Here is a 220,826-nt window from a genome sequence, read left to right on the forward strand (position 1 = left end):
TTCTTCGGTAAAGCGCTTCTTCATGTCCAATCTCCTTGTCGTCGTGGATTGGACTCTAAAGTCACGCGCTACTCAATTCGGGGGGGACGTCGCTCGTTCTCCACAAGCGATTCGGCCAGAAGTTTCCTCTGCCGGGCGTTCTCGGCCTCGAGTTCCTTGAGGCGCTTGGCGTCCGAGACGCTCATTCCGCCAAATTTGTTCCGCCAGAGGTAGCAGCTCGCTTCCGAGAAGGGGGCTTGCAGCACAACACCGCTACAGGACTTCCCGCTTCCGCTTCCCGCAGCAAGCCAGTGATCTGTTCTTCGCTGAATCGCTTCTTCATGTCCAATCTCCTTATCGTGAGGGATTGGACTCAAAAGCCGCCCGCCACTCAATTCGGGGAGGACGTCGATCCAGCCCGAGAGCAAACACGAACGGCACCTGCCGCCAGATGCCGTTTTTCACCAAATCCTGCGGTCAACCGCAAGGCAAGGCCACCTTTCATCCGATTTGACGCCACCCGCCAAATCCACAACAATGAGAACAATTATCAAAAACAAAGGCCGGCCAACCCTGTAGGGCCAGCCTGCTTCCGTTCTCTGGAGTTCGCGTTGAACACCGCCGTCTCGCCCGACCCGCTGACCAGTCTCTACCGCGATCACCACGGCTGGCTGAACGGCTGGCTGCGGCGCAAACTGGGCAACGGCCACGACGCCGCCGATCTGGCCCACGACACTTTCCTGCGCATCCTTGCGGCGCGCAATGCCCAGGCCATCGAGGAACCTCGCAAGTATCTGGTGACCATCGCCAAGGGTCTGGTCGTCGATCGCTTCCGTCGCCTGAGCATCGAGGAAGCCTGGCTGGAAACTCTGGCGGCACGGCCGGAACCGCTGGCCGTATCGCCGGAAACGCGGGCGCTGATCCTGGAAACCCTGTTCGCCATCGACCACATGCTCGACGCACTCGGTCCGCGCGCCCGCGAGATATTCCTGCTCGCCCAATTCGAAGGGCTGAGCTACGCGGTCATCGGCGAGCGGCTCGGCGTCTCGGTCACCGCCGTGAAAAAACACCTGGCCCGGGCGCTGGCGCAATGCCTCATTCTCGCCGAGGGCTGCTGAGATGAAACACGGCATGATCGATCGCGTGCCCGGCCCCCGGCCAGCAAAAAGGCGGCGCTGAAATGGGCAGCCGCGAACTGCCGCGCGAGGCACTTGAAGCCGCCGCGCACTGGTACGTGCAGTTGAACGACGCGGCCACCGCGCCGCCTGGGAGCGCTGGCTGGCCGCCGATGACGACCACCGCCAGGCCTGGGCGCGCATGCAGGCGCTGGAGCGCCGGCTGAACGATGTGCCCGGCGAACTGGCCGGGCCGGCGCTGGCCAGCGCCCGCGCCAGCCGTCGGCGCACGCTCAAGCTGCTGACGCTGCTGCTGTCGGCCGGTGCCGTCGGCACGATGTTGCCGGAACTCGAATCCGGCTGGCAGATCGCCCGCGCCGACCTGCGCACCGCCACCGGTGAGCGGCGCCGCGTCAAACTGGCCGACGGCGGCACGCTCGATATCAACACGGCGTCGGCAGTCAACGTCGATTACGGCGCGGATTTGCGCCGGTTGCAACTGTTGACCGGAGAGATACTGGTCGAGACCGCCGCCGATCCGCGCCCCTTCGAAGTTCATTCCGGACACGGCGCAATCCGCGCCCTCGGCACGCGCTTCAGCGTGCACAGCCTGGGTGGCGAAACGCATGTGGCGGTACTCGAACACGCGGTCGAGATTCGCCCGCATGAAGGCCCGGCGCTGCGCCTGGAGGCTGGACAGCAAGCGATCTTCTCGGCGCAGGGGATCGTGGTGCCGGCGAATCCGGTGTCGCCCGGCGAAGGTGCCTGGCGCGACGGCAAGCTGATCGCCATCGACCGCCGGCTCGACGATTTTCTCGCCGAACTGGAGCGCCATCGCCCGGGCCGGATCGTCTGCGCGCCCGGGGTCGGCGGATTGCGGCTGTCCGGCGTATTCCGCCTGCACGACACCGACGCCGTACTCGACAACATCGCTGCATCGCTGCCGGTCAAACTGCGCTACCTCACCCGTTACTGGGTACGCGCCGAGGAAAGATAAGAATTATTTTCATCAATGGGTTGCTCTTTTTCTGTTGAAAACGGCCAAGCAGATAGAGGCGGCTCGCCGCGTCTTTCTACGGTCAACCAGTAAAAAGAGGAACCTTCGTCATGAAACAGCCTTTACCGTCGCGTCCGCGACCCCTTGTCAGCGCCTTGCGTGCCGCGCTGGTCGGATTGACACTGGCCGCTCCGCTCGCCTTGTCGCTGGCCCAGCCGGCCCACGCACAGAGCGCACCGCTGCGCAGCTTCCAGATCGCGCCTGGCGCACTCGACACCGCACTGACCAGCTTCGCCGCCGCAGCGAACATCACGCTGTCCTTCGCTGCCGGGCAGGCGCGCGAGCTGCGCACCGACGGCCTTAACGGCGAATACACGACTGAAAGCGGCCTCGCCCGCCTGCTTGCCGGCAGCGGCCTGGAAGCCGTGCATCGCGGTCAAGGTAATTATGTGCTGCGCCCCGCTGCAAAAGCCGATGCGCGTGCGCTCGACGGCGACGAAAAGATGCTCGGCAGCGTCCGCGTCACCGCCAACCAACTGGGCGAGATTACCGAAGGAACTGGCAGCTACACGCCCGGCACCATCGCCACGGCGACGCGCCTGGTGCTGACGCCGCGCGAGACACCGCAGTCGATCAGCGTCGTCACCCGTCAGGAAATGGACGACTTCGCCTTGACCTCGATCGACAAGGTCATGGAACACACGCCGGGCGTCAGCATCGTCACCTACGACAGCGAGCGCACCGAGTATTACGCGCGCGGCTTCGCCATCCAGAATTTCCAGTACGACGGCATTCCGATGCGGCGCGATTCGTCCTACTCGGCCGGCAACACGCTCACTGACATGGCCATCTACGACCGCGTCGAAGTGCTCAAGGGTGCCACCGGCCTGCTCACCGGCAGCGGCGACCCGGGTGCGACGATCAACCTGATCCGCAAGAAGCCGACCAAGGAATTCCAGGGCGAAGCGAGCCTGGGCGCCGGCACCTGGAACAACTACCGCAGCCAGTTCGATGTCAGCGGCGCGCTGAACCCGGCCGGCAGCCTGCGTGGCCGCGCCGTAGCCGCCTACCAGGACAAGCACTCACAGCTCGACGGCTACGAACGCAAGACATCGACCTTCTACGGCATCCTCGAAGCCGACCTCAGTCCATCGACCCTGCTCACCGTCGGCGCCGATTACCAGGACAACACGCCGACCCGTTCGACGTGGGGCGGCATCCCGATCTACAACAGGAACGGCGACTTCAACGACATGCCGCGCTCCTTCAACAACGGCGCCAGCTGGAGCAGCTGGAAACAATACACACGCACCGCCTTCGCCACGCTCGAACACACCTTCGCCAACGACTGGCTGCTCAAGGCCCAGTTCAACCACCAAATCAACGGTTACAACTATGCACTCGGCTCCGCAGCCGCCGACTATCCGAATCCCGCCGACGGCAGCGGCGTCTCAACCTGGGAAGGCAAGGATGTCGGCAAGACAGTAGCCAATGCCTTCGATGTCTATGCCAGCGGGCCATTTGAACTGCTTGGCCGAAAGCATGAACTGGTCCTCGGAGGCAGCCTGGCAAAACGGACATGGACAAATCGGGGCTACTGGGCCGGCAACAATTCGGTAACTAATTACTACACCTGGAATGGCAACATTCCGCAGCCAGACTGGAATAGTCTTGAAGCAACCCACAGCCGTGAAGTAACCCGCGAGAACGGGGTCTATGCGGCGGCCCGCTTCAACCTGCGCGACGATCTCAAGCTGATCGCCGGCAGCCGGCTGGTGAATTACGAAAACGCGACGCTGAAGAAGTCCGGCGTCGTCGTTCCCTATCTTGGCGCAGTCTACGACCTGAATGATCAGTATTCCGTCTATGCCAGCTATACCAGCATCTACAAGCCGCAAAGCGCGCAGGATGTCAAAGGCAAGACGCTCGACCCGCTCGCAGGCGTCAATTACGAAACCGGCGTCAAGGGCAGTTTCTTCGGCGGGCGACTCAACGCCAGTGTGGCTTACTTCCGGCTCGATCAGGACAACTACGCCAATGCCACCGGCGCTCTGACGCCAAGCGGCGGCACCGCTTACGAGGCGATCGACGGCGTCCGCACCAAGGGCTTCGAAGCCGAGGTTTCCGGTCAGTTGACGCCGCAATGGCAAATCCACGCCGGCTTCAACCACAAGATCGCCCGCCGGCAAGGCGACAAGGTTGCAACCCTGACCCCGGAAAACCAGTTCAGCCTGAGCTCCACCTACAAACCGGGCTTCGTCCCCGGCCTAAGCATCGGCGGCGGCGCCCGCTGGCAGGACAAGACCTGGGGCGACGTCAGCCATCCGACTCAGGGTACCGTCAAACATACCGTCGACAGCTACTGGCTGTTCGATGCCATGGCCAGCTACCAGATCGACAAGAACCTGTCGGTCAACCTCAACGTAAACAATCTGCTCGACAAGAAGTACTACACCATCTTCAGCTGGTACAGCACTTACACCTGGGGCGAAGGGCGCAACGCCATGCTGACGATGAAATACAAGTTCTGATCGGCCAGCTTTCCCCAGCCAACGGCGCCCCGCAACGGGCGCCGTTTCTGGTGAACGTATCGCGCTTTCCTGTTTCCATTCGACAAGGGCTTCGAATTTCACGACAATACGAACAATTCTTATTTCCGACAGATTCGCCGCGCGACTTTCATGTCCACGCACTTCTATTCCGAACTGGTCAATTTCTTCTCCCGCAGCTTGCGCGACCGCGATGCCGCGAACGATGTGGTTCAGGAGAGCTACGCCCGGGTGCTGGCCCTGGGAAACCAGACGGCAGTACTCGACATGCGCGCCCTGCTTTACCGGACCGGCAAGAACATCGCGATCGACGCGGCGCGGACGCGCCAGGCCGAATTGCGCATGCTCGATACGCTGACGCTGATCAGCCCGAATGAAACGCCCTGTCTGGAGCGCGCGGTCATCGCCCGGCAGGGATTGCAGCGACTGGCCGACCGCCTCGGGGCCATGCCACGCAAGCGGCGCGAGGCCTTCATCCTGGTCCGCATCTACGGCTTTACCCATGCCGAAGCAGCGGCACACCTCGAGACGACGCCCGTTGCCATTGAAAAACACATTGTCCGGGCGATTTGCACCCTGCTGGAACGCGGAGCCTGCGATGCCAGCCGGTGAACAATCCTGTCAGCGCCTGTTCAAGCACGCACTCTTGCTCGTCGTCCGGCAACACGGCGCGGCGCCCGCTGCCGCCGCTGACGCCGCCCGTGAGCTGGCCGCCTGGCGCCAACGCGACCCGGCGCATGAGAGTGCGTGCCAGGCGGCTTTGGCAGCCTGGCAACAAACCGACGCACGGATGCTGCGCGACGAATTCGCCTTGCCGCCTTCGCCGGGCGAGCGCAAGCGGCAGACCCGGCGCCGGCTGACCGCCCTGCTCGGCTTCGGCGGTCTGGCCTTGCTCACCGGACACCTCTGGCTGGAACCATCCTTCACCCTGCGCGCCAGCACCGGCCAGGCGCGGATCGAAACGCACGTACTCCCGGACGACAGCCGTCTCGACCTGGCACCGCGCTCCGACGTGGCAATTAGCTATTACCGCAACCGGCGACTGGCCAATCTGCTCGCCGGCGAAGTCCGTTTCGACGTCGCGCCCGACGCGCAACGGCCGTTCGAGATAGAAACCCGGCACGGGCGCGCGCGCGTGCTGGGCACCGCGTTTTCGGTCCGCGTACTGGATGATGGCTTGCGCGTCGCGGTAGCGCACGGGCGAGTCGCCGTCTGGCGGGCCGGGCAACCGGCGGACGCCCGGCCGGATACCGAACTCGGAGCCGGCGATGCGGTATTTGTCACGAGCACCGGCGAACTCCAGCACAGCCGCGTCGCGCCAGACGATATCGGCGCCTGGCGCCAGGGCTGGCTGGTCTTCGATGGCATTCCCCTCGACCAGGCCGTCGAGCGCTGGAACGACTACCTGAGCACGCCACTGGCGATCGAGCAGCGCTCGGCGCTGGCGAACATGCGGCTGACCGGCAGCTTCCCGATCGACAATCCGCTAGCCTTCCTGGAAGCGCTGCCACGCATCCATCCGGTCGAAGTCGTGGCGCAAGGCGACGGGCATTACCTGATCCGCCAACGGCCGACTGCATCCCGCAACGAAAAATAATTGTCCGGTTATTGGCTTCGCGAACGTCTTCACGTTGAAAACCACTCAACAGGACCTTCGCCATGCCCTCTGTTTCGCCCTTCACGCAGCGGCCATTTCGCCAACGTCTGCTGCCGATTGCCTGCGCCGCTGCACTTGGCACGCTGGCCATGCTGCCAGGCGCCCATGCGCAGACGGCCGCTCCGGCCACCCCACAATCCTTCTCGCTGCCCGCCCAGCCGCTCGGCCAGGCCTTGAACGCACTGGCACGCCAGTCCGGCGTCGCCATCTCGGCTGATGCCGCCCTGCTCGAGAATCGCAATGCGCCGGCACTGGAAGGAGCGACAAGCTTGCGCGAGGCGCTGCAGCGCCTGCTCACCGGCAGCGGCCTGCTTGCCGTACCCAGCGGTTCGGCGTGGACGATCCGCCCGGCCGCTAACAGCGACGGCGGCGCCATGCTCGCGCCGCTGACGGTTACCGCCCAAGCCGATCGGTCGACCAGCGAAGGCAGCGGCTCCTACACCACCGGCAGCATGCAGACCGCCACCCGCCTGCCGCTGTCGATCCGCGAGACGCCGCAATCGGTCAGCGTCATCACCCGGCAGCGCATGGAAGATCAGGGGCTGACGCAGTTGCCCGAGATCATCCAGCAGGTCGCCGGCCTGAGCATGAGCCAGTCGGGCAACCAGGGTTCCGATTCGACACCGATCTATTCGCGCGGCTTCACCGTCGAAAATTATCAGGTCGATGGAGTCGGCCACCTGAACAGCAACTATGCCGCCATCTTCCAGAGCAACGACATGGTGCTTTACGACCGGGTTGAAGTCGTACGCGGCGCCACCGGCCTGATGAACGGCATCGGTACACCCAGTGCCACGATCAACCTGATCCGTAAAAAACCGACGAGCGAGTTCCAGGGCTACGTCAAGGCAGAAACCGGTTCCTGGGACCGTTCCCGTGTCGAAGCCGATGTTTCGTCATCACTCAACAAGGCCGGCACGCTGCGCGGACGCGGCGTCATTGCCTGGCAGGACAACGACTCCTACATCGACCGCCTGGCGGAAAACAAAAAAATCGTCTCCGGCATCATTGAAGCCGACCTGAGCCCGAATACGCTGCTGACCACCGGCCTGAGCTGGCAACAGCACCGCGCACGGGGGCACTCACGGGGCGGGCTGCCGCTGTTCAACAGCGACGGCACACGCACCAGCTGGCAACGCTCCGACTCCGCCGCCGCCACGTGGGCCTATTCCGAGCGCGAAAACCTGGCCGCCTTCGCGTCATTGGAACACCGCTTCGCCAACGACTGGAAGCTCAAGGGCACCTACTCCTACGACCGGAGCAAATTCGACGAACAGCTCGGCTACGCGGCCGGGGGCAATCCGGACAAGACCACCGGCGCCGGCGTCTCGCTCTATGCCGGGCGCTGGAGCGGCCCACCGACCCAGCACAGCCTGGACGTCTACGCGAGCGGCCCATTCACCCTGTTCGAGCGCAAACACGACCTGGTATTCGGTGCCACCGTCGCACGCACCAAGCAGGACGCCGAGTCTTACCACCTCTGGTATGTCCTGCCCGTCTCGAACATCTACACCTGGAACGGCGCCAGCCCGAGCCAGCCCGACACCTCGCCGAAGGGCGATTTCAATTACAAGGAAAAGACCAACAGCGCCTATGTCACAGCCCGTTTCAAGCCCTTCGACCCGCTGTCGCTGATCGTCGGCGCGCGGGCGACCAGCTGGGAAGACGAAACCTACAACCGCAGCTACGCCACCGGCGTCTCCTCGAACGTCAAGCGCGAGTGGTCGAACCAGGTGACGCCGTACGCCGGGCTGGTCTTCGACCTGTCGCCGCAGTGGTCGGTCTACGCCAGTTACACGGATATCTTCAAGCCGCAGAGCAGCAGGGATGCGAGCGGCAACTATCTCGATCCGCTGCTCGGCAAGGCCTACGAACTTGGCAGCAAGGCTGAACTCCTCAACGGCAGGCTCAACTTCGCCGGGGCGATCTACCAGATCGAACAGGACAATCTCGCCGTCGCCATTCCGGGGGTACTCGCTCCGGATGGCTCGCAGGCCTACCGTCCCGCGAACGGCACGAAGACGCGTGGCTTCGAACTGGAAATCGGCGGAGAGCTTGCGCGCAACTGGCAGGCTTCGGCCGCTTTCGCACGCAATCTTTCGCAGGATGCGGGCGGCAATCTGCTCAACACGAACGTTCCGCAGAACACGCTCAAGCTGTTTTCGAGCTATCGCATGCCCTGGGTTGGCAACGGCCTGACCGTCGGCGGCGGTGTCCGCTGGCAGAGCAGGACGTGGTCGGACTTCACCTCGATGAGCGGCTCGCCGCGCGTTACCCAGGAGGCTTACAGCCTGGTCGACCTGATGGCCCGTTATGAAATCACGCAGCAGCTGAGTGCGGCTTTCAACGCCTACAACGTGTTCGACAAGACTTACCAGACCAGTTCTTCGGCGGCCTACTACGGGGAACCGCGCAATTTCCGCCTGAACCTCACTTACCGGTTCTGATCCCGGCAGCGGGGTGCCTTCGCGTCACCGGAAGGCGCCCCGCCGGCGTTGTTGTAACGATGTGTAAGCAGCACGACCCTTTTTCGCGGCTCAAACGACATGTCTAGTGAGAGCCGCAAAAATGCGGTGCCGCACCTCAGGACTTCGCCGCCGCCCCCGCAGCTTCCTTCCGCAAAACCCGTCAGCCGAGATCTGTCATGAACGCCCGGCCCGTCACGCCCAGAAATCACCTGCCGCTGTTTTCCCGCATTGTCGCCGCCATCGTCGGTGGCTACCTGCTGGCGTCCATCGCGACCGTCTTCCTGAGTTTCATCGTGCCCGCGTCACTGCCCGAGGCGGTGCTCGGTGCGACGCTGTTCAGCTTTGCCATCTATACCGCCGCCATCATCTGGGTGTTCGCCGCGCGCAACGCGACGCGCGCCTGGCTCGGTCTGTTGCTGCCGGGCGCCGGCCTGGCCGTTGCCTCGTTCTGCCTGCAACTGGCCAAAGGTGCGGCATGAAGCAGACTTTCCGGCAATCGATGTCCTGGCTGCATACCTGGGGAGGTTTGTGGTTCACCTGGATCCTCTTCGCCATTTTCCTGACCGGAACGCTCGGCGTATTCGACGATCCGATTTCACACTGGATGCGCGAAAAGGGGAAAGCCGGCGAAGTGCCGGCGATGAGCGCCGAAGAGCGCGCCCGCGCCGTCACGCTGGCGCAGGACTACCTCGTCCGTCAGGCGCCGCGCGCCGAGTTCTGGAGCATCGGCCTGCCCGATGAGGACGAACCGGCACTGCGCGTGTTCTGGCGGGAAACCGAGGCCAGCCCTTTCCAGAAACGCACTCTCGACCCGGCAAGCGGCAGCCAGCTGAAACCGGGCAGCGCGCGCGAAAGCGAAGGCGGCCATCACTTCGTGCATATGCATTTCGAGTTGCACGCCGGGACGGCAGGCATCTGGATCGTCGGCGCGGCGACGATGGCGATGCTGGTGGCGCTGCTGTCCGGCATCGTGGTGCACAAGAAGATCTTCGCCGACTTCTTCACCTTCCGGCCCGGCAAGGGGCAACGCTCCTGGCTGGACGGCCATAACGTGCTGGCCGTGCTGACCCTGCCTTTCCTGTTCATGATCACCTACACCGGCCTGATCGTCTTCTGGGCGACCTACATGCCGGCCGGCATCGCGGCGCGTTACGACGGTGACGAGGAACGCTACTTCAGCGCGCTGACCGACGGACCGCCGGCGCGTCCGCGGCAGTTCATCGAGGCGGCCGTCGCCCCGCTGGCGCCGCTGATGCTGCGCGGCGAGGCAGCGATCGCGCGTGAAACCGGTTTCGTCGTCGTCGAACATCCCGGTGACCGCAGCGCATCGGTGCGCATCTTCGGCCGGTTCGACGCCGAGGCCGAGAGCGACCGGCTGGTGGGCCGGAGCAGCGGCACCGCCCTGTTCGACGCGATCAGTGGCGAAGTGATTGACGTGCAGAAGCCGAACAGCGTACGTGGCGGCACTGTCCTCGCCGTGCAGCAGACGATGAACGCGCTGCATTTCGTGCGCTTCGGTGCCTATCCGCTGAAGTGGCTCTACTTTCTCTCGGGCATGGCCGGGGCGGCGATGCTGGCAGCCGGGGCAATCCTGTTCATGGTCAAACGGCGCAAGAACGCCGGCAACGAATTCGGCAGCGCCACGGCCGGCGTTTACCGCGTCGTCGAAGTCCTCAACGTCGCCGCGATTGGCGGCCTGGTGCTGGCCTGCATCGCTTATTTCTGGATCAACCGCCTGCTGCCGCTCGACGTCGCCGAACGGGCGACGCGCGAAATCGAGCTGTTCTTTGCCGTCTGGCTCGCCACCCTGGCGCACGCCGCCTGGCGCACGCCGCACCGGGCATGGTGCGAGCAGTTGGCCGCCAGCGCCTTCCTGTGCCTGGCACTGCCACTGCTCAATCTGCTCAGCACCGGCGACTGGCTGGTCGCCGCACTCGCCCGCGGCGACGGGGAAACAGCCGGCGTCGAGCTGACCGCGCTGGCCTTCGGTCTGCTCTTCATCGCCGCCTTGCGCCATCTGTGGCGCCGCGCAGCGGCGGCGGATGCACGCGACGAGACGCTCCCCGACGCGACGGCGACGGCAACAGGAGGCTGAGATGGAAAAACATTTCGCCCTCTATCTCGTGTTCTTCACCTGCTATGCCGGCCTGCTCGCCATCAGCCTGACGATGGACCGGCATCACGCTCAGGTCCTGCGCGGCAAACCGGAACGCTCGCGCCGGCTGGCGCTGCGTCTCGCCGGCTGGAGCCTGCTTGGCCTTGCCCTGTGGCTGTGCAGCCTGGCCTGGGGCTGGGCGATCGGTCCGGTGGCCTGGTTCGGCCTGCTCTCGGCGGCGGCGTTCGGCCTCGTCTTCCTGCTTCCGTACGCGCCGCGTTTTGCGCCGTGGCTGAGCATCATCGGTCCGCTACTGGCGCTGCCGCCCTTCTATTTCTGACTTTCCCCGAGGATTGCCCATGAACCGCTTCTCCGCTGCCCGGCTGGGCCGGCTTTCCCTGCCCGTCCTGGCGCTGTTGCTCGCCTCGACCGTACAGGCACAGTATTTCTGGATCGACGACGACGCTGACGGCAGGCGTATCCAGTCCGACGAATTGAACAAGCCGGGCGAAGCACTGGCCGTCCAAGGGGCGCGTGCCTTTGCGGCGGATGGCAAGACGATCGCGCTGGAAGCTGCCAGTGGCGGATACAAGGCAGCACAAAGCGGCGCTGACCTGCGCTTCACCGCCCGCCACGCCGATGAAAAAAGCCTGAGCATCTACCACGCCCGTTTCGGCCGCCAGGAAACCAAGGCGGTCAGCGATCTCGAACTGGTACCGACGACGCCGGGCGGCAATACCTACCGGCTGTTCTGGAAAGGCAGCGCGGTCGGCGCCTCGCAGGTGAACGTGAGCACCTCTGAAGGCTGGTCGCGCGTATTGCGTCCGGCCACCGACGGTTCGGTCAGCTTCACGCCGTCCTTCCCGGCGCTCTACGTGCTCGAGGTTTCGGCCAGGGTCAATGGCGCCGTCACCGTCGACGGCAGGAAATACGAAGACGTACGCCACGTCGCGACGCTGAGCTTCCGGGTCGATCGCTGATGACCTTGATGCAGCGGCTGAGGTCCGGCGCAACGGGCCGCCTTGTCAGCGTCGGCGCCGGGGCACTCGTCATCGGCCTGATCTGGTGGCTCAAGCACGACCCACTCGAACTGGAGCTCGCGCCGGTGCTGCGCGCCGACATCGAGGCGACGGTTACCGCCATCGGCACGCTGCAGCCGCGCCGCTATGTCGATGTCGGCGCGCAGGTGTCCGGCCAGATCGTGCACCTGCACGTCCAGCCGGGCAGCCAGGTCGCCAGGGGTGATCTGCTGGTCGAGATCGACCCGAGCGTGCAGCGTGCCACGGTCGATGCCGGACGGGCGGCGCTGGCCGGCCTGCGCGCGCAACTTGCCGAACAGCAGGCGCAGCAACAGCTGGCCCGGCAGCAAAACGCCCGCCAGCAGGAACTGGCGCAGGCCGACGCGACGAAGGCCGAGGATGTGCAGATCGCCGAGGCCAATCTCGCCGCCGCTTCGGCGCGCATCGACAACCTGAAGGCGCAGATCGACCAGACGCAGGCGACACTCAAGGCCGACGAGGCACGGCTCGGCTACACCCGCATCTTCGCGCCGATGGCCGGCACGGTGGTTGCCGTCGAGGCACGCGAGGGGCAGACCCTCAACGCCACTTACCAGACACCGAACATTCTGCGCATTGCCGACCTCTCGGGGATGACGGTATGGACCGAAGTCTCGGAGGCCGACATCGGCCAGGTGAAACCCGGACTGCCGGCCTATTTCACGACCCTCGGCGGCCACAGCGAAGCGCGGCCGCGGCGCTGGGAAAGCCGCATCCGCCAGATCCTGCCGGCACCGCCGGCAGCGCCGGCGGCGGCCGGAACGCAGTCCGGCGGCGGCCAGCCGCAGGGCATGAAAGCGGTCAATTACACCGTGCTGTTCGATGTCGACAACCCGGACGGCGCGCTGATGCCGCAAATGACCGCCCAGGTCGCGATCGTCACGGCGCGCGCGCCGGCCGCGATCAACGTCCCGCTGGCCGCGGTCGACGGGCTGGCCGAGGATAAACCGACGGTTCGCGTGCTGCAGAACAAGGGCGGCATCGAAACGCGTCCGCTGACGCTCGGCGTGCGCAACCGGCACGTGGCCGAAGTGCGCAGCGGTCTGGCCGAGGGTGAGAAGCTGATCCTCGGCGAAAAGCCGCTCGCCACGGGGCCACGGAGATTCACCTGGTGACGCCGCTGATCGAACTCCGCGCAATCCACAAGCGTTATGGCGGCGGCGACCGGCCCGAAGTGGGAGTGTTGCATGGCATCGATCTCGCGATCGGCAGCGGCGAGTTCGTCGCCATCGTCGGCGCTTCGGGTTCGGGCAAATCGACGCTGATGAACATCATCGGTTGCCTCGATCGCCCGAGCGCCGGCCACTACCGCTTCGCCGGCCGCGACGTCGCCGATTTCGCCGCCGACCGGCTGGCCTGGCTGCGTCGCGAAGCCTTCGGTTTCGTCTTTCAGGGCTATCACCTGATCGCCAGCGAGACGGCGCGCGAAAACGTCGAGGTGCCGGCGCTCTATGCCGGACTGCCGGAAGGCGAGAGGCGCCGGCGGGCGAGCGCGCTGCTCGAACGTCTGGGCCTCGGCGACCGTCAGGACAACCGGCCGAATCAGCTCTCCGGTGGTCAGCAACAGCGCGTCTCGATCGCCCGCGCGCTGGTCAACGGCGGGCGCATCATCCTCGCCGACGAGCCGACCGGCGCCCTCGATTCGCGCAGCGGCGCCGAGGTCATGGCCCTGCTGCGCGAACTCGCCACTGCCGGCCACACGGTGATCCTGATCACGCACGACCGCGATGTCGCCGCCCAGGCCGAACGCGTCATCGAAATCCACGATGGCCGGATCACGCACGATTCCGGTGCGCGGACGCCGTCCGTGGCGCTGCCCCTGCCCGCGCTCGACGTCGACCACGAGCACGGCGCCAGCCTGCGCGACGAGCTGGCGGAAGCGACGCGCACCGCCTGGCGCGCGATGCGTATCAATCGCGGCCGTACCGGCCTGACGTTGCTCGGCATCGTCATCGGCGTCGCCTCGGTGATCCTCATGCTGGCGATCGGCGAAGGCGCCCGCCAGCGCGTCATCGAGCAGATCGGCAGCATGGGTACGACGATCATGTATCTGGGCAGCAAACCGCCGGTGAGCGGCGGTCCGATCGGCACGATCAGCGACGACGATCTGGACGCCATCCGCAGCCTGCCACAGGTACATCGCACCATGCCGGTGATCGGCGATCCGATCCTCGTCCGCCACGGCAACGTCGAACGCACGATCTACGTTTACGCCGGCGGCGAGACGCTGCCCGAGATTTTCCGCTGGCCGGTCGAGCGCGGCCGCTTCTTCTCGGCACGCGAACAGGACGAACTGGCGCCGGTCGTTGTCGCCGGCAACAAGGCCTTCCAGCAGTTCTTCCCCGGCGTCGCCAACCCGATCGGCCGGCAGTTGCTGATCGGCAACGCGCCCTTCGAGGTGATAGGCGTGATGAGCAGCCGCGGCACCGACGGCTGGGGCCAGAACTACGACGATATGGTCTTCATCCCCTATCGCGCCGGCCGCGCCAGGGTCTACCGGACGCAGACGCAACCGGATTACACCCTCATCGACGTGGTCTCGCCCGATGTCGTCGACGAGGCCGAGGACGCCATCGGCCGCCTGCTCATCAACCGTCATGGCCGCGAGGACTTCGGCATCGGCAACGCCGCCGCCAGGATCAAGGCGGAAATGCAGACGCGCGAGGCGATGACCCTGATGCTGAGCCTGATCGCCGCCGTCTCGCTGGTCGTCGGCGGCATCGGCGTGATGAACGTGATGCTGATGACGGTGCGCGAACGCACGCGCGAGATCGGCATCCGCATGGCCACCGGCGCCCGCCAGCGCGACATCCAGCGCCAGTTCCTGACCGAGGCAGTACTGATCGCGCTGAGCGGCGGCCTGATCGGCGTCGCCAGCGGCCTGGCCATCGGCTTTGCCTTGCTGCTCTCGGGAATCCCCGTGGTTTTCTCGCTGACCGCCAGCGTCGGCGCCTTTGCCTGCGCCATCGCCACCGGACTGGTCTTCGGCTGGCTGCCGGCCCGCCAGGCCTCGCGCCTCGATCCTGTCGTCGCTCTTGCCGGGGAATAGGGATGCGAACACCTGGCCGGATATTTAATTGCGCCCTGATCGCCAGCGTCGGCATCGGACTGTCAGCCTGCGCATCGCTCATGCCCGATGCGGTTCAGCCTGAATTGCCGACGCAGTGGCACGCCACACCGACGCCGGCGGGCGCCACGGTCGACCGCGACTGGTGGCGCAATTTCGGCAGCGACGAACTGGCGGATCTGGTTCAAAGCGCAGAGCAGCAAAGCCTCGACCTCGCGGCGGCCGAAGCCCGCGTTCGCCAGGCAGCAGCGACGGAACGCATGGCCAGCGCCGCCTTGTGGCCCAGCCTGACGGGCGAAGGCGAGGCCGCCCGATCGGGCCGCCTTGGCGGCAGCGCCGAAGTGAGCGGCAGCAGCGTCGGCGCCGGACTGGCGGCCAGTTACGAGGTCGATCTGTGGGGCAGACTGCGCGCCAATCGCGCTGGCGCGCTGGCGAGTCTGCAAGCGAGCACCTTCGATCGTGACGCGCTGCGCTTGAGCGTCACCGCCGCAGTCGCCTCGACCTGGCTGCAAATGGTGGCGCTGCGCGAACGCATCACCATCGGCGAAAGCCATCTCGCCACCGCCGAGCGCCTGCTGGCACTGATCGAGGCGCGCGCCCGTGCCGGTGCGGCGACGTCGCTGGAAGTCGTTCGCCAGCGGGGTCTGCTGGCCAGCCAGCGGCGCGCACTGGCCAGCGTCCGCCAGCAGGCGGAGGACGTACGTACGGCGCTGCTCGTCCTGCTCGGACAGACGCAACTGCCGGCCAGCCGCAGCAAACGGCTGGCCGACTTGTCGCTGCCGCTGATCAACGCCGGCCTGCCCGCCGAGCTGCTCAGCCGCCGGCCAGACATCGCCCGCGCCGAAGCGCGGTTGGCGGCGGCCAATGCCGACGTGCTGGCAGCGCGTGCCGCGCTGCTGCCCAGCCTGAACCTCGACGCCCGCGTGGGCGGCAGCGACAGCAGCTTGCATCGGGTCTTCGAGAACCCGATCTATTCGCTGGCGGCAGCCTTGTCGGCGCCGATCTTCAACGCCGGCCGGCTGGCCGCCGGGCGCGATCTGGCCGAGGCCCGGCGTGAAGAACTGCTGGCCAGCTACCGGCAGAGCATTGTCACCGCCTTCGGCGAAGTCGAGACCGCCGTGAACGCCACGCGCCGGCTTGACGAGCAAGTCGCCGCACAGGCCGAAGAACTGGCGCACGCCGAGCGGGCGCTGGTGCTGGCCGAAAGCCGCTACCGCGCCGGCGCCGAAACGCCCATCGTGCTGCTCGATAGCCAGCGCAGCCTGTACGCCACGCAGGATGCGGCAACACAACTCAAACTCGCCCGCCTGCAGGCTGCAGTGGCGCTGTATCGGGCGCTCGGCGGAGGCTGGTCGCACGCCGGCAAGAACTCGCCAGCGGCAGCGAGACCAAGGACTACACCATGAAACCCATGAGCTTCTCGCCCGCGCGGCACGCGCCACCAGCCGCCAAGGCAGATACCGCCGGCTGGCAGGACGGCCTTCCCGCACTACTGCTCGTCGCACTGGCGCACGCCGCGCTGCTGGCCGCGGTCCTGATCGGTCTGCGCACGCCCGCCCCTGACCCTGTCGTGCTGCCGACACTGTCGGGCGTACTGGTGGCAGCGCCAGCGGAGCAACTGTCGGTCCCCGTTCCCGCGCCCGAACCGAAGCCGCAGCGGGAAGCGCAGGCTCGGCGCCCGCCACCACCGGTGAATGCCCCGCCCAGCGAACGTTCGATCACCGTGCCGCAAGCCGAACCGGAAACGAACAGGCCGCAGCAGGAAAACACTGCTGCCCTTGCCACGCCGACGGCCAACAGCGAAGCGGCGGCGACAGCGCCGGTACTGCCGCCGATGGCCGACGCCAGCCATCTGAACAACCCGGCACCGGTGTACCCGCTGAGTTGCCGCCGCCGTGGCGAGCAAGGCACGGTGCTGCTCACCGTGCTCGTTCTGGCCGACGGCACGGTGGGCGATATCGGCATCAGGCGCTCGAGCGGCTACCCGGACCTCGACGAATCGGCACTCAAGGCCGTCTCGCGCTGGCACTTCGTACCGGCCAGCCGGGGCGGCAAACCCCTCGACTGGCGCTACTCGCTGCCGGTGATCTTCAACCTGCGGCAGTAGATCGCCGCTCTGCCTTCGCCACTCTTGCTTTAATCCACGATAAGGACCTGTTGCATGGACCCCACTGTTTCCCCCTACGGCCTAGCTGCTTTATGGAGTCAGGGAGATCTCGCCATCAGAGGCGTCGCGCTGCTGCTGCTGCTCATGTCGATCGCTTCGTGGTGGCTGATCGTCACGCGCACCTGGCGGCTGATCAAGCTGCGCCGCGCGGCCCGGGCGTCGGCGGCCTTCTGGCACTGCAGAAGTTTCGCCGAAGGACTGCAGGCGCTGCAGGCACCGGGAACGCCGGACGCCGAACTCAATCCCTTCCACCTTCTCGCCGTCGAAGGCAAGGCGGCCGTCGCGCACCACACGGAGAAGCGGCAGGAACTGCACGGCCAGCTGAATCTGGCCGAATGGCTGGGTGAAGCACTGCGCGGCGCCATCGATGACAGTGCCGAACGTCTGCGCTCGGGACTTTCGGTGCTGGCTTCTGTGGGGTCAACGGCGCCCTTCATCGGTCTGTTCGGTACCGTCTGGGGCATCTACCACGCGCTGGTGGGCATCGGCATGTCCGGCCAGGCCAGCATCGACCAGGTCGCCGGGCCGGTGGGCGAGGCGCTGATCATGACCGCTTTCGGGCTGGTGGTGGCGATTCCGGCGGTGCTCGGATACAACGCGCTGAACCGCGCCAATCGCGCGCTCACCGGTCAACTCAGGCGCTTTGCCCGGCAACTGCATGCCTACTTCCTCACCGGCTCGCCGCTTGACAGCACCACCGAGCCGGCGCAGGGCCTGTCGGGCAAGGAAGCGGGCGGCGTGGTGAAAAAGCGGACGAACGGCGCAGCGGCGGACGCCGGCTATCACGGCGCACGGGAGGGCTGAGATGAGCACCTCGATCAGCGATTTCGACGAACACGAGGATGCGGACGTCAGCGACATCAACATGACGCCGCTGGTCGACGTGATGCTGGTGCTCCTGATCATTTTCATCATCACCGTGCCGGTGCTCACACACTCGGTGAAACTCGACCTACCGCGCGCCGCAACCGAGGTCAACCGGACGCCGCCAAAGACGGTGACGATCTCGGTCGATGCGCAGGGGCGGACGCACTGGGGCGACGAAGCGGTCAGCACCAGCGAACTCGATGCCCGCCTGCTGGCGGCGGCCGCGCAGAACCCGCAGCCGGAACTGCATATCCGCGGCGACCGCAAGGCCGAATACGAGTCCGTGCTGCAGGTCATGGCGGCAGCACAGCGCGCCGGGGTACTCAAGCTCGGGTTCGTGACCGATCCGGGAAGCAGCGCGGGCCGTCCGCTGCCGTAATGCTCGTCGCAGAGAGGCTGCTGAACACTCCCGCAGGACGGCGGACACTGGGAGCCTTGCCTTCGTCGCCTATTCGACCCGATAGCGGCCATGCTGGTGATGAGAGGTCAGGGTGCCCGCTGGCTCAGGCATCAGCTCCATCCCCCTTGAGCGCAGCTGCGGCGGCCGGTACAGCGAAGGCCGGCCGCCCACGGCGCGGCGGTGCGCCATTGAGCAGGGCATGGGCCACCAGGCCGATCACCAGGCCCCAGAACGCGCCGCCGATACCCAGCAGCGTGATGTTCGCCGCCGCGGCCAGGAAAGTGATCAGCGAAGCTTCGCGTGTCTTCGAATCGGCCAGGGCGGTGGCCAGACTGCCGCCGATGGTGCCCAGCAGCGCAAGCCCTGCCAGCGTGCTGATGAAGGTCGCCGGGAAAGCCATGAAGACGGCGGCCAGCGTCACGCCAAACACGCCGACGAGGATGTAGCCAACGCCGGCGGCGACGCCCCCGATCCAGCGCTTGGATGGATCTTCGTGCGCTTCGCGGCCCGTGGCGATAGCTGCCGTAATGGCGGCAATGTTGAAGGCATGCGAGCCGAACGGCGCCATCAGCAGGGAGCCGAGCCCTGTCACTGTCACGATGGGGTTGGCACTGGTCTTAAAGCCGTCATTACGCAGCACCAGCATGCCGGGCAAGTACTGGCCGGTCAGCGTGATCAGGAACAGGGGAAAGGCGACGCTCAGCAGCGCATTGAGCGAGAACGCCGGCATGGTGAAAACCGGAGCCGCGAGCGTCAGGGTCAGTCCCGACAGGTCCACCCGATCCTGCATGAGCAGAAAGAGCAAGCCCAACACCAGGATGCCGACGACGGCATAACGCGAGCTGAAGCGCTTAAGCACCACATAAGTCACGATCAGCAGGCTGCCCAGCACCGGATCGATGCTCATGCAGCCGAAAGCCTTGATGCCGAATTGCAGCAGGATGCCCGCGAGCAAACCTGATGCCACGCCCGGGGGAATCAGCCGGATCAAGCGCTCGAACCCGCCCGACAGGCCCAGCACGACAAAGGCAGTGGCCGACATCAGGTACGCACCCACCGCTTCGGCGTAGGGCGTGGAGGCCAGTGCCGTGACCAGAAACGCCGCCGCTGGCGTGGACCAGGCAGTGATGATGGGCTCGCGCGTCAGCCAGCTCAAAAACAACCCGGTGACGCCGACGCCGATCGAAACCGACCACACCCACGATGCCGTCAGCTCCGGGCTCAGGCCCGCGACTTTGGCGGCCTGGAAGACCAGAATGAATGTACCGCCGTAGTTCACGATGACCGAGATCAGGCCGGCCACGACGGGATGGGTGAGATCGTTCCAGCGAACGGTTGAAGGTAAATTGACGGATGACATGGTTTGGCGGTGACTCCTGACGATCGGACAAATGGCTTGTGAAACGTCTTTATAGATTTAAAATGGTCTGACATTGCCCACCACTTTTACGAAGAACTTCCGGCCAATTGTTCAAGCACGCTCAACTTGAATCGGTCAAAGCCTGGATCGGCGACCCAGTGCATGGCGCCTTGCCGCTGCACGCACGGGTACAGAGGGCCATTCGCCAGTTGATCCTCGACGGTGTGCTCGACGTGGGCAGACCATTGCCCTCGTCACGCGCCCTGGCGAAGTCGCTGGGGGTCTCGCGCGATACGGTGGAGTCGGCCTACAGCCAGTTGCACGCGGAAGGCTTCATTGAGCGGCGCGTGGGCAGCGGCAGCTTTGTGTCGGAGCGGGCCCAGCGTCTGCCGGGGCGTGGCAAGTCTCGGGAAACAAGTGTGGATCGCAAGGCAGCACCGCGACTCAGCCAACGCGGCACCGCCATGTTCGACAGCGGTGGCGTGCGCGACTTCCTGGCACCACGCCCGTTTGCGCCAGGTGTGCCCGAAACGCGCAACTTTCCGCTACAGACCTGGGAGCGACTGGAGCGGCAGGTGTTGAAGGAATACGGCTCACTGGCGCTGCTGCACAGTCCGCCACAGGGGATGGAGGCGCTGCGGCAGGCCATCGCCGATCACGTCAATCTCGAACGGGGGGCTCGCGCGACACCCGATCGAGTGCTGGTGCTGACCAGTTCCCAGCAAGCCCTGACCCTGTGCGCCACGGTGTTACTCGATGCGGGTGAGCGCATCTTCATCGAAGACCCCGTGTACCACGGCGCGCGCAAAGCGTTCGACGCCGCCGGGCTGGAATGCGTGCCGGTACCACTGGATGAGGACGGCCTGCGGGTAGATCGTTTGCTGGAGGCAAGCAAGGCGCCCGGCAACGCGGCCGGGGCGGTGTTCCTGACGCCATCGCACCAATTCCCTACCGGGGCGACGCTGGCGCTGGACCGGCGCCTGGCCGTCATCGAATGGGCACGGCAGCGACAAGGCTGGATCATCGAGGACGACTACGACAGCGAGTTCCACTACGCCGGCAAACCCACGGCCTGCGTGCAGGGCCTGGACGCGCATGAGCGCACGATCTACATCGGCACCTTCACCAAGTCGCTGTTTCCCGGCCTGCGCATCGCCTACATGGTGCTGCCGCCGCCGCTGGTGGCGCCAATGACCGTGGCCCGGACCCTATTGGACGGGCACAGCGCGCCGATTCCGCAGCTCACGCTGGCGCGATTCATCGAAGGTGGCCACTTCGGCGCCCATGTGCGCACCATGCGCGCCGTCTATGCAGAACGGCGCGATGTGCTGGCGCGGCTGGTACGCCAGCATCTGGCCGACTACGTAGAAACGCGGGTTCCCGCAGGCGGCATGCAGATGCAGTGCGTGTTCATCCGCGACATCCCAGAGCGCGAGGCCGTGGATTCCGCGCGCCGAGCCGGAATCGACCTGCTGGGACTGACTGCGCTACATATGTCGCACGAGCACAAGGCAGGCTTTCTCATGGGATTTGCTGCCCACGCCCCACACGAACAGGATGTCGCCGTCAGGAAGCTGGCAAACGTGCTGCGTGCGCTGTGCCACTGATCGGCATGTCAAGCGCACCTTCGGGCCCGCCGGAGCACCCAGTCGAACTTGCCTCGGGCGCATGGAACATGCCGTGGGCAGTGGCTACGGCGATTTGCTCAGTACTGACTCAAGAGGCGAAGGCACCCAAAGTGCCCTGCTGGCTTCCGACGCTCGTATCCGAGACTGGCATCGCTTAAGGAAACGCTCGACGTTGCCGAACGTGAGCCATTCGGCGGGGTTCTTGGGGGTTCTTGGGGCCGCTACTGGCCGCAAGAGGCCAATATGCACTTGGGCATAATCGTCCGCAAAGGCCGACTTCCGGTCCTCGGCCTTTGCGGACATCCGACCTTTTGTACGTCACCGACTTCACTGAGACCTAAAGCAGACCAGTAAAGTCGGGGCGATTCAGCCCAACCGCGACGCATCGGGATAGGTGATCCTGAATCTTAGAGGAGACAATCCACATTTCTGATTTTCGAACGTTGCACATGGCAAGACAAGAACATAAAATCAGTCGCCGCCCCCAACGGAGCTTAACCAGGCCAGCGTTAACGCTGGCTTTCCACGAGGTAACCCCGCGCGCAGGGGATCGATCGCTAGGCCGCTATCCGCTTGTACAGGAGAAAGACGGACGGGGGCGGCACCGAACAAACACAGAACGGGATGACTTGGCAATCGTCAAGATGAATGAAATGCATGAGGCGTTATCTCGCAACTTTGTCACATGGTTTTCAAATAACGCTCTTGGCATCCCGTATTCCAGCTTGAAGGGGATAATCTACCCCCGTCCGCCATATAAGCAATTCGTAATCAAGAAGCGCGACGGAAGCGCCCGTGTGATTGCCGAGCCACGCAATCGCCTCAAAGTCATTCAGCAAAAGGTATTGACCTTCTTGACTGAGCGCGCAGGGCCATTCAAGCCGGTAGTTCACGGGTTCGTCCCAAAACGCAGCATCCTGACGAACGCACAGATCCACTGCACGCCGAAGAATCACCATGTCTTAAATATTGATCTAAAGGACTTCTTTCCGAGCATCACCTTTTTCCGTGTTCGCGGCGTCCTTCGCAAGCATCCATTCAATTTCTCGCATGAGGTGGCAACGGTCATCGCCCACATCTGCACTCTCGACGGCACTTTGCCGCAGGGAGCACCCACCTCGCCGTTCCTGTCGAATCTCGTCTGCCGGTCCATGGATCGGGACCTAACCGACCTTGCCCGCCGAAATTTGGCGCGCTACTCCCGCTACGCCGACGACATCACGTTTTCGTTTCCGGTTCGCAAGACTTCGCGCCTGCCGGCCGCCGTCTGCATCGTAGATGATGACGGCCATCTGCAGGTCGGGGCGGAACTGCAAGACCTGATCACGAACAAGCATCACTTCACAATCAATCCAGCGAAATCCCGACTGAGGGATCGAGGTCGGCGGATGGAGGTCACCGGGCTCACGATCAACCAATTCCCTAACGTTCCACGCGTCTTCATTGACCGAATCCGTGGCGCCCTGCACGCTTGGGAAAAATATGGTTACGAGGCGGCAGACAAGCAATGGAATGATCTTGTCAAGAATGCGGTGACGGGCGCCTTCGAGAAAAAGCCGTGGAAACGTCAAACCCGCCGCGGCAAGACGCCTGAACTGAAGAATGTACTGTGGGGAAAGTTACTCTACCTCCGAATGGTCCGCGGCAAGGATGACATGATCTATACACGCCTTGCGGAGCGCTTCAATAACGCGGTACTCGCTACCCATGTAGCGGGACCGTTCTCAGCGCCTAAACTGCCGGTTCAGCCTGTCGTTCGGGATATAACGACGGCGCGGGATGCGTGCTTCGTCGTGGAATGGGTGGGGGAATTCCATTCCACCCCAGGTACATGCGACGACGTCATGTGTAAACAAGGAACTGCTTTCGTCTACAGGGAACTCAACCTGCTGGTCACCTGTAACCACTTGTTCGAACACATCGCCACGATAAACAAACACGAATTTCCCACCGACTATGAAGCACCGGAGATATTCAACAAAACCCTGAATCTCGTCCATCCGGGTACGAAGCAACACTGGCCAGCAAAGATTCTATACCGCAACGCGCCGATGGATCTCGCGCTCCTCGCGTTCGAAGGTCCGGTCCCGCCCCATCGCTATTTTCCTGCGATAGACAGCCCGATTGAGCCGGGTAAACAGGGCATCCTGATCGGTTACCCGGCATGGAAACAATGGAACCTGCCGGACTTCAACGATCAACGAGTCCTGAACAGGACCTCACCGCACGCCGGGATGAACAGTTTCACCATTACGGGCGCCGGGAGTATCCGTCCCGGCAACAGCGGCGGCCCGTTCACAGACGATCACTTCCGCGTTGCCGGGATGGCGCAACGCGGCGCGTACATGGGCGACGGGCATGACGAATGCCTGTGCATCCAGATCATCGACGACTTGATCCTGAAATACAAAGCATCGCTTACCCTGCTGACAGTGCCTGCCCTGGCAGCTGTGAGTCCCGACGAAGCGGCCGTCGCTGCCACTTCCACTCCGGCGTTGACATCTCCTGCACCAACAACGCCAGCCGTTACGGTGTGACCGCCTACCATGGCTTAAATTCGTTAGCCAGATTGGCTAACGTCCATTTCGGTAGTTTCCATTCATCGGTAAATAGGATCGGACTGTCCCACCGCGCTCGGATGCAACGTCCGTAATCTGCCTCGCACCGGCCACCCGACCGGGCCAAACCGAGCGGCAACAAAGGCCGAAATCCCGCCGCTGGCCTAATGCAAAATTTAGCTCCGTTGGCAAATCCGAACTTAGGCATTCGCTGCGCAATCAGCGTTCTTTCGCGAATCCAGGTTTAGGTAGCAAACCAGATGCAAATCTGGACTTAGATTCGCTCAGTCCAGTCTCAACATCTGAGAATCCGACGCGAGAGTGGTCCTTACGCCGATGGCCTATCCCCACCTCGATCACTCCCAAGCCAGCGCCCCTCCGGTCTGATATTCCGTAACCCGCGTTTCAAAGAAGTTCTTTTCCTTGCGCAGGTTGGCCTGCTCGTCGAGCCAAGGCAGGACGTTTTCGGCACCGGGGAAAGGCTCGGCGATTCCCAGCTGGCGGGCGCGGCGGTTGGCGATGAAGCGGAACTGCTGCACGTGCAGTTCGGCGTTGTAGCCGAGGATCGGCTCGCGCAGGATGTAGCCGGCGTAAGCGCTTTCGGCGGCTTCGGCTTCGTCCCACAGCAGGCGCAGCGCGGCCGGGTCGAGCGTCAGCTTCTCCTCGGCGAGCAGTTCGCGGATGACGCGGATGCCGAAGGCGCAGTGCATCACCTCGTCGCGCATGATGTATTGCAGCTGCTCGGCGGCGCCCTTCATCAGGCCGCGCCGCTGCAGGGCAAAGATCGGCGTGAAGCCGTTGTAGAACCAGCAGCCTTCGAAGATCACCGCGAAGAAGAAGTAGGAGAGCGCGAATTCGTGCAGGTTGGCGCGGTCGGTCAGGTCGAAGTCCGAACGCAGCACTTTCTCCAGCCGGCGGTTGGCGAGCGCGATCTTGCCGTGGATTTCCGGAACGACGCGGTAGCGGTTGTAGATGTCCTGCTGGTCAAGGCCGATGCTCTCGATGCAGTGCTGGTAGGTCCAGGTGTGCAGTGCCTCTTCGTAAACCTGCCGCGCCTGATAGATCTGCAGTTCCGGCGCGCTCATCTTTTCCATCACCGCCAGACCGATATTGCGCATGGCAAGAATGTCGGAAGTGGTCAGGTAAGCGAGCACGTTCTCGAAGACGTGGCGTTCGGACTGGCTCAGCCGGTGATGGTAGTCGTGCACATCCTGCGCCATGCTGATTTCCAGCGGCGTCCAGTGGTTGCGGTTGGCCTTGAGGAAGAACTCCCACGCCCAGGCGTACTTGAACGGCGCCAGCTGATTGATGTCCCCCTTGCCGTTGACGATGCGCTTGTCGCCGACGCTGACGGCCGCCAGTGCCGGATTCGCGCCCCCGTTGCCGGCCAGCGTGGGCGCCACCGGGATGGACGCCGCAGCTGGCGGCGTCGGCGTGGCGGGCCGGGCTGGCGCTGCCGTCGGTGTTGCTGCCGACGACGGCGATGGAGGCGGTGATAGAGTCCGTGATGGGGGGGGCGACGGCAGTTCCCAGTCGTCGAATGACAGCGCGCTCATTGGCAGGCCTCGCAGTCGGGATTGTCGATCGAGCAGAATTTGGGCTCGGGCGGCGGCGCCGCGTCGTCGCGACCACCGCTCTTTTCCGCCTGACTGGCGCCGAGCGTGCGCAGGTAGTAGGTGGTCTTGAGACCACGCTTCCACGCCAGCTTGTACAGTTCGTCGAGCTTCCGGCCCGACGGCGTCGCCAGATAGAGGTTGAGCGACTGCGCCTGATCGATCCACTTCTGGCGCCGGGCAGAGGCCTCGATCAGCCAGGCCGGATCGATCTCAAACGCGGTGGCGTAGCGCGCCTTCAGTTCGGCGGGAATGCGCTCGATCGGTCCGAGCGAGCCGTCGAAGTACTTGAGGTCGGCGACCATCACCTCGTCCCACAGGCCAAGCGCCTTGAGATCGCGCACCAGCGCCTCGTTGACCACGGTGAATTCGCCGGAGAGGTTCGATTTGACGTAGAGGTTCTGGTAGGCCGGCTCGATTCCCGCCGAGACGCCGACGATGTTGGAGATGGTGGCGGTCGGCGCGATGGCGACGCAGTTGGAATTGCGCATGCCGTCACGGGCGATCTGCTCGCGCAGGGCCGCCCAGTCGAGACGCGCGTCGCGGTTCACCTCGACCGCTTCGCCGCGGCCTTGTTCGAGCAGGCCGATCGAGTCGAGCGGCAGCACGCCCTGCTGCCACAGGCTGCCGGCAAAGCTCGAATAGCTGCCGCGCTCGCGCGCCAGCTCGCTCGACGCGCGATAGGCTTGGTAGCAGACCAGCTCCATGCTGCGGTCGGCGAAGTCGACCGCCTCCGGCGAGGCGTACGGCAAGCCGAGCGCATACAGGCAGTCGGCGAAGCCCATGATGCCGAGCCCCACCGGACGATGGCGCAGGTTGGCGTTGCGCGCCTTCGGCGTCGCGTAGTAGTTGATGTCGATGACGTTGTCGAGCATGCGCATCGCCGTGCGGATGCTGCGCGCCAGCTTTTCCGCGTCGAGCCGGCCGTCGTGCAGGTGCGCCGGCAGGTTGATCGAGCCGAGGTTGCACACCGCAGTCTCGTCGGCCGAGGTGTTCAGCGTGATCTCGGTGCACAGGTTCGAGCTGTGCACGACGCCGGCGTGCTGCTGCGGCGAGCGCAGGTTGCAGGCGTCCTTGAAGGTGATCCACGGATGCCCGGTCTCGAACAGCATGGTCAGCATCTTGCGCCACAGCTGCACGGCCGGCACTTTCCGGTGCAAGGGCAGCTTGCCGGCGGCAGCCTGTGCCTCGTAGGCGGTGTAGGCGGCGGCGAATTCGGCGCCGAACCTGTCGTGCAGATCGGGCACGTCCACCGGCGAGAACAGCGTCCACTCGCCGTTGGCGTGCACGCGCTGCATGAACAGGTCGGGAATCCAGTGCGCAGTGTTCATGTCGTGCGTGCGCCGGCGCTCGTCGCCGGTGTTCTTGCGCAGATCGAGGAAGTCCTCGATGTCGAGGTGCCAGGTTTCGAGGTAGGCACAGACCGCGCCCTTGCGCTTGCCGCCCTGATTGACCGCCACCGCCGTGTCGTTGACCACCTTGAGGAAGGGGATGACGCCCTGGCTGTGGCCGTTGGTGCCGCGGATGCGGCTGCCGAGCGAGCGCACCGGCGTCCAGTCGTTGCCGAGGCCGCCGGCGTATTTCTGCAGCAGCGCGTTTTCCTTGATCGACTGGTAGATGCCTTCGAGGTCGTCGGCCACCGTCGTCAGGTAGCACGAGGACAGCTGCGAGTGCAGCGTGCCGCTGTTGAACAGCGTCGGCGTCGAGCACATGAAGTCGAAGCTCGAAATCAGCTCGTAGAACTCGATCGCGCGCGCCTCGCGGTCGACCTCGTTGAGCGCGAGCCCCATCGCCACGCGCATGAAGAACACTTGCGGCAGTTCAATGCGACGGCCGTCGATGTGCAGGAAGTAGCGGTCGTAGAGCGTCTGCAGGCCGAGATAGCCGAACAGCCCGTCGCGTTCCGGGCGCAAGGCCGCGGACAGCCGGGCGAGGTCAAACTCGGCCAGACGCGGGTCGAGCAAGCCGGCGTCGATGCCGCGCCGGACGAACACCGGCAGGTAATCGCCGTAGCACGCGGGCAGCTCGGTCGCCGCCAACCGGCGGCCGAACACCTCGTCGGCCAGCGCGGCCAGCAGCAGACGCGCGCACGCCTGGTTGTAGCCCGGTTCGCGCTCGATCAGCGTGCGCGCGGCGAGTACCAGCGCCGCCTGCACATCGGCGAGGGCGACGCCGTCGTAGAGGTTCTGCACGGCCTGCTCGAGGATCAGTGCGGGCGACACCGCGTCGCCGAGGCCGGCGCACGCGGCGGCACAGGTTTCGCGCAGCGCGGCCAGGTCGAGCGGCCGCCGCTGGCCATCGACGACGACGTGCAGCGCGGGCGCCGCCACCGTCGCCGTGTTCGCCTGCCGCTCGGCGGCGCGTCGTTCGCGGTAGAGCACATAGGCGCGCGCCACGTCGTGCTCGCCCGAGCGCATCAGCGCCAGCTCAACCTGATCCTGGATGTCCTCGATGTGCACGCTGCCGCCATCGGGCAGGCGCCGCGTCAGCGACGCGACGACCACCTCGGTCAGGCGCGCGACGATTTCGCGCACCCGCGACGAGGCGGCGCTCTGCCCGCCCTCGACAGCGAGAAAAGCCTTGCTCATCGCCAGCGCGATCTTGTCGGCGGCAAAGGGAACAACGGCGCCATTGCGGCGGATGACCTGAAGCGCGGCCAGCGAAAAATCAATGTTTGAACGATCCATTTTCCATCCTTATAGCGACGGTGTTACTGAAGAAAGGGGAGTAGAAGCGAGCGGAACCGGCCGGCCGTCGCCGTCGACGGCGACGAACACGAAATCGGCCTGGGTACAACGCCGCGGCTCGCCAGCCAGCGGGCATTCGGCGGTCATCTCAGTGGCGACGGTGAGCGAGCTGCGGCCGACCGCGACCACCCGCGCCGTGGTCTCGACGATGTCGCCGACGCGCGCCGGTGCAACGAAATCGAGCGTCTTGCTGGAAACCATCAGCACGCTCTGCCGCGCCCGCCGGCTGGCGGCAACGAGGGCGGCCTTGGCCAGCCAGTCGAGCGCGAAGCCGCCATGCAGGAATCCGTGGTGACTGGTCTGCCCGGGGAAGACGATCTCGACGACGCGGACGAGCTCGTCCTCATCGGCCAGCGACGGCAGCAGCGTCGGCGCGGCGGCTTCGTGCTCCTGACCGACCATGACGAAACGACCGCTGAGGCAGGACTGGCGCTGACCGCTCAGCATGTTCTCGGCCACCAGTTCGGCTTCGATGACGACCGAGCGTCGGCCGCAATGCACGATGCGGCCATCGACTTCGGCAAGGTGGCCGACCGGCACCGGCGCCCGAAAATCGGTATCGGTCAGCGCGGCGGTGACGACGGTGCGGCGTAAATGGCGGCTGGCGAGGACGAAGGCGAACTTGTCCATCATCGCCAGTGCCGCACCGCCGAACAGGCTGCCGTGATGATTGGCCTGACCGGGGAACACCACATCGACCAGGCGGAACAGGCCCGGCGTCGGCGCGCTGGCCCTCAGTCCGGGGGAAGGTGCTGCCAACACGGGCGATCTCCGCAAAAGGGGGCGGCGATACCCGTTTCTACGGCCCGCAGGCCTGTCGGCCGAAGACGGACCGATCGCGTAGAGACAGCAAGCTGTGCGTACATGCACGACCTTTCGTCAGGGACACCCCGCCCCAAAACCATGGAAAAAAGCGCTCATTGAGGCAGGTCTCCTGGCTTCGGTTCACCGCGTTTCACCTGCCTTCCCGGACGCATCCAGTGGCTTGGGGTGGCAAAACGCTCGCCGATTACAGTTGCGGGGGCAGCTCCGGAGTTCATGTCAAAGACCTGGCACCGGATTCCCTTTTAATCCCTTGCGGGGAACCATCAATCGCCGCCAGTCTATGGGCAGCGAACGACGGCTGTCAAGAAAAAACACTACCGGTAGTTGCTCTTTAAATTAAAACAACTACCGGTAGTTTTCGAGACAGCCGCCGCGCTGGCGTGGCGCGGCGGCCGCGAAATGACGCACGCGGCAGATGACTCAGGCCGTGAGGCGCAGCGTCTTCGCCGCTGCCACCATGTTGCGCAAGGCGGCAAGGGTTTCCGGCCAGGCGCGGGTCTTCAGGCCGCAGTCGGGATTGACCCAGAGATTGCCGGCCGGAATCGTCTCCAGCGCCTTCTGCAGCAGGCAGACCATCTCCTCGCGGGACGGCACGCGCGGCGAGTGGATGTCGTAGACGCCCGGGCCGATCTCGTTCGGGTACTTGAACTCGCCGAAGGCGTGCAACAGCTCCATGTCCGAACGGCTGGTCTCGATGGTGATCACGTCGGCATCCATTGCGGCAATCTCGGGCAGGATGTCGTTGAACTCCGAGTAGCACATGTGCGTGTGAATCTGGGTGGCATCACCGACGCCGCTGGCCGACAGACGAAAGGCGCGCGTCGCCCAGGCCAGGTAGTCGCGCCAGGCTTCGCGACGCAGGGGTAGCCCCTCGCGGATGGCCGGCTCGTCGATCTGGATGATGCCGATACCGGCTCGCTCCAGATCGACGACTTCGTCGCGGATCGCCAGCGCGATCTGCTCGGCGGTGGTCGAGCGCGGCTGGTCGTCGCGCACGAACGACCATTGCAGGATGGTGATCGGCCCGGTCAGCATGCCTTTCATCGGCTTTTCGGTCAGGCTCTGCGCATGTGTCGTCCAGCTGACGGTCATCGCTTGCGGGCGCGACACGTCGCCGTAGATGATCGGCGGCTTGACGCAACGCGAACCATAGGACTGCACCCAGCCGTTGGCGGTGAAGCAGAAACCGGCGAGCTGCTCGCCGAAATATTCGACCATGTCGTTGCGCTCAGGCTCGCCATGCACCAGCACGTCGATACCCAGTTCTTCCTGGACGGCGACGACGTGGGCAATTTCCTTTTCCATCGCCCGCTGATAGTCGGTCGCAGCCAGCTGCCCACGTTTGAAAGCGGCGCGGGCAGAACGGATTTCAGCGGTTTGCGGAAACGAGCCGATGCTCGTCGTCGGCAGCAGCGGCAGGCCGAAACGCGCGCGCTGCGCCGCCTGCCGGGCCGGAAACGGCGACGGGCGACGGTCTGCGTCGGCGGGCAGCGCTGCCAGACGCGCGGATACCCGCGCATCGGTGACGCGCTGGCTGGCGCGCCGCGACTGGATCGCCTGCCGCGATTCGGCCAGCGCGGCGTCGGCAGCGCCATCGCCGGCCAGCGCCAGCTTGAGCACGCGCAGTTCGGCGAGTTTTTCGACGGCGAAGGCCAGCCAGCTGCGCAACTCGGCGTCGAGCCCGCTTTCGCCAGCGACGCTGAACGGCACGTGCAGCAGCGAGCACGATGGCGCCAGCCAGAGATCGCATTGCCGCACTTCGCGCACCGCGCGCAGCAGCTTCAAGGCGGCGTCGAGGTCGGCACGCCAGATGTTGCGGCCATCGAGGATGCCGAGCGACAGCACCTTGTGCACCGGCAGCCAGTCGGCGATGGCGGCGACTTCCTGCGCGGCGCGGATGCCGTCGATGTGCAGGCCGTGCACCGGCAGACGGCAAGCCAGCGCCAGGTTTTCCTGCAAGGGCGAGAAGTAGGTGGCGAGCAGCAAGGACACGCCACTCTTGGCCAGACCGCTATAAGCGGGTTCAAAGGCCTGACGCCAGGCCGGCGGCAAGTCGAGGCCGAGGATCGGCTCGTCGATCTGCACCCAGTCCACGCCCTGCGCCTTCAGGCGGACGAGAATCTGCTGATACACCGGCAGCAGCCGCTCGAGCAGTTCGATGCGCGCGAAGCCCGCGCTCTTTTCCTTGCCCAGCCAGAGGAAGCTCAGCGGTCCGAGCAGTACCGCCTTGACCCGATGCCCCAGTGCCAGCGCCTCGTCGACTTCCGCGAACAGGCGTTCTTCGGCCAGCGAGAAAGCCGTTTCCGGCGTGAATTCGGGTACCAGATAGTGGTAATTGGTGTCGAACCACTTGGTCATTTCCAGCGCCGGACGTCCGCTGCCGGCAGCGCCGGTTTCGCTGGCGACGCCGCGCGCCAGCGTGAAGTAACGGGCCAGCGCCGGCTCGTCGCCGGCAAAGCCGAAGCGCGCCGGTTCGCAACCGAGCAGCTGGACATGGTTGGCGACATGGTCGTAGAAGGCGAAATCGCCGACGGTGACGAAATCGAGTCCGGCGTCGCGCTGCAGCTGCCAGTGCCGGGCGCGCAGCTCGCGGCCGACAGCTTCGAGCGCGGCGGCGTCGATCTCGCCGCGCCAGTGGCGTTCAAGAGCGAACTTCAGCTCGCGCTGGGCGCCCATGCGCGGAAAGCCGAGCGTGTGGATCGTGGTCATGCGTATTACCTCAGGAAAGTGACAAGTGGCGCCATCCTAGGGCTTGCAATACATGACGTAAAATGGTCTTATTTCAATAATCGATGAATATTATGCATGCAAATGCTTGAGCGAATTCACCTGAGCATCATCCGCGAAGTGGAAAAACGCGGCTCGCTGACCGCCGCCGCCGACACGCTGTGCCTGACGCAGTCGGCGCTCAGCCACAGCATGAAGAAGCTCGAGCAGCAACTGGGCACCGACATCTGGCTGCGCGAAGGGCGCAGCCTGCGGCTGACGCAGGCCGGCCGCTACCTGCTCGGCGTCGCCGAAAGAGTGCTGCCGCAACTCAAGCTGGCCGAGGAACGGCTGCAGCAGTTCGCCGCAGGCGAACGCGGCACGCTGCGCATCGGCATGGAATGCCACCCCTGCTACCAGTGGCTGCTGCGTGTCGTCGCGCCCTACCTTGCCGCGTGGCCGGACGTCGATGTCGACGTCAAGCAGAAATTCCAGTTCGGCGGCATCGGCGCGCTCTTTGCCTATGAGATCGACCTGCTGGTGACGCCGGACCCGCTGTTCAAACCCGGTCTGCATTTCGAGCCGGTCTTCGACTACGAGCAGGTTCTCGTGGTAAACCGCTCGCACCGGCTGGCCGGGGCGGATTTTGTCGAGCCGGAGCAGTTGAGCGCTGAAGTGCTGATCACCTATCCGGTCGCCAGCGAGCGGCTGGACATTTTCAAGCTCTTCCTGATCCCTGCCGGTGTCGCTCCGAGACGGCACAAGACGATCGAGACCACCGACATCCTGCTGCAGATGGTCGCCAGCGGCCGCGGCGTCAGCGCCCTGCCACGCTGGCTGGTCGAGGAATACGCCGGCCAGCTGGACATCGTTCCCGTGCGCCTCGGCGCGCAGGGAATCGCCAAGCAGATTTTCCTCGGCGCGCGCCAGAGCGAGACCGATATCGACTATCTCAGGGCATTCATCGCACAGGCGCGGCAGCTGAACAGTGTGCACGCCGCGGAGAGCGGCCGATGAACGCGACGAGCGGACGCCTGACGCTGCCTTCTGGCCACGACAGGGTATTGCTCCATTGCTGTTGCGCGCCCTGTTCCTGCGAGATCATCGAAAGCCTGCAGGCATCCGGCATCCAGTTCACGATCTTCTTCTACAACCCGAACATCCATCCGCGGCAGGAATACGCAGTGCGGAAGGAAGAAATCCGCCGTTTTGCCGAGCGTTACGGCGTTCCCTTCGTCGATGCCGATTACGACAGCGAGCTGTGGTTCGCGCGCGCCAAAGGCATGGAAGACGAGCCGGAGCGCGGCGGCCGCTGCCGCATGTGCTTCGACCTGCGTCTTCAACGAACGGCGCTGCACGCCTACGAAAACGGCTTTCGCTTCATCGCCACTTCGCTCGGCATCTCGCGCTGGAAAAACCTGCAGCAGGTCAACGACTGCGGCAGACGCGCCGCCGCGCCTTACCCGGGGCTTGCCTACTGGGATCACAACTGGCGCAAGGGCGGTGGCTCGGCGCGCATGATCGAGATCACCCGGCGCGAGAACTTCTACCGGCAGGAATACTGCGGCTGCGTCTATTCGCTGCGTGACGCCAGGCGATCACGCAGCGCCAGCGGCCGGGAAGACATGCGGCTCGCGACGCTTGCCGCCGACGGCTTGACCGACACGAGCGAATAGCAAAGCCGCCATGCGCCGGCGCGTGTCCTGATACGCGGCGAGCAGGCGCAGCGCGGCGTCGCTTTCGCCGGCCGCGACCGAATGCGCCAACTGCGCATGAAAATCTGCCGGGACCTGCATTTCCGGTCTGTCGAACTGCGGGCCGAAGGCCAGACGCAGTTTGGCGACAATGCGTTCGACCAGTTCGGGAAGATACGTGTTGCCGGCAGCCTCGGCGAGGTCGCGGTGAAAACTGTCGCGGCTGCGCAGGCACGCACGCGCCTGTGTCGCCTCGCGCACGCCGAAGGACTCCAGGCAGTCGAGCACGTCGAACAGCTGATCGATGTCGGGCCAGGCCAGGCGGGCAACGAAACCGCCCTGGCGCGCGCGCAGTTCGACCAGCCCCTCACTGGCAAGCACCTTCAGCGCCTCGCGCATCGGCGTGCGGCTGACACCGTAGCCCGACGCCAGCCAGAATTCGTCGATCGGATCGCCGGGCGCCAGTTCGTGGGTGAAGATGCGCTGACGCAGCGCGCCGGCCAGCACTTCGTAAAGCATGCGCGGCCGCAGGAGTTCGCTGTCAGGCTCGCGAGTCACGACAGCTCCAGCAGCAGATCCTTGGCGTCGACGCGATCGCCGGCGGCCACGAGCACGCGCACGACGGTCGCGTCGCGCTCGGCGGTGATCGCCGTTTCCATCTTCATCGCCTCGACTGACAGCAGCAGGCTGCCCCTGGACACCTTCTGCCCGGCCTTGACGGCGACAGCCGACACCATGCCGGGCATCGGCGCGGCAACCTGCGCCGGGTTGCCGTCCTCGGCCTTCGGCCGGGTGCGTTTGAGCGCCTGCTGGCCGGCATGCGCGATACGCAAGGGCCGTGGCTGGCCGTTCAGTTCGAAGAACAGTTTGGCCTCGCCGTCTTCGGGCGCTTCCGAGCGGCCGAGCAGGCGCACGACCAGTGTCTTGCCCGGTTCGAGTTCGACCGACATCTCGTCCTTGTCGCCCAACCCGTAGAAAAAGACCGGCGTCGGCAGCACCGACACGTCGCCATGACGGCGGCGATGTTCAGCGAATTCGGCAAACACTTTCGGATACATCAGCCAGCTGGCGAGATCGGCGTCGCTGATCTGGCGACCGACTGCCTGCGCGGCCGATCGGCGCGCCTGTTCCAGATCGACCGGCGGCAGGTGTGCGCCGACGCGACCATCGATCGGCGCCCGCCCCTTCAGGATGCGTGCCTGCAGACCCGCCGGGAAACCGTCGGCCGGATAACCCAGTTCGCCGCGCATCATGGCGACAACCGAATCGGGGAAGGCAATTTCCCGGTTCGCGTCGGCCACATCCTCAGGCCGCAGATCGTTGGCGACCATGAACAGGGCGAGGTCGCCGACCACCTTCGATGACGGCGTCACCTTGACGATGTCGCCGAACAGCTGGTTCACATCGGCGTAGGCCTGCGCCACCTCGTTCCAGCGGTGATCGAGCCCCATCGCACGCGCCTGCTCGCGCAGGTTGGTGTATTGGCCTCCGGGCATTTCGTGGCGGTAGACGTCGGAGGTGCCGGCGCGGATGTCGGCCTCGAAAGGCGCGTAGAAGCGGCGCCCCCCCTCCCAGTAGCGCGAGAACGGTGCGATGCGCGCCGGCGTCAGGCCGCTGTCGCGTTCGCTGTTTTCCAGCGCGGCGACGATGGCGCCGAGACTCGGCTGCGAAGTCAGGCCGCTCATCGCGTCCATCGCGCCGTCGACGGCGTCAACCCCGGCAGCGACGGCCGCCAGCACGCTGGCGACGGCGCCGCCACTGGTATCGTGCGTGTGGAAGTGGATCGGCAGGCCGACTTCTTCCTTCAAGGCCTTGACCAGCGCATGCGCGGCCGCCGGCCGGCAGACGCCGGCCATGTCCTTGATGCCGAGGATGTGCGCACCGGCCTTTTCCAGCTGACGCGCCATGTCGACGTAGTACTTCAGATCGTACTTGGCGCGCCGCGGATCGAGCAGGTTGCCGGTGTAGCAGATCGTTCCCTCGCACAGGGCGCCGCTTTCGATCACCGCGTCCATGGCGACACGCATGTTGTCGACCCAGTTGAGCGAATCGAAGACGCGGAAGACGTCCATGCCGTGCGCTGCCGCCTGCTGCACGAAGTAGCGCACGACGTTGTCGGCGTAGTTGGTGTAGCCGACGGCGTTGGACGCGCGCAGCAGCATCTGGAAGAGCACGTTGGGAACTGCCGCGCGCAGCTGGTCGAGGCGCTGCCAGGGGTCTTCCTTGAGGAAGCGCATGGCCACGTCGAAAGTCGCGCCGCCCCAGCATTCGAGCGAGAAGAGTTCCGGCAGCTGGCGCGCGTAGTGCGGCGCAATCGCCAGCATGTCGGCGCTACGCATGCGCGTGGCGAACAGCGACTGGTGCGCGTCGCGCATCGTCGTGTCGGTCAGCAGCACGCGCTGCTGATCGCACATCCAGCGCGCGAAGCCCGGCGCGCCAAGCTCGCGCAACCGGTCGCGGCTACCCGGCAGCAATGGTTGGTCGGCCGCGGCGGCCGGCAGTTGCGGCTTCGCCAGCGGCAATGCCGGTTGCGTCCGCCCTTTCATTTCCGGATTGCCGTTGACCACGATGTCGCCGACGAATCGCAGCAGCTTCGTCGCCCGGTCGCGACGCGGCTTGATCGCAAACAGCGCCGGCGTGGTGTCGATGAAGCGTGTGGTGCATTCGCCGCTGCGGAACGCCGGATGCGCGATGACGTTCTCCAGAAAAGCGAGGTTGGTCGCGACGCCACGGATGCGGAACTCGCGCAGCGCCCGATCCATGCGGCGGATCGCCTCGTCGGCATCGTGGCCGCGCGCGGTGACCTTGACCAGCAGCGAGTCGTAGTACGGCGTGATGATCGCGCCGGTGTAGGCCGTACCGGCGTCGAGGCGGATGCCGGCGCCGGCGGCGCTGCGGTAGGCCATCAGTTTGCCGTAGTCGGGAGCAAAATCCTTCTCCGGATCCTCGGTCGTCACGCGGCATTGCAGCGCATGACAGGACAGCCGGATGTCCGCCTGCGCCGGCAGGAAGTCGCTGGCACCGATGCGCCCGCCCTCGCTGACGACGATCTGCGCCTTGACCAGATCGATGCCAGTCACCTCCTCGGTCACCGTATGTTCGACCTGGATGCGCGGATTGACCTCGATGAAATGGAATTCGCCGCTGTCGGCGTCGAGCAGGAACTCGACGGTGCCGGCGTGCGTGTAGCCAACGCCGTCAGCGAGCTTGAGCGCGGCGGCACAGAGGGCTTCGCGCTGTCCGGCGGACAGATACGGCGCCGGCGCCCGTTCGACGACCTTCTGGTTGCGCCGCTGCACCGAACAGTCGCGCTCGAACAGATGCACGCGGTTGCCATGCAGATCGCCGAGCACCTGCACTTCGACGTGGCGGGCGCGCAGCACCATCTTCTCGAGGTAGACCTCGTCGTTGCCGAAAGCAGTGGCAGCCTCGCGCCGGGCGGACTCGATCGCCGGCAGCAGTTCGCTCTCGGCGTTGATCGCGCGCATGCCGCGGCCACCGCCGCCCCAGCTGGCTTTCAGCATCAAGGGGTAGCCGATGCCGGCAGCCAGACGGCGGCATGCCTCGGCGTCATCCGGCAAGGCGCCGGTCGCCGGCACCACCGGTACGCCGACGCGCTCGGCCAGCGCCCGCGCGGCGACCTTGTTGCCGAGTTCGCGCATCACCGCGGGCTTCGGACCGATGAAGACGATGCCGGCGCGCGCGCAGGCTTCGGCGAAATCGGGGTTTTCGGAGAGGAAACCGTAGCCGGGGTGAATGGCGTCGACTTTCGCCTCTCTGGCGATACGGATGATGTCGTCGATGTCGAGATAGGCGGCGATCGGCTTCTTGCCGTCGCCGACGCGATAGCTTTCGTCGGCCTTGAAACGGTGCAGCGCGAAGCGGTCCTCGTTGGCGTAGATCGCCACGGTACGCATGCCCAGCTCGGCCGCAGCACGCATGATGCGTATGGCGATCTCGCTGCGGTTGGCAACCAGGATGCTGCGGATTTTTTTCATCACGAAACCTCGTTTGCGGGGCGACCACGCCCGTCCGGGGCGGCATGCCGCCCCGGTCTGCTGTTCAGGAAAGGGGAAGCCGGCCGCTCGGCGGCCGGACGCTACCTCAGCTGTAGCGCTGCTCGAGCGCATCCCACGCGGGTTTGCCGACCAGCCGCTGCCGCTCGGCGAAAGGCGTCACCAGACCGCCCGTTTCGAGCAGCTGCTTTTCGTCGCGCAGCACGCCGAGCGCCTTCTGCATGCCCATCACCGCGCCCTGCAGCGCGGCGTTGGCGTAGAGGACGATGCCGAAGCCGAGCAGGCCGAGTTCCTCGGCGTTGAAGATCGGCGTCTTGCCACCGATGACCATGTTCATCAGCTGCGGCGTGGCGAGGCGCTGCGGCAGCGCGCGGATTTCGTCGGCGCTCGTCACCGCTTCGACGAAAAGGATGTCGGCGCCCGCCTCGGCGAATTTCTGCGCACGCTCGACGGCTGCCTCGAAGCCATGCACGGCGGCGGCGTCGGTGCGCGCCATGATCAGCAGATCCGGATCGCGGCGCGCGTCGACCGCGGCCTTGATCTTGCTCACCGCTTCCTCGGTCGAAATCACCGCCTTGCCGGCAAAATGGCCACAACGCTTGGGCGCCACCTGGTCTTCGAACTGGATGCAGTCGGCGCCGGCGCGTTCCAGCGTGCGCACCGTGTGATGGACGTTGAGCGCGTTGCCGAAGCCGGTATCGGCGTCGACGATCAGCGGCACGTCGACGGCGTCGCGGATGCGTGCCGTATGCTCGGCGATCTCGGCCAGGCCCATGAAACCCTGGTCGGGCATGCCGAACCACATGTTGGTGACACCGGCGCCGGTGACGTAGATGGCCTCGAAACCGAGGTCGGCGACGACGCGGGCCGACAGCGCGTTGAAAGCGCCGGGAACGATCACGCCACGTCTGGCCTCGACCAGGGTTTTCAGTTGCTTGCGGGTAGACATTGTTTTTCCTGGAATTGTCTCGATCAGAACGAATCGGCGGGAACGCGCACCCGGCCTTCCATCAGGATGCGTGCGCTCCGGCTCATGATCGCGCGGGTGACGGTCCACTGGCCGTCGACCCGCCTGGCCTCGGCGCCGACGCGCAGCGTGCCGGAGGGGTGGCCGAAGCGCACCGCCTGACGCTCGCCGCCGCCGGCAGCAAGATTGACCAGGGTGCCGGGAATCGCGGCAGCCGTGCCGATGGCCACCGCCGCCGTTCCCATCATCGCGTGGTGCAGCTTGCCCATCGACAAGGCACGCACCAGCAGGTCGATGTCGGCAGCACTGACGCGCTTGCCGCTGGCCGCGACGTAATCGGCGGGCGGCGCGACGAAGGCGATCTTCGGCGTGTGCTGGCGTCGGGCAGCATCTTCGAGGCGGTCGATCAGTCCCATCTTCAGCGCACCGATGGCACGCAGGGTTTCAAAGCCGGCCAGCGCCGCGGCGTCGCCGTTGATTGCGTCCTGCAACTCGCTGCCGGTATAGCCGATGTCCTCGGCGTTGACGAAGATGGTCGGGATGCCGGAATTGATCAGCGTCGCCTTCAGTTTGCCACCGGCCACCAGCGATTCGGGCACCTCAAGTTCGTCGACCAACTGGCCGGTCGGGAACAGCGCGCCGCCGTCGGCGCCTTCGTCGGCGGGGTCGAGGAATTCGAGCACGATCTCGGCCGCCGGAAAGGTGACGCCGTCGAGCTCGAAATCGCCGCATTCCTGCACCTGCCCGCCGGCGACCGGAACATGCGCGATGATCGTCTTGCCGATGTTGGCCTGCCGGATGCGCACGACGCAGACGCCGTCCTGCGGAATGCGCGCCGGATCGAGCAGACCCGAGTGCAGCGCGAAAGCGCCGGCCGCCGTCGACAGATTGCCGCAGTTACCCGACCAGTCGACGAAATCGCTGTCGATGGCGACCTGGCCGTAGAGGTAATCGACGTCGTGGCCGGGAACGGTCGACTGCGAGAGGATCACGCACTTGCTGGTGCTCGAAGTCGCCCCGCCCATGCCGTCGATCTGCTTGGCGTAGGGATCGGGGCTGCCGATGACGCGCTGGAACAGCCGGTCGCGGGCGGCACCCGGAACGCGGCAGCTGGCCGGCAGGTCGTCGAGGCGAAAGAAGACGCCCTTGCTGGTACCGCCACGCATATAGGTGGCGGGAATGCTGACTTGCGGCGCGTACGCCATCAGACGGTCTCCTTTTCAGAGGCGAGGAAATCCTCGGCAAAGCGCTGCAGCACGCCGCCGGCGGCGTAGATCGACACTTCCTCGGCGGTATCGAGGCGGCAGTTCACCGGCACCTCCTCGCTGCCGCTGTGGCGACGCCGGATCACCAGCCGCAGTTCGGCGCGCGGCTTGAGTTCGCCCAGCACGTCGTAGGTTTCGCTGCCGTCGAGGCGCAGCGTCAGACGCGTCGTTCCCGGCTTGAATTCGAGCGGCAGTACGCCCATGCCGATCAGGTTGGTGCGATGGATGCGCTCGAAGCCTTCGGCGACGATGGCTTCGACGCCAGCCAGACGGACGCCCTTGGCCGCCCAGTCGCGGCTCGAGCCCTGGCCGTAGTCGGCACCGGCGATGATCAGCAGCGGCTGGCGACGCTGCATGTAGGTTTCGATGGCTTCCCACATGCGCATCAGCTTGCCCTCGGGCTCGACGCGCGCCCAGGAGCCCTTCTGCGGCACGCCGTCGACGACGGCCATCTCGTTCTGCAGTTGCGGATTGGCAAACGTCGCGCGCTGCGCGGTCAAGTGGTCGCCGCGGTGCGTCGCGTAGGAATTGAAGTCCTCTTCCGGCAGACCCATTTTCGCCAGATACTCGCCGGCCGCCGAGTCGGCCAGGATGGCATTCGACGGTGACAGGTGGTCGGTGGTGATGTTGTCGGGCAACACCGCCAGCGGACGCATTCCCTTGAGCGTGCGCTGCCCGGCCAGCGCGCCTTCCCAGTACGGCGGACGGCGGATGTAGGTCGACTGCGGGCGCCAGTCGTAGAGCGGCGCGGTCTTGGCGCCGCTTGCGGCGTGAACGGCGAACATCGGCTCGTAGACCTGACGGAACTGTTCAGGCCTGACGCAGCGACTGACGATGGCGTCGATCTCGGCGTCGGCCGGCCAGAGATCGTGCAGCCTCACCGGCCGCCCGTTCGGGTCGATGCCGAGGACGTCGCGCTCGATGTCGAAGCGGATCGTTCCGGCGATGGCGTAGGCGACAACCAGTGCCGGCGAGGCAAGGAAAGCCTGGCGCGCATACGGGTGGATGCGGCCGTCGAAGTTGCGGTTGCCGGAGAGCACGGCGGCGGTATGCACGTCGCGATCGATGATTTCCTGCTGGATTTGCGGATCGAGCGCACCGGACATGCCGTTGCAGGTGGTGCAAGCGTAGGCGACGATGCCGAAACCGAGCTTTTCCAGTTCCGCCAGCAGCCCGGCTTCTTCGAGGTAGAGGCGGGCGACCTTCGAACCCGGCGCGAACGAGGTCTTCACCCAGGGCTTGCGCAGCAGACCGAGCGCATTGGCCTTCTGCGCCAGCAGGCCGGCAGCGACCACGCTGCGCGGATTGGAGGTGTTGGTACAGCTGGTGATGGCGGCAATGATCACCGCGCCGTCGGGCAGGCGGCCGGCGCGCTCATCGGCCAGCGCCTGTTGCAGACCGCTGGCGGAGGCGATGCCACGCTCGCTCAGCGCCGTCGTCGGCAGGCGTTTGTGCGGATTGGACGGGCCGGCCATGTTGCGCACCACGCCGGCAAGATCGAATTCGAGCACACGCGCGTAGACGGCGCTCTCCAGGGCGTCGGCCCACAGACCGGCGGTCTTCGCGTAATTCTCGACCAAGGCCACCTGTGCCGGATCGCGGCCGGTCAGCCGCAGGTAATCGATGGTCTGCCGATCGATGTAGAACAGCGCCGCGGTGGCACCGTATTCCGGGCACATGTTGGAGATCGTCGCGCGGTCGCCGATCGACAGGCTCGACGCCCCCTCGCCGAAGAACTCGAGCCAGGCGCCGACGACGCGTTGCTGGCGCAGGAACGCGGTCAGCGCCAGCACGATGTCGGTGGCGCTGATTCCCGGCTGATGGCAGCCAGTGAGACGCACGCCGACGATCTCCGGCAGGCGCATCATCGAGGCGCGGCCAAGCATCACCGTTTCGGCCTCGAGCCCGCCGACGCCGATGCCGACGACACCCAGCGCATCGACGTGCGGCGTGTGGCTGTCGGTGCCGACGCAGGTGTCGGGGAAGGCGACGCCCTTGCCCTTGCCGTCATCGCGCACCTGGATCACCGGCGACATCTTCTCCAGATTGATCTGGTGCATGATGCCGTTGCCGGCCGGGATGACATCGACGTTGGCGAAAGCGCGCTTGGTCCATTCGATGAAGTGGAAGCGGTCCTCGTTGCGCCGATCCTCGATGGCGCGGTTTTTCGCGAAGGCCTGCGGGTCGCAACCGCCATGTTCGACGGCCAGCGAATGATCGACGATCAACTGTGTCGGCACCACCGGGTTGACCCTGGCCGGGTCGCCCCCTTGCGCGGCGATCGCGTCGCGCAGGCCGGCGAGATCGACCAGCGCGGTCTGGCCGAGGATGTCGTGACAGACGACGCGCGCCGGGTACCACGGAAAATCGAGGTCGCGCCGGCCCTCGGCGATCTGCATCAGCGCATCGCCGAGCAGCGCCGGATCGCAGCGGCGGACCAGCTGCTCGGCCAGCACGCGCGCCACGTAAGGCAGGCGCGCGTAAGCGCCCGGCTTGAGCGCCTCGACGGCGGCGCGCGCGTCGAAATAGTCGAGCGTGCTTCCCGGCAACGGTTTGCGGTAATCGGTATTCATGCGTGCCCGCCCCTCACTGGCGCTGATCGATCGGCAGGAAAGCCCGGTCGTCCGGTCCGACGTAATTGGCGCTCGGGCGGATGATCTTGTTGTCGATGCGCTGCTCGATGATATGCGCCGCCCAGCCGGAAGTGCGCGCAATCACGAACAGCGGCGTGAACATCGCGGTCGGCACGCCCATCATGTGATAGCTGACGGCACTGAACCAGTCGAGGTTGGGGAACATCTTCTTGACTTCCCACATCACCGACTCGAGGCGTGCGGCGATGTCGTACATCTTGGTCGAACCGGCGGCGACCGACACCTGGTGGGCGACGCTCTTGATCACCTCGCTGCGCGGGTCGGAAACGGTGTAGACCGGATGGCCGAAACCGATCACCACTTCCTTGGCCTCGACGCGGCGGCGGATGTCGCTTTCGGCCTCATCCGGACTGTCGTAACGCCGCTGAATCTCGAAAGCCGCCTCGTTGGCGCCGCCGTGTTTCGGCCCGCGCAGTGCGCCGATGGCGCCGGTAATTGCCGAATACATGTCCGAACCGGTACCGGCGATGACGCGGCCGGTGAAAGTCGAGGCATTGAATTCGTGCTCGGCGTAGAGGATCAGCGAGGTATGCATGGCGCGCTCCCACAGCGCCGAGGGCTTTTCGCCATGCAGCAGATGCAGGAAGTGGGCGCCGATCGAATCGTCGTCGGTGTCGACGTTGATGCGCTTGCCGTTGGTCGACCAGTGATACCAGTAGAGCAGCATCGAACCGAGCGAAGCCATCAGGCGGTCGCCGATGTCGCGCGCGCCGGGGATATTGTGGTCGTCCTTTTCCGGCAGCGCGCAGCCGAGCGCGGAAACGCCGGTGCGCATCACGTCCATCGGATGCGCCGAGGCGGGCAGACATTCGAGCGCTTCCCTGACGTTGGTCGGCAGACCGCGCATCGCCTTCAGCCTGGCCTTGTAGGCCTTCAGTTCGGCGCCGGTCGGCAGCTTGCCGTGCACCAGCAGGTAGGCCACCTCCTCGAATTCACAGCGCTCGGCGATGTCGAGGATGTCGTAACCACGGTAATGCAGGTCGTTGCCGGTCTTGCCCACCGTGCACAGGGCGGTATTGCCCGCCGTCACGCCGGACAGGGCGACTGACTTCTTCGGCCTGAAAGCCGCTTCCTGGGGAATGTTCATTGCGTTTGTCTCCAACAGTGGGTGAGGCCCGGATTCAGGCAGCGAGGTAATCGGACGAGGCTTCGCACTCATCCAGAATCGTGCGCGGACGGCCTTCGCCATCCACCGCAACCATTTCGAAACGTCCTTGCAAGGCATTGATGCGCGCGCCTCCCGGCAGGGTTTCCGCGACTCCCGTGACTTCGACGGTCATCGACGAGCGCCCGATACGGGCAATGCGTCCGGTCAATTCGAGCATCTGCCCCAATTTCACCGGCACCTGGAACTCGACGCGCTCGGACGCCGCCATGACCACGGCACAGCGGGCAAAGCGCGTCGCCGTCACGAAGGCGGCCTTGCCGAGCAGGCTGAGCGCGTTGCCGCCGTAAAGCGTGCCGTAGTGATTCGCCTGGTCCGGAAAGACCATTTCGACAAAAACTGTCTCCCGCTGACGCGACGCTGCCAGGCTGCAACAATCGACGACCTGCTTCATTGGGCGCTCCGCGCGGCGAGGAACTTCGCAATATACGCACTGCAAAATCGTGCGAAAAGGCTGAAATGGCGGAATATTGCGAAGGCTTCGCCCAGCTTTTGCGAAGCTTGCAAACATTCCGTGCGCCAGCCTTGGCAGGCGCAGCTGCGCTCGCGGCGCAGACGCGAACCCGCCGGCCTACAAGGCATCGCGGGCAAGACAGCGAAACACCGAGACACGGCCGGCGCCGGCCAGCGCGGCCGGCTTATGCACCCTAATGGCGAGGCGTTTCATCGGGAAACTGTCGGCGAGCGCCTGCAGCATCGCCTGGCTGATCGCCTCGAGCAGATTGAAATGGCGCTCGCCGACCAGTCGCACAAGCGCGGCAACCACCTGGTCATAGTCCACCGTGTGCGCGATGTCGTCACTCCGGCTTGCCGTCGCGGCATCGACGATGAATTCGATGTCCACGCGCAACAGCTGGCGCTCGGCGCGTTCGTGCGGATAGACGCCGATCGATGCCAGCAAGGGCAAAGCCTCGATGCGGATGCGGCAGTCGTCTTCGTTGCGGCGGGATAAATCAGTCAAGAAAGCTCCATCAAACGGGAATCACCATGCGCGGCACAGCCGCGTGGCGCGGTGCGGCGCGCAGCTCAGCAGAGCGCGTCGCGAAGCGCGGCCGCCTGCTGCCGGCACAGGCTGGCGATGTCGTCAGCTGCGCCGGCCAGCAAGGCGTGGCTCAAGGGAGCGCGCACATCAAGCGCTGCCGCGGATTCGAGACGCGCGCGCTCGGGCCCCAGCGCCAACTGCAGTTGCCGCTCTACTTGCCGGCTGAGCAGCGCAAAACACGGCGCGCTCGCCGCTTGCGCGTGCTCACGCAGACGGGCGTACCAGCGTTGCGCCGCGCGCATCGCTTCGCCGGAGCCGCCGGCGTCTTCAATGCCCGCTTGCACCACGCCTGCGTCAGGCGCCGCGCGCGCGCAGTCCTCGAGCAGCGCAAGGACTTCACCGCTGCCACGCGCGGCCAGACAGCACAGCGCATGACTGTCGACCTGCGCGAGCAGCGCGCACAGGCCCGCGATGTCTTCGCGGCTGACAACGCTCACCGCAAAACCGCCGTCCTGCGTGCGCGCCAGCAAGCCCTCGGCAAGCAGAAGCTGCAGGGCATCGAGCAAGGACGCGCGGGAAACGCCGTAGTGACGGCACAGCGCCGCTTCGTCAATGGCAGTGCCGGGCTGCAGGCCGTGCGCAAAAATCCTCTCGGACAGCGACGCGGCGAGGCATTCGTGCAAGCGCTGGCCGCCGGCGAAGGCGCTGCGAGCACCGGCAAATCCCTGCGCCGTCAGCGCGTCCATGCGGCCGCCTCCTGCGTCAGGCCGGGGGCGAACGCCCACGGCGACGGTGACGACGCATCGGCACGCGCTACTGCCGCAAGACCGGCAACAGACGGCGCTGCGCAGTTCGGATTGAAATTGACGGACATACGGCACTCCTCGAAAAACGGCCCTTGCCAGAGCGGGCGAATATTTGCAATATACGCACCGGCGAATCGCTTTAAAGCCCTGAAATAGCGTAGAAATGCGAAGCAAAACCGACTGTCTTGCAAAGATTGCGAATTAACGATGAGAAAGACTTTCATGGGCGTGCGCCTGAAACGCCTGCGCGAGGAACGCGGCCTGACGCAAGTGGCGCTGGCGCGTGCGCTCGAACTCTCGCCGAGCTATCTCAACCAGCTCGAGCAGAACCAGCGCCCGCTCAGCGTGCCGGTGCTGCTCAAGCTGAATGCCGTGTTCGGCGTCGACGTGCAGCTCTTCTCGGAGAATGACGAAGCGCGGCTGATCGCCGACCTGCAGGAGGCCTTCCGCGAAAACGCCGGCAGCGAGGCGGTATCACTGGCCGAGATCCGCGAACTCGCGGCCGGCATGCCGGGCGTGGCGCGCACGCTGCTGGCGCTGGCGCGGCATCAGCAGGAGGCACAGGAGCGCGAAGCGGCGTGGGCGGCACGCCTCGGGCTCGACCGCAGCGAACAGCCGCTGGCCACGCGCATGCCCTTCGAGGAAGTGCGCGACTTCTTCTACGCGCAGCACAATCACATCGACGAACTCGACCGGCTCGCCGAACGTCTTGCCGATGCCTGGCTGCTGCGCCCCGGCGACATGGCCGACGGCCTCGAAGCGCGCCTGCAGCGCGCGCATGGCGTCAGCGTGCGCCGCGGCAGCCGGGCGCTGGCGCAGGACGCCGGCGATGCGCAGCGTGTCTTCGATCCGGCGACGCGCACGCTGTCGCTGTCGCCGCACCTGACGCCGGGGCAACAGTCCTTCCAGATGGCGACGCAACTGGCCTTCCTCGAGGCCGGCGAGGCGATCGAAGCCCTTGCCGCAGCGGCCGGCCTGTCCAGCGACGAAGCATGCCGGCTGGCGCGCATCGGCCTGGCCAACTACTTTGCCGGCGCGCTGATCCTGCCTTACGGGCGCTTTCTCGAACGTGCCGAACAGCTGCGCTACGACATCGAACTGCTCGGTCGCGCCTTCGGCGTCGAATTCGAAACCACCTGCCACCGCCTGTCGACGCTGCAGCGGCCCGACGCGCGCGGCATCCCCTTCTTTTTCGTTCGCGTCGACCGCGCCGGCAACATCTCCAAGCGCCAGTCGGCGACCGACTTCCACTTCTCGCGCATCGGCGGCACCTGTCCGCTGTGGAACGTGTACGAAGCCTTCGCGCAACCGGAACGCGTACTCACCCAGCTGGCGGCGATGCCCGACGGCCGCGCCTATCTGTGGATCGCGCGCAGCGTCGCGCGCGGCTACGGTGGCTACGGCGCGCCGAGCAAGCGCTTCGCGGTCGGTCTGGGCTGCGACTTGCAGCACGCCGAGCGGCTGGTCTACAGCAAGGGGCTGAACCTCCGCGACGCCGACAGCTACACGCCAATCGGCACCGGCTGCAAGGTCTGCCCGCGCGAAGCCTGTCCGCAACGCGCCTTCCCGGCGATCGGCAGCGCCTCGGTGGTCGACGAAAACCGCAGCCGCTTCGCGCCCTACCCGCTACGTTGAGCGTCGCCCGTTTCGCAAAAACACCCTCAGTCCGGCTTCGCGAAGGAACCGGCAAATCGATCCGCCGCCCGCGCCTGTGCGGTCGCCGGCAAATCCGCAGCCGCGATATGGCACAGCGCCAGAATCGCGCGAATGCCCCGGGTGTGGTGCTTCTGCCGATGGACGACGACGCGCAGTTCGCGCGAAAGATCGAGGAACGGTGTTGGCACTGGCGCCAGCCAGCCGGCGGCGAAGGCATCCTTGAGTTCGAGCGCGGACAGGCAGCCGAGGCCCATGCCGAGCCGCACGCATTGACGGACGGCCTCCGGTTGTTCGAGCTCGAGGGCGATCCGCGGCGTGATGCCGATCTCGCCGAAGGCACGGTCGAAGGTTTCACGCGTTCCCGAACCGGCTTCGCGCGTCACCCAGGACACCGACTGGAGCGCCTCGGGCGTCGCCCCGCCGCACACCAGCGGATGCTCGGGCGAGGCAAAAACCACCAGTTCGTCGCTGAGCCAGGGGAAAAACTGCAGCTGCGGATCGCTCGCCGGCCCTTCGATGAAGCCCAGGTCGATCTCGAAGGCGAGAAGCCGCTTCAGGACCTGCTCGGTGTTGAAACGCGCCAGGTGAACCTTGCCGAGCGGCTGCGTGCGACTCAGCTCGGCCAGCAGCGCGGGCAACAGATGGTTGCCGATGGTCACGCTCGCACCGAGGTGGATGTCGAAGGCAGCGCCTTTCGCCTGTGCGACTTCCTCGATTTCGCGGCTGCGATCGAGCACCTCCTGCGCCAGCGGCAGAATCTCCCGCCCGGTGTCGGTCAGGCTCAGACGCCGTCCGAGCCGGTTGAACAAGGCCGCACCGAGCTGGTTTTCCATGTCGGCGAGCGCCATGCTCGCCGCCGCCTGACTCATGGCAAGCGCCTGCGCGGCACGCGTCACTTGTCCCTGGCGGGCGATGCCGACGAAGACCGCAAGCTGACGGAGCGTGATATTCATAAGCAGAACCAATTCAACACATAAAAAGTATAAGTTTTACATATCGAATCAGCAAACGCTAATCTGGCCGCGTATTCATTTTCGGCCAATGCGCATGCCACCGCTGCCGCGTTTTCTTCCAGGACTTGGCCTGACGGCGCTGATCGCCACGCTGGCGCTGATCGCTGGCGGGCGCAGCGAACTGCAAGCGATCGGTCTGGCACCACTGACGCTAGCCATCGTGCTCGGCGCCCTCGTCGGCAACTTCATGCCGAGATTGACCAGCGGCGCCAGCCAGGCCGGGATCAAATTCGCGCAGAGAACGCTGCTGCGCAGCGGCGTCGCCCTCTATGGTCTCAACTTGAGCCTGCAGGATGTGACCCAGGTCGGTTTCTCCGGCATTGGTATCGATTTGCTGATGGTCGCATCGACATTGGCCCTGGGCTGCTTCGTCGGCACGCGCTGGCTGGGAATGGACCGGGATTCGGCCTTGCTTATCGCCGCCGGCAGCGCCATCTGCGGTGCCGCCGCCATTGTCGCAACGGTGCCGCTGCTGCGCATGCGTACAGCCGACACTGCCGCCAAGACGGCGACGGCGGTCGCCACGGTGGTTCTCTTCGGCACGCTGGCGCTGTTCCTCTACCCGCTGCTGTTCGCCTGGCTTGGCAGCGAAAGCTCCTTGTTCGGGATGTTCATCGGCTCGACGGTTCATGAAGTGGCGCAGGTCGTCGCCATTGGCAACGCGATCGGCGGCGAGGCAGCACAGAACGCCGTCATCGTGAAGATGATCCGCGTCCTGCTGCTGGTGCCGTTTCTGCTGGGCCTGAGTTTCTGGATTGCCGGCAGGGACGACGCGGCTAGCGGTCAAAAGATCAGCATTCCCTGGTTCGCGCTGGTGTTCCTGCTTTTCGTCGCGATCAATTCGCTGCACATCCTGCCGGAACAGGCGCGCAGCGTGCTCAAGCTCGCCGGCATTGCCTGCCTGGCGTCGGCCATGGCCGCGTTCGGTATGGAAACGACCTGGCGCCTGTTGCGCCGCGCAGGATTCAGGCCATTGCTGCTGGGCGCGATCCTGTTTGTCCATCTGGTCGCGGTCGGTGGCTGGATCAATCTGGGCTGAGTCATGCAAGCCCGAGCGCTGCGCGACAACCGACCCTGAACCGCCGGGCGCCACTACCCTGATTTGTGTCAAAAGCCTTACTTCGCGGTCGTCGGGCTCGTGAGAAAACCGATGCGTGTCAATCCGGCACGCGCCGCTGCCGCCATGGCACGCGCGACGCGGCCATAGGGAACGGCTTCGTCACCACGGAAATGGATTTCGGGTTGCGGTGTCAGTTGCGCTGCACCGGCAAAGCGAGCCGGCAACTGCTCCTCGCTGATGCTTTCGCCGTTCCAGAAAAGACTACCATCAGCGCACAGGGCGACTTCGACGTGCCCGGCCCGTGTCACATTCGGCTGGCTCGACGCCTTGGGCAGATCGATCTTGACCGCGTGCGTCAGCAAGGGAGCGGTGATGATGAAGATCACCAGCATCACCAGCATCACATCCACCAAAGGCACGACGTTGATTTCGGGACGCGGCGTCCGTCTCGATGAGGTAAGACTGGCGAAGGCCATGATCAGCGTCCACCGTTGCGGCTACCCGCCGCGAGCGCGTAGAGGTCGTGTGCAAAGGCCTCCAGATGGCCGAGCCAGACCTGGTTGCGGCGGGAAAACGCGTTGTGTGCCAGCGCCGCCGGGATCGCCACGGCGAGTCCGAGCGCAGTCATGATCAAGGCCTCGCCAACGGGTCCGGCAACCTTGTCCAGCGTTCCCTGCCCCGACAGACCGATACCGACGAGCGCATGGTAGATACCCCAGACCGTGCCGAACAACCCGAGATAGGGCGCCGAAGACGCCGCCGAGGCAAGGATGGTCAGGCCCTGGTCGACTCGCGTGCTCTCCTGGTCGATGCCGTTGCGCAAAGCGCGCGACAGGTACTCGCCGGGACCGCCGACCTGCGCCAGTTTCGGCAAAGCGCCGTCCTCGATTTCGCCGACCGCCTTGACGGCACGGTGCGCCAGGCGCGCAAAAGCGTTGTCGGCAGCAGCCGGCGCCGCTTCAGTCAGGCTTGCCGCTTGCCAGAAGCGGGCGACGAAGCGTTCCTCGCGGCGACGACCGAGCACATTGTCCAGCCCCTTGAGCAGGATCACCGTCCAGCAGGCGATCGACAGTCCGCTCAGGATGGCGAGCAGGCCTTTGGCCAGCCAGTCGGTCTGGCTGAGGAAATGCGAAAGTCCGAGTGATGATTCCATGGCGGTGGATATCCTTTAGCGGCTGCGCAATACGAAATCGAAAGGCTGCAAGGCGATGGCGCGCACGGCGCTGCCGTCGCGCCGGGCTGGCTGGCAGCGCCAGCGTCTGAGGGCGTTCAGGGCCGCGTTGTCGAGGCGTTCGGAGCCGCTGCTGACAGCGATGCGGACGTCGGCAACGCGGCCATCGCTGTCGAGTTCGACCCGCAGCACGGTGCGCCCTTGTTCGCCGATGCGGCGTGATGTCACGGGATAATCGGGGGCCGGGCGCTCCGGACAGACCACCGACAATTCGCCGCTCAGAGTGATCGGGCCAGTGACGGCTGCCGGCGGAACGGAGGCCGTCTCCTGAACGGTGGGTGAAACGCCGACGGCCGGCACGCTGGCGAATTCGGTCGCTGCCGCGAGTTGCACCGGGGGCGACACACGCGGCCTGGCTTCCGCTTGCCGGGCCGGTCGCGCAGCTTCCTGCGGGGAAACAGTCGGCGGCGGCGGCGCAATCAGTTGTGCAAACAGCGGCAGCTCAGGCTCCGACTGCGGCGCGTGCGCTTGTAGTTGCCAGAGAACAGCGAGCAGTACGCCATGGGCGACAACGACGACGGCAACGCCAAGCGGTCGCCTTGCCGCGTTCCGACTCATGCCGGACGATTTGCCGCGTCCGTCAGCGCAGATCGAAGATCAGGTTGGCCGATGTACTGAGGACATCGGCGCGAGCATCGCCAACGAGATCAACCCGGTGCATCACCTGGATCGTGTTGCGGCCCTTGACCAGCGGCACGACTGCCTTGCCGTCTTCTGCAGTGAGCACTTCCTTGTCGGCGCCGGCGTACTCGGCAGTTGTCAGCCGCGCACCAGGCAGTGGCTTGCTTTCCCACAGGACCTGCACCGGCAAGGCGTCTCCGGCATGCGGGGTATCGGCGACAAGGGGAACGATTTCCAGTGGCTGACCCTGGGCCTTGGTCACGGCACGCCCCCAGTTCGCGACGGTCTTGCCGAACTTGACGACGTGGCTGGCGGAAAGTGCTCCGGCGACTTCATTCTTTGGCAGATTCTTCGAACCTTCCGTTGTCTTGCTCCAGAAGCCGTTGTCGTAGTGCAGGGTCAGCAAGGCCGGCGAGCCGCTGACGGCAAGGCGCGGACTGTCGCCGGCCTCCGCTTTCACGGCAAGTGATCTGCCGCTTGCATCGACCGCGGCAATCGACCTGATCTTGCCGGCGCTCGCCGCTTCCAGCTTGCCCGCGTGTCCGAAGACCACCCGGTAAGCGGCGTCGACCGGCTCGATCCAGGCATCGTGGGCAAAAGTACTACTGGCGGCGGTGCAGGCAAGGGCGAAAGCGAGAGGTCGAAACATTCTCATGGAGCACTCCGATCAGAAATCAAGCGATGCGCCGACCATCACGCTACGTGGTGGCGCAGGGTTGTAGGTCTGCACGCCGCTGCTCACGCCGGAACTGGTCGCATAACGGCGGTCGGTCAGATTGGCGACCTTCAGGTAATAGCGCTGGCGCTTGCCTTCGGCTTGCGTCGGCTCATAGCTGGCCATCAGGTCGATAGTGGCGTAGCCGTCGTAATACATCGCCCCGGAACTGGCCGACGTCGGCTGGCGCACGGAATAGCGGCCGATGGAACGCCCGATCGCGGTGAACGCGTAACCCTGCCAGGGGCGGACGGTGGCGACCAGCGTCGCCATGGTCTTCGGAACACCCGTAATTTCGGCACCGACCAGATACGCCGTACCCGGCGCCGATTCGATCACTTCGGTATGCGTACGTGCAAGGGCAGCGCTTGCCTCAAACCACTCGACCGGCGTGTAGCGGATCTGCGCCTCGATGCCGTCGCGCCGCGTTTTTCCGATGTTCGCGTAGGTCAGCGTTGCCAAGTCGATCAGGGCCACCTCGTCACGACTGTCGATCTTGAAATGGGCGAGATCAACGAACCACGCGGTTCCAGGGGTCAGCGTCAGGCCGACCTCGGTTTGCCGGAACTTCGTTGGCTGAACGCTCAGTCCGGCGGTGAACTTTGCGGCGTCCGATGGCAAGGAAAAGCCTTCGGCAACGCTGACTCGTGCTTCGAGCGTGCCCGGCACGAGGGTCGAACGCAGCCCAAGCTTCGGCGTATCGACCGTGAAGGCAGCCATGCTGCCGCATTGGGCCGAAGCGCCGGTGCGCGTCTCGACGCCGCGCTGTTCGCAGTTGCCGCTGATGCGGTCGCGGCGGAAGCCGAAGCTCGGCCGGAACAATGGAGCAAGCACCCACTCGCCCTGCGCCAGCAGCGATGCAGACCTGATCGTCAGATCGCGATTGAGCGTCCCGGCCCCGCCATTGACCCCTGCGGTCAGGGTATTGGCGGTGAAGCTGCCGTTATTGAGCGCATCGGCGTACTTGTAGCGCGTGGACTCGTCGTAGGCTTCGATGCCGGCAACCCAGTTGAACGGCTTGCCCAGCAACTGCTTTTCGGCGTTGAGGTTGGCACCGTAACCGAAAACGTCGCGGACATAATCTTCCGAGCGCTGCTGCCAGGTGGTGGCATTGGTCAGACGGGTGAAAGTACGAGTAAAGCTCTGCGTGGTCGAGTAGGCGAAGAACAAGGCCTTCAGGTCCGGCGACAGACTGTGCGAGAGATCGCCGCGCAGAGAGAAATAGCCTTTGTTGGTGCCGTCGTTCTGAACATGCGGGTCCTTGGCCAGGAAGTTGGCGCTGTCGTTGTACTGCGCCTGGGTAATGACCGAGGCGGTATCGGCGCGCGCCGTGTGCAGCCGGGTGGAGATGGTGAATTGGGTTTTCTCGGACAAGTCGAAAGCGGCGCGCCCGGAAACCGTGCCATGGTTGTTGCGCGACTGCGGACGATAACCGTCGCTGTCGTAGAACTGGACGGCCGCATTCACCGTTGCGCCACCTATTTTGCTACCTGCTGCTGCCTGCGCATCGAGAGTGCGAAACGAGCCGAAACTGAGGTCGGTCTCGGCGTATTGCCCGCCTTTGCGCGATTCCAGCGCGACAACTCCGGCACGGTTGAAATTGCCGTAGAGCGCCGACACCGGCCCCTTGAATACGGTCATTGCACGAAGCTCAAGCGGAATCACGACATTGAGGTCGGCGTAACCGTCGGCGTGGCTGGAAGCCTCGTTCAGGGGAATTCCGTCGAGCACGAAACCGATGTCTCCGCCGTGCCCGCCACCCGAAAAGCCGCGCAAGGTCATCGAGTTGGCGACGCCACCGTAGCCAAGGCTGCGCACCTCCATGCCCGGCACCTCGCGGAACAACTGCTCCGGCTGTGAAACCTGCCGTTCGCGGAAATCCTCCTGGGAAAACTGCTGCACGCTGTAGGGCTGGTCCGGGCTGGTGGTCAGCAGTTGCCCCTTGACCACGACAGACTCCAGCGTTACCAGCGGATCGGATTCACTGGCCGCAGCATTCAGGGCGCCCAGCCCTGCGAGCAATAAGGGCATGGTGGCAAAGCGTGCGATGCAAGCGGCCATGACTGATCCCGACGAATGTATGAAGAAACGCAAAAAGATCATACTGTGTCGAATCAGCGCCGTCAAAGCACATGGAATAATCGTTGCGCCGACCCGCGGTCCTTGTCCGCCCAAGCATTTCGAGCGGCCATTTCGCCTGCGGCGAAAACTCACAGGCGTGCTGAAAACTGTCATTCCTTCGCCACGCCTGCGCATCGATCGCTTGCGACAATTCCGGGATCCGTGTCCGCCCCGAACTTTTCGTAGCTGCCATAGCGCGAGGCCAGCCTTTAGAATGCCGGATCCCTTGAGCAAATGGCCCCGTCGATGATTCGTATCGAAATTCCCGGCTTTGGCAATCTCGAACTGCAGCACCTCGTCTGCGACTACAACGGCACGCTCGCGCTCGATGGACAGTTGCAGCCGGGAATCGCCGAGCAATTGAGCCGCCTTGCCAGCCAGCTCGCAATCCACGTCATCACGGCCGACACCTTCGGCCAGGCGCGCGCTGAGCTCGCCGGCCTGCCGGTTTCCTTGCACATCACGCCGCTGGAAAATCAGGCGCAGACGAAACTCGAGTTTGTGCAGAAACTCGGCGCGGCCGTCACGGCCGCCATCGGCAATGGCCGCAACGACTGCCGGATGCTCGACGCAGCGGCGCTCGGTATCGCGCTGATCCAGCGCGAGGGTGGCGCCGCGACGACCGTCGCCGCGGCCGATGTCGTGTGCTCCAGCATTCACGACGCGATCGCGCTGCTGCACAACCCGAAGCGCCTGATCGCGACGCTGCGTTCATGAGTCACGCCGGCACTCGCGCCGAAAGCTTGCCGAACCGAACGACCCGCCCGCGCGTCGGCGCCGCGCGACAAACCACTCGTATCCGCGACTGAAACCGCTCAAGGACGAACTCCATGCACCACTTCGAATTCACCTACCACAACCCGACGCAGATCCATTTCGGCCGCGACAGCTTCGGCCAGCTGGCCGCACTGATTCCGCCCGCGGCGAAGCTGCTGCTGCTCTACGGCGGCGGCTCGATCATGCGTAACGGCATTTACGATCAGGTGATCCGGGCGCTGGCGGGGCGCGACATCGTCGAGTTCGGCGGCGTCGAGGCCAACCCGACGCTGGAGACACTTGCTTCCGCAGTGGCGCTGGTGCGTGCCGAAAGACGCGATTTCATCCTCGCCGTCGGCGGCGGTTCGGTCTGCGACGGCGCCAAGTTCATCGCCGCCGCAGCGCTCTACGAGGGCGACGGCTGGGATATCGTAAACGGCAAGCACGTCGTCGAACGCGCGCTGCCGGTCGGCGTCGTGCTGACGCTGCCGGCCACCGGTTCCGAGTCGAACGCCGGCGCCGTGGTCACGCGCGCGGCAACGCAGGAGAAAAAAGTGTTCTTCGCGCCGCCGACGCGGCCGCGCTTCGCCATCCTCAACCCGCAGGTGATGGACAGCCTGCCCGACCGGCAGCTGGAAAACGGGCTGGTCGACGCCTTCGTTCATGTCTGCGAGCAGTACCTCACCTACCCGGTCGGCGCGCTGGTGCAGGACGGTTATGCCGAGGCGATCCTGCGCGCGCTGAAAGCGCTGGGCGACTCCTTCGCCCGGCGGCGTGAGCCCGGCTGGCAGCAGAACCTGATGTGGGCGGCCAACCAGGCGCTGTGCGGCATCGTCGGCGTCGGCGTGCCGCTCGACTGGGCAACGCACCGCATGGCCGTCGAACTGACCGCGCTCTACGGCATCGACCACGGGCGCACGCTGTCGATCATCCAGCCCTGGCTGCTGCGCGAGACGATCGACGCCAAGCGCGCCAAGCTCGAGCAACTGGGGCGGCGCGTTTTCGACCTCGCCGACGCCAGCGCCGAAGACAGCATCGCCGCCATCGAAGCCTTCTACCGCGGCCTTGGCATGCCGGTACATCTCTCCGACACCGACGTCGCCGACGCGGACGCCGCCGAACGGGTCATGCAGGCGCTGCGCGCGCACGGCAACGCGGCGCTCGGCGGCCATGCTGGACTGGACGATGCGAAAACCTGGCGGATCATTCGCGCCGCGTGTTCGCGCTGAAGCAGGTGAGGCACGCTTGACGCGCATCCCGGCTGACATGGGCAGCCGCCATCGCTGCCAGAGAGCCTGCCAGAAACTGCCACATTGGCAGCGCGCCGTCAGCTGGCCCGCTACGCGCGCCAGCCATGACTGCATAAGCCACTGTTTAAATTGACTTAGTCGCAATCACTGCAAGTGGCACGAGTCTTGATAGTCATGAGGGATGGCTCGTCGAGTCGCATCCCAACAGACAAGGAAGCACCATGACAGACTGCACACTCAAGGCCGAATCGTTCGCCGTCGCCGACTCCCCCGCCCGTCGCCAGTGGATGATGGCGACCGTTGGCGTTGGCGGCGCCATGGTTCTCACTGCCATTGTTCCCTTCGTCAGCAGCATGCTGCCTTCGCAGCGCGCCAAGGCGGCCGGTGCGCCGGTGGAAGTCGACGTCAGCAAACTGGCGCCGGGACAGATGATGACCGTCGAGTGGCGCGGAAAGCCGGTGTGGATCATCAACCGCACCGAGGAAATGCTCGCCTCGCTGCAGAAGGCCAACGAGTTTCTCGTCGACCCGGAGTGCGAAGTGCCGCAGCAGCCCGACTACTGCAAGAATGCGACGCGCTCGATCAAGCCAGAGATGATGGTCGTCGTCGGCATCTGCACGCACCTCGGCTGCTCGCCGGGGCAGAAGTTCAAGAGCGGCAAGGACGAAGGCATGCCGCCCGACTGGCTCGGCGGCTTCCTCTGCCCCTGCCACGGTTCGACCTTCGATTTCGCCGGTCGCGTTTATAAAAACAAGCCGGCGCCGACAAATCTGCCCGTTCCGCCGCATACTTACCTCAGCGACGGTCGCCTGGTCATCGGCAGCGACGCACAAAATACCGGATCGTCCTGAATTCAACACAATGGGGGGCATGCATGAAATCGACGACGCTCTGCCTGCTGGCGCTACTGGCAAGCGTACCGGCACTGGCTGAAGACGAGCGCCTGTTCGCCCCGCTACCCGCCCCCGCGCAGGAGGTGCTGCGCGAACAGATGCTCGACAACCTGCTCGCGGTGAACGAGATCGTCAGCCTGCTCGCCAGTGGCGGCGTCAAGGAAGCCGGCGTCATCGCCGAAAACCGGCTCGGCCTGACGGCAATGGGCAAGAACCGGACGCTGCCCTTCGACGCGCGGCCGGGCGTGCACATGCCGCCGGCGATGCATGCCGTCGCCTTCGCCGGCCACCGGGCCGCCAGCGAGTTCGCGGCGGCAGCGGCCAGCGGTGATCGCGACCGCGCGCTGGCGCTGCTGCCCAACATCACCGGCACCTGCGTCGCCTGTCACCTGACATATCGCACGCGCTAGGCAGCCGGCTGCGTATTCCGCCCGGCATTTCGGGCACAAGTGCCCTGCAGTTGCCCGCCGACGAGCGGCCGGATGACCGACTGGTGAGCCGCGCCGACACTAAGAACATCGAGCTATAAAGCAAAGCCAAAACGGTCTGTGGAAGACTAAGCGCGTCGCTTATGATTCGCGCCACTCTTCCCACGATCACCTTCATGGACTTTGCATATACGGTCGCCGGCTTCGCCGTCGGTGCCATCGTCGGTCTGACCGGTGTTGGCGGCGGCTCGCTGATGACGCCGCTGCTGGTGCTGCTGTTCGGCATCCACCCCGCCGTCGCGGTCGGTACCGACCTCCTCTACGCCGCGATCACCAAGGGCGGCGGCACGCTGGCGCACGGGCTGAAAGGCTCGGTCGACTGGCAGATCACCCGGCATCTGGCCAGCGGCAGCATTCCGGCGGCAATCATCACCCTGCTCGCGCTCCACCACTTCGCTCCCGGCGGCATAGGCGGTGCTGCCAGCCTGATCAAGGTGGCGCTCGGCGTCGCGCTGCTCCTCACCGCCGTGGCGATCATCTGCCGCGCGCGCATCCAGGCCTACGCCCGACGCCATTTCGGCGACACGCCGAACCCGCAGCGCACCGCAAGACTGACCGTACTCACCGGCGCCATTCTCGGTGTGCTCGTATCGATTTCCTCGGTCGGCGCCGGCGCGCTTGGCGTCACCGCGCTGTTCTTCCTCTACCCCGCGATTCCGACGCTGCGCATCATCGGTTCGGACATCGCCCACGCGGTACCGCTCACCGCCGTCGCCGGCATCGGCCACTGGCTGCTCGGCAGCGTTGACTGGTCGCTGCTCGGCAGCCTGATCATCGGTTCGCTGCCCGGCATCTGGCTGGGAACGCATGTGTCGACCAGGATCCCCGATCGCGTACTGCGCCCGATCCTGTCGCTCATGCTGGTCGTCGTCGGCGTGAAACTGATCAGTTCCTGAAACGGCAGCTTTTGGGGCAGCATGCCCCGGGCGCTCCGCAGCTTGATCGCTGCGCGGAAGCCCACGCGACGTGCTTGCTCCGACACCTCTGCCCGTCGCCGGGAAAATGCCCGTTCAACCGAAGGCCGGCAAGGCCGGTTTGTCCACCGGCTTGCCGGCCGCCGCCCAGGCGTCAAAGCCGCCGGCGATCGACTTCACCTGCAGATAGCCCATCTCCTGCAGCGCGGCGGCGGCGAGCGCAGCCCGCCCGCTGGTCTTGCAGTAGAGGACGATCTTGAGGTCACGGGCAGCCAGTTCGGGAGTACCGCTGAACTTGAACTCGAGCAGTCCGCGCGGCACCAGCGTCGCGCCGGGCAGATGGCCAGAGGCGTATTCGTCGGCCTCGCGCACATCGAGCAGCACGTCGGCGTCACGGATCGCCTGATCGGCGTCGGCGAACGAAATTTCATGGATGCGGGCCTTCGCCGCGGCAACGAGATCGAGGGCAGTTTTCATCTTGATCCTTTCGGGAAATGTGGGAGACGAGGCATACCGGAGGCCTCCGTCAATGCGTGATCCGCTGCGCGCCGGCTGGGCGACGACCGGCGCCGCCAGGGATGCGGCAGCATACGGGAAAGCGCGGTGGGGAAACTACAGCGGACGCCTGACCGAAAGCGCGCCGCGCACCTGTCCGGCAGCATAGCCAAGTGCGCGATCATCCGGGTAGTCGCGCGCCAGCGAGTGCCGCAGATCTTCGCCGAGCGACTCCGCCGGGCCATGGCATTGCAGGCACACCGGCGCGGTGGGCAGCGCCTTCATGTAGCGCAGGCTGCGCTTGCCGCCGCCCTCGTCGATGACGGCAGAAGCCTCGATCTGTTCGGGCTTCTCGCCGTTGGCGGCGCGGATGTTGAAGTCGGCGAGTTGCCGCACTTCCCACGCATCGGGCGTGCCGGTCGCCGGATTGCGCATCTTCAGGCTGACGCGGCGAATCTCCCAGCCGGTCTGCTGCCGCATCGCTTGCAGCAGCGTCGGCGCTTCGACGCGACAGACGGGAATGGCGCCAGCGGCGCCCTTGGCCGCGACAGCGGCCTGCATCGCGCCGACCACTTTCGGCAACAAGGGCAAGGCGGTCTTTTTCGTTTCGGCCAGCGCCGCGGCAAGGTCCGGCGGTGTGCCATCCTGCGCGAAGCCAGGCGGGCTCAGGCGCGCCAGCGAGATGAGCAGCAAGGGAGAAATTTTCATCGGGAACCCGTCAATAAGCGAAGCCTGATATTACATCAGGAAAACGGCGTGGCGCCGATCCATCCCGCCAGCGTTGCCACCGCCGACAGGCTCGGTTCGTACTCAGTGATGCGATTTCGACATGAGCAGCAGGATTTTCAGGTTGATGACAAAGAACCTGAGCGTCTGCCAGACGATCGACGTGCGCATGTACAGCGTCAGCGGGGTGGGCGACGGCGGGTAGTAGGCCTGCTGGTAAGGCTCACGGTTGGTGTTTTCGCGCGACATGGGATTCTCCTTGGGCGAGAGATCAATCGGGCATGACCGACCAGCCGGGACGCAGCCTGGCCTGATAGATGAAGGCGTGGTGCAGCAGGTACTTCATCCAGTGCCCGGCCAGACCGATTTCGCCGAAGGTCAGCCGGTCGTCGCGACCGTGTTCGGGATAGGTCTGGAAATCCGGCACCACCGGGAAAACGGTCATCGTCACCGCCGAGCCCTTGAAGAAGCCCGATCCGGTCGACGCGACGCAGGCCGCGCCCATTTCGGCCATCGACGCGCTGCAGGTCGGCGCCGGCGCGCCCTTGAGCATGTCGTGGATGCTCCTGGCGACGGTTTTTGCCATCGCCGCCGACGGCATGCCGGTACGTGGCGGCGCCGGGTTGATCGGCGTGCCGTTGGCGCTCTGCATCGGCTTGCTGATCAGGTGCGGTGGTGCAAAGGCGATGCCGACGGCAAAGAGGTTCGGGTATACCGGCGACTGGTAGGTCTTCGGCCAGTCCCTGGCGCTCCACTGCAGGTAGGGACGCGGCGTGTAGTCGGCGTCGACGCGCATGAAACCGTTCGGCGCGAACAGGCTGGCGGTGATGTCGCCACCCGTCCTGTCGAAGGCTTTCAGGCCGACGCCTGAGAAAGGCGGGATCAGCATCGAGAAATCGAATTCCTGGACGTGGAAGCCGCCGTCGAGCGTTTCGTAGTGGATCTTGCCGGCCTCGACGCGCGTCACGTGCGCACGCGTGATCCACTCGATGCCGCGCTCGACCATCAGCGACTCGGCAAACGTCTTGCCGTTGGTGACGTAGCCGCCGCGCGTGATATGCACGCCGCCCATGCCGAAATCGCCAAGCTCGTATTCGTTGGAGAGCCAGACGATGTCGCCCTTGTCGCGCACACCGGCCTCGCGCAGTTCGTGGTCGACGTTGTAGATGTACTCGAAGGCCGCGCCCTGGCAGGTGCAGGTGCCGTGTCCGGTGCCGATGACGAAGGTGCGGCGCTCGCCGGCGCGCATCGCAGCAATGTTCGCCTGCAACTTCTCGTTGGCTTCCAGCGCATGCGCCGCGGTGCACACCGACACCGTATGCCCGTGCTCGGGACCGAGCCCTTCGGTGGCGGCGAAGTTCAGCTTCGGCCCGGTGGCATTGACCAGATAGTCGTAGGCAATCTTCTCGCGCTGCCCCGACTTCGCGGGCAATGTGTATTCAACCTCGACGAAGGAATGCGCATCGACGCCATCGCCTTCCGGATGGATCGACAGCGCTTTCGCCTGGCGGAAATCGACGCGCGTCTTGCCGTAGATCTCGGCCAGATCGAAAGTGACATCGGCTTCGCTCATGCGCCCGACGCCGACCCAGATATTCGACGGAATCCAGTTCCAGCGGGCGTTCGGTGAGACGACCACGATCTCGTGCTGCTTGTCGATCCAGAGATTCAGGTTCCTGGCGACAGTGTGACCGGCAATGCCGGCACCCAGAATGACGATCCTCGACATGCTCCCTCCTCCTTCGACGCACAAAGTCCGACCTGGGCCGGTCATCGACAGTCGCGGGCAGCCTCGGTCGGCCTGCCTCTTCTGCTGAAACTGTCGTTACCTGCCAGAGCTATCTGCTTTCACCTGTCGGCTGCAGCGTTCGGCGAGGGTGCGATGCACCCCCGCTTGGTTGCTGATCAAGCGCCGACGGAAGCAGTATGTATCGAACTTCTTATATTAGCAATCGCTACTATGCGATGACATGCGCGAATCACGAACGTACCGGCGGAGCGCAAGCCGAGGCGCCTGTGCAGCGCCTCTTGCCAATAAAGGCATTGCCAACTAAAGGAGATGTGCCAGGCCGATCCTCAAGGACAAGATCGCCGCGTCGCTCCCCACGCAGGGCAGGAGCAGCTTCTACTTCGACATCAGGATCACCGACGAGACCAACACCAAGGCCGAGAAGGAGCAGTACATCCGCGAGGCCTACGCGCTCTTTGCCCGGCTGCTCGGGAACGTGCACGAGGTAAGCTACATCCACGTCGAGGACGTGCGCGCGGCGGCCTACGGCTACGGCGGGCTGACGCAGGAATACCGCTACCACCACTGAGACTGACGGGCTGGCTGTCCGGCATCCCCGAACAGTGCACGACGCTGCCTATTGCCGCGAGCGATCGCCGAGCAGACTGAAACGCACGAGTTCGGGGATGTTGTCGACGCGCAGCTTGGTCTGCAGGTTGGCTTTGTACACTTCGACGGTGCGCGGACTGATCCCCAGACTGGCGGCGATTTCGCGGTTATGCCGGCCGGCGACGACCAGGTCCATCACCTCGCGTTCGCGCGGCGTCAGCGTTGCCAGCAGACGCTCGTAGCTGGCGAAACGTTCTTCCTCCTCGCGCTCGCGATGCAGGCGCGAGAAGGCTTCCTCGAGCGCAGCGATCAACCGTTCGGGGTTGATCGGTTTTTCGAGGAAATCGACCGCCTGCGCGCGAAACGCCGCGCGCGCCGCCTCGATGTCGCCGTGGCCGGTCATGATGATCGCCGGCATGCCGCAGCCGGCCGCGAGCAAGTGCTGCTGCAGGCTGAGACCGTCCATTCCCGGCATGCGGATGTCGATCAGCAGGCACCCTCGCCAGTCGGGTCGATACGCCTTGAGCAGGCTTTCGGCGTCGCCGAAAACGAGCACCGGGTAGCCGTGCAGCCCGAGCGAGAGCGCCAGCGCGTCACGCACGGACGCGTCGTCATCGACAATGAATACGGTTTGTCCATCAGGCGGCATCGCTGATTTCTCCTTCGCTGGGCAAGACAATCCTGAAAACGCCATGATCGCCAAGCTCGGCGCGCAGGCTGCCGCCATGCGCCTCGACGATGGCACGACTGATCGCCAGACCGAGGCCGAGCCCGCTGGCCTTGGTCGACTGAAAAGCTTCGAACAGCTGCGCCGCGGCCTCGCGCGACGGGCCTAGCCCGCTGTCCTCGACACTGATGCAGACGCGCCTGTCGCCGTCGGCCTGCGCCGAAAGCCTGATGCGGGCCTGCCCCGGCGGCAATTCGGCGACGGCATCGAAGGCATTGGCGAGCAGGTTGCGCAGGACCAGCTCGAGCTGCAGGCGATCGACCAGCAGCGCCAGCGGCGGCGCCGGATCGACCTGAAAGGCGACGCCCTGCTCCGCCCTGCGTGCGGCGAAGCGCTCGGCAGCGGCAGCGAGCAGATCGCCGACGGCGACGCGTTCAAGACGCGTCGCGCCGGTACGGAAGAAATCGCGCAGCCGCTGCACGACGTCGCCGGCGCGCCGCGATTCCTGCACCAGCCGGCGGATCGTCTCGCGCAGCCGTTCGCCGGTTTCGCCACGGTCGAGCAGTTGTTCGCAGGCGCTAGCGTAGATCGACAGCGCGGTCAACGGCTGGTTGAGTTCGTGCGCCAGCGCGCCGGCCATTTCGCCGGCAGCGGCAAGACGCAGCGACTGGCGCAGCTCATCGCTGACGCGCTGCTTTTCATCGACGACCGCGCCGATGAAGAGGCCGACCGCAGCGAGCACGGCGCCAAGCAGTTGCAGCTCGAACACCGTCACCGCGACGAGGTTCTGCCACTGCACGGCAACGATGATGCCGGCCTGCAAGGCAAAGGCGGCGATGGCGGCGCCAGCGACGCCCTGCCGCGCCGCTGCCCACACCAGCGGCAGGAAGAGCAGGTAGAAATACTGGAACTCGCCGGCGCCACCGAGTCCGAACGACACCCACAGCATCAGCGCGGCAAGGCCGGCATAGGCGGCCGTCTCCCAGCGCAACAGATACGCGCGCAGCCGGTCGTCGGCGTCGAAGAGGAGCCAGAAGAAGGGCATGGTGACGACGATGCCGACCCAGTCGCCGATCCAGAAACGCACCATCGCCACCGCTCCGTCGCCAACCGGGATCAGCCCGGCAAAGAGCAGCAGCGCGATGTAGATGCCACTGGTCAGCAAGGTGCCTGCGAGGACGATGGCCAGCCAGAAGAGCAGCCGCTGCCGGTCCTGCAGCACGGCGCCAACCGCATGCCGGCGCAAGGCTTCGGCGATGCCGCCGTAGCCGAGAGTAAGTGCTGCCGACAGCGCCAGTGTCATCGGCAGCGTTGCCGGCAGGCCACGGACGACGCCCTCGCCGATGAGGATTGCCGCAAACCACGGAATGGCGGCGATGCGGCCGACGCGAAACCAGTACACCAGACCGAGCGCCAGCGACGGATTCCACGGCGTGATGTTGAGCCCGTACATCGGATGCAGATAGCTCGCCCAGTCGAGAGCGACATAGGCGAGGACGAAGAAGAGCCCGTGCACAAAAGGCCGGGTTCTTTCCGGAATGGCAATCCTGGAGGCTGGCATGCGTCGATTGTCCACGATTGCCCCACGCCGCGCATCAGGCACGCCCATACGGGCTGCCCCTAGATGCAGGCCGGCACGACGCGCGCGCCGGCCACGGCAGGCGCTCGGCACACCGCTGCGAGCCGGCCGCCGAGGCCCGACACCGCGTTACCCCGTAAGTCTTTCCCGAATTTTCGGCGTCTGTCGATTTCTCTATGCTCGGCGGCATTGATCGCTTGCCCAACAGAGTCACAGTCGCCATGAACAGTCACTCGCCCGCCAGAACCTGCAATCCGAAGATCCTCCGCATCGTCGTCGTCGCGCTTGCCTTTACCACCTGCGAAACCCATGCGCAATGCGCTGCGCAGGCGGCAGCGGAGTGTCCCGGCGCCGCGCTCAGGGATGTCGCCTGGGTGAACGCCGACCTGCAGGGCGGCAACTTCCGCGACGCCAATCTCGAGAACAGCAACCTCGCCGGCAGCCAGCTCAAGGGCGCCGACCTGCGCGGTGCGAACCTGCAGTTCGCTCGCCTGAAGCGAAGCGACCTCGGCGAAGCCAATCTCGAAGGCGCCAACCTGCATTCGGCCAACCTCGAACACGCCAGCCTGCACGGCGCGCAGCTCGCCGGGGCGCGCCTCGACAAAGCACACATGGTCAGCGCCGACTTCTCGCATGCGCGCCTCGCCGGCGCCGACCTCACGCGCAGCAACCTGATCAACGCCGACCTGCAGCACGCCGACCTGCGCAAGGCAAAGCTCGACGGCGCTTTCCTCAACCACGCCAACCTCCGCCAGGCCGATCTGCGCGGCGCGTCGCTGCAGCGCACCCGGCTCGTCGGTACGCGGCTGTCCGGCGCCACCTGGATCGACGGCAGGGTATGCAAGACACCCTCGGTCGGTGCCTGCGAGTAAGCACTCCCATCCGTTTCCGGCCAAGGACTAGCATGGCAGCGCACATTCAGGAAGGCAGCGTGTTCCGCCTCATCGGCGACAGTTTTCTCGGCCATACGCCGCGCTGGTACAAGCGGCTGATCATCTTCTTCCTCTGCCTCAACGTCGGCGTCTTCTTCAGCCTCGGTGCGCTGACCACCGGCTGGCTGATCCTCGGCGAATTCATCTTCACGCTGACCATGGCGCTGAAGTGCTTTCCGCTGCAACCCGGCGGACTACTCGCGCTGCAGGCGGTAGCGCTCGGCCTGACCGACACGCACGCGATCTATCACGAGGTCGAGCACGGCCTGCCGGTGCTGCTGCTGGTGATCTTCATGGTTGCCGGCGTGCATTTCCTGCGCGACATGCTCTACCGCATGATCAGCCGCATCCTGCTCGGCATCCGCTCACGCGTCACGCTCAATCTGGTGGTCATCGTCGTCGTCTCGGTCGCCTCGGCCTTCCTCGACGCGCTCACCATCCTCGCCGTGCTCGTCGCCGTCTCGCTCGGCTTCTACGAGGTCTATCACCGCGTCGTGTCGACGCGCAGCCATCACGACGACCCGGATGTCACCGACGAGTATGTGCATGAACAGCACCGCCAGGACCTCGAGCAGTTCCGCGCCGTGCTGCGCAGCCTGCTCATGCACGGCGCCATCGGCACCGCCATCGGTGGCGTGTGCACGCTGGTCGGCGAACCGGAAAACATCGTCATCGGCAACGAGGCCGGCTGGAACTTCATGGAATTCCTGCTCAAGGTGGCGCCGAGCAGTATCCCGACACTGCTTGCCGGCATCCTCACCTGCTGGGTGATCGAGAAGTTCAAGTGGTTCGGCTACGGCACCGAACTGCCGGCGAGCGTTCGCCAGATCCTGCTCGACGAGGAAAGCGCGCAGCGCACCCGGCAGACGCCGCGAGATCGCCTGCTGCTGATCATGCAGGCGGTGGTGGCGGTGCTGATGGTCGTCGCGCTGGCCCTGCACATCGCCGAAATCGGGCTGATCGGCCTGGCCGTGATCGTCGTCGTCTCGGCGCTGGCCGGCGTCACCGACGAGCACCATGTCGCCGAAGCCTTCATGCCCGGACTGCCGTTCGCGTCATTGCTGGTCGTCTTCTACGTCATCGTCGCCATGATCGGCAGCCTGCACATGTTCAACGCGGTAATCGAATGGGTACTGTCGCTCGAACCGCGGCTACAGGTATTCATGATCTTCGCCACCAACGGCGCACTGTCGGCGATCAGCGACAACGTCTTCGTCGCCGCGATCTACATGAAGGAACTGAAAGCCGCCTTCGACGCCGGGCTGACGACGCGCGAACTGTTCGACGCACAGTCGGTGGCGGTGGTCATGGGAACGGGGATCCCGAGCATGTCGACGCCCAACGGCCAGGCAGCGTTTCTCTACCTGCTGACATCGTCGGTGGCGCCGCTGATCCGCTTGGGCTACGGCCGCATGCTGTGGATGGCGCTGCCCTACGCCGTGGTGACGACGCTGGTTGCCGGCCTGACCCTGTTCTGAACGAAGGCGTCAGCGGCTGTGGCGGCGGCGCGCCGGTGATCCGAAAGGCCGGCGGGCACTGACCGGTAGATGCCTCGGACAGCGCCCGGCTTTCGTCAAGCGGCTTCGCGGATCAGCATGTCTGTCACCGACAGCTTACGCAGCGAACTGCGCTCGAGTATCTTCGTAAGAGACAGGATGATGAGGATGCGACGCTCGCGCTCTTCGACCCCCGGCTTGACGAGGCTGTCGACCAGCGATTGCCCGTCCGCCAGCAGCGCAGGCACTGGTTCGATGCGCTGCGCCTCGATGCTGGTGACTTCGCCCAGCGTATCGACGATCAAGCCGAAGCGGGTAGGCGGCGTGCCCGCTTGCAGAACGAGTACCTGACGCCTGTCGAGCATCCCGTCACGCTGCCGCCGTTCGCCACCCTGACGCTTCGCACTCAAGGCCGGGGAGATGTCGACCACCGGCAGCGCCTGATCGTCGAACATCAGGCAGCCGGCGATCCATTCGCAGCTGCCTGGCACCGGCGTCAAGCGCTCCGTATCGACGGCAGCCAGTACCACTTCCGGAGGCAGGCCGAACCACTGGTGCCCAATATAGAAAGTGGCGATATCGCACAGATCGGCCTTGCGCGACTGCTGACTGACCCGGTATTCGCTGCCGGCCGTTTCCCGCTGGGTGATCCGCCCAGCCTCGGCCAGCCGCTCGGACAATGGCGTGAAGATCAGCGCCAGCACCTCCTGCTGGTAGGAGTCGCCGGCTGACTTGTACTCGCGATAGCCGGAGCCCTTACACGAGCCCACCGCGTAATAGCGGCCTTCGTGGGCGACAATGTTGGCCGTACTCTCGCCCTGCGCCAGCGCAAAGAACGCCGGACTCAGGTTCAGCCGCCCACCGCTGGCAAGGTCCGGTTGCGTACTGGCGATGATCCAGCCGTCGGCCTCGGTGAATACGGCAAAGGCCCCCGGCACGACGCTACCGTCTTCCTGACGCGGCAGGGCATCGTTGAGCATTGCCTTGAACTGCGTCGTGGCGTCGAAAACGATGGCGATGCCACCGACCGGCTCGCCGTCATCGATTCCCCTGACCGCGGCGGAAAAGACGTAGGTGGCCTCACCGGCGTAGAGATCGCTCGCCACGAAGTCAGACACACAATAGTTCTGTCCGTCACGCAGACCCAGGCAGCTGCGCACCCAGTTTTCGTTCACCGGCTTGCCCAACTGGTCGTTGTATGCCGGATTGGAAACGGCAACGACGCGGCCACTCTGATCGAACAGGATCAGGTTGGTGTAGACGGTATAAAGATCGTTGATCTGACGAAGGATTCGGGTCAGCCGCTGGCGCAGCGCCTCGTCTTGCAGGGAGGCGCTGCCCAGTGCCTCGCGGAATTCGCGCGTCAGCGCCCACCAGCGGCAATCATTGGCGCGTTCATAGAGGTTGCGGTCCATGATGTCGATCGCCAGCGCCGCCTGCGTGCCGCAATCGAAGAGCACCGACGAGACGACCGTCTTGTACAGATTGCTGGTCGATTCGCTGAAAACCCGGCGGGTATGCAGCCCGGTTGCGCCGATCTCGCGCAGCAATACCTTGGCGAACTCGGCATTGTGGGTGTTGTTCTCGCGTGCCAGCCAGATGTTGCCGTTCCACACCGAGCGGTTGAGCTCCTGCTGGATCGATGTAGCTTTGAGCGGAATATCACGCAACGACTGGCTGAACAGCGTCGCCACGTCGAGCACACTGGCGAGAAAATCCTCGGGAATACCCTCCAGTTCGAGCGCCTCCGCCATCTCAAAGGCATGGTTGAGCGGCGCCATGACCTGACCCAGCCAACCCGGACCGGCGTATCCCTGATACGGCGTCGCCGCGCGGGTTGTCGCCAGATACTCGCGGCCGGCAAAGCGCAGGATCCGGCAGGCATTGTCCGGCACCGGCTCGACGCGTGCATCGACGGGGAACTGGTAGGGATCGCTGCTGGCAATGATGCGTCCGTCGGGCGCGATCAGCGTCACGACGCTCCAGTCGTCCTCGGACACCAGACTGTCAAAGATGCGCTGGCACTCGTCGGCGAACCTGAAACACAGGCAGAGCACACCGACCGGACGACTGCCGTCCTTGGACATGACCCGATAGGCGTAGATCAGCGGGCTCGGCTCGTCCGACAGCAGATCGGTACTGCGGAACACTTCGACGTAAGCAGCTTCGGTCGTCAGCGCCTCCGCCAGCAGCGGATCGTGCGACTGCGTTACCGGGTTGGCGCCGTCGAGCTGCGCGAGGACTTCGCCCTGCGGCGAGAGCAGGATGATGTTGTGATAGACCGAGTACTTGGCGACGTACTCGGCAAAGTGCGAACCGATGCGCGCTTGCCAGGCGGCATCGCGCGCCAGTGCCGGATCGGCTTCGACCGCCTCGGCAAAGGCGCAGACCTCGCCATCGGTGGCGAGAAAGCCGATGTCAGCCGTCCGTTCGAACAGGTTGCGGATCAGCACGTCGATGGCGACGCGTGCGCAAGAACTGAGATTCAGCGTCGCCTTCTTGTAATGCTCCTGCGCCAGTTGTTCAAGGAGCACCGACGCCAGCGCCTGGAAATCGCGGCGCATGCCGGTGATGTCGGTGCCGGCACCGAGCAACTGCCCGAGCAGCGTAAGGTTGTCATAGACCGCCTGAATCTCGTTCAGTCGCTTCTTGTCAGGGGCGAGTGCGCCCATGAAGCGTGCCAGATAGTTCAGATCGGTCTTGGTGCTGGATTTGTTACGCCGTCTCATCAAAATATCTCCACAAGGCACCGCAAACACCGCGGGCGGCTGTGCAAAGCACATTCAGTGCCTATGACCTTCGCCATATAACCCTAATTACAGCGCGGTTTTACGCCCGATGCGCGACATATTTTGGCGCAGCACAGCGTCGACGCACGCTTTTGGTGCAGAGCGTACGCGCATTGGCTCAGGATCCGGGAGAGAGAAAAATCAGGGCGTCGCCACAGGAAACCAGCCGCACACCGGGCTGTCCAGGTGCGCAAACCAGCGGCCGTTCGGTCTGGCGGTCTGGCGCCAGGAGCCGCGCAGCTAGCGTGCCAGCCGCTTCATCAAGCCGCTCATCGCCGCTGCCGCGCCGAGTGGCAGGTAATGGTCGACGACGCCGGACAACTGCGTTCGCTGCGGATTGATCTCGACCGTCGCCACGCCAGAGTCGACCGCCCACAGCACCGGCTGCGTGATGTAGGGAAAGACGCTCGAGGTGCCGATGCTGAAGACCATGTCGAAACCCTCATCGGCGGCGGCGACCAGGCGTGCGATCGCGCCTTCCGGCAGCGCTTCGCCAAAGAGCACCACCTTTGGCCGCAGCACGCTGGCGCAAACCGGGCACAGCGGGGGCAAGTCGCGTCCGGCGAGGCTGTCGGCACGCTCTTCATAGGCACAGAGCGGGCAGTGCAGTTGCTGCAGGTTGCCGTGGATCTCGATGACGTTGCGGCTGCCCGCCTGCCGATGCAGCCCGTCGACGTTCTGCGTCAGCACCGTCGTGCGCTGCAGGTGCGACTCCAGCTCCGCAATCGCCCGATGCGCGGCGTTTGGCTCCGCGCCACGGCACGCCGACTCGATCTGAGCCAGATACTTCCAGGTGAGGTCGGGACGCACGGCGAAGACCTGCGCCGAGAGCAGCTCCTCGATGGCGAGGCCCTCGTCGGTCGCCGTATCGTTGTACAGGCCGCCGACGCCGCGATAGGTCGGCAGTCCGGAGTCGGCCGAGATGCCGGCACCGGTGATGAAGAGCACGCTCTGCGCGCGCCCGAGTCGCTCGGCAACGGCGTCGAGGACTCTATTGACATGTTCGTTCATGGGCATTCGGGGCCACCGTGATAAGTAAGCTTTTACTTGCCTAAACACCAAAAAACATTAACTTCAAATAAACGGATATCTCACCTAGACTGCATGCATCGATCAGCAGCAAGCCACTCAGGACACGCAATGCCCCGCCTTGCAGCAAGCTCCCCACTCGCCAGCGACAGCACTGCCAGCACCGCCAACACCAAGCTCCGCCCTGCCTTGCGTGCGGTAATCTTCGATGTCGATGGCACGCTTGCCGAAACCGAGCTCGACGGTCACCTGCCGGCGTTCAATCAGGCCTTCGCCGATGCCTGCCTCGACTGGCACTGGTCGCCGGCCGAATACCTCGAACTGCTGGCAGTCACCGGCGGCAAGGAACGCATCGCACATTATGCTCTTCGCAAGCACGCGGAGTTCGCGCGGCGCGCGGATTTTCCGCAGTTGGTCGCCAATCTGCACCGGCGCAAGACCGAGCTTTATGCCGCGCGCGCCGCTGCCGGCGCGATCACGCTGCGCCCCGGCATCCGCCGTCTGCTCGACGAGATCGCCGCCGCCGGCCTCGTCGCCGCCATCGCCACGACCACCTCGCCGGACAGCGTGCGCGCGCTGATCAATGGGCAACTCGGCGCCGACGCGCTGACGCGCTTTGCCTGCATCGGCGCTGGCGACGTCGTCGCCAGCAAGAAGCCGGCGCCGGACATTTACCAGTACGTGATTGACGCGCTCGGGCTCGCCGCTGACGAATGCCTCGCCATCGAGGATTCGGCGGTGGGCACCGCCGCAGCGCTGGCGGCCGGCGTTCCGGTCGTCGTCACCGCGCACGCGGCCACGGCAGCCGAGAACTTTGCCGGCGCCCTCGCGGTCCTCGACGGTCTCGGCGAAGCCGACGCACCGGCCCGTTCGCTTGCCGGCCCGGAACCGGCAGGCGGCTTCGTCAGCCTCTCCGACCTCATCCGCTGGCACGGCAGCAAGAATCAGCAGCACGATTTCGCAGGAAAGCAGCATGCGCAGGACATCGCCGCCCGCTCGGGCATCTGAACCTCTCACTCACGGAGAACGCACCATGGACCAGTCGAACCGCTACGCCAACCTCGCCCTCAAGGAAGAAGACCTGATCCGCAATGGCGGTCACGTCCTCTGTGCCTACCACTTCAAGCCCAAGGCCGGCTATGAGGCGGTGTCGACGGCAGCGCACTTCGCCGCCGAATCGTCGACCGGCACCAACGTCGAGGTGTGCACCACCGACGATTTCACGCGTGGCGTCGACGCGCTGGTCTATGAGGTGACGGCTCGCCCCGACGGCGACTTCCTGATGAAGATCGCCTACCCGCTGGCGCTGTTCGACCGCAACATCACCGACGGCCGCGCCATGATCGCCTCGTTCCTGACGCTGACCATCGGCAACAACCAGGGCATGGGCGACGTCGAATACGCCAAGATGCACGACTTCTACGTGCCGCCGGCCTACCTGCAGCTGTTCGACGGCCCGGCGGTCAACATCACCGACCTGTGGCGCATTCTCGGCCGGCCGCTGACCAACGGCGGCATGATCGCCGGCACCATCATCAAGCCCAAGCTCGGCCTGCGGCCGAAGCCCTTCGCCGACGCCTGCCACGAGTTCTGGCTCGGCGGCGACTTCATCAAGAACGACGAACCGCAGGGCAACCAGACCTTCGCGCCGCTCAAGGAAACGATCACGCTGGTCGCCGACGCGATGCGCCGCGCGCAGGACACCACCGGCGAAGCCAAGCTGTTCTCGGCCAACATCACCGCCGACGACCCCTTCGAGATGATCGCCCGCGGCGAGTACATCCTCGAAACCTTCGCCGAAAACGCGCACCACGTCGCTTTCCTGGTTGACGGCTATGTTGCCGGCGCCACCGCAGTGACCACCTGCCGCCGCCGCTTCCCGAAGCAGTTCCTGCACTACCACCGTGCCGGCCACGGCGCCGTCACCAGCCCGCAGGCGAAGCGCGGCTACACCGCTTTCGTGCATTGCAAGATGTCGCGTCTGCAGGGCGCTTCGGGCATCCATACCGGCACCATGGGCTTCGGCAAGATGGAAGGCGAGTCGGCCGACCGCGCTATCGCCTACATGCTCGACCAGGATGTCGCGCAAGGCCCCTACTACCGCCAGGAATGGCTGGGCACCAAGGCAACGACGCCGATCATCTCGGGCGGCATGAACGCGCTGCGTCTTCCCGGCTTCTTCAGCAACCTCGGCCACTCGAACGTGATCCAGACCTCGGGCGGCGGCGCCTTCGGCCACAAGGACGGCGGCGTTGCCGGCGCGCTGTCGCTGCGCCAGGCGCACGAAGCCTGGCAGAAGGGAATCGACCTCGTCGATTACGCCAAGGAACACAAGGAACTCGCGGGCGCTTTCGAATCCTTCACCAGCGATGCCGACAAGCTCTACCCGGGCTGGCGGCAGAAGCTCGGCGTCGCCGCCTGAGCCTCGCTCACTGCCAGCAAGCGCACGTCGCGATGCGATCCTGTCCGAAACCGCGCCGGCAGCCTTCACAGCTGCTCGGCGAGGTAGGCCGGCGCGCGTTCGAGGATGAAATCCCAGAACGCCGCCAGCGCTGGCGTCTGCCGCTTGCTGCGCAGGCGGACCAGATGCCAGCGGCGCATCACCGGCGTGCCTTCAACGTCGAGAATGGCGAGCTTGCCGGCGGAGAACTCGAGCCCGAGCGTATGCCGCGAGACGAAGCCGATTCCCAGCCCGGCAACAACGGCCTGCTTGATGGCGTCGTTGCTGCCCATTTCCATGCCGATGCGCGGTCGCTGCGACTGGCCGGCGAAAAACTCTTCCATCGCCGAACGCGTGCCCGAACCGGCCTCGCGTGCGATCAGTGTTTCACCGGTGATTTCGTCGATGCGCAGGCCGTGGCGCTGCGCCAGCGGATGCCCGGCGGCGGCGATGAACACCAGCGGATGCGGCGCCAGCACCGTCGTTTCGCTGTCCATGTCGGCCGGCGGCCGACCCATGATCGCCACATCGACCTCGTTGCTGGCGAGCAGCCGGTAAACCGTTTCGCGATTGTCGATCAGCAGACGCAGGCGCAGTTCCGGGTAGAGCCCACGAAACTGCGAGAGCAGCGCCGGCGCGAAGTATTCGGCGGTGCTCGCCGCGGCGACGGCAATGCGGCCACCGCGCAAGCCCTTCAGTGCCGACAGCGATTCGTCGGCATCGCGCAGCGACTGCTGGATGTCGCGCGCATGGCCGAGCAGCGCTTCGCCGGCCTCGGTGAGGAAAACGCGCTTGCCGATGCGCTCGAACAGGTTGATTCCGGCGACTTCCTCGAGCTGGCGGATCTGCAGCGAAATCGCCGCCTGCGTCAGATGCAGTTCCTCGGCGGCACGGGCAAACGACAGCCGCGTTGCGGCGACGACGAAGATCTGCAACTGGCGCAAGGTGGCGTTACGGACACTGGCATTTCTCATCGGGGAGCATTCCGGGCAGGGTGCCGGCGCTTGGCGTCGGCACAACAAAAACGTTTAGACTCTCTCTTCCACGGAAGTCGAGTGTCGGTCATTTCAGCGCCCTAGGGCGCATACATCCAGGGGAGCCACTCGCATGCTATTCGGACGCACCAACGTCAACAAGTTTCTGGTCGAGGAACAACGCCGCAACCCCGCACTGGCCGGCGATTTTTCGATGCTGGTCAGCGACATCGTGCGTTCCTGCAAGACGATAGCGCAGAGCGTCTCGCGCGGGGCGCTCGCCGGCGTGCTCGGCGACGCCGGCAGCGACAACGTGCAGGGCGAAGCGCAGAAGAAACTCGACGTGCTGGCCAACGACAGCTTCCTGCATCACTGCGAATGGGGCGGCCATCTGGCCGCGCTGGCATCGGAAGAAATGGACGAGATCCTGCCGATTCCGGCGACGCACCCGCGCGGCGCCTACCTGCTGGTGTTTGACCCGCTCGACGGCTCGTCGAACATCGACGTCAATCTTTCGGTCGGCAGCATTTTCTCGATCCTGCGCTGTCGCGGCGATATCAAGAACCCGACCGAGGCCGACTTCCTGCAGCCGGGAACGCAGCAGGTCGCCGCCGGCTACGCCATCTACGGCCCGGCGACGATGCTCGTGCTCAGCGTCGGCAACGGCGTGCACGGCTTCACGCTCGACCGCGAGATCGGCGAGTTCCTGCTCACCCACCCCGACCTGAAGGTGGCGCCGGCAACGCGCGAATTTGCCATCAACACCTCGAACGAGCGCTTCTGGGAGCCGCCGGTACGCCGCTACGTCGACGAATGTCTGGCCGGCAAGACCGGCGAGCGCGGCAAGGACTTCAACATGCGCTGGATCGCCTCGATGGTCGCCGAAGTGCATCGCATCCTGATGCGCGGCGGCGTCTTCATGTATCCGCGCGACACCAAGGACCCGTCGAAACCCGGCCGCCTGCGTCTGCTCTACGAGGCCAATCCGATGGCCATGATCATCGAACAGGCCGGCGGCCGCGCCTCGACCGGACGCCAGGACATCCTGCAACTGCAGCCCGAATCGCTGCACCAGCGCGTGCCGGTGATTCTCGGATCGCGCGAGGAAGTCGAGCGCCTGGTGCGTTACCACAGCGACTACGATCGTGGCGAGGACAAGCCCTTCACCTCGCCGCTGTTCGGTACGCGCTCGCTGTTCTCCAACGATTCCTAGCCGCCACCGGTCTTCGCGCATTCCCTTTCGCAGCTCTCCACCCCCGCGTCCACCTCCAGGAGAAAAAACACATGTCGATCAGGCATCCGGTCATCGCCATCACCGGTTCGTCCGGCGCCGGCACCACGTCGGTCACGCGCACTTTCGAGAACATCTTCCGGCGCGAGAAGATCAACGCCGCGATCATCGAAGGCGATTCCTTCCACCGCTACGACCGCAAGGAAATGAAGGCCAAGATGGCCGAAGCGGCGGCCTCGGGAAACCAGCATTTCAGCCACTTCGGCCTTGAAAACAATCTGCTCGAAGAGCTGGAAGAGCTGTTTCGCCTGTACGGCGAAACCGGCAGCGGCCGCGCCCGCCACTACGTGCACGACGACGCCGAAGCGCTGCGCTTCGGCGCACCACCCGGCACCTTCACCGAGTGGGAGAAACTGCCTGAAGGCAGCGATCTGCTCTTCTACGAAGGTCTGCACGGCGCGGTGAAGACGGGCAAAATCGACGTCGCCCGGCATGTCGACCTGCGCATCGGCGTCGTGCCGATCATCAACCTCGAGTGGATCCAGAAGCTGCACCGCGACAAGGCGATGCGCGGCTATTCGACCGAGGCGGTGGTCGACACGATCCTGCGCCGCATGCCCGACTACGTGAACATCATCGCGCCGCAGTTCTCGGAAACGCACGTGAACTTCCAGCGCGTGCCGACGGTGGATACCTCCAACCCCTTCACCTCGCGCGACATTCCGAGTCCCGACGAGAGCTTCCTGGTGATCCGCTTCGCCAACCCGAAGGGAATCGATTTCCCCTACCTGCTGACCATGCTGCACGACTCGTTCATGTCGCGGCCGAACACCATCGTCTGTCCCGGTGGCAAGATGAGCCTCGCCATGCAACTGATCTTCACGCCGATGCTGCTGCAACTGCTCGACCGCAAGCGCCGTTCGCTGTAATCGCGGCGCCAGCGCAGACCCTGCCGGCGGGATCACTGCCGGCAGGGCCGCTTGCCGCCGGCGCGCTAGCGAACCGGCAAAAATGCAATTTCCGGCAAACGGCCTGACGATTTTCGTCGCCGCCCGGGAACTTCGCACCCCACAGGTGTTGTCTGAAGCTCGCAATCGGCGCAATGAACCCGTCAGCACGGCAGGACGGGAAAGCTGCCCGACGGCCGATTCCCCCAACGGACGCTTGCCAGCTTCAGGATATTGCGCAGAATGCCCCTCGCACTTTTGTCTGCCCCCCTTCCCGGACGCGGATTTCGCTTAAAATCCGGGCTCCCGGCGGCGCTGCTGTCGTGCTGACAATCAACACACTGCGACCCTCTGCTTGAGTCCCGCCCGCGCATTCGACAACACCCCGCCAGGCGTCCCGGTTCGCCTGTCGGAGACGACCACCTTGCGCTCGCCCCGCAATCGAGTCAGCCGTCACTGCCCGCCGCTGCAACTGCGACGGAGCGCCGGCCATCACCGTGCCCGGCTTGGCGCGACCACTCCTTGCATCGCTCTTCAATTCTTCCGCTGAAAGTCCAGCCATGTCTCTGACCATAGGAATCCCGAGGGAAACCTACCCCGCCGAGAAACGTGTCGCCACCGTCCCGGACGTTACCGAAAAGCTGATCAAGCTCGGCTTTTCGGTGCTGGTCGAGAGCGGCGCCGGCGAACTGGCCAATTTTGCCGACGAAACCTACGTCGCTGCCGGCGCGCGCATCGCCGCCAGCGCCGACGAACTTTGGCGCAGCGCCGACATCGTCTTCAAGGTGCGCGCGCCGAGCATGGACGAGGTGGCGCTGCTCAAGGAAGGCGCGACGCTGGTCAGCTTCATCTGGCCGGCGCAGAACCCCGAACTGATGCAGGCGCTCGCCGCGCGCAAGGTGACCGTACTGGCGATGGACAGCGTGCCGCGCATGTCGCGCGCGCAGAAGATGGACGCCTTGAGTTCGATGGCCAACATCGCCGGCTATCGCGCGGTGATCGAGGCGGCGCATCACTTCGGCCGCTTCTTCACCGGCCAGATCACCGCCGCCGGCAAGGTGCCGCCGGCCAAGGTCTTCATCATCGGTGCCGGCGTCGCCGGTCTGGCAGCGCTCGGTGCCGCCGTCGGTCTCGGCGCGATCGTTCGCGCCAACGACACGCGCCCCGAAGTCGCCGACCAGATCAAGTCGCTCGGCGGCGAATTCGTGCCGGTCGAGTACACCGAGGAAGGAACCGGCGTCGGCGGCTACGCCAAGGTAATGTCCGAAGGCTTCCAGAAAGCGCAGCTCGAAACCTTCGCCAGACAGGCGAAGGAAGTCGACATCATCATCACCACCGCGCTGATTCCCGGCCGGCCGGCGCCGAAGCTGATCACCGCCGAAATGGTGCAGAGCATGCGTCCAGGCAGCGTCATCGTCGACCTCGCTTCCGAACAGGGCGGCAACTGCGCGCTGACCGTTCCCGGCGAGGTCGTCGTCCGCCACGGCGTCACCATCATTGGCTACGCCGACCTGCCGAGCCGGCTTTCCAAGCAGGCGTCGACGCTGTACGCGACCAACCTGCTGCGCCTGACCGAAGAACTGTGCAAGGCCAAGGACGGCCTGCTCAACGTCAATATGGACGACGAGGTGATCCGCGGCGCCACCGTCATCAAGGACGGCGAAGTGACCTGGCCGCCACCGCCGCCGAAACTCTCGGCGGCACCGGCGCAGGCCAAACCGGCGGCAGCCGTTCCGGCGCCGGAAAAGAAGTCGGCGCACGGCGCTTCCGGCGCACCGATGGCGGGCAGCACGCTGGCGATCATCTTCGGGCTCGGCGCGGCATTGTTCTGGCTGATCGGCGCCTATGCGCCGGCGGCTTTCCTCGGCCACTTCACCGTCTTCGTCCTCGCCTGCTTCGTCGGCTACATGGTCGTCTGGAACGTGACGCCGGCGCTACACACGCCGCTGATGAGCGTCACCAACGCCATTTCCAGCATCATCGCCATCGGCGCGCTGGTGCAGATCGCGCCGCCCCTGGCCGCTGGCGGCGTGCCACGCGGCGACGACTGGATCCGCTGGCTGGCCGTCGCCGGCATCGTCCTCACCGCGATCAACATGTTCGGCGGCTTTGCCGTCACCCGCCGCATGCTGGCGATGTTCCGCAAGTAAGGGAAAGTCATGTCTGCCAGTCTCGCTTCCGTTTCCTATATCGCTGCCGCAATCCTGTTCATCCTCAGCCTCGGTGGCTTGTCGAACCCGGAAAGCTCGCGTCGCGGTAACGCCTACGGCATGGCCGGCATGGCGATCGCCGTGCTCGCCACGGTTTTCGGCCCGCAGGTCAGTGCTGCCGGCATTCCGTGGATCATCGGCGCCATGCTCGTCGGCGGCAGCATCGGCCTCTATGCCGCGCGTACGGTGAAGATGACGCAGATGCCCGAACTGGTCGCGCTGATGCACAGCCTGGTCGGTCTCGCCGCCATGCTCGTCGGCTTCGCCAGCTTCATCGACCCGACCAGCGAACTCGCCGGCGCCGAAAAGAGCATCCACGAGGTCGAGATCTACATCGGCGTCTTCATCGGCGCGATCACCTTCTCCGGCTCACTGATCGCTTTCGGCAAGCTGTCGGCACGCATCGGCGGCAAGCCGCTACTGCTGCCCGGACGGCACTGGCTCAACCTCGCCGGCCTGCTCGCCGTCGGCTTCTTCGGCTGGCAGTTCCTGCAGGCGGAAAGCATCGCCGCCGGCATGCTGCCGCTGTTGGTGATGACGGCAATCGCCCTGCTCTTCGGCATCCACATGGTGATGGCCATCGGCGGCGCCGACATGCCGGTGGTGGTGTCGATGCTCAACAGCTATTCGGGCTGGGCGGCAGCGGCGACCGGCTTCATGCTCTCCAACGACCTGCTGATCGTCACCGGCGCGCTGGTCGGTTCGAGCGGTGCGATCCTCTCCTACATCATGTGCCGGGCGATGAACCGCAACTTCATCAGCGTCATCGCCGGCGGTTTCGGCAGCGGCGCCAAGAAGACGGCCAAGAAAGCCGACGGCGAACCGGTCGGCGAGGTGACCGCGATCAGCGCGCAGGAAACCGCCGAACTGCTCAAGGACGCCAAGAACGTCGTCATCGTCCCCGGCTACGGCATGGCGGTGGCGCAGGCGCAGCACACGGTGTTCGAGATCACGCGCACCTTGCGCGAGCGCGGCGTGAACGTGCGCTTCGGCATCCACCCGGTGGCCGGGCGCATGCCGGGGCACATGAACGTGCTGCTCGCCGAAGCCAAGGTGCCTTACGACATCGTGATGGAGATGGACGAGATCAACGAGGACTTCCCCGACACCGACGTGTCGATGGTGATCGGCGCCAACGACATCGTGAACCCGGCGGCGCAGGAAGACCCGGGCTCGCCGATCGCCGGCATGCCGGTGCTCGAAGTGTGGAAGGCGAAAACCTCGATCGTCATGAAGCGTTCGATGGCCTCGGGCTATGCCGGCGTCGACAACCCGCTGTTCTACAAGGACAACAACCGCATGCTCTTCGGTGACGCGAAGAAGATGCTGGAAGAGGTGCTGACGGCGCTGAAGGCCTGAACGCGACCTTCAGCAGACTGGCGCGTCCTATTACTTTCGTCACACAAGCCCTTGGCAAGCCTCGCCCGCACCGCGACAATGCTGGCTGACGCCAGTTCAGGCAAACGCACTCGCGGTCAATTCAATTGCCGGGAACACTTCCTTGCCATATCGCGCCGTCCCCCCGATTGCCAAGCCTTCGCCAACGGCGACAGACGGCACAACGCCGGTGCTCCGGGAAGAACCGACACGCGAACAATTGCTCGCGCTGGGCGCGACGATTCCCGGCGTACTCTACCAGTTCGCCCTCGCAGCCGATGGCCGCTGGTGCTTCCTCTACCTCAGCGATGGCATCGAAGCGCTCTACGAAGTCAGTGCCGCTGAAGCCTACGCCGATCCTGATGCACTGAGTTCGTGCATCCTTGAGGAAGACCGCGCCGGGCAGCGCGAGTCGATCCTGCACGCGGTCACCACGCGCAGCGCCTGGCGACACGATTACCGCATCAGGACACGCAGCGGCAGCGTCAAGTGGGTGCGGGGCGACTCCCTGCCGGAGCTCAAGGACGACGGCAGCGTCATCTGGAACGGCATCCTCATCGACGTCAGCGAGCGCCACCGGCTTCTTGAATCGCTTGCCGACAGCGAAGCTTTCAACGCGACAATCCTCAATTCGCTGTCCGAACACATCGCCGTGCTCGACGAAAACGGCGTCATCGTTGCCGTCAATGAAGCCTGGAAACGCTTCGCGCTGGAAAATGGCGGCAGCGAGGCGGTGGCTGCGTCGATCGGACTGAACTACTGTCAGGTCTGCAACAAGTCCAGCGGTCAGCCGAAGGGCGACGAAGCCATTGCAGCACGGGTGGGTATCCTGGGCGTCATCGCCGGCCATCTGCCCGAATTCTCGCTCGAATACCCGTGCGACTCGCCGACCCAGCAGCGCTGGTTTTCGATGCGCGTCTATCCGCTGGCGCCGCCACGCCGCGGCGCCGTCGTTGCCCACCTCGACATCACGCGCAGCAAGCTGGCCGAAGAGGCTTTGCGCGAAAGCGAGCACAATCTGCGTCTGGCGCAGGCCTCGGCACGCATGGGCGACTTCCGGGTCGACCTGCAAAGCGGCCGCTGGCAGAGTTCGCCGGGGGTCGACGCCATTCTCGGCATTGGCACGCAATTCGATTACACCATCGAAAACTGGCGTCTGCTGCTACATCCGGACCATCGCCAGCAAGCCGTCGACCGCTACCGGCAGGCTGTCGGGGAGGCGCGGCATGTCTCGCTTGAATGTGCGCTGGCGCGTTCGGTCAATGGCGAACTGCGCTGGATTGCCGCCGAAGGCGATGTCGAATGCGACGGCGACGGGCGTCCGCAGCGGCTCGTCGGCACGGTGCAGGACATCAGTGAGCGCAAGCGGGCCGAGGCGACGCAATTGCGCACGATCTTCGACGCGGCACCGACCGGCATGCTGCTGGTCAGCGAAGACGGGCACGTACGTCTGGCAAACGCCGTCGCCGCACGCATGTTCGACTACCCGCTCGCTGAACTCCTGGGAATCGACATCAACTGTCTGACGCCGGCGAGAGGTGCGCATCGCCGGCATATCGCCGAGTTCTGGCACGGCGGGAAAGCCAGTACGAATGGACCGAACCGCGAGTTGGTGGCGCGTCGTCGCGATGGCAGCGACTTCCCGGTCGAAATCAATCTGAGTCCGATCACGCTTGATGGTGCACGTGCGGTCATCACCTCGATCAGTGACATCAGTGCCCGCAAGCGCGACGAAGCCTTGTTGCGCAGCAGCGAAGAGCGTCTTGAACTCGCCATTCGTGCCGGTGGCATCGGCATCTGGGAATGGCGGATCAACGAGGACTGTCTGATCTGGGACGACGCGATGTTCGACCTGTATGGCATCCGTCGCGAGGATTTCTCGGGCGAACTCGAGTCCTGGAAAAAAACCATTCATTACGACGACCTGGAACGCACGACACGCGAATTCCTCGACGCGCGCAACGGCAAGACCGAGTTCGACAGCGAATTCCGCATCCGCCAACTGGACGGCACAGTCCGCTACATCAAGGCAGCCGCACGGCTCATGGTGGACGAGACCGGTCACCCGCAGTCGCTGCTCGGCGCCAACTGGGACGTCACCGAAGAAAAACACGTCGCCGAGGAACTGCAACTGGCGGCGACGGTATACGAAGCCATCGGCGAAGCCATTCTCGTTGCCGACGCCAGCGACACGGTCATCGCCGTCAACCCGGCGTTCACCCGCCTGACCGGCTTCAGCGCCGAAGAAGCCATCGGCCAGAAGACCAGCCTGCTCAAGTCGGGTCGTCACGATGCGGGTTTTTACCGGGCGATGTGGCAAGCGCTGGAAAAGCATGGGCACTGGGAAGGCGAGATCTGGAACCGCCGCAAGAACGGCGAGATTTACCCCGAGTGGCTGATGATCAGCACCGTCAGGAACAGCGACGGCAAGGTCCGCTGCCGCGTGGCGATGTTCTCCGACATCACCGAGCAGAAACGCGCCGAACAGGCGATCTGGCAGGAAGCCAACTTCGACCCGCTCACCGGCCTGCCCAACCGGCGCATGCTGCGCGACCGTCTCGACCAGGAACTGAAAAAAGCACACCGCGCCCGTCTACCGCTTGCTGTGCTCTTCCTCGACCTCGATCATTTCAAGGAGGTCAACGACACGCTCGGCCACGGCATGGGCGACCTGCTCCTGTGCGAAGCGGCGCGCCGGATCAGCCAGTGCGTACGCGAAGCCGACACCGTCTCCCGCTTCGGCGGCGACGAATTCACCATTCTCCTCGGCGAACTCGAGGACCGCAGCAGCATTGACCGTATCGCCCAGGATATCCTGCAGCGCGTCGCCAAACCATTTCTCCTGCAGGAAGAAAAGGCCTACGTCTCGGCCAGCATCGGCGTCACCATCTACCCGGACGATGCCGACTCCATCGACGAGTTGCTGAAGAATGCGGACCAGGCGATGTACGCCGCCAAACAATCCGGCCGCAACCGTTTCAGCTATTTCACACCGGCGATGCAGGAGCGCGCGCTGAAACGCATGCACCTGCTGCGCGACCTGCGCACTGCACTCGCCGGCGACGAGTTCCGCATTCACTACCAGCCGATCGTCAACATGGCGAGCGGCCGCATCGACAAGGCCGAAGCACTGATCCGCTGGCAGCATCCGCGGCGTGGTCTGGTCAGCCCGAGTGAATTCATCCCGCTGGCCGAGGAAAGCGGACTGATCAGCGAGATCGGCGAGTGGGTCTTCCGTAGCGCCGCCCGGCAACTCGCCGATTGGCGCAAACGTGTCCACGCCACGCTGCAGATCAGCATCAACAAGTCGCCGGTGCAATTCCGCAACAAGGACATCAATCTCGATACCTGGTTCGGCTTGCTCGCAGAGCTGGATCTGCCCGGCGGCAGTCTGGTCGTCGAGATCACCGAAGGACTGCTGATGGAAGCGAGTCCGCTGATCAGGAAGAAGCTGCTCGCCTTCCGCGACGCCGGCGTACAGGTCTCGCTCGACGACTTCGGCACCGGCTATTCGTCGCTCTCCTACCTGAAAAAGTTCGACATCGACTACGTCAAGATCGACCAGTCATTCGTGCGCAATCTGGCGCCCGACTCGGACGATCTGGCACTGTGCGAAGCGATCATCGTCATGGCGCACAAACTCGGCATCGAAGTGATTGCCGAAGGCGTCGAAACCGCCGCGCAACGTGATCTGCTGGCCAGCGCCGGCTGTGACTATGGCCAGGGATTCCTCTTCGCCAAGGCGTTGTCGGCCGACGATTTCGAGCGCTGCCTGATCGACTCGCGGACAACTGCCGACTGAGCAATACCGGCCGCGAGCCTGATGGCGGCGGCCGGCAGAGCAATCATCAGGCGCAACACGCACGTAAAAAAACCCGCCGCAGCGGGTTTTTCATTGCGAACCGATCAGCTCGCAGCGCTTGACGCGACGCCTGTCTCAGCGCGTGCCGAAAGCGCGGCGGCCACCGTCGCGGTGTGCGGCGTGATCGTGCGACTCGCGCGATACCGGGCGCGGGTGCCCGTCACGCGTCGCACCACCACCCCAGCCACCGCCACGCGGCGCGTCGCTACGCGCAGCCGGCTTGCCGTAGGAACGGCCTTCGCCACCCTTCCAGCCCGGCTTGCCACCGGGCGAGCGCGGCGCCGACGAGGCGCGGCGCGTCGGTTCGAAGCCGACCACGACGTTGACCGGGATCGCCTGCTGCGTGAAGCGCTCGATCTTGCGCACTGCGAACTGCTCGCCATGGTTGACCAGCGAGATGGCCAGACCGTTGCGGCCGGCACGACCGGTACGGCCAATGCGGTGCACGTAGTCCTCGGCAAACTTCGGCAGGTCGAAATTGAAGACGTGCGTGATCGTCGGCACGTCGATGCCGCGGGCGGCGACGTCGGTCGCCACCAGCACGCGCACCTGGCCGCGACGCAGCGCATTGAGCGTGCGGTTGCGCGCACCCTGCTGCATGTCGCCATGCAGCGCTGCGGCGGCAAAACCGGCAACGGTCAGACGATCGGCGATGGTATCGGCATCACGCTTGGTTGCCGTGAACACGATCGCCTGGTCGATGGAAACGTCGCGCAGCAGGTGGTCGAGCAGGCGATTCTTGTGCGCCAGATCGTCGACGAAGTGCAGACGCTGTTCGATGTTGTCGTGGCGGGCAGCGACGGCAGTCGCCTGCACGGCCAGCGCGTCGCGGGTGATGCGCCGCGCCATCTGGCCGACGACGCCGTCGAGCGTCGCCGAAAAGAGCAGTGTCTGGCGCGTCGCCGGCGTTGCCGCGACGATGCGTTCGATGTCGTCGATGAAGCCCATGTCGAGCATGCGGTCGGCTTCGTCGAGCACCAGCGTTTCCAGCTGCGAGAAATCGATCTTGCCCGATTCCATGTGGTCGATCAGGCGACCCGGCGTCGCCACCAGGATTTCCGGATTGCGCGATAGCAGTTGCATCTGCTTCGGGTAGGGCATGCCGCCGAGGATGGCAACGGCGCGCACCTGGCGCAGCGTCGAACCGTACTTTTCGGCAGCGGCAGTAACTTGCAGCGCGAGTTCGCGCGTCGGTGCCAGCACCAGCATTTTCGGCTGCGCGGCGGTGAAGCGCGGACGCTCGCCGCGGCTGCGTTGCGACTGGCGTTCCTGGTTCGGCGTGCGTTGCGCGGCGGTCTGCGGCGTGTCGACACGGGTGGCAAAGCGGTGCAGCGCCGGCAGCAGGAAAGCCGCGGTCTTGCCGGAACCGGTTTGCGAGGAAACCATCAGGTCGCGGCCGGCGATGGCCGCCGGAATGGCTTGCTCCTGAACCGGAGTAGGATCGGTATAGCCCGCGTCGGCGAGCGCCTTGAGGACGGCCGTGTGCAGGCCGAGATCAGCAAAGGTCATGATTTCTTTCGTGGTTGAAGCACGCCGCGGACGGACGGATTCCGGCGCTTGCGCGAGATACGCAACGCCAACCAACGAAATGACCGAGGGAATCTCGGGGGGATTTCGGCACAACAGCTTTGTGCCGGATCGGCTGTCGAAATGTCGACGCCAGGAGGCAGGAGGGCTTGGGGGCCAGGTTCGCGATGCTTGCTCTGTCTGGCGCGGAACAACCGTCACCGAACAGAGGCGCGCAGTGTAGCGGGACGCGTGCGACAAGTCCAACACTACTTGCCAAAACACGACAGGCGACTCAGCCGAGTGGTGCGAAAACCTCGGTGACGAGCACGCGCTGACCGGCAAAGACGAAATCCGAACGCCGCGCCCAGAGCGTGCGCTGCGCGGTGCCGACAAGCGCCGTCGCCGGTGCGAACAGCGGATGACGCCGGTCGATGCGGCAGAAAGTCATTTCGCCGCGGGCAAAGCGCGGATGCGTGAACAGCAGCGAACCCAGCGAGCGGGCACCCAGGCGCGCCAGCCAGCGGGTCAGCGCCCCGCGCGGCTGCAGCGGCAGCACGGTATGGGCAAAGGCCACGATGCGCCCGTCGCAGTAGAGCGCGACTTCGCGCACATGCACGCGCTTACGCGCGTCGATGGCGAGTGCGGCGGCCTCGTCGGGCGTCGGTAGCGCCTGCGTCTGGCGCAACACCCGCAGCGAAAAGCGGCCGTGCGCGCGGATGCGCGCGGTCAGTGAGCCACGGTAAAGCAGCCAGCGACGAAAAGGGGCACTGTCAGGAGCGTGCGTCAGCGTTGTCCGCCAACGGCGGGCGAGTCGGATCGTCATGCGCGAAACTATTGCGGGCGGGGAGAACGCTCGACGCCGGCGATGCGCGCCCCCGGAGATATACCGCGTCCGGCGAACCAGCCCCGGTTCATTTCCAGCGCAAAACGCGCCGGCTGCGCCGCACAGTGATTGCTCTCGGTCTGCGGCTCCATGTCCTCGATATTGAGGACGCGGCCTTCGTCGTCAAGGAATGCCACCGACAGCGGCAGCAGGGTGCTCTTCATCCACATGCAGTGGCGCGCGCGCTGCGGAAAAACGAAGAGCATGCCATGGTTGGTCGCCATGCTCTGCCGCTGCATCAGCCCCTGCATGCGCATCGGCTGATTGAAGGCCACTTCGGCTTCAATGCGGTAGAAACCCGCGCTGAGTTCGATTTGCGGGAAATCGCCGGCAGCGGCAGGCAAAGCCAGGCAGCCGGCGACGAACAGGCCGGCAAGCCAGCGCCAGATCGGCTTGATCATCGAAACCTCCGGTTGATAAGCGGCATGGGGAACACGATCAGGCAGGGCGGCTTCAGCAGCGGGGCGAACAGCGCCGGCAGCATCAGCGCGGCGGAGTCACCGGCTTGTGCCGGCGCTTGGCATGGACACCCTTGCGGCCGGCCGGCTGAACGCGTGTCGCGTGCGTCGCGGCGGCCGGCGCGGCGGACTTCTGCGGCTTGGCGGCGGCGCTCTTGCGCGACGACGGCGCGGCGGACTGGCCGGCCTTGCTCGCCGGACGGTTTACCGAACGCTTCTGGTCGACGGTTTTCTTCTGAGCAGCAGTCGTTTTGGCGGCTACCGGCGCGCGCGCGTCGGCAGGCGGCACAGGCATTGCCGGATTGGCGACGCTGCTGCCTTTGCCTGCCGCTTCCGCACTCTCCGGACTGTCGGCAACTTTCGGCACCGCGCCGGCAATTGCGGTAGCACCGAACAACAGAAGCGCCGACAGCGCCAACAGGGTCTTCTTCATGAGTTCTTCCTTTTCGTTCGCGGCGGCGTCGTGCCGGGACCAGCTGCGTGCGCTGCTGGCGGCCGTCGCTGACCGCCGCTGCGCGCGACGCGTTGGCGCCGCTCACTGTCCGCCAGCGGCGCAAGAGGCGGCAGGCCAAGCTCGGCGGCCGTGAGCAGGCGCCATTCGCCGGGCGCCAGCCCGGCGGTCGTCGCCGGGCCGACAGCATAGCGAAAGAGGCGCAAGGTGGGAAACCCGACGCTGGCCGTCATGCGCCGCACCTGGCGGTTGCGGCCCTCGCGAATGATGATCTCGAGCCACGAGGTCGGCTTGTCACGGCGAAAGCGGATCGGTGGCTCGCGCGGCGGCAGCTCCGGCTCGGGAATGCGCCTGACCGCGGCCGGCCGTGTCGTGAAGTCGGCGTAGCAGACACCGCGACGCAAGGCAGCCAGTGCCGCCTCGTCGGGCTCGCCCTCGACCTGGACCCAGTAGGTTTTCGCCAGCTTGTAGCGCGGGTCGGCGATGCGCGCCTGCAGTGCACCGTCATCGGTGAGCAGCAGCAGCCCCTCGCTGTCGGCGTCGAGTCGCCCGGCAACGTAGACGCCGGGCAGCGCGATATAGCCAGCCAGCCCCGGCCAGCGCCCTTCGGCGGTGAACTGGCTGAGCACGCCATAGGGCTTGTTGAAGAGGACGATCCGCGACAAGGAGGGAGGATTGCGCCGGACATCTGCTGCCGCCGACAGCGGGCGGCGCAACTGCCGGGCAAGGCACCTGCAAAGGAGAGCTGCTCATTGTACCCGCGGGCGGGCGCGGCTGCGTCGTGCCGCCTCAGCCGTTCACGCCGCCGGCGGCGAATCGTAGAAATGGGCGGAGGCGCGGTTCGCCGCTTCGATGCGCGCAAACAGCAGATCGGCGCTGTCATCCCAGCGCAGGCCGAGCGCATCGCAGCATTGCTGCGACAGCGCGCTGACGCGCGCGTAGTCGCCGCCGAGATCGAGCGCATTGCTAAGCACGTTGGCGACATGCAGCAACGGCACCAGCGGCACCGACAGCGCCGTATCAGGACAGTGGTGATAGCGGATGGCGACGCAGACCTGCATCGGCAGCCCCCAGCTGTCGGCCAGCCAGGCGCCGATGGTCGCGTGATCGACGCCGAAGCGCTCGCGTTCGGCGGCCTCGATTGTCGTCGACCGCGTCTTCGCTTCCTCCCAGGCCGAGAGGAAAGCCGCCGGCTGGAAGCGGCACAGCCAGACCTGACCGATATCGTGGAGCAGGCCGGCGACCAGCGCCGGCACCGCTGGCAGGCCGAGATGCAGCGCCAGCTGTTCGGCGCAGACACCGGTCGCCGCGCCGTGCTGCCACAGCCCCGGCAACACGCCGGCCGGCAGCAGGCCGTGCACGAAACCGGTGAGCTTGCTCTTGATCACCTCTTCGCGCAGCTGCGCCAGCCCGATCAGCGCGATGGCGGTGTACAGATTGAAGATCGAGTCATCGCGACGCGAACGACTGGCCGCGACATTCGCCAGATGCAGGACACGGGCCACCAGCACCGGATCGCGCGCGACCAGTTTTTCGAGCACGCCGAGGTTTGACTCCGGATCGTCGAGCGTGGCGAAAATTTCGCTGATGACGCGCGGAAACACCGGCAGCAGATCGCGGCTGGCGACCACCTCCTCGCGGAGCAGCTTGTGCGACATGGCTACTGGCTCCGGTAAGCCAGCACACGCTCGAACAAGGCCGCCAGCGCCGGCTGGCCAAGATCGGCGCCGGCGAAGATCGCCTCGACGCTGGCGCGCACGAAGGCCGCGGCGGCGGCGATTTCTTCATCGCTGCGCGCATCCGGCACGACGATGCGGACCAGATCGGTGCGACTGCTGACGAGTTGCTGCACGTCCTCCGGGGTCAGTACTTGGCCGTCCGGCAGACGGTGGCGGACGATGTTGCGCTCGGCAAAGTCGAGCGACTCAGCCAGGGCCATTCCCGGTGCGAGTTGCTCGACCGGCAGATAGCGCAGGCGCGATCGGCCCGGTTTTTGGGCAGCGACGCAATCATCCATGTACACACCCCGCTTCGGAGCGGCCGGCAAATTCAGTGAACCGTTGCGCAACCGCCGCCGGCGACATCGGGCGCCCGGTGAGATAGCCCTGTATGACCTGAAAACCCTGCCGCGACAGCAGCTCGAACTGTGCCTCGGTCTCGACACCTTCGACCACCAGTTCGACGCCGAGCGCTTCGCCGAGCGACAGAATCGCCGCCGTGATCGCGCCGGCACGGGTATCGCCCTGCGGTTCGAGTTCGAGAACGAAACAGCGATCGAGCTTGAGCCGGTCGATCTTCAACTGCAACAGCCGCCCCAGGCTCGAGTAACCACTGCCGAAATCATCGATGGCGATCTTCACGCCGAGGTCGCGCAGGGCAGCGAGCTTGTAGCGATCCGCGTCGAGCTGAAACAGCATTTCCGACTCGGTGACCTCAAGCTCGAGTCTTGCCGCAGCGATACCACTGGCAGTCAGGGCGGCGCGCACCTTGTCGACGATCGCCGGGTCGCGCAGCTGACGCGGCGAGAGGTTGACACCCATCGAGGCAATCGACACGCCCTGATCGTCCCAAGCGGCCAGCTGCCGGCAGGCGCTGTGCAGCACCCACTCGCCGATGCTGCCGATCAGGCCGGCGGCTTCGGCAACCGGAATGAACTGCTCCGGCGACACCTCACCGAAATGCGGATGCTGCCAGCGCAACAGCGCTTCGACGCCGACCAGCGCACCGTTGCGCGTCGCCACCTGCGGCTGGTACTCGAGGCGCAACTGCCCGCGCTCCAGTGCCCGCCGCAATTCGGTTTCCATCGGCAGGGTGCCGTCATCGACGGCGCCGCGCACATCGTGCAGCGAATAGGTGTTACCGCCTGCCGTCTTGGCGTGATACATCGCCGCCGCGGCACTTTTGAGCAGCGCGCCTTCGTCGTGACCATGCGCCGGGTATGTCGCACAGCCAAGGCTGCTGCAGATGAACAGTTCGCGGCCGTCGATCGCCATCGGCTGGCGGAGCGCACCGAGCAGTTTCGCGCAGAAGCATCCGATGTCAGCTTCGCCGGTCATGCCGGAAGCGATGATGGCGAACTCGTTGCCGCCAAAACGGGCCAGCGTATCGACCTTGTGCACGGTCGCCAGCAGGCGACGCGCGACCTCCTGCAGGACGCCATCGCCGACATGCGGACCAAAAGCAACGTTCACCTGCTTGAAACGATCGAGGTCGAGCAGAATCACTGTAAAACCGTTATCCGCGCTGTCTTCCTGGGCGAGGACTTCCTGCAGGCGCTCATGGAACAGCAGCCGGTTGGGCAGGGTCGTCAGCATGTCGTGGTGCGCCAGATAGGCGACGCGTTGCTGCGTCTCGTCGAAGATGTGCGAGAGATCGGCAAACACCGCGATGAAGCTTTCGATAGCGCCGTCTTCGTTGCGCACGGCACTGACCGTCAACCACTCGGGATAGACCTCGCCACTTTTTCGCCGGTTGTAGATCTCGCCCTGCCAGTTGCCGGTTTCGCGCAAGGACTGCCAGAAAGCGGCGTAGAACGCTTCGTCATGGACGCCGGAAGCGAGCAATTCGCCCGGTTTGCGGCCGATCGCCTCGCTGGCGCTGTAACCGGTGATGCGGCAGAAGGAGGGATTGACCGAGAGGATGCTGCCATTGATGTCGGTGATGACCACGCCTTCGGCAGCGCTCCTGAACACCGCCGACGAAATCTGCGACGCGAACTGCGCTTCGCGCTGCCGGGTCACGTCGTGCATGATCCAGTGCACGCTTGAAATCTTGCCCTCATGCAGTACCGGCAGTGCCTGCACCGCGACAATCAGCGAGGTGCCAGGCGGCGCACCCGGACAGAGTTTCAGCTCGTGCAGCGTGCCGTCTTCGGCCTCACCCGGCGCTGCCAGCAAGGCACGCCGCTGCAAGGCCTCGTACTGCTCAAGATGCGTCGGCGACAGCCAGTGGCGGAGCAGCGACCCAATGATTTCTTCCGTTCGGCCCAGCATCGCGGTCGCCGGATTGCAGCGCAGCACTCGCCCCTCGCTGTCGGTAACGATATGCATGTCCGGCGAGCGATCGATCAGCCCGTTCAGCTGGTTGCGGCTTTCCGCCAGCGGAATCGAAGCCTTGAGCAGATCCTTGTAGTCGGCTTCAAGCTCGATCTGCCGTTCCAGCATCTGTTGCAGATCTTCGGCGTAACGGAAAAGCTGGGCATTCAGTTCCGGTTCACGCGAACTGTCGCCGGCGGGAGGCATTGGCGGGGCTGCGCTCATGAACTGACGGGCCGAGGCGAGAGAAGCGATCATTGACATTCCGCACCAGCCAGCAACTCGTGAATGCGGGTAACGAGTTCGAGCGGACTGAAGGGCTTGATGAAGTAGGCATCGGCGCCGAGCGACATGCCCAGCTGGTAGTCCTGCTGCTGGCCACGGGCGGTGACCATGATCACGCGTGTATGCAGCAGCGCCGGATCGGCCTTGATGGCATCGAGCACTTTGATGCCGTCAAGGCCGCCCGGCATCATGACGTCGAGCACAACCAGATCGGGCCGCTGGCGACGCACCAGATCAAGGCCGCTGGCGCCGTCTTCCGCCTCGAAGACCTCGAAGGCCTTGCCAAGGGTGATACGGATCAGGCGCCGGATGTCCGCGTGGTCATCGACAAGAACGATTTTTCTCATTGCGCCTCACCAGGCAGATCGGTTGACGGCCCGGCGGCTCGCCACAACGCGTTCGGCGATATCGAGCAACTGGCCAAAACGGAGCGGTTTGGGCAACACGGAAATGCCGTCGGGCAAACCGCCGAGGGCCGTGATCTCGTCGCTGCTCAGGCCACTGACGGCAACGATGGAGAGCCCCGCCAGTTCGGGCATCTCGCGCACGGCGCGCAGCATGTGAAAACCTGCCTGCGCCGGCAAGCGCAAATCGGCGACGAGCAGATCGGGCCGGGTAATTCCCATCAGTATCAGTCCCTCGTAAACATTGGCGGCGACGCAGACCTCGGGGCGCATCGACCAGCCCTCGAGATTCACCTGATAAAGCTGCCGCAACTCGCTGTCTTCCTCGACCACCAGGATGTTGAGCGGATCGCCGCGCTCGGCAACCCGCCCCTGCAGCGCAGACGAGAAGCTGCCGGGCAGCGGCGGGAGTGCGGTCTTGCTGAGCAGACTGTTGATCGAATGCCGGGAAATGCGCCGGTGCCCGCCCGCCGTTTTCCACGCATCGAGCAGGCCGCTCTCGGTCCACAACTGCGCCGTGCGCAGGGAAACGCCGAGCATCTGCGCAGCCTCTCGCGTCGTGCAGAACGTTTTCTCGATATGTTGCCGCTGAACCATGATGCACGACCTCGCATGAAGGCGTTTTACTGGCGGATCGCCAGCACACGCGAAGCAGTGTATCATTTTTCACGATATTGAACTATTAAATCAGTTTTTGTCGATTCAAGCGGTAACAAGCGCCGACAATCGACGACAATGGGCCTGCGCACGCCAGCGAAAGCCTTGCCGGCGCCTGCTGCCACCGCTTCCATCGCCGCAGCCAGCGGCTGACGCGGGGAGCGGATGAACGCTCGCCGGGCAGCATCGTGTGCATGACAAGGAACAGCGCCTAATGAAACGTTCGAGTTCTCGACTTCGCCAGCAACTGAGCTTGCTGCTCGCACTCAGCATGGGGCTCATCTGGGCCGGCACGATCTACGAACTCAAACGCAGCCATGACGCCTACATGCGCGAAGCTGAGGTGAGGACCGCCGTCCAGGCGCAGGTCTTTGCCGAGTATTCGCGATCAACGCTGAAACGCGTCAACGAGTTCATCCTCGACGTGCGCAGTCGCTGGGATGGCGACGGGAAGAACTTTTCCGCGCTGGTCCAGCAAAAGCAGGAGAACATCGACGACATCAGCTTTCAGGTCGCGGTGATCGACGCCGACGGCATGCTGGCCTTTTCGAATCTTGCCAAGCCGAATGAGCGCACCGATCTGAGCGCGCGCGAGCATTTCCGCGTACACAAGGAATCTCCCGGCAGTGACCAGCTGTTCATCAGCCGCCCGGTAAAAGGCAAGGTCTCTGGCAAATGGTCTATCCAGCTCACCCGCCCCGTCGTCCATGCAGGAAAATTCGCCGGCGTTGTCGTCGTCTCGCTCAGTCCGGAGCAGTTCGCCGGCTTCGCGACGAAACTCGACGGCAAGGGAAGAAGTGCCACCACCGTGGTGCGCGACAGCGGCGAAATCATGGCGCGTTACCCGGCCAGCGAGGCGAACCTCGGGCGGCTGGTCAAGGATCGCCCCTATCAAGCCGCGGAGGCGCCGGTATCGGGCAATTACCGCCATGCCGGAACGGTCGACAAGGTCGACCGTATCCATGGCTACTACCGTCTGCCCGAATATCAGCTGACCTTCATTCGCGGCGAAGCGGTCGAGGATGTGCTCGCGCCGTATGTCGCCCAGCGCACGATACTTCTCCTCGCCGCGAGCGGCGTCAGCCTGCTGGCCGTCGTCCTGATCCTCATGCTCTTCCGCTCGCTGCGTGCACTCGACGAAGCGCGCGTACAGCTCGACGCGATTTTTGCGCTGAGCCCCGACGGTTTCGTTTCTTTCGACGCCGATCGCCGGGTGAAGTACGCCAGCCCGACTTTCCAGCGCCTAACCGGCCTCGACAGCAACGAGATTGCCGGACTCGACGAAGAGACTTTCGCCCAGCGACTCGGCGAACTGTGCGTCGGGCATGCCCGCTTCCAGGGAATGCAGGCACTGCGCAGCGCCCACGGCAACAAGACCAGCAACCCTGACGACGATGCCGGCAAGCGCCAATTGATCGAACTGGCGATCGCCGGCAAGCGGGTCCTCGAAGTGGGGGTTCGCCTGTCCAGCGGCGGCGCGGTATCGCAAATCCTTTACTTGCGCGACGTCACTCACGAAATCGAAGTGGAACGGATCAAAAGCGAATTCCTGTCGACCGCAGCGCACGAACTGCGCACGCCGATGGCCAGCATCTACGGCTATTCGGAACTGATGCTGACGCTCGACCTGAGCGCGGACGACCGCCACGAATTCGTCGGCATCATTCACCGTCAGGCCGGCCTGATCGTCACCATCATCAACGAACTGCTCGACCTCTCGCGCATCGAGGCGCGCCGCGGCAAGGATTTCAACTTCCGGCGCATCGACGCGCAGGCACTGTTGCACGACGCCATCGCCGATTTCAAGTCCCCGGCAGGACGTCAGGCGCCGGTCCTCTCGGTGCAGACCGGCCGCCAGTGCCTGCGTGGCGACGCCGGCAAACTGACGCAGGCGCTGGCCAACGTGCTCTCCAACGCCTACAAATACTCGCCGGACGGCGGCGCCGTCGAGATCGAGCTGCTTGAAGAGACACAGGGCGAACTCGCCGGCATGCTCGGTCTGCGCATCCGCGACCAAGGCATTGGCATGACGCCTGCCCAGCTCGACCGCGTCTTCGATCGTTTCTACCGCGCCGACACTTCCGGCAAGATTCCCGGGACCGGGCTGGGAATGAGCATCGTCAAGGAGATCGTCGAACTGCACGGCGGCAAGGTCGTGCTGTCGAGCCAACCCGGAGAAGGCAGCACAGTCACCTTGTGGATTCCGGCCGAGAACGACGCCGGCGAAGCCGGCCGCGCGAGGGCCTAGAACAGGCACTGGCGCACGACTTGAAAAGCGGCCGATATATTATTAGTCGCTTTTGTCTTTATTTGCTTTTTTGCCCTTGTTGCCGTAAGATGATGTTGTGGCGAGCGAAATTCGGCCTCAGGTGACGCACAACTCTCACCGAAGGGCCGTCTCGTCCGCCAGGCGCTCCTCATTCCCGCACTCGCTCAAGCCACAGGGCAATGCGGCGCGAGAAGCAAACACCAAACCCGGAATTACCGGGTTCGGCGCCTCATCGACGAGGGACTACAAGTGCAAGGACCAGCCGATTTTCCGCTTTTCCCGGAAGCCGTCAGCAGCGACCGCCACCATCGGCAAGCACTGGCGGCCGCCGACTCCGCCAGCAACTGCCGGACGACAGCCACTGCCAGCCCGCTGCGCAAGCAGGTTCCCACCGTCGAACAAAGCCCGGCAATGCAGCGCCTGCTCCGCCTGCTGCAGCGCAAGGCCGATCTTTCGGTCAGCGACATGGCGGCAGAAGCCTTCGTCGGCATCAACACGCTCGCCTGCGGCGGCTATGTCAGCGCGCTGAAAAAGGCCGGATACATCCACGTCAGCGGCTGGCGGAAAACGCGACGCGGATTCTCCACGCCGCTCTATAGCCGCGGCGATCAGCCGGATCTGCCGCGCCCCGAATACGACGATGCCGAGCGCGCAGCGCCTGGGATGGATCTTGTCGTCAGTGCGCTGCAGCGCCGCGGGCCGATGAGCTATACGGAAATTGCCGGGAGCACCGGCCTGTCGCTGCATACGATCAAGAATTCGGGCTATCTGACGGCCTTGCGCACGCAGAAGCGGGTGCACATCTGCGGCTGGCGGCGCGCGCGCAAAGGGCCGATGACGCCGATCTACGATGCGGGTGTCGGCAGCGACGTGGCGAAGCCGGAAACCTTCAGCTCTGCCGAAAAGAGCCGGCGCTATCGTGAGCGCAAGGATCTGCTGCAGGGCGACCGCAGCCTGGCGGCGCAGACCAGCCGCCTGCTTTCCCGGAATTCAGCCGCGCGCGTCAGCGCCCAGCCGGCGCCAGACCGCTAGAAGCCTCTTGGCAGCGAGCGCTGCTGGCTGACCAGTTTGGCCTGCATGAAACCATGCAGCTGATGGAAGGGAACGGGCTTGCCGCAGAGCGTGATGTCGGCAGGCAGACCGCCGCGCTCGGTGATACGCGCGGGATCCATGCCGGTGACGACGATGATGTCCATGTGCGCCAGCGCGGGATTGGCGCGCAGCGTGCGGATCATCTCGAAACCATCCATTCCCGGCATCATCAGGTCGAGGATGAGGACGTCCGGCGGCTGCTGGCCAATCTGCACCAGACCTTCAAAGCCATTGCTGACGATCTGCACGGAAAGCGGCAAACGCCAGGTGGCGATGTTCAGCTGATAAAGCCGCTGCAGATCGGGATCGTCCTCGGCAATCAGCACCGACAGCTGGTTCGACGGCACTCGCGTAGCCGAAGGCGTCGAACCGCGGCGGCGGAGGTAGTCATTGACCGAAGCGACGCTGACCCGGCGGTGACCGCCGGCGGTCTTCCACGCGGCCAATTCACCGCTTTCGATCATGTGCCGCACCGTCCCGAGCGACAGACCGATCATCTCGGCCGCCTGGCGGGTGGTGCAATAGTCGGCTTCGGCAGCGCTTTGGGCTTTGTTCGTATGTTCAGTCATGGCTACGCAAGTGAGATACAAAACGACAAAAATGGCATTCTACACAATAAGCCGCCCGCGTATATGAGCAATGCGCGATCCCGAGCACGCGACAGCGCCGGGCAAGGCAGCAGGCAACAACACAGCGGCAATGACGCCTTGACGCGATAGGCCACGGCAGGACGGGTATACTCGCCACCCGGGCGGTCAGCCGATCAGAGTCTCGCGCGTTAATCGGCGCACACCCTCCACCGCTCCCTCCGGCTCACACCGGCGAGACCCTGCAAAAAACTCGCCGGCGCTGTCGTACAGAATCGTCATTGATGAAAACCGACCCCCAACCGACCCCCGCCGCAGACGACGTCCTCTCTGGCCGTCCACACGCCGCAGCCGACAGCGGCCTGAATCCCGACTCACTTCCCGCAAGCGCAGCCCCCCGCATCGCCGCCGAAGCATTGGCAACACTCGCCGCAGCCGAAGCACCTTCGGCGCCACCCGCCAGCTGGGCGCGCGACATCAATGCACTGAGCCAATCGCTGCGCGACGGCGAAACGATATTCGGCTGGCTGGAAACCGACCTCGACGCCAGCCTTTGCTTTGTCTCGGGCATCGTCGTCCTCACCGACCGCCGCCTGCTGGCGCGCGGCATTGGCGACGCCGACTGGCAGCAGTGGCCGCTGGTCGCCGGACTGCGTCTGGCGCGCCGCGACCACGCCGGCGTCGGCAGTCTCGAACTCTTCGACGACAAAGCGCTGCTCGCGCGCTGGCGCTACACCTTGTCGGGCGACACCGCCGCCGGCCGCCTGATCGAGCAGTTCGGCCGCCGTCTGGCGGCGCTGCAGAGCGGCTGCCAGCCGGCGCCGCAGGAAGCGGCGCTGTGTCCACTGTGCGACACACTGCTGCTGCCAGGACAGGACGAATGTCCGAACTGCAACAAGGAAATCCTCTCGCCGCCGTCGACGTGGACGCTGTTCCGCCTGTGGCGCTTCGCGCACCCCTATCGCGGCCAGCTGCTCGCCGGTTTCCTGCTGATGCTGGCGTCGACCGCGGCGACGCTGGTGCCGCCCTACCTGACCATGCCGCTGATGGACGAGGTGCTGATCCCATTCCAGAACGGCGCGCCGATCGACACGCACAAGGTCTATCTGCTGCTTGGCGGACTCTTCGCCGCGGCGATCGTTGCCTGGTCGCTCGGCTGGGCGAAGACCTACATCCTGGCGCTGGTCAGCGAACGCATCGGCGCCGACCTGCGCACGACCACCTACCAGCACCTGCAGACGCTCTCGCTCGAGTACTTCGGCGGCAAGCGCACCGGCGACCTGATCACGCGCATCGGCTCGGAATCCGACCGCATCTGCGTCTTCCTCTCGCTGCATCTGCTCGACTTCGCCACCGACGTGCTGATGATCGCGATGACCGCGGCCATCCTCATCTCGATCAACCCCTGGCTGGCGCTGGTCACCTTGGCGCCGCTGCCGTTCATCGCCTGGCTGATCCACGTCGTACGCGACCGCCTGCGCTACGGCTTCGAGCAGATCGACCGCGTCTGGGCCGAGGTGACCAGCGTGCTCGCCGACACCATTCCCGGCATCCGCGTGGTCAAGGCCTTCGCCCAGGAAAAGCGTGAAGTGGCGCGCTTCCGCGAAGCCAACGCGCGCAATCTGGCGGTCAACGACCGGGTGAACAAGATCTGGTCGCTTTTCACGCCGACGGTGACGCTGATGACCGAAATCGGCCTGCTGATCGTCTGGGCCTTCGGCATCTGGCAAGTGTCGCAGGACGCGATCACCGTCGGTGTGCTGTCGGCCTTCCTCGCCTACATCGGCCGCTTCTACACGCGACTTGACTCGATGAGCCGCATCGTCTCGGTGACGCAGAAGGCCGCCGCCGGCGCCAAGCGCATCTTCGACGTGCTCGACCATGTCTCGAGCGTTCCGGAAACGACCAACCCGGTGCCGCTGCCGCAGCCCTTCGCCGGCAACATTTCGGTGCGCAAGGTCGGCTTCCGCTATGGCAACCGCACCGTTCTGCGCGACGTCGACCTCGACATCCACGCCGGCGAGATGATCGGTCTCGTTGGCCACTCGGGCTCGGGCAAGAGCACTCTGGTGAACCTGATCTGCCGCTTCTACGACGTCTCCGAAGGCTCGATCCGCATCGACGGCGTCGACCTCAGATCACTCTCGGTCGCCGACTACCGGCGCAACATCGGTCTGGTGCTGCAGGAGCCTTTCCTCTTCTTCGGCACCATCGCCGACAACATCGCCTACGGCAAACCCGACGCCAGCCGCGCCGAAATCATCGCCGCCGCACGCGCCGCGCACGCGCACGAATTCATCCTGCGCCTGCCGCACGGCTACGACTCGCTGGTCGGCGAACGCGGCCAGGCGCTTTCCGGAGGCGAACGCCAGCGCATCTCGATCGCGCGCGCACTGCTGATCAACCCGCGCATCCTGATCCTCGACGAAGCGACGTCGTCGGTCGATACCGAAACCGAACTCGAAATCCAGGGCGCGCTGGAGAACCTGATCCGCGGCCGCACCACGATCGCCATCGCGCACCGCCTGTCGACACTGCGCCGCGCCGACCGGCTGGTCGTCCTCGACCGCGGCCGCATCGTCGAGGAAGGCCCGCACGACGACCTGATCGCACGCGAGGGCGCCTATTTCCGCCTGTACGAAGCGCAGACCAAGCAACTCGAAGAACAGATCGCCGAAGCCGGCTGGGTCGTCGCCAGCACCGACCGGCGCACGCAACCGGCAGCGGCGGCCTGAAGCCGCGCTGCCCCGGAGAATTGATCTTGAGCGACAACATCCCCGCCACCTCTACCGTTGCCACAGCGGCCAGCACTGCCGCCGGCGCCGCGTTCGCGCTGCGCCGCGACAGCTTCGGCCTGCTGGTCTATGCCGGCGCCGACGGCGTCGAGCACACCGGCGTCGTACCGGTGCGCGCCTTTCCCATTTCCGCACCGGCCGATGGCGTGGCGCTGATCAACGCCGAAGGGCACGAACTGCTGTGGATCGAACAGCTCGCTGCGCTACCCGTCGAACTCTGCGCGCTAATCAACGAAGAACTCGCCAACCGCGAACTGATCCCCGAAATCCGCAGCGTCAGGAGCGTCAGCAGCTTCGCCACGCCGAGCGTCTGGCGCATCGCAACCGACCGCGGCGAAACCGAGATCGTGCTGCGCAGCGAAGACGACATCCGCCGCTTGGCATCGCCGGCGCTGCTGATCGCCGACGCGCATGGCCTGCACTTCCTGATCCGCGACCGCTACGCGCTCGACGCCCACAGCCGCAAGCTGCTCGACCGTTTTCTGTGATGCGCGAAGGCCGCTCCGGTAAACGCTTGTGCGCTGTCGCAGCGCTTGCCGGACGGGCTTTTTTCACTGCCGCGTCAGCCGTCACCGGCAAAGCGCGTTAATCTCGCAAGCGTCGCGGCCCTTGTCACCGCCTTTTAGCCAGCCCCTTCACCAACCCGCGTGCGTCCGCGCAGACCTTCACTTTCTCCGCACCGACGCCTGCCGTCACTGACGAAGCCATGAAAGACATCAAGATTCTCGAAATCCGCCACTTGCGCGGACCGAACATGTGGACCTACCGGCCGGTACTCGAAGCACTGGTCGACATCGACGAGCTCGAAGACTTCCCGTCGAACCTGATTCCCGGCTTCTACGAGCGGCTGTCGGCGGCGCTGCCCTCGCTGATCGAGCATCGCTGCAGCTACGGCGAGCGCGGCGGCTTCCTGCGCCGCGTCAAGGAAGGCACTTGGCCGTGCCACATCCTCGAACACTGCACGCTTGAACTGCAGAACCTCGCCGGCATGCCCGGCGGCTTCGGCAAGGCGCGCGAAATCGAGAAGCGCGGCGTGTACAAGGTCGTCGTCCGCGCCTGGCACGAAGCGGTGACGCGCGCCGCGCTGTACTCGGCACGCGAGCTGATCATGGCGATGATCGAGGATCGCCCCTTCGACGTCGATGCCGCCGTCGACCGCCTGCGCGACCTCGTCGACCGCCACTGTCTCGGCCCGTCGACGGCGTCGATCGTCGACGCCGCCGACGACCGCAACATCCCGGCGATCCGCCTGCTGGCGCGAGGCAATCTGGTGCAGCTCGGCTACGGCGCACGCAGCCGGCGCATCTGGACCGCCGAAACCGACCGCACCGGCGCCATCGCCGAAACGATCTCGCGCGACAAGGACCTGACCAAGACGCTGCTCGCCTCCTGCGGCGTGCCGGTTCCCGAAGGCCGCCTAGTCGACAGCGCCGAGGACGCGTGGGACGCGGCCGAAGACATCGGCCTGCCGGTGGTGGTGAAACCGTACGACGGCAATCACGGCCGCGGCGTCTTCATCGAACTGACCAAACGCGAAGAGGTCGAGTCGGCGTACAAGATCGCGCTCGAGGAAGGCAGCGGCGTCATCGTCGAGCGCTGTATCCACGGTGCCGAATATCGTCTGCTCGTCGTCGGCAGCCATCTGGTCGCCGCCAACCGCAGCGACATGGTCTCGGTGACCGGCGACGGCCGGCAGACGATCGTTGAACTGATCGCCAGCCAGATCAACTCCGATCCGCGCCGCGGCAGCACCGAAGATCATCCGCTCAACATCATCCGCATCGACACGGCGGCGCGCATGGAACTGGCGCGGCAGGGCTTCGACGAAAGCTCGGTGCCGCCGGCGGGACAGGAAGTGCTGATCCAGCGCAACGGCAACCACGCCTTCGACGTCACCGACGAGGTACATCCCGACGTCGCCGCGGCCGCGACGCTCGCCGCGCGCATCGTCGGTCTCGACATCGCCGGCATCGACCTCGTCTGCCGCGACATTTCGCGGCCGCTCGCCGAACAGGGCGGCGCCATCGTCGAGGTCAACGCCGGCCCGAGCCTCTTGATGCACCTGAAACCCGCCGTCGGCAAACCGCGCCCGGTCGGTGAAGCGATCGTCGAGCACCTGTTCCCCAACGAAGACGATGGCCGCATTCCGCTGGTCGGCATCACCGGCAGCCGCGGCAAGACGCCGGTGGCACGCATCGTCGCCAGCCTGCTCTCGCTTTCCGGCAAATGCACCGGACTGGCGTGCAGCGAAGGCCTGTTCATCGATCGCCGCCAGGTCGAAGCCGGTGACCGTACCGGCTGGGAAGCCGGCAACCGCATGCTGATCAATCGTTCAGTCGAAGCCGCCGTGTTCGAGAACGGTGCCGACGCCATCCTCGCCGAAGGACTCGCCTACGACCGCTGCCAGGTCGCCGTCGTCACCAACATCGACCCGGCGCTGCACCTCGGCCGTTTCCACATCGACAGCGAGGAAAAGGTGTTCAACGTGTTGCGCACGCAGGTCGACGTCGTCCTCAAGGGCGGCGCGACGGTGCTCAACGCCGCCGACCCGCGCGTCGTCGCCATGGCCGAACTCTCCGACGGCGAAGTCATCTGGTTCGCCCGCGACGCCAGCCTGCCGCTCGTCGCCGAACATCGCGCCAAGGGCGGCCGCGCGGTGCTGCTTGACAATGCGCGCATCGTTCTCGCGCAAGGCGGAACAGCGGCGCCGCTGCTCGCCGTCAGCGACGTGCCGCTGCTCGCCGGCGCCGGCGATGCAGCACAGATCGACAACCTGCTCGCCGCCGTCGCCGCGGCGTGGGCACTCGACATCCCGACCGACATCATCCGCACCGGCGTCGAGACCTTCGACGTGATCTAGACACACCGGCGCCGCAGCCCTGCCGGCGGCGCCCCTTTTCGAGCCTGAGGAAGAGCGTTCATGGAAGTTTCCCGCATCCGCGCGCTGCGCGGTCCCAACCTGTGGAGCCGGCACACGGCAATCGAAGGCATCGTCTCGTGCAGCGAAGAGGAACGCAGCCTCGCGCAATTGCCCGGTTTTGAAACCCGGCTACGCGAACGTTTTCCCGAGATCGCACTGCTGCAACCGTCGAGCCAGCAGGAAACCGTGGCCATGGCGCACGCGCTCGAATTCGCCGCGCTCGGTCTGCAGGCGCAGGCCGGTTGCCCGGTGACCTTCAGCCGCACGACGGCGACGATCGAAGCCGGCATCTATCAGGTGGTCGTCGAATACAGCGAGGAAGCCGTCGGCCGCCTGGCTTTCGACCTCGCGCTCGAACTGTGTCGCGCCGCCGCTGCCGATACGCCCTTCGATCTCGACGACGCGCTGGCACGCCTGCGCGAGCTTGACGAAGACATCCGCCTCGGCCCGAGCACCGGTTCGATCGTCTATGCCGGCGTCGCCCGCGGCATCCCCTTCCGCCGCCTGACCGAGGGCAGCCTGGTGCAGTTCGGCTGGGGCAGCAAGCAGCGGCGCATCCAGGCCGCCGAAACCGACGGCACCAGCGCCGTTGCCGAAGCGATCGCGCAGGACAAGGATCTGACCAAGATGCTGCTGCGCGCCGCCGGCGTGCCGGTACCGACCGGCCGCCCGGTCGATGACGCCGCCGACGCCTGGGTCGCCGCACAGGAAATCGGCGGCGCCGTCGTCGTCAAGCCGCAGGACGGCAATCAGGGCAAGGGCATTTCGGTCAACCTGACGACGCGCGAACAGGTCGAAGCCGCCTACGCCATTGCCGCCGAAGTCAGCGACGAGGTGCTGGTCGAACGCTATCTGCCGGGTCACGACTACCGCGCGCTGGTCATCGGCAGCAAGCTCGTTGCCGTGGCGCGTCGCGAGCCACCGCAGGTGGTCGGCGACGGCGTGCAATCGGTGCGCGAACTCGTCGACCAGGTCAACCGCGACCCACGTCGCGGCAGCGGTCACGCCACTTCGCTGACCAAGATCCGCTTCGACGACATCGCGCTGGCGCGGCTCGCCGAACAGGGAATGAGCGCCGACACGGTACCGGCGCGCGGTGTGCGCGTCGTCCTGCGCAACAACGCCAACCTGTCGACCGGCGGTACCGCCACCGACGTCACCGACGATGTCCATCCCGAATTCGCGTCACGCGCCGTCGCCGCAGCAAAGACCATCGGTCTCGACATCTGCGGTATCGACATCGTCTGCGAAAACGTGCTGCGCCCGCTCGAAGACCAGGGCGGCGGCATCGTCGAAGTGAACGCCGCGCCGGGCCTGCGCATGCACCTGCAGCCCTCGTACGGCAAGGGCCGCGCCGTCGGCGAGGCGATCATCGGCAACATGTTCGCCGACGGCGACAACGCACGCATTCCGGTCGTTGCCGTCGCCGGCACCAACGGCAAGACGACGACGGTGCGCCTGATCGCCCACCTGATGGCGCAACGCGGCTGGCGCATGGGAATGACCACCACCGACGGCGTCATCATCAACGGCCGGCTGATCGACACCGGCGACTGCAGCGGCCCGAAGAGCGCGCGCAACGTGCTCATGCACCCTGATGTCGATGCCGCCGTTTTCGAGACGGCGCGTGGCGGCGTACTGCGCGAGGGACTCGGCTTCGACCGCTGCAACGTCGCCGTCGTCACCAACATCGGCAAGGGCGACCACCTCGGCCTCTCCTACATCAGCACGGTCGAGGACCTGTCGGTGGTCAAGCGCGTGATCGTGCAGAACGTGACTCCCGATACCGGCGTCGCCGTGCTCAATGCCGCCGACCCGATGGTCGCGGCGATGGCCGAAGCCTGCCCGGGCACCGTCACCTTCTTCGCCGCCGACCGCAACCTGCCGGTGATGGCCAAGCATCGCGCACAGGGCCGCCGTGCCGTCTGGCTTGATGGCGACGCCATCGTCAGTTGCGAACAGCGACGCGAAGAGCGCTACCTGCTCGCCGCCATCCCGCTCACCGCCGGTGGCACGCTCGGCTTCCAGATCGAAAACACGATGGCGGCAATCGCCGCCGCGCGCGCCATCGGCCTTGAGCCGGCGCTGATCCGCCAGGGCCTGCAGACCTTCGTCAGCGATGTCGACACCGCGCCGGGCCGTTTCAACGTCTTCCAGTACCGCGGCGCGACGCTGATCGCCGACTATGGCCACAACCCCGACGCCATCGCCGCGCTGGTCCGCGCCATCGACACCATGCCGGCGCAAAAGCGCTCGGTGGTTATCAGCGGCGCCGGCGACCGGCGCGACGAGGACATCCGTCAGCAGACCGAAATCCTAGGCGACGCCTTCGACGAGGTCATCCTTTACCAGGATCAGTGCCAGCGCGGTCGCGCCGACGGCGAGGTGCTGGCGCTGCTGCGCGAAGGCCTCATCAACGCGCGGCGGACGAGCAAGGTGCTTGAGCTGCGCGGCGAATTCCTTGCCATCGACACGGCGCTGGCCGCGCTGAATCCCGGCGACCTGTGCCTGATCCTGATCGACCAGGTCGATGAAGCGCTGGCGCATATCGCCCGCCGCATCAGCGAGGCTTGAGCCGCCGCAGCCGATGAAAAGGAACGCACTGAGCGATGCCGCGCTGGCGGTGGCGCTGGTTGCCCTCGTCGGCGGCGGCGCCTGGCTCGCGCCGCAGCTGCTCAAGGGTGATGCAGCGCCCGACAAGCTGCCGACGCCGGCCTGCGACATCAACGCCGCCAGCTGCCGCGTCGCACTGCCCGACGGCGGCAGCGTCGAACTGTCGATCACGCCGCGGCCGATCCCGACGCTGACGCCGCTCGCCGTCACCGCCGACGTCAGCGGCAGCAGCATGCGCGCGCTGGCGCTCGACCTTGCCGGTGTCGACATGGACATGGGGCCGAACCGGGCAGCGCTCGTTCCCTTGCCCGACCAGCCCGAGCGTTTTTCCGGCAGCACACAGCTGCCGATCTGCAGCACCGGCCAGATGCTGTGGCAGGCAACGCTGCAACTCGCGGACGCGCGCGGCGGGCGTCACGATGTCGCCTTCCGCTTCACCCCCGACGGCGAAGCCTGCGCGCCGGAAGACGCGGCGGCGGCCGCCGCAACGCCCGCGGCGACAGGCGCTGGCACCGCCGGCAGCAAGACGGCGGTCCCGGCAACGGACCTCGCCCCGCAGCCCACCGACTTCACGCTGAGCAGCGCCGACGGCCCGGTCTCGCTACGCGACTTCCGTGGCAAGCTGGTCCTGCTCTACTTCGGTTACACCTTCTGCCCCGACGTCTGCCCGACCGCGCTGACGACGCTGGCGCAGGCGATGAAACAGCTTTCGCCCGAAGAGAAACGGCGCGTGCAGGTGATCTTCGTCAGCGTCGATCCACCGCGCGATACGCCGCAGCACCTCAAGGAATACCTCGCCTTCTTTGACCCCGCTTTCGTCGGCGTCACCGGCAGCGCCGCCGAGATCGCCGCCGCCGCGCGTTCCTGGGGCGTCTATTACGCGGCGCAAGCACCGGACGCCAGTGGCCGCTATAGTATCGACCACAGCGCCTTCACCGCGCTGGTCGCCAGCAACGGCAAACTGGTGATGCGCCTGCCACATGCCAGCACACCCGCCGATATCGCCGTGCGCCTGCGCGCGCTGCTCAACCAACCGCGCTAGATAGGCCCCCGAAACACTCAAACCACGAAAGGAACTCGCATGCGCACCGTTCGCCAAAGCCGCTCACCGTTCGCCCGACTCATCCCCGGACTGCTCGCCCTCGCGCTGCCCTGTGCCTTCGCCAGCCTGCCGGCGCAGGCGGCCGACGACGCTGCGCATGCGCAGCATGCCAGTGGCGCGACGATCAGCGTCGTCGATCCCTACGTCCGCCTGTCGCCGCCGGCGGCCGTGGCAACGGGCGCCTTCATGGTCTTGCGCAACGACAGCGACAGCCCGCGCCGCCTGGTCCGTGCCGAAAGCACTGCGGCCAAGACCGTCGAACTGCATAACCACATCGACGAGAACGGCGTGATGAAGATGCGCGCGGTCAAGGACATCGAGATTCCGGCAAAAGGCAGCGCAACGCTCAAGCCGGGCAGCTACCACGTGATGCTGATCGACCTGACGGCCCCCCTGAAGGAAGGTGAGCGCCTGCCGATCACCCTGCGCTTCGACGATGGCAGCACGCAAACCATTGCGGCGCCGGTACGCAGCATCGCCTCGACCATGGCGCCGATGCCGCACGGCAACATGCAGCACTGAAGCAAGACCAGGGCGCGGTGACGGGAATCCGTCGCCACGCCGCTGCTGGCAGTTCACTCCGGATAAAAGCGATGCCTCCCCTGTCCCGCCTGCTCGCCCTGATTTTTCCCCTCGCGCTGGCCGCTGTCACGCCGGCAACACAAGCCTTCGAGGGAGCGGTGGACGTCGTCGCCCCCTACGTTCGCCTGGTCGCGCCACCGGCCACGACGACCAGCGCTTACATGATCCTGCACAACACCTCGGCCGAAATGCGGCGGCTGGTACGCGCCGAAAGTCCACTGGCGAAGGCGGTCGAACTGCACACGCAGGGCAGCGACAAGAGCGTGATGAAGATGCGGCCGATCAGGGAAATCGTCATCCCGGCACGGGGTGAAGTGGCGCTCAAGCCGGGCGGCCATCACCTGATGCTGATCGATCTCGAGGGACCTTTGAGGGAAGGCGATGCCGTGCCACTGATACTCCGCTTCGACGACGGCAGCGAACTGCGCCTGGCGGCGCCGCTACGCGCCGGCGTAACGAGTGCGGCAGCCACAGGCGACGCAACGCCACGCTGAGCGACGCAGCGCATCGTTCAGACAGCGAGCGCGGCAGCGAGCAGAAAGCAGAAGACGAGCTGCAGCTGCGCCGTACGCGCCAGCAGCTCGTTGAATGCCGGTCCGCTCGTTTCGCGCCGGAAACGGGCGACCTGCAGCAGCACCGGCGGCAGGACCAGCAGTGGCAGCGCCAGCGACCAGCCACGCTCGAGCAGCACGGCAAGCAGCGGCAGGAGCGCGAAGGGAACGAGCATTTCCAGCGCGTAAACCACGCCGGCGCCACGCCGACCGACGGCGACAGCGAGCGTGTGTTTGCCGACGCGCGCGTCGGTGTCGACGTCGCGCGTGTTATTGACGGTGATCACGCCAGCGGCAAGCAGCCCGACCATCGAGGCGGCGACGAATACCGCGGCATCGAAGCTGTAAGTCTGCAGGTAATAGCTGCCGCCGACGGCGACGACGCCGAAGAATATCCACACGAACAACTCGCCGAAGGGCGAATAGGCAATCGGCCGCGGACCGCCGGTATAGGCCCAGCCGGCGAACAGCGAAGCAAGACCGATGACGACGATTGGCCAGCCGCTGTGCCAGACGAGATAGACGCCGAAGTTGAACGCCAGCGCGAAAGCAAGCCAGGCGCCACGGCGCACGGCCACGGGCGACAGCCAGCCCATGGCGGTGGCGCGCGGCGGACCGATACGCTCGGGCGTATCGGCGCCGCGCTCGAAATCGGCGACATCGTTGTGCAGATTGGTGCCGATCTGGATCAGCATCGCCGCCAGCAGCGCGATCAGCGCCGGCAGCAGCAGCAGGCTCTGCGTCTGCGACCAGGCGACGGCACTGCCGACGATGACCGGCGCCGCCGACACCGTCAGCGTCTTCGGCCGCATCGCCAGCCACCAGCACGCGGCTACGGAAGGACGGATAGCGTCCGACCGGAAGCGGGAGGCAGTGGCGGCGTCCGGCAAGCGGCGGGTAGCGGGTGGCGTGATAGAATTCAAGTCTTTTCGAGACGCAGCCACGTTCCTTGCCGACGCTCCGAGTGTGGTTCGGAGGCAATCAAAGCGATGTGCCGTCCGGAAAGGTGGTGCCCCGAGCCAGAGTCGAACTGGCACGCCTTGCGGCGGCGGATTTTGAATCCGCTGCGTCTACCGATTCCGCCATCGGGGCCACGGCACACTGGGAGCGCGCCGGGAAGCGGATTATCCTTGATTCGCCGGCCAGCGACAAGCGAACGATCCGGAGCGGAAAGTGGAACGGAAAGCGCCGGCAAAATGCCGCCAGCGCGGTCGCTCCGATCGGCAGCGTGAACGAATTCGCCCCGCCCCCTGCAACCTGCAACGCAATGCCGCGGCCTCGCCGTAGAGCGCAAGCCGGATCTCCCCTCAACGCCCATCCACTCAATGCTCACCGTCGACGATTTTGATTTTCCGCTGCCGCCCGAACTGATCGCGCAGCACCCCAGTCCGCAGCGCCGCGCCAGCCGCCTGCTGCACCTCGCCGGAGAAACCCGTACCGACCGCCACTTCGCCGAACTGCCGGCGCTGATCGCGCCCGGCGACCTGCTCGTCTTCAACGACACGCGCGTCATCCGCGCGCGCCTCTTCGGCGTCAAGGAGTCGGGCGGCCGCGTCGAGGTGATGATCGAACGCGTGCTCGACGCGCACCGCGCGCAGGCGCAGGTGCGCGCGTCGAAGTCACCCAAACCGGGCAACCGGCTGCTGCTGGAGAACGCCTTCGGCGTGCGCGTCCTCGGCCGCTGCGGCGCCAACGACGAGTTCTTCGAGCTTGAGCTGGCCGGTGGCGCCAATGCCAACAATGCCAACGATGCCGACTGGTGGTCGCTGCTCGACGCGCACGGCCGCCTGCCCTTGCCGCCGTACATCACGCACCCGGCAGAAGCCGCCGACGACACGCGCTACCAGACGGTGTTCGCGCGCCACCCCGGAGCGGTCGCCGCGCCGACCGCCGGCCTGCATTTCGACGAAGCGCTGCTCGACGAGCTGCGCGCGCAGGGCGTCGACATCGCTTTCCTGACGCTACACGTCGGCGCCGGCACCTTCCAGCCGGTGCGCGTCGAGCGCATCGACGAGCACCGCATGCACCACGAGCGCTACGCGATCCCGGCGGCGACGCTCGCCGCCATCGCTGCAACGCGCGCGCGCGGCGGTCGCGTCGTCGCCGTCGGCACGACCAGCCTGCGCGCGCTCGAAGCCGCGGCGGCGGCCGGCGCCTTCGCGGTGCCACTGGCCACAGCCGCTGATGCCACAACAGGTGCTGACACCGCCAGCACCAGCCGGCACGGCGACATCGCCGGCGACACCGACATCTTCATCACGCCGGGCTACCGTTTCCGCGTCGTCGACCGCCTGCTCACCAACTTCCACCTGCCGAAGTCGACGCTGCTGATGCTCGTCTCGGCCTTTGCCGGTTTCGACAACATCCGCGCCGCCTACGCGCACGCCGTCGCCGAGCACTACCGCTTCTTCAGCTACGGCGACGCGATGCTGCTCGAACGCACGCCCGACGCCGCTTTCCCGAACGACACCCCGAACACCACTCCACCGCCCGCCCCGGAATCCACGCATGCACTTTGACCTGATCACCACCGACGGCGCCGCGCGCCGTGGCCGCCTGACGCTCGCCCACGGCGAGGTCGACACCCCCGCCTTCATGCCGGTCGGCACCTACGGCACGGTCAAGGCGATGACGCCGCGCGACCTCGCCGCCACCGGCGCACAGATCTGCCTCGGCAACACCTTCCACCTGTGGCTGCGCCCCGGGCTCGAGGTCATCGGCGCGCACGGCGGCCTGCACCGCTTCATGAACTGGGACGGGCCGATCCTCACCGACTCGGGCGGCTTCCAGGTCTTCTCCTTAGGCGCCTTGCGCAAGATCAGCGAGGAAGGCGTGCGCTTCTCGTCGCCGATCAACGGCGACAAGCTGTTCCTGACGCCCGAGGAGTCGATGCGCATCCAGCACGTGCTCAACTCCGACGTGGTGATGATCTTCGACGAATGCACGCCCTACCCGGCCGACCATCGGCAGGCGGCGGAGTCGATGCGTCTCTCGCTGCGCTGGGCGCAGCGTTCGCGCAGCGCGCACAACGCGCTCGGCAACGCCAACGCGCTGTTCGGCATCGTCCAGGGCGGCATGTACGAGGACTTGCGCGACGAGTCGCTGGCGGGCCTCACCGGTATCGGCTTCGACGGCTACGCCATCGGCGGCCTCTCGGTTGGCGAGCCGAAGGAAGACATGACGCGCATCCTCGCGCACACGGCACCCCGGCTACCGCAGGACCGGCCGCGCTACCTGATGGGCGTCGGAACGCCCGAGGACCTGGTCGCCGCAGTGTCCGCCGGCATCGACATGTTCGACTGCGTCATGCCGACGCGCAACGCGCGCAACGGTCACCTGTTCACGCGCTTTGGCGACGTCCGTCTGAAGAACGCGCGGCACAAGAACGACCTAGCGCCGCTCGACACCTCGTGCGACTGCTACACCTGCCGCAACTTCAGCCGCGCCTACCTGCACCACCTCAACCGCTGCGGCGAAATCCTCGGCGCGCAGCTATGCACGCTGCACAACCTGCACTACTACCAGACGCTGATGCGCGAGTTGCGCGAAGCCATCGCCGCCGGCCGGCTCGCCACGCACATCGCGCAGTTCCATAGCGACCGCGCGCGTGAAGAAAAGGCGTCAGGCGCGAACGGCTGAGCAGGCGGTCCGCAGTCAGCCCGCTCTGCCAGCCCGGTATACCAACCGCGTCTGCCCGCTATCAAGCAGGCTTCATTGAATCGTTGAATCGACGCCGAGGCTGTTGGCCCAGGCCAGCGCCTGCGCCAGCGCCAGATTGACGTCGCGCGGGCGTAAGCCCGGCAGGCGGCGCAAGGCCGTCTCGACCGCCGCGACTTCGCCGCCCTCGATCGCCTCGGTCAGTTCGAGCATCGTGCCGAGCGCGCCATCGCCAGCGGACAAGGCTTGCGCGACGGCCAAGGGCACCGGCAGCTGTTCGAGAATCTCGGTCATCGCCACGCTAAGCAGCGTCGGCATCAGCGACATGATGCCGACAAGGAAGGCCTGATCGGCCAGCTCACGTTTTCCCGGCGACGATTTCTCGGCGAGCAGTTCCATCAGCCGGCCGCGCGTCGCCGCCAGCTGCATCAGCGGACTGACGGCGTGCTCACCACCTTTCGGATTGGTGTAGAGCAGGAGCTGCAGCCAGCGTTGCAGTTGCCGCCGGCCGAGCACGGCGATGGCGTGGCGCAGCGAGGCAATGCGTACGCTCATGCCGCTGCCGACCGAATTGGTCAGGCGCAGCAGATTCACCGTCAGCCCTGGCTCAAGCTTGAACGCTCGCTCGATCTCGCTGGTGTCGGCGTCTTCCATGAGCAGCGCGAGCAGGCGCAGCAGCGTCACGTGCGAAGGGCTCAGGCGCTTGCCGGCGATGATCGTTGGCTTGGCAAAGAAATAGCCCTGAAAGAGCTCGAAGCCAAGACTGCGGCAGAACTCCATCTGCTGCGCGGTCTCGACCTTTTCGGCGAGCAGTTTCTTGCCCAGCGGCTTCAGTTGTAGCACCAGCGCACGCAACTCTGCCGGCGACAACTGCATCACATCGACCTTGATGATCTCGGCGAGCTCGAGCAGCGGACGATAGCTCGCGTCGGCGCGGATCACGTCGTCGACGGCGAGCGTGAAGCCGAGCGCGCGCAGATGCTGGCAACGCGCGAGAACGGCTTCGCTCGGTTCGACCGTCTCCAGAATTTCCAGGACGACCGCCTGCTGCGGCAGCATCTCGATCACATCACTGAAAAGAAAGTCGTGGTCGACGTTGATGTAACCGCGATACGGGCCGAGCGCATCGCCGACGCCAAATTCGGTGAAGGCGTTGGCAATCACCGTTGCCGTCGCCTGCGTTGCGTCGGCAACCTCGGCGCCGCCGGCCAAACCACCACTCCGAAACAGCAGTTCGTAAGCGCTCAGCTGCTGGTCGCGACCGAGAATCGGTTGCCGGCCGAGAAAAAGCTCGGTGTTGTCGGCATCCGGTGGGTTGGCAGCTTCACTCATGGCAGACCTTTCAGGGAAAGGGATCAGCGGAATCGCCGGCAGCGCTTTCGTTCAGAACGGCAAATCAAGCTGCGGCCGGAGCGCGCGCAGCACACGACCAAAATCTCTCTGGATGCGCGCCAGCGCCTCGCCATTATCGGCCTCGAAGCGCAGCACGAGCACCGGCGTCGTATTCGACGGCCGCGCCAGCCCGAAGCCGTCGGCGTACTCGACGCGCAGGCCGTCGATGCTGATGATCTCGAGCGCGCCATCGAAGCGCGCGCTGCGCTTGAGTTCGTCAACCAAGGTGAAGGGTTCGCCCTCGGCCATCGCGATGTTGATCTCGGGCGTCGACGCCGAATCGGGCAAAGCCTTGAGCGGCGCGCTGGCGTCGGCGGCGCGCGACAGGATCTCAAGCAGGCGAGCGCCGGCGTAGAGGCCGTCGTCGAAGCCGTACCAGCGCTCCTGGAAGAAGACATGGCCGCTCATCTCACCAGCGAGCGGCGCGCCGGTTGCGCGCAGCTTGGCCTTGAGCAGCGCGTGCCCGGTATTCCACATCAGCGGTTCGCCACCATGTTCGCGGATCCATGGCGCCAGCCGGCGCGTGCACTTCACGTCGTAGATGATCTGCGCGCCGGGGCAGCGCGCGAGCACGTCGGCGGCGAAGAGCATCAGCTGACGATCGGGATAGATGATCTCGCCGTCGCGAGTGACGACGCCAAGGCGGTCACCGTCGCCGTCGAAGGCCAGCCCGACCTCGGCATCGCCGGCAGCCAGCGCGGCGATCAGGTCCTGCAGGTTCTCGGGTTTCGACGGATCGGGGTGGTGATTCGGAAAATGGCCGTCGACCTCGCAGAATAACGGCGTCACCGCACAGCCGAGGCGGCGGAACAGTTCCGGCGCCAGCGCGCCGGCGACACCGTTGCCGCAGTCGATCGCCACTTTCAGCGGCCGCGCCAGCTTCACGTCACCGACGATGCGCTCGAGGTAGGCGGCGCTGACGTCGGCGTGGCGCAGACGGCCGTGGCCGCTCAAAAGCGGCCCGGCGTCGGCGCACCGGCGCAGATCCTGGATCGCCTCGCCGTAGAGCGTTTCGCCGCCAACGACCAGCTTCAGGCCGTTGTAGTCGGGCGGATTATGGCTGCCGGTGACCGAGACGCAGCTGTGGCAGCCAAGTTCATACGCGGCGAAGTAGGTCACCGGCGTCGGCACGCAACCGATGTCGACGACGTCGACGCCGGCGGCACAGATTCCCTCGGCGAGCGCGCCGGCGAGTTCGGGGCCGGACAGGCGGCCGTCGCGGCCGACAGCGATCGTCGTCTGCCCGCGCTCGCGCGCCAGCGAGCCAAGCGCCTGGCCGATGCGCCGCACGATGTCGGCGGTGAGCGTCCGGCCGACGATGCCGCGGATGTCGTAGGCCTTGAATATCTCGGGCGGCAATTGCGCCGGTGAGGGAGTCTGCGCGTGCGTCATTGACCGGTTCCAGCAGAGAAGAAATGCAGGATGCGTCGCGGCAGCCAGTCGAGCCGGCCCGGCAGGCCGCCGCTGACGAAACCGACATGCCCGCCCTCGCGCGGGAAATCGAGGCGCAGCGAGGACGCCACCGCGGCCGGCACGGGCAGGACGCCAGGCGGCATGAAGGGATCGTTCTGCGCGTTGATGAGCAAGGCCGGCAAGCGGATCGCCGGCAGCCACGGCTTGGCCGAGGCGCGCCGCCAGTAGTCCTCGACACCAGTGAAACCATGTAGCGGCGCGGTGAACAAATCGTCGAACTCGTACAGCGTTGTTGCCGCGGCCAGCCGGCGGGCGTCGACCAGGCCGGGGAAACGGCGCAACTTCTCGGCGGCGTTGGCTTTCATCGTATTCAGGAAATGCCGCGTATAGACACGGTTGAAACCGCGCCCGAGATGATGGCCGCAAGCGGCGAGATCAAGCGGTGCGCTGACGGCAACGAGCGCGGCAATGCGTTGCGCGGCGACGTCGCCGCGCTCACCCGCCCACTTGAGCAAGGCATTGCCGCCGAGCGAGACACCGACGGCGAACAGGCGCCGTCCCGGAAAGCGCTCGCCGACGCGCGCCAGAATCCAGTCGATCTCGTCGGCGTCGCCCGAGTGGTAGGCGCGTGGCAGGCGGTTCGGCTCGCCCGAACAACCGCGGAAATGCGGCACGACGCCGCCCCAGCCGATACTCTTCAGCGCGCCGAGCAGAGCCGTTGCGTACGGGCTGTCGGCGCTGCCTTCGAGACCGTGGAAGAGAACGAGCAAGGGTGGCAGCGCAGATGCGGCCGGCGTGCCAAAGCAAGTCTGCAAGGTCTGGCTGTCGGCGGACTGCTGCGGCAAAACGGCGTCGCCGGCTGCGTCGCACCAGTCGAGGTCAATGAAATCGCCATCAGGCGTATCCCAGCGCTCGCGCCGGCGCGCTGGCGACGGCGGCGCGATGAGCAGCGGGTAGATGGTCTGCGCATGTGCGCCGGGCAACCAGCTCGGCGCCCGGTACGGCGGAGGCGGATCACGAAATAGCGGCGGCAAATCGCCGCCCGGGCCCGACAGAACGCCAGCGCGCTGCGTCAATGCAGGACCCGCGGTACGCCGCCGTCGTCGATCTCGTTGCCGTCGTCGCTTTCGGGCAGTTCGGCGGCGGCCGAGGCGTGATGCGCAAGCAGCCGCCAGCCGTTGGCGCCGCGCTGGAAGACGTTGGTCGCCAGCACGCGGCTTTTCGGGCTCGGATCGTTGCCCGAGTAGAAGGTCTCGACGACGTGGTGCACCGCCAGCAGCAGACTATTCCAGCAGACGGACTGCGAGATGCGCACGCTGATGCGCGGGTTGGCGGCGAACAGCGCGCGCCAGCGTTCGCTGATCGCGCTCGCGCCGACCAGCCGTCGGCCGTCGGGCAGCACGCAGACGATTTCCTCGTCGTCGGCCCACAGGGCCATCAGACCTTCGAGGTCACTGCGCGCGATCGCCTCGTAGAAAGCGGTCTCGACGTCCTCGGGACGTGCCAGCGCCGGGCTTGCGCTGAGCGGACTCATGCCGGCCGGCCTGGTGGCGTCGCCATCGCGGCGGCGACGGAGGCGGAGTCGACAGCGGCATCCGGGCTTGCGTCGGCAGCAGCGAGACACGCCGCCAGCACACGCCCAACGTCGAGGCGATTGAGACAATCGAGGTGGCCGAGCGGACATTCGCGCTTGAAGCACGGGCTGCATTCGAGGCCAAGGCTGAGCACCGTCGCCCGTGGCGAAAGCGGCGGCGTGAACCCCGGCGACGATGAACCGTAAAGCGCCACCAGCGGCCGGCCAAGCGCGGCGGCGACGTGCATCAGCCCTGAGTCGTTGCAGACGACGAGGTCGGCGAGCGCGATCAGGTCGATCGCCTGCGTCAGCGAGGTCAGTCCGCAGAGGTTGCGCAGCAGGTCAGCGCCCGCCGCCTGGACTGTTTCGCCAGCGGCGGCGATCACCGCCTCGCCGGTGGCGTGGTCCTTGGCCGAGCCGAGCAGCCAGACGGTGTAACCGCGCGCCACGAGTTCACCGGCCAGTTGTGCAAAATGCGCCGCCGGCCAGCGCTTGGCCGGGCCGTATTCGGCGCCAGGGCAGAAAACCGCGAGGCGTGCCGGGCGATCGAGGCCGCTCGCCGCCAGCGTCGCCACCTGCTGCGCTGGCGAGGATTCGAGACGCGGCAGCGGCAGCGGGCGCGGCAGCGGCGCGCCGGGCGCTTCGGCCAGTTGCGCGAAGCGCTCGGCCATCTGCGGCAGCGCCTGTTCGTCGAGCGTGTGCCGGCGATTGAGCAGGACGAGGCGCGATTCGCCGGTGAAGCCGATGCGTTGCGGGATGCCGGCAAAGAAAGGCACCAGCGCCGACTTCAGTGAGTTGGGCAGCACATACGCCAGATCGTAGCCGCGGCCGTCGTTGCCGGCAGCAAGCTGGCGGCCGAGACGGCGGCGCGCACCGAGGTCGAGCTGGCCATGCGCAAAAGGGTTGTCGATGACGCGGCGGATCTGCGGCATGCGCTCGAGCACCGGTGCCGTCCAGCGCGGCGCCAGGGCGTCGATGACGAGATCGGGATGGCGTTCCTTGAGGCGGACGAACAGTGGTTGCGCCAGCACCGTGTCGCCGATCCACGCCGGCGCGACGACCAGCGCGGCACGCTGGCCGCGGCTGCGAGTACCGTCATCGGCGGAAAGAATGGGTTCGACTGCTGCGTTCACGTCTGCCTCCCGACGCCGACGCAGCGCCTCAATGATGTTTCGGCGCTTCGCCCGCGAACAGGTAGTGGGCGCTGCAGTAAGGACAGACCACCTCGCCGGTGGTCGTCACGTCGAGATAGACGCGCGGATGCCGCGCCCACAGGGGCGCATCGGGACGCGGACAGAACAGCGGCAGATCGCCGGCGCCGAGATGCACGACGCGCTCGGAATCGACCGCCGAGCGGACCGCCGCCGGCGTCGCTGCCGACGGATTGTCAGGGGTGTCCCGGCGGCTCATCGCGGCGTCTCCCGGCGGTCTCAGACGTAGGCCAGCCAGCCTTCGTGCGCCGGCACGCGGCCATTGACGCAGTCGAAGAACAGCGTTTGCAGGCGCTCGGTGATCGGGCCGCGACAGCCGGCGCCGATCTGGCGGTTATCGACTTCGCGGATCGGCGTCACTTCGGCGGCGGTGCCGGTGAAGAACACTTCGTCGGCGCAGTAGACCTCGTCGCGCGTGATGCGCTTCTCGATCACCGGGATGCCCAGCTCGCCGGCGAGTTCGATCACCGACGCACGCGTGATGCCTTCGAGGCAGGAGGTCAGATCCGGCGTGTACAGCTTGCCCGCCTTGACGATGAAGATGTTCTCGCCGGCGCCCTCGGCAACGTAGCCGTCGACGTCGAGCAGGATCGCTTCGTCGTAACCGTCGGTGGCAACTTCCTGGTGCGCGAGGATCGAGTTGGTGTAGGTGGCGACCGACTTGGCGCGGCACATGTTCACGTTCACGTGGTGGCGCGTGAACGACGAGGTCTTGACGCGGATACCCTTCTGCATGCCTTCGGCGCCGAGGTAGGCACCCCACGGCCAGGCGGCGATGGCGACGTGCACCGACAGCGTCGACGCGGCGATGCCCATCGCTTCGGAACCGTAAAAGACGATCGGACGGATGTAGCAGGATTCAAGCGCATTGGCGCGAACGACTTCCTTCTGCGCTTCCATCAGCGTTTCGCGGTCGTACGGCATCTTCATCTGGAAGATCTTCGCCGAGTTGAGCAGGCGATCGGTGTGTTCGCTGAGACGGAAGATCGCAGTGCCCTTTTCGGCCTTGTAGGCGCGGACGCCCTCGAAGCAACCCATGCCGTAATGCAGGGTATGGGTCAGGACGTGAGTCGTTGCCTCGCGCCAGGGCCGCAGTGCGCCGTCTTGCCAGATGAAACCGTCGCGATCCGCCATCGACATCTTTTTTCTCCGTTAGCCGCAAAAAATCGAGGCGCAAATTCTAGCCGATTTCGCCCCCCCGTTGGCGGTAAAATGTCCGTTTTCCCTTGCAGACAAGCCATTCAGCATGATCTGGAAACCCCATGTCACCGTCGCCGCGGTGGTCGAGCGCGACGGAAAATTCCTGCTCGTCGAGGAAGAAACCGACGAAGGCATCCGCTACAACCAGCCTGCCGGCCACCTCGAATGCGGCGAATCGCTGCTCGAAGCAGCGGTACGCGAAGCGCGTGAAGAGACGCGTTACGACTTCGCGCCGCGCGCGCTGGTCGGCGTCTACAACTGGCGCCATCCGACGAAAGACATCACCTACCTGCGCTTCGCCTTCGCCGGCGAGGTCGTCGGTTTCGACCCGGAACGCGCGCTTGATGAGGGCATCATCGCCGCGCACTGGTTCTCGCTCGACGAAGTGCGCGCGCTCGCCGACCGCCATCGCAGCCCGCTGATCCTGCAGTGCATCGAGGACTGGCTTGCCGGACGCCGTTACCCGCTGGAACTGCTGACGCATTACGCATGAAGCTGCCGGCCGCGCTTGTCCTCGCCCTGCTCGTGCTCGCCGGCGGCGTCGACGGCGCGCTGGCTGGCGACGCGGTGTCGGTCTGCTACAACTACGGCTGCCTTGTGCAGGGCGACGTCGTTTTCAGCAACGGCGAACTGAGGCGCGTGCGCGCGCTGCTCGGCGATGCGCAAAGTCCGGTGCACGAACGCGCGCTGCTCGGCGTTGCCGTCGGCTGGATGCTCGGCTGGGCCGGCCAGCGCCTGCCGATCAACGCCGACCGCGCCGGCAACCTCGCCGACGAAGGCGTCGATGGACGCATGGACTGCATCGACCATTCGACGACGACGACGCGCCTGTTGCGTCTGCTCGAAGCTCGCGGCTGGCTGCGCTTCCACCGTGTGCTCGAACCGGTGCAGCGCACGCGTGGACTGATCTTTGATCACTTTTCGGCGCAGATCGAAGAGAAGGCGGCCGACAACAGCGCGCCGGCAGATGAAGAAGTGCTGGCGCGACGCTACGTCGTCGACAGCTGGTATGTGGATAACGGCCAGCCGGCGCCGGTACTGGCCTTGCAGCGCTGGCAATCAGGAGATGGACCCGATGACGATTGATTCACAACGCGTAGACGGCATTGACGCCGGCGACGGCCGGACGGTGGTCGTCGGCCTCTCCGGCGGCGTCGATTCGTCGGTGGCGGCACTGCTGTTGAAGCAACGCGGCTGGCGCGTCGTCGGCGTGTTCATGAAGAACTGGGAAGACGACGACGACGAGGAATACTGCTCGTCGCGGCAGGACCTGATCGACGTAATGAGCATCGCCGACCGCATCGGCATCGACGTCGAAGTGGTCAACTTCGCCGCCGAATACAAGGAACGCGTCTTCGCCGAATTCCTGCGCGAATACGCCGCTGGGCGCACGCCGAACCCGGACGTGCTGTGCAACTCGGAAATCAAGTTCCGCGCCTTCCTCGAGCACGCGCTGGCGCTCGGCGCCGACAAGATCGCCACCGGCCATTACGCCGGCGTTCGCCCCGACCCCGCCGGCAGCGGCCGCGTGCAGCTGCTCAAGGCCGAGGACGGTTCGAAGGACCAGAGCTACTTCCTGCACCGGCTCAATCAGGCGCAGCTGGCGCGCACGCTGTTCCCGCTGGCCGACCTGTACAAGCGCGAAGTGCGCCGCATCGCCGCCGACGCAGGCCTGCACGTCGCGGTGAAGAAGGACTCGACCGGCATCTGCTTCATCGGCGAGCGGCCGTTCAAGGAATTCCTGATGCGCTACCTGCCGCCACAGCCGGGCGAAATCCGCGCACTCGACGACGATCGCGTCGTCGGCCAGCACGACGGGCTCACCTACCACACCATCGGCCAGCGCAAGGGGCTGCACATCGGCGGCCGCAAGGACGGCAAGGGTGCGGCCAGCGGCGAGCACGAAGCCTGGTTCGTCGCCGCCAAGGACATCGCGAAGAACATCCTCTACGTGGTGCAGGGGCACGATCATCCGGCGCTGCAGAAACTCGCCATCGAGGTCGAACAGCTGTCCTGGGTGGCCGGCGAAGCGCCGCACCCGGCCTGGGTGTATACCGCGAAGACGCGCTACCGCCAGCCCGACGCGCCGTGCAGCATCGAGCGCATCGATCCGGCTGACAACGCGCGCTGCACGCTCGCCTTCGCCGAAGCGCAGTGGGCGGTGACGCCCGGCCAGTCGGCGGTGCTCTACGAAAGCCGCGTCTGCCTCGGCGGCGGCGTCATCGTTTGAAACCGTCGGGCGTGCCGACAAGCACGAGCCTCGTGGCAGCCCCGGCCGAGGAGACGCCTGCCACGACGGCACGCCGCCTGCCCTTGCGCGCCGTGCTCGCCAGCGTCGCGCTGGCGGCGCTCGGCTATCTCGCGCTGTCGCTGTGGGCCGGCTGGCGCGAGGTGGCCGCCGGCATCGCCGCGGTCGGCCCGGCGGTACTCGCCGGACTGCTCGCACTGTCGCTCGCCAACTACCTGCTGCGCTTCGTTCGCTGGAGCCGTTACCTGAGCCTGCTCGAAGCGCCGGTGCCGTGGCGAATCAATCTCGCCGCCTATTTCGCCGGTTTCGCGCTGACGACGACGCCGGGCAAGCTCGGCGAGACGCTGCGCTCGGCGCTGCTCAAGCCGCATGGCGTACCACCGGCGGCGAGCCTCGCCGCCTTCTTCGCCGAACGCGCCAGCGACCTGCTGTCGATCATCGTGCTTGCCTCGATCGGCCTGTGGTCCTACCCGCCGGCACGGCCGGCCGTTGGCGCCGGGCTGGCGCTGGTCGTCGTCGCGCTGCTCGTCGTGCAATCGACCCGGCTGATCGCCGCCATCGACCGCCGCGCCGCCGCCAGCCCGCACAAGTGGGCGGCGCTCATCGTCAAGCTGTGCGAGATCGTGCTGCATTTCCGCCGCTGCTTCACCCTGCCGGCGATGAGCATGGGGCTGGCGCTCGGCGTCGTCGCCTGGCTTGCCGAAGGCGTCGGCTTCTGGTGGCTGCTCGACGCGCTCGGCCAGCCGCTGCCGCTCAGCGAAGCCGTCTTCATCTACGCCTTCGCCATGCTCATCGGCGGCCTCTCCTTCCTGCCCGGTGGACTCGGTGGCAGCGAGGCGGTGATGATCGGCCTGCTGACGCTGCACGGCCTGCCGGAAGCAGGCGCGGTGACGGCGACGCTGATCTGCCGGCTGGCAACGCTATGGTTCGCCGTCGCCCTCGGCGCCGGCTTTCTCGCGCGTCAGCGCTGAAGGCGCATTGTCAAAATGGCGGGAATGAGCAAGCAATGGCACTGAACGCCTGGGGACGCCTGCCGGTGGCGCCGGCGGCCCGGGAACTGCGGCGCAGCGAGCGCGCGGCGCCGCTGCCGGCGGTCGACGGCAGCCTGCTCGCCTTCGGCAACGGGCGCAGCTACGGCGACGTCTGCCTGAACAGCGGCGGCACGCTGCTCGCCACGCGCGGCTGCGACCGTTTCATCGACTTCCGCGTCGAGGCCGACGGCAGCGCGACGCTCGCCTGCGACGCCGGCGTGCTGCTTGCCGACATCATCGACGTCTTCCTGCCGCGCGGCTGGTTCCTGCCGGTGACGCCGGGAACGCGTTTCGTCACCGTCGGCGGCGCCATCGCCAACGACGTGCATGGCAAGAACCATCACCGTGCCGGCAGTTTCGGCAATCATCTCCGCGCCTGCGAGCTGCTGCGCTCGGACGGCTCGCGCCGGCGCTGCGCACCGGACGAGAACGCGGAACTGTTCGCCGCCACCATCGGCGGCCTCGGCCTGACCGGGCTGATCGTCTCGGCCGAGATCGCGCTGCGCCGCGTCGACAGCGCCGCGCTGACGGTGGAAAACACGCGTTTTCACGGCCTCGACGAGTTCTTTGCGCTCAACGCCGCCGCCGAAGCCGCGCACGAATACGCGGTGGCGTGGATCGACTGCCTCGCCCGCCGGCCGCGCGGCATCTTCATGGCTGCCGACCATGCGCCAGCCGGCTGCGTGGCAAAGGCGCCGGGCGCGGCCAGGCGCGCGCCGTTCACGCCGCCGCTGTCGCCACTGAACAAGCTGACGCTCGCCGCCTTCAACGCCGCCTATTACCACAAGCCGCTGCCGGCGCACGCGACGACGCATCTGCTGCCCTACTTCTACCCGCTTGACGGCATCCTCGACTGGAACCGGCTGTACGGTAAGCGCGGTTTCTACCAGTACCAGTGCGTCGTGCCGAGGAGCGCCGCCAGCGCGATCGACGAAATGCTGCGCGCCATCGCCGCCAGCGGCCAGGGCTCGCTGCTCGCCGTGCTGAAGACCTTCGGCAACGTCGCCTCGCCCGGCCTGCTCTCGTTTCCGATGCCGGGAATCACGCTGGCGCTCGACTTTCCCGAGCGCGGCGCCGCCACGGCGGCGCTCTTTGCACGCCTCGACGCAATCGTCGCCGCCGCCGGCGGCCGCCTCTACCCGGCCAAGGACGCGCGCATGCCGGCAGCGCTGTTCGGCGCCGGCTATCCGCGCCTCGAAGAATTCTCGCGCCACGTCGACCCGAAGTTCTCGTCGAACTTCTGGCGGCGCGTCAGCGCAGCGCTGCCGGCCTGAAGCGGCGAGCGCGGGCACTCACGGAGAAGATTGATGCAGAAAATCCTGATCATCGGCGCCACCTCGGCGATCGCCGAAGCGACGGCAAGGCGCTGGGCGGCGCGCGGCGACGCGCTCTTTCTCGTTGCCCGCGACGCGACACGCCTCGACGCCAGCGCCGCCGACCTGCGCGTGCGCGGCGCCGCCAGCGTTGCCTGCCAGGTCATGGACGCGACCGATCTTGACGCGCACGCGGCGATGCTCGACGCGGCACTTGCCGGACTCGGCGGCCTCGACGTCGCGCTGATCGCGCACGGCACGCTGCCCGAGCAGAAAGCCTGCGAGGCTTCGGTCGAAGAGACGCTCGCCGCCATCGCGGTCAATGGCACCTCGGTCGTGGCGCTGGCGACACTGATCGGGAACCTCCTGGAACAGCAGAAAAGCGGCGTTCTGGCGGTGATCGGCTCGGTCGCCGGCGACCGCGGCCGGCAGAGCAACTACGTCTACGGCACGGCCAAGGGCATGGTCGACATCTTCATGCAGGGCCTGCGCCACCGGCTGGCAAAGAGCGGCGCGCAGGCGCTGACGATCAAGCCCGGCTTCGTCGACACGCCGATGACCAGCAACTTCCCGAAGGGTGCGCTGTGGGCACAGCCCGACGACATCGCGCGCGGCATCGTCCAGGCTGTCGACGCGCGCCGCGACGTCGCCTATCTGCCCGGATTCTGGCGACTGATCATGCTGGTGATCCGCCACATCCCCGAGAAGATATTCAAGAAGACCTCGCTCTAGGTGGCGCGGCGGCGACAGCCGCAGAAGGACAAGAAAAAAGGCCGCGATGCGGCCTTTTTCATCGGTACGGCGAACGGCGCCGCCTGCTGCAGCAACTACTCGCGCGGCACCGTCTCGGCGAAGCTCGGCCGCTGCATCAGCTTGTCGTAGAGACGACCGAGATTGGGATGCTGCTCACGCCAGTCGATTTCGGGGAAACGGAAAGCCAGATAGCCGAGCGTGCAGCCGGTGGTGATGTCGGCGAGCGAGAAGTGCGTCCCCATGCAGAAAGCGTCCTCGCCGAGCTGCTCGGACAGGAAAGCGAGTCCGCGCGTGATTTTCTCTTCCTGACGGGCAATCCAGTTGGCGTCCTGCGCACGTGCCGGGCGCTTGCGCTCGAGGAAGATCAGCGCCGCCGCGTCGGCAACGCCGTCGGCCAGGGCTTCCCAGCGCTTGACCTCGGTGCGCTCGCGGTTGGGTGCCGGCATCAGCTTGTTGTTCGGCGTGACGTTGTCGAGATACTCGACGATCACGCGCGAGTCGAAGAGAACCGTCTCGTCGTCAAGGACCAGCGCAGGAATCTTGCCCAGCGGATTGAGTTCGGCGACGCGGTTACCCGGCACCCACGGCGACTCGAGTGCAAAATCGACCTCGATCTTCTTTTCGGCGAGAACGATACGCACCTTGCGCGAGAATGGACTGGTCAGCGATCCGATGAGCTTCATTGGTTTCCTGGATTGTTTGGGCGGGCGGATTATAGCATCGCCATCGGCAGCCGATTTCCGGGGGCTGTGGCGCCACCAGGTTCGCCGCCATTGGGGCTGGGGTAAAATTACAGCTTACCCCCTGAAGGATGCTTTCCATGCCCGTGAGTTCCCTGACATCGCTCTCGCCGCTCGATGGCCGCTACGCTGCCCGGCTTGACGCCCTGCGCCCGCAGTTTTCCGAATACGGCCTGATCCGCCGCCGACTGCAGGTCGAGATCGAGTGGCTGAAAGCGCTTGCCGCCGAGCCGCACTTCACCGAAATCCCGCCCTTCTCGCCGGCCACGCTGACGGCGCTCGACGCGCTCGTCGCCGGCTTCGGCGAGGCAGAAGCGGCCGAGGTCAAGGCGATCGAAGCCGTCACCAACCACGACGTCAAGGCGCTCGAGTACTGGATCAAGCGTCGTCTCGCCGATAACGCCGAGGTGATGCGCGTCGGCGAGTTCATCCACTTCGCCTGCACCTCGGAAGACATCAACAACCTGTCGCACGGCCTGATGCTCAAGGCAGCGCGCGACGAGGTGATGCTGCCGGCGCTGACCGGCGTCATCGACCAGCTGAAGGCGCTGGCGCACGCCCACGCCGAAGTGCCGATGATGTCGCGCACACACGGTCAGCCGGCGACGCCGACGACGCTCGGCAAGGAGATGGCCAACGTCGCCTGGCGCCTCGAGCGCGCACGCAGCCGCGTTGCCGGCGTCAGCCTCACCGGCAAGATCAACGGCGCCGTCGGCAACTACAACGCGCACCTCGCCGCCTATCCCGGCTACGACTGGGAATCCTTTGCGCAGCGCTTCGTCGAATCGCTCGGCCTCGAATTCAATCCCTACACCATCCAGATCGAGCCGCACGACGCGATGGCCGAGCTGTTCGACGCCTTCGCCCGCGTCAACGCCATCCTCATCGACCTCGACCGCGACATCTGGGGCTATATCTCGCTCGGTTTCTTCAAACAGCGCGTCAAGGCCGGCGAAATCGGCTCGTCGACGATGCCGCACAAGGTCAATCCGATCGACTTCGAGAATTCCGAAGGCAACCTCGGCCTGGCCAGCGCCGTGCTGCGCCACCTCGCCGACAAGCTGCCGATCTCGCGCTGGCAGCGCGATCTGACCGACTCGACGGTGCTGCGCAACATGGGCGTCGGCTTCGGCTACGCACTGCTCGGCTACGATTCGCTGGCGCGCGGCCTCGGCAAGCTCGAAGTCGACGCGCAACGCATGCACGACGACCTCGACGCCAACTGGGAACTGCTCGCCGAGCCGATCCAGACGGTGATGCGCCGCTTCGGCATCGCCAACCCCTACGAAAAACTCAAGGAACTGACGCGCGGCCAGCGCGTGTCGCGCGCCGGCATGCAGGATTTCGTGCGCTCGCTCGACATTCCCGAGACCGCCCGCGCCGAACTGCTCGAACTGACGCCCTGGGGCTACACCGGCAAGGCGGCCGAACTGGCACGACGCATCTAGGCTGGGCGCGATGAGCAGTTTTGCCGACAACCTGAAGAAGCTGCCCGGCATCTCGCATCTGGCAGCGATCAATCTGTTCGATCGCGACGGCACGCAGGTGGCGACGATCGAGAACAAGCCGGGACAGGCCGGTTCGCTTTCGGTCTATAACCACCTGGCGCAAATCCATGGCGCGATCACGCCGGAAGCCGCGGCACGCGGTATCGAGCTCTACGCCGAGCATGCTGAAGATGCGCGCGCGCATCCCGGCAAACACCCCAACATCGACCGGCTGATTGCTCTCGTCGCTGGCGGCGACACGCTACGCATCAAACATGTTTTTGCCATACACGTGTAGTATCCAGCCGTCGTTTAACCCTGAACCTCAAGGAGAAACAATGAGAAAGTTCATCAAGACGATTATCGCCGCGAGCACACTCGCCGCTGTTGCCGGCGCGGCCTGCGCCGAAGCCGCCAAATCCGAAGACCTCATCCGCTGGCGGCAGTCGGCCTATCAGGTGCTGAACTGGAACATGGAACGCCTGAAGGCCAACCTTGCCAGTCCGCAATACAACAAGGACGAAGGCGCCAAAGCAGCCAATACCATCGCCGCCATTGCCAACTCGGGAATGGGCTCGCTCTACGCAGCGGGAACCGACAAGGGCAAAGGCTGGCACGACACCAAGGTCAAGCCGGAATTCTTCACCAACGGCCAGAAAGTCGGCGAACTCGCCGTTGCCTTCAACAAGGAGGCGAACGAGCTCGCCAAGGTCGCCGCCACGGGTGATGCCGGTGCCGTCAAGGCGCAGTTCGGCAACCTTGGCAAGAGCTGCAAGGCCTGCCACGACGACTTCAAGATCAAGGACTGATCTCGCCGGAGCGGCGCCTCTCGGTGGAGAAGGCGCCGGAAGAACCGGTAGCGGCCGTGTTGTCGCTACCCGGAGCAAGGATGGAAAAGGCCGCAGCGCAATCTGCGGCCTTTTTCACGCCTGGCGGCAGGGCGAGCAACGGGCCGAGCCACCGCCTTGAGACTGCCGGAGAGCCGGGCTTGCGGGCAATGCCGGGCGTTCCACTAATAAAACGGCACGACCGGCCGGGGCGCACAGGAAGTCCCCGGCAAGTTGGTTAGAATACGCGACTGGGGAACGAATCCGGGGCTGTATTGCCTTATGCCCCCCGTCACCCCCGGCCCTTACGGAATTGCCTTGCGCAGCGGCTACCGACTGCAACATCATTGATCGACGGAGTACGCGCTTGAAGTACAGCAACGAAAGCATTGAAAAAAGCGCCGAGTACCTGCGTCAGGCACTGCCGCTGATGTCACGACAAGCGGCCGCACTGCACCCGGTCAGCTACGCGATCTGGTACGAATACGTCTCCGGCAGGAATCCTGCGCTGCGCGCGAGTATCGACCAGCTCACGCGGAACGGCGCTGTTCTTGACGAGGCAGCGACGACCGAACTGTTTCGCAAGCATGTCGCTGAACTCGACGAGCAGTTGGTCAAGCGCGTCAGCGACGATTTCAACAAGATCATGTCGGACATGAACCAGTCCGCCGAACAGGCGAGCGATCATGCCGACCGTTTCGGCAATGCGCTGGAACAATGGTCGGCGACGCAGGCGCAATCGCCATCGGCTGGCGATACCGGCAAGCTGCTGCTGCAGACGCGGGAGATGCAGCAGTCGATCGCCACGATGAAAGAAAGTCTTGAAGAAAGCCGCAATGAAATCGAGCGCTTGCGCAAGGAAGTCAGCCGCGCCCGCGAAGATGCGCTGATCGACAGTCTGAGCGGCCTGAAGAATCGCCGGGGCTTTGACAAGGCGCTGGCAGCGTGCCTTGGCGCGCCTGACTCGGGAGAACAGGGGCCGAGTCTGCTGATCGTCGACATTGATCATTTCAAGCACGTCAATGACCGCTACGGACACCTGTCCGGCGACCGTGTGATCCGCATCGTCGCCCAGATTCTCAAGGAAAACGTCAAGGGGCGGGATACCGCGGCACGCTACGGTGGCGAAGAATTCGCCATCCTGCTGCCCGATACGCCGCTTGCCGGCGCCGCGCATCTGGCCGAGAAGATCAGGGCAACGGTCGAGAAACTGATCATCAAACGCGCCAGCAGCAAGGAACCGCTGGCGAAGATCACCGTCTCGCTCGGCGTAGCCAGTTATTGCGCCGGCGAATCGGCCAGCGATTTCATCGCGCGCGCCGATGCGGCCTTGTACGCAGCAAAGAATCAGGGCCGCAACCGGGTGAACATCGCCGAAGCAAACAAGGACGCAGGCAAGGAAGCGGACAAGGTGGCGGGTTCGCCGGCGGGCGCCTGAATAGCGCGGAGTTGGCGCTGCGGGCAGCACACGCAGCGCTGCCCGGAATCGCTACCAGGCAGGCGACGGAGCGCTCGCCGGCGGCGCCGGCGGGGCTGGCGGCAGCAACGCCCCCGAGGCCGCATAGACCGCCGCCAGCGCGATGACGAGCGCGACGACGAAGGCCAGCACACCGCCACCGCGTGCCGATTCGCCCTGCCCCTCGGCAACGTCCTTCCAGCCGGTGATCATCGGCAGGATAAGGTTGTTCTTCTTGACGTGCCGGTAGAACAGGATCGCCGCGACGTGCAGCACGACGAAGGCGATCAGCAGATTCGACGCCAGATGGTGCAGGCCAGTGATCTGGTCGCTCAGCTCCTTGCCGACCAGGCTGAACAGCGGTCCGCGAAAGGCGATGTCGTCGTTGGCGAAGAGACCGCCAAGCGCCTGCGCCAGCACCAGCGCAAGCAGGGCAAAAGCCGACAAGGCGCCGACCGGGTTGTGGCCGAGCCCGTGCCATTCACCGCGCAGGTAGGCGGCGATCGTCGAGGGCGTCGGGAAGAACTGGGCAAAGCGCGCATAAGTCGAGCCGACGAAGCCCCAGACGATACGAAAAACGATCAGGCCAATGATCGCCAGCCCGAGCTTGCCGTGCAGTTCGATCGCATTGCCGCCGACCTGGCCGCTGATGATCGCTGCAGCGACCAGCGCAAAGAGCGCCCAGTGAAAGATGCGTGTCGGCAAGTCCCAGAGCTTGATGCGTTTCATGTCTCTCCCCTGTTTCAATGACGAGCGCCGGCGATGGCCGCCCTGAGCAAAACGGCGGCCGCAGCCGCCGTTTCCGGAAAGCGCGCAGTCCTGACTCAGACGACTGCGCCGTCCTCGTTGGCGCCTTCGATCTGGCGTTTAGGCTTGACGAACTGCTCGCGCGAAACGCCGAGCCACATCACCAGCGGACTGGCAACGAGCACCGACGAGTAGATGCCGAAGCAGATGCCGATGGTCAGCGCCAGCGCGAAGTTGTGCAGCGTCTCGCCGCCGAAGATCAGCATCGACAGCACCATCATCTGCGTCGAACCGTGCGTGATGATCGTGCGCGAAATGGTGCGAGTGATCGCGTGATCGAGCACCTGCGGCGTCGATAGCCCACGTGCCTTCTTGAAGGTTTCGCGCACGCGGTCAAAGACGACCACTGATTCGTTGACCGAATAGCCGAGGACGGCGAGCACCGCCGCCAGCACCGACAGCGAAAACTCCCAACCGAAGCAGGCGAAGAAGCCGAGGATGATCACCACGTCGTGCAGGTTGGCGATGATCGCGGCCACCGAGAAACGCCATTCGAAGCGGAAAGCCAGATAGATGACGATGCCGATGACCACCAGCAGCAAGGCCATGGCGCCGTTCTCGGCCAGTTCCTTGCCCACTTGCGGCCCGACGAATTCGACGCGGCGCAGCGTCGCCCCCGGCGCGTCGGCGTCGAGCGCGGCCATCACCGCTTCGCCGGCCTTGGCCGTCGGCTCGTCGGCCTTCAGCGGCAGACGGATCAGCACGTCGTGGCTGGAGCCGAAGTTCTGTACCGCCACCTCGCCATGGCCGGCTTTGGCCAGCGCGCCGCGCACCTTTTCCAGATCGGCGGTCTGCGTGTAATTGACTTCGACCAGCGTACCGCCGGTGAACTCGACCGAAAGATTGAGACCGTTCCAGAACAGGAAGAAGACCGCGGCGACGAAGGTGAGCAGGGAAATGATGTTGAACTTCAGCGCATGGCGCATGAAGGGGATGTCTTTGTGAATGCGGAAGAATTCCATGATCGCGTTCCCTTACTTGGCCTTGCCGCCGGAATCGGGTTTGCCGGCAGCACCGCGGCCGCCGGAATCGCCCCAGTTGATCGCGCCGGACTTGCCGGCAGCCGGACTGGCAGCCCCCTGTTTGGGCGCAGCCTTCGTAGCCGCCACCGGCGCTGCCACCTTGGCGGCGGATTTCGCCGCCGGGCTTGCGGCTGCGGAGCCTTGCGGCTTCCACACCTGGCCGATGGCCAGCGAGTCGATCTTGCGTCGACCGCCGTAGAGCAGATTGACCAGCGCGCGCGACACGACGACCGACGAGAACAGCGAGGTCAGGATGCCGAGACAATGCACGACGGCAAAGCCGCGGATCGGGCCCGAACCGAAGATCAGCAGCGCGATGCCGGCAATCAGCGTCGTCACGTTCGAGTCGAGAATGGTGCCGAAGGCGCGCTCGTAGCCGGTGGTGATTGCCGCTGCCGGCGTCATGCCGTTGCGCAGTTCCTCGCGGATACGTTCGTTGATCAGCACGTTCGAGTCGATCGCCATGCCCAGCGTCAGCGCGATGGCGGCGATGCCGGGCAGCGTCAGCGTCGCCTGCAGCATCGACAACAGAGCGATCAGGAAGAGCAGGTTGGTCGCCAGCGCGACGACGGAAACGGCGCCGAAGAGCATGTAGTAAGCGATCATGAAGACGGCGATCGCAGTAAAGCCCCACAGCGTCGAATCGAAACCCTTCTTGATGTTGTCGGCACCGAGGCTCGGGCCGATGGTGCGTTCCTCGATGATTTCCATCGGCGCGGCGAGCGAGCCGGCGCGCAGCAGCAGCGCCGTGTCGTTGGCCTCGACCGTGCTCATGCGCCCGGAAATCTGCACACGGCCGCCGCCGATTTCAGTGCGGATCACCGGTGCCGTGACCACTTCGCCCTTGCCCTTTTCGATCAGCAGGATGGCCATGCGCTTGCCGACGTTGTCGCGCGTCACATCCTTGAAGATGCGCGCGCCGGCCGAGTCGAGCGTCAGGTGTACCGACGGCTCCTGCGTCTGGTTGTCGAAGCCCGGCTGCGCGTCGGTGAGGCGCTCGCCGGTCAGCATCACCTGCTTCTTCACCAGCAGCGGCTTGCCGCCGCGCTCGACGTAGAGCTCGGTGCCGAACGGCACCTGGCCGGCCTGCGCCGCTTCGAGCGCGCCCGCCGTGTCGTCGACCATGCGGATTTCGAGCGTTGCCGTACGGCCGAGAATGTCCTTCGCCTTCGCCGTATCCTGCACGCCGGGCAACTGCACGACGATGCGGTCGGCGCCCTGCTGCTGGATCACCGGCTCGGCAACGCCGAGTTCGTTGATCCGGTTGTGCAGGGTGGTCATGTTCTGCGACAGCGCCGACGCCTGCAGGCGGGTGACCGCCTGCGGCTTGAGTGTCGCCACCAGTTTCAGATCTTCGCCTTCGCCCTGATCGGCGAGTTGCAGGTCGGGTTGCGCATCGGCGAGCGCGTTGCGCGCGCGGTCGCGCGTTTCGGCGTCGCGGAAACGCAGCACCACGCGTTCGCCTTCACGCGCGATGCCGGCGTGGCGGATGTTCTTGTCGCGCATCAGCGTGCGCAGATCGGCGCCGAGCGAATCGAGGCGCTTGGTCAGCGCGCCCTTCATGTCGACCTGCAACAGGAAATGCACGCCACCGCGCAAGTCGAGACCGAGATACATCGGCAAGGCCGAGAGTCTGGTCAGCCATTGCGGCGAAGCCGAGAGCAGGTTCAGCGCGACGACGTACTGCGCATTCTCGGGATCGGGATTGAACTCCTTCTCGAGCAGATCGCGCGCCTTCAGCTGCGTGTCGGCGTCGTGCAGACGTACCTTGACGCCGACCGTATCGAGAAACAGGCCGTCATTGACGACTTGCGCGGCGTTGAGCGTGGTCTCGACGCGCGCCAGCGTCTGCGTATCGACCTTCAGCGTCGCCTTGGCGCTTGACACCTGCACCGCCGGCGATTCGCCGAAGAAGTTCGGCAGCGTGTACAGGAGGCCGATGAGCAGGGCGATGACGACGGTTGCGTATTTCCAGAGCGGATAGCGATTCATGGCCTGCAGCGGAATAAATGACTGGAAAAGACAGAAGCGTAGCGGGCACCGTATCCGGTGCCCGCTACAGGAGGATTACAGGCTCTTCAGCGAACCTTTGGGCAGCACCAGCTGGACCGCCGGCTTCTGCACCTGGACTTCGACGCCCTCGGCGACTTCGAGCGAAATGTAGTTGTCGCCGACCTTGGCGACGCGACCGGCGATACCGCCCTGCGTCACCACTTCGTCGCCCTTGGCGAGGCCATCGACCAGCGCCTTATGCTCCTTGGCGCGCTTCATCTGCGGACGCACCATGAGGAAATAGAGGACGACGAACATCAGGATGATGGGAAGGAACTGCATCAATCCTCCCGTCGGATCAGCGGCGGCTGCGGCTGTTTGTGCGTGGGCGGAGCTAATCAGCAAGGTGGTCTCCCGGAGCTAAACCGATGAAATGAAAGGGGGGCATTGTAGCACCTGGGGCGTGACGGCGAAGCCGGCACGCCGGAGTGCCGGCGAGCGGGGCTTTGCGGGAAATCAAATTGCCGGCGGCGCGTGGTTCGCGCGCCGGCAGCCCGAGGCTGGTCGCGTACTCACAGACGCGCTTCGAGCCATTCCGCAACCGAGGCCAGCGCCACCGGCAGGCGCGCCGGATCGTTGCCGCCGGCCTGCGCCAGATCGGGACGACCGCCGCCCTTGCCGCCGACCTGCTGCGCGACATGGTTGACCAGATCGCCGGCGCGGACGCGCTTGACGAGGTCGGGCGTCACCGCCGCGATCAGCGTCACGCGCGCATCGGCCACCGCAGCGAGAACGACGGCCGCGCTGCGCAGACGATCGCGCAGCTTGTCGGCGAGTTCGCGCAGCGTGACCACGTCGGCGCCGTCGATCTCGGCCGCCAGCACGCGCACGCCCTTGATCTCGGCGGCCTGCGCGGCAAGCGTTTCGCCCTGGCTTGCCGCGAGCTTCGATTTCAGGCGGGCGACTTCCTTTTCCAGCGCGTGCGCGTGTTCGAGCGCCTGCGCGATCTTGCCCGGCAGCTCGGCCACCGGCGACTTGAACGCCGCCGCCGCATCGCCGAGCAGCGCGCTCTGCTGCTGCACCCAGGTGAGCGCGCGCTCACCGGTGATCGCCTCGACGCGACGAACGCCGGCAGCAACGCCGCTTTCGCCGACGATCTTGAAGAAACCGATGTCGCCGGTGCGCGCGACGTGCGTGCCGCCGCACAGTTCCTTCGACGAGCCGATGGTCAGCACGCGCACTTCGTCGCCGTACTTCTCGCCGAAGAGCATCATCGCGCCGGTTTTTTGCGCCGATTCGATGTCCATCACGCTCGCGTCGGTAGCAAGGTTGGCGAGGATTTCAGCGCTCACCAGCGCCTCGACGCGGCGGATTTCGTCGTCGGACATGGGCGCGTTGTGCGCAAAGTCGAAGCGCGTCCGCTCGGAATCGACCTGCGAACCCTTCTGCTGCACGTGGCCGCCGAGCACTTCGCGCAGCGCCTTGTGCATCAGGTGCGTCGCCGAGTGGTTGCGCACCGTCTGCGCACGCGCTGCGGTATCGACGCGCGCCGTCACCGCATTGCCGAGCGTCAGCGTGCCGGTGCGCACGATGCCATGGTGACCGAACACCGCCGCCTGGATCTTCTGCGTGTCCTCGACGGCGAAAATCCCCTGCGCCGAGCGCAGTTCGCCGCGATCGCCGACCTGACCGCCGGATTCGGCGTAGAACGGCGTCTCGTCGAGGACGACGACGCCAAGATCGCCTTCGCGCAGCTCCTTGACCGGCGCGCCGTCCTTGTACAGCGCGAGGATATTGCCCTTGCATTCGAGCTGCGTGTAGCCGTGGAAGCTCGTCGCCGGGCCGTCGTATTCAAGGCCGGCAGCCATGCGGAACTTGCCGGCGGCACGCGCCTGCTCCTTCTGCAGCGCCATCGCCGCGTCGAAAGCGGCGGCATCGACCGTGACATCGCGCTCACGGCAGATGTCGGCGGTCAGATCGAGCGGAAAACCGTAGGTGTCGTGCAGCTTGAAGGCCGTTTCGCCGTTGAAAACCTTGCCGCCACCTGCGGCGAGCGCAGCGAGCTCGCCCTCGAGGATCGCCATGCCGTGCTCGATCGTCTCGAAGAAACGCGTTTCTTCCTGACGCAGCACCTCGGCGATGCGCGCCTGGCCCTGCACCAGTTCCGGATAGGCGGCGCCCATCTCGGCGACCAGGTCGGGGACGAGCTTGTGGAAGAACGCGGCGCGCGCGCCGAGCTTGTAGCCGTGGCGGATGGCGCGGCGGATGATGCGGCGCAGCACGTAGCCGCGACCTTCGTTACCGGGGATGACGCCGTCGGCGATGAGGAAGGAACAGGCGCGGATGTGGTCGGCGAGCACCTTCAGCGACGGGCTGTCCATGTCCTCGGCGCTGGTCTCGCGCGCCGCCGCCTTGATCAGCGCCTGGAAGAGGTCGATTTCGTAGTTGCTGTGCACGTGCTGCAGCACGGCCGAGATGCGCTCGAGGCCCATGCCGGTATCGACCGAGGGCTTCGGCAGACGATGCATTACGCCGGCCTCGTCGCGATTGAACTGCATGAAGACGTTGTTCCATATCTCGATGAAGCGGTCGCCGTCTTCGTCGGGCGATCCCGGCGGCCCGCCCGGAATGTGCTCGCCGTGATCGTAGAAAATCTCGGAGCACGGACCGCAGGGGCCGGTGTCGCCCATCATCCAGAAGTTGTCGGAGGCGTAGCGCGCGCCCTTGTTGTCGCCGATGCGCACGATCTTCTCGGCCGGAACGCCGACTTCCTTGTGCCAGATGTCGTAGGCTTCATCGTCCTCGGCGTAAACCGTGACCATGAGCTTTTCCTTGGGCAGCTTGTACACCTCGGTGAGCAACTCCCACGCGTACTTGATCGCGTCGCGCTTGAAGTAGTCGCCGAAGCTGAAATTGCCGAGCATCTCGAAGAAGGTGTGGTGACGTGCGGTGTAGCCGACGTTCTCGAGGTCGTTGTGCTTGCCGCCGGCACGAACGCATTTCTGAGAGGTGGTGGCGCGCGTGTAGGGACGCTTGTCGAAGCCGAGGAAGACATCCTTGAACTGGTTCATCCCGGCATTGGTGAACAGCAAGGTCGGGTCTTCGTGCGGCACCAGCGAACTGGAAGCGACGATCTGGTGCCCCTTGGAGGCAAAGAACTGGAGGAACTGCTCGCGGATTTCGGCGCTTTTCATCGTATGACGACCATCAGGTCGGACAGATTTGGAAGCGTGCGATTCTAGCATCGAAAGCGCCAGCACCCGGCCCGGCCGGGCGTCAGCGCCAGCCACCACCAAGAAAAACCCGCCGGAGCGGCGGGCTTGGCGAGGCGGCGGCGGGGCAGCGGCGCTTAGCGGCGGTCGATGCGACCGTTGTGGTTGAAGTCATGCTGGCGGTCGTGCTTCTGGCGATGGATGCGCCGGCTCTGCACGTTCTCGGCCTTCTGCAGACGCGCCTGCTCGCCGGTGGTGACGACGCCATCGGCGTTGGCGCGGTTTTCGATGCGCTGCACGCGCTCCTGGCCGTTTTCCAGACGATTGGCTTCCTGCTGCGTCAGGCTACCCGAGCTTTCGCCCTGATCGATGCGCCGCTCCTGATTGAGCTGACGCTGATCAATCCCCGGCGTCGGAGAGGTTTGCGCCGAAGCAAGCAGCGGCGCACACAGGGCAGCCAGGAGCGGCGCCGCAAGCAGCAGGCGGCGAAACGGCAGTTCGTCAAGGGCAGATGCGGTCATGGTTCGGCTCCGTGAGCAATTTGGCTACAAGTTGGATATCAGGAAGACGCTGGATTACCCGTCAGGCAGGCAGCATCGAAGTTACCGTGACGAAGCATGCCGAGTGGTTGCCAATTGCAAGGAATCGTTAAGCTGGCGACGTCAGTCGTGCAGTGCGGCTGCCGGCAGCAGACGCTCCGGGCGGTCGGAAAACAGCGCGCTGACGCCGCGTCGCCACAGCGCGGCCGCCTGTTCCGCGTCATTGACCGTATAACAGAGAACCGGCGCGCCGGCAGCGCTCGCGGCGACGAGAAAATTATCGCTCAGACCTTCGGCGGCGCAATGCACGCTGAACGCGCGCAACTCGTCGAACGGCGCTCGCCAGTCAGCTGGCGGCTGCGTCCATAAACAGCCGAGCGGCAGTTGCGGCGCAACGCACCGTGCCGCCGCCAGCGCCGCGAACGAAAAGGAAGAAACGAGCGGTGCCGCTGAGTCGCGCCACAACTCACCGATGGCGCGGGCAACAACCTCGCCGGTCAAAGCCTCGTAGCCGCTCGCCGGCTTGATCTCGACGTTGGCCTGCAGGCCGAGGCGGCGGCACAGTGCGGCCGCGGCGGCCAGCGTCGGCACGGGCTCACCGCTGAAGGCAGGATGCTGACGAATGCCGGCATCCAGTTTCGCGAGCAATACGTCCGGAGTGGCGGCGACGCGACCGCTGCCGTCGGTCGTGCGTTCGAGCGTTTCGTCGTGAATCAGCCAGGGCGTGCCGTCGGCCGAGAGCATGACGTCGAACTCGACGGCACGGCAGCCGAGCCGTGCCGCCACGACGAGTCCGGCAAGCGTGTTTTCCGGCGCCAGCGCACCGCCGCAGCGGTGCGCGAAGAGGCGCGGCAGCGGCCACGCCGGCGCCGGCCGGATCACAGCGGAGAAGCTTTCAGCGCAGCCGGCAGGACCGCGTTACCGCGCACCACCGCGTCATCGAGCGCCGCCTTGGCCGGTTTGCGATTGGCCCAGACGGTTTCGAGTTCTTCCTCGACGATGATGCGTACCGGCTCGACCTGCGAGACACGCAACGAACGCAGCGCGCCCTTGCCGTCGAGCTGCCGCGACGCGACGTTCAGCGCCGAGACGTCGTCCTTGAGCAGACGGCTTGACGCCGCCGCTCTGGCCACCGGCGTCATCGGCAGGAAACCGCCGGCCGAGGTCAGCGCCACCTGCACATCAGGTGCCAGCAGGAAGCTGACGAAACGCGCCGCGCCCTTGTACTCGGCGGGCTTGCGGCCAGAACCAATCCACAGCGAAGCGCCGTCGGCCAGCGTCTGCTGCGGCGCACCGCGCACGTCGTCGTGATAAGGCAGCGTGGACACGCCAACATCAAGACCCGGCTTGTCGTGGATCGTCGCGTACAGCGCGGAACTGCTGGTCAGCATGCCGCATTCACCGGCAGCAAAACGCTGGTCGGCTTCGTCACGACGACCGAAGTAGATGAAGAAGCGGCTCTTGTACCAACTGTTGAGCAAGGCGATGTGCTTGATCTGCAGCAAGCCGTTGAACGCCAGACGACCCTTGCCGTCGGCGACGTCGGCACCGTTCCAGGCGCTGGTGTTGTCGATGTGCACCCAGGCCGGCCACGAGGTCGTGTACGGGCAGAGGCTGCCGGCGTCGAACAGCTTGTCCGCTGCCTGCTGCACTTCCCACCAGGTGCGCGGCGGCACGGCCGGGTCGAGCCCCGCCTTGCGGAAGGCTTCCTTGTTGTAATAGAGCACCGGGGTCGACAGAGCCACCGGCAGCGCCGCCAGACGGCCCTTGCCGTCGGCGAGTCCGACCCGCAGTTCGGGCGAGAGGCGAGTCGCGTCAAGCGGCTCCCTGGCTTCACGCATCACCTCGGACAGGGGCTTGAACTTGCCGCGGTTGGCGACGAAGCGCGACATTTCCTCGCGCGTCACCAGGTTCAGCAGCTTCGGTGCATCGCCTTCAACGCGACGCGAGAGGACTACGTGATAATCCTTTTGCGTCGCGTTGAAACGCTCGACCAGTGGCTGCAGACGCTCGGCCTGAGCCTCTTCAAGCTGGTGCGACAGTTCGATTTCGGTCGGCACAGCCGGTGCGGCAGGCGCCGCCTTGCGCGCGGTCGACGGGGCAGCGTGAACAGCGCCGGCAAGCAAGAGAGTGGCAAACAGTAATGAAGTACGCATCGGAACTCCTCAAGAACGGACAGGCGGCGATTATAGTCCCCTCGGCAGACCCCGCCCGGCGACGGACTGCTTGACCATGCGCCCGCACTGCAGCCGGGGAGCGCCGGCTCCGCCGTTTGTGGGTAAAATGCTGCGCATATCGACGACAGGACTTCGCCCCCCGTGTTTGACCGGCCGCATTCTTCGAGGCGCTTGCGCCCTTTCGCAACAGCCCTGCTGCTGGTAGCGCTGGGCAGCATTGCCGGCTGCGATCAGGTGCAGCAGAAACTCGGGCTGGAAGATCCGGCGGCCAAGACTGCGCGCAACGAAGCCGAAGGCAAGGCGGTCGGCGGCGCCTGCCGTCAATCGGGCCGCGCCATCGAAGACTGCTACTCGATCTACTCGTGGTTGCCGAAAGCGCCGATCTTCGAAGGCTGGCGTGACATGGACGCCTACATGCGCGAAAACAATCTGGAAACGATCGCGCCGCAACTGCCGCCGCCGCAACCTCCGGAAACCGGCAAGAAGAAGAAGGCAAAACCGGCACCACCTGCCGAAGGCGGCAACGCTGCTGCCGCGGCCGACAAGGGCGCCGCTGAGGGCGAACAGCGGGCAGCGGTACCGAGCGACAAGCCAGCCGCAGACAGCGAGAAACGCTGAGCCAGCGAGATCGTCGCAACTGCGGACGCATGCCCGGCAATGACAAAACCCCCGCTCCCTGGCGGAACAGCGGTGCCCAGCGGACACCACGATTACGCCGCCGGGCCCGGCCCGGGAGTGTATAATCCCGCCCTCATGTTATTGATCAAACACTACTTAAAAGGCTCGGCCCATGCGGTTTGACGAACTCGGGCTAGCGCCCGAACTCCTGAGAGCCGTTGCCGAACAGGGCTACACCGAGCCGACGCCGATTCAGGCGCAGGCGATCCCGCTGGTGCTCGCCGGCCAGGATCTGATGGGCGGCGCGCAGACCGGCACCGGCAAGACAGCTGCCTTCACGCTGCCGCTGCTGCAGCGCATCCTCCCCTTCGCGACGCCGAGCCCCTCGCCCGCGCGACATCCGGTACGCGTGCTGATCCTCGCGCCGACGCGCGAACTGGCAATCCAGGTGCACGAGTCGGTGAAGAGCTACTCGAAGTACGTGCCCTTGCGCAGCCTGTGCGCCTACGGCGGTGTAGACATCAAGCCGCAAATCGCCGAGTTGCGTCTCGGCATCGAAGTGCTCGTCGCCACGCCCGGCCGCCTGCTCGACCTCGTCGAACACCGCGTGCTCAGTTTCGGCAGCGTGCAGGCGCTCGTCCTTGACGAAGCCGACCGCATGCTCGACATGGGCTTCATCCCCGACATCAAGCGCATCCTCGGCATGCTGCCGCAGCAGCGGCAGAGCCTGCTCTTCTCGGCGACCTTCTCGGAAGAAATCAAGAAGCTCGCCGACACCATGCTGAAGTCGCCGGTGCTGGTCGAAGTGGCCAAGCGCAATACGGTTTCGGAAACGATCACGCACCGCGTGCACCCGGTCGCCGCCCTGTCGAAGCGCGCGCTGCTCATCCGCCTGCTGCGTTCGGAAGAGTTCGGACAGGTGCTGGTATTCACCCGCACCAAGCTGGAAACCGCGCGCCTGGCGCGCGACCTGCAGCGTGCCAACATCGCCGCCGACGCGATCCACGGCGACAAGAGCCAGCTCGACCGCATGAAGGCGCTCGAAGCCTTCAAGAACGGCTCGGTGATGGTGCTGGTGGCGACCGACGTCGCCGCGCGCGGCCTCGACATCGACGAACTGCCGCACGTCATCAATTTCGAGCTGCCGCACACGCCCGAAGACTACGTACACCGCATCGGCCGCACCGGCCGTGCCGGCAAGAAGGGCACCGCCGTGTCGCTGGTTGCTGCCGACGAAGTGCAGTACCTCGTCGACATCGAAAAGCTGATCAACATCAAGGTCGAACAGGTCGCGGTTCCCGGTTTCGAGCCGGAGACCGACTGGGAATACCCGCCGAGCGGCCGCAAGAAAAGCGGGCTGCGCCGCCTGCCGCCAACACCGCATGCCGCGGCTGGCGAGGGCCGTGAAGATCGTCCGGCGCGCGGAGAGCGGCCAAGCTTCCAGCGCGAACGTCCGCATGAGCGGGCGCCCGAGCGCAGCGGCGAACGCGCGCCGAACCGCAGCCGGCAGGGCTCGACCATTGCCGCCGACGGTTTCGACTTCAGCAAGCCCTATGAGTCGTCTCCCGCATCCGGCGAGGCAACGCCAGCGAGCACTGCGGCGGCCAGCGGCGACGGCAAGAGCGACAATCCGCTGCGGCCGCGCCGCGTCGTTGCCGCGCTGCTCGGCGGTCCCGGCCGGCGTTAGCCTGCAGCGCCGGCACAGCAGGCGCTGGCTCTGCAGGCGATTTCTCACAATCCCGGTTCAAGGTTTCAAGGCGTGGCGCGGCGTGCTCCGCCCACCGACTGCGCAGGCGTTTCCACCAGTTTGAGGATCGCCAGCGAGATGTTGTCGCCCTCGCCAGCGCCGCGCTCACGCGCAATCGCCAGCAGCGTTTCGCAAGCCTGACGCGCCGACGAAACGGCGATCATGCCGCCCAGTTCGGCATCGTCGAAGTACGCCCACAGCCCGTCGGAACAGAGCAGGAAACTGTCGCCGGCGAGAAGATCGGCGCTCTCGCCGCGATCGACCGTCGGCGCCTCGATGCCCCCCAGCGAAGTGAGCAGGATGTTGCGATTGGGATGGACCAGCGCCTGCGCGGCGCTGATCTTGCCCTGCCGCTGCAACTGGGCGACGTAAGAATGATCGGCGCTGCGAAACAGCGGCTGCTCGCCACGGAAACGGTACAGGCGGCTGTCGCCGCAATGCACCCAGCTCGCCTTCCCCGGCTGCAGGAGCAGCAGCACCGCCGTGCTGTGCGGATCCTTTTCGTTGATGAAGCGCGACGCCTTGATCAGCATGTGCGCCTCGGCGATGCTCGCGCCGAGCAAGGCCAATGGCGGCTCGCTGCGCGCCACAAAACGCTCGAGGTTGTTGCGCGCGGTGTGGATCACCTGCTGCGCGGCGAGCGCGCCGCCAGCGTGTCCGCCCATGCCGTCGGCGAGCGCAGCGAGAACGACGCCGCCGCCACGCGGATGCGGCAGCAGCGCGACGCGATCCTGCTGCTCGCGGCGGTCTCCGCGATGCTGGGCGATACAGGCGTCGAGGGCAATCGGCATGGCAGTCCGGACAGCGGTCAAAGGGAAGGCACGGCGGAGAAGTCGCCCACAGTGCGCAGAGCAACGTGCACGCAGCGCTGCGCAAGCGTGCCGGTGGCACGCCTCTGCCGCCCGCCGCGCTCGCCTCTAGGCACCCGGCAAGCCAAGCGCCTGCTCGCCCGAATGTCCGCGCTCGGCAAAGACGCGGCGCGCGGCAACGATCAGGGCGTGGACTTCTTCGGCTTCGAGCTCGGGGTAGTTCTCGCGCAGGACGTGGAAGGCCATGTGCTCGAGCGAAGCGCCGCCCCAGCCCTGGCGGTTGTCGAAGAAGGGCTCGATCATCAGTACGGCGCTATCGAAAGTTGCGCGCAAGCGCAGATTCCGGCGCCGATCTTCGTTGCCTGACGGCGTCGCCGCTGCCGTCGTCCTGCTCTCTGCAGACATTGCCGCCCCCCAATCGCCGCTGAATTGCGGCAAAACCCACGAATCTTCGCGCCCGCCGGCGTCGCTCAGCTGTGGTGATAACGCTCCAGAACGATGTCGATGAACTCGGGCAAGGCGTCCTCATGAATGCCGAGTTCGGCCGCGGTCGCCTCGCGCACCGTTTCCCACTCGGGATTGGCGACCAGCGAATCGCGACTGTAGATGTGCACGGCCAGTTGCAGGATGGCGACCATGGTGCGCGCATCGTGGTCGTCCATGCGCGCGAAATCGTGATGAAAGCGGATCGCGTCGCAGACAAAGCCTGGCAGCTTCCAGTGCAAGGCCACCAGATAGCCAACCACCGCATGGTCGGCGGAAAAACGCGCATCCTCCTCGGCGAGATTGGGCCAGTGGCCCGGCTCGTCGAGGCGCAGCGTCTTGCAATAGGTACTGAACCGCTGCATCAGCAGGGCGACACCACAGTCATGGAAAACGCCGGCGAGATAGGCCTGATCGGGAAAGATGTTGCAGACCGAGACGCGCTCGTCGGCAATGATCATGGCGATCTGCGCCACTGCCTGCGAACGCGCCCAGAACGCCTCCAGTGACTGCAGCTTGCGGTTACCGGCCGCCTGCGACGAAAGCGCCGCGGCACGAACAAGATTGATCGTCTGCTGGATGCCGATCGTCTGCAGTATCTGCTCGACCGAAGAAAAAGGCTGATGCGCACGATAGGCGGGGCTCTGCACCGCCTTGAACAGGACGGCGGTCAGGCCGGGGTCTTCGGCGATTTTGGCAGCCAGCACGCGCAGGCCGTGATTGCCCTCGTTGACCAGGCGAACCAGATCCTGCAGCACGCGTGGCTGCGGCGGGATGAGGAGGCCCTTTTCAAAGAGCCGGGCCGCCTTGCGGCTCTCGTCTTCTGACAAGGTGGCGAGTAGCGCCTGGTCGATGCTCATTGCGCGATTCCGATGAAGGGGCGTCGTTGCCGACACCCCAAAAGTTAGCCGTCGAGACGGTCTGCTATCAACTCTATCCAGTGCCGCACCGGCGTCTGCGTGCCCGCGGCCAGATGGTTCTGGCAGCCGACATTGGCCGTGGCGATGACGGTCGGCCCGCCTTCGTTGAGCGCTGCCAGCTTGTCGCTGCGCAGACGCGTCGCGATGGCCGGCTGCAACAGCGAATAGGCGCCCGACGAGCCGCAGCACAGGTGTGAGTCCGCCACCGGGAACAACTCGTAGCCGGCGGCAACCAGCAGCGATTCTACGACGCCGCCGAGCTTCTGCGCATGCTGCAAGGTGCACGGCGAATGAAAAGCGACGCGCGCACGAGGCGCAGTGGCCGCCGCATCCGGCCGCTGCGAACGATTCGCGGCAGCCGCATTCAGCAGCGCGGAGAGCGGCTCGTGCTCACCGATCAGCACCTCGGACAGATCGCGCGCCAGCGCCGATACCCGCGCCGCCTTTTCGGCGTAGGCCGCATCGTCGGCGAGAATCCTGCCGTATTCCTTGACGTGCGCCGCACAGCCCGAGGCGGTGACGACGATGGCCTCGACCTCGCCGCGCTCGACCCACGGCCACCAGACGTCGATCAGCCGGCGCATGTCGGCGAGCGCCGCCGCCTGCGCGTCAAGGTGGTAGCGCAAGGCCCCGCAGCAACCGGCACCCGGCGCCTCGAACAGTTCGACACCGAGCCGGTCGAGAACGCGCGCGGCGGCGACATTGGTCTGCGGCGTCAGCGTCGGCTGCACGCAACCGGCGAGCGCCAGCATGCGCCGGCGGTGGCGCCCCGGCGTCGGCCACGCCGCCGCGGCAGCACTTGTCGCGGACGGAATCTTTGCCGCCAGCGCTGGCGGCAACAGCGGCTTGGCCAGCCGGCCGAGCGCCAGCGCCGGTTTGAACAGCCAGGGGCGCGCCAGCGTCTCGCGGACGACGAAACGCCGCGCGCGCTCCGCCGCCGGTCGCGGCAGGCGCGCATCGAGCACGTTGCGGCCGATGTCGAGCAAGCGGTGGTAATCGACGCCCGAGGGGCAGGTCGTTTCGCAGGAACGGCAGCTCAGGCAGCGGTCGAGGTGCCGGCGCGTGCGCGCGCCGGCGCTGCCGCCTTCGAGCAGGTTCTTGATCAGGTAGATGCGCCCGCGCGGGCCGTCGAGCTCGTCGCCGAAGAGCTGATAGGTCGGGCAGGTGGCGGTGCAGAAACCGCAATGCACGCAGGTACGCAGGATCGAGTCGGCCTCGCTGCCGGCGCTCGAATCGCGGATGAAGTCGGCGAGAGATGTCTGCATGCCTACATGTCCGGGTAAAGGCGGCCGGGGTTGAACACCCCGTGCGGATCGAAGGCGTTCTTGACGCGACGGTGGATCGCCGCCAGCGCTGGTGGCAATGGCGCGTAAACGCCGACCGCGGCACGCAAGGCAGCGTCGCCGCGAAACAGCGTCGCGTGGCCGCCGGCTTCGGCGGCGGCGGTACGGATGGCGTCGGGATCGCCGCCACGCAGCCAGCGCAGCGCCCCGCCCCACTCGATCAGCGTTTCGTCGCTCAGGCCATAACCGCCGTCGGCCAGCGCTGGCGCCGTCGGCGGCAGCGCCAGCCGCCACAGCGACTGCGACTGACCGGAGGCACCGCGCGCGGCGGTGAAGAAATGGTGCGTCTGCTCGCGCAGGCTCTGCCAGAAAGCGTTCGCCAGTGCGGCGTCGGCAACGCGTGCCGGGAAACCGGCGGCCGCTGCCTCACGGCACAGTCTGTCCGTCGCCGCCGTCAGCGCCGCCGCGGCACCGGACAGGCGCAGCCAAAGACAGTCATCGGCCCAGGCCGCCGCCGAAATCGGCAGCGGCTGCGCATTCCACGTCGCCAGCCGCGCCAGCGCCTCGCGCTGCGGCATGTCGAGCTGCAGGCTCAGTTCGGCGAAGGATACGGGCAGCGTCTTCAGCGACACCTCGGCGATCAGCGCCAGCGTGCCGAGACTGCCGGCGAGCAGGCGCGAAACGTCGTAGCCGGCGACGTTCTTCATCACCTGACCGCCGAAGGCGAGCAGGCGGCCTTCGCCGTCGATCAGGCGCACGCCGAGGACGAAATCGCGCACGGCGCCAGCCTGCATGCGCCGCGGCCCGGACAGGCCTGCAGCGAGCATGCCGCCGACGGTGGCACCAGGGCCAAAATGCGGCGGCTCGCAGGCGAGCATCTGGCCCCGGGCGGCGAGTTCCGCCTCGAGTTCGGCGAGCGGCGTTCCGCAGCGCGCGGTGACGACCAGTTCGCTCGGCGCGTAAGCGACGATGCCGCGGTATTCGCGCGTGTCGAAAGGCTCGCCGCCGCCGGCCGCCGGCTGGCCGTAGAAGGCCTTGCTGCCCGAGCCGTGCAGGCTGAGCGGGCGACTGTCGGCGTGCGCCGCGCGCACGCGTTCGCACCAGCGATTGAGGATGGCGTCCATCAGTACGCCTCCCCGGCCGGCGGCGCGGCATCGGCGGCCGACCGCGCCAGCCGGTATTCGCGACAGCGCGCCGGCGTCGGAATGGCCTTGCCCGGATTGAGCAGACCGGCCGGGTCGAAGGCGCGTTTCAGGCGTTCGAACAGCGCCAGTTCTTCGGGCGTGAATTGCGCGCACATCTGCGTCACCTTCTCGACGCCGACGCCGTGCTCGCCGGTGATGGTGCCGCCGAACTCGACCGAGAGTTCGAGGATTTCGGCACCGAAGGCCTGCGCGCGCTCGAGCTCGCCGGGCTGGTTGGCGTCGTACATGATCAGCGGATGCAGATTGCCGTCGCCGGCGTGGAAGACGTTGGCGCAGCGCAGCCCGTAACGCCGCTCCATCCCGGCGATGGCGGCGAGCATGCGGCCGACGCTATGGCGCGGAATGGTGCCGTCCATGCACAGGTAGTCGGGAGTGATGCGGCCGACAGCCGGAAACGCCGCCTTGCGCCCGGCCCAGAACTTCAGCCGCTCGGCCTCGTTCTGCGAGACGCGGATGGCGGTGGCGCCAGACGCTGCCAGCACCGCCTGCATGCGCGCCATTTCCTCGGCCACCTCTTCCGGCGTGCCGTCCGACTCGCACAGCAGCAACGCTTCGGCGTCCATATCGTAGCCGGCGTTCACGAAGGGTTCGACGGCGTGCGTCGCCTTCTTGTCCATCATTTCGAGGCCGGCCGGCAGGATGCCGGCGGCGATGATCGCCGCTACCGCCTCGCCGGCGCGCGTCACGTCGGCGAAGGAGGCGAGTGCCACCTGCGCCAGTTCGGGCTTCGGCGTCAGGCGCACGGTGGCCTCGGTGATCAGCACCAGCAGCCCCTCGGAGCCGTTGACCACGGCGAGCAGATCGTAGCCCGGCGCGTCGGGCGCGGCGCTGCCGAACTCGACGATCTCGCCGGCGACGGTGAGTCCGCGCACACGCAGCACGTTGTGCACGGTCAGCCCGTACTTCAGGCAATGTACGCCACCCGAATTCTCGGCGATGTTGCCACCGATGGTGCACGCGATCTGCGACGAGGGATCGGGCGCGTAGTAGAGGCCGTAAGGCGCCGCCGCCTGCGACACGGCGAGATTGCGCACGCCCGGCTGGACGACGGCGGTGCGCGTCGCCGGGTCGATGGCGAGGATGTTCTTCAGCCGCGCCAGCGAGACGACGACGCCGTCCGGATGCGGCAGCACGCCACCGGAGAGCCCGGTCGCCGCGCCACGCGGCACCACCGGCGCGCCGAGCTCGTGGCAGACGCGCAGGATCGCCTGCGCCTGCGCCTCGTTTTCCGGCAGCGTCACCAGCAAGGGCAGCTGCCGGTAGGCGGTCAGCCCGTCGCACTCGTAGGGACGCAGCGCCTCCTCCTCGACCAGCAGCGCGCTGTCGGGCAGTACGGCACGTAGCCGGGCGACGAGCGCGGCGCGGTCGACGGCGAAGCGCGGCGGCGCGAAAGCGAGCCCGCTCATGCGCCGGCCTCCGCTGACGGCGTCCGGCCCGGCACCGGCAAAGGCTTGATTTCTTGCTTATTGACGTCAGTCACAGGCACCCGAATCCTGCAGGTTTGATAGCCCCGCCCAGCCATGGCGGGGACCGAAGAATGCGCATCATAAAGCCGCCGGCGACTTCCTTGTAAGCATCGTCGCTGTCGGCGAAAAGACAGCCAAAGCAGAATGGTCCGGGAATTTTCATCAGGCATTTCGGCAATGCTCTCAGCTGCCAGCGCAGTGCTGGCGACCCCCGCACAAAACTCAATAAGGACAATTGCGCCAAAACTGCTTAAAAATACTACAATGCTAATGCAACCGATACCAAGATCGACGCTCAAACCGGCGAGATTCAGAATCAGCCGGGCGCCTGAGCTGCGGCCGATCCGCAAAATAACACCGCCTTGCGTCCATCAGGAACTCCGCCATGACCCGCTTTCCGCTGCGCATCCAGCTGCTCCTCCTGTCGCTGGCGCTCATTACCGGTTTCACCCTGTTCGGCTTCGGCTCCTGGAAAACGCTGAACGAAGCCAAGGTTGGCGGCCCGGCATACGCACGAATCGTGCTCTACAAGGACCTCGTCGCCGACATCCTGCCGCCGCCAAACTACATCATCGAGTCCTACCTCATCGTCCTGCTGCTGGGCGACCCGGAAAATGCCGGCGAGCAGGAAGCGCTGATCAAGAAGCTGCAAGAGCTGCGCAAGGACTACGACACCCGTCATCGCTTCTGGCTTGAGCAAACGCTGCCGGACGCGCTGCGCGCCGCTTTCCTCGAGCGCGCCGACACGCCGGTGCGCAAGTTCTACGAACTGGTCGACACCCAGTATCTGCCGGAAATCCGGGCCGGCAAGTATTACGCCGCGCAAGGAACGCGTCAGTATCTTGACGCGCTCTACGCCGAACACCGCAAGGCGATCGACGAAACCGTCGCGCTCAGCACCGCCGAGCAGGCGCAGGTGGAAAATGATGCCGCCGCCGGTGTCCGCCAGAGCATGTGGCTGTTGCTGGCGACCTTCCTTGTTTCCTGCCTGGCGACGCTGGTCGTCAACATCATCTTCGGCCGTTCGCTGCGCGCCGGCATCGCGCAGGCGAAGCAGGCGCTCGCCGAACTGGGCCAGGGCAATCTCGCCGTTGCCGCAAGCAGCGCGCGGCGCGACGAACTGGGCGCACTCTTGCGTTCGCTCGAATCAACCAAGGAACAGCTGCGCAGCACCGTCGGCAGCATCCATGACATCTCCGGAAGAGTCGCCAGCTCGTCAGCGCAGTTGCGCGGCAGCATGGAAAACATTGCCGACGCCAGCATGGAGCAAAGCGCCGCCGTCACCTCGGTCGCCGCCACGGTCGAGGAGATGAGCACCGGCATCGCGCAGATGGCGGCCACCTCGGCCTCCTCGCGCATGCGGGCGGCGGGGGCCGGCGAATCGTGCACCGCCGGCAGCGAGGAAATCCTGCGCACCGCCAATGTCGTCGAACAACTTGCCGCGGACGTGCAGCAGACGGCCGAATCGATCAACCAGCTGGGCGAAAACTCGCACGCCATTTCGACCATCGTTGGCTCGATCCGCGAGATCGCCGACCAGACCAATCTGCTCGCACTCAACGCGGCGATCGAAGCGGCACGTGCCGGCGAACAGGGGCGCGGCTTTGCCGTCGTTGCCGACGAGGTGAGGAAACTTGCCGAACGCACGGCCAGTTCGACCGACGAGATCGCCGGCATGATCACGCAGATCCAGAGTGGCATCGGCACGGCGGTCGAGCGCATGAGCGAAGGCTCGCAGCGCGCACGCACCAGCATCGAGGTGGTGCAGCAGGCACGACAGACGATGATCGGCATTGCCGAAGAAACACGCGGTCTGATCACCGACATCGAGGAAATCGCCACGGCGCTCGACGCACAGCAGACGGCCAGCAGCATGATCGCCGGCGAGGTCGAAAAGATCGCGCGCGCCTCCGACGACAACAGCGAAGCCACCCGTCAGGTTGCCGATACCGCGCGCGCGATGGCCGGCACCGCTGATCAGCTGCGGCAGGCTGTCGACCTCTTCCGCTACTAGGCGGCGCCCCTCGCGCGGCGACCGCCGGCGAGCGGTGCCCGGCTTACTCCTGGAGCTGCGAGGCTGCGTCCGCGAGCGACAGCGCGTCTTCTGTCGGCAGGCGCGTAACCAGCAACTGGTCGATCTTGTGATTGTCGATGTCGATCACTTCGAACTTGAAGCCCGCATGCTCAATGCTCTCGGTCGGCCGCGGCACACGGCGCAGCATGTACATCATGAAACCGGCAATCGTTTCGTAACGATCATCGTCCGGAAACGGCCCGATCGCCAGCCGCTGTTCGAGATCGCCGACCGGCGTCATGCCGTCGACCAGCCAGGAATCCGCGTCGCGCTGGATGATCTGCTCGTCGGCAGGCGCCAGCAGCGAGTTGCCCATCAGCGTGCAGGTCACGTCGTTGAGCGTGATCAGGCCGACGGTCAGACCGTACTCGTTGATGATCAGCGCGAAGTCCTCGCGCATGACCTTGAACTGCTCGATGATCTCGGCCAGCGTCAGCGTTTCCGGCAGGATCAGAGCGCTATGCAGGAGGCCGTCGCCACGCAGCGAGAGCACCTCGCCGTTGAGCAGACGGCTGAGAATGTCCTTCGAATCGACGTAGCCGACGATGCGGTCGATGCTGCCGGCGCACACCGGGAACTTGGCGTGCGGATGCGCGCTGATCCTGGCGCGGATGCTGTCCTCGCTCGCGTGTCGGTCGAGCCAGACGATGCTCTCGCGCGCCGTCATGGTCGACGGCGCGGTGCGCGTTTCGAGTTCGAACACGTTTTCGATCAGCAACTGCTCCTGACGCGCCACCAGACCGGCCTCGGCGCCGGCGTTGGTCAGTGCGACGATATCTTCCGGCGTGATGTCCTCGGGCCGTGCCGATGGCAACCCAAGCAGGCGCAGGATGTGGCTGGCTGCGCCATTGAACACCCAGATCAGCGGCCGCAACACCTTGAGACAGAGCGTCATCGCCGGTGCGATGCGTAGCGCGATGGCCTCCGGCGCGACGATGGCGATGCGCTTCGGAATCAGATCGCCGAGCAGAATGAAGGTGGCCGTCACCAGCAGGAAGGAAAACGCCGATCCGAGCAGCGCTGCGGTTTCCGGGCTGGCGACACCGGAAAAGAAGCGCGACAGCAGCGGCGCATAGGCGCCCTCGCCAAGCACGCCGGCAAAGATGCCGACCGCATTGACGCAGATCTGTACGGCGGTGAAGAAATGTCCCGGCTGCTCCTGCAGCGCCAGAACGCAGAGCGCGCGCGAATCGCCCTCGTCGCGCAGCTGCCTGAGCTTGAGCTTGCGCGCAGCAGCCAGCGAAATTTCCGAAAAAGAGAAGAAAGCGCTGGTCGCGACCAGGAGAAAAAATACCAGTGTGTTTTCTAGTGGCGTCATACAGTTAGCTCGGGCAGGCCGGAAGATTCACGGCGACCCCGGCGACTTTAGCCCGGCGAGCCGCGAAAGGCAAACTGCAATGACGTTCGACCAAGCCGCGCCGACGAGCCATTCAAGGCCCCTGCGTGTCTGCCGAGAAGCCGCCCGGGCAATGCTCTCCGGACTCAAAAAAACCAGACACTGGCGCGACGCCCCGCGCGCGGGGTCACGCGCAAGGAGCGGCGCGGACAGCGGCAAAAGGGCCGCCGAGGGTCAGCGCCGTTCAGCGAGGTATTTGAAGAACTCGCGGTCGGCCTGGAACATGTGCCGGGCGATCACCTCGTGCGCGAGATACTGGAACAGCTCGCCGAGGCCAAGTTTGCCGGCGCGAAAGCTGTCGACCAGCCGGCTGCTGCCCTCCAGAAACTGACGATGCAGGGCCGCATGTTCTTCAGCGCCCGGGAAGCCTGCCGCGGCGATGATCGCTTCCTCATCGGCAAAGTGCCGGGCAGCACTTTCCAGCAGTGCATCGATCAGTGCCGCCACCGCGTCGTGTGTCGGACCGGCGATGATCGCAGCAAGCAGATTGTTGACCTCGTCGATCAGCGCACGGTGCTGCGCGTCGATCACCGCGTTACCCGACTCATAGGCGGGATGCCAGACCAGTTGCACGAGATTGCCCGGCGCATCTCCCCGCCGTGCGGAGGCCAATGGCGACTCGTCGAAGCAAACGAGATTGCGCCCGCGCTCCTTCGCCTGATACATCGCCTTGTCAGCCCGCTTCAGAACGCCCTCCCGATCCGCCTCACGACCATCAAACAAGGCGACGCCGATGCTCGCCGTACAGCGATGCTCGACAAGCGTCTCCGTCTGACCGAGTTTCAGCAGATACGGAGCCGACACGGCAGCGCGAACCTTCTCGGCAATACCTGCTGCCTGCGCCCTGGCCGCCGCCGGATCGGCGGCGAGCTGGTTGAGCATGAGCACGAATTCGTCGCCACCAAAGCGGGCGACGGTATCGACCTCACGCACGCAGGCCAGCAGGCGTCTGGCCACTTCAATCAGCAACAGATCTCCGAGCTCGTGCCCATAGCGGTCGTTGAGCGGCTTGAAGTTGTCGAGGTCGACGAACATCAGCGCACCGAGCGCACCTGAACGGCGGCTCGCCGCAACGGCACGCTGCAGGCGATCCTCGAGCAGGCGGCGGTTGGGCAGACTGGTCAGCACATCGTAGAAGGCCAGCTGGCGAACCTGGTCCTCCAGCGTCTTGCGCGCGGTAATGTCGGTGGAAATACCGCACAGGGCATAGATTTCGCCGGCTTCGTTGCGCAAGGGCAGCTTGACGCTGAGATACGTCGATTCGCCACCGCTTTCGAGACTGGTGCTCGTTTCCTCGGAGCGCAGCGTGACGCCGTCGCGCAGCACCTGCGCATCGTTGGCGCGAATCCCGGCAACTGCGTCCGCACTGAAGAAATGCTCGTCACCCTTGCCGACGATTTCCTCCATGCTCGCGCCGAAAAGATCGCGCACCCGCCGGTTGGCAAAGAGGTAGCGCCCGTCCTTGTCCTTCAGGTAGATGAAGGCATCGACACTTTCGAGGATGGTAAACAGCCGCTGCTCGCTCGTCCGCAAGGCGTTCTTGCGCTGCGCGATATCGGCGAGCAGGGTATTGAAACCGGCGATCAGCTCGCCGATCTCGTCCTCGCTGACGATCGGCAGCGCCTTTGGCGTCTGCTCGGTCGCCGAAAGATGGGCGAGCATCTTTGCCGTCGACAGCAAGGGCGAGAACTGTCGCTTGAGCATCCACCAGGTGAGCACGCCAGCAAGCAGCGTCAGGAATACGGTCGCGATCAGCAGGCGCAGCTGCATGTCGCGAATCGGTGCGAACGCCTCCGCGGTGGGGATGGAAACCGAAACGCCCCAATCGACGGCCGTCAGGCGCCTGGCCGAGGCAATCACCTCGACGCCGAAGGGATTGACGTAGATCTGCGTCCCCTCGTAACCGTCGATAAAGCGGTCGATCGCCGGCACGGCGCCCGGCGGCGACAGCGTTCGCATGATCCGGTCCTTGTTGCTCGCGGTCACGATCAGGCGCTCCTTGCGCGCCACGAGAAAGAAGCCACCGCCCTCGCCGTAGCGTATTTCCGTCAGGTGGTCGAGAAACGCGGCGTTCTGCAGCGAGATCACGCCGACCAGAGCGCCGTTAACGTCACCGAAGACATCGCGAATCGGCACCGCGCCACCGAACACCGGCGTCGGCTGCAGCTTGCCGATCACCGGCGGGCCAATTGAAGAGCGCCCTTCCTTGAGCGCGGCTGAAACGGTTTCCCGGTCGAGGAAGTTGCTCCCGATACGTCCATTCGAGCGTGGCAATTCGGCGACCGCAGTTCCATCGAGGCGCGTTACGAACACGCCACCGCTGAAAAGCATCTGCAGCACGCTCTGACTGTCGAGAAAAGCCTGCAGTGCAGCCTTGTCCGCCAGCGTCGCCGGTGGAATCTTCTTGGCCACCGACTCCAGCGCGCGCAAGCGTTCGTCGAGGCTTTCGTTGATCGCCCTGGCGACGAAGCTGACCGCGGCAAACTGCTGCAGCCCCAGCCCTCGCTCCATATCCTCGCGCAGCACGCGGCTGGCGTAAAAGGACAGCGTCCAGATACCCAGGACAAATATGCCGAGGGTGAACACCGTCACCTTCGTCTTGAGAGATGCCCGTCGCATGATGTCGATAGTCATTCGGCAATTATCGGCCATGCCTCGGCCGACTGCCATAGCGGACGCGTCGATTGTCAGCGCGCTGCCGCTGCGCGAATTCGAGCCCCGCCAGCGGTACGGATGGCATCATGACGGCACGGCGTCAGCCGTGCCTTGACCGCCCCCCCACAACAGCGCAAGACAGCCATGAAAATTCACCTTCTCCCCCTGGGCGCCCGCTTCGAGTACGAAGGCGAGGAGTACGTCAAAAGCGGCCCGATGATCGGCAGCGGCAAGAATGGGCAGCGCCTGATTCCCAAGTACGCCGTGCTCAAGCCGCTCGGTGATGGCGCAGGCGCGGCTGCGCCATCGGCCACGGCACCAGCCTCTGCCGCCGTCATGCAGGCCTTCGACACCTTCTACGAAAAATGTCAGGCGCTCGTCGGCGAAGACCGGCAAGCCGAGCTGGCGGCGGCGCGCGCCGCCTTTCTCGCCGCATTGCGCTGAGACAGGGCCGTCGCGCCGCGCAGACCAACGGCACTTCGCCGCGCGTGCAAGCGACGCCGTAGCCCCGCAAGCGCAAATCCAGCAGGCAGCCCGAAACACTGCTACCCGGCAGACCGCGCAGCCACCCTCGCCGCGTCGCGTGACTAAGCGGCGGCTTCCTTAAGTCGCACTTAAGCTGGCTCGCCTAGACTGCGCCGGCCTTTCGCCGAGGATGCCATGCAACTCACCCTGCCCCCCCTGCTCCGCCTGCTGCTGCCCGCCCTGTTCTGCCCGTTGTGCCTGACCGCCGGTGCGGCCTTCGCCGCCGAGAAAACGCCGACGCCGATCCTGCCGATCTCCGCGCAGCAGGCGAAGGCGCTCGGCATCGAAACCGAAACGCTGGCGCGCGCCGGCGCCGGACTCGCCGCCGGCCTGCCGGCCGAAGTGCGCGTGCCGAACGAACAGTTGCGCGTCGTTGCCGCGCCGCTCGCCGGCATGGTCGTCGCCATCGACGTCGCCGCCGGGCAGAGCGTGAAGAAAGGGCAGACGCTGGCGCGGCTGGCCAGCCCGGCGCTGCTCGGCGCCGAACGCGACTACCTGCAGGCGGCGCAGGCCGCACAGCTGGCGACGCAGGCAGCACGCCGCGATGAACAGCTTTTTGCCGAAGGCATCATCGCCGAAGCGCGTGTGCAGGCGACGCGTTCGGCCTTTGAGCAGGCCAGCGTCGGCCTCGCCGCACGGCGCGAGGAACTGCGCCTGGCCGGCGTTTCCGACACCGCGCTGACGTCGCTGGCGCAACAGCGCCGGCTGCCGAGCGAGGTGCTGATCGCCGCGCCGATGGCCGGCGTGGTGCTCGAACAGACGGTGCAGACCGGCCAGCGCGTCGACGCGGCGGCACCGCTGTTCCGCATCGGCCGGCTGTCGCCGCTGTGGCTCGAAATCCAGGTGCCGGCATCGCTCGCCGCCAGCCTGCGCGAAGGGCTGGCGGTCAACGTCGCGGTCAGCGGCGCTGCTGGCAACAGTAGCGCCAGCGGCCGGATCATCAACGTCGGCCGGCAGATCGGCGCCGGCAGCCAGACGGTGACGGTGCGCGCGCAACTCGACAAGGGTGCCGACCGGCTGTCGCCGGGGCAGATGGTCGAAGCGTCGATCGATGTGCCGGTGAGCAGCGGAGCACCGGCGGCAGGCGACGCCGGCAAGGTGTTCCGCGTCGCGCAGACAGCGCTGGCGCGCATCGATTCGCTCACCTATGTTTTCGTTGCCGAAGGCGAAGGCTTCCGCGCGCAGCCGGTGAATACCGTCGGTCAGGCCGGCGACTACGTGCTGCTGCAGTCGCCGGCGCTGAATGCGCAGACGCGCATCGCCACGCGCGGCCTTTCGTCGCTGAAGAGCGCCTGGAGCGTGCTGCGCGACAGCGCCGAGAGCAAGGCGGCAGCGGCCGACAGCGCAGCCAAACCTGCCGGCGGCAAGTAAGCGCATGCTCGCCCGACTGGTCGAATTTTCGCTGACGCAGCGCCTGCTGACGCTGGTGCTGACGGCGCTGCTCATCGGCGCCGGTGTCGTCGCCTTCAACAAGCTGCCGATCGACGCTTTCCCCGACGTGTCGACGACGCAGGTCAAGATCATCATCAAGGCGCCGGGAATGACGCCGGAAGAGGTCGAGACGCGCATCACCGCGCCGATCGAGCAGGAAATGCTCGGCATCCCCAAGCAACGCATCCTGCGCGCCGTGGCCAAGTACGCGCTGACCGACGTCACCATCGATTTCGAGGACGGCACCGACATCTACTGGGCGCGGCAGCAAGTCGCCGAACGCCTCGGCAACGTGTGGAAAGACCTGCCGGCGCAGGCCACCGGCGGGCTGGCGCCGATCACCACGCCGCTCGGCGAGATGTACATGTTCACCGTCGAAGGGCCGCTCTCGCTCGAAGAGAAGCGCACCCTGCTCGACTGGACGATCCGCCCGCAGCTGCGCACGCTGCGCGGTGTCGCCGATGTGAACTCGCTCGGCGGCTACGCGCGCGCCTTCGAGGTCAAGCCCGACCCGGCGGCGCTCAACGCGCGCGGACTGACGCTCGACGATCTGAAGCGCGCGCTCGAAAACAACAACCGCAACGACGGCTCGGGGCGCATCGGCGAAGGCGAGGAAACGCTGCTGGTACGCGTCGAAGGCGCCATCCGCACGCTCGACGACGTGCGCTCGATCGTCGTCAAGAGCGCCGAATCCAGCACAGGAACGCGCGGCATCGTGCGCATCGGCGACATCGCGCAGGTCGGCATCGGCAGCATCACGCGTTACGGCGCCGTCACCCGCGACGGCCAGGGCGAGGCAGTCGAAGGGCTGGTGCTCGGCCTGCGTGGCGCCAACGCGCGCGCGGTGGTCGATTCGGTACGCGCCAAGCTCGCCGAGATCGCGCCGACGCTGCCGCCCGGCGTGACGCTGGAACCGCTCTACGACCGCGGCAATCTGGTCGAGCGCGCCGTCGGCACGGTGAGCAAGGCGCTGATCGAAGCCATCGTCCTCGTCGTCGTGCTGCTGCTCGCCTTCCTCGGCAACCTGCGCGCGGCGCTGGTCGTCGCCGCCATCCTGCCGCTGTCGGCTCTCGGCACCTTCATCCTGATGCAGACCTTCGGCCTGTCGGCCAACCTGATGAGCCTCGGCGGTCTGGCCATCGCCATCGGCATGCTGGTCGACGCGGCGGTGGTGATCATCGAGAACGTCGAATCGACGATGGCGCAGCCGGGCGCCACGCGCAAGCTGCCGCTGCTGCACGTCGTCTACCGCGCGGTGCGCGAGGTGGCCGCGCCGGTGGCCTCGGGAATCATCATCATCATCATCGTCTTCGTGCCGCTGCTCACGCTCGAAGGGCTCGAAGGCAAGCTGTTCATCCCGGTGGCGCTGACCATCGTCTTCGCACTGTCGTCATCGCTGCTGCTGGCGCTGACGGTGATTCCGGTGCTCGCCGCGCTGCTCATGAAACGCGGCGAACACCACGAGCCGTGGCTGATCCGCAAGCTCAACGCCGCCTACGTGCCGGCGCTCGACTGGGCGCTCGCCAACACGCGCAAGATGGTCATCGGCACGCTGCTGCTGGCGCTCGCCGCCGGCGGCGCCTACACGCTGATCGGCAAGACCTTCCTGCCGACGATGGACGAAGGCGACATGGTCATGCAGCTGGAAAAGCTGCCGTCGGTGAGCCTCGCGCAGACGATCGACATCGATAGCCGCATCCAGCGCGCGATCATGGAGCGCGTGCCGGAAGTGAAGCGCATCGTCGCCCGCTCGGGCTCGGACGAACTCGGTCTCGACCCGATGGGGCTCAATCAGACCGACACCTTCCTCGTGCTCAAGCCGATCGCCGAATGGCGCAAGCCGGACAAGGAATGGCTCGGCGACGAACTGCGCCGCGTGATGGAGGACTTCCCCGGCATCACCGTCAGCTTCACGCAGCCGATCGAGATGCGCATCGCCGAAATGCTCACCGGCGTGCGCGGCGACGTTGCCGTCAAGGTGTTCGGTCCCGACCTCGACACGCTCAACCACCTCGCCACCGAAATCGAAACCATCCTCAAGGAAACGCCGGGCAGCGAGGACGCGTTCACGCTGCGCAACGATGGCGTGCAGTACCTGCGTGTCGCCGTCGACCGCCTCGCCGCCGGTCGTCTCGGCCTCGATGTCGACGCGCTGCAGTCATCGCTGAAAAGCCTGGTCGAAGGCCAGCCGGTCGGTCTGGTGATCGAGCCGGGCCGGCGCACGCCGCTGACCATCCGCGGCGACGGTGCCGACGGTGGCGTCGAAGCCTTCAGCACGCTGCGCGTCGCCACGCCGGGTGGCGGCACGGTGCCGCTGGCGCAGGTGGCGAAGATCGAGCGCGTCGACGGGCCGGTGAAGATCGACCGCGAAAACGCACAGCGCTACGTCGTCATCCAGTCGAACGTGCGCGGCCGCGATCTGGTCGGCTTTGTCGCCGAAGCCGGACGCACGGTGAGCGCGAAGCTGCCGCTGCCACCGGGCTACAGCATCGTCTGGGGCGGCCAGTTCGAGAACCAGCAACGCGCCGCAGCGCGACTGGCGATCGTCGTGCCGGTGGCGCTGGCGCTGATCTTCCTGCTGCTGTTCTCGACCTTCGGCTCGCTGCGCCAGGCCGGGCTGGTGCTCGCCAACATCCCCTTCGCCATGGTCGGCGGCGTTTTCGCGCTGCTCGTCTCGGGCGAATACCTGTCGGTACCGGCGTCGGTCGGCTTCATCGCGCTGCTCGGCATCGCCGTGCTCAACGGCGTGGTCATGGTCACCTACTTCAACCAGCTGCGCGCACAGGGAATGCCGCTGGCGCAGGTGGTCGTCGCCGGCGCGCACCGTCGGCTGCGGCCGGTGCTGATGACGGCGTCGATCGCCGCCTTCGGTCTGGTGCCACTGCTCTTTGCCAGCGGCCCCGGCTCGGAAATCCAGCGGCCGCTGGCGATCGTCGTCATCGGTGGGCTGGTCAGCTCGACCGCGCTGACGCTGCTGCTGCTGCCGATCCTCTACCGCCGCTTCGGCGAGGCGCCGGCGGCCAAAGCCCCTGCGGCAACGCTGTGAGAGAACGCCCATGAAACAGCCCGACGTCTGCCTGAGTCTCGTCGCCGCCAACGAAGTCGGTGAAATGATCAGCGACGTGCTGCTCGAACAGGACGACATCGTCCGCCGCTTCGGCACGCACGCGATCGATGCGCATGGTTCGCGCGTCGGCTTTACCAGCGTCAGCGAGCACGTGCGTGGCCGTGCGCAACGCGTCAAGTTCGAGCTGCTGATGGCCAACGAAGACACGCCGCGGATTCTCGACGCGCTGCGCGAACGCCTGCCGAGCGCCGAGATCACCTACTGGGTGACGCCGCTGCTCGCCTACGGAAGACTCGAATGATGCCCCGCCACCTGCACCGCCTGCTGCCCCTGACGCTGGCGCTGGCGTTCAGCGCCAGCGCCCATCCCACCGATCCGGCCGGCGGGCCATTCACGGCCACCGCCACGAGCAGCGCCACCGCCAGCGTCAGCAGCTATCCCGGCGAACTGCCGCCGGCCGAGCAGGCCATTGCCGCCATCCACCAGGCGCCGGAAGTGCTCGGCGCGCTGGCGACGATCGACGCCGAAGCCGCGCGGCGCCGCGCTCTTGAAGCTGGGCCTTATGAATGGGCGGTGCGCCTGGGCAACCAGCAGCGCCGCATCGATGCCAGTGACGCGGCCGCGCAACGCTACCGCGAATGGAGCGCCGCGCTGGAACGCCCGCTGCGCCTGCCGGGCAAGGCCTCGCTCGACGCCGCCATCGGCGCGCAGGGCGTCGCGCAAGCCAAGGTCGGCCACGCCGACGCCATGCACGAAACCGCGCGTAGCCTGCTCGCCGCCTGGTTCAACTGGCTGCGCGAAAGCGACACGGCGCGCCAGTGGCAACGGCAGAGCGAATCGCTGCAACGCCAGCGCGAAGCGACGGCGCGGCGGGTGGCGCTCGGCGACGGCGCGCGCCTCGAACTGATGCAGGCCGAAGCCGCCGCCGCGCAGGCGCAGGCCGCGCTCGAGCAGGCCCGGCGGCGCACCGCCGTCGCCGCCGCCGAACTGCGCAGCCGCTTCCCGGCGATCACTCTGCCGGCAACGCCGCCGACCGCCGCGCAGCCGCAGCCGCTCGCCGGCGATATCGGCGAATGGCGCGAACACCTGCTCAAGGAAAACCACGAACTGCGCCTCGCCCGCGCCGGCACGCAGCAAGCACGCCTGCTCGCCAACCGCAGCGACGCCGAACGCACGCCCGACCCGACGGTCGGCATGCACGTCGGCTCCGACCGCGGTGGCGAGGAACGCGTCAGCGGCCTGACGCTGAGCATCCCCTTGCCCGGCGGCGCGCGCGCGGCCAACGCCCAGCGCGAAGGCGCGCTGGCCTCGGTTGCCGCGCAACGCGAAGCGGCAACGCTGGCCAAGGTGAACGCCGAAATCTCGGGCGCGCTGGCAGCCGTCGAAACCGCCTACGCCGGCTGGCAGAGCAGCGAAGACGCCGCGCAACGCCTGGAACAGGCAGCGGCACTGATGGCGCGTGCGCGCACTCTCGGCGAAGCGGCACTCGGCGACGTGCTGCTCGCGCAACGCCAGGCCAACGAAGCGCGCCTCGCCGCCAACGCCACCCGCCTCGAAGCGCTCGAAGCCCGCTACCGCCTGCTGCTCGACACGCACCAGCTGTGGGCGTACGCAGACGAGGATGACGACTGAGCGACGACTGAGGCGACTGCGCAGCCGACGTCTTCGCGCGCGACTCCACGGCCTCTGCTACATTAAGCGTTAAGGTTTTCGTTAAAGGATGCTGCCATGGCCTTCACTGCCCAAGACGTCGTGCCGATCAGCGAGGCCCGCGCCCGCCTGACCGAGCTATCCGATGAAGTGGTGGCCGGTGCCGAGAAGCTGCTGACCAAGAACGGTGCCGCCTACGTCGCCATCGTCGATGCGAGGAAGCTCGACTATTACCACCGTCTGGAAGCAGAGCACGCGAGTCTGGTATTGCTGGGCGAAGCCGAAACCGGCTTGCGCGAGCTGCTGGCCGGGCAACGGGTAGCGAGCGACGATCTGCTGAAGGCCCTCTCCTGACGATGGTGCTGCCCGCCAACGCCAGGGTCGAAGCCGCACCGAATTTCCTGGCGAACCTCGATGCGGCTTACCGCTTCTTCCAGACGCAGGACGAAGACACCGCCGATGCGCGCCTGGCTGCGCTGAAAGCAGACCTGCGCGAGATGATCGCGATTCTGGCGTGGTCTCCTGCCAGCGGCCGGCCTGCACGGTTCCTGACGGCGAAATCCGCGCAGGCAAAGCTCAAAGCCAACGCCGTTCAGCAACTGGCAGAACAGGCCGGGCTACCTCAATTGCGGGAATACATCGTCGGCCAGCAGATCGTGCTTTACGCCCACTCGGAGAGCGAAGTCGTGCTGCTGGCTTTGAAGCACCAACGGCAGTTGGTGTATGCGGCGGAGTCCTGATGGCTCTTTGCGATGGGCAGGCAGCGAGGCGAATTGAATAATTCAGTCATTCGCTAAGCAAACGCCTGCTCAAGATCGCTGATCAGGTCGGCGGCGTCTTCCAGCCCGACTGAAAAGCGGAAGATGCCGTCGCCGGCGAAGCTGCGGTAGGTCGCTTCCTGCGCTTCGCTCAGCATGAACGAAGTGCGCAGCATGTCGCGGGTGGACAGATAGAAGATCAGGCTGCGGTGATGGCCGAGCGAGACGGCGTAGTGGATGACTTCCAGCCGCTCGGCGAAGCGGCGCGCCAGCGCCGCGGCGTCGCCCTTGACCTGGAAGCTGATCATCCCGGAGAAGTTCTGCATCTGCCGGCGCGCGAGGTCCGCCTGCGGGTGCGATGCCAGCCCCGGATAGATGACGCGCTGCACCTGCGGGTGCTGCTCCAGCCAGCGCGCCAGCGCCAGTGCGTTCTCTTCGTGCGCGCGCATGCGGATCGGCAGCGTGGCGAGGCCGCGCAAGATCAGCCAGGCGTTGAACGGACTGATGATGCCGCCGAGGTGAATGCTGACTTCCTTCCTGAGGATCGCCAGATCGGCAGCACGGCCGAGCACCGCGCCGCCGATGGCATCGCCGTGGCCGCCGATGTATTTGGTCAGCGAGTGCACAACGAAATCGGCGCCGAGCGCGAGCGGGCGCGTCGCCACCGGCGTTGCAAAGGTCGAATCGACGATCAGCCGGGCGCCGGCCTGGTGGGTGATGGCGGCAACGGCGGCGATGTCGGTCAGTTTGAGGATCGGGTTGGCCGGCGTTTCGGCATAGACCAGCCGTGTGTTCGGCCGCAGCGCCTGCTGCAGGTTCTGCGGATCGGACAGATCGACGCGGGAAACCTCGATCCCGCGCGCCGGCAGGTAATCCTTGGCAAACTCGGCGACGCCGGCATAGCTGACGTCGGCGATGATCAGGTGGTCACCGGGCAGCAGGAACTGCAGCAACAGCCCGGTGCTCGCCGCCATGCCGCTGGCGAAGGCGATGGCCGCCTCGGCGCCTTCGAGGCTGGCGAGTTTCTGCTCCAGCTGCGCGATGGTCGGGTTGCCCCAGCGCGTGTAGATGAAGGGCGTGTTCTCGCCGAAATCCTCGGCCGAAAAGGAGACGTCCGGGTCGGTCACGTAGGTGGTGGACATCACCAGATTCGGCGACGAGGCACCGGTGTTCGGGTCTGGTACTTCGCCGGCGTGGACGGCAAGCGTTGCGAAGCCTCGCTCTTGTTTCATTTCGCTTCCTCTGCGGGTTGCTGAGCTGATCGGTCGTGCTCGATAGCGATCAGGCTACGCCGGTAGAGCGCGAAACGCAGCATGCCGGAGGCGGCAATGAAGCTGCGGCTGACGAGTTTCCCCGGCGAGCCACCACACCGGGAAGGAACTTCAGACCAGCACCGCCGGCAACGGACGGCGCAGCGAAGAAGGCAGCTTCGGGCCGCGCCCGAAACGCACCACCAGATCGGGCCGGCGCCCGCCAAGCCCGAGGAAATCAGCAAACTGCGGCCGCAGCTGCGACACCTCGACCGGCTGGTTGAGCATTGCGTTGCGAATGCCCAAGGCGGCCGACTGCAGGACGAAACGCTCGTAGCAGCGCCCGACCTCGATCCACTGCGCCGGGCCGGGGGCATCGGAGACAAACACCGCGATGCCCGCTGAACTCCGTACCTGCCGGGCGTACTTGTCGTTCTCGCTTTTCGGCGTGAAGAAGGTTCCGAAGAGCAGGCTGCCCAGCCATTCCGGCACCGACGGATTGCCCGAGGCCGCGGCGTAAAGGCCGTCGCCGGTCCGCACCGCCTCGTCGCCGCTGAAACGGAGCCACTTGCGCAGCTCGGCGACGAAAGCGGGATCGTTCATCTGCGCGGTGTTGCCCGCTACGACATATTCAAGCACCTGCTCCAGCGCCTGTTTCTCGCTGAGCAGGAGCACCCGCACGCCGTCGCCGCTACCAGCCAGCTCGAGCAGCGCCAGTTCCTGCCGGCTGAGTGGCTGCCCGTCATAGTCGCCGCGCGTGCACTGGCGCGCGGGAATCGCCTCGAACAGTGCCGAGGCCACCGGCCTCGTCGCTTCCAGATCGAGGCGCAGGGCGTTAGCGCTCGCCGCATAGAATTCGGCATGCGCGTGCAGACCGTTGGCCGACGCCGCCTGGATCAGGTTTTCGGCCGCGCAACCGAGCGAAACGAAGAGATGGTGATCATCCGGATCGACGACGGGACAGCGCCGCGAAAGATCGGGCAGGATCGAGACAGCACTTTCTTCAAGGCGGAACTGCCAGCACTGCGTGTTATGGCTCGATGGCGCCAGCGTGGCGCAACGTACCAGCTCGCACAGCAGCGCGGCCTTGTCGCCGGCGACGACAGCACCGTGACGCCAGGTGCGTTCCGCGACATCGGCGTAGCTTTCGTTGCGCGTCAGCGCCGAGCACGCCGACAGGGATGCCGCTCCACCGACGGCAGCCAGCGAGCCAAAGACAAAGTTTCTGCGGGAAGTCATCGCGCAATCTCCCTCCTGATCCGCCCGAGCATGCGTCAAGCGCCTTGCCGGGGCAAGTCGGGGCAGCTTGCGGCTGTACTGGCGCGCGTGGTCTGGTACGTGACGGGCAACAATCGACCCAAAGCGGCTATCGGCGCCTGTGAAAAGCGGTCATTCAACGTGCTAGATCAGAGGCGCGTAGTCGGCTTGCCGGCGGAAAATCCCTCTGAAGAAGAAGGTTAGAGATAGGCGGTAATGACTCGAAGGGGTTACGAGAAAACTGAACTACGTCGTTCAACCTCCTCCTCCATCGGCTATTCGCAGCCCGGATGCAATCTTGACGCATAGAGATCGAGCGTAGTCATCATGAAGTGTGGGTGCCCAAGGTGAAGAAGGAATTCGAGCAAGCAAAAGATGCTCACCTCTCGGCCCGCTCAAGTCAATTGACCACCCGCCATTTAAGTAAAACGGGCTGGCACATACACGAGAGTACCCGGCCAATGACACCACTCTGTTTTTATGAAACGGATTTAGTGGTGAATTGAAGAATATCGCCTGTTTGGTGTCAAACAAAATCCGAACGGAATTGCTTCGAGTCAGCCACCATGCTGCTAGTGCCATAAAAATAGCTAGAAAGATAACTAAACCAAAAATATTGGGTTGGGAGAGAATGGTACTCGTAGCGAGGAGTAGTGGTGGCAAATAGATCCACGGATTTGGCTCGGTACGTATCTCAATTGCTTGGTTTTGTTCTTCGATCACTTTATTTTTTTCACGGTGTTGTTAGGCTTACTTAATGGCCGCAGTGTATACATAGGAATCACGCGTTGAATTTGTGTAGCTTCCGACGATTTGATCTGCATCCGGCGAAACACGAACCACACCAACTGAAGTACCCCCCATTGCCCCCAGCTTCTTGAAGCCACCGGACTGCGAATATAGGAATACGTGGTTACGGTACTTCTGCCAATAAAAGTCGAGAGATGCAAAATAGGTTCCGACTATTAAGCCTTGCTTGGACACGCCGGTTGCGAAAGTAACCTTACGGTTAACTGAACTCAGACTTTTTGCGCCATCTCGGCGCGAATATTGAAAAGCATAGCCACTCCCGTTGGGCACCTGAACATTTCCAACAATCACTGCACCATCGGCCGAGACACCGCGCGCAAAGGCAGACTCTCCACCCATAGCGCCTAGATCTTCAAACCCATGCGCTTCGGAGTACATGAAGGCATGGTAGATCGGCTTCCTTTCCGGCGTTGTCGAATGTAGAAAGCTTCCAACAACTACCGAACCGTCAGCGGACGCAGCATAGGGAGTTATCGAAGTTCTGCCGAGCGTACCAAGGTCCTGAATTCCACCTGACTGTGTATGTCGGAAAAGCCGACTTCCTTCGTCTTTGACAAAGAAGCTGCCCCAGATCACAGCCCCGTCAGCGGAGATACATAGGTTGTTTATATTTTTAGCAAGCTGCCCAAGATTCTCGATCCCGCCTGTTTTGCTATAGCGGAATACATGCCATTTTTCTAATCGATCTTTGTCCTGGCTGAACATTCCGACGACCACTGACGCGTCGCTTGATACGTCGCTTATGCGAACTGATGCTGGAATTCCACCAACTGCGGAAATCTTGGACGAAATGTTGATTGTGTTAGCCAACCGAACGTCGGTATCTGCAATGACTGGCAAAGCCAGTACCACGCAAAGACAAGGCACAATCCATAGGAATCTTCTTGTCTGCCGCATGAGCGTAAGCCTAACGTCTAGTAGACGGCAAAAACGCCACATATGTAGTTGCCCGGTGACGTATATGTGGACTTGTGCGCCTGTAACTCTCTGTTTTGCTTGGAGCTGAAGCATTCATCATGTCATCGGCTTCTGTATATACGAACACCAAGGTCACCGCATCGAAGGTCCGCTTTCAGAGCAAAATCCTCAAGGACTGCTTATGGCCGTTTGCCGCCCTCGCCCCATGGCCGAGAAGATATTCGACCCGCAAACCACAACCATCCAGAGCATACGCCATCCGCATTTTTACAACCAGTAACCGCCGCTTAGCTGGAGACATCCCGCCGAACCCCGGCAATCAAACAAATCCCCCGGACGTGCGCTGACGTACAGACCGCGCCTGCGCAGCGGCCGACACTCGGCGGACGATCAGAAGGCCCGCTTCACACCGGGCTGGCGCCCGACAGCGGCATTTCCGCGCCGGCCGCTGATTGATTTCTGGAGCACATCATGGGCAAACCTCTTCCCGACATCACCGCCGAGCGGCGTCAGCGCCGGCTGTTTCTCGCTGCCGACAGCGACTTGCCGGGCTTTGCCGACAATATCGCCGTTCTGGTTTTTCTCACCATTTTCATGGTCCTGTATTGCTCGCCGGTGCACGCGGAGGACGTGGCGGCAGCGGCCAGTGCCAACAGTCGCAGCAGTGCGCAGGAAAGCTATTCGTGGGTGAGTGGCGGCGTTGGCGACGAGGCGCGCACCGCGCTGCAACAGCAGGCCGGCAGCTACAACGTGCAGGTGACGTTCAGCGAGCGGCATGGCGCGTACATCGCCGGTGTGCCCTTCACCATCAGCCGCGTCGACGGCCTGGTCAAGCAGCGTGAAGCCCACGCCGGCACCGCCGACGGCCCGCTGCTCTATCTGCGGCTGCCGCCCGGCACCTACCTGATCCGCGCCCAGATCGACGGCGTCTGGCAAAGCCAGCGCGTCAATGCGCCGGCAAGCGGCGCCCCGATCAAGCTCTCTTTCATCGCCGTCGGCGAATGAGCAATCCGGCGAGCGACACCGGCCAACCGGAAGGAGCCAGCGCGATGAGCACGATCCCTCCCGCCCGTGCCGCCTTGCTGCATCCAGCGACAACGCCGGGCTGCGGCAAGTGGGCATCGGTGCTGACGCCCGTGACCTGCGCTTTGACTCGCGCCATCGCGCCGCAGCAGAGCGCGCCTCCGCTACCGATTGCTGACGCGGTACCACCGCTAACCAAGGCCGCGGCCAGCAACAGCGACTAAACCGCCGAAGTTCGTTGCCGGATGCGTTCGGGCTTTCAGCTATCGCGTCACGCCGCGACCGGCTCGCCCTCTCCGAGAATGAGGCTCGTCGGCAACACCTCGGCGTAGATGCCGTTCAGCGCCGCGAGAAACGCTGCGTGTACCTGCTGCGCGGCAATCGTTTCGTCCTGATAGGCCAGCGCGCGCGTGGCGCAGGCGTCGGCGGCGATGCGGCATTCCAGTCCGAGGTCAAAGGCGGCGCGTACCGTCGCGTCGACGCACATGTGCGTCATCATGCCGGCGACCAGCAGGCGGCCGGTGCCCAGCGTCGCCAGCGCTTCGCGCAGCGGCGCTTCGCGGAAGCTGTTGGGGAAGTGCTTGTCGATCACCGCCTCGCCCGCGACTGGCGCAACATCCTGATGAATGTTGGCGCCGCGCGTTCCCGGCAGAAAGAAGCCGGCGCCGGGGCGCAGCGAAATGTGGCGGATGTGGATCACCGGCGTGCCGTGTTGCCGCGCCGCGGCCAGCAACTGCGCCGCGTTGGCCAGCGCGGCGTCGCTGCCTTCCAGCTCGAAAGCGCCGCCGGGGAAATAGTCGTTCTGCAGGTCGATGAGCAGCAGGGCTTGGTTCATGAAATGGCTCCTTTGGTGTTCAAGGCGATGGCTCCGATTCTAGGCAGGCGCCAAACCTTGACAATCCATCCCGGCGGAACAAAACTGTTTCCCCAAAGGAAACGAAAACAAACAAATGGACCCACTGGCCAATCTCAACGAAATGGCGATCTTCGCCCGCGTTGTCGAAGCGAAGAGCTTTTCTGGCGCGGCACGTCAATTGGGCCTCGGCAAATCGGCGGTCAGCAAGCAGATCAGCCGGCTGGAGCAGGCGCTCGGCGTTCGCCTGCTGCATCGCAGTACGCGCACACTGAGCCTCACCGACGAGGGGCGCGCGGTCTACGAGCACTGCGCCAGCATGGTTGCCGCGGCCGAAGCGGCCGAGGTGGCGGCGAGCAATCTCAATGCCGCGCCGCGCGGCACGCTGCGCATCAGCGCGCCGGTGAGCTTCGGCACGCGCCACGTGGCGCCGGCGATCCGCTCCTTTCTGGCGCGCTACCCGGAGATGCGCGTCGAGCTCGTTCTGCTCGACCGCTTTGTCGATCTGGCCGAGGAAGGCTTCGATCTGGTGATCCGTCTCGCCGACCGCCTGCCTGATGGCCTGATCGCGCGCCGCCTGCTCGACATCGATTTCGTCATCTGCGCGTCGCCGGCGTATCTGGCGCAGCGCGGCACGCCCCGCCAGCCCGCCGATCTGGCCGGTCATAACTGTCTGCTCTACGGTCACGGCGGCTTCGGCAAGCAGTGGCGACTGCGCGCCCTCGGCGGCAAGACGGCCGCTGAAAGCAGCCGCGAAGTGCAGGTGGCGGTCGACGGCAACTTTCAGGTGAACAGCAGCGATGCGCTGCATGACGCCTTGCTCGCCGACATGGGCCTCGGCCTGATCCCGCGCCTCTCCGTCGAGGACGATCTGGCGCGCGGCACGCTGCGCGTGGTGCTGCCCGGCTGGCAGGTGATCGCGCCTTTCGCCGCCGCCAGCGCGGTCTTCGCGCCGAGCCGCGCGCCGTCGCCGAAGCTGCGCGCCTTCGTCGACCATCTGCTCGAACATTTCAAGCCGGCGGCGCCGGACGGCATTGCGCCGCCGCCGGCGGCGCTGGCCTACACCCGCCCGAAGTGGATGGGCTGGTAAACACCCCCTTTCTGACTAGCGAACGGGCCTGCTGAACATGCGCATCCTCATCGTTGAAGACGACTCCCTGCTCGGCGACGGCATGCAGAGCGGACTGCGTCAGGCCGGCTTCACCGCCGACTGGGTGCAGGACGGCCGCGCCGCCGAAGCGGCACTGGCCAGCGAAGAATTCTCGGCGCTGGTGCTCGATCTCGGTCTGCCCGGCCAGCCCGACGGCATGGCGCTGCTGACGAAGCTGCGCGCGCGCGGTGTAGCGCTGCCAACGCTGATCGTCACCGCGCGCGATACCGTCGCCGACAAGCTCGCCGGGCTCGACGGTGGCGCCGACGATTACCTCGTCAAACCCTTCGACCTCGACGAACTGGCCGCCCGCCTGCGCGCGCTGATCCGGCGCAGCCATGGCCGGCAGGCGGCCTTGCTCGAACACGGCAACATCAGCGTCGATCCGGCGGCGCGGCGCGTCACGCTGGCCGGCGCCGCGGTCGAACTCGCCGCACGCGAGTTCGCGCTGCTCGAAGCACTGCTCGAAAACCGCGGCCACGTACTGCCGCGCGCGCGTCTCGAAGGCCTCATCTACGGCTGGAACGAAGAGCCCGAAAGCAACGCCGTCGAAGTGCACGTGCACCACCTGCGGCGCAAGCTCGGCGCGACGCTGATCCGCACCGTGCGCGGCGTCGGCTACACCATCGACCACGCGCCATGAGCAGCACCGCAACCGCTGCCGACAGCGCACCGGGCTATTCGCTGCGCCGGCGCCTGCTCTGGCTGCTGCTGTCGACGATCGCCGTGCTCTGGGGGCTGATCGCTGCCGCCGTTTTCGTACGCGCGCACGACATGGCCGACGAACTGTTCGACACGCAGATGACGCAGATGGCGAGCAGCCTGCTCGACGCCAGTGCCGCCCGCCCGGACGCGCTGCCGGCAAGCCTGGCCGCCGTCAGCCACGGCGGCGCGCCGGATTTCGTCTTTCAGCTGTGGCGGCTCGAAGACGAGGACGACGCCGACGAGCTTGCCGACGGCAAGGGGCATGCAACGACGGCGACACTACTGGTGCGCTCCGCGGCGGCGCCATCGACGCCGCTGGTTGACGGCGACGGCTTCCGCGAACACCTGTGGGGCAAGGAGCTGTGGCGCTTTGTCAGCCTGCGCGACGCTGCCGGCCATTACCAGGCGCAGGTCGGACAACGCCACGAACTGCGCTACGTGCTGGCGCGCGAGGCGGCGCAAAGCGTGCTGATGCCGCTGCTGATCGGGCTGCCGCTGCTGGCGCTGGCGATCTGGCTGGCGGTCGGCAGCGCGCTGCGTCCCTTGTCGGCAGCCACCGCCGCCGTCGCCGCGCGGCGCCCGGAAGCGCTCGACGCACTCGCCATCGAGCAGCCGCCGGCCGAGGTACTGCCGCTGATCGACGCGCTCAACGCACTGTTTGCGCGCATCCGGCGCACGCTCGACAGCGAACGGCAATTCACCGCCAACGCCGCACACGAATTGCGCACACCGCTGGCTGCGCTGAAAACGCATGCGCAGGTGGCGCTACGCGCCGAAAACGACGCCGAGCGCCGCTACCCCGCGGTACCCGAACGGCGGCACGCGCTCGAACAGGTGATCGCCGGCGTTGACCGCATGACGCGATTGACCGAGCAGTTGCTGCTGCTGGCGCGGCTCGACCCCGAGGGTACGACACTGCCACGACGCCCGATCGATCTGGCCGCGCTGGCCATCGATGTCTGCGCGCAACTCGACGGCAGCGCCCGGGCGCAAGGCATCGACATCAGCTTCGCCAGCGTCGACAGCCGGCCTGGCGGCAGCGAATCAGGCACCGCGCATGGTGCGAGCTTCCGCCTCGATGGCGCCGCCGAACTGCTCGGCGCGCTGGTGCGCAATCTGGTCGACAACGCCATCAGCCACGCGCGCGGCAACGTCAATGTCGCCCTGCTGCGCACGACGACGATGATCGAACTCACTGTCGACGACGACGGCCCCGGCATTCCCGAGGAGCAGCGCCGGCGCGCGCTTGAGCGCTTCGAGCGCCTCGGCGAACGCGGTGGCGGCGGCAGCGGCCTCGGGCTGTCGATCAGCGCGCGCATCGCCCAGTTGCACGGTGGCAATCTGGCGCTCGCCGCCAGCCCGCGCGACGGCCTGCGCGCCTGCGTGCGCCTGCCCGCAGGCGACGGCGAAGGCTAGGTGCCGGCGACTGGCGTAGCCTGAGCCTCGTCGGCAAGCACGACGCGATTGCGACCGGCGTGTTTGGCCGCGTAGAGCGCGCGGTCGGCGGCGCGGATCAGCTCGGCCGAGCTCGTCCCCTGCTGCGGAAAGAAGGCAACGCCGATCGAGACGGTGATTCCGGGCAGCGCCTGCCCTTCGAATTCGAGCGCCAGAGCGGCGATTGCGCGACGGAACTCCTCGAAGCGTTCGCGCGCCGCGTCAACGCTGATCTCGGGCAGGATGAGCACGAATTCCTCGCCGCCGTAACGGCAGGCGACATCCATGCCGCGCCGGAAGGCCAGCATCACGCCGGCGATCTTCTGCAGCACGAGGTCGCCGGCCTCGTGGCCGAAGGCGTCGTTGAAGTCCTTGAAGCGGTCGACGTCGACCATCGCCACCGCCATCGGCCGCGAAATGCGCGACAGGCGCGAGAGTTCGCGCGCCTGCGTCTCTTCCATGAAGCGGCGGTTGAACAGGCCGGTGAGCGGATCGCTGAGCGACTGCGCCCGCAGCGAGTCGCGCAGTCTCAGATTGGCCAGCGCCAGACTGATGCTGTCGGCCGCCATATTGGCCAGACGCAGCCGGCGCTCGTGGTGCAGACCGCTACTTTCGGCGGCGCTGGCGCCCAGATAGATGACGCCCAGCGACTGCTCATGCAGATGCAGCGGAATGCACAGGCAGGCCGTACTCTCGTCGCCACTGTGCGGGCAACGCGGCACCAGCGACGGCCCCGCCGGCGCCGCGTAGGTACGGGCGGTGCGCAAGGCCCAGCAGTCGCCGACGTCGATGCTGATGCTTGGCGGCTGTGCTTCGCCCCAGAAAACCGTCCGGCGCAGTTGCTCGCTGTCGTCCTCACGCATGAAACAGGCACCCGCCGAATGCGGGAACAACGTATCCATCGAATTGCGGATCACCGTGTAGGCTTCTTCGAGCGACGGCGCTGCCTGCAGCAGATCGGTCATTTGCCGCAGCGCACGGATTTCGCGGTTGGTTTCCTCGAGTTCCAGCTGCGCGCGGCGCAGCCGGGTGACGTCGCGGCCGGCGGCGACGGCGCCGGCGACCTCGCCGGACTCGTCGCGGAAGATGATCGCGCTGAACAGGATGTCGATCTGCTCGCCTGAACTCTGCCGGATGGCGAGCGGGTAATCGATCACGTAACCCAGCTCGAAGACCTGCCGGTAGAAACCCGCGGCCGACGCGGGCGCGGTGAAATAGCGCCTGAACTCGCTGCCGATCAGCGTTTCGCGCGGCACGCCGACAACGCGGCCGCTGGCCGAATTGGCGTCCATGATCGTGCCGTCGGCGCCGATCGCCAGCAGCGGATCGAGGCTCGCCTCGATCAGGCTGCGCGCGTAGAGCGAGGCGGCGCGCAGATGCTCCTCGGCGCTTTTCTGTTCGGTGATATCGACGATGACGCCGTCCAGCCATTGCGCCTTGCCGGCTTCGTCGTACCAGGCGCGCCCTCGCTCGCTGACCCACTGCACGCCGCCAGCGGGGCTGTTGATGCGGTAGGCGATGTCGTAGCTGCGCCTGCCGGCGATGGCCGCCGCCACCGCCGCCGCCACCTCGGCGCGGTCTTCGGCAACGATCAGTCCGCCGAGCGAAAGCTCGCCCGAGAGAAAGCGTGCGGGCGGCTCGCCGGTGAGCACTTCGATGCCCCGGCTGATGTGCTGCACATGCCAGGGCGCCTCGAGTCCGGAGCGGAACACCGTTCCCGGAACGTTTTCGACCAGCGTGAGATATTCGTCGCGGCGTCGCGCCAGTTCGGCCGCGGCGGCTTCCATCCCTTGCCGGTGCCGCGCATTGAGGTAGAGCACCGAAAAGAGGAAACCGCCGAAGGCCAGCCCGCCGAGCAGGATCATCATCGGCAGCGGACTCCCGGTATCCGCCTCGAACTGCGCACTGCTGCGAAAACGTACCGTCCACCGATGCCCGGCGATCACCGGCTGCAGATCGATCTGATGGCGTGCCTGCCGCGCACCGCGCTCCGACGCGTAGAGCAGGTTTTCCGGCTGCACCTTGTCGTCATAGACCTCGACCTCGAGGTCGCCACCGCCCGTTCCGAAAATGCTGCGCATCAGATCGAAGGCGCGAAACGGGCTGTAAACGAAGCCGACAAGCGCCAGGCGCCGTTGCTCGACGCTGTCTTGCGGCCGGCCGTTCCGGTAGACCGGCAGGTAAATCAGGAAACCGGGCTGCACGTCGCGGCCGTTCTCCTGGATCAGCTGCACCCGCCCCGAGAGTGCCGGCTCGCCGCTGTCGCGCGCGCGATCCATCGCCTCGCGGCGCACCGGCTCGGCATACATGTCGTAGCCGAAAGCAAGCAGGTTGCGCCCGGAGACAGGTTCAAGATAGATGATGCTGCTGAACAGCTCGCGCTCGCCAGCCGGATGTACGCGGTAATCGGGGAAACCTTCGGCACGTATCGCCGCCTCGTGGGCGCTGAGGGCAGACTTCGGCAGCATCATTGCAAAACCGGTACCGAGAATGCCGGGAAGCGACTGACCCAGCTGCAACTGCGTGACGTAGGCGCGCCACTCCTGGCGACTGACGGTTTCGCTCGCGGCAAACAGCCCGGCGCTGCCGCGCAGCACGCGTTCGTAATCGTGCATGCGGCCGACCAGCACCTCCGTCTGCTTCTGCGCGCGATACTGGAAGCGCTCTTCGTTGTTGCGGGCGATTTCGTGCGCGGAGTATTGCCAGGCGCCGAGCGACAGCAGCAGCAAGAAGCCGAGCGCCAGCCAGGCGAACGACGTACGACTCAGGGCGGAATTGATCCACTGTGGGGAAAGCGTCTCTGTCGGCGGCACGAACGTCATCCGGACAAGTACTCCATTGACGATAACATGCTGACTCAGGCGACGCCATCAAGCGCCTGATATTGCGCAGGTAAGGCGGAACACCTGCCGGCGTACAAGGCTTGCCGGGCCACGCGCGCAGCCGGCGATGAGAGCGCTCAAAACGCCTTGCTGGCCGCCGGCGCGCAGTCGCCGAGAAAAAAGATCGTGTTGCGTCCGGCAGATTTCGCCCGGTACATCGCGATGTCGGCGCGGCGCAGGATGTCGCCCTGGCGGAATTCGCCGTCGGCGACGGTGGCGATGCCGATACTCACGGTGCACCGGCACTCGACGTCGGTAGCGGGCGCTGCCGGCTTCAGTACGTAGGGTTCAGCGGCGGCCTGAAGGATCTTTTCGGCGACCAGCTGCGCCTGTTCCGCCGCGGTCGCCGCCGCGCGGTCGAGGTCGCCAAGCAGGACAACGAATTCGTCGCCCCCGAGGCGCGCCACGGTGTCGCTCTCGCGCACGCAACCGGTAATGCGGCGCGCCACTTCGAGCAGCAGCAAGTCGCCGACATCGTGACCGTGCACATCGTTGACCGACTTGAAATTGTCGAGATCGATCAGCAGCAGCGCGACACTTCCCTCGGCGCGCTTGGCGGTCGCCGCCGCCAGACTCAGCCGGTCGAAAAGCAGGCGGCGGTTGGGCAGATTGGTCAGCGGATCGTAGAAAGCCAGCTCGCGGATCTGCGCCTCCAGACGTTTGCGCTCGGTGATATCGAGCGCGATGCCGCCGAGCAGCGGCGCCGCCCCTTGGCGATTGATGCGGAACTTGTGGGTCTGGTAGAGCCTGAGCTGGCCATCGGCACCCTGCACCTGCTCTTCGATCTGCTGGTAGCCGGCGGCCATCGCCCGTTCGTCGTCGGCAAGCATTTCCTCGGCCACGCCGGGCGGAAGCAGATCAAGCGTCGACTTTCCCTGCCAGTCGTGCGCGCCGAGGAGATCTGCCAGATAGCGGTTCATGAACAGCAGCTTGCCGCTCGCATCCTTGATGAAGGCCGCTGCCGGCAGAGTTTCCATGAACTGGCTGAAGCGCTGTTCGCTTTCCTGCAGCCTCGACTCGACGAGCTTGCGTTCCGAAAGATCGACATCGACACAGAACATCTCCGGCGCCTGACCCGGCACATGTACGTAGGCATGGCTGGAAAGGACAGCAACCCGTGAGCCGTCCTTGCGCATCAGGGAGAGCTCTCCGGCGGGAATCGGCTGCCCTGTGGCGAACATTTCGCGGATGGCGGCAAGCACACCGTTACGCATCTCGGCGGGGATGATCAGATCCAGCAGCTTGCGGCCGATCGCCTCCTCTGCGGTATAGCCATAGAGCTGTTCGGACGCCTTGTTCCAGAAATGCGTCGTGCCGTCTTCGGTATAGCCCTGCACCGCCACCGCGGGGATGGAATGGAGCAGATTGCGGAAACGCGTTTCGCTGACCTGCATGGCCATTTCGGCCTGCTTGCACGCGGTGATATCGGTGAGGACGCCATGCCAGAGCACACTGCCGTCAGCTTGCGCTGTCGGGTTGGCCTGTCCGCGCAGCCAGCGCAACTCACCGCTGCGCGAACGTATCCGGAAGTCATGCTGCCAAGGCTGCAGCCTGCGGTTGGCTTCGTTGACCGAAGCATGATGCGCGGCACGGTCTTCGGGAACGACGCATTCGCTCATGGCCTCGTGAGCGGCGCAGGCATCTTCCGGCGACACGCCAAAAAAGCTCCGCACAACCGGACTGACGTAAGTAAACGCCCACTCGCCGTCGGCCCGCACGACGAACTGATAGACGACGCCGGGAATCGTCGCCGCGAACATGTCCAACTGCTCACGCAAGCGCTCAAGCATGATGAGCTTCTCCGAGTGCAAGAAGTCTGGGCTGGCAGACACAACAACATCATACGCCTGGCATCCGGCCGGTGGCTTCTGGCGCAACTCAGCTCCGCCCACGCTCGCTGCAAACGTGGGCGCCGCCGCCTATTCACTTGTGCTAGCGAGGCATGATAATCTTCCAATAAGGGAAATAAGTTAGATAATTCTAAATCTATAGCAAGCCGCAAAAACAGCCACTGCCGGCTCCTGCACGAACGAATTTGCAACATAGACCTGGCGGCATCGCGGCCCTTGCGCAGCACCGTATCCGGCTCGCCGATTGGTCTGACGGGGAGCGCGCCGCAGATCACGCCACCTTGACAGGGACGTCCCAGCAATGAATCCGCCACATCCAGACGCCGCCCAGCCCGGCAATGATTCGCCCGGAAGCGAGGCGGAGTGCTGCCCGGCGAATCGCCTGCGACGCCGCTTCGGCGCGTCGCGGCCAAAGGCAAGCAGCTATCACAGGCCGCGGCAGAAAATCGCGGCGCTGCAGCAGAACCTGCAGCGCCTGCAGGCGGCGCTGGCCGATCATGCGATGGTTTGCATTACCGATCTGACGGGCATCATCCGCGAGGCCAATGACAAGTTCTGCCGCGCCAGCGCTTACCCGCGCGACGAGCTGATCGGTCGGCACCAATCGGCGGGGCGCTCGAACAAACAGCCGCCGGAGTTTTTCGCGGCGCTGTGGGCCACCATCGCCGACGGCCAGGTCTGGCGCGGCGACCTTTGCCGGCTAGCGATGGACAACGCCGAATACTGGCTCAACGCGACGATCATTCCGCTGCTCGGCGCCGACGGCAAGGTGGAGAAGTACCTCACCATCCACACCGACATCACCGCCAGCCGTGACGCCGAACAGGCGCTTGCGCAAAGCGAAGCGCGTTATCGCTCGCTGGTCGCCGCCGTCGCCGACGGCATCATCCTGCATCGACCGGATGGCCAGGCGATCGACTGCAATCCGGCGGCAGAGCGAATCCTCGGCCTGTCGCGGGAAGAACTGCTCGACCAGGACTCCAATGATCCGCGCTGGAATGCCATCCATCCGGACGGCACTCCCTTTTCCTACGATCAACGCCCGACACTGGCGGCGCTCCTGAGCGGCGCCAGCCAGCGTGACATCACGATGGGGGTGATTCGTCCCGACGGACGCCGGATCTGGCTCAATCTCTGCGCCGAACCGATCTTCGATCCCGACAACGGCCGCATCACTGCGTCGGTCACCTCGCTGACTGACGTCACCCACTACCGCGAAGATGCGGCCTCGCTGCGCGATTCGCTGCTGCAGCTGGAAGCGCTGTTCAAGGCCATCCCCGACCCGCTGTTCGAGATGGACGGCGAGGGACGTTACTACGAGCAGCACTTCGCCCACCGGGATCTCTGGCCCGCGCCCTTCAACGATCTGCGCGGCCGTCTGGTGAGCGAGGTTTTCCCGGCGGAAGTCGCCGCCGCCGTGCTGGCGGCGATTCGCGAGGCGGCAGAGACGGGGACCTCATACGGCCATCAGGTATGGCTCGACGGATCACGGGGAAAGGCCTGCTTCGAGTTGTCGGTGGCGCGCAAGAGCGGTGGCTGTGATCCGGCACAACAGCGTTTCATCGTGCTGTCCCGTGACATCAGCGAGCGCAAACGCACCGAGCAGGAGCTGCTCGTTTTCCGCCGCGTCGTCGAATGCACCGACAAGGCCATCCGCATTGCCGACGCCAACGGGCGCATCGAATACGTCAACCCGGCGTACGAGAACCTGCTTTCTTATGCGGCAACAGAGGTTCAGGGACAGGATTTCTCGATCGGTATCGCCGCGGCGGAAAAGCCGTTGATTGCCGCGATCACCGACAGCCTCAACAAAGGCGACAACTGGAGCGGACACATTCGCCTGCGCCGCAAGGATGGCAGCGAGTTCGTCAGCCTGAGCACGATCAGCGCGATCTTCGATCAGGCAACGGGGCAATTGCTGCACAGCTTCAACATGTTTGTCGATTACAGCGACGAACTGGCGCGGCAGGAAGCCTTGCAACGGGCGGTCGCGGCGGCCAATTCGGCCAACCGGGCGAAATCCGAGTTCCTGTCGCGCATGAGCCACGAGTTGCGCACGCCGATGAACGCAATCATCGGCTTTGGTCAGTTGCTCGAGGCCGACGACGAACTGAGCGAGGACAACCGCGACAACGCGCACGAGATTCTCAAGGCAGGCAAGCACCTGCTCGGCCTGATCAACGAGGTGCTCGATCTGGCGAAGGTTGAAGCCGGCGAAGTGGAGCTGTCGCTTGAGGCCGTCGACTGCGCCGAACTGCTGCAGGACTGCTGCAGCCTGCTGCGCCCGATCGCTGACAAGAGCGGCATTGCCTTGCAGCCGGGAACGCTCACCCCGGCGGTAGTTCGCGCCGACCGCATTCGTCTGAAACAGGTACTGCTCAACCTGCTGTCGAACGCCATCAAGTACAACCGCCCGGAAGGACACGTCCGGATCCGCGGCGACTATCAGCCAGGCGGCGTTGCCGGCTATCTGCGGCTGCACGTCAGCGACACCGGGCCGGGAATTTCCGTCGAGCAGCAGGCCGGACTGTTCCAGCCCTTCAACCGGCTGGGCGCCGAGTACGGCGAAATCGAAGGGAGCGGCATCGGTCTGGTGATCACGCGCAAGCTGGTCATCCTGATGGGGGGCTCGATCGGCGTGGACAGTCGCCCTGGCGAAGGCAGCGACTTCTGGGTGCAGTTTCCGCTCGACCGCCTGCCGGCAGACCTGCAGCAGCAGTCGCTGGCAGCCCTTGATGACAGGGATCGCGGTGGCGCAGCCGGGCAGCTGCGCAGCGTGCTCTATATCGAGGACAACCCGGCGAATCTGAAACTCGTCGCGCAGATCTTTGCCCGCCAGCCGCGAATCAAGCTGATCACCGCCAGCACGCCGGGCAGCGGACTGGAACTCGCACGCAGCCGGCAACCCGACCTCATCCTGCTCGACATCAATCTGCCGGAAATGGACGGATACAAGGTGCTCGACATCCTGCGCCAGAGCGAAACGACGCGCTCGATCCCGGTCGTTGCCCTGACGGCCAACGCCATGCCCGAAGACGTTCAGCGCGGCAGGGCGGCCGGCTTTGCCGACTACCTGACCAAGCCGCTCGACATACCGTATTTCATGAAAACCGTCGGCAAGTTGCTGAAGAAGCGGGTTGCGTCCTAGTTCGCGCGAGCTGGCGAGAGCGACCGAACGCCATGACATGCCGCGTGTCTGCCAACGCGGTTCACTGAAGATGTGCCGCAAGGCCTGTGGAGATTTTGCGCATGAACATTAAGCCGAATGCGGCCCGCATCCTCGTCGTCGACGACGAACCCGCCAATCTCAAACTGGTCGACAAAATGCTGCGCAAGGACGGCTACGAAAACGTCGTTCTCATCCAGAACCCGCACGAAGTGCTCGCCGCCTGCATGCAGGAGCGAACCGACCTGATCCTGCTCGATATCAACATGCCGGACCTGGACGGCTTCGCGGTGATGGCGCAGCTGCTGGCGCTCAATGATCCGCTGCTGCCCCCGATCGTCGTGCTGACTGCCCAGGATCGCAACGAAGTGATGCTGCGTGCGTTCTCCGAAGGTGCGCGCGATTTCATCTGCAAACCGTTCGGCCGCTACGAGTTGCTGGCGCGGGTGCGCAATCTGCTCGACGTCCATCTGGCACATCGGCTGCTCCACGAGCAGAAGACGGTTCTCGCCGAAATGGTCGATGCGCGGACCAGCGAGCTGCACCACTCACGCCTGCAGATCGTGCGCGTTCTCGGCCGCGCCGCCGAGTACCGCGACAACGAAACCGGCGCGCACGTGATGCGCGTCAGCCACGTCGCCGAGTTGCTGGCCAGGGTGATCGGCTGGAACGAAGCGCAATGCGAGCTGATCCTCAACGCCAGCCCGATGCACGATATCGGCAAGATCGGCATCTCCGACCTGATCCTGCTCAAACCCGGCCCGCTGAGCGTCGAAGAGAGAACGATCATGCAGACGCATGCCGAGATCGGCGCGCGCATTCTCGAAGCCAGGGGCAACGCCATTCTCGAGATGGCGGGGCGGATCGCCTACTCGCACCACGAAAAGTGGGACGGCACGGGCTACCCGGCCGGGCTGCGCGGTGAGGAAATTCCGCTTGAGGCGCGAATCGTCGCCATCGCCGACGTTTTTGATTCGCTGATGTCGGTGCGCCCCTACAAGCAAGCCTGGAGCGTCGACGCGGCGACCCGATTCATGCGCGACAACGCCGGCAGCCACTTTGACCCGGTTCTGGTCGGGCATTTTCTCGACACGCTGCCGCAGATCCTCGAGATCAGGGAACGCTTCCGCGACTCACCGCTTGCCAGCGCGCTCCCGGCCTGAGGCGGCGGCAGAAGAGTCGCCCGCGCGAAAAACGCGGGCCGTCGGCGGGCGGCTTCGGTGCGATAATCCTGCCGTGATATGCCCTGCCGATGCCCCCTGTACATTGCATCTTTCGTGAGGATCGCCGCTGATGCAAGCCGCTGAATCATTTCCAGCTGACGATGGACGCGCATCGGAAGCGCCGGGTTGTGGGCGCTGTCGCAATCTGGCGCCGCTCGATTTCGAATTCAGTTTTGCTTACCAGCCGATCGTTGACCTGCAGACGCGCACCGTCTTCGGCCATGAAGCGCTGGTGCGCGGCATCAATGGCGAATCGGCGGCATCGGTGCTGGCGCGCGTCAACGACGACAACCGCTACCGCTTCGACCAAGCCTGCCGCGTCAAGGCGGTGCAGGGTGCGGCAGAACTGGGGATACGCGAATTCCTGTCGATCAACTTCCTGCCCAACGCGGTGTATCAGCCCGAGGCATGCATCCGCTCGACCTTCGAAGCGGCACGCAAGTACAACTTCCCGCGCGAACGGATCATCTTCGAGGTGACCGAAGGCGAGGACATTTCGGACCGTTCGCACCTGATCAACATCTTCAGGGAATACCAGCGCTTCGGCTTCCAGACGGCGATCGACGATTTCGGCGCCGGCTACGCCGGGCTCAACCTGCTCGCCGAATTCCAGCCCGACATCCTCAAGATCGACATGGATCTGGTGCGCGACATCGACAAGAGCCGGCCCCGGCAGGCGATCGTCGAAGGCATCGTGCATATGAGCCGGCAACTCGGCATCCGCGTCCTCGCCGAAGGCATCGAAACGCGCGCCGAGCGCGACTTCCTGTTCGCCAGCGGTGTCTCGCTGATGCAGGGCTATTTCTTCTCCAAGCCAGCCTTCGGAGCCATCGGCGAAATCGACGCGGCGGCCTGGGAATAGGTCGGCAAGAAAATAGGTCGGCAAGCTTCGTGGGCGCCGATGTTCTGGCGCTCGCCGGCAAAGCCAGCCGCGCGCGCGGCGCCGTGCTGGCGACGTTCCGGCCGGATACGGCGCGGGCAGCCGCTGCCCGCGCTTTGCCGATCACCACGAGCAGCCTATGATGCCCAGCCCGACCGCTTTGCCGATTGCTCATGCTTGCCGACCTGATCGCCGGATTCGTCTCCGGCGCCGTGCTCATCGTCGCCATCGGCGCACAGAACTCCTATGTGCTGCGCCAGGGTATCCGGCGACAGCATGTGCTGCCGCTGGTGCTGCTCTGCGCCGGCGCCGACGCGCTGCTGATCGCTGCCGGCATTGCCGGACTCGGCGCGCTGATCGAGACGCAAGCGGTATTCCTGAGCATCGCCCGTTACGCCGGTGCTGCTTTCCTGTTCGCTTACGCGCTGGTCTCGGCAAGGCGCGCCTTCACCGGTGAGCGCCTTGAGGTCGACGCTGAAGGCAGCGTGCGCCTGCGCACGGCGCTGGCGACCTGTCTCGGCTTCACCTTCCTCAATCCGCATGTCTATCTGGATACGGTGATCCTGCTCGGCTCGCTCGCCAGCCAGCGCGGCGACGGCCGCTGGCTGTTCGGCGCCGGCGCGGCCTGCGCCAGCTTCGTCTGGTTCTTCGCGCTCGGTTACGGCGCGCGTCTGCTGGCGCCACTGTTCGCCAGAGCCGTCGCCTGGCGCATACTCGATTCGCTGATCAGCCTGACCATGTTCGCCCTCGGCCTCAGCCTGCTGCTCGGCTGAGGCGACGAGTACCCCGCACTCTTCGCTACCTGCCCGGAGACCCCATGAAACACGCCCGGCCGATCCGTTCCGACCAGAACGACGGGCGTGTTTTCATCGACATGCCCGACGACGCCGGTAATCCGTGCACCGCCTGCGGCGCCTGCTGCGCCTACTTCCGTGTTTCCTTCTACTGCGGCGAACTCGCCGATGGCAGCGGCGGCATCGTTCCCGCCGAGCTGACCCGCCGCATCTCGGCATTGCTGGTCTGCATGCAGGGCACCGAAAAGGGCCGCGGGCGCTGCATCGCGCTGCGCGGCGAACTCGGCCAGCCCGGAATTGCCTGCAGCATCTACGCACAGCGCCCGACGCCGTGCCGGGAATTTGCGCCGTGGCTGGCCGACGGCACGCCCAGCCCGGACTGCCAGCGGGTGCGCGCCTTCATCGGTCTGCCGCCCTTGCCGCCACTGCCTTCCCTGCCACCTGCCGGCGGCGGCAGTGACGAAGGCGTCTAGCGCGAGGACGTGTTCACTCCGCCGCCAGATGCAGCGGCATCCGCCGCGCGCCGAAGGGTTTGGCAAAACCTCCGAAACGCCCGGCGATCGCCGTGCCGCAGTGTGGGCAGCGGCCGTCGTCAGCGAGCTCGTAATGCAGGATGTCGTACCAGTCGCGAACGATCAGCGCGGCATGACAGCCGGGGCAGAAAGTGGTGTCGCCGGCGCGGTCGTGCACGTTGCCGGTGTAGGCGTAGCGCAGCCCGGCAGCGAGGGCGATCTGGCGCGCGCGGGCGAGCGTTGCCGGCGGCGTCGCCGGCACGTCGGCCATTTTCCAGTCCGGGTGAAAAGCAGAAAAATGCAACGGCACGTCCGGCCCGAGTTCCCGCATCACCCAGGCGACGAGCTGCTTCAGTTCGGCATCCGAATCGTTGTGGCCGGGAATGAGCAGCGTCGTGATCTCGAGCCAGCAGTCGCTTTCGTGGCGGATCCAGACGAGTGTGTCGAGCACGTTCTGCAGATGGCCGCCGCACAGGCGGACGTAGAACTCTTCGCTGAAAGCCTTGAGGTCGATGTTGGCCGCGTCCATCAGCGCAAACAGCTCGCGCCGCGGCTGCGCGTGGATATAGCCGGCGCTGACGGCGACGTTCCGGATGCCGCGCGCGCGGCAGGCGAGCGCGGTATCGATGGCATATTCGGCGAAGATCACCGGGTCGTTGTAGGTGTAGGCGACCGAGCGCGCGCCATGGCGTTGCGCGGTGGCGGCGATGGCCCCCGGGCTGGCGGCGTCGAGCAGCCGGTCCATGTCGCGCGATTTCGAGATGTCCCAGTTCTGGCAGAACTTGCAGGCGAGGTTACAGCCGGCGGTGCCGAAGGAGAGCACCGACGAGCCGGGATGGAAATGATTGAGCGGCTTCTTCTCGATCGGGTCGAGGCAGAAACCCGAGGAGCGTCCGTAGGTCGTCAGCTGCATGGCGCCACCGACGGCGCGGCGGACGAAACAGGCGCCGCGCTGGCCTTCGTGCAGCGAGCAGTCGCGCGGACAGAGATCGCACTGCACGCGGCCGTCGGGCAGCGCGTGCCACCAGCGGCCGGGATGCGCCGATTCGCTGACGAAGGGCCGCGTCATGGCCGGGAGCTCGCGGTGAGGCAGGTGCGAGATCGCCAGCCGGTCGTGGCCATTTCAGGCCTCCTGCCACTTCTGTACGGCATAGCGCGACAGGGCGATGCGCTCGTTCCAGTACGCGGCCGGCAGGCCGGCCTTGCGCTTCAGCTGGGCGAGGAATTCGGGCGGGTCGGGCAGTTCATCCCACACCTGCGGCAGGAAGGTCGCACGCCGGCCGTCGCAACTGAGGATCACGCCATCCTGCCCCGGCCGCAGTTGCGCCAGCGCCTCGGCCTCGTTGCGAAAGTCGAGCGGCGTGCTCGCGCCGAGCAGTGATACCTCGACGCGGATCGCCGCCAGTTCGGCCGCCGTCAACGGCGCAAAACGGCTGTCGCGAAAGGCTGCGGCGAGCGCGTTGGCGCGCACGTCGTCGATCAGTGGCCGCCACGCCTCAAGGCTGCCGATACAGCCGCGCAGGCGACCGTATTCGGTGATGGTGACAAAAGTGGCGCCCGGCGCACGCAGACGCGCATTCAGGGCGTCGTCGATCGGCGTTGCGGCGGCTTCTGTCGCCAGACGGCGGGCGCCATCCGCTTCGGCGCGGCCGGCAGGCACACACGCATCATCTTCACGCCCCTGAAAAAACGCCGCCATTTCCCGCCTTGCCAGGCACAGCAGCGCCATACCCAAGGCATCAGCGCTCATGAATTGCCGCGCTGAGGGCAAGCGCGGTGTAGCCGACGACGCGCGACCGGTCGCCGGCAGTGTCGCCCGAATTGCACAGGCCGAGTGCGCGCGCCGTCAGCCCGTGCCGCTGTGCGGCGAGCAACAAGCCGTTCACCGGCGTCGCACCGCAGGCCTCGACGTTCCGGATGTCGGTCGCCAGAGCCAACATGCGCGCCAGCGTTGCGCTGTCGATGCGGCAGGCTTTGTCATAGGCGTGGTAGTGCGAAAGGTCGGAGCTGATGACGATCAGCGTTTCCTCGCCGCCCCAGAGCTGGTCGAGCACGTCGGCGACCGCCTCGGCGTCGCTCTCGCCAACGACCAGCGGCACCAGTTCGAAACGGCCGAGAACTGTCTGCAGGAACGGCAGTTGCACTTCCAGCGAATGCTCCCAGGCGTGCACCGCGTCGCTGTGCGTCACCTGCGGCAGATCGGCGACGGCATCGAGGGCGCGGGTGTTCAGCGGCACTTCACCGAGCGGCGTGGCAAAGGCGCTGACCATCGCCGTCGGTGCCGCCAGCCCGCGCACTGGTACGCGGTGCGTCGGGCCGAGCAGGACGACGCGGCGGATGCGCCCGGCGAAGGGCAGCAAGCAGGCAAACGCCTTCGCTGCCATTTCCCCGGAATAGACGTAGCCGGCATGCGGCACGATCAGCGCCTTGGGTGCATGCGTGGCGAGGACGTCACCGCCCGCCGCTCCGGCCAGCAACCCGTCAATCACGCGGGCCAGCGCGTCGGCAATGGCCGGGTAGAAAATGCCGGCGACTGCCGGCGGACGCACGGAAACATTCATGGCAAACACCCGTCCCAAGAACAATTTCTGTGCGTCCACTATAGCTGGCCGCAACCGTGACGCCAGCCCCGGACGATCGCCAGGCGACGGCTGTCCGCCTTACTCGTGGCGCAGCGCCTGGATCGGATCGAGCTGCGCCGCGCGCCGCGCCGGTACATAACCGAAAATGACGCCGATCGCCGCGGAAAAGGCAAAGGCCGTCAGGTTGATTCCCGGATTGAACAGGAAGGGCATCGACATCAGCGCGGTCAGACCGAGGCAGGCAAAGAATGCGAGCACGACGCCGACCAGCCCGCCGAAAGCCGAGAGCACCACCGACTCGATCAGGAACTGCAGCAGCACCTCGTGCTCGAGCGCGCCGATCGCCAGGCGGATGCCGATTTCGCGCGTTCGCTCGGTCACCGACACCAGCATGATGTTCATGATGCCGATACCACCGACGAGCAGGCTGACCGCCGCCACCGCGCCGAGCAGGCCGGTCATGGTGCGGACCGTCCCCGACAGCGTTTCGGCGATCTGCTTGGTGTCCATGACATTGAAGTTGTCGTCGGCGTTCTCGGCCAGCTTGCGCCGCTCGCGCAGCAGGCTGCGCAACTGCGCAATGGCGACGGTCGAGTTGGTCGCGTCCTTGAGCGACACCATGACGTTGCCGATGTCGAGGCTGCCGGTGAGGCGGCGTTGCGCGGTGCGCAAGGGCATCAGCACGGTATCGTCCTGGTCCATGCCCATGCCGCCCTGCCCCTTGGCGGCAAGAACGCCGATCACTTCGCAGGCGAAGGCCTTGACGCGGATGCTGCTGCCCAGCGGGCTCTGCTTGCCGAACAGTTCCTTCTTCACCGTATTGCCGATGACGCAGACGGCCTTGCCGGCGCGCTCCTCGTCGTCGGAGAACTGCCGCCCGGCGGCCAGCTTCCAGTTACCGGCGACAAAATAATCGTTGCTGGTGCCGCTGACCGTCGACGACCAGTTCTGCGTGCCGGCGACCAGCGTCACCGCACTGCCGACCACCGGCGCCACCGCCTTCAGGCCATTGACCTGCTGCTGGATGGCCTCGATGTCGGCGATCTTGAATTTCGGCGCCCCGGCACTGTCGCGGCCGGGTCCGAGCCGCTGCCCGGGCATGACCATCAGCAGATTGCTGCCGAGCCCGGCGATCTGGTCGGCAACCATGCGCGTTGCGCCGTTGCCGAGCGTCACCATGGTGATCACCGCGGCGACGCCGATGACGATGCCGAGCACGGTGAGGAAGGAGCGCAGCAGGTTGCGGCGGATCTCGCGCAGCGCGAGCAGCAGCGCGTTCAGCAGCATGGCGCCTCCGCCTGCGCGCCGACAGCGCTACTCCCCGCATGCTGCGTATCGCTGTCCACCAAGCCGTCGACGAAATGCACGATGCGTCTGGCGTAGGCGGCCATGTCCGGCTCGTGCGTGACCATCAGCACGGTGATTCCCTGATCGCGGTTGAGCGCGAGCAGCAGCTCCATGATTTCGTGGCTGCGCTTGCTGTCGAGGTTGCCGGTCGGCTCGTCGGCGAGGAGCACCAGCGGCTGGGTGACGATGGCGCGGGCGATGGCGACGCGCTGCTGCTGCCCGCCCGACAGTTCGGCCGGCGTGTGCTGCTCCCAGCCGTCGAGGCCGACGCACTTGAGCGCCGCCCGCGCTGCGGCGTGGCGCGCTTCGGCCGTTTCGCCGCGATAGAGCAGCGGCAGTTCGACGTTCTCCTGCGCCGTGGTGCGGGCGAGCAGGTTGAAGCCCTGGAAGACGAAGCCGAGGCTGTGCCGGCGCAGCAATGCGCGCTGGTTGCGGTCGAGCGTCTCGACGGCGATGCCACGGAACAGATAGTGGCCGGAGGTGGGCGTATCGAGGCAGCCGAGCAGGTTCATCACCGTCGACTTGCCCGAGCCCGACGGCCCCATCACCGCGACGAACTCGCCGGCGCGGATGACGAGATCGATGCCGCACAGCGCCTGGAAAGCCGCCTGCCCTTCGCCATAGGTCTTGGTGATGGCGCGCAGTTCGATCAGCGGCGGCGAGGCTTCGCTCACTTCTTCGCTTCCTGGAAGTCGGTGATCACTGCCATTCCCGGCTTCAGTTCGCCGCCGAGGATTTCGGTGTAACGGCCATTGGAGACGCCGGTCTGCACCGGCACCGGCTGCGGCCCTTGCTCGCCGAGCACCCAGACCTGCGGCTGCGCGCTGCCGCTCGATGTCGGTCGCGTCTTCGGCGCCGCCGGCGGTTTCGGAATGAGGCTGCCGAGCAGGCTGCCACCCGGCGCCGGCGCTGCCTGCGGCGGCGTGAAGCGCAGCGCCGCGTTGGGCACCAGCAGCACCTTGTCGCGCTCGGCGGTGACGATCGTCGCCGTCGCCGTCATTCCCGGACGCAGTGCCAGATCCTCGTTGCGCACCTGCAGGATGGTCTTGTAGGTGACGACATTGTCGGTGATCGTCGAACCGAGGCCGACGCGCTCGATGCTCGCCGGGAACTTGCGCCCCGGCCAGGCCGCGACGCTGAACGTTGCCGCCTGGCCGTTCCTGACGTTGCCGACATCGGCTTCGTCGACCTTGACCTGCAGCTCCATCTTCGACAGATCCTCGGCCAGCACGAACAGCACCGGCGTCGTCATCGCCGCAGCGACGGTCTGGCCCGGTTCGACCTTGCGCGTCAGCACGACACCATCGACCGGCGAGCGAATCGTCGCCTTGCCGAGACTGGTCTCGTCGGTTTTCAGCGTCGCCCGCGCCTGCACCACCTCGGCGCGCGCACTCGCCTCGTTGGCGACGGCGCGCAGCAGCGTCGCTTCGGCAGTCTCCAGCTCGGTTTTCGCCGGCACCTTGCCGCCCGAGAGTTCGGCGACATGGCGCATGCGCGCGAGCGCGGCCTTGGCCTCGGCAACCGTCGCCTGCGCCTGCGCGACGCCGGCTTCGGCGGCGTTCAATGCGGCCTGCGACTTGGCGACCGCATCCTTGAGCTTCGCCGTATCGAGCTGCGCCAGCAGCTGGCCCTTGCTGACGACGTCGTTTTCCTGCACCAGCACGCTGGCCAGCATGCCCGACAGTTCGCTGCCGACATCGACCGACTTGGTCGGCTGCAAGGTGCCGTTGGCCGACGCGGTGACGACGAGCGCGCCGAGCGACGCTTCCTCGCTGATGAACTGGCCACCGCTGCCGCTGCTGCGGCCGGACCACAACAGCGCTGCGCCAAGCACAGCGACGGCGATGCCAGCGCCGATCAGCCAGCGCCGGCGTCCGCCGGGCAGGCCGCCGCGTGGTGCCTGCTGCAGCAGCGCGCGCAAGGCGGCGTCGCCGCTTTCGCTACTCGCCGCAGTCTTGGTGGCCGCTGCGCCGCTTGCTGCTGCGGCAGCGTCTACCGCGGGAGGGATCGGGGTCTGCGTCATCTTCATGCGGGCTCTTCAGTGACAGCTGCTCGGACCGCCGGCGACTGCCAGCCACCACCGAGCGCCTTGTAAAGTTTGATCAGGCTGGCCAGTTGCGTCGCTTCGGCCTGTGCCAGACCGTCTTCGGCGGACAGGCGCGTACGCCCGGTTTCGAGCACTTTCTGGAAATCGGCGAGTCCGGCTTCGTACATGCGCCGCGACAGTTCGGCCGCGTTGCGCGCCGACTGCGCCGCGGCGCGGCGCGCGGCGATGCGTTCGCGCGCCTGCGCATGCGCGACGAGCGCGTTTTCGACTTCCTCGAGCGCGCCAAGCACGCTGTTCTCGTACGTGATCAGTGCCTGCTCCTGTACCGCGCTCTGGATCTCGACCGCGCTGCGCAGGCGGCCGCCGTCGAACAGCGTCGCAGCCAGCGTACCGCTCAAGGAGCGCAGCAGGGTATCGGAACCGCCAAGCGCCGCGCTGCTGTAGGCCTGCCAGCCAAAGCTGCCGGCGAGCGACAGGCTCGGAAAACGCTGCGCCAGTTTCTGGCCGACGCGCGCGGTTTCGGCGGCGAGGCTGCGCTCGGCGGCAATCAGATCAGGACGCTGACGCAGCACGTCGGCAGGAATGCCAGCAGCGACGCCAGCGGCGACGTCGGGCAGCGGCCGTACCGTCGCCAGTTGCGCATGCAGCGCCCCCGGCGAACGCCCGAGCAGCACAGCGAGCCGGTTTTCGGCGGCGGCAAGAGCGACCTCCAGATCGGGAATCGAGGCGCGCGTCTGTTCGCGGCTGGTGCGCGCCTGTTCAACATCGCTGCCGTTCGCCAGTCCGGCCTGCTCGCGCCAGCTGGTGATCTGCAAGGTTTCGCTCTGGCTGGCAAGGTTGTCACGCGCGATCGCCAGCCGCTGCTGGTAGCTGCGCAGGTCGATGTAGTTCTGCACCAGCTCAGCCAGCAGCGACACCCGCGTGTTGTCAGCGTCGGCGGCACTGGCAGCGAGGTCGGCGTCGGCGGCCTCGACCGCGCGCCGGGTGCCGCCAAACAGGTCGATTTCCCAGCTGGCGTCAAAGCCGCTGTCGTACAGCGTGCGTTGCGGCAGCGCTGACACGGCGCGGGAAGCCTTGCTGCGGCTGGCGCCGGCAGAGGCACTCAGACTCGGGAAATAGGCACTCGCGGCCTGCGTGCGCGCGGCCCGCGCCTGGCGCAGGCGCGCCTGCGCCAGTTTCAGGTCGAGGTTGCCGGCCAGTGCCTGCTCGATCAACTCGTCGAGCGCGCTGTCGCCCAGTTGCCGCCACCAGTCGGCCAGTGGCTGCGTGGAGAGCGGCACTGCGGGCGCGGCCGCGGCCGACGACCATTGCGCCGGCAGGCGCAGCTCCGGCGCCTGATAGTCCGTGCCGACGGCCGGCAACACCGAGCAGGCGCAGGCCAGCAGCGCAACTGACATGCACAGCGCGCAGCGACGGGAAAAGGAAATAAACACGCTGTTCATGGGGCCATCTTGCAGGAATCGGTGACCGACTGCCGGGCTCGTCCCTTGCTGTCGTGGTGAGGCCGCATCATCGCGCGAATCACTGTTAATTTCCGTCAAGATATCCGGCAGCCGATGCACGCGCGGACTTCAAGTCATTACAGGATATTTCCACCGGTGGGCACGCAGCAGCGATTGCGCTGACTGAAAAACCCCCGGGGCAATTTTTCTCGTGGACTGAGCTCGACAACAGGCCGCATTTGACGTCGCTCAAACAAGCCGATCAGCGCTCAATTACTGGTCATGCCTGCTCGCTGCTGGAAATTGTTTTGCGCCCTTTTCCTTGGCGAATATCCGGTTTTTTTGCCCGGACTTCCCGATTACGGGCTCGACAATGAGCATATCGATAGCGCTTACGTCATAATCTTCCGGCAATATTTCCGCAGACGATACCCGCGCGCCTTGAGCCGCTTCCATAAATAAAACAGTAACAAGGCCGTGCTAAGAACTTCTGTTCAAGGGAGAGAGATTACGTGGCGCGCTACAAGAATATCGAACTCGACGATCGCCTGAATGGCGTTGTCCGTCATATGAACGCGGTCGAGGAATACCGCGAGCTGTTACAGAGCCTGCAGGCACAATGGGACAACCTGACGCTGCTGGGACAGCTTTCGGGAACCAGCACCGACATGAGCGACACGCGCCAGGCCTTTGCCCAGCTGACGACCAGCCTGGTCAATCATCTCGCTCTGGAAACGCTCGACAAGAGCGTGCAGGAGATGACCGCAAAGGCGCAGGTGGCGATCGACATTCTGGTGCGCAACCTGTTCGAACGCACGGCCGATATCGGTTTTCTCGCCACTGACGACGATCTGCGCCAGTTCGTCGGCGAGCACAAGGCGCTCAGCGGCAACATCCACTCGCAGAAACAGTTGCAGACACAGCGCAACCGGCTGCGCGAGCGCTTCTCCGAGTACGTCGCGAAGTACTCGGTCTACTCGGACATCATCCTGATGGATACCGAAGGCGAAGTGCTGGCGCGCCTTGACGAATCGGTGAGCGTGCCGCGCAGCAGCCATCCGCTGGTCGGCGAAGCAATCGCTACCGCGGCTGCCTACGTCGAAACCTACGCCGCCGTCGATCTGCTGCCGCAACGCGAGCGCTCGCTCGTCTATTCCTATCGCGTCACCAACGCGGCCGGTGAAGCCATCGGCGTGCTCTGCCTGTGCTTCCGTTTCGAAAACGAAATGGCGCGGATTTTCGGCAATCTGACGACCGCCGATGACTGGTCGGTGGTCCTGCTGCTCGATGCGCAGGGCGAGGTGATCGCCAGTTCCGACGGCTTCCACATTCCGCTCGGCGCAAAGGTGCTACTGGCGATCGATGACGATTACCGCATCGTCCGCTTCGGCGCTCAGGAATATCTCGCCAAGACACGGCCCAGCAATGGCTATCAGGGCTACCTCGGCCCGGGCTGGTACGGCCACGTCATGCTGCCGGTGCAACACGCGTTCAACAAGGATTCTTCGGAAATGCTGCACGGCATCGATGCAGCAACCCTGGCTTCCGTGATGAAGAGCCCGTCGCTGTTCCGCGAAGAACTGCGCAACATTCCCCTGCAGGCCGAACACATCCAGAGCAACCTCAACCGCTCGGTCTGGAACGGCAGCGTTCGCCAGAGCAGCACCAAGCAATCGCTGAATCCTTCCTTCTCGAAAACGCTGCTCTGGGAAATCAGCAATACCGGCGCCAAGACCAAGGATGTCTTCGAGCGCTCGATCGCCAACCTGAACGAAACCGTGGTCTCGGCACTGCTGCGCGAGAGTTGCTTTCTCGCCTCGCTGGCCATCGACATCATGGACAGGAACCTCTACGAGCGCGCCAACGACTGCCGCTGGTGGGCGCTGACCTCGTCCTTCCGCGAGTTGCTGGCGCAGCCTGAAATGACGCCGGACAAGGCCGCACGTATCGGGTCGATACTGCAAACGATCAACGGTCTCTATACCGTTTACAGCAACCTCGCGGTTTTCGACACACAGGGCCGCGTGCTCGCGGTATCGCAGCCCGGCGAGGCCGCCTGGGTCGGGCGTACGATCCCCGCCAACTGGGTCCGCCAGACACTGACGCTGGAAAACTCGCAGGGCTACGCCGTCTCGCCCTTCGCCGCGACGCCGCTCTACGCCGATCGCCACACCTATGTTTATGCCGCGGCAATACAGGCTCCCGAGGCGAACCGGGTCGTCGGCGGCATCGCCATCGTATTCGACGCGGCGCCGCAGCTCACCGCGATGCTGCGCGACGCGTTGCCGAAAAACGAGCATGGCGAAGTGCCATCAGGCTGCTTCGCTGTCTTTGTCGAACGCAGCGGGCAGATCATCGCCTGCTCCGACGACAGCTATCAGCCGGGCCAGCGGCTGCCCTTCGACGAAGGCTTCCTCGGCCTGAAAAACGGCGCAAGCAAGGCCGGGGTGATTCGCATGGGTAACGAGTACTTCGCCGTCGGCGCGCGCATGTCCTCGGGCTACCGCGAATACAAGGCGGCGCAGGAAACTTATCAGAATGACGTGGCCGCGCTGATCTTTGTGCCGCTGTGCGAGGCGATGGCGAAGAGTACGCAGGCCGGCGTACCGCGCTTGGGTATCCGCTCGGACCGGGCGAGCGCCGGAGAAACCGTCGAGATCGCGACCTTCAATGTCGGGCAGTCGTGGTTCGGCCTGAATTCCGCACAGGTCGTCGAGGCCATGGACAACAACGGCATGACCTGCGTGCCGGGCGCCGGATCCAACTTCGCCGGCTACCTGATGTATCGCGGCACACCGATTCCGGTCTACGACATCCGCTACCTCGCCAACGCCGGCGGCGCACGCGCAGGCACGCAGCATCAGGTGATCGTGCTCAAGCGCGGTGAGGGCAACCATTTCGGCATTCTCGCCGACGGCCTCGGCGAGATTCCCGAAGTGGCGCTATCGCGCCTGCGCCCGCTGCCGGGAATGCTCGCCGGCGGCAACGTTCTCGCCGAGGCCATCATCAGCACCGAGACGCCCGAAAAGGAACAATTGCTGCTGGTACTCGGTGCCGAGCGCATCGCCATGCGGCTGGCCGTGGCGAGCGGCGACAGTCCGAAGCCCGCTACTACACCACAACAAAGCCCACGCCTGATCGCAGCGCCCTCAGCCTGAACGGCGATAGCACGCCGCACCGGGAAGTCCGTGCTGCGCTGAACGGCCCGCCGACGTGGGCGGCGGCGGCAGTCCGTCGCCTGGCGGCGGTGAATCCCGGCGTGGGCGCCTGAGCATGCGGCGCAACCCGGCAGGCGGGGCAGCAGCCAGTAATCAGGCGAGCAGCGCGACGACCGAGATCAGCCAGCCGACAAAGGCGCCGGCGAGATGGCGGTCGCGCAGCAGCGCCGCCGACGGGTCGCCGCCGCCACCGCGGCGATGCAGCAGGAAGAGGTAGCGGAAGATGCCGTACACGACGAAGGGCACCGTGTAGATCAGCGCTGTGGTGCCGTGCATGGCGACAGTTTCGGCGCTGACCGTGTACAGGCTGTAGCTGACGATGGTGCCGGCGGCACTGATGCCGATCATCTGGTCGAGCACCGCCGGGTCATAGTCTTCGAGTACCTTGCGGTGGCTGCTGGCGCCGCCTTCGAGCGCAGCGATCTCGGCGTAGCGCTTGGCGAAGCCAAGGAACAGCGTGATCATCATCCCGCACAGCAACAGCCAGTGCGAAGGCTCGATGTCGACGCCGAGCGTACCGGCGAGGATGCGCAGCATGAAGCCGGCCGAGATGATGAACACGTCGAGCACGACGACATGCTTCAGTCCCAGCGAATAGGCGATGTTGAGCGCGGCGTAGCCGATGATGATCGCCAGCGCCGTCAGCGACACCGCCGCCGCCAGCGCCAGCGCCGCAGCGATGCAGGCGCCGCCAAGCAGCAGCGCCTGCGTCACGCCGATGGCGCCCGAAGCGAGCGGCCGCCTGCACTTTTCGGGATGCTCGCGGTCACGTTCGCGATCGATCAGATCGTTGAGCACGTACACCGCCGAGGCTGCCAGCGAGAACGCCGCCGCCACCAGCAATACATCGCCGATCAGCACGGCGTCGTTCCAGGCGTGGCCGAAGAGCAGACCAACGAAAACGAAGCCGCTCTTCACCCACTGATAGGGGCGCAGCAGCTTGAGATAGGGAGCGATTCCGGCCATGGCGCGAATTATCGCCGCTGGCGGCGCAAGGCGACAGCCGTCGGGCGGCCGACAGCGGAAACAGGCGCCGCTGCGCTGGAAGTGACGGGCGCGCTCACTGGCAGGTCTCAGCCGGGAAGTTGTGCGAACAGAATTCGCAGCTGCCCGGACGCTGCGGCAGCCACGCCGGCCGCTGGTAGAAGCGTTCGCGCACGCGGGCGAGAACGCCGTCGCGGTAGGCCGCGTAGTTGAAACCCTCGCCGAGCACCAGGTAGTAACGCGCGCCATGCAGTTCGAACTGGCGCTGCTCGACCTGCGCAAAATACGGCGCGTATTCGTCGAGTTTCGGCTCGCTCTTCTTCAGGATCAGGATCTTGCCGCCGTCCTGCGCCCGCCAGTCGGTGATGAAATCGTCCTGACGCGCGTGGAAGGAGCCTTCACCGAAGACGGCAAAGGGACGCCGCGCGTTGTAGGCGAGCGTCGCCGAAGGCGAATAGCCGTCGGTGGCGAACAGATGATCGTCGGCCCAGGGCTTGAGTTCGGCGAGCAGTTCGTCGGCGCGCACGGTGAGCACGATGCCGTCGTACAACTTGGTCGAACGCCAGGTTTCCAGCGGCAGCGCTGCGATGATGGCAATGAGCAGCACGTGCACGACGGCAAAGCCGGCCGACCAGCGCACCAGCCCGGCGAGCGACGGCAAGGGCAGCGCCAGCGCCGCGGCGACGGCGAGCAGCGGCGTAAACGAGGCCAGCCAGTGCAGACCGACCGACTTGCCGAACGAGAGCAGACCAAGCAGGGCGAAAGGCACTACCGTCAGCCACAGCATGGCGCTGCCCTCGACGCTGCGCCGCGCTGACTCGCGTACTGCCGCACGCTGCTGCCATAGCGCGAAGAGCAGCCAGGGCGTCGCCAGATAGGCGAGCGAAGCGAGGAACAGCGGCGGGTTCTGCCAGTGGAAGCCGGCGTCGGCGTTGCGGTTGAAGAAGTTGAAGAGGACGTTGACCCAGCAATGGCCACTGTTCCACCACAGGTTGTAGAGCGGCGCCGGCAAGGCGGCGATGAGCAGCGCGGCGAAACCCGCCGCGCGCATGCCGTCGCGGCGGCCGAAGACGACGTGCGCCAGATAGGCAACGCCGAGCAGCGCGGCGAAATACTTGCCGAGGAAAGCGGCACCGAGGAAAGCGCCGGCCAGCGCGTGCCAGCTGAGCGAACGCAGCGGCGAGCGCGCGCGCAGCGCGGCGACGTAGGCCGCCACCGACAGCGAGGTGAACAGGATGACCGGCGTGTCGGTAGTGATCAGCACGTTCCACACCGACGCCGGCTGCAGCAGCACCAGCAGCGCCGCCAGCCGGGCGCGTTCGCTGCCGAGCGGCCGCGCTACGCGCAGCGCGACGAGAGACAGGGCGATCGGCAGCAGCAGCGCCGGCAGGCGCAGGAACCACTCGGCGTGGCCGAAAGGCAGCAGCGCGGCCAGCCACCAGCCGACCATCGGCGGATGATCGTAATAACCGCCGGCCGGATGTTCGCCCCAGAGGACGAAGTAGGCCTCGTCGCCGGTCATCGGCAGCGCGGCCGAAAACCACAGACGAAAGACGAACAGCGTGGCCAGCAGGGCGACGCCAGCGACGCCGCTGCGCAGCGCGGCAGGAAGCCGGGCGCCGCTCATCGCCTGCCGCTCACGCAACGCCGGTCACTGCGCGCCGCGCCTACTCGCCGGCGGCGATCAGACGCCGCTGACGAACGCCTTCGGCGAGAATTTCCAGCACCTTGAGCGAATCTTCCCAGCCAAGACAGGCGTCGGTGATGCTTTTGCCGACCTCAAGCTCGCGGCCGGGAACCAGATCCTGGCGACCTTCGGCGAGATGCGACTCGACCATGACGCCGATGACCCGCTTGTCGCCGGCAGCCATCTGCGCGGCGACGTCGGTGGCGACGTCGATCTGCTTCTTGTACTGCTTGCTGCTGTTGGCGTGCGACAGGTCGATCATCAGCCGTGCGGCGAGACCCGAAGCGGCGATTTCCTTGCACGCCGCGTCGACGGCGACGGCGTCGTAATTCGGCGCCTTGCCGCCGCGCAGAATGACGTGGCAGTCCTCGTTGCCGGCGGTCGACACGATGGCCGAATGGCCGGCCTTGGTCACCGACAGGAAATGGTGTGGCGACTGCGCGGCACGGATCGCGTCAACCGCGATGCGCACGTTGCCGTCGGTACCGTTCTTGAAGCCGACCGGGCAGGATAGTCCGGAGGCCAGCTCGCGATGCACCTGCGATTCGGTCGTACGCGCACCGATGGCGCCCCACGAGATCAGGTCGGCGGTGTATTGCGGCGTGATCGTGTCGAGGAACTCGGTCGCGCAGGGCAAGCCCATGTCGTTGATTTCGAGCAGCAGGCCGCGCGCCAGACGCACACCTTCGTTGATGCGGAAGGAACCGTCGAGACGCGGGTCGTTGATCAGGCCCTTCCAACCCACAGTCGTGCGCGGCTTCTCGAAATAGACGCGCATGACGACGACCAGGTCGGCGGCGAAGCGTTCGGCCTCCTTCTTCAGCTTGCGCGCGTATTCGAGTGCGCTGCCGACGTCGTGGATCGAACACGGGCCGATCACCGTCAGCAGGCGGTCGTCGGCGCCATGCAGCACGCGGTGAATCGTCTGCCGCGCGTTGTAGGTCGTCTGCGCGGCGCGCACGCCGACGGGAAACTCGCGAAAAACATGCGCCGGCGGCACCAGCTCCTTGATTTCACGAATGCGGACGTCGTCGGTATTGGGCTTGCTCTGCAGCATCATGAAGGTTCCTGACCATGCCGGCGGACCCGTTCCGGGCCGCGCTGAAAGGGCAGGATTCTACGCGAAAGCGCTGCCCGCCGCGCCGGCGGCGATGACAAAGGCGCGCAGGCTGCGGACGGAGCGGAAGGAATGCTGCCAGGCGAAACGCTCGCGCGACGAGCCGCGCGTCCCGGCTGAGGCCTCGCCGGCTAGCGGCGATAGCGCCAGTACGGGCTGGGGCCGTAGAAACCCCAGGGCATGCCGGCGCACAGCGGATCGCTGCGCAGACGCGCACGTTGACGCTCGGCCTCAAGCTCGCCGGCGCACTGCCGGTCGCGCTCGACGAGCATCTCCGTCAGGTCGTTGCGCAAGGCCTTCTCGCGGTCGGCGTGAATCGCCTCAAGCACGGCGAGCGGCAGACCGCCGGCGTGCAGGTCGACCACCTGCTGCGGCGTCAGGTCGAAGCGTGCGCCAGCCGTGCGCAATCGAGCAATGATCGCCTCCGCCGAAGCACCGGCACGCGCCATCGCCAGCAGGTCGGCGGGAGCGAGCTTTTCCGCCGTCGGCGACAGGCGCGCCAGTTCCTCGGGCGACAGACGCGCGAGGCTCGGCGTCGCCGTTCCATCGGGCAGTGTCGCACAGCCAGCGAGTGCGGCAAGCATGCTCGCCGCGAGGATGAGGCGCAGTCCGCGGCCTGCCGGCGTGCTGCCCGACACCGACTGATCGGGGCTGGTGCAGAGCCAGGCTGACATGCGCCGCAGATTTCCCATTGCCTTCTCCCTGCTTACCAACTCAGGCCGTGCCGCCGACGGTCAGCCCGTCGATGCGCAAGGTCGGCTGACCGACGCCGACCGGAACGCTCTGCCCGTCCTTGCCGCAGGTGCCGACGCCCGGATCGAGCGCCAGATCGTTGCCGATCATCTTGACGCGACGCATCGCCTCGGGACCCGAGCCGATCAGCGTCGCGCCCTTGACCGGCGCGGTGACGCGGCCGTTTTCGATGAGATAGGCCTCGGACATCGAAAAGACGAACTTGCCGCTGGTGATGTCGACCTGACCGCCGCCGAAGTTCACCGCGTAAATGCCCTTCTTCACCGAGCGGATGATTTCCTCGGGACTCTTGTCGCCGTTCAGCATGCAGGTGTTGGTCATGCGCGGCAGCGGCAGGTGGGCGAAGGATTCGCGGCGACCGTTGCCGGTCGGCGCGACACCCATCAGACCGGCGTTGAGGCCATCCTGCAGATAGCCCTGCAGGATGCCGTCCTCGATCAGCACAGTGCGCCGCGTCGGGCAGCCTTCGTCGTCGATGTTGAGCGAACCGCGCCGGCCGGGCAGCGTGCCATCGTCGACGACGGTGACACCCTTGGCGGCGACGCGCTTGCCGACGCGACCGGAAAACGCCGAACTGCCCTTGCGGTTGAAGTCGCCTTCGAGGCCATGACCAACCGCCTCGTGCAGCAGGATTCCCGGCCAGCCGGGGCCGAGCACGACCGGCATCGTACCGGCCGGTGCCGCCTGCGCGTCGAGATTGGTCAGCGCCTGATGCACCGCCGCCTGCGCGTAGTGCTGCAGCAGTTCGTCGGTGAACACGCCGTAGTCGCTGCGCCCGCCGCCGCCAGCCGAGCCCTGCTCGCGGCGACCGCCATCCTCGACGATGACGGTGATCGAGACGCGCACCAGCGGCCGCACGTCGGCGGCGAGCCGGCCGTCGCTGCCGGCGATGAGCACCACCTCGTACTCGCCGGCAACGTGCGCCATCACCTGCGCCACGCGCGGGTCGGCGGCGCGCGCCAGCGCTTCCAGTCGTTCGAGCAGGCGAACCTTGCTCGCTGCGTCGAGCGATGCCAGCGGGTCGAGCGGTGCGTACAACTGGTGACCGCCGCCCTTCTTCAGCGCCGGCACCTGGCGCTGCTCGCCGGCGACGGCGATGGCGCGAACGGCGCGCGCCGCATCACCGAGCGCCGGCAGGCTGATCTCGTCGGAATAGGCGAAAGCGGTCTTTTCGCCGGCCAGCGCACGCACGCCGACGCCCTGGTCGATCGAAAAGCTGCCCGCCTTGACGATGCCTTCGTCGAGGCTCCAGGCCTCGGAACGGCTGTACTGGAAATAGAGGTCGGCGTAATCGACCTGGCGCGTCATGATCTCGCCGAACAGGCGACTGAGGTCGCTGGTGTCGATGCCATGTGCGGCAAGCAGGGTTTCGCGCGCCTGGCGGAGCAGGGTTTCGTGGTGTGCGGTCATCAGTTTGGGAAATCGGTCTTCGGAAGTGGGGAATCGGCTCGGAGAGGAAAGATCGGCTTACATGACGCGGTGCTGCAGCGCCGGCAGGCTGGCGCGGACTTCGTCGCTGCGCGCCGGGTCGAGGCAACCGACGACGATTCCCGGCCCTTTCAGCTTGCGGTCGAGAATCGTTCCCCAGGGGTCGACCAGCATGCTGTCGCCGTGCGTTTCGCGGCCGTTCTCGTGGCGCCCACCCTGCGCGCTGGCGAGCACAAAGCATTGATTTTCGATGGCACGTGCGCGCAGCAGGATTTCCCAGTGCGCGACGCCGGTGGTTTCGGTAAAGGCTGCCGGCAGCACGATCAGGTCTAGGACACCGAGCGCGCGATAAAGCTCCGGAAAGCGCAGGTCGTAGCAGATCGACAGGCCGATGCGGCCGAACGGCGTGTCAAAAGCGACCGGCGTCTTGCCCGCCTCGATCGTCGCACTTTCGTTATAGCGCTCGCTGCCCTTCTCGAAGCCGAACAGGTGGATCTTGTCGTAACGCGCGGCGCGGCGGCCGTCGGGCGCGTAGGCGACGCTCGAATTGAGCACCTTGCCCGGATCGCTGGCGAGCAGCGGGATCGAACCGCCGATCAGCCAGATGCCGTGACGCGCTGCCGTCTCGGCAAGAAAGTCCTGGATCGGCCCGCTGCCGTCTTCCTCGCGCACACGCAGCTTGTCGCCGTCGGAGAGGCCGATGATCGCGAAGTACTCGGGCAGGACGACCAGTTCGGCGCCCTCGGCAACCGCTTCGGCAACAAGCGCGGCGGCGGCGGCAAGATTGTCGGCGACACGCGGCGCCGACACCATCTGTACGGCGGCAACGCGCGCCGGCCGGCGACGGACTTCACTGAGTGGCGGATGGACTGGTGGCAGAGGATTTGTCACGGGAGTCTCCTGAAACGGCAGGCGAAGAGGGTGCGGGAGCGGGCGCCGGCGTCGCCGCGACGCCTTCCGGACTGCGCAGCGACGGCGTTTCGGCGGCGGCGGCACGCGAGATCTTGTCGACCTTGGGATCGTCCCAGGTGCCGGTCACCAGGTAGTCGAAGCCGAACATCTGGTTGAGCGGATTCTGCAGGATCTTGTGCGCCAGCAGTGTCGCCACGCCGGCGATCGGGTTGATCAGACCGATACCGAGCGCGGCGGTGCCGCCGAGTTCGGGTTGCACGTTGACCGACAGGCGCTGCGTCTCGCGCGCCAGATCGGCATCACCGCGCATCACCACGTGCGCTGCCGGGCCGTCGATCTGCAGGCGCTCGGTGTGCATGACGCCGCCCTGCACCGTCAGCTTGCCGGCGATGCTGTCGAAGGCGAAGCCCTCGCTGAAGATATCGCGAAAATCGAGCGTCACGCGGCGCGGCAGCGACTGCAGGCTGATCAGGCCGATCAGCTTGCCGGCACCGGGGTCAAGCTTGGTGAACTGCCCCTTCGCCGCTTCGACTTTCATTTCGCCGGAGAGCGTCGCGTAATCGAGCGCGCTCGGTGGCCCGACCCAGCTCAGGTTGCCGTCAAGCTGCGCGCTGCCGCCACGCACCGTTCCCGGGAAACCGAGGCGTTCGAGCAGCTTGCCGACATCGCTGGCGACGAGCTTGAAATCAAGTAGCGTACGGTTGCCGCCGGCCAGCTGCCACTGGCCGCTGCCGTTCAGGCTGCCGGCCGGATTGGCGAGGCGCACGCGCTCCAGCCGCCACAGACGTCCCTCGTTGCGCGCCGACACTTCAAGCCGCCCGAAACGCCGCGCGCCGATGGCGAAATCCTCGGCAACGATGTCGAGCGCCGGCAATTCATCAACCGCTTCGACCACTTCGGCCGGCACGCTGGCGACCGGCGACGGCGCCTCGATACTCAGTTGCTTGAGGCGCGCCGACAGCTTGCCGCGACCGCTGCCGTCCCAGCTCACATCGCCATTGGCCTGGCGCGAGGCCAGGCGCATCTGCCACTGCGCGCCGTTCGCTGCGGCAGCCAGATCGACATCGTTGAAGCGCCGACCGAAGATGCGCAATTCGCCCGCTTTCAGGCTCGCGGCAGTCACCGGCAGCGGTGCAGCGGCGGCGGCAGCCGGTGGAGCGTTGCTGCCGGCATTGCCGGCGCGCAGCAGGTGCCGCCACAGGTCGGCGTCAAGCTGGCGCGCGCTGACATTGAGCGCCAGACCACGCTCGGGCAGTTGCAACGGCCGGCCGATGGCGACGGCGCCGCGCTCGACGGCGAATTCACTGCCCTGACGGCGACGGATGATCTGCGCCGAGACGGCATTGCCCAGCGAGAAACGCAACTGGTCGCGCGCCAGCGTCGTCACCGGCGCGCCACGGGCAGCACGTACCGTAGCCGCCGGCAAGGATGTTTTCTCGAAGCGCAGAGGCATCGTTTCGCCGGCGCTCTTGTGGAATGGCTCGGGCAGGCTTGAGCCGAGACCGGCAAGCGTCGACTCGACCACCAGATCGGCGCTGCGCTTCCTGACGCGTACTTCGCCGCGGTAAGTCATGCTGCCCGAGAGATTGTCGGCCAGCGGCAGATCGACCGCCTTGCGCAATTGCGCGGCGGCGAGCGAGCCGCTGGCGCTGATCAGCACGCGTCCGTCGGGCGCACTGCCGCCCTTGATCTGCAATGGGCCGCCGAACAGCGTGGCATTGATCTCGGGAACGCTGATCGACTTCTCGCTGAAGCGCAACTGGCCGTTGACCTGGCGCAGCGCCGGCAGCGCCGAATCGACGACGACCTCGTTGTTCACCAGGCGGAACGTGCCGTCGACCTGCGACTGATCCATCAGCGCCAGATCGAGCGGCAGGCTGAGCGCCAGATCGAGGCTGCCGTCGCCGCTGGCGCGCATGTCTTCGGTAAAGCGGTCGATCTGTTCAGCGACCGGGCTTAGCTCGATGAACTTGAGGAACTCGCTAGTCGGGCCTTCGGCGTGACCTTTCACCTTGAGCATCGTCATCGGTGCGTCGAAGTCGGCAATCTCGGCGCGTGTCGCCGACAGGCGGGCACCGAGGATCATGCCGCGCTCGGCATCGACGACCATTCCCGGCCCCTCGAAACGCAGCAGGCCGTCGATGCCGGTGATCTTCGGCCAGCCCGGTGCGTAGTCGAGGGTAACGTTGTGTGCGCGCGCGGTAACCAGGAACTGCCCCTGTGTCTTGTCGATGAAGGGGAAGTGAGCGAGATCGCCCTTCAGCGTCAGCTGCGCGTCGCTGGCCGTACCGCTCACCAGTGCATCGCGCAGCCAGTGCCGCGCGTTGGCATTGACCACGTGCGGCATGAAGCGCCAGACGGCGCGCGCGTCGGCACGGCTGAGCGTCGCGGAAAGATTGATCGTGCCGGGGCCGTCGCCAGTCAAGCGATACGTCCCCTGTGCGGCACCGGCAGCGTCGGCACCGGCGAAATCGGCGCGCACCAGCTCGGCGTCGACCACGCCATCGCGCCGCGTCCATTTCGCCTGCGCGCTCAGCGTATCGAAAGCAATCTGCGCTTCGGGGAAGACGCTGGGCAGGTCGATGCTTGCCTTCTGCGCGTTGAGGCTGGCCGAACCCGTCTTCTCGTTCAGGTCGATATTGCCCGAAAGCCCGGAAAACCCGGGAAAGTAGCCCTGCGCAGCGATCGCCAGCGCGTCGAAGCGCGCTTTCAGCGCGTATTGCTTCATCGATTCGGCATCGCCGTTCCACGACGCGCGCAGATCGCTGATCAGGCCCCGCGGTGCATAGTCGGCAAGCAACTGGCGCGAGCGCGCGTCGAGTGGCAGGTAAGCGGCGAGCGCTGACAAGGCGGCGAGATCGACGCGATTGGCCGAGGCGCTGCCGCTCACCGCCTCGTCGGCACCGGGCTGCCAGTCGACGCGGAAATCGCTCGGCGGAATGATCACTGCCGGCAGCACGCGCTGCTCCGCGGCAGCGGTCTTCCCCTTGCCGGCGGCAGCAGCGTCGGCTTCGTCCGCGCTGGCGCGCGTCGCCAGTGTCAGCTGCTTGCCGCTCAGGGAGAAGCCGTGCTCGCTGAAAGCGACGCCGAGACGCCCTTGCATGCGTTCGAGTTCGAGCTCGGGAAGTTTCTTTGCCAGGCGCAGGCGCAGATCGCGCAGCGCGAGGTCGGCGGTGAGCTCGCTCAGCCGGCCGTCGGCAAAATCGGCCCAGGCGCGCACGGCGCCGCGCCCCTGCGGCAGGGCAAACGGGTAATCGATCCAGCGCTGCCAGACGGCGAGGTCGGCATAGTCGATCTCGGCATAGAGCTGGCCTTTCCACGATTCGGCGACTTCGATGTCGCGGCCACGGAAATCGCCACGCACATCGATTTTCGCCGCCAGTTCGCGCGGTGGCAGCGCAGTCAGGCCGAAGCGATGGCGGCGGCCGCTGTTGTCGAGACCGAAATTGACATCCTCGAGGATCAGCGGCGGCGCACCGCGCTGTGCGTCCTCCCAGACGATGGTCGCGCCGCGGATGCGGATGTGGCGTTGTTCGAGAATCCAGTCGGAGGCACCAGTGTCGGCGGACTGGTCGTTGAGCGGAATGCCGGCAACGAAGATGCGGCCGTCGGCGTCGCGGCGCAGGTGCAGCGTCGGCTCGTCGATGGCGAGCAGACGCAACTGCGGCCGCAGGGTCGTTACCGTCCACCACGACAGAACGGTCTGCACGCGCGAAAAAGCCAGCGCCGGCCGGCCGGCGGCGTCAGCGACGCGCACATCGAGCAGCGTCAGGTCAGGATTGACGCCAGCCCAGCGCGCCTCGATACGCCCGATATTGACCTGCAGGCCGACGCCCTCGCTGACCAGGCGCTCGATGTCGCCGCGATAGCTCTCGATGTTCGGCAGCACTGCGTAGCGCAGCACCAGCACGGCCAGCACGAAGGCGAACCAGAGCAGCGTCGCGGCGAGCAGCAAGGCACGCCCGAGCGGACGCGCCGCCGGATGCGCGATGAACGGCACGAGGCGGTGGAAGCGGTAATAGAGGGCTTGGTGCAGCGTAGGGGCAGCCATCAGCGGGCGCCGGTACGGCAGGGCTTTTGCCAAATTTTGCAGGGCGTCACTAGAATGGCGGAGAACGGAAAGAACAACAGACCGATGAAAAACTTGCGCGAGCCTCCGATTGTAAAGCATCGGCCGGAACGCGCCGCAGCATCACAGCCGGGCACCACTGCCGGCGATGCCCGCCGACTGACGAGAACACCATGACCGCCCCCTGCCCGTCCGACGCCGTACCTGCCTCCGCCACGCCGCTGCCCGCGGACACCATCGACTGGACACCGGCACTGGCGCTCAGCCGCTGGCTGCGCCAGTTATTGGCGGCGCGCCCGGAAATCGGCGACTGGCTGCGCGAAAACGCCGGCACACCGATCGACGGCGCGAAGATGCGCGCCTTTCTCGCCGCCGCTGAAAGCGCCGACGAGATCACCCAGCAACAGGCGCTGCGCTGCCTGCGCCAGCGCGTCATGGCGACGCTGCTGGTGCGCGATCTGGCCGCTCTGGCGCCGCTCGCCGAAGTCGTCGAGACGATGACCCTGCTCGCCGAAACGACGCTCAACTTCGCGCTGGCGCACGCGCAGCGCGCGCTCGCCGAACGCTTCGGCGAGCCGCTCGACAGTCGCGGCGAGCCGCAGCGCCTGCTGGTGATCGGCATGGGCAAGCTCGGCGGCCGCGAGCTGAACGTCTCGTCCGACGTCGATTTCATCTTCGTCTATCCCGAAGAAGGCAGCACCGCCGGCCGGGAAGACGGCAGCGGCGTCATCGACGCCTACGATTTCTTCAACCGCCTCGGCAAGCGCCTGATCGCAGCGCTCGGCGAAATCACCGCCGACGGCCAGGTGTTCCGCGTCGACATGCGCCTGCGCCCGAACGGCGACTCCGGGCCGCTGGTCTGTTCGCTCGATTCTCTGGAGAACTACTTCATCACGCAAGGCCGCGAATGGGAGCGCTACGCCTGGATCAAGGCGCGCGTGCTCAACGAAGGCTGCAACCTGCAACCGCAGTGGGCGCTCGCACTGGAGAAGATCGCCCGCCCCTTCATCTACCGCAAGTACCTCGACTTCGGGGCGATCAACGCCATGCGCGAGCTGCACGCGCAGATCCGCCGCGAAGTGGCGCGACGTGACATGGCCGACCACATCAAGCTCGGCCCCGGCGGCATCCGCGAAATCGAGTTCATCGCGCAGGCTTTCCAGCTGATCCGCGGCGGCCGCGATTCCGGCCTGCGCATCCGGCCGACGCTGGCGACGCTGTCGGCGCTGGCGCAGCGTCGCCAGTTGCCACCCGAGGGCGAACGTGAGCTGGCGCTCGCTTACGATTTCCTGCGCCGGCTCGAGCATCGTCTGCAGTACGTCGACGACGCGCAGACGCACCGCCTGCCGGCCGGCGAAGACGAGCGCGCAGCGATCGCCCGCGCCATGGGCTTTGCCGACTGGCCGGCCTTGAGCGCAGTGCTCGACGCCCATCGCGCGCGCGTCGCCCGGCATTTCGAGCTGGTCTTTTCCGAACCCGAAGAAGCCGCGCACGCGCTGACCGGCTTGTGGCAGGAGCAGTGCGACCAGGAAACCGCCTTCGAGGAGTTCACCGCGCTCGGCTTCCGCGACGCCAGGGGCGCACAGCAACGCCTGCAGCACTTGCGCAGCAGCGGCCGCTACCAGCAGCTGCCGGCGAGCAACCGCGAACGTCTCGATTCACTCGGCCCACGCCTGCTCGCCGCCGCCGCGGCGACGCGCGCGCCCGACGCCACCTGGCGGCGCGGACTCGATTTCCTCGAAACGATCAGCGGCCGCGGCGCCTACCTGGCGCTGCTGCAGCAATACCCGCAGGCGCTGCAGAAGGTCGGCGAGCTGATCGGCAGTTCGTCGTGGGCCGCCGAATACCTGACGCGACACCCGATCCTGCTCGACGAACTGCTCGATTCGCGCCTGTACGAACTCGCCACCGACTGGACCGGCTTCCGCGAGGAGCTGCAGCAGCAGTTGCTCGATTCGGCCGGCGACACCGAACGCGAGATGGACCTGCTGCGCGAAGCGCATCACGTGCAGGTATTCCGCCTGCTGGCGCAGGACCTGGCCGGACTGCAAAGCGTCGAGCGTATTTCCGACCACCTTTCCGAGCTCGCCGACATCATGCTGCAGGTGACGCTCGAACTGTGCTGGGGCAAGCTCGCCAAACGCCATCGCGAACAGCCGCAGTTTGCCGTCATCGGTTTCGGCAAGCTCGGCGGCAAGGAGCTTGGCTACGGTTCCGACCTCGACCTCGTCTTCCTGCACGACGACGAGGCGCCCGAAGCCGGGCAAATCTACTCGCGACTGGCGCAGCGCATGAGCACCTGGCTGTCGAGCCGCACGCCGGCGGGAATCCTCTTCGAGACCGACCTGCGCCTGCGTCCGAACGGCGACGCCGGTCTGCTGGTCAGCCCGCTCGCCGGCTTTCGCGACTATGAGTTGAATAACGCCTGGATCTGGGAACACCAGGCGCTGACGCGCGCCCGCTTCTGCGCCGGCGATCCGGCGCTCGGCGCGCGTTTCGAGGCGATCCGCGTCGACATCCTGCGTCAGCAGCGCGACCCGGAAACGCTGCGCAGCGAAGTGCCGGCGATGCGCAAGCGCATGCTCGACGCGCATGGCTCGCAGAGCGAATTCGAGTTCGACATCAAGCAGGACCCGGGCGGCATCATCGACGTCGAGTTCATCGTCCAGTACCTGATCCTCGGCCACGCTTACGCGCACCCCGACCTCTGCCGCAACATCGGCAACATCGCGCTGCTGCGGCTCGCCGCCGAACTCGGCCTGATTCCCGGCCAGCTCGCCGAGCCGGTGCAGAATGCCTATCGCGATTTCCGTCGCATGCAGCACGCCAAGCGCCTCGACGGCGTGCCGGCGGCGCGCATCGACCGCAGCGCCGTGCTGCGCCGCATCGAAGCCGTGCGCACCTTATGGCGGGCGGTTTTCGGCGACGAATGAACCCGCGCGCAGCATTTATACTCACGGCATCAACCACGCCAATCCGGAACGGCGGAATTTCCGGGACAGGCCGATCAGGAGAAAAACATGGCCGAAGCACCCTCCCATAACTGGCGTTTCTTTCGTGCCGGCGGTTTCGATCAGGTTCGCCTCGATGGCACGGCTGACCTGCTCGCACTGCCATCGCTCGACCAGAAACTGTGGGTGGCGCTGGCCTGCCCAACCAGCGGCCTCGAATTCGACGCAACGACGCTCAAGCTGCTCGACAGCGACAGCGACGGCCGCATCCGCGCGCCCGAACTGATCGCGGCGATTGCCTGGGCGAACGCGCGCCTCGGCGACAGCGAACTGTTCGGCAAGGGCGTGCATCCGTTGCCGCTGGCGGCGATCGGCAAGGGTGACGACGAAGGCCGGCGCCTGCTGGCGGCGGCGCGCTCGCTGCTGCTTCGCCTCGGCCGTGATGCCGACGCGGCGGACGCCGCCGTCAGCGTCGAAGACGCCGCAGCGGCAGCCGGCCTGTTCGCACAGGACGCCTGCAACGGCGACGGCGTCATCACCGCACGCGCTGCCGGCGACGATGCCGACACGACAACGCTGATCGGCGAGATCGTCGCCGCCACTGGCGGCAACGCGGATTGCAGCGGCGACACCGGCATCAATCAGGAACAGCTCGACGCCTTCTACGGCGAAGCCGGCGCGCTGCTCGCCTGGCGCGGTCGACCGACGGCCGATCCCGAACTGTTGCCGCTCGGCGCCGATACGGCCGCTGCTGCGGCGGCGCTGGCCGCCGTTCGCGCCAAGATCGACGACTATTTCACGCGCTGCCGGCTGGCGGCTTTCGACGCGCGCGCAACCGGCGCACTCAACGGTTCCGACGCCGACTTTCTCGCGCTTGGTTCGCGCCTGCTCGCCACCGCCGACGCCGACGCGGCGGCGCTGCCGCTCGCCCGCATCGAAGCCGGCAGGCCGCTGCCGCTGGTCGACACGGTCAATCCGGCGTGGGCGGCGCCGCTCGCCGCACTCGCCGCGCAGGCGATCACGCCTCTGCTCGGCGCGCGCAATGAACTCAGCGAGGCTGACTGGCTGGCGCTGCAGGCGCGCTTCGCCGCCTACGCCGCGTGGCAGGCGGAAAAGCCGGCCTCCGCGCTGGCCGCGGCGCTCGCCGACGCCAGCGACGAGCATCTGGGCGCCATCGTTGCCGGCGACGGCCAGGCGCGCCTCGCCGCGCTGATCGCCGCCGACCTCGCGCGCGCCGACGAGGGCGCGGCGCTCGCCGACGTGCAGCGGCTGGTGCATTACGTTCGCGATCTGGCAAAGCTCGCCGACAACTTCGTCGCCTTCCGCGGCTTCTACACGCGGCGCGAGCCGGCGATCTTCCAGTGCGGCACGCTCTACCTCGACGGACGCAGCTGCGAGCTGTGCGTACCGGTGCTCGACGCCGGCAAGCACGCGGCGCTCGCCGCGCAGTCGGGCATCTTCCTCGCCTACTGCGATTGCGTGCGCGGCAGCGAAAAGCGCACCATCGCCGCCGCCTTCACCGCCGGCGATTCCGACCAGCTCAGCGTCGGCCGCAACGGCGTCTTCTACGACCGCCAGGGGCGCGACTGGGATGCGACGGTGACGCGCATCGTCGACCACCCGATCAGCCTGCGTCAGGCCTTCTGGTCGCCGTACAAGAAAGTCGCCAAGTTCATCGGCGAATCGCTGCAGAAGTTCGCCGCCGCGCGCGCCAAGGCTGTCGACGACAACGCCGCAGCGCAGGTGATCGCCGCGCAGACCAAGGTGACGACGCCGGGCGCGACCGAGCCGCCGAAGCCGCCGCCCTTCGACGCCGGCAAGTTCGCCGGCATCTTCGCCGCCATCGGGCTGGCGATCGGCGCCATCGGCGCGGCGCTGGCCTCGCTGGTCACCGGCTTCCTCGGCCTGCCCTGGTGGCAGATGCCGATCGCCATCGCCGGCCTGCTGCTGATCGTCTCCGGCCCGGCGGTCGCGCTCGCCGCCTTCCGCCTGCGCAACCGCAACCTCGGCCCGCTGCTCGACGCCAACGGCTGGGCGGTCAATGCGCGCGCGCGCATCAACATCCCCTTCGGCAGCTCGCTGACGCAGGTAGCGAAGCTGCCGGCCGGCGCCGAGCGTTCGCTCAGCGACCCTTACGCCGAGCAGAAAAGTCCGTGGGGCTTCTACGCCTTCCTGCTGATCGGTGCCGCCATCGCTGCCGCGCTCGCGGTGCGCCTGTTCGGCGGCGGCTGATCCTCGCTTCGATCCTCGCCTCGCTGCGGGCCTGGCAGCAGACCTAAAGGCGGCGCAGGCGTTCGCCGGCGGCGGCGAGCGTCGCCTCCTGCTTGGCGAAGCAGAAGCGCACAATGCGCGCCGCGCGCGCTGCCGGCACGTTCCCGGCGGAATAAAAGGCCGACAGCGGAATCGCCGCGACGCCGGCCTCACGCGTCAGCCAGATGGCGAACTCGTCGTCGGGCAGGTCGGAAATGGCGTCGTAGCGCGCCAGCTGGAAGTAGCTGCCGCGGCAAGGCAGCAGCTCGAAGCGCGAAGCGGCGAGCTGCGCGCGGAAAAAATCGCGCTTGGCTTCGTAGAACGCCGCCAGCCCGAGATGGCGCGAGTGATCCTGCATGTACTCGGCAATCGCCAGCTGGCACGGCGTATTGACCGTGAACACGTTGAACTGGTGGATCTTGCGAAAATCGCGGGTGAGCGCCGGCGGCGCCAGCACGTAGCCGATCTTCCAGCCGGTGATGTGGTAGGTCTTGCCGAAGGACGAAACGACGACGCTGCGCGCCGCCAGCTCGCGATGCGCGACGACGCTGGCGTGGCGGGCGCCGCCGTAGACCATGTGCTCGTATACCTCGTCGGCGAGGACGACGATGCCGCTGCCGCGCAGCAGCGCCGCCAGCGCATCGAGGTCGGCGGCGTCGAGCAGCGCACCGCTCGGGTTGTGCGGCGAGTTGATGATCAAGAGGCGCGTGCGCGGCGTGATCAGCGCCGCCACCTGCGCCCAGTCCGGGCGGAAATCCGGCGCCGCCAGCTGCGCGTAGACCACCTTGCCGCCGACCGTCTCGATCGCCGGCGCGTAGCTGTCGTAGACCGGCTCGAAGACGATCACCTCGTCGCCGGCACCGACGAAGGCGGCGATGGCGGTGAAGATCGCCTGCGTCGCGCCGGCGGTGACGGTGATCTCGGCGTCGGCATCGAGTTGCGTGCCGTACAGCGTCGCCACCTTGTCGGCGATGGCGCGGCGTAGTTCCGGCATGCCGGTCATCGGCGGATACTGGTTGCGGCCGGCGAGCATGGCGCGATGCGCGGCGTCGAACAGCGCCGGTTCGGCCTGAAAGTCGGGAAAACCCTGCGCCAGGTTGATCGCGCCGCAGTCGGCGGCGAGTTTCGACATCACCGTGAAGATGGTCGTGCCGATCTTCTCGAGATGCGGGCGCGAGGCGATGCTGAAGGCTGCGGAAGTCTGGTTCATGGCTGACAATGATCGTCGGTAGGCGTTGATGAAACGGCGCGCGTCATGCCAGCGTGGCGCGAACTGCGCAAGGAACTGATCACATAAGCCGGCGAGCGCGGCGGGCAGCGAGGCGTCCAGCACTGCGCAGCGGCACGCAAGGACCGGCAACGCTGGCGGAGCTGCCCGGATCGCCAGCGCTGCTCCGCGCGGCCGTCGCCAAGGGCATCATGCGGCGCTCAAAGCTTACGGGAATTTTTCTCATCCGGGCAAGGCGACAGCGGCTCAAGAACGGCAAAGCCGGCCAGCGCGACATTCCCTGAACGCGCCGCTGCCATGCCTGAATGCCGGCGCCGGCCCGGGACGCCGGTGTGTGTGCAAGCGTACAGACGCTGATGCCGCCCGGGAAATAGATTTGCGCCCACGCCCCCCGCGCAATCGCTGTGCCCTTCCGGAAGGAACACCATGAGCCGCATCGTCACGCAGGACGGCACCTGCCTCTACGTCAAGGACTGGGGGCATGGACGCCCGGTGGTCATGGTCCACGGCTGGCCGCTCTCGGCCGACAGCTTTGACGATCTTGCGTTGGCCATCGCCGACGCCGGCATGCGCGCGATCAGTTACGACCGTCGCGGTTTTGGACGCTCCGACCAGCCTGCGGCAGGTTACGACTACGACACGCTCGCCGACGACCTTGGCGCGGTGATCACCCACACCGGCGCCGTGAACGCAACGCTGCTCGGCTTTTCGATGGGCGGCGGCGAGGTGGCACGCTACCTCTCGCGCCATTCCGGCAAGGGAATAAAGCAGGCAGTGCTGATCGCGTCGATCCTGCCTTTTCTGCTGAAAACGGCTGACAACCTCGGCGGTGTTGATGCCGGGATGTTTGAGGCTACGGCGCAAAGCCTGAAGAAGGACCGGGCCAGCTTCTGGTCCGACTTTTTCAAGGAGTTCTTCGGCATCGGCCTGCTTTCCAAGGCCGTCAGCAGCGAAGTCGAGGAATGGGCGCGCAGCATGGCCATGCAGGCAGGACTGTTACCGACACTGGCCTGTGCGCAGGCCTTTTCCAGCACCGACTTTCGTTCCGACATGGCTTCTTTCACGATGCCAACGCTGATCATTCACGGCACCGCCGACCAGACGGTGCCGATCGACATCTCCAGCCGCAAGGCGGCGCAGCGCATTGCACACGCGCGACTGATCGAATACGAAGGCGCGCCGCACGGGCTGTTTGCCAGCCACAAGGAGCGCTTGATCGCCGACGTTCTGACTTTCCTGCAGTCCTGAGACGGGAACGACGCTGCGACGCGAGTTCACGAACAAGCCGGCGCGGCGCTTGTCCATCACTGCGTCGACATTTATCGAAACGGGCCGGCTCGGCGTCGCGCCCACACACCTCTGGAGAGTGCCATGGCCGCTTATCAGATTGCCGTCATTGTCGGCAGCCTGCGTCAGGAATCCCTCAACGGTAAATTCGCCGACGCCCTTGTTCGTCTGGCAAGGCCGGAGTTTTCGTTCAAACGGGTGCAGATCGGCGACCTGCCGCTTTACAACCAGGATGACGACAAAAATCAGGCGGCATCGGTCAAGCGCCTGAAAGCTGAAATTTCGGCGGCACACGGCGTGCTGTTCGTCACTCCCGAATACAACCGCTCAATTCCGGGCGTACTCAAGAACGCCATCGATCATGGCTCGCGCCCCTACGGACAGAGTGTCTGGCAGGGCAAGCCAGCCGGAATCATCGGCGTTTCGGTCGGCGCGATCGGCACGGCCCTGGCCCAGCAGCACCTGCGCAACATACTGGCCTACCTGGACATGCCGACACTTGGCCAGCCGGAAGCCTTCGTCCACGCCGGAGAGGGACTGTTCGATGCAGAAGGCAAGATCGGCCCGGCGAGCAAGGAGTTCGTCCAGAAATGGCTGGATCGCTACCTCGACTGGGTGATCAAGCAGGCAGCCTGATTTCCGGTTCTGACCGGGCAGCGCCCGGCTGACGCGTAATCGCCCGCGCCTCTACGCTATTCGCGCTGCCGTTGCGCCTCGACAAAATCGGCGGCACTCTGCGGACGCCCGAACAGGTAGCCCTGGAACAGCGTGCAGCCGTACCTCTTCAGGAATTCCAGCTGGCTTTCGCTTTCGACGCCTTCTGCGACTGCGGTCAAGCCGAGGTTCTGCCCCATGGCGATGATCGTGCGCACGATCGTCGCATCGCCGGCGTCGCTGCTGATGTCGCGCACGAAGGACTGATCGATCTTCAGTTCGTCGAGCGGCAGGCGCTTGAGGTATGAGAGCGACGAGTAGCCGGTACCGAAATCGTCCATCGAGAAGACGATGCCGAGCGTCTTCAGCGCATGCATCTTCTCGATCGAATCGGCAACGTTGTCGAGCACCGAGCTCTCGGTCAGTTCGAGCGTCAATTGCCTCGCGTCGACGCCGGAATTGCGCACGATGTTGCACACCGCAGCGACAAAATCGGGCTGGCGGAACTGCCGTCCGCTGACATTCACCGCCAGCCGGAAGTTCTCCCAGCCGGGCAGCGAATTCCATTCGCGCAGCTGCACACAGGCCGATTCGAGCACCCAGTTGCCGATGGCGACGATCAGACCGCATTCCTCGGCCACCGGGATGAACTGCCCCGGCGTGATCAGGCCACGTTCGGGATGCTGCCAGCGCAGCAAGGCCTCGGCGCCAACAACGCGCCGCTCGCTGTCGACCTTGGCCTGAAAAGCGAGGAAGAACTGCCGCTGTGGCAGTGCACGGCGCAGTTCGGCCTCGAGTGCCGCCCGTGTTTCCAGACTCTGCTGCATCGCCGGATCGAAGAAACACAGGGTATTGCGGCCGCTGGTCTTGGCCTGATACATCGCCGCGTCGGCACGCTTGAGGATTTCCTCCGAGCTTTCTTCGGGCGCCCCGGAAAACAGGTAAAGGCCAACGCTGGCGCTGGAGTGATGCTCGTAGGCATCGAGCAGGAACGGCTGCCGGAGCGACTCGACGATCTTCTGCGCGACCATTTCGGCATCGAAGGCGGCTTCGTGCGGCAGCTGACGCAGGTCTTCGAGCAGGACGACAAACTCGTCGCCGCCCAGGCGGGCGATGAAATCCTCGGCGCGCACACACTTGCGCAGCCTGTGCCCGACTTCCTTGAGCAGGCAGTCGCCGACATCGTGCCCGCGCGTGTCGTTGAGCGTCTTGAAGTTGTCGAGGTCGATGAACAGCAGGGCGCCCATCGCATGCCGGCGTTTGCTCGCCGCCAGCGCCTGACGCAGGCGGTCCTGCAGCAGACGCCGGTTGGGCAGTTGCGTCAGCGTGTCGAAGTAGGCGAGCCGCTCGATCTCGGCCTCGGCCAGCTTGCGCTCGGTGATGTCACGAACGATCGCCTGCAGGCAGGTCTCGCCGCCAATGTCGAGCAGACTGAGACTGACCTCGGCATCGACAAAGCTGCCGTCGGGGCGCAGATAGCGCCAGTCGAACAGCACCGGCTGACCGGATTGTGCGTTGGTCACGACCTCGTGCATCAGCTCCTCGGAGGAGCGCCCGTTCGGCTGGACGGGCGGCGACGCCGACGCCGGCGTCTGGCCGACGATGCGTTCGCGCGGCAATCCCTGCAGCGTTTCGGCGCACTGATTGCAGTCGAGTACCGTCGTGCCGCGCAGGATGTAAATGGCGTCGTTGGCCTGCTCGAACAGCTTGCGGAAGCGCGCTTCGGTCTCACGCAAGGAATTCAGCGTCAGCGAAAGCTCTTCGGTACGCGCACCGACACGACGGCGCAAGGACCAGTTCCAGACGACCAGCGCCGAGAACGCCAGCAGCGCGAACAGCGCCAGATAGCCGCCGTAGCGCGCGGCACGCTGCCACGCGCCGTAATGCAGCCTCTCACCGAACCAGCGCTGGTCGATCTCCTCGCGCTCTTCCGGCGTGATGCGCGCAAAACCGTCCTCGACGATGCGCAACAGCTCGCTGTTGCCCTTGCGCACCGCGCGATGGAACTCGCCGGCATAAAGCGGCGGCGAGCGGCGAAACTCTTCGGCAGTGCCTTCGCGCGCAAAGAAGTACTCGGCCGGCGGCCGGTCGACACAAAGAATGCGCACCTCGTGCTGCCCGGCGGCCTTGATTTCCGCTTCATAACTCGGATAGAGACGGAAATCCTTGACGCCGCGCGCGCGCAGATACTCGATGCAGGCGTCACCGTCCTTGGCGGCAACGGCAAAGCCCTTGAGCGACTCGGCGTCGGTGATGCCGCCGATGCTCTGATGGAAATAGATCGCCACCTCGATCCTGGCGTAAGCCGCCGAGAAATCGAAAAGCTTTTTCCGCTCCTCGGTTTCAAACAGGGTGTCGATGACGTCGGCCTCGCCGTTGGCCATCATCGCCTGCGCCTTGTTCCAGTCCATCGCCGCGAAATCGACGGCGATGCCGGTACGCTGTTCCCACAGCTTCCAGTAATCCCTGAGGATGCCCTGCACCTGCCCGTTGGCGTCGCGGAAGACGTAGGGCGGATAGTTGTCGTCGAGGACGACGCGGATGGACGTCACCGGCGCCGCGGCCCAGACCGGCCAGGCGCAAAAAGTGGCTGTCAAAAGCAGCCAGCGCAGGATGCGAAGCGAAAGAAGCATGTCGGTTGAGAAGGACCGTAATAACCGGACGTCCGGGTCAGGCACTGTGCATGCGGGGGTGCCGGGCTTGGGCGAAACGCTTCGCTCGGTAGATAGGAAGCGCCGGCGTCGAATACGTTCCCTTGCCGATACGCAGGTCGCCCGCCACTATCGCCCTTGCCATCAGCCGCAAGTATCAGTGTCGCTCACGAGCAAGGCAAGAAGATGCTCGCGCCATGTGTGACAAACTCGTCAGTCGGCGCAAAGCTCCCTGCCCTGTGCGCGACGCCTGCGCCGGGCCGCTGGTAGAATGTTGCCCCATGAACGTCAATGGCACCCCCACCCGCACCATTCGCCCCGCGCCTGCAGCGCGGGCCGTCGACATCATCGACCAGACCGCGTTGCCGCACGATTTCCGCTGGCTGCGGCTGGCGTCGCTGGCTGAAGCGGCGCACGCCATCCGCAGCATGCAGGTGCGCGGCGCGCCGCTGATCGGCGTCACCGCCGCCTACGGCGTCGCGCTGGCGCTGACGGTGCATGCCGACGACGCAACGCTCAGGCAGGCGGTCGCCACGCTCGCCGCGACGCGGCCGACGGCGGTGAATCTGCACTGGGCGCTGGCACGCATCGCAGCGCATCTGGCGCCGCTGCCGGAAGCGCAGCGCGCCGACGCCGCCTGGGCCGAAGCCGCCGCCATCGCCGAAGAAGACGTCGCGCAATGCCGCGCCATCGGCACGCACGGGCTGGCGCTGCTGCGTCCGCTCGCCGGCCGTCGCGGCCGCCTGCAGCTGATGACGCACTGCAACGCCGGCTGGCTGGCGACGGTCGATCACGGCACGGCGCTGGCGCCAATTTACGCCGCTTTCGACGCCGGCATTCCGGTGCATGTGTGGGTCTCGGAAACGCGGCCGCGCAACCAGGGCCTGCTCACCGCCTGGGAACTGGCACAGCACGGCGTGCCGCACACCGTCATCGCCGACAACGCCGCCGGCTTGCTGCTGGCGCGCGGCGAGGTCGATGCGGTGATCGTCGGCGCCGACCGCATTGCCGCCAACGGCGACGTCGCCAACAAAGTCGGCACCTACCTGAAGGCGCTCGCCGCCTACGCCGCCGACGTTCCCTTCTTCGTCGCCGCGCCACGCTCGACCATCGACTTTGCCTGCGCCAGCGGCGCCGACATTCCGATCGAGGAACGCGAAGGCGACGAAGTACGCGTCGTGCATGGCCGCGACGACGCCGGCCAGCCCGCCGCCGTACGCCAGCTGCCGGCGAGCGAAGCCGTTGCCAATCCGGCCTTCGACGTTACCCGCGCCAATCTGGTCGCGGCGATCATCTCTGAGCGCGGCAGCGCGCCGGCAAGCACCGACGGCCTGCTCTCGCTCTACCCGGAAGAGCGCCGTGGCTGATTTGCGCCGGCAGCTGATCAAGAGCGCGCAGGCGCTCACCGCCGCCGGGCTGAACAAGGGCACCGCCGGCAACCTCAGTGTGCGCTGCGTCGAGGATGGCGTCGACGGCTACCTGATCACGCCGACCGGAATGGACTACGCGACGCTCGTGCCCGAAGACATCGTCTTCCTCGCGCTCGACGACGGCGACGCCGCTCGCCCGCGCGGGCGGCGCAAGCCCTCGTCGGAATGGCGCTTCCACCGCGACGTATACGCCGCACGGCCGGAAGCCGGCGCTATCGTGCACACGCATTCGCCTTTCGCCGTCAGCCTCGCCTGCCTGCGCCGCGACATTCCGCCCTTCCATTACATGATCGCGCGCTTCGGTGGTGATACGGTGCGCTGCTCGGCCTACGCCACCTTCGGCACGCAGGCGCTGTCGGACGCGGCGCTCGTCGCACTCGCCGGCCGTTCGGCCTGCCTGCTCGCCAACCACGGCATGCTGCTCTTCGGCGCCGACCTTGCGCGCGCAGTGGCGCTCGCTGTCGAACTCGAGGCGCTGTGCGAGCAATACTGGCGCGCCAGCCAGCTCGGCCAGCCGGTGCTGCTCGACGCCAACGAAATGGCCGTCGTGCTGCAGAAGTTCGCCGGCTACGGCCAGCAATAGCGCGCTGGTGCACGCTGCGTACGCCCAAGCCGTAGTGCCCAGCCCGTAGTGCCTGCACCGTCGTGCCAAACCCGTAACAGTCACTCCGTTCCGCCCTGTCCGACACGGCGCCCTGCCGACCCGCTGCCGCCCGAGGCCACCATGCTGCGCATCACCGAACTCCGCCTGCCGATCGACCACCCGCCCGAAGCCTTGCCGGCAGCGATTGCCACGCGCCTGAAAGTACCCGGCAAGGACATCAGCCGCTTCACGATCTTCCGTCAGAGCGTCGACGCACGTCGTGTCGGCGCACCGAGCTTCATCTACGCCGTCGACGTCGAGGTCAAGCGCGAAGCCGAACTGCTGCAGCGCTTTGCCGCTGATCCGCATGTCTCGGCGGCACCCGACATGACTTACCGCTTCGTCGCGCAGGCGCCGGCTGGTGGCCTGAAAACGCCGCGGCCGTTGATCGTCGGCTTCGGCCCCTGCGGCATTTTCGCGGCGCTGGTGCTGGCGCAGATGGGCTTGCGGCCGATCGTCGTCGAACGCGGCCGCGCAGTGCGTGAACGCACGCAGGACACCTGGGGACTGTGGCGGAAGAACACGCTCAACCCGGAATCGAACGTGCAGTTCGGCGAAGGCGGCGCCGGCACCTTCTCCGACGGCAAGCTGTACAGCCAGATCCGCGACCCGCAGCACCACGGACGCAAGGTGCTCACCGAATTCGTCAAGGCCGGCGCGCCGGCCGAGATCCTGACGCTCGCCAAACCGCACATCGGCACATTCCGCCTGGTCTCGATGGTCGAGACGATGCGCCACGAAATCGAGGCGCTCGGCGGCGAAATCCGCTTCGAACAACGCGTTGCCGACTTGCTGCTCCAAGACGATCCGGCACAGCCGGGAATGCGCCGCCTGCGTGGCGTGCGGCTGGCCAGCGGCGAGGAAATCGAGAGCCACCATGTCGTTCTCGCGCTCGGCCACAGCGCGCGCGACACCTTCGCCATGCTGCACGAAGCCGGCGTCGCCATGGAGGCGAAGCCCTTCTCGGTCGGCTTTCGCATCGAGCATCCGCAGTCGCTGATCGACCGCGCACGCTACGGCCGTCACGCCGGCGACACGCGTCTCGGCGCCGCCGACTACAAGCTGGTGCATCACGCCAGCAACGGGCGCACGGTGTATAGCTTCTGCATGTGTCCCGGCGGCACCGTCGTCGCCGCCACCTCGGAACCCGGTTGCGTCGTCACCAACGGCATGAGCCAGTACTCGCGCAACGAGCGCAATGCCAACGCCGGCATCGTCGTCAATGTCTCGCCCGCAGACTTCGGCGGCGAACCCGGCGATCCGCTCGCCGGCATCGCTTTCCAGCGACGGCTGGAAGCGCGCGCCTTCGAACTCGGCGGCGGCAACTACGAAGCGCCGGCGCAGCGCGTCGGCGACTTTCTCGCCGGTCGGCCATCGACGCAACTCGGCGAGGTCGTTCCCTCGTACAAGCCCGGCGTGCGTCCGACCGACCTGTCGACGGCGCTGCCCGACTGGGCGATCGCTGCGCTGCGTGAGGCGATTCCCGCCTTCGAAAAGCAGATCAAGGGCTTTTCGCTGCCCGACGCGGTACTCACCGGCGTCGAGACGCGCACCTCGTCGCCGCTACGCATGCCGCGCGGCGACGACCTGCAGAGCGTCAACGTGCGCGGCCTCTATCCGGGCGGAGAAGGCGCCGGCTACGCTGGCGGCATCCTCTCGGCCGGCGTCGACGGCATCCGCATCGCCGAGGCGCTGGCGCTTGACCTGCTCGCCGCCGAGGCCGGCGGCCAGTCATAGCCGATGACTATTCGATCGGTTTAAACGATCAATTGGGCAAATAACGCGGCAGGCGGCAAGATCCGGACATCGTCATGGCACCGCCGGGGAGCCGCTCATGTCCACCTATCTCGCTACGCAATTGCTCGGCAGCCCCGCAGCGGGCTCGGCCGATCGCCTGAATCGCCTGCGCCGCCAGTTTGGCCTGCTGCTCGTCCTTGCCGGCGCGCTGGTGTTCGCCACGCAAACGCTGCCGTCGCTGCTCGCCGCAACGGCAGCTGCCATCGACGCGCTGCACGCCGGCCCGGCCTTGCTCGGTGGGCTGCTCGGCGCTGCGGCGACGGCAGCCGGCGCGCTACCGGTCCTGTTCGCCCGCCGCGTCGCGCCGCAAGCGCAGGGAACGCTGCTGGCGCTGGCCGCCGGCGTGATGCTCGCCGCCACCTGCTTCTCGCTGCTGCTGCCGGCGCTGGCCAGCGCCGAAACGCTGTGGGGCAGCCGGCCGCTGGCGGCGCTGGCCGTGGCTGTTGGTCTGCTCGCCGGCGCCGCTGGCATCGCCCTGCTCGGCCGGCTGCTGCCCGACGAGATGCCGCAACAGGCAGCCAACGCCGAGGCCGCCGCAAACGCACAGGCGGCACGGCGCAGCGTGCTGCTCTTCGTTCTGGCGGTGACCTTGCACAATCTGCCGGAAGGTCTCGCTGTCGGTGTCAGCGCCACCGCCGACGCCGTTGGCGGTAGTGCGCTGGCCTGGGGAATCGCCATCCAGGACGTCCCCGAAGGGCTCGCCGTCGCGCTGGCGCTGGCCAGCATTGGCACGCGGCCGGCGCTCGCCTTCGCCGCCGGAGCCGGCAGCGGCCTGGTCGAGCCTGTGGCCGCGCTCGCCGGTGCCGCTGCCGTCGGCATTTCCGACGCGGCGCTGCCCTGGGGTCTGGCGCTCGCCGCCGGCGCGATGCTGCGCGTGATCTGCCTCGAATTGCTGCCGCAGGCGCTGCGCGAAAATGGCCGCCACACCGGCAGCGCGCTGATTGGCGGTTTTGCCCTGATGATGCTGCTCGACACCGCGCTCGCCTGAGGCGAGCAGCGCTGACGCGGCCGGCGGCTACTGCGCTGGCGCCGCTCGCAGCAAGCGCTTCTCGATGCGCTCGGCGGGGACGGCGCCGCTGCGCTCGAAGGGGTGACGGCCGAAACCGTCGACCTCGACCTCGCCGCGGATCCGGTAATCGATCAGCTGCCGCCCGTCGCGCCGTGCCTCACGGACGAGGCGCAGCACCGCGCGCAAGTCGCTGCTGACGTCGACGACGAGGGTCGCATCGCCCTTGGCCGGAACGCTCAGCGGCACGGTCGAACGACCGCTTGCGAAACGCTGGCCGGCAAGTTCCAGATCGATGACGACTTCCTGCAGCGGCAGCGCCTGCGCGTTCGGGTTGTCCACGCGCAGCTTGAGCGCGAAATGCTGCTCGGCGAGATTTCCATGCTGCCATTCGATGCCGGCAAAGGAAACCTCGGGCGGTTTCGTCGGCACGCCGATGCCGGCGCAGGCGGCGAGCGTGACCGCCGCGACAAGCATCGCCAGCCACGCCGTAGCCCGCACCAGCGCAGTACGTTTGCCGGCGGGGGCGCTCACGCTGCGTCTCCGACAGCTCCGGCAGCGCCCGACAAGGACTCGAGCAGCTTGAGCACGGCGATCGAATCGTCGTCACCCTGCCCGTTGCCGACCAGCGCGTTGAACAGCTGCGCCGTCGCCGCCGACAGCGGCGTGTAGACGCCCAGCTGGTGCGCGCTCTGCAGGACGATGTTGAGGTCCTTCTGGTGCATCCATGCCTTGAAGCCCGGAGCAAACTTGCGCTCGAGCATGCGCTGGCCGTGGTTTTCGAGAATGCGCGAAGCGGCAAAACCGCCGAGCAGCGCCTCGCGCACGCGGCCGGCGTCGACACCGCTGCACGCGGCGAAGTTGAGCGCCTCGGCAACGGCAAGAACGCCGACGCCAGTGAGAATCTGATTCGCCGCCTTGGTCACCTGTCCGGCACCCGAGGCGCCGATGTGCAGCACGCGACTGCCGAGACAGGCCAGCGCCGGCTGCGCGCGGGCAAACGCCGCAACGTCGCCGCCGACCATGATCGACAGGCTGCCGGCGATGGCGCCGACCTCGCCACCCGACACCGGCGCATCGAGGAAGGCGATGCCGCGCTCGCCGAGGCGCGCCGCGATGCTGCGTGCCGCGGCCGGCGCGATGGTGCTCATGTCGACGGCGACCAGCGGCGCCGCGTCGGCATCGCGCAAAGGCAGCGCATCGACGACACCCTTGGCACCGAGCATCACCTCTTCGACATCGGGCGCATCGGCGACCATCGAGATCACCAGATCGGCGTCGGTGGCCGCCGCCGCCGGACTGTCGGCGGCCTGCGCGCCGACGTCGAGCAGCGGCCGCATCGATTCGGCGCGACGCGCCCAGACGATGAGTTCGTGCCCGCCACGCAGCAGGTTCAGGGCCATCGGCCGGCCCATGATGCCAAGCCCGATGAAGGCGATTTTCATGCGTTTTCTCCCTTGCAAGATGCTGCCGGCCGGCGGCGGCTTGCCATTGCAGCACAAGCCTGCCAGCGCGCAAAGAGCGACCGGATATTCCTCAGGACTGACGATCGGAATTCATGACGGAAAGGAACTATTTGCCGAAATAAATGACCGAGCAAAGTCGCCAAAAGTGGCACATGATAAAAATCGATCGTCGCCAGAAAAAGCCGGGGTCGCGTGGACAAGCGGCAGCCGCCAGCCCTGCTGCATGAAATGCTGCAGAGAGCGAAGTAAAAGTGACTGACAAAGGAGGCAACATGAGCATCGCGGCTCGCATCACCCTGCTGATCGTTATCGGCCTGCTCGGCGCGCTATCGATCGGTGGCTTCAGCTTGTACCAGATGGCGAACATCAATAACAGTGTGCGCGAAATGGACGAAAACACACTGCCTAGCTTGATAACCCTGAGCAAGGCTGAGCGCTGGATACTCCGTTCGCGCGCGCCACTTCTCACCTCCCTGCTCGAAACCGACGCGGAAAAGCGTAGGGTCTTCGAAACCCGTTTCCGGGAAACAAGCGGAGCGGCGAAGGAAGCGCTGCGCGACTACGAGAAACTGGTTTCCGACGACAAGGACCGCGAACTGCTGGCGAACGAGGTTCGACTGGTCGATGCCTATATCGGCCACGCCGACCGAATACTCGCGGCAGCGCAAGCTGGCCAGCGTGACGACGCGCTGAAATTGCTCGCCGAAGCGCGCGACACCATCGACGACATGGTCAAGTCATTCACCGCGCACATGGAATACAACGAGCAACTGGCCGATGTAAACGCCAAATTGGCCGAGGCCGCCTACGACCAAGCGCGCCTGCTGCTCGCCGTCAGCGTCCTGCTTTTGCTCGCACTGCTCGGCGGGCTCGGCTTCCAGACGCAGCGACAGGTTTCGCGCTCGCTCGTCGAGATGGTCAACAGCTTTACGCGCATCGAAAAGGATCTCGACTTCACCGTTCGCCTGCCCGCCGGCGGCAAGGACGAAATCGCCAGGGTGGCAAACGCGTTCAACGCACTGGCGGAAAGGTTGCAGCAGAGTTTCCGCCAGATCGCGCAGCAGGCCACGGCGCTCGGCACCGCCACCGAACGCGTGTCAACGGCATCACGCGAAATGTCAATGGCTTCGCGCCAGCAGAGCGAATCGGCGTCGAGCATGGCGGCCGCCGTCGAAGAAATGACGGTGAGCGTGAACCATGTCGCCGACCGCGCCGACGACTCGAACCGCCTCGCCACCGAGGCCGGCAAGCTCGCCAGCGACGGCGAGAAGGTGATCAACAATACGGTCGGCGCGATCAACGGCATCGCCGACAGCGTGCGCACCGCTTCCGATCAGCTCACCCAGCTGGAAAGCCAGAGCGAGAAGATCAGCGCCATCGTGTCGACGATCCGCGAAATCGCCGACCAGACCAACCTGCTGGCGCTCAACGCCGCCATCGAAGCGGCGCGTGCCGGCGAACAGGGCCGCGGCTTCGCCGTCGTCGCCGACGAGGTCAGAAAGCTTGCCGAACGCACCGGCCTGTCGACGCAGGAGATCGCCGATACCATCCAGCAGATGGTCTCCGGCTCGCAGGCCGCGGTCGGCAGCATCCAGAGCGTCGAGGGCGCCGTGCAGCAAGGCGTCGGTTACGCCGGCCAGGCCAGCGAAGCGATGCGCGAGATCGGCACCGGCTCGCGCAATACGGTCGAGGTGGTCAGCGAAATCACCAGCGCCATCCGCGAACAAGGCACGGCGAGTCAGGAAATCGCCAAGCAGGTCGAGCGCATCGCGCAGATGACCGACGAGAACAGTGCGGCGGCGCAAGCCACCTCGGACACGGCGGAAGAACTCGCGGCGATGGCGCGCGAACTGACGGAAATCGTAGCCAGGTACCGGATCTGAGTGACGCGGCGGCTGGCAGACGCGGATTCACGCGCCTGCCAGCCGAAAAATGCCTACTGCACGACGCCGAGTTTCCTCGCCCACCATGGGGTGATGGCTGGCAGCAGGGTCAGCGTCCAGATCACCACCCACGCCGTCAGCGGCATCAAGAGTTTCAGTTCCGGGAACTGGGCGACGGTGATCACCGCCAGCACCACCGGGATGACGCCGGTTTCGCGCACGACGCTGAGGAACAGCCGCTCCTTCAGCGTCACCTTCGTCGGCAGCATGCTCAGCATCACCGCCAGCGGCCGCGCGACGAGAATGAAGGCGAGCGACACGATCAGCCCGAGCAGGGCGGTTTGCCACAGGTCGCCGAGCGCGACGAAAGGACCGACCATCATGAAGATCGTCGGCTTGGCGACGCTCTCGATCTTCACTTCCATCGTGCGCAAGGTGCTGTGGAAGTACTCCTTGCCATGGTTGTAGTTGGCGAGCAGACCAGCGACGAAAGCCGCGAGGAAGCCGTTGCCGTGGATCGCCTGCGCCAGCAGGAAGGTGAGCAGCGGAATCGCCAGCACCAGCGCGAAGTCGTAGGCGGTTTCGCCGACATCGTGCTCAGCGTCGCGCGACTTGTAGCGCTCGTAGCCGACCATCGCACCCCAGCCAATCAGGCCGGCAACCGTACCGAAGGCGAACTGCTTGCCGAGCAGCAGCATGTTGTCGGCGCTGAACAGGCCGCCGGCCAGCGCCGTCAGCGAATC

General features: G+C 65.9%; 180 protein-coding genes, 1 tRNA gene, 1 pseudogene and 1 riboswitch. Of the genes and pseudogenes, 88 read left to right on the forward strand and 94 right to left on the reverse strand.

All coding sequences use genetic code 11. The features are described 5' to 3' along the window. Nucleotides 1–92: 92 nt before the first annotated feature. Nucleotides 93–322: pseudogene (locus GGD90_RS10200) on the reverse strand (transposase); the annotation flags it as partial. A 268-nt stretch (nucleotides 323–590) separates the two neighbouring features. Here GGD90_RS10200 and GGD90_RS10205 point away from each other — a divergent pair. The 16 genes from GGD90_RS10205 (at nucleotide 591) to GGD90_RS10280 (ending at nucleotide 18,398) form a co-directional block, all read left to right on the forward strand. Continuing rightward, nucleotides 591–1,097, forward strand: coding sequence for a sigma-70 family RNA polymerase sigma factor (locus GGD90_RS10205; protein WP_153116650.1), 507 nt, complete (start codon nucleotides 591–593; stop codon nucleotides 1,095–1,097). Between the two features lie 109 nt (nucleotides 1,098–1,206). Further along, a complete protein-coding gene (locus tag GGD90_RS10210) occupies nucleotides 1,207–2,091 on the forward strand; it encodes a FecR domain-containing protein (protein WP_228273729.1) in 885 nt (294 codons plus the stop codon). A 110-nt stretch (nucleotides 2,092–2,201) separates the two neighbouring features. Further along, nucleotides 2,202–4,622: a TonB-dependent siderophore receptor gene (locus GGD90_RS10215; RefSeq protein ID WP_153116651.1), complete on the forward strand. Its 2,421-nt coding sequence runs from the start codon at nucleotides 2,202–2,204 to the stop codon at nucleotides 4,620–4,622. A 150-nt stretch (nucleotides 4,623–4,772) separates the two neighbouring features. Continuing rightward, nucleotides 4,773–5,252, forward strand: a complete 480-nt coding sequence (locus GGD90_RS10220; RefSeq protein ID WP_153116652.1) for a sigma factor-like helix-turn-helix DNA-binding protein — start codon at nucleotides 4,773–4,775, stop codon at nucleotides 5,250–5,252. Beyond that, on the forward strand, nucleotides 5,239–6,237 hold the full coding sequence (locus tag GGD90_RS10225) for a FecR family protein (protein WP_184415089.1): 999 nt from the start codon (nucleotides 5,239–5,241) through the stop codon (nucleotides 6,235–6,237). The genes GGD90_RS10220 and GGD90_RS10225 overlap by 14 nt, the downstream gene beginning before the upstream one ends. Before the next feature lie 62 nt (nucleotides 6,238–6,299). Further along, on the forward strand, nucleotides 6,300–8,744 hold the full coding sequence (locus tag GGD90_RS10230) for a TonB-dependent siderophore receptor (RefSeq protein ID WP_153116654.1): 2,445 nt from the start codon (nucleotides 6,300–6,302) through the stop codon (nucleotides 8,742–8,744). 197 nt (nucleotides 8,745–8,941) lie between these two features. Next, nucleotides 8,942–9,244 carry a DUF3649 domain-containing protein gene (locus GGD90_RS10235; protein WP_153116655.1) on the forward strand — a complete coding sequence of 101 codons (303 nt, stop codon included), beginning with the start codon at nucleotides 8,942–8,944 and terminating at the stop codon, nucleotides 9,242–9,244. Continuing rightward, entirely contained in the window at nucleotides 9,241–10,860 is a 1,620-nt protein-coding gene (locus GGD90_RS10240) for a PepSY-associated TM helix domain-containing protein (RefSeq protein ID WP_153116656.1), read from the forward strand. Before GGD90_RS10235 ends, GGD90_RS10240 begins: the two co-directional genes overlap by 4 nt. A 1-nt stretch (nucleotide 10,861) precedes the next feature. Next, nucleotides 10,862–11,200, forward strand: a complete 339-nt coding sequence (locus GGD90_RS10245) for a DUF3325 domain-containing protein (RefSeq protein ID WP_153116657.1) — start codon at nucleotides 10,862–10,864, stop codon at nucleotides 11,198–11,200. Between the two features lie 19 nt (nucleotides 11,201–11,219). Further along, nucleotides 11,220–11,840 (forward strand): hypothetical protein, encoded by a 621-nt coding sequence (locus GGD90_RS10250; RefSeq protein ID WP_153116658.1) that lies wholly within the window; start codon nucleotides 11,220–11,222, stop codon nucleotides 11,838–11,840. Further along, complete coding sequence (locus GGD90_RS10255; RefSeq protein WP_153116659.1) at nucleotides 11,840–13,033, forward strand: efflux RND transporter periplasmic adaptor subunit; 1,194 nt, start codon at nucleotides 11,840–11,842, stop codon at nucleotides 13,031–13,033. The genes GGD90_RS10250 and GGD90_RS10255 overlap by 1 nt, the downstream gene beginning before the upstream one ends. After that, complete coding sequence (locus tag GGD90_RS10260) at nucleotides 13,030–14,967, forward strand: MacB family efflux pump subunit (RefSeq protein ID WP_228273719.1); 1,938 nt, start codon at nucleotides 13,030–13,032, stop codon at nucleotides 14,965–14,967. The genes GGD90_RS10255 and GGD90_RS10260 overlap by 4 nt, the downstream gene beginning before the upstream one ends. A gap of 2 nt (nucleotides 14,968–14,969) precedes the next feature. Next, nucleotides 14,970–16,391, forward strand: a complete 1,422-nt coding sequence (locus GGD90_RS10265) for an efflux transporter outer membrane subunit (protein ID WP_153116661.1) — start codon at nucleotides 14,970–14,972, stop codon at nucleotides 16,389–16,391. Further along, the gene (locus tag GGD90_RS10270; RefSeq protein WP_153116662.1) at nucleotides 16,388–17,092 is read left to right on the forward strand and encodes an energy transducer TonB; all 705 of its coding nucleotides are present in this window, start codon (nucleotides 16,388–16,390) and stop codon (nucleotides 17,090–17,092) included. Before GGD90_RS10265 ends, GGD90_RS10270 begins: the two co-directional genes overlap by 4 nt. A gap of 54 nt (nucleotides 17,093–17,146) precedes the next feature. Next, nucleotides 17,147–17,956 carry a MotA/TolQ/ExbB proton channel family protein gene (locus tag GGD90_RS10275; protein ID WP_153116663.1) on the forward strand — a complete coding sequence of 270 codons (810 nt, stop codon included), beginning with the start codon at nucleotides 17,147–17,149 and terminating at the stop codon, nucleotides 17,954–17,956. A gap of 1 nt (nucleotide 17,957) precedes the next feature. Then, on the forward strand, nucleotides 17,958–18,398 hold the full coding sequence (locus GGD90_RS10280) for an ExbD/TolR family protein (RefSeq protein ID WP_153116664.1): 441 nt from the start codon (nucleotides 17,958–17,960) through the stop codon (nucleotides 18,396–18,398). A 124-nt stretch (nucleotides 18,399–18,522) separates the two neighbouring features. Here GGD90_RS10280 and GGD90_RS10285 read toward each other — a convergent pair whose 3' ends face one another. After that, nucleotides 18,523–19,779: a benzoate/H(+) symporter BenE family transporter gene (locus tag GGD90_RS10285; RefSeq protein WP_153116665.1), complete on the reverse strand. Its 1,257-nt coding sequence runs from the start codon at nucleotides 19,777–19,779 to the stop codon at nucleotides 18,523–18,525. A 107-nt stretch (nucleotides 19,780–19,886) separates the two neighbouring features. On the opposite strand from GGD90_RS10285, the gene pdxR reads away from it, so the two are divergent. Then, nucleotides 19,887–21,386, forward strand: coding sequence for a MocR-like pyridoxine biosynthesis transcription factor PdxR (gene pdxR, locus GGD90_RS10290; protein ID WP_153116666.1), 1,500 nt, complete (start codon nucleotides 19,887–19,889; stop codon nucleotides 21,384–21,386). A 650-nt stretch (nucleotides 21,387–22,036) separates the two neighbouring features. Then, entirely contained in the window at nucleotides 22,037–23,944 is a 1,908-nt protein-coding gene (locus GGD90_RS10295; protein WP_221227731.1) for a reverse transcriptase domain-containing protein, read from the forward strand. Nucleotides 23,945–24,321: 377 nt separating this feature from the next. Here the strand turns inward: GGD90_RS10295 and GGD90_RS10300 are convergent, their stop codons facing one another. The 4 genes from GGD90_RS10300 to metE all read right to left on the reverse strand — a co-directional run bounded on the left by GGD90_RS10300 (nucleotide 24,322) and on the right by metE (nucleotide 31,859). Beyond that, nucleotides 24,322–25,521 (reverse strand): ribonucleotide-diphosphate reductase subunit beta, encoded by a 1,200-nt coding sequence (locus tag GGD90_RS10300; protein ID WP_153116667.1) that lies wholly within the window; start codon nucleotides 25,519–25,521, stop codon nucleotides 24,322–24,324. After that, entirely contained in the window at nucleotides 25,518–28,265 is a 2,748-nt protein-coding gene (locus tag GGD90_RS10305) for a ribonucleoside-diphosphate reductase subunit alpha (RefSeq protein ID WP_153116668.1), read from the reverse strand. The genes GGD90_RS10300 and GGD90_RS10305 overlap by 4 nt, the downstream gene beginning before the upstream one ends. A 9-nt stretch (nucleotides 28,266–28,274) precedes the next feature. Further along, entirely contained in the window at nucleotides 28,275–29,087 is an 813-nt protein-coding gene (locus GGD90_RS10310; protein ID WP_221227732.1) for an acyl-CoA thioesterase, read from the reverse strand. A gap of 145 nt (nucleotides 29,088–29,232) precedes the next feature. Further along, nucleotides 29,233–29,431, reverse strand: a riboswitch (cobalamin riboswitch). Between the two features lie 139 nt (nucleotides 29,432–29,570). Further along, complete coding sequence (gene metE / locus GGD90_RS10315) at nucleotides 29,571–31,859, reverse strand: 5-methyltetrahydropteroyltriglutamate--homocysteine S-methyltransferase (RefSeq protein WP_153116669.1); 2,289 nt, start codon at nucleotides 31,857–31,859, stop codon at nucleotides 29,571–29,573. 96 nt (nucleotides 31,860–31,955) lie between these two features. Here metE and GGD90_RS10320 point away from each other — a divergent pair, with 96 nt between their 5' ends. Continuing rightward, complete coding sequence (locus GGD90_RS10320) at nucleotides 31,956–32,873, forward strand: LysR family transcriptional regulator (RefSeq protein WP_221227733.1); 918 nt, start codon at nucleotides 31,956–31,958, stop codon at nucleotides 32,871–32,873. Next, entirely contained in the window at nucleotides 32,870–33,532 is a 663-nt protein-coding gene (locus GGD90_RS10325; protein ID WP_153116670.1) for an epoxyqueuosine reductase QueH, read from the forward strand. Before GGD90_RS10320 ends, GGD90_RS10325 begins: the two co-directional genes overlap by 4 nt. Here GGD90_RS10325 and GGD90_RS10330 read toward each other — a convergent pair. The 10 genes from GGD90_RS10330 to GGD90_RS10375 form a co-directional block, all read right to left on the reverse strand. Continuing rightward, nucleotides 33,455–34,108 (reverse strand): GntR family transcriptional regulator, encoded by a 654-nt coding sequence (locus GGD90_RS10330; protein WP_153116671.1) that lies wholly within the window; start codon nucleotides 34,106–34,108, stop codon nucleotides 33,455–33,457. The genes GGD90_RS10325 and GGD90_RS10330 overlap by 78 nt on opposite strands. Continuing rightward, nucleotides 34,105–37,548: a pyruvate carboxylase gene (locus GGD90_RS10335; RefSeq protein ID WP_153116672.1), complete on the reverse strand. Its 3,444-nt coding sequence runs from the start codon at nucleotides 37,546–37,548 to the stop codon at nucleotides 34,105–34,107. The genes GGD90_RS10330 and GGD90_RS10335 overlap by 4 nt, the downstream gene beginning before the upstream one ends. 106 nt (nucleotides 37,549–37,654) lie before the next feature. After that, entirely contained in the window at nucleotides 37,655–38,515 is an 861-nt protein-coding gene (locus GGD90_RS10340; RefSeq protein ID WP_153116673.1) for an isocitrate lyase/PEP mutase family protein, read from the reverse strand. Between the two features lie 23 nt (nucleotides 38,516–38,538). Further along, nucleotides 38,539–39,738, reverse strand: coding sequence for a 2-methylaconitate cis-trans isomerase PrpF (gene prpF, locus GGD90_RS10345; RefSeq protein ID WP_153116674.1), 1,200 nt, complete (start codon nucleotides 39,736–39,738; stop codon nucleotides 38,539–38,541). After that, complete coding sequence (acnD, locus tag GGD90_RS10350; RefSeq protein ID WP_153116675.1) at nucleotides 39,738–42,371, reverse strand: Fe/S-dependent 2-methylisocitrate dehydratase AcnD; 2,634 nt, start codon at nucleotides 42,369–42,371, stop codon at nucleotides 39,738–39,740. Before acnD ends, prpF begins: the two co-directional genes overlap by 1 nt. A 13-nt stretch (nucleotides 42,372–42,384) precedes the next feature. Next, a complete protein-coding gene (prpC, locus tag GGD90_RS10355) occupies nucleotides 42,385–43,539 on the reverse strand; it encodes a bifunctional 2-methylcitrate synthase/citrate synthase (protein WP_153116676.1) in 1,155 nt (384 codons plus the stop codon). Nucleotides 43,540–43,573: 34 nt separating this feature from the next. Continuing rightward, the gene (locus GGD90_RS10360; protein WP_153116822.1) at nucleotides 43,574–44,011 is read right to left on the reverse strand and encodes an acyl-CoA thioesterase; all 438 of its coding nucleotides are present in this window, start codon (nucleotides 44,009–44,011) and stop codon (nucleotides 43,574–43,576) included. Between the two features lie 177 nt (nucleotides 44,012–44,188). Further along, the gene (gene folB, locus GGD90_RS10365) at nucleotides 44,189–44,578 is read right to left on the reverse strand and encodes a dihydroneopterin aldolase (protein WP_153116677.1); all 390 of its coding nucleotides are present in this window, start codon (nucleotides 44,576–44,578) and stop codon (nucleotides 44,189–44,191) included. Nucleotides 44,579–44,643: 65 nt separating this feature from the next. After that, nucleotides 44,644–45,345 (reverse strand): GntR family transcriptional regulator, encoded by a 702-nt coding sequence (locus GGD90_RS10370; protein WP_153116678.1) that lies wholly within the window; start codon nucleotides 45,343–45,345, stop codon nucleotides 44,644–44,646. Beyond that, nucleotides 45,333–45,629 (reverse strand): hypothetical protein, encoded by a 297-nt coding sequence (locus GGD90_RS10375; RefSeq protein ID WP_153116679.1) that lies wholly within the window; start codon nucleotides 45,627–45,629, stop codon nucleotides 45,333–45,335. Before GGD90_RS10375 ends, GGD90_RS10370 begins: the two co-directional genes overlap by 13 nt. Here GGD90_RS10375 and GGD90_RS10380 point away from each other — a divergent pair. After that, nucleotides 45,613–47,040, forward strand: a complete 1,428-nt coding sequence (locus GGD90_RS10380) for a short-chain fatty acyl-CoA regulator family protein (protein ID WP_153116680.1) — start codon at nucleotides 45,613–45,615, stop codon at nucleotides 47,038–47,040. The two genes, GGD90_RS10375 and GGD90_RS10380, sit on opposite strands and share 17 nt — an antisense overlap. Before the next feature lie 26 nt (nucleotides 47,041–47,066). Here the strand turns inward: GGD90_RS10380 and GGD90_RS10385 are convergent, their stop codons facing one another. Further along, the gene (locus GGD90_RS10385; protein ID WP_153116681.1) at nucleotides 47,067–48,014 is read right to left on the reverse strand and encodes a LysR substrate-binding domain-containing protein; all 948 of its coding nucleotides are present in this window, start codon (nucleotides 48,012–48,014) and stop codon (nucleotides 47,067–47,069) included. A gap of 94 nt (nucleotides 48,015–48,108) precedes the next feature. Between GGD90_RS10385 and GGD90_RS10390 the strand changes: the two genes are divergently transcribed. Then, a complete protein-coding gene (locus GGD90_RS10390; protein WP_221227734.1) occupies nucleotides 48,109–49,113 on the forward strand; it encodes a YeiH family protein in 1,005 nt (334 codons plus the stop codon). 77 nt (nucleotides 49,114–49,190) lie between these two features. Here GGD90_RS10390 and GGD90_RS10395 read toward each other — a convergent pair whose 3' ends face one another. The 5 genes from GGD90_RS10395 to GGD90_RS10415 are packed head-to-tail and all read right to left on the reverse strand — an operon-like array spanning nucleotide 49,191 to nucleotide 53,957. Continuing rightward, nucleotides 49,191–49,610, reverse strand: coding sequence for an ExbD/TolR family protein (locus tag GGD90_RS10395; RefSeq protein ID WP_153116683.1), 420 nt, complete (start codon nucleotides 49,608–49,610; stop codon nucleotides 49,191–49,193). A 2-nt stretch (nucleotides 49,611–49,612) separates the two neighbouring features. Then, entirely contained in the window at nucleotides 49,613–50,287 is a 675-nt protein-coding gene (locus GGD90_RS10400) for a MotA/TolQ/ExbB proton channel family protein (RefSeq protein ID WP_153116684.1), read from the reverse strand. A gap of 15 nt (nucleotides 50,288–50,302) precedes the next feature. Next, a complete protein-coding gene (locus tag GGD90_RS10405; RefSeq protein WP_153116685.1) occupies nucleotides 50,303–50,923 on the reverse strand; it encodes an energy transducer TonB in 621 nt (206 codons plus the stop codon). A gap of 22 nt (nucleotides 50,924–50,945) precedes the next feature. Further along, nucleotides 50,946–51,641: a DUF4198 domain-containing protein gene (locus tag GGD90_RS10410; protein ID WP_153116686.1), complete on the reverse strand. Its 696-nt coding sequence runs from the start codon at nucleotides 51,639–51,641 to the stop codon at nucleotides 50,946–50,948. 12 nt (nucleotides 51,642–51,653) lie between these two features. Next, a complete protein-coding gene (locus tag GGD90_RS10415; RefSeq protein ID WP_153116687.1) occupies nucleotides 51,654–53,957 on the reverse strand; it encodes a TonB-dependent receptor in 2,304 nt (767 codons plus the stop codon). 111 nt (nucleotides 53,958–54,068) lie between these two features. On the opposite strand from GGD90_RS10415, the gene GGD90_RS10420 reads away from it, so the two are divergent. The 5 genes from GGD90_RS10420 (at nucleotide 54,069) to GGD90_RS10440 (ending at nucleotide 58,105) form a co-directional block, all read left to right on the forward strand. Beyond that, nucleotides 54,069–54,539, forward strand: coding sequence for an HAD family hydrolase (locus GGD90_RS10420; RefSeq protein WP_153116688.1), 471 nt, complete (start codon nucleotides 54,069–54,071; stop codon nucleotides 54,537–54,539). A gap of 113 nt (nucleotides 54,540–54,652) precedes the next feature. Continuing rightward, complete coding sequence (locus tag GGD90_RS10425; RefSeq protein WP_153116689.1) at nucleotides 54,653–55,807, forward strand: iron-containing alcohol dehydrogenase; 1,155 nt, start codon at nucleotides 54,653–54,655, stop codon at nucleotides 55,805–55,807. Nucleotides 55,808–56,049: 242 nt separating this feature from the next. After that, the gene (petA, locus tag GGD90_RS10430) at nucleotides 56,050–56,679 is read left to right on the forward strand and encodes a ubiquinol-cytochrome c reductase iron-sulfur subunit (protein ID WP_153116690.1); all 630 of its coding nucleotides are present in this window, start codon (nucleotides 56,050–56,052) and stop codon (nucleotides 56,677–56,679) included. Between the two features lie 23 nt (nucleotides 56,680–56,702). Then, entirely contained in the window at nucleotides 56,703–57,131 is a 429-nt protein-coding gene (locus GGD90_RS10435) for a cytochrome c (RefSeq protein WP_153116691.1), read from the forward strand. Between the two features lie 194 nt (nucleotides 57,132–57,325). Further along, a complete protein-coding gene (locus GGD90_RS10440; RefSeq protein ID WP_153116692.1) occupies nucleotides 57,326–58,105 on the forward strand; it encodes a sulfite exporter TauE/SafE family protein in 780 nt (259 codons plus the stop codon). Between the two features lie 114 nt (nucleotides 58,106–58,219). On the opposite strand, the gene GGD90_RS10445 is transcribed toward GGD90_RS10440, so the two are convergent. The 6 genes from GGD90_RS10445 to GGD90_RS10475 all read right to left on the reverse strand — a co-directional run bounded on the left by GGD90_RS10445 (nucleotide 58,220) and on the right by GGD90_RS10475 (nucleotide 63,910). Next, complete coding sequence (locus GGD90_RS10445) at nucleotides 58,220–58,600, reverse strand: rhodanese-like domain-containing protein (RefSeq protein WP_153116693.1); 381 nt, start codon at nucleotides 58,598–58,600, stop codon at nucleotides 58,220–58,222. A gap of 135 nt (nucleotides 58,601–58,735) precedes the next feature. Then, nucleotides 58,736–59,326 (reverse strand): Tll0287-like domain-containing protein, encoded by a 591-nt coding sequence (locus GGD90_RS10450; RefSeq protein WP_153116694.1) that lies wholly within the window; start codon nucleotides 59,324–59,326, stop codon nucleotides 58,736–58,738. Nucleotides 59,327–59,428: 102 nt separating this feature from the next. After that, complete coding sequence (locus GGD90_RS10455) at nucleotides 59,429–59,593, reverse strand: hypothetical protein (protein ID WP_184415093.1); 165 nt, start codon at nucleotides 59,591–59,593, stop codon at nucleotides 59,429–59,431. Between the two features lie 22 nt (nucleotides 59,594–59,615). Continuing rightward, nucleotides 59,616–61,073, reverse strand: coding sequence for an NAD(P)/FAD-dependent oxidoreductase (locus GGD90_RS10460; RefSeq protein WP_153116695.1), 1,458 nt, complete (start codon nucleotides 61,071–61,073; stop codon nucleotides 59,616–59,618). A 637-nt stretch (nucleotides 61,074–61,710) separates the two neighbouring features. Further along, the gene (locus GGD90_RS10470; RefSeq protein ID WP_153116696.1) at nucleotides 61,711–62,331 is read right to left on the reverse strand and encodes a response regulator transcription factor; all 621 of its coding nucleotides are present in this window, start codon (nucleotides 62,329–62,331) and stop codon (nucleotides 61,711–61,713) included. Continuing rightward, complete coding sequence (locus GGD90_RS10475) at nucleotides 62,321–63,910, reverse strand: ATP-binding protein (RefSeq protein WP_153116697.1); 1,590 nt, start codon at nucleotides 63,908–63,910, stop codon at nucleotides 62,321–62,323. Before GGD90_RS10475 ends, GGD90_RS10470 begins: the two co-directional genes overlap by 11 nt. A 239-nt stretch (nucleotides 63,911–64,149) precedes the next feature. Between GGD90_RS10475 and GGD90_RS10480 the strand changes: the two genes are divergently transcribed. Both GGD90_RS10480 and nhaB read left to right on the forward strand, forming a co-directional pair. Further along, the gene (locus tag GGD90_RS10480; protein ID WP_184415095.1) at nucleotides 64,150–64,800 is read left to right on the forward strand and encodes a pentapeptide repeat-containing protein; all 651 of its coding nucleotides are present in this window, start codon (nucleotides 64,150–64,152) and stop codon (nucleotides 64,798–64,800) included. A 32-nt stretch (nucleotides 64,801–64,832) separates the two neighbouring features. Beyond that, nucleotides 64,833–66,338, forward strand: a complete 1,506-nt coding sequence (gene nhaB / locus GGD90_RS10485) for a sodium/proton antiporter NhaB (protein ID WP_153116699.1) — start codon at nucleotides 64,833–64,835, stop codon at nucleotides 66,336–66,338. Between the two features lie 95 nt (nucleotides 66,339–66,433). Here nhaB and GGD90_RS10490 read toward each other — a convergent pair whose 3' ends face one another. Continuing rightward, on the reverse strand, nucleotides 66,434–69,085 hold the full coding sequence (locus GGD90_RS10490; protein WP_184415097.1) for a chemotaxis protein CheW: 2,652 nt from the start codon (nucleotides 69,083–69,085) through the stop codon (nucleotides 66,434–66,436). Nucleotides 69,086–69,385: 300 nt separating this feature from the next. Then, entirely contained in the window at nucleotides 69,386–70,156 is a 771-nt protein-coding gene (locus GGD90_RS10495; RefSeq protein ID WP_153116701.1) for an NAD-dependent deacylase, read from the reverse strand. Between the two features lie 129 nt (nucleotides 70,157–70,285). Between GGD90_RS10495 and GGD90_RS10500 the strand changes: the two genes are divergently transcribed. Together GGD90_RS10500 and GGD90_RS10505 are read left to right on the forward strand one after the other, a co-directional pair. After that, nucleotides 70,286–71,182: an HAD-IA family hydrolase gene (locus GGD90_RS10500; protein WP_153116702.1), complete on the forward strand. Its 897-nt coding sequence runs from the start codon at nucleotides 70,286–70,288 to the stop codon at nucleotides 71,180–71,182. Nucleotides 71,183–71,207: 25 nt separating this feature from the next. Then, nucleotides 71,208–72,596 (forward strand): ribulose-bisphosphate carboxylase, encoded by a 1,389-nt coding sequence (locus GGD90_RS10505; protein ID WP_153116703.1) that lies wholly within the window; start codon nucleotides 71,208–71,210, stop codon nucleotides 72,594–72,596. Between the two features lie 65 nt (nucleotides 72,597–72,661). On the opposite strand, the gene GGD90_RS10510 is transcribed toward GGD90_RS10505, so the two are convergent. Continuing rightward, nucleotides 72,662–73,588, reverse strand: a complete 927-nt coding sequence (locus GGD90_RS10510) for a LysR family transcriptional regulator (protein ID WP_153116704.1) — start codon at nucleotides 73,586–73,588, stop codon at nucleotides 72,662–72,664. A 133-nt stretch (nucleotides 73,589–73,721) separates the two neighbouring features. Here GGD90_RS10510 and GGD90_RS10515 point away from each other — a divergent pair, with 133 nt between their 5' ends. The 5 genes from GGD90_RS10515 to GGD90_RS10535 all read left to right on the forward strand — a co-directional run bounded on the left by GGD90_RS10515 (nucleotide 73,722) and on the right by GGD90_RS10535 (nucleotide 83,155). Further along, nucleotides 73,722–74,801: a class 1 fructose-bisphosphatase gene (locus GGD90_RS10515; protein WP_153116705.1), complete on the forward strand. Its 1,080-nt coding sequence runs from the start codon at nucleotides 73,722–73,724 to the stop codon at nucleotides 74,799–74,801. Nucleotides 74,802–74,872: 71 nt separating this feature from the next. Further along, entirely contained in the window at nucleotides 74,873–75,748 is an 876-nt protein-coding gene (locus GGD90_RS10520) for a phosphoribulokinase (protein ID WP_153116706.1), read from the forward strand. A gap of 578 nt (nucleotides 75,749–76,326) precedes the next feature. Further along, entirely contained in the window at nucleotides 76,327–77,916 is a 1,590-nt protein-coding gene (locus GGD90_RS10525; RefSeq protein ID WP_153116707.1) for a Re/Si-specific NAD(P)(+) transhydrogenase subunit alpha, read from the forward strand. A gap of 9 nt (nucleotides 77,917–77,925) precedes the next feature. Beyond that, nucleotides 77,926–79,335, forward strand: a complete 1,410-nt coding sequence (gene pntB / locus GGD90_RS10530; RefSeq protein WP_153116708.1) for a Re/Si-specific NAD(P)(+) transhydrogenase subunit beta — start codon at nucleotides 77,926–77,928, stop codon at nucleotides 79,333–79,335. 208 nt (nucleotides 79,336–79,543) lie between these two features. Continuing rightward, the gene (locus tag GGD90_RS10535; RefSeq protein ID WP_153116709.1) at nucleotides 79,544–83,155 is read left to right on the forward strand and encodes an EAL domain-containing protein; all 3,612 of its coding nucleotides are present in this window, start codon (nucleotides 79,544–79,546) and stop codon (nucleotides 83,153–83,155) included. 135 nt (nucleotides 83,156–83,290) lie between these two features. Here the strand turns inward: GGD90_RS10535 and GGD90_RS10540 are convergent, their stop codons facing one another. The 10 genes from GGD90_RS10540 to GGD90_RS10585 form a co-directional block, all read right to left on the reverse strand. Next, on the reverse strand, nucleotides 83,291–84,724 hold the full coding sequence (locus GGD90_RS10540; RefSeq protein WP_153116710.1) for a DEAD/DEAH box helicase: 1,434 nt from the start codon (nucleotides 84,722–84,724) through the stop codon (nucleotides 83,291–83,293). Nucleotides 84,725–85,016: 292 nt separating this feature from the next. Next, nucleotides 85,017–85,547, reverse strand: coding sequence for a chorismate--pyruvate lyase family protein (locus GGD90_RS10545; protein ID WP_153116711.1), 531 nt, complete (start codon nucleotides 85,545–85,547; stop codon nucleotides 85,017–85,019). Between the two features lie 8 nt (nucleotides 85,548–85,555). Next, complete coding sequence (locus tag GGD90_RS10550; RefSeq protein WP_153116712.1) at nucleotides 85,556–86,008, reverse strand: DUF192 domain-containing protein; 453 nt, start codon at nucleotides 86,006–86,008, stop codon at nucleotides 85,556–85,558. An 82-nt stretch (nucleotides 86,009–86,090) separates the two neighbouring features. Then, nucleotides 86,091–86,498, reverse strand: a complete 408-nt coding sequence (locus tag GGD90_RS10555) for a hypothetical protein (protein WP_153116713.1) — start codon at nucleotides 86,496–86,498, stop codon at nucleotides 86,091–86,093. Continuing rightward, complete coding sequence (locus GGD90_RS10560; RefSeq protein WP_153116714.1) at nucleotides 86,495–87,181, reverse strand: pseudouridine synthase; 687 nt, start codon at nucleotides 87,179–87,181, stop codon at nucleotides 86,495–86,497. The genes GGD90_RS10555 and GGD90_RS10560 overlap by 4 nt, the downstream gene beginning before the upstream one ends. Before the next feature lie 132 nt (nucleotides 87,182–87,313). After that, a complete protein-coding gene (locus GGD90_RS10565) occupies nucleotides 87,314–88,174 on the reverse strand; it encodes an HDOD domain-containing protein (protein ID WP_153116715.1) in 861 nt (286 codons plus the stop codon). A 2-nt stretch (nucleotides 88,175–88,176) separates the two neighbouring features. Further along, nucleotides 88,177–88,533 (reverse strand): hypothetical protein, encoded by a 357-nt coding sequence (locus GGD90_RS10570; RefSeq protein ID WP_153116716.1) that lies wholly within the window; start codon nucleotides 88,531–88,533, stop codon nucleotides 88,177–88,179. Then, nucleotides 88,526–90,808, reverse strand: a complete 2,283-nt coding sequence (locus GGD90_RS10575; RefSeq protein ID WP_184415099.1) for a putative bifunctional diguanylate cyclase/phosphodiesterase — start codon at nucleotides 90,806–90,808, stop codon at nucleotides 88,526–88,528. Before GGD90_RS10575 ends, GGD90_RS10570 begins: the two co-directional genes overlap by 8 nt. After that, nucleotides 90,805–91,182, reverse strand: coding sequence for a response regulator transcription factor (locus tag GGD90_RS10580; RefSeq protein WP_153116718.1), 378 nt, complete (start codon nucleotides 91,180–91,182; stop codon nucleotides 90,805–90,807). The genes GGD90_RS10575 and GGD90_RS10580 overlap by 4 nt, the downstream gene beginning before the upstream one ends. A gap of 6 nt (nucleotides 91,183–91,188) precedes the next feature. Further along, a complete protein-coding gene (locus tag GGD90_RS10585) occupies nucleotides 91,189–91,902 on the reverse strand; it encodes a helix-turn-helix domain-containing protein (RefSeq protein WP_153116719.1) in 714 nt (237 codons plus the stop codon). Nucleotides 91,903–92,110: 208 nt separating this feature from the next. Here GGD90_RS10585 and GGD90_RS10590 point away from each other — a divergent pair, with 208 nt between their 5' ends. Together GGD90_RS10590 and GGD90_RS10595 are read left to right on the forward strand one after the other, a co-directional pair. Further along, nucleotides 92,111–94,144 carry an ATP-binding protein gene (locus tag GGD90_RS10590; RefSeq protein ID WP_153116720.1) on the forward strand — a complete coding sequence of 678 codons (2,034 nt, stop codon included), beginning with the start codon at nucleotides 92,111–92,113 and terminating at the stop codon, nucleotides 94,142–94,144. 270 nt (nucleotides 94,145–94,414) lie between these two features. Beyond that, nucleotides 94,415–95,197: a winged helix-turn-helix domain-containing protein gene (locus GGD90_RS10595; RefSeq protein ID WP_153116721.1), complete on the forward strand. Its 783-nt coding sequence runs from the start codon at nucleotides 94,415–94,417 to the stop codon at nucleotides 95,195–95,197. On the opposite strand, the gene GGD90_RS10600 is transcribed toward GGD90_RS10595, so the two are convergent. Then, on the reverse strand, nucleotides 95,194–95,826 hold the full coding sequence (locus GGD90_RS10600; protein WP_153116722.1) for a response regulator: 633 nt from the start codon (nucleotides 95,824–95,826) through the stop codon (nucleotides 95,194–95,196). The genes GGD90_RS10595 and GGD90_RS10600 overlap by 4 nt on opposite strands. A 302-nt stretch (nucleotides 95,827–96,128) precedes the next feature. On the opposite strand from GGD90_RS10600, the gene GGD90_RS10605 reads away from it, so the two are divergent. From GGD90_RS10605 to GGD90_RS10635, 7 genes are all read left to right on the forward strand, one after another. Further along, nucleotides 96,129–98,579 (forward strand): cyanophycin metabolism-associated ABC transporter, encoded by a 2,451-nt coding sequence (locus GGD90_RS10605; protein WP_153116723.1) that lies wholly within the window; start codon nucleotides 96,129–96,131, stop codon nucleotides 98,577–98,579. A 26-nt stretch (nucleotides 98,580–98,605) separates the two neighbouring features. Continuing rightward, nucleotides 98,606–99,127: a cyanophycin metabolism-associated DUF1854 family protein gene (locus GGD90_RS10610; protein WP_221227735.1), complete on the forward strand. Its 522-nt coding sequence runs from the start codon at nucleotides 98,606–98,608 to the stop codon at nucleotides 99,125–99,127. Nucleotides 99,128–99,345: 218 nt separating this feature from the next. Next, complete coding sequence (locus GGD90_RS10615; protein ID WP_153116724.1) at nucleotides 99,346–101,499, forward strand: cyanophycin synthetase; 2,154 nt, start codon at nucleotides 99,346–99,348, stop codon at nucleotides 101,497–101,499. Nucleotides 101,500–101,559: 60 nt separating this feature from the next. Then, nucleotides 101,560–104,133, forward strand: a complete 2,574-nt coding sequence (gene cphA, locus GGD90_RS10620; RefSeq protein ID WP_153116725.1) for a cyanophycin synthetase — start codon at nucleotides 101,560–101,562, stop codon at nucleotides 104,131–104,133. Between the two features lie 13 nt (nucleotides 104,134–104,146). Continuing rightward, nucleotides 104,147–105,214, forward strand: coding sequence for an SCO family protein (locus GGD90_RS10625; RefSeq protein WP_184415102.1), 1,068 nt, complete (start codon nucleotides 104,147–104,149; stop codon nucleotides 105,212–105,214). Nucleotides 105,215–105,253: 39 nt separating this feature from the next. Next, entirely contained in the window at nucleotides 105,254–105,796 is a 543-nt protein-coding gene (locus GGD90_RS10630; protein WP_153116727.1) for a copper chaperone PCu(A)C, read from the forward strand. A 71-nt stretch (nucleotides 105,797–105,867) separates the two neighbouring features. Beyond that, nucleotides 105,868–106,350, forward strand: a complete 483-nt coding sequence (locus GGD90_RS10635) for a copper chaperone PCu(A)C (protein ID WP_153116728.1) — start codon at nucleotides 105,868–105,870, stop codon at nucleotides 106,348–106,350. 17 nt (nucleotides 106,351–106,367) lie between these two features. Here the strand turns inward: GGD90_RS10635 and GGD90_RS10640 are convergent, their stop codons facing one another. Further along, nucleotides 106,368–107,297 carry a 1,4-dihydroxy-2-naphthoate polyprenyltransferase gene (locus tag GGD90_RS10640; protein WP_267904060.1) on the reverse strand — a complete coding sequence of 310 codons (930 nt, stop codon included), beginning with the start codon at nucleotides 107,295–107,297 and terminating at the stop codon, nucleotides 106,368–106,370. Between the two features lie 117 nt (nucleotides 107,298–107,414). Beyond that, nucleotides 107,415–107,499 (reverse strand) — tRNA-Leu (locus tag GGD90_RS10645). Nucleotides 107,500–107,732: 233 nt separating this feature from the next. Between GGD90_RS10645 and queA the strand changes: the two genes are divergently transcribed. Continuing rightward, on the forward strand, nucleotides 107,733–108,926 hold the full coding sequence (gene queA / locus GGD90_RS10650; RefSeq protein ID WP_153116730.1) for a tRNA preQ1(34) S-adenosylmethionine ribosyltransferase-isomerase QueA: 1,194 nt from the start codon (nucleotides 107,733–107,735) through the stop codon (nucleotides 108,924–108,926). Beyond that, the gene (gene tgt / locus GGD90_RS10655) at nucleotides 108,916–110,046 is read left to right on the forward strand and encodes a tRNA guanosine(34) transglycosylase Tgt (RefSeq protein ID WP_153116731.1); all 1,131 of its coding nucleotides are present in this window, start codon (nucleotides 108,916–108,918) and stop codon (nucleotides 110,044–110,046) included. The genes queA and tgt overlap by 11 nt, the downstream gene beginning before the upstream one ends. Before the next feature lie 72 nt (nucleotides 110,047–110,118). On the opposite strand, the gene GGD90_RS10660 is transcribed toward tgt, so the two are convergent. The 7 genes from GGD90_RS10660 to GGD90_RS10690 all read right to left on the reverse strand — a co-directional run bounded on the left by GGD90_RS10660 (nucleotide 110,119) and on the right by GGD90_RS10690 (nucleotide 116,793). Next, nucleotides 110,119–111,396: an EAL and HDOD domain-containing protein gene (locus tag GGD90_RS10660; RefSeq protein ID WP_153116732.1), complete on the reverse strand. Its 1,278-nt coding sequence runs from the start codon at nucleotides 111,394–111,396 to the stop codon at nucleotides 110,119–110,121. Between the two features lie 51 nt (nucleotides 111,397–111,447). Continuing rightward, entirely contained in the window at nucleotides 111,448–112,848 is a 1,401-nt protein-coding gene (locus tag GGD90_RS10665) for a phosphomannomutase/phosphoglucomutase (protein ID WP_153116733.1), read from the reverse strand. Next, nucleotides 112,845–113,852 carry a hydrolase gene (locus GGD90_RS10670; RefSeq protein WP_228273723.1) on the reverse strand — a complete coding sequence of 336 codons (1,008 nt, stop codon included), beginning with the start codon at nucleotides 113,850–113,852 and terminating at the stop codon, nucleotides 112,845–112,847. The genes GGD90_RS10665 and GGD90_RS10670 overlap by 4 nt, the downstream gene beginning before the upstream one ends. Before the next feature lie 89 nt (nucleotides 113,853–113,941). Continuing rightward, complete coding sequence (locus tag GGD90_RS10675) at nucleotides 113,942–114,403, reverse strand: YybH family protein (RefSeq protein ID WP_153116735.1); 462 nt, start codon at nucleotides 114,401–114,403, stop codon at nucleotides 113,942–113,944. Next, nucleotides 114,400–115,575, reverse strand: coding sequence for a lipopolysaccharide heptosyltransferase II (waaF, locus tag GGD90_RS10680; RefSeq protein WP_228273724.1), 1,176 nt, complete (start codon nucleotides 115,573–115,575; stop codon nucleotides 114,400–114,402). The genes GGD90_RS10675 and waaF overlap by 4 nt, the downstream gene beginning before the upstream one ends. A gap of 28 nt (nucleotides 115,576–115,603) precedes the next feature. Then, entirely contained in the window at nucleotides 115,604–115,771 is a 168-nt protein-coding gene (locus GGD90_RS18035) for a zinc-finger domain-containing protein (RefSeq protein ID WP_228273730.1), read from the reverse strand. Nucleotides 115,772–115,872: 101 nt separating this feature from the next. Further along, nucleotides 115,873–116,793: a branched-chain amino acid transaminase gene (locus GGD90_RS10690; RefSeq protein ID WP_153116737.1), complete on the reverse strand. Its 921-nt coding sequence runs from the start codon at nucleotides 116,791–116,793 to the stop codon at nucleotides 115,873–115,875. A 106-nt stretch (nucleotides 116,794–116,899) separates the two neighbouring features. On the opposite strand from GGD90_RS10690, the gene GGD90_RS10695 reads away from it, so the two are divergent. Genes GGD90_RS10695 through GGD90_RS10720 form a run of 6 tightly spaced genes read left to right on the forward strand, consistent with a single transcriptional unit; the run spans nucleotide 116,900 to nucleotide 122,177 of the window. Beyond that, on the forward strand, nucleotides 116,900–117,346 hold the full coding sequence (locus tag GGD90_RS10695; protein WP_153116738.1) for an NUDIX hydrolase: 447 nt from the start codon (nucleotides 116,900–116,902) through the stop codon (nucleotides 117,344–117,346). Next, nucleotides 117,343–117,939 (forward strand): hypothetical protein, encoded by a 597-nt coding sequence (locus GGD90_RS10700; RefSeq protein ID WP_153116739.1) that lies wholly within the window; start codon nucleotides 117,343–117,345, stop codon nucleotides 117,937–117,939. The genes GGD90_RS10695 and GGD90_RS10700 overlap by 4 nt, the downstream gene beginning before the upstream one ends. Continuing rightward, nucleotides 117,929–119,083, forward strand: a complete 1,155-nt coding sequence (gene mnmA / locus GGD90_RS10705) for a tRNA 2-thiouridine(34) synthase MnmA (protein WP_153116740.1) — start codon at nucleotides 117,929–117,931, stop codon at nucleotides 119,081–119,083. The genes GGD90_RS10700 and mnmA overlap by 11 nt, the downstream gene beginning before the upstream one ends. Before the next feature lie 32 nt (nucleotides 119,084–119,115). Then, a complete protein-coding gene (locus tag GGD90_RS10710; RefSeq protein ID WP_221227736.1) occupies nucleotides 119,116–120,072 on the forward strand; it encodes a lysylphosphatidylglycerol synthase transmembrane domain-containing protein in 957 nt (318 codons plus the stop codon). Nucleotides 120,073–120,107: 35 nt separating this feature from the next. Continuing rightward, nucleotides 120,108–121,406: an FAD-binding oxidoreductase gene (locus tag GGD90_RS10715; protein ID WP_153116741.1), complete on the forward strand. Its 1,299-nt coding sequence runs from the start codon at nucleotides 120,108–120,110 to the stop codon at nucleotides 121,404–121,406. A 33-nt stretch (nucleotides 121,407–121,439) separates the two neighbouring features. Continuing rightward, nucleotides 121,440–122,177 (forward strand): SDR family oxidoreductase, encoded by a 738-nt coding sequence (locus GGD90_RS10720; RefSeq protein WP_153116742.1) that lies wholly within the window; start codon nucleotides 121,440–121,442, stop codon nucleotides 122,175–122,177. Between the two features lie 95 nt (nucleotides 122,178–122,272). On the opposite strand, the gene GGD90_RS10725 is transcribed toward GGD90_RS10720, so the two are convergent. After that, nucleotides 122,273–122,881, reverse strand: a complete 609-nt coding sequence (locus tag GGD90_RS10725) for a glutathione S-transferase (RefSeq protein ID WP_153116743.1) — start codon at nucleotides 122,879–122,881, stop codon at nucleotides 122,273–122,275. Between the two features lie 137 nt (nucleotides 122,882–123,018). Here GGD90_RS10725 and purB point away from each other — a divergent pair, with 137 nt between their 5' ends. From purB to GGD90_RS10745, 4 genes are all read left to right on the forward strand, one after another. After that, nucleotides 123,019–124,386 (forward strand): adenylosuccinate lyase, encoded by a 1,368-nt coding sequence (gene purB, locus GGD90_RS10730; protein WP_153116744.1) that lies wholly within the window; start codon nucleotides 123,019–123,021, stop codon nucleotides 124,384–124,386. 10 nt (nucleotides 124,387–124,396) lie between these two features. Continuing rightward, nucleotides 124,397–124,723, forward strand: a complete 327-nt coding sequence (locus GGD90_RS10735; RefSeq protein WP_153116745.1) for a DUF2322 family protein — start codon at nucleotides 124,397–124,399, stop codon at nucleotides 124,721–124,723. 40 nt (nucleotides 124,724–124,763) lie between these two features. Further along, the gene (locus tag GGD90_RS10740; RefSeq protein ID WP_153116746.1) at nucleotides 124,764–125,234 is read left to right on the forward strand and encodes a c-type cytochrome; all 471 of its coding nucleotides are present in this window, start codon (nucleotides 124,764–124,766) and stop codon (nucleotides 125,232–125,234) included. Between the two features lie 385 nt (nucleotides 125,235–125,619). After that, nucleotides 125,620–126,690 (forward strand): GGDEF domain-containing protein, encoded by a 1,071-nt coding sequence (locus tag GGD90_RS10745; protein WP_153116747.1) that lies wholly within the window; start codon nucleotides 125,620–125,622, stop codon nucleotides 126,688–126,690. A gap of 51 nt (nucleotides 126,691–126,741) precedes the next feature. Here the strand turns inward: GGD90_RS10745 and GGD90_RS10750 are convergent, their stop codons facing one another. The 8 genes from GGD90_RS10750 to GGD90_RS10785 all read right to left on the reverse strand — a co-directional run bounded on the left by GGD90_RS10750 (nucleotide 126,742) and on the right by GGD90_RS10785 (nucleotide 136,436). After that, on the reverse strand, nucleotides 126,742–127,437 hold the full coding sequence (locus tag GGD90_RS10750) for a cytochrome b/b6 domain-containing protein (RefSeq protein ID WP_153116748.1): 696 nt from the start codon (nucleotides 127,435–127,437) through the stop codon (nucleotides 126,742–126,744). Nucleotides 127,438–127,532: 95 nt separating this feature from the next. After that, nucleotides 127,533–128,477 carry a protein translocase subunit SecF gene (gene secF / locus GGD90_RS10755; RefSeq protein WP_153116749.1) on the reverse strand — a complete coding sequence of 315 codons (945 nt, stop codon included), beginning with the start codon at nucleotides 128,475–128,477 and terminating at the stop codon, nucleotides 127,533–127,535. Nucleotides 128,478–128,489: 12 nt separating this feature from the next. After that, nucleotides 128,490–130,529: a protein translocase subunit SecD gene (gene secD / locus GGD90_RS10760; protein ID WP_153116750.1), complete on the reverse strand. Its 2,040-nt coding sequence runs from the start codon at nucleotides 130,527–130,529 to the stop codon at nucleotides 128,490–128,492. 75 nt (nucleotides 130,530–130,604) lie between these two features. Next, nucleotides 130,605–130,934 carry a preprotein translocase subunit YajC gene (gene yajC, locus GGD90_RS10765; protein ID WP_153116751.1) on the reverse strand — a complete coding sequence of 110 codons (330 nt, stop codon included), beginning with the start codon at nucleotides 130,932–130,934 and terminating at the stop codon, nucleotides 130,605–130,607. 167 nt (nucleotides 130,935–131,101) lie between these two features. Further along, nucleotides 131,102–133,723, reverse strand: coding sequence for an alanine--tRNA ligase (gene alaS, locus GGD90_RS10770; protein ID WP_153116752.1), 2,622 nt, complete (start codon nucleotides 133,721–133,723; stop codon nucleotides 131,102–131,104). A 155-nt stretch (nucleotides 133,724–133,878) separates the two neighbouring features. Further along, entirely contained in the window at nucleotides 133,879–134,262 is a 384-nt protein-coding gene (locus GGD90_RS10775; RefSeq protein WP_228273725.1) for a hypothetical protein, read from the reverse strand. Nucleotides 134,263–134,403: 141 nt separating this feature from the next. Beyond that, entirely contained in the window at nucleotides 134,404–135,162 is a 759-nt protein-coding gene (gene ugpQ / locus GGD90_RS10780) for a glycerophosphodiester phosphodiesterase (RefSeq protein WP_153116753.1), read from the reverse strand. Next, on the reverse strand, nucleotides 135,159–136,436 hold the full coding sequence (locus GGD90_RS10785) for an extracellular solute-binding protein (protein WP_153116754.1): 1,278 nt from the start codon (nucleotides 136,434–136,436) through the stop codon (nucleotides 135,159–135,161). Before GGD90_RS10785 ends, ugpQ begins: the two co-directional genes overlap by 4 nt. Nucleotides 136,437–136,628: 192 nt before the next feature. Between GGD90_RS10785 and GGD90_RS10790 the strand changes: the two genes are divergently transcribed. Further along, the gene (locus GGD90_RS10790; protein ID WP_221227737.1) at nucleotides 136,629–137,075 is read left to right on the forward strand and encodes a hypothetical protein; all 447 of its coding nucleotides are present in this window, start codon (nucleotides 136,629–136,631) and stop codon (nucleotides 137,073–137,075) included. A 172-nt stretch (nucleotides 137,076–137,247) separates the two neighbouring features. Continuing rightward, nucleotides 137,248–138,762, forward strand: coding sequence for a DEAD/DEAH box helicase (locus tag GGD90_RS10795; RefSeq protein WP_153116755.1), 1,515 nt, complete (start codon nucleotides 137,248–137,250; stop codon nucleotides 138,760–138,762). A 65-nt stretch (nucleotides 138,763–138,827) separates the two neighbouring features. Here the strand turns inward: GGD90_RS10795 and GGD90_RS10800 are convergent, their stop codons facing one another. The 6 genes from GGD90_RS10800 to GGD90_RS10825 all read right to left on the reverse strand — a co-directional run bounded on the left by GGD90_RS10800 (nucleotide 138,828) and on the right by GGD90_RS10825 (nucleotide 144,928). Next, a complete protein-coding gene (locus GGD90_RS10800; RefSeq protein WP_153116756.1) occupies nucleotides 138,828–139,613 on the reverse strand; it encodes a PP2C family protein-serine/threonine phosphatase in 786 nt (261 codons plus the stop codon). Between the two features lie 126 nt (nucleotides 139,614–139,739). Further along, nucleotides 139,740–140,036 (reverse strand): hypothetical protein, encoded by a 297-nt coding sequence (locus GGD90_RS10805; RefSeq protein ID WP_153116757.1) that lies wholly within the window; start codon nucleotides 140,034–140,036, stop codon nucleotides 139,740–139,742. 65 nt (nucleotides 140,037–140,101) lie between these two features. Further along, a complete protein-coding gene (locus GGD90_RS10810) occupies nucleotides 140,102–140,974 on the reverse strand; it encodes an HDOD domain-containing protein (protein ID WP_153116758.1) in 873 nt (290 codons plus the stop codon). Nucleotides 140,975–141,018: 44 nt separating this feature from the next. Further along, nucleotides 141,019–142,299: a glycolate oxidase subunit GlcF gene (gene glcF / locus GGD90_RS10815; protein WP_153116759.1), complete on the reverse strand. Its 1,281-nt coding sequence runs from the start codon at nucleotides 142,297–142,299 to the stop codon at nucleotides 141,019–141,021. A 2-nt stretch (nucleotides 142,300–142,301) separates the two neighbouring features. After that, a complete protein-coding gene (glcE, locus tag GGD90_RS10820) occupies nucleotides 142,302–143,441 on the reverse strand; it encodes a glycolate oxidase subunit GlcE (RefSeq protein WP_153116760.1) in 1,140 nt (379 codons plus the stop codon). Continuing rightward, the gene (locus GGD90_RS10825) at nucleotides 143,441–144,928 is read right to left on the reverse strand and encodes an FAD-linked oxidase C-terminal domain-containing protein (RefSeq protein WP_153116761.1); all 1,488 of its coding nucleotides are present in this window, start codon (nucleotides 144,926–144,928) and stop codon (nucleotides 143,441–143,443) included. The genes glcE and GGD90_RS10825 overlap by 1 nt, the downstream gene beginning before the upstream one ends. Before the next feature lie 445 nt (nucleotides 144,929–145,373). Here GGD90_RS10825 and GGD90_RS10835 point away from each other — a divergent pair, with 445 nt between their 5' ends. Beyond that, nucleotides 145,374–147,002, forward strand: a complete 1,629-nt coding sequence (locus GGD90_RS10835; RefSeq protein ID WP_153116763.1) for a methyl-accepting chemotaxis protein — start codon at nucleotides 145,374–145,376, stop codon at nucleotides 147,000–147,002. A gap of 43 nt (nucleotides 147,003–147,045) precedes the next feature. Here GGD90_RS10835 and paeA read toward each other — a convergent pair whose 3' ends face one another. Both paeA and GGD90_RS10845 read right to left on the reverse strand, forming a co-directional pair. Continuing rightward, nucleotides 147,046–148,380: a polyamine export protein PaeA gene (gene paeA / locus GGD90_RS10840; RefSeq protein ID WP_153116764.1), complete on the reverse strand. Its 1,335-nt coding sequence runs from the start codon at nucleotides 148,378–148,380 to the stop codon at nucleotides 147,046–147,048. Between the two features lie 252 nt (nucleotides 148,381–148,632). After that, on the reverse strand, nucleotides 148,633–151,092 hold the full coding sequence (locus tag GGD90_RS10845) for a diguanylate cyclase domain-containing protein (RefSeq protein ID WP_184415111.1): 2,460 nt from the start codon (nucleotides 151,090–151,092) through the stop codon (nucleotides 148,633–148,635). Between the two features lie 165 nt (nucleotides 151,093–151,257). Here GGD90_RS10845 and GGD90_RS10850 point away from each other — a divergent pair, with 165 nt between their 5' ends. The 7 genes from GGD90_RS10850 (at nucleotide 151,258) to GGD90_RS10880 (ending at nucleotide 158,526) form a co-directional block, all read left to right on the forward strand. Beyond that, nucleotides 151,258–151,557 (forward strand): hypothetical protein, encoded by a 300-nt coding sequence (locus GGD90_RS10850; RefSeq protein ID WP_153116766.1) that lies wholly within the window; start codon nucleotides 151,258–151,260, stop codon nucleotides 151,555–151,557. 216 nt (nucleotides 151,558–151,773) lie between these two features. Beyond that, nucleotides 151,774–153,009, forward strand: coding sequence for an efflux RND transporter periplasmic adaptor subunit (locus GGD90_RS10855; RefSeq protein WP_153116767.1), 1,236 nt, complete (start codon nucleotides 151,774–151,776; stop codon nucleotides 153,007–153,009). 4 nt (nucleotides 153,010–153,013) lie between these two features. Then, the gene (locus tag GGD90_RS10860) at nucleotides 153,014–156,115 is read left to right on the forward strand and encodes an efflux RND transporter permease subunit (RefSeq protein WP_153116768.1); all 3,102 of its coding nucleotides are present in this window, start codon (nucleotides 153,014–153,016) and stop codon (nucleotides 156,113–156,115) included. 10 nt (nucleotides 156,116–156,125) lie between these two features. Then, entirely contained in the window at nucleotides 156,126–156,437 is a 312-nt protein-coding gene (locus GGD90_RS10865) for a DUF3240 family protein (protein ID WP_153116769.1), read from the forward strand. Then, on the forward strand, nucleotides 156,434–157,768 hold the full coding sequence (locus GGD90_RS10870; protein WP_153116770.1) for a TolC family protein: 1,335 nt from the start codon (nucleotides 156,434–156,436) through the stop codon (nucleotides 157,766–157,768). Before GGD90_RS10865 ends, GGD90_RS10870 begins: the two co-directional genes overlap by 4 nt. Nucleotides 157,769–157,864: 96 nt before the next feature. Then, nucleotides 157,865–158,140 (forward strand): type II toxin-antitoxin system Phd/YefM family antitoxin, encoded by a 276-nt coding sequence (locus GGD90_RS10875; protein WP_153116771.1) that lies wholly within the window; start codon nucleotides 157,865–157,867, stop codon nucleotides 158,138–158,140. Nucleotides 158,141–158,142: 2 nt separating this feature from the next. Further along, nucleotides 158,143–158,526 carry a hypothetical protein gene (locus GGD90_RS10880; RefSeq protein ID WP_153116772.1) on the forward strand — a complete coding sequence of 128 codons (384 nt, stop codon included), beginning with the start codon at nucleotides 158,143–158,145 and terminating at the stop codon, nucleotides 158,524–158,526. Nucleotides 158,527–158,579: 53 nt separating this feature from the next. On the opposite strand, the gene GGD90_RS10885 is transcribed toward GGD90_RS10880, so the two are convergent. The 4 genes from GGD90_RS10885 to GGD90_RS10905 form a co-directional block, all read right to left on the reverse strand. After that, a complete protein-coding gene (locus GGD90_RS10885; RefSeq protein ID WP_153116773.1) occupies nucleotides 158,580–159,776 on the reverse strand; it encodes a trans-sulfuration enzyme family protein in 1,197 nt (398 codons plus the stop codon). Nucleotides 159,777–159,926: 150 nt separating this feature from the next. Then, nucleotides 159,927–161,033 (reverse strand): Acg family FMN-binding oxidoreductase, encoded by a 1,107-nt coding sequence (locus tag GGD90_RS18040; RefSeq protein ID WP_228273726.1) that lies wholly within the window; start codon nucleotides 161,031–161,033, stop codon nucleotides 159,927–159,929. A gap of 273 nt (nucleotides 161,034–161,306) precedes the next feature. Then, complete coding sequence (locus GGD90_RS10900) at nucleotides 161,307–161,774, reverse strand: hypothetical protein (protein WP_153116776.1); 468 nt, start codon at nucleotides 161,772–161,774, stop codon at nucleotides 161,307–161,309. A 27-nt stretch (nucleotides 161,775–161,801) separates the two neighbouring features. Further along, nucleotides 161,802–162,566, reverse strand: coding sequence for a hypothetical protein (locus tag GGD90_RS10905; protein ID WP_153116777.1), 765 nt, complete (start codon nucleotides 162,564–162,566; stop codon nucleotides 161,802–161,804). A 684-nt stretch (nucleotides 162,567–163,250) separates the two neighbouring features. Here GGD90_RS10905 and GGD90_RS10910 point away from each other — a divergent pair. Both GGD90_RS10910 and GGD90_RS10915 read left to right on the forward strand, forming a co-directional pair. Further along, complete coding sequence (locus tag GGD90_RS10910) at nucleotides 163,251–163,784, forward strand: hypothetical protein (protein ID WP_153116778.1); 534 nt, start codon at nucleotides 163,251–163,253, stop codon at nucleotides 163,782–163,784. Between the two features lie 44 nt (nucleotides 163,785–163,828). Continuing rightward, nucleotides 163,829–164,026 carry a hypothetical protein gene (locus tag GGD90_RS10915; protein WP_153116779.1) on the forward strand — a complete coding sequence of 66 codons (198 nt, stop codon included), beginning with the start codon at nucleotides 163,829–163,831 and terminating at the stop codon, nucleotides 164,024–164,026. Nucleotides 164,027–164,073: 47 nt separating this feature from the next. On the opposite strand, the gene GGD90_RS10920 is transcribed toward GGD90_RS10915, so the two are convergent. Next, a complete protein-coding gene (locus GGD90_RS10920) occupies nucleotides 164,074–164,637 on the reverse strand; it encodes a cysteine hydrolase family protein (RefSeq protein ID WP_153116780.1) in 564 nt (187 codons plus the stop codon). 115 nt (nucleotides 164,638–164,752) lie between these two features. Between GGD90_RS10920 and GGD90_RS10925 the strand changes: the two genes are divergently transcribed. The 3 genes from GGD90_RS10925 to GGD90_RS10935 are packed head-to-tail and all read left to right on the forward strand — an operon-like array spanning nucleotide 164,753 to nucleotide 167,926. Further along, the gene (locus tag GGD90_RS10925) at nucleotides 164,753–165,745 is read left to right on the forward strand and encodes a LysR family transcriptional regulator (RefSeq protein ID WP_153116781.1); all 993 of its coding nucleotides are present in this window, start codon (nucleotides 164,753–164,755) and stop codon (nucleotides 165,743–165,745) included. A gap of 37 nt (nucleotides 165,746–165,782) precedes the next feature. Further along, nucleotides 165,783–166,448 carry a response regulator gene (locus GGD90_RS10930; protein WP_153116782.1) on the forward strand — a complete coding sequence of 222 codons (666 nt, stop codon included), beginning with the start codon at nucleotides 165,783–165,785 and terminating at the stop codon, nucleotides 166,446–166,448. Continuing rightward, nucleotides 166,445–167,926 (forward strand): ATP-binding protein, encoded by a 1,482-nt coding sequence (locus tag GGD90_RS10935; RefSeq protein ID WP_153116783.1) that lies wholly within the window; start codon nucleotides 166,445–166,447, stop codon nucleotides 167,924–167,926. The genes GGD90_RS10930 and GGD90_RS10935 overlap by 4 nt, the downstream gene beginning before the upstream one ends. Here GGD90_RS10935 and GGD90_RS10940 read toward each other — a convergent pair. Next, on the reverse strand, nucleotides 167,923–170,757 hold the full coding sequence (locus tag GGD90_RS10940) for a CHASE domain-containing protein (RefSeq protein ID WP_184415115.1): 2,835 nt from the start codon (nucleotides 170,755–170,757) through the stop codon (nucleotides 167,923–167,925). The two genes, GGD90_RS10935 and GGD90_RS10940, sit on opposite strands and share 4 nt — an antisense overlap. A gap of 146 nt (nucleotides 170,758–170,903) precedes the next feature. Beyond that, complete coding sequence (locus tag GGD90_RS10945; protein ID WP_153116785.1) at nucleotides 170,904–172,616, reverse strand: sensor domain-containing protein; 1,713 nt, start codon at nucleotides 172,614–172,616, stop codon at nucleotides 170,904–170,906. Between the two features lie 361 nt (nucleotides 172,617–172,977). On the opposite strand from GGD90_RS10945, the gene GGD90_RS10950 reads away from it, so the two are divergent. The 5 genes from GGD90_RS10950 (at nucleotide 172,978) to GGD90_RS10970 (ending at nucleotide 179,212) form a co-directional block, all read left to right on the forward strand. Beyond that, entirely contained in the window at nucleotides 172,978–175,824 is a 2,847-nt protein-coding gene (locus GGD90_RS10950; protein ID WP_153116786.1) for a PAS domain S-box protein, read from the forward strand. Nucleotides 175,825–175,925: 101 nt separating this feature from the next. After that, nucleotides 175,926–177,005 (forward strand): HD domain-containing phosphohydrolase, encoded by a 1,080-nt coding sequence (locus GGD90_RS10955; protein WP_153116787.1) that lies wholly within the window; start codon nucleotides 175,926–175,928, stop codon nucleotides 177,003–177,005. A gap of 130 nt (nucleotides 177,006–177,135) precedes the next feature. Continuing rightward, nucleotides 177,136–177,927 (forward strand): EAL domain-containing protein, encoded by a 792-nt coding sequence (locus tag GGD90_RS10960; RefSeq protein WP_153116788.1) that lies wholly within the window; start codon nucleotides 177,136–177,138, stop codon nucleotides 177,925–177,927. Between the two features lie 191 nt (nucleotides 177,928–178,118). Next, on the forward strand, nucleotides 178,119–178,718 hold the full coding sequence (locus tag GGD90_RS10965; protein WP_153116789.1) for a LysE/ArgO family amino acid transporter: 600 nt from the start codon (nucleotides 178,119–178,121) through the stop codon (nucleotides 178,716–178,718). Nucleotides 178,719–178,762: 44 nt separating this feature from the next. Further along, entirely contained in the window at nucleotides 178,763–179,212 is a 450-nt protein-coding gene (locus GGD90_RS10970; protein ID WP_153116790.1) for a YkgJ family cysteine cluster protein, read from the forward strand. A 13-nt stretch (nucleotides 179,213–179,225) separates the two neighbouring features. Here GGD90_RS10970 and amrS read toward each other — a convergent pair whose 3' ends face one another. From amrS to GGD90_RS11005, 7 genes are all read right to left on the reverse strand, one after another. Beyond that, nucleotides 179,226–180,320, reverse strand: coding sequence for an AmmeMemoRadiSam system radical SAM enzyme (amrS, locus tag GGD90_RS10975; protein ID WP_153116791.1), 1,095 nt, complete (start codon nucleotides 180,318–180,320; stop codon nucleotides 179,226–179,228). Nucleotides 180,321–180,374: 54 nt separating this feature from the next. Continuing rightward, the gene (amrA, locus tag GGD90_RS10980) at nucleotides 180,375–181,001 is read right to left on the reverse strand and encodes an AmmeMemoRadiSam system protein A (RefSeq protein ID WP_153116792.1); all 627 of its coding nucleotides are present in this window, start codon (nucleotides 180,999–181,001) and stop codon (nucleotides 180,375–180,377) included. Beyond that, nucleotides 180,991–181,812, reverse strand: coding sequence for an AmmeMemoRadiSam system protein B (amrB, locus tag GGD90_RS10985; RefSeq protein ID WP_153116793.1), 822 nt, complete (start codon nucleotides 181,810–181,812; stop codon nucleotides 180,991–180,993). Before amrB ends, amrA begins: the two co-directional genes overlap by 11 nt. 99 nt (nucleotides 181,813–181,911) lie before the next feature. After that, nucleotides 181,912–183,120, reverse strand: a complete 1,209-nt coding sequence (locus GGD90_RS10990) for an ABC transporter permease (protein WP_153116794.1) — start codon at nucleotides 183,118–183,120, stop codon at nucleotides 181,912–181,914. Beyond that, a complete protein-coding gene (locus GGD90_RS10995) occupies nucleotides 183,111–183,854 on the reverse strand; it encodes an ABC transporter ATP-binding protein (protein WP_153116795.1) in 744 nt (247 codons plus the stop codon). The genes GGD90_RS10990 and GGD90_RS10995 overlap by 10 nt, the downstream gene beginning before the upstream one ends. After that, nucleotides 183,851–185,209 (reverse strand): efflux RND transporter periplasmic adaptor subunit, encoded by a 1,359-nt coding sequence (locus GGD90_RS11000; protein WP_228273727.1) that lies wholly within the window; start codon nucleotides 185,207–185,209, stop codon nucleotides 183,851–183,853. Before GGD90_RS11000 ends, GGD90_RS10995 begins: the two co-directional genes overlap by 4 nt. Beyond that, entirely contained in the window at nucleotides 185,206–186,669 is a 1,464-nt protein-coding gene (locus tag GGD90_RS11005) for an efflux transporter outer membrane subunit (protein WP_153116796.1), read from the reverse strand. Before GGD90_RS11005 ends, GGD90_RS11000 begins: the two co-directional genes overlap by 4 nt. Before the next feature lie 512 nt (nucleotides 186,670–187,181). On the opposite strand from GGD90_RS11005, the gene GGD90_RS18325 reads away from it, so the two are divergent. After that, entirely contained in the window at nucleotides 187,182–189,827 is a 2,646-nt protein-coding gene (locus GGD90_RS18325) for a chemotaxis protein CheW (RefSeq protein WP_153116797.1), read from the forward strand. A gap of 153 nt (nucleotides 189,828–189,980) precedes the next feature. On the opposite strand, the gene GGD90_RS11015 is transcribed toward GGD90_RS18325, so the two are convergent. The 7 genes from GGD90_RS11015 to GGD90_RS17835 all read right to left on the reverse strand — a co-directional run bounded on the left by GGD90_RS11015 (nucleotide 189,981) and on the right by GGD90_RS17835 (nucleotide 200,819). Then, entirely contained in the window at nucleotides 189,981–190,853 is an 873-nt protein-coding gene (locus GGD90_RS11015; RefSeq protein ID WP_153116798.1) for a decaprenyl-phosphate phosphoribosyltransferase, read from the reverse strand. Between the two features lie 94 nt (nucleotides 190,854–190,947). Continuing rightward, entirely contained in the window at nucleotides 190,948–192,498 is a 1,551-nt protein-coding gene (locus tag GGD90_RS11020) for a glycosyltransferase family 39 protein (RefSeq protein WP_153116799.1), read from the reverse strand. Between the two features lie 40 nt (nucleotides 192,499–192,538). Next, nucleotides 192,539–193,618 carry a 3-deoxy-7-phosphoheptulonate synthase AroG gene (gene aroG, locus GGD90_RS11025; protein ID WP_153116800.1) on the reverse strand — a complete coding sequence of 360 codons (1,080 nt, stop codon included), beginning with the start codon at nucleotides 193,616–193,618 and terminating at the stop codon, nucleotides 192,539–192,541. Between the two features lie 188 nt (nucleotides 193,619–193,806). Then, nucleotides 193,807–194,367, reverse strand: a complete 561-nt coding sequence (locus GGD90_RS11030) for a hypothetical protein (RefSeq protein ID WP_153116801.1) — start codon at nucleotides 194,365–194,367, stop codon at nucleotides 193,807–193,809. A 22-nt stretch (nucleotides 194,368–194,389) separates the two neighbouring features. Beyond that, a complete protein-coding gene (gene tldD, locus GGD90_RS11035) occupies nucleotides 194,390–195,838 on the reverse strand; it encodes a metalloprotease TldD (protein WP_153116802.1) in 1,449 nt (482 codons plus the stop codon). Between the two features lie 57 nt (nucleotides 195,839–195,895). Next, entirely contained in the window at nucleotides 195,896–196,747 is an 852-nt protein-coding gene (locus GGD90_RS11040; protein ID WP_228273728.1) for a carbon-nitrogen hydrolase family protein, read from the reverse strand. Next, a complete protein-coding gene (locus GGD90_RS17835; RefSeq protein ID WP_221227738.1) occupies nucleotides 196,707–200,819 on the reverse strand; it encodes a YhdP family protein in 4,113 nt (1,370 codons plus the stop codon). Before GGD90_RS17835 ends, GGD90_RS11040 begins: the two co-directional genes overlap by 41 nt. 191 nt (nucleotides 200,820–201,010) lie before the next feature. Here GGD90_RS17835 and glnE point away from each other — a divergent pair, with 191 nt between their 5' ends. Then, nucleotides 201,011–203,770 carry a bifunctional [glutamate--ammonia ligase]-adenylyl-L-tyrosine phosphorylase/[glutamate--ammonia-ligase] adenylyltransferase gene (gene glnE / locus GGD90_RS11045; protein ID WP_153116805.1) on the forward strand — a complete coding sequence of 920 codons (2,760 nt, stop codon included), beginning with the start codon at nucleotides 201,011–201,013 and terminating at the stop codon, nucleotides 203,768–203,770. An 87-nt stretch (nucleotides 203,771–203,857) separates the two neighbouring features. After that, nucleotides 203,858–206,020 carry a hypothetical protein gene (locus GGD90_RS11050; protein WP_153116806.1) on the forward strand — a complete coding sequence of 721 codons (2,163 nt, stop codon included), beginning with the start codon at nucleotides 203,858–203,860 and terminating at the stop codon, nucleotides 206,018–206,020. A 43-nt stretch (nucleotides 206,021–206,063) separates the two neighbouring features. Here the strand turns inward: GGD90_RS11050 and GGD90_RS11055 are convergent, their stop codons facing one another. Further along, complete coding sequence (locus GGD90_RS11055) at nucleotides 206,064–207,248, reverse strand: methionine aminotransferase (protein ID WP_153116807.1); 1,185 nt, start codon at nucleotides 207,246–207,248, stop codon at nucleotides 206,064–206,066. Nucleotides 207,249–207,692: 444 nt separating this feature from the next. Between GGD90_RS11055 and GGD90_RS11060 the strand changes: the two genes are divergently transcribed. Next, nucleotides 207,693–208,514: an alpha/beta fold hydrolase gene (locus tag GGD90_RS11060; RefSeq protein WP_153116808.1), complete on the forward strand. Its 822-nt coding sequence runs from the start codon at nucleotides 207,693–207,695 to the stop codon at nucleotides 208,512–208,514. Between the two features lie 123 nt (nucleotides 208,515–208,637). Next, nucleotides 208,638–209,189 (forward strand): NADPH-dependent FMN reductase, encoded by a 552-nt coding sequence (locus GGD90_RS11065; protein ID WP_153116809.1) that lies wholly within the window; start codon nucleotides 208,638–208,640, stop codon nucleotides 209,187–209,189. Between the two features lie 56 nt (nucleotides 209,190–209,245). Here the strand turns inward: GGD90_RS11065 and GGD90_RS11070 are convergent, their stop codons facing one another. Next, complete coding sequence (locus GGD90_RS11070; RefSeq protein ID WP_184415117.1) at nucleotides 209,246–211,759, reverse strand: EAL domain-containing protein; 2,514 nt, start codon at nucleotides 211,757–211,759, stop codon at nucleotides 209,246–209,248. A gap of 380 nt (nucleotides 211,760–212,139) precedes the next feature. On the opposite strand from GGD90_RS11070, the gene mtnA reads away from it, so the two are divergent. The 4 genes from mtnA (at nucleotide 212,140) to GGD90_RS11090 (ending at nucleotide 216,716) form a co-directional block, all read left to right on the forward strand. Next, entirely contained in the window at nucleotides 212,140–213,225 is a 1,086-nt protein-coding gene (gene mtnA, locus GGD90_RS11075; protein ID WP_153116811.1) for an S-methyl-5-thioribose-1-phosphate isomerase, read from the forward strand. After that, on the forward strand, nucleotides 213,218–213,871 hold the full coding sequence (locus GGD90_RS11080) for a class II aldolase/adducin family protein (RefSeq protein WP_153116812.1): 654 nt from the start codon (nucleotides 213,218–213,220) through the stop codon (nucleotides 213,869–213,871). Before mtnA ends, GGD90_RS11080 begins: the two co-directional genes overlap by 8 nt. Nucleotides 213,872–214,012: 141 nt before the next feature. After that, entirely contained in the window at nucleotides 214,013–215,668 is a 1,656-nt protein-coding gene (locus GGD90_RS11085; protein WP_153116813.1) for an NAD(P)/FAD-dependent oxidoreductase, read from the forward strand. Nucleotides 215,669–215,765: 97 nt separating this feature from the next. Next, nucleotides 215,766–216,716 carry a ZIP family metal transporter gene (locus tag GGD90_RS11090; RefSeq protein ID WP_153116814.1) on the forward strand — a complete coding sequence of 317 codons (951 nt, stop codon included), beginning with the start codon at nucleotides 215,766–215,768 and terminating at the stop codon, nucleotides 216,714–216,716. Between the two features lie 27 nt (nucleotides 216,717–216,743). Here GGD90_RS11090 and GGD90_RS11095 read toward each other — a convergent pair whose 3' ends face one another. Both GGD90_RS11095 and GGD90_RS11100 read right to left on the reverse strand, forming a co-directional pair. After that, the gene (locus tag GGD90_RS11095; protein ID WP_153116815.1) at nucleotides 216,744–217,268 is read right to left on the reverse strand and encodes an LEA/WHy family protein; all 525 of its coding nucleotides are present in this window, start codon (nucleotides 217,266–217,268) and stop codon (nucleotides 216,744–216,746) included. Next, on the reverse strand, nucleotides 217,265–218,179 hold the full coding sequence (locus GGD90_RS11100; RefSeq protein ID WP_153116816.1) for an NAD(P)-dependent oxidoreductase: 915 nt from the start codon (nucleotides 218,177–218,179) through the stop codon (nucleotides 217,265–217,267). The genes GGD90_RS11095 and GGD90_RS11100 overlap by 4 nt, the downstream gene beginning before the upstream one ends. Here GGD90_RS11100 and GGD90_RS11105 point away from each other — a divergent pair. Then, nucleotides 218,163–218,459 (forward strand): hypothetical protein, encoded by a 297-nt coding sequence (locus GGD90_RS11105; RefSeq protein WP_153116817.1) that lies wholly within the window; start codon nucleotides 218,163–218,165, stop codon nucleotides 218,457–218,459. The two genes, GGD90_RS11100 and GGD90_RS11105, sit on opposite strands and share 17 nt — an antisense overlap. A gap of 13 nt (nucleotides 218,460–218,472) precedes the next feature. Then, nucleotides 218,473–220,083: a methyl-accepting chemotaxis protein gene (locus GGD90_RS11110; protein ID WP_153116818.1), complete on the forward strand. Its 1,611-nt coding sequence runs from the start codon at nucleotides 218,473–218,475 to the stop codon at nucleotides 220,081–220,083. A 53-nt stretch (nucleotides 220,084–220,136) separates the two neighbouring features. On the opposite strand, the gene GGD90_RS11115 is transcribed toward GGD90_RS11110, so the two are convergent. Next, nucleotides 220,137–220,826: cation:proton antiporter domain-containing protein (locus GGD90_RS11115; RefSeq protein WP_184415119.1), on the reverse strand; the 690-nt coding region annotated here is incomplete at its 5' end.

Source organism: Rhodocyclus tenuis, from assembly GCF_014197755.1.
GTDB classification, from domain to species: Bacteria; Pseudomonadota; Gammaproteobacteria; order Burkholderiales; family Rhodocyclaceae; genus Rhodocyclus; species Rhodocyclus tenuis.

Coding starts and splice junctions, on each gene's coding strand:
- GGD90_RS10215 (WP_153116651.1), top strand. CDS start 2,202: ATGAAACAGCCTTTACCGTCGCGTCCGCGACCCCTTGTCAGCGCCTTG.
- GGD90_RS10220 (WP_153116652.1), top strand. CDS start 4,773: ATGTCCACGCACTTCTATTCCGAACTGGTCAATTTCTTCTCCCGCAGC.
- GGD90_RS10225 (WP_184415089.1), top strand. CDS start 5,239: ATGCCAGCCGGTGAACAATCCTGTCAGCGCCTGTTCAAGCACGCACTC.
- GGD90_RS10230 (WP_153116654.1), top strand. CDS start 6,300: ATGCCCTCTGTTTCGCCCTTCACGCAGCGGCCATTTCGCCAACGTCTG.
- GGD90_RS10235 (WP_153116655.1), top strand. CDS start 8,942: ATGAACGCCCGGCCCGTCACGCCCAGAAATCACCTGCCGCTGTTTTCC.
- GGD90_RS10240 (WP_153116656.1), top strand. CDS start 9,241: ATGAAGCAGACTTTCCGGCAATCGATGTCCTGGCTGCATACCTGGGGA.
- GGD90_RS10245 (WP_153116657.1), top strand. CDS start 10,862: ATGGAAAAACATTTCGCCCTCTATCTCGTGTTCTTCACCTGCTATGCC.
- GGD90_RS10250 (WP_153116658.1), top strand. CDS start 11,220: ATGAACCGCTTCTCCGCTGCCCGGCTGGGCCGGCTTTCCCTGCCCGTC.
- GGD90_RS10255 (WP_153116659.1), top strand. CDS start 11,840: ATGACCTTGATGCAGCGGCTGAGGTCCGGCGCAACGGGCCGCCTTGTC.
- GGD90_RS10265 (WP_153116661.1), top strand. CDS start 14,970: ATGCGAACACCTGGCCGGATATTTAATTGCGCCCTGATCGCCAGCGTC.
- GGD90_RS10270 (WP_153116662.1), top strand. CDS start 16,388: ATGAAACCCATGAGCTTCTCGCCCGCGCGGCACGCGCCACCAGCCGCC.
- GGD90_RS10275 (WP_153116663.1), top strand. CDS start 17,147: ATGGACCCCACTGTTTCCCCCTACGGCCTAGCTGCTTTATGGAGTCAG.
- GGD90_RS10280 (WP_153116664.1), top strand. CDS start 17,958: ATGAGCACCTCGATCAGCGATTTCGACGAACACGAGGATGCGGACGTC.
- GGD90_RS10285 (WP_153116665.1), bottom strand. CDS start 19,779: ATGTCATCCGTCAATTTACCTTCAACCGTTCGCTGGAACGATCTCACC.
- GGD90_RS10300 (WP_153116667.1), bottom strand. CDS start 25,521: ATGAGCGCGCTGTCATTCGACGACTGGGAACTGCCGTCGCCCCCCCCA.
- GGD90_RS10305 (WP_153116668.1), bottom strand. CDS start 28,265: ATGGATCGTTCAAACATTGATTTTTCGCTGGCCGCGCTTCAGGTCATC.
- metE (WP_153116669.1), bottom strand. CDS start 31,859: ATGACCACGATCCACACGCTCGGCTTTCCGCGCATGGGCGCCCAGCGC.
- GGD90_RS10320 (WP_221227733.1), top strand. CDS start 31,956: ATGCAAATGCTTGAGCGAATTCACCTGAGCATCATCCGCGAAGTGGAA.
- GGD90_RS10325 (WP_153116670.1), top strand. CDS start 32,870: ATGAACGCGACGAGCGGACGCCTGACGCTGCCTTCTGGCCACGACAGG.
- GGD90_RS10335 (WP_153116672.1), bottom strand. CDS start 37,548: ATGAAAAAAATCCGCAGCATCCTGGTTGCCAACCGCAGCGAGATCGCC.
- GGD90_RS10340 (WP_153116673.1), bottom strand. CDS start 38,515: ATGTCTACCCGCAAGCAACTGAAAACCCTGGTCGAGGCCAGACGTGGC.
- prpF (WP_153116674.1), bottom strand. CDS start 39,738: ATGGCGTACGCGCCGCAAGTCAGCATTCCCGCCACCTATATGCGTGGC.
- acnD (WP_153116675.1), bottom strand. CDS start 42,371: ATGAATACCGATTACCGCAAACCGTTGCCGGGAAGCACGCTCGACTAT.
- prpC (WP_153116676.1), bottom strand. CDS start 43,539: ATGAACATTCCCCAGGAAGCGGCTTTCAGGCCGAAGAAGTCAGTCGCC.
- GGD90_RS10360 (WP_153116822.1), bottom strand. CDS start 44,011: ATGAAGCAGGTCGTCGATTGTTGCAGCCTGGCAGCGTCGCGTCAGCGG.
- GGD90_RS10370 (WP_153116678.1), bottom strand. CDS start 45,345: ATGGACGCGCTGACGGCGCAGGGATTTGCCGGTGCTCGCAGCGCCTTC.
- GGD90_RS10380 (WP_153116680.1), top strand. CDS start 45,613: ATGAGAAAGACTTTCATGGGCGTGCGCCTGAAACGCCTGCGCGAGGAA.
- GGD90_RS10375 (WP_153116679.1), bottom strand. CDS start 45,629: ATGAAAGTCTTTCTCATCGTTAATTCGCAATCTTTGCAAGACAGTCGG.
- GGD90_RS10385 (WP_153116681.1), bottom strand. CDS start 48,014: ATGAATATCACGCTCCGTCAGCTTGCGGTCTTCGTCGGCATCGCCCGC.
- GGD90_RS10390 (WP_221227734.1), top strand. CDS start 48,109: ATGCCACCGCTGCCGCGTTTTCTTCCAGGACTTGGCCTGACGGCGCTG.
- GGD90_RS10395 (WP_153116683.1), bottom strand. CDS start 49,610: ATGGCCTTCGCCAGTCTTACCTCATCGAGACGGACGCCGCGTCCCGAA.
- GGD90_RS10400 (WP_153116684.1), bottom strand. CDS start 50,287: ATGGAATCATCACTCGGACTTTCGCATTTCCTCAGCCAGACCGACTGG.
- GGD90_RS10405 (WP_153116685.1), bottom strand. CDS start 50,923: ATGAGTCGGAACGCGGCAAGGCGACCGCTTGGCGTTGCCGTCGTCGTT.
- GGD90_RS10410 (WP_153116686.1), bottom strand. CDS start 51,641: ATGAGAATGTTTCGACCTCTCGCTTTCGCCCTTGCCTGCACCGCCGCC.
- GGD90_RS10415 (WP_153116687.1), bottom strand. CDS start 53,957: ATGCGCAGGCGTGGCGAAGGAATGACAGTTTTCAGCACGCCTGTGAGT.
- GGD90_RS10420 (WP_153116688.1), top strand. CDS start 54,069: ATGATTCGTATCGAAATTCCCGGCTTTGGCAATCTCGAACTGCAGCAC.
- GGD90_RS10425 (WP_153116689.1), top strand. CDS start 54,653: ATGCACCACTTCGAATTCACCTACCACAACCCGACGCAGATCCATTTC.
- petA (WP_153116690.1), top strand. CDS start 56,050: ATGACAGACTGCACACTCAAGGCCGAATCGTTCGCCGTCGCCGACTCC.
- GGD90_RS10435 (WP_153116691.1), top strand. CDS start 56,703: ATGAAATCGACGACGCTCTGCCTGCTGGCGCTACTGGCAAGCGTACCG.
- GGD90_RS10440 (WP_153116692.1), top strand. CDS start 57,326: ATGGACTTTGCATATACGGTCGCCGGCTTCGCCGTCGGTGCCATCGTC.
- GGD90_RS10445 (WP_153116693.1), bottom strand. CDS start 58,600: ATGAAAACTGCCCTCGATCTCGTTGCCGCGGCGAAGGCCCGCATCCAT.
- GGD90_RS10450 (WP_153116694.1), bottom strand. CDS start 59,326: ATGAAAATTTCTCCCTTGCTGCTCATCTCGCTGGCGCGCCTGAGCCCG.
- GGD90_RS10455 (WP_184415093.1), bottom strand. CDS start 59,593: ATGTCGCGCGAAAACACCAACCGTGAGCCTTACCAGCAGGCCTACTAC.
- GGD90_RS10460 (WP_153116695.1), bottom strand. CDS start 61,073: ATGTCGAGGATCGTCATTCTGGGTGCCGGCATTGCCGGTCACACTGTC.
- GGD90_RS10470 (WP_153116696.1), bottom strand. CDS start 62,331: ATGCCGCCTGATGGACAAACCGTATTCATTGTCGATGACGACGCGTCC.
- GGD90_RS10475 (WP_153116697.1), bottom strand. CDS start 63,910: ATGCCAGCCTCCAGGATTGCCATTCCGGAAAGAACCCGGCCTTTTGTG.
- GGD90_RS10480 (WP_184415095.1), top strand. CDS start 64,150: ATGAACAGTCACTCGCCCGCCAGAACCTGCAATCCGAAGATCCTCCGC.
- nhaB (WP_153116699.1), top strand. CDS start 64,833: ATGGCAGCGCACATTCAGGAAGGCAGCGTGTTCCGCCTCATCGGCGAC.
- GGD90_RS10490 (WP_184415097.1), bottom strand. CDS start 69,085: ATGAGACGGCGTAACAAATCCAGCACCAAGACCGATCTGAACTATCTG.
- GGD90_RS10495 (WP_153116701.1), bottom strand. CDS start 70,156: ATGAACGAACATGTCAATAGAGTCCTCGACGCCGTTGCCGAGCGACTC.
- GGD90_RS10500 (WP_153116702.1), top strand. CDS start 70,286: ATGCCCCGCCTTGCAGCAAGCTCCCCACTCGCCAGCGACAGCACTGCC.
- GGD90_RS10505 (WP_153116703.1), top strand. CDS start 71,208: ATGGACCAGTCGAACCGCTACGCCAACCTCGCCCTCAAGGAAGAAGAC.
- GGD90_RS10510 (WP_153116704.1), bottom strand. CDS start 73,588: ATGAGAAATGCCAGTGTCCGTAACGCCACCTTGCGCCAGTTGCAGATC.
- GGD90_RS10515 (WP_153116705.1), top strand. CDS start 73,722: ATGCTATTCGGACGCACCAACGTCAACAAGTTTCTGGTCGAGGAACAA.
- GGD90_RS10520 (WP_153116706.1), top strand. CDS start 74,873: ATGTCGATCAGGCATCCGGTCATCGCCATCACCGGTTCGTCCGGCGCC.
- GGD90_RS10525 (WP_153116707.1), top strand. CDS start 76,327: ATGTCTCTGACCATAGGAATCCCGAGGGAAACCTACCCCGCCGAGAAA.
- pntB (WP_153116708.1), top strand. CDS start 77,926: ATGTCTGCCAGTCTCGCTTCCGTTTCCTATATCGCTGCCGCAATCCTG.
- GGD90_RS10540 (WP_153116710.1), bottom strand. CDS start 84,724: ATGACCTTTGCTGATCTCGGCCTGCACACGGCCGTCCTCAAGGCGCTC.
- GGD90_RS10545 (WP_153116711.1), bottom strand. CDS start 85,547: ATGACGATCCGACTCGCCCGCCGTTGGCGGACAACGCTGACGCACGCT.
- GGD90_RS10550 (WP_153116712.1), bottom strand. CDS start 86,008: ATGATCAAGCCGATCTGGCGCTGGCTTGCCGGCCTGTTCGTCGCCGGC.
- GGD90_RS10555 (WP_153116713.1), bottom strand. CDS start 86,498: ATGAAGAAGACCCTGTTGGCGCTGTCGGCGCTTCTGTTGTTCGGTGCT.
- GGD90_RS10565 (WP_153116715.1), bottom strand. CDS start 88,174: ATGTCGCACAAGCTGCTCCGCGAGGAGGTGGTCGCCAGCCGCGATCTG.
- GGD90_RS10570 (WP_153116716.1), bottom strand. CDS start 88,533: ATGGATGATTGCGTCGCTGCCCAAAAACCGGGCCGATCGCGCCTGCGC.
- GGD90_RS10575 (WP_184415099.1), bottom strand. CDS start 90,808: ATGATCGCTTCTCTCGCCTCGGCCCGTCAGTTCATGAGCGCAGCCCCG.
- GGD90_RS10580 (WP_153116718.1), bottom strand. CDS start 91,182: ATGAGAAAAATCGTTCTTGTCGATGACCACGCGGACATCCGGCGCCTG.
- GGD90_RS10585 (WP_153116719.1), bottom strand. CDS start 91,902: ATGATACACTGCTTCGCGTGTGCTGGCGATCCGCCAGTAAAACGCCTT.
- GGD90_RS10590 (WP_153116720.1), top strand. CDS start 92,111: ATGAAACGTTCGAGTTCTCGACTTCGCCAGCAACTGAGCTTGCTGCTC.
- GGD90_RS10600 (WP_153116722.1), bottom strand. CDS start 95,826: ATGACTGAACATACGAACAAAGCCCAAAGCGCTGCCGAAGCCGACTAT.
- GGD90_RS10605 (WP_153116723.1), top strand. CDS start 96,129: ATGAAAACCGACCCCCAACCGACCCCCGCCGCAGACGACGTCCTCTCT.
- GGD90_RS10615 (WP_153116724.1), top strand. CDS start 99,346: ATGAAAGACATCAAGATTCTCGAAATCCGCCACTTGCGCGGACCGAAC.
- cphA (WP_153116725.1), top strand. CDS start 101,560: ATGGAAGTTTCCCGCATCCGCGCGCTGCGCGGTCCCAACCTGTGGAGC.
- GGD90_RS10625 (WP_184415102.1), top strand. CDS start 104,147: ATGAAAAGGAACGCACTGAGCGATGCCGCGCTGGCGGTGGCGCTGGTT.
- GGD90_RS10630 (WP_153116727.1), top strand. CDS start 105,254: ATGCGCACCGTTCGCCAAAGCCGCTCACCGTTCGCCCGACTCATCCCC.
- GGD90_RS10635 (WP_153116728.1), top strand. CDS start 105,868: ATGCCTCCCCTGTCCCGCCTGCTCGCCCTGATTTTTCCCCTCGCGCTG.
- queA (WP_153116730.1), top strand. CDS start 107,733: ATGCTCACCGTCGACGATTTTGATTTTCCGCTGCCGCCCGAACTGATC.
- tgt (WP_153116731.1), top strand. CDS start 108,916: ATGCACTTTGACCTGATCACCACCGACGGCGCCGCGCGCCGTGGCCGC.
- GGD90_RS10660 (WP_153116732.1), bottom strand. CDS start 111,396: ATGAGTGAAGCTGCCAACCCACCGGATGCCGACAACACCGAGCTTTTT.
- GGD90_RS10665 (WP_153116733.1), bottom strand. CDS start 112,848: ATGACGCACGCGCAGACTCCCTCACCGGCGCAATTGCCGCCCGAGATA.
- GGD90_RS10675 (WP_153116735.1), bottom strand. CDS start 114,403: ATGAGTCCGCTCAGCGCAAGCCCGGCGCTGGCACGTCCCGAGGACGTC.
- GGD90_RS10690 (WP_153116737.1), bottom strand. CDS start 116,793: ATGTCGATGGCGGATCGCGACGGTTTCATCTGGCAAGACGGCGCACTG.
- GGD90_RS10695 (WP_153116738.1), top strand. CDS start 116,900: ATGATCTGGAAACCCCATGTCACCGTCGCCGCGGTGGTCGAGCGCGAC.
- GGD90_RS10700 (WP_153116739.1), top strand. CDS start 117,343: ATGAAGCTGCCGGCCGCGCTTGTCCTCGCCCTGCTCGTGCTCGCCGGC.
- mnmA (WP_153116740.1), top strand. CDS start 117,929: ATGACGATTGATTCACAACGCGTAGACGGCATTGACGCCGGCGACGGC.
- GGD90_RS10715 (WP_153116741.1), top strand. CDS start 120,108: ATGGCACTGAACGCCTGGGGACGCCTGCCGGTGGCGCCGGCGGCCCGG.
- GGD90_RS10720 (WP_153116742.1), top strand. CDS start 121,440: ATGCAGAAAATCCTGATCATCGGCGCCACCTCGGCGATCGCCGAAGCG.
- GGD90_RS10725 (WP_153116743.1), bottom strand. CDS start 122,881: ATGAAGCTCATCGGATCGCTGACCAGTCCATTCTCGCGCAAGGTGCGT.
- purB (WP_153116744.1), top strand. CDS start 123,019: ATGCCCGTGAGTTCCCTGACATCGCTCTCGCCGCTCGATGGCCGCTAC.
- GGD90_RS10735 (WP_153116745.1), top strand. CDS start 124,397: ATGAGCAGTTTTGCCGACAACCTGAAGAAGCTGCCCGGCATCTCGCAT.
- GGD90_RS10740 (WP_153116746.1), top strand. CDS start 124,764: ATGAGAAAGTTCATCAAGACGATTATCGCCGCGAGCACACTCGCCGCT.
- GGD90_RS10750 (WP_153116748.1), bottom strand. CDS start 127,437: ATGAAACGCATCAAGCTCTGGGACTTGCCGACACGCATCTTTCACTGG.
- secF (WP_153116749.1), bottom strand. CDS start 128,477: ATGGAATTCTTCCGCATTCACAAAGACATCCCCTTCATGCGCCATGCG.
- secD (WP_153116750.1), bottom strand. CDS start 130,529: ATGAATCGCTATCCGCTCTGGAAATACGCAACCGTCGTCATCGCCCTG.
- alaS (WP_153116752.1), bottom strand. CDS start 133,723: ATGAAAAGCGCCGAAATCCGCGAGCAGTTCCTCCAGTTCTTTGCCTCC.
- GGD90_RS10775 (WP_228273725.1), bottom strand. CDS start 134,262: ATGACCGCATCTGCCCTTGACGAACTGCCGTTTCGCCGCCTGCTGCTT.
- GGD90_RS10785 (WP_153116754.1), bottom strand. CDS start 136,436: ATGCGTACTTCATTACTGTTTGCCACTCTCTTGCTTGCCGGCGCTGTT.
- GGD90_RS10795 (WP_153116755.1), top strand. CDS start 137,248: ATGCGGTTTGACGAACTCGGGCTAGCGCCCGAACTCCTGAGAGCCGTT.
- GGD90_RS10800 (WP_153116756.1), bottom strand. CDS start 139,613: ATGCCGATTGCCCTCGACGCCTGTATCGCCCAGCATCGCGGAGACCGC.
- GGD90_RS10805 (WP_153116757.1), bottom strand. CDS start 140,036: ATGTCTGCAGAGAGCAGGACGACGGCAGCGGCGACGCCGTCAGGCAAC.
- GGD90_RS10810 (WP_153116758.1), bottom strand. CDS start 140,974: ATGAGCATCGACCAGGCGCTACTCGCCACCTTGTCAGAAGACGAGAGC.
- glcF (WP_153116759.1), bottom strand. CDS start 142,299: ATGCAGACATCTCTCGCCGACTTCATCCGCGATTCGAGCGCCGGCAGC.
- glcE (WP_153116760.1), bottom strand. CDS start 143,441: ATGGACGCCATCCTCAATCGCTGGTGCGAACGCGTGCGCGCGGCGCAC.
- GGD90_RS10825 (WP_153116761.1), bottom strand. CDS start 144,928: ATGAGCGGGCTCGCTTTCGCGCCGCCGCGCTTCGCCGTCGACCGCGCC.
- GGD90_RS10835 (WP_153116763.1), top strand. CDS start 145,374: ATGACCCGCTTTCCGCTGCGCATCCAGCTGCTCCTCCTGTCGCTGGCG.
- paeA (WP_153116764.1), bottom strand. CDS start 148,380: ATGACGCCACTAGAAAACACACTGGTATTTTTTCTCCTGGTCGCGACC.
- GGD90_RS10845 (WP_184415111.1), bottom strand. CDS start 151,092: ATGACTATCGACATCATGCGACGGGCATCTCTCAAGACGAAGGTGACG.
- GGD90_RS10850 (WP_153116766.1), top strand. CDS start 151,258: ATGAAAATTCACCTTCTCCCCCTGGGCGCCCGCTTCGAGTACGAAGGC.
- GGD90_RS10855 (WP_153116767.1), top strand. CDS start 151,774: ATGCAACTCACCCTGCCCCCCCTGCTCCGCCTGCTGCTGCCCGCCCTG.
- GGD90_RS10860 (WP_153116768.1), top strand. CDS start 153,014: ATGCTCGCCCGACTGGTCGAATTTTCGCTGACGCAGCGCCTGCTGACG.
- GGD90_RS10865 (WP_153116769.1), top strand. CDS start 156,126: ATGAAACAGCCCGACGTCTGCCTGAGTCTCGTCGCCGCCAACGAAGTC.
- GGD90_RS10870 (WP_153116770.1), top strand. CDS start 156,434: ATGATGCCCCGCCACCTGCACCGCCTGCTGCCCCTGACGCTGGCGCTG.
- GGD90_RS10875 (WP_153116771.1), top strand. CDS start 157,865: ATGGCCTTCACTGCCCAAGACGTCGTGCCGATCAGCGAGGCCCGCGCC.
- GGD90_RS10880 (WP_153116772.1), top strand. CDS start 158,143: ATGGTGCTGCCCGCCAACGCCAGGGTCGAAGCCGCACCGAATTTCCTG.
- GGD90_RS10885 (WP_153116773.1), bottom strand. CDS start 159,776: ATGAAACAAGAGCGAGGCTTCGCAACGCTTGCCGTCCACGCCGGCGAA.
- GGD90_RS18040 (WP_228273726.1), bottom strand. CDS start 161,033: ATGACTTCCCGCAGAAACTTTGTCTTTGGCTCGCTGGCTGCCGTCGGT.
- GGD90_RS10905 (WP_153116777.1), bottom strand. CDS start 162,566: ATGTTCAGCCAGGACAAAGATCGATTAGAAAAATGGCATGTATTCCGC.
- GGD90_RS10910 (WP_153116778.1), top strand. CDS start 163,251: ATGGGCAAACCTCTTCCCGACATCACCGCCGAGCGGCGTCAGCGCCGG.
- GGD90_RS10915 (WP_153116779.1), top strand. CDS start 163,829: ATGAGCACGATCCCTCCCGCCCGTGCCGCCTTGCTGCATCCAGCGACA.
- GGD90_RS10920 (WP_153116780.1), bottom strand. CDS start 164,637: ATGAACCAAGCCCTGCTGCTCATCGACCTGCAGAACGACTATTTCCCC.
- GGD90_RS10925 (WP_153116781.1), top strand. CDS start 164,753: ATGGACCCACTGGCCAATCTCAACGAAATGGCGATCTTCGCCCGCGTT.
- GGD90_RS10930 (WP_153116782.1), top strand. CDS start 165,783: ATGCGCATCCTCATCGTTGAAGACGACTCCCTGCTCGGCGACGGCATG.
- GGD90_RS10935 (WP_153116783.1), top strand. CDS start 166,445: ATGAGCAGCACCGCAACCGCTGCCGACAGCGCACCGGGCTATTCGCTG.
- GGD90_RS10945 (WP_153116785.1), bottom strand. CDS start 172,616: ATGCTTGAGCGCTTGCGTGAGCAGTTGGACATGTTCGCGGCGACGATT.
- GGD90_RS10950 (WP_153116786.1), top strand. CDS start 172,978: ATGAATCCGCCACATCCAGACGCCGCCCAGCCCGGCAATGATTCGCCC.
- GGD90_RS10955 (WP_153116787.1), top strand. CDS start 175,926: ATGAACATTAAGCCGAATGCGGCCCGCATCCTCGTCGTCGACGACGAA.
- GGD90_RS10960 (WP_153116788.1), top strand. CDS start 177,136: ATGCAAGCCGCTGAATCATTTCCAGCTGACGATGGACGCGCATCGGAA.
- GGD90_RS10965 (WP_153116789.1), top strand. CDS start 178,119: ATGCTTGCCGACCTGATCGCCGGATTCGTCTCCGGCGCCGTGCTCATC.
- GGD90_RS10970 (WP_153116790.1), top strand. CDS start 178,763: ATGAAACACGCCCGGCCGATCCGTTCCGACCAGAACGACGGGCGTGTT.
- amrS (WP_153116791.1), bottom strand. CDS start 180,320: ATGACGCGGCCCTTCGTCAGCGAATCGGCGCATCCCGGCCGCTGGTGG.
- amrA (WP_153116792.1), bottom strand. CDS start 181,001: ATGAGCGCTGATGCCTTGGGTATGGCGCTGCTGTGCCTGGCAAGGCGG.
- amrB (WP_153116793.1), bottom strand. CDS start 181,812: ATGAATGTTTCCGTGCGTCCGCCGGCAGTCGCCGGCATTTTCTACCCG.
- GGD90_RS10990 (WP_153116794.1), bottom strand. CDS start 183,120: ATGCTGCTGAACGCGCTGCTGCTCGCGCTGCGCGAGATCCGCCGCAAC.
- GGD90_RS11000 (WP_228273727.1), bottom strand. CDS start 185,209: ATGAAGATGACGCAGACCCCGATCCCTCCCGCGGTAGACGCTGCCGCA.
- GGD90_RS11005 (WP_153116796.1), bottom strand. CDS start 186,669: ATGAACAGCGTGTTTATTTCCTTTTCCCGTCGCTGCGCGCTGTGCATG.
- GGD90_RS11015 (WP_153116798.1), bottom strand. CDS start 190,853: ATGGCCGGAATCGCTCCCTATCTCAAGCTGCTGCGCCCCTATCAGTGG.
- GGD90_RS11020 (WP_153116799.1), bottom strand. CDS start 192,498: ATGAGCGGCGCCCGGCTTCCTGCCGCGCTGCGCAGCGGCGTCGCTGGC.
- aroG (WP_153116800.1), bottom strand. CDS start 193,618: ATGATGCTGCAGAGCAAGCCCAATACCGACGACGTCCGCATTCGTGAA.
- GGD90_RS11030 (WP_153116801.1), bottom strand. CDS start 194,367: ATGGGAAATCTGCGGCGCATGTCAGCCTGGCTCTGCACCAGCCCCGAT.
- tldD (WP_153116802.1), bottom strand. CDS start 195,838: ATGACCGCACACCACGAAACCCTGCTCCGCCAGGCGCGCGAAACCCTG.
- GGD90_RS17835 (WP_221227738.1), bottom strand. CDS start 200,819: ATGGCTGCCCCTACGCTGCACCAAGCCCTCTATTACCGCTTCCACCGC.
- glnE (WP_153116805.1), top strand. CDS start 201,011: ATGACCGCCCCCTGCCCGTCCGACGCCGTACCTGCCTCCGCCACGCCG.
- GGD90_RS11050 (WP_153116806.1), top strand. CDS start 203,858: ATGGCCGAAGCACCCTCCCATAACTGGCGTTTCTTTCGTGCCGGCGGT.
- GGD90_RS11055 (WP_153116807.1), bottom strand. CDS start 207,248: ATGAACCAGACTTCCGCAGCCTTCAGCATCGCCTCGCGCCCGCATCTC.
- GGD90_RS11060 (WP_153116808.1), top strand. CDS start 207,693: ATGAGCCGCATCGTCACGCAGGACGGCACCTGCCTCTACGTCAAGGAC.
- GGD90_RS11065 (WP_153116809.1), top strand. CDS start 208,638: ATGGCCGCTTATCAGATTGCCGTCATTGTCGGCAGCCTGCGTCAGGAA.
- mtnA (WP_153116811.1), top strand. CDS start 212,140: ATGAACGTCAATGGCACCCCCACCCGCACCATTCGCCCCGCGCCTGCA.
- GGD90_RS11085 (WP_153116813.1), top strand. CDS start 214,013: ATGCTGCGCATCACCGAACTCCGCCTGCCGATCGACCACCCGCCCGAA.
- GGD90_RS11090 (WP_153116814.1), top strand. CDS start 215,766: ATGTCCACCTATCTCGCTACGCAATTGCTCGGCAGCCCCGCAGCGGGC.
- GGD90_RS11105 (WP_153116817.1), top strand. CDS start 218,163: ATGAAGGCGATTTTCATGCGTTTTCTCCCTTGCAAGATGCTGCCGGCC.
- GGD90_RS11100 (WP_153116816.1), bottom strand. CDS start 218,179: ATGAAAATCGCCTTCATCGGGCTTGGCATCATGGGCCGGCCGATGGCC.
- GGD90_RS11110 (WP_153116818.1), top strand. CDS start 218,473: ATGAGCATCGCGGCTCGCATCACCCTGCTGATCGTTATCGGCCTGCTC.